Consider the following 229246-nt stretch of genomic DNA (forward strand, 5'->3'; position numbering starts at 1 on the left):
CGAGTTTCAAATGTCGATCGGCGACGCCACGACGGCCGAGCTACTCGCCAGTCTCGGTGCACTTGACGTGATCCGGGCGAGGCTCGTTCGCGTCATCGAGGCGGATCAAGACAGAGAAGAAGATTAATTAGGCGGCGAAAATAGTTGCCGCTGCGCGCGTCGAATGCTTCGATGAAGCATGGCGGATCTCACTCGGTTTCGTGTCATCGATGGCGGCGTGGACAAGCTCAAGGTCCGTCGCCGTTCGACGTCATTCCGTCGGAACGGGCGCCCTGAGATCTGGGAGCACTACAAATGCGGTGAGTGCTCGGACGAGCTGGGCTTTCCATTCTCACAGCTTCATGAAGTCCGAACCGGCGCGATTTGCACTTCAGCGCGTGGTACAGCCGGCAGCGTGATTAGCGGCCAGCGATGGCTCGCCTGCCCCAGGTGTCACCAGCTCCGTTTCCATGTCGGCGAAATTACAGAAAATCAGTCTGCTAATTAACGAAAAATCCTAGCAAAACCAGCTTGTTGCAGGTACTATATGATAATCGCAAATCGATAGCTGGAGAACTTGCTATGACCCTGACAGAACTCTAGAAGCGCGCGGCCGCTTGGCAGATGGCTTACGATGCACTCGACGCCGAAATCGAAGACGCTAAGAACGAGCAGCAAACCGCTCGCTCGCAATGAACTGGCGGAAGAAGCCGAAGAGTTCAAAGCCGAACTCTCCGCCCACGGCTTCGGGTTTCTGTTCGACAATCGCGCGGCCGAAACGACGACATACGCCTGATGCCGCGAGCAATAAAAATTCGGCGAAGACGGGCCGCACCGTAGTGCAAAAACCGGGCGGCTTTTTTCTTTCGAGGGCGTGTAATGAACGCACCAATTTTTCGCCAGCCGATCATGACGTCCAGCTGGTTCCACAAACTCGATCCCGCGAAGTTTCAGCGCATCGGTGTCTCGCGCGGCGTTCCGCGCAACACAGCAGCAGGCTTTCGCAAGTATCCGAAGCTGAACCCCGGTGGTTGGTTCAACAGCGTGACGCCGGACCGCTATCTGAAACTTTACAACGCCGAGATCTTGGCGCCGCTCAATCCGACGAAGGTCGTCGAAGAGCTACGCGAAATGGCGGGCGACAAAATTCCGGTTCTGTTGTGCTGGGAGCCAGCGACACCGGGGGACCAATGGTGCCATCGGGGCATTGTCTCGGCATGGCTCTATGACCGTCTCGGGCTTGATGTCTACGAGTACGGCCATGAAAAAGAGGGGTTCGGCTGGAGCCATCCAAAGCTGCACCCGACGTTACGAAAGGCGTCCATGCTCGAGCCTAATTCATAGCGAACTGCCGGAAATTCCAATGTCAAGAATCGTCAGCTGAGGGCAAGTAGCAGACACCGCAAATGCGGCATCGATTGTCACTATGTCCGCTCATATACATTTGCGGACGTCGCTTCATGTCCGCTAAGCAGCGAAGGCGGTCATCCCCTCTCGATCTCGGATCGCGGTCATATCGGTTTCGTCGCACATCAGCCAAAGCGGACGTTACGGGTTAGTCTTCTACGTGCCTGAAGCGGACGATGCCTGAGCCACAGGCGATAGCGCTGACGCAAACTCTCCGTCAGTTCGCTTTCACGATGTCGGCCGGTCGCTAGGTCTGATCGAAAAAATGCCTTCTCCGGACCGTATAGCGCGTTCCTACGTCAGCAGGAAAGACGACCTTACCGCGCGGCGTTGTTGATCGTTAGAGGAAGCGGCGGAGAACTATCGAGCGTCTTTGGCTTGAAACTGTGACTACACCACAGTATCGCCGACCGCGCTGTCAAATTTCATCAGGCCGGAGTAGATCCGGCGGGACAATTGTTTCTACCTTTCCTGTAGCGACGTCATAAACGAGTCCCGATACCAGAAACCCACCGGGGAGATTGGGATTGGATTTCAACTTGGCCACGTCGATGGTCACTGCTTTGAAAGGGTCAGTGATCGCTAAACCGCTGAGGTCGTCGACCGAAACGCCCATATGCTTGGCCAAGATTTCGGGCGCATGATTGAAGCAATGGGTGATCCCGCAGTCGGTGTGATGCAAAACGATAAGGTTCCAGCCGGAGCCAACCTCCTCTCCCGCAACGCGCGATACCACTCTCAAAATTCCCATCGTCTCAAAGACTGATGGCGTCACTCGTCCGCCGACGTTGCGGATAATCGCCGCCTCACCCGACTGGAGTTTGAAAAGCTCCATGGGATCGACGCGAGGATCGACGCATCCAATGATCATCGTCCGGCGAGACGGTATCATTTTCAGTTTGGGGTCTATGCCGGAGCGAACAAAGTCCGCGTTACGCTCGACCAGGGTGTCGATGAACTCCATCGTCATCTCTTTCGTTGTGTTGGGCTGACCATTGGGTGTTCTGGAGTTCGAGCTGAGTCGCTCGCGGAGAAAACTTGGCTCTCTGACGTCCACATCAAATCTTGGAGTCAGACGTTTTCCGTGAGGCAAGAAACGACGCGTATCTCGGATGATATCTACGAACGGCTAACGCTCCGAGAATGATAAAGACCGCTATAACTCCGACTTGAGCCACAATAAAAGGCGGTTCCGACTGAGTAGGAGCAAGCGCCTGGAGGGAGGGTAATTTCTGAAAGGATTGCACGACAGCGACGAAGACATTCAGATAAAGGGCCAGAAGCGCGCTTGTGACATAGATCCAGCGCCACGCACCTTCGCCGTGTCGAACGTAAAGCGCCAGCAGCGCGGCGGTTAGTACCACAAGCGATATTATCCCGACGATGTGGGAGGGCAATAACTTCTCGTGGGGAAAGAAAAAGCCGGTCACGCTTGTCAAAATCGTTGTTGCGAGAAAGATCCCGGTCCACAAGCGGAAATTTCTCGACGTCAGCATGCCGTATAGGACGATGAAGCCTGAGAATATGCCTATCAAACTGATAGCGACGTGAAGCGTGGTGAAATCGGAAAGCGACAATCCCATAATCACGTCATGAATCCCTGGTGGTTGGCGTTGACGATATCTTGGCTCTAATCAGTTTCGCCGGCTTCCGAAGTGGCGCTTTATACGGTGAAGCATTTCGGAGACGAGTCCATGGGCGAAGAGTGCGAGGAGCACGATCGGGATTACGATTATTCCTAGAATGAGCGACGGCACATTGGACCATCGCAGCGGCCGGGCTTTCTTTCTGATAAGGTCAGTCCCGCTGCCACAATCCTCCTCGCCCACGCCGGAATTCGCGATGATCAAGCGGCGCTCTCATTACAAGGTTCATCGCAGTCATCATCGGATGCGCGAGGTGGGCTTACGCGTTGCCGCGTCATTTCGGTGGATCAGTCAGAAGGACGCGAAGCGCAGCAATGGGGCCGAGTGGGACAAGTTCGAATTCCATTAGGCCGGCTTGACCCAATGGAAGTTTCCCCAATACCGCCTTCGCCTCGGCAGGATCCGTCACATTCATGAGGAAGACGACGCCACTCTGGTCCTGCTTTAGAAACCATTGGTCGATCTTGCCATCGAGGTAGAGGCGAACCGTATCGCGCACCTCGGCGAGCAGGATCGGCTTCCACTGTTCGGGCGATGCTTTTGCGGTGAACGTTCCGATCGCGAGAAGTTTTGTCGTTGGTACGGCGAGTAGCGAAGCAGGTCGCGCTTCCGTCGCCGAGGCGGGAGGAACAAACCTCGCTGACACCGTCACAGCCATAGTTATTGTGAGGAGGACACTGACACAAACGAGGCGCGACAGATGAAGGGCGCCGATGGTGAATGTGTCGAAAGAATTGTGTCTCATGCTAGCATCGCCTGAGCTACTTGCGCCGGCTCATCGGCTTGAAGCCAATGTCCCGCTGGAATGACGGTGAGAGACGCGTTTTTGAGCTGAGCCTTGCGGCGCTCAGCTACGGCCACGGTGATGTATGGGTCGTATTTTCCCCAGATCAGCTTGACTGGGACATCCAGAGCTTTCAGTGCCGACTGTTGTTGAGCGTTTCGAGCGTTCTCTTCGAAGAATTGAGCAGCTAACTGCACAAAAGCGGGGCCGGCCCCGGGCTGAACGACAAAGTTATCTGTGATCAAAGTGCCGATGGATGCGATGAAGTGCGGTTTTTGTTCTTCCGGCATCGCATCGACGAATTTCTTCTGTTGCCACTTGAGAAGCCAAGCGAATTGTTCAGGGCTTTGCGCGACCGCGACGGCAAGCCGCTGCAAACTGTGCGTCGCAAAGAGCGTGATCATCTCAGGCCAAAAGTCCGTAGACTCCTCGTTATACGCGGAATTCAACATGATTACCGAATCAACATCGCGCGGATGTGCGAGGGCATAGTTGAGGGTCGCCATGCCTGAGGAATCGTGAGCGACGGGAATGATCTTGCCAAGATCGAGTTTGCTGACGACTGCTTCTAGGTCGCCGAGCTGCTGCTTAAAACTGTAATTGGCCCCTGGAAGTTTGTCCGAGGCGCCAAAGCCCTGGAAGTCAAATGCCACGACACGTCGTCCCTTGGCTACGAGGTAGGGAATAAGGTCATCCCAAATGCCAAGATTATCTGGGAAGCCGTGCATAAGGACAAATGCCGGACCAGCGCCCTCGTACTCGCGGGAATAGACGCTGCCATCACCTCGCGGAATTCGGTGCTCAATAAACTTGATGTGTTGCGACATTTGTCAGCCTGCGCTCCCGTGCGGAACTACGTCCGTTGAAGGTCATGGGCGACAGATTACGAGCGGACGCCCTTTAGCCGTAGGTCATTTTTGCCACCATTTATGCCGTGTCTAAATTCCGTGTACCAACGCGTGCGATAGTAATTAACCGGAATGCGCGAAGTCGCACTTTCGGCGTCACGAAAGATAATCAGTACAGATCTTCTTTTATCCGCAGCTCACGTTGGAGAGGGCGAAAATTCGCTAGCGTGTTGCAGCACAAATTCGCGAATGCCTATGGGCGGTCTGCCGGTCAATACTTCAACGTCATCGCTATAGCGATCATACCGATTTTCCCCATGAAGCTTTGCGATTGTTGCTACGTGGGAAGCGACAAAGGGAGACATCCCGAAAGCGGCTAGCTGCTCCGTCCAATTGTCGAACGGAATATCGATATATGTTATCGTGCGGCCAAGCGCGGCGGAGAACTCGCGCGCGACAGCGTCCATATCTTGCGATACCGGGCCTGTCAGGTGATAGGCGCAGCCAATGTGCTTGGCTGGCTCGCTCAAAATCTCTGCAATAGTCCGCGCGACATCAACTGCAGCAATGGCGGAATTCCTGCCCCTTCCAAATGGCGCGAATATCCTGTTTTGCCGGGATATCCCCTTAGCGCTTTGAAGAAATAATCCCTCCATGAATACAGTTGGCCGTACCTCCACAACCGGAAGACCAGACCAAGACAATATCTGCTCCGCCAGCCAGTGCTGTTTCTGCTGCGGACTGGACGTCGTGTTGAAGATGTCCATCTCTTTGACGGTCATCTGTGAGAGATTGACGAACGCCTTCACTGCGTGGTGCTTCGCTACGACGGCGACATTGGCCGCCGCTTCGAGATAAGTCGGTGCGACTGACATAGCAAAGAAGACCCGTTCGCATCCTTCGAGGGCGCGATGAACCTCCATGAGATCGAGCAGATCGCCAGCGACCACCTCCGCCCCTAGGCCACGTAATCTCGATGCTCGTTCGTCTTCGACGCGAACCAAGGCACGCACCCGAAATCCCCTCGCAAGCAGCAATTCGGCGACCAAGCGGCCGACAGAGCCGATACGCCCCGCCGCGCCCGTGACGAGAATCGGAATCTGATATTGCTTCGTGCTCATCGCCGCCCCATGAGAATTCGAGACGCGCGCCGCATGACAGGCACCCCTGGAGAACGGTTTTCGCGGGCTTTGCGGTGATCGCGTAGGTCGTTTTTGCCACCATTTATGACGTGGTTATTCTAAAACAGATGGTGAAAATCGCAGATGACACGAATTATATGCATTATATAGTTTCAGGACATTCGGAGCCGTAGAATGCACCGCGTCGGCTTTATCGTGCCGCAAGATTTCCAGATCATGAGTCTGGCCGCACTGACTGCTTTCGAACTGGCGAACCTGCCGCCCACCGGCCCTCACTATGAAATTCATATATTATCTGAGCGTGGCGGGCTCGTCCGCTCGTCTGGTGGCATGACAATCCAGACGGAAGCCTTCGGAGACCCAGCCTTCGATACGTTGATAATCGGCTCGATCACGGCGATTGAAATGCCCAGGTCCGCCGACTCTTTCATCGATTTTATCCAAAAAGCTTCTCGCGCCTCAAGGAGGACGGCCTCGATCTGCAGCGGCGCGTTCGTCCTCGCTGAAGCCGGTTTATTGGATGGACGCCGAGCAACGATGCATTGGGCACATGTGGCTGAATTTAAGGCTCGCTTTCCTAACGTCACAGCAGAGGAAGATCGAATTTTCATCAACGACGGTCCCGTCTGGACGTCGGCCGGCATGACGGCAGGAATCGATCTTGTCCTAGCTCTGATCGATAGTGATCTGGGACCCAATACCGCAAAGTCGGTGGCGAGACTTTTAGTGATGCATCAACGACGCCTGGGCGGCCAGAAACAGCATTCGGCTATGCTCGAAATGACCCCGAAATCTGATCGCATCGAATTGGTTCTCGCGCATATCCGACAGAACTTGCGAAACGCTTTAACGGTCGAGGACCTAGCGGCCGTAGCACATCTTAGTCCGCGCCAATTCAGTCGGGCATTTCTCGATGAGACTGGCGAATCTCCCGCCAAGGCTGTTGAGCGGCTTCGGCTGGAGGTAGCAAGGTTCATGATGGAGGAAGGCCGACATTCCATCAACGAGGTCGCGCGAGAGACTGGATTCGGCGATCGTGAACGCATGCGACGCGCATTTCTTCGAGCATTTGGCGTGCCTCCTCTGGCGTTGCGAAGAAGCGCCCGACAAGAGCCGACGGTGGTTGCCTGACCCGGGGATTTCATAACATGGGCTCTTGGATTACGCGCTTAGACACTTCCGGCGCTTCAGTGCTCCGGTCCCTCAGTGACCTCGAAGGTTCAGAAACGGAGCCCGCATGCATCGGGTAGGACTTATTATCCCTCACGGCTTTCAAATTCTGAACCTCGCGCCTTTGACGGCGTTTGAAATGACGGAATTCAGATTTGCCCAATCGCCACCCCCCGTTTCTCACTACGACGTCCATCTACTGTCCGAGCACGGCGGTTCCGTTAGATCATCCTGCGGCTTTGCGGTTGATACTGAACCATTTGGCGATGCGACTTTTGACACCATCATTGTCGGCGCGGTCACCGCGTTCGAGATGGCGCCATCCAGTGCAAACTTGATCGCTTTTGTGCGAGAAGCTGCTAAATCGTCGAGGCGAACCGCTTCATTTTGCAACGGCGCTTTTGTTCTCGCCGAAGCGGGGCTCCTAGACGGCCGACGGGCGACAACGCATTGGATTCAAGCTGCCAGTTTCAAGGCTCGGTTTCCGAATGTCCGGATGGAGGAGGACCGAATTTACATCCACGACGGTCCGATCTGGACGTCGGCCGGCATGACCGCCGGATTCGATCTTGTGCTCGCGATGATTGACATGGACCTGGGTCCTGATGCTGCGAAAGTAGCGGCCAAGCTCATGGTCATAAATCAACGCCGGCTGGGGGGGCAAAATCAACACTCAGCGCTGCTGGACATGACGCCAAAATCGGATCGTATCGCGGCGGTCGTAGCGTACATCCGACGAAATCTGCGGAGGCCGCTGACGATCGACGAGCTCGCGGAAGTTGCCAAACTCAGTCCTCGTCAGTTCAGCAGAGCGTTCCTCGCCGAAACCGGTCAGTCTCCGGCAAAAGCTGTGGAGCGCCTCCGGCTGGAAGCTGCGAGGTTTATGATCGAAGAGGGAAGGCACTCGATCAAAGTAGTTGCGCAGGAAACTGGTTTCGCCGACCGGGAACGTATGCGCCGCGCATTCTTGAGAACCTTCGGAGTACCTGCGGACGCGCTGCGCAAGAATGCCCGGCGGTTGCCTGAAACGTAAACGTGATTATCGGACTAGCCGTGAAATACACGCCCAAACTCTATGCTTTGACTGGCATCACCACGGCAACAGCCGTGATGTGGCTACCGTATGTGATTGCGAGATTAGCGGTGAGAGGCCTGTCAGCGATCGCAAACCACGATCCAGGACTTCCTGCGGAGCCAGCCTGGGTCGAGCACGCATGCCGAGCCCATGCAAATGCGATTGATAATCTTGCAGTCTTTGCCCCTCGTTCTGGGTGGAGCGGCTATTGGAGTCAGCATTCCAGCGACGGTCTTGGCGGCTAAGGTCTTTGTCGCCGCTCGCTCTTTGTTGGGTTCTGCGCGAGTGGGAATACCTACAATCCGGGTGACGATGCAGAATGGACCATGCGCTACGTCAAACAAACTTAAGCGAGACCGAACTCTCCGAGTTCCTATCCTAGTCGAAACGGCTCGACGTCCGAAATGGTGGCAAAAACGACATACAAAAATCTTCGATTGCCCTCAATGATGAGTTTGCCAAACAAATCCTCCGTGCACTGCGTCGGGGGCTGAAAGAGCGAATGTACTCACCACCTCAATCCGCTGCCATTCTCGTCACGGGAGCTGGTGGGCGCATAAGTTCGGTGGGCCGCCAGGTTGCACATTTTTGCTCGAACATGGGTACCGGGTCCGGGCTGAAGTGAGGGTGGACGACGATCGAGACGATAATTTGCGCGCAAGAGGAGCCGGAGTCGTCGGCGGCCCGAAACCGACATCCGAGGTTTGGAAACGGCTCGTTCCGTCAGAGAAGCGTCAGACAGATGAATTGTACCTCTCCGCCAAAATTGACCAGTGGTACGTAATCACTGACCAAAGCGGCGTAGTTGTCATAAATGTATCGACGTTAGAAGAGGCCAAGGCGCTGATGGGCGCTGTTCCCTTGGAGCAAGCGCCGGACTGATGAAGTCTAGTTCCTGCTCCTGGGCCAGCTTAGCCCAATGCGCAGACTTTTAAATCCGATCCAGCAGCAAGGGGCCGGTAACAAGGCCAATGATCAGGAACGACCCAAACGTGAATGATATGACGGAGCAAGTAGTCAGTGAGACTCTGACTACGAAAATATTGGCGATCGGTCGTCGGACGAAGAATGCGTCGTTCGAGGCCATTGCTGAGATTAGACCTTTGGAAATTCGTGCAACGGTCCAACTCTATCTCGGGGGTAAAATCGATCAATGGTTTTTCAGGAGCGACAGTTCCGGTGTTGTTTTTTTGATGAACTGCACTAGCGCCTCGGAAGCACGTGATATTCTGGAAAAATTGCCGCTCGGGGTCGAGGGCCTCATGGAATTTGAGCTCATTCCTCTCGGACCTTTGAAGCCTCTTATGGTGCTCTTGGACGACGCTCATAAACCCGCTTGATACATAGGAGCGACTGTGAACGAGTTTTTGCTTTTCGGTCTGTCCGTTGCGCTTAGCTTCTGCGCATGGGGCTACCTGTCTGTCAATTATGCTTGGCCATGGCTTAACCGACGATCGTTTACGTCGGCCGCGCGAGCCATCCTCATCATCAATACTTTTCGTTTTGTTGGCGCATCTTTTCTTTTCCCCGGCGTGGCGAGCACCACGTTGCCGAGTTCTTTCGCGGTTCCTGGCGGTTTTGGTGATCTATTGGCCGTCGTTTTAGCGTGGGTATCTCTATTCTTGCTCGCTCGTCCAGCGGGCGTCGTAGCCCTGTGGGTGTTCAATGTGTGGGGTACGGTCGATTTGATTTATGCTTTCTATCAAGGCATTTTCGGCGCGGACTTTCGTCCTTCCGCACTCGGAGCGACTTTTTACATTCCCACCGTTTACGTACCGATGCTCTTTTGCGCGCACGCTATGCTGTTCTTGCTTTTACTGAGACAGACGACCGTAGCGAACAAATACAGGGCAATGGCGCCAACGTAAGGCATGAAGCCTAATCAACAAAGGAACCTCGTAAGAGCTTTATCGACGAGTTGTTAGATCGAAATAGAATCTACGAGGCGTCGAGTTTTTCTCCGGCGTTCAAGATGCCTTCGTCTCGAAAGACGATCGTCACACGCTATTTGATATAGTCGAGATACTGGATGCTGCAGCTGAGGGAGCTGATCAAGAAAGCGGCAAGGGTTGAATCCTGCTTATTCTTCATCATACGAATTGCGGAAAAGTCCCGTCCTTTAAGCCCGATCCAGACTTCCGCGTTCGAGTGAGAAGCTGACACGTCCTAAACTGCCGTGTGACTCGTCCTCGGAGCCAGCCGCGCGCCGAGTTAGATTCAGCGATGCTAATCGCGGAGTGCGTTCGAGACTTTTGTGCCGACGGCCGGGCCGACCGTGCCGTCGGTCGCCTACGGAGACGTGTTTGACACCATGACGTTGACCGTCGTGTTGATCGTGTTCGACCGATCCTGGCCTTTCGGCGCGGACTGCAAGACGAGCGGGACCGAGCGCGATCCCGCGATCGAAGATGCCGAGCCACGCTGTTTCACGTTCGATCATCGCCCGGCCGTCATCGTCCTGACGAAGGTAGTCGGACTTTAAAGCGCGGAGCGCGCTATGATAGACCAAGGCTCCGTTCGTGACTGACGCGCCGGCCATCGCTTCTCGCGCCAAAGTACCCTCGTCGGTCGGTGACTTGGGTTAAGCGGAGGTCGCCAGACTAACCGGCGGCAGTACGGCGACCTGAAGCGCCGACGTCCGCTTGCTCTGCAACGCCGACATCGCGCGGAGAAGCCAGCGAGGAGCGCGCACTTCCGCTATGGGTGAAAACCAGACACGACAAGCAGCCCATCGTAGAACCCACAGCCGCCGCGCCCTACGGTCGGCAAACCAGAGCGCGGCAGCATAACGATCGGCGTAGCGCCGCCGATCGGAAAAATTCTTGCGTGCCGCAATCATGATGCCTGCATCCAGACGCGACGGCCGTCGCGATCGATCAGCCAGCGACCGTGATCGGTCCCGACGGACGTTTCGACATAGTCCGTTTTGAGTCCGCACACGGCGATACCGGCGGCGAAACCTTTTAAGATGTCGGCGTGGAGACGCGCGAGATCGTCGAGCGCCGAAAGGGCGTCGATCATCGCGCGCCGGGTGGTGGCGCGTACCATGGTGTTCTCCGATGAAGGTGCAGGCCTCGCGCGCGTTGACCTACCAACAATCGCAAGATCCTCGGCAACGAACTGGGCGGTCCGGCAAGCGGCCGAAGTTCGGATCAGCGCGGAGGCGCTCGATCATCTGTTCGGGGGTGAGGATGTCGCCGCCGTCGTTAAATTCGACATCGGGCGAACCTTTCATCGGAGTGTAAAGTGACGCCTTCGCCAACATATGCGGCAACAGGAGCTCGATGCTGGCGCCGGCCGCACGAAGGGCGATGCTCGTTGTGGTGCTGATTACGTGATCTGAGAGCCTTTTGTACTCCGTCTTCAAGTCTGCATCGGTGATTGCCATCTGGAGGTCCCCATGGAGTTGAAACGCAAAAGGCCGCTCCCTGCATTGGGAACGGCCTCGAATTCAAACAGAAACGTATCGTGGAACAGCGATAGCGGGATCTTGGCTACATCCCACCCAGAGCAGCGAGCGGCCCGCCAGCGGACTTGCCGGAGGCCTTCAGTGGAGAACCCGCCTTTCGGCGTCGGCGAAGCGTCCCAGCTCGCGACGATGATCGTCTTCGTCGACCTCGACCATCGTCAGCAGCCCCGGGAGAGTCACGACAACGCGCCGATCATCGAGTTCGTGGATCAAGGCGACGCCACTGCGCACGAGCGCCGCCAGTGCGGCCGATGCCGATCGCCGCGTAAGACCCGTCTCAATCGCTAGCCGATCGATTGTTGTCACGACCGAACCCTGCCCGTGAACGCGCGGCCGTAAAGCGCGATGACCATGACTACGTCACGCCCCCGAGACCGAGGGGCGAGGACACGCATCACGTCACCGATTGCCGATTTCAGCTCGTCCTCGGGCAGCGCCGCGATGCGCGCTGCGATCTGCTCAAGGTTGCTCGTGGGCGACATCGCTTGCCTCCGCTACCGTGATTGCCCGGTCGTAAGACGCCGGCGGCGTTACGCCATGAGCCGCATTCCCTAGGTCGTTACGCAAGGCTTTCCGGAGCGTCCGCCGAACCAAGTTCCGCACGCCTCCGGTGCCCTGGCCCCAAGTTGCGAAGCGACGACCATGCGCAACGAGGCGGGACGCTTCTTCGCCGATAACGTTCAACGCCCAGCTCTGACTTTGCTCGCCTTCGGCCAGTTCTCGATCGATCGCTGCTGCCGCTGCCACGACTGAAGGCCAGTTCGTATCGATCGGCCTCGGCGCTGTTGGACCGACGACGGCGGCGAGCTCCCGGGCGAATGATTCCGCGTCGGCCCTCTGAAGCACGACATCCTCGTCGATTCCGACTTCGTGGCCCGCACGAGGCAACGGCCGCAGGCCGGCGTCCGAGTGAGGGCTTAGGTGGTTCGAGATGTCGACGTCCGACCCCGTCGCCGTTTTCTTGATATTAGACGAAGCAGCAGAAGAAGCAGGTTTAAAAGGTGTGTTCCCAGATACAGTTATTAGAACCGAAGTGGGTAGTTCGGGGGGCGATATGTCGGGCAAGACCCGGTTTGGTGGGGGCGAAGTATCGGTGAAGAGCCCGGGGGGTGGGGGCGAAACCGCCGAGCCTGCCCGTGGGGGCGAAAGGTCGAGGAAGCTTCTTTGGGATGGGGGCGAAGTGTCGGGGAAGACCGAATGACGGATACGACGGGGCTTGGGCTTTCCCTTGTCTTTCCGGTCCCACACCCGAAGGCTATCCTTCACCAGTTGCCGTCCTTCAGCGCCTGGAATAGTCAGTCGGGCATGGTCGAGTTTGAGCAGGGACTTTTCCTTCAGGAGAGCCGCGTAGTGCTCGACGATTTTTTCATCTGACAGATTCCGGTCGAGCACGGGTTTATTGTTTTCATTCTGGACCCCCGCCGATAGCGCTTTCTTGACGCCATCGCGCGACAAGTAACACGAGCCGACCCCATCTTCGTTGACCCAGATCTTCCGGAGCGCGTGAAGGTAAAGCGCTGTGGCGCCGTTGGAAGCGGCGAAAGCGAGATCGATAAGATCGCCTTCCTCGATATCGTAAAGGCTAGACTTAAACCGTTTGGTGCCTTCGATCGGGCGCCTCGTCTTCGTCAAGATGTTAGCGTTGTGCAGATCGTCGACATTTTTGCGTGCGTTGCTGCGATCCTCAAAGCCGGCCTCCCGCATGATCGTGGCGAGGCCCGGCCACGCGCCGTTCTTGCTGCCGCGATCCCAAAGGACGAAGAACGCCCGAACTCGCCCTGTGGAACGTTTACGAGCAGGATTGAAGGCAAAAGTCAGCCCGAGAATGTTCCGGTGAATCGGCATGGTCTCAGGGTGGTAACGACCGTGTTGAATATGAAGCGCCATCTCCTTCGCGTTTAGCAAATTCAGGAGACGTTGATGCTCGCCTTCGGCCCAGGCGGTCAGCAAAGGAACGCGACTAATGGCCGGCTTTTCGCCGTCGACTTCATTATCGGTCATGGTTGAAATCTCGCGATTAAATGGCAGCGCACGGACAATAAAAAACCCCGCGATCCGAACAGGGGTGCGAGGCGGTGTCGACGTGACGTTCCGTGAAGGTATCAGAAAACTAGACAAAAAGACCTGTTTTGAAAACACGTTAACTTTGGATAAAGTCGAGATTTATTTGCCGTGTTACTTTCGCAACAGCTACATCTCGGCGGAATTACTTTAACAGTACAGTTTTGTTGTACTTTTACACTCTAGATAAGCTTGATCGCCCAATAAAATCAAAGCCTCCGAAAAACCGATCCGCTGTGAAATGCTCACAAATACGTGCACGCGAACACACGGGACTCAGCGCTGCCCACTCGAAACGAATGGCTTTGCTTACGCGATGCTTGCGCTGAGCAAGTATTGGACGACACTGACGGAAGCGGGCATCAAGACCCGTCCGACAGAGAGAGAGGCAACACAATCGGCCATTTGGCAGGATGCTTCTATGTACGTCCCCGACGCGTTTGCGGAGCTGTATCGCGAGCCTTGGCTAGCAGATGCGCTACCTTCGCTTGCGAGCCCCGAAACCCGTGCCGCGATGATAGGCGCGGTTTCGGTTCACCGCGTTCGAAGCGCCGGATCAACTAAGGGGCCTCGGTATCCTGAAAACAACGCATGGCCGGTACTGATGCGCGCGGATATGGCTGCTGCTTATGTCGACGAGCGATCTGCAACGGCCTTCATCAAAGGCGTCGGGAAAATCTATCCGCATCCTGTTCGCGGGCGTGGACGACGCGGCGTCTGGTCCAAAGCAAGCCTGGACGCATGCGCAGGAAATGACGTCACTGATGAACTCGCGGATTTGATTTAATGCGCAGGGACCCACTGGGCATCAGCGGCGTCTATGAACTAGGCGCTGCAAATCCCATTTCCGGGTTGCGCCCGATCGTGCTCATCGGCAACGATGGTGCGATGAAGAGGGCGAAGAAAAGAAAGCCGGCCGGCTGGCCGCGCTATATGGAAAGCCGGCGGCTTCGCTTCGGCACGACGGGATATTACTGGAAGCCGCCATCATGGTCCCGGCCGCGCGGATGCACGATGCAAGCGGAACCTCTCGGGCCCGATTACGGCGCAGCCGTCACGCGATGCGAGCTTCTAAATCGACAATTGGACAGTTGGCGTCTCGGTCGTGATGAAGGGACGGCCACAACGATCGGGACGTTCAAGTGGATCAGCCAAGAATTCTTCGCCGATCGCAAGTTTCTCCGGACGGACGCCGTGACCCAGCGCGACTATCGCGACGGCTTGGCTCTGATCGAAGAGTACGAGCTTAAGAACGGCACACGTTTCGGGGCGCAAGACATTCGTAAGATCACGGCGAACGTCGTCGACAAGCTGTACGAGAAGCTTTCCATTCGTGAGGACGGGACGAAGCGCACCACAACCGCCAACAAGGCGATGCGCGCCGCCAGGCGCGCTTGGAACGTTGTGTTCCGACGTCACCCGAAGTTAGTGCCCGAAAGTAATCCATTTTCGCGGATGGGGCTTGAAAAGACTGGCGGAGATACGTCCGCCGCGACACGCGAGCAGCTCAATGCGTTTGTCGCGGCGGCCGACGAGCTGGGCTATGCGAGCATCGGAACTGCGGCGATGATTTCGTTCGAGCTTTTGTTGCGTGAGGTCGATATCATCGGCCGGTTCGCCTGGTCTCAGTACAAGCCGCCCGAGCGTCCTGATGCGATCAAACTCCGGCATTACAAAAATCGTAAGGGCGACGAACGTTCGTGGATGCCGCTGTTTCAAGACGGCGTGGCACTTCTTCCCGAACTGACAGACCGCCTCGATAAGTCGATGCGCCACGGGCCGCTCGTGATCATGAGCGAGGCGAAGCGCGGCGGCGTCAAGAAGCCCTACGAACGCACGTACTTTGCCCAACTCGTGCGGAAGATTCGCGACAAGGCCGACCTCCCCTCAGATCTGACCTTCACCTCTTTTCGCCATGGCGGCGTTACTGAAATCGGCGATGCTGACGTTTCGGATCAGGGCGCGTTGTCCCTCACCGGCCATAAGACGCGAGACATTCTCTCCATCTACATGAAGCGGACAGAAGCGCAGCGGGTCACCGCCGCACGCGCGCGTCTCGAGCATCGATCGGGCCGGCTTACTAATGCCGCGAGATCATGACCTATCAGCCACCTCAGTAATTGCTGGACCATTTCAGAGGTGGACCGCCGGGGAGGCCGGGTAGAGGTTCGCGGTTCTTGGGCGGCTCAACAAATCTCTCAATGACGGGTTGAACGATCACAATTGGGCTCGGGGACGACGCAATTTTCGCGGCGGCTATCACCGTGATGGCACCGATGATACTCGCATACAACGTCGCCTTCGCCTGATCGCTCCAGTTCGGAATATCGAAAAGTCTGCCCGCACCGGGAACGACTGCCTCTGCTTGTTTCCGAGCTTCAGCTTCAGAGATCTTGTTGTCTCTAGTTGCCTCTACGATTCTGGTGAGCGCGGCCAACGCTTCTTTGGAGACGCTAGAGTCGAGCAGGACATCCACGCGATCTTGAAACGCGCTGTAGGCCCCGGAAGGATCTCGCAGGCGCAGTTGCAGAGCGGACGGTTTGTAAGGCAGTTCCGGATTGTGACGCCAGCTCCTGGCGCCAGTGCAAATGCGGTCGCCGGAAAGATCCCATGCGTTTTGCAAAAAGCAGCGGTGTGTTGAACGTTGCCCATGCACAGCTAGCTACAGCGATTCTCACACTGCGAAAAAGGCGACATGCGGAACATCTTGGCGACTTTTGTCCTAACGGCATGTCCTAACGAGCCATTTGTTCCTCTCTTTCAGGACGCCGTGTCGACGACAGATTGTTCTTGAAATTCATGGTGGTGCGGACGGAGGGACTCGAACCCTCACGACGTTACCGTCTCAGGATTTTAAGTCCTGTGTGTCTACCGGTTCCACCACGTCCGCGCCGCCTGGACCTTATGGCGGGTCATAGAGTTAAGCGCAACACGGGGATCGAACGATCGACCGGATTATCAGATGCCGTTTTCATCCGCAGGCCGAGGCGTCGCGGCAGGCACGGGGAAGACGTGACGCGCTTTTTTCATCAGGGCCAAAAGCTCGTCGGGCTTATCGACGTTGACCGAGTGCGGGTATTGGGGATCGGAGCCGACAAGCTTGTCCGAGACGTTGCCGTCCGAGTCGATGAAAAGCGTGCGCGGCACATAGGAGCCGTCCGGCTGAAAGGCGCCGTTGATTTCCTTCTCGGCGTCAGCATCGACCAAGATCATCACGAAGTCGCGGGATTCAGCGACGACGGCTGGATCCTTGAAGACCTGGCGAAAGCGCTTGCAGACAGAGCACCACGTCGCGTGAAATACCATGATGACCGGGCGGCCGGTTTTGGACGCCTCATAGATGCCCGACCGCGCGTCACGCCAATTGATCTCTGCGCCGTTCCATTCGTCCGCATACTTCGGCGTTCGTGCGTTCGCCGACAGCGCCATGGCGAACAGTACGAACGTGGCGACAACGAGTGAACGGATCATGTCCGAGTCTCCGGCTTCGAATTGCCCGGGTATTAGTCCCGCTTTTACGAAACGAAGACAAGGCGATCATTTGCAGCGGATTAACAACTCGTAATCATCACGAATGGTTTAGCGTCCTCTGGACCCCTCTGCCGCAAGGTGGTTCTGGTAGGCGAGCAGATTAAGATAAGCCATATCGAGAAGCGGCGTCGCGATTGCCCGCTCGTGACCACGACTAATCATATCGCCGACGATCTGATCGGCTTCAATCCGACCGCCGCGTTGAATGTCGCGAAGCATGGAAGCGGAAAGAGTCGACTCTGGATCCAACAGAAAAGTTCGTGCGAAATCGACGGCTGCGGCTTGCGGCGGATAACCATTCACGGTCGCGACGGCGATGCATTCGTTCAGAAGATTGTTCATGAATTCGGCGCCATGCGCGGCACGGACGATGTCGCCGACGGGCGCCCGCATCAGGCACGTTGCTGCCGCGAACGTGGCGAGGAAGAACCATTTCTCCCACATCGCGGCGACGATGGTGTCGGAGTAGCGCGCTTCGATCCCGATAGTCAGCGCTTCGTGAAGCTTCAATGTCCCAACTTTCTGCTCAGCAAACCTCGGCCCTAGCGTCAGCGACGCCAATTGTCCGAACTGACGGATCGTTCCGTCTTCGGCGAGCATCGCGCTGATATGGCAGGTTCCACCGAGCACGCGGGCCGAGCCGAACGCCGTATCGAGCGCATCGAGGTGCTTCATGCCGTTGAGCAGCGGCAGCACCAAGCTGGTTTCCCCGACGGCCGGGCGGATCGTGGCGATCGCACCGTCAAGGTCATAAGCCTTGGCGCTGACGATGATGGCGTCGAATGGTGTGCGGATTTCTTCTTGAGTGATGGCTTTGACGGACGTCTGTAGATCGCCGTCAGCGCTTTCGATCTTTATGCCGTCACGCGCGAGCTGATCGCGGCGCTTCGGGCGAACGAGAAACGTCACGTCCGCACCGGCCTTTGCCAAGCGGCCGCCGAAATACCCACCGGTCGCACCGGCACCGAGGAAGAGCAGTTTCATTGATTTCTGACCTCTCATTCCCTTCGTCGACGGGATTGCGTGTCACCACTGATCACATCTTCTTCACGATATTAGCGATCTGAAGCACGGGGAGTTGTGTGGCGGTGAGCGGGCGCACTGTCTATCTCAGAATCATCAGAGGCGGCATGTGCGCCGCGCATCCTAATGGAGTTTACATGACCCGCATAATGTTAATCGCATTGGCTGCAACCGGTATGGCGCTTCCGGCTTATGCCGATGAAACCTCGACAAATAATGGAGCGACGGCGGCGTCCGTTAGCGCCGAGCTTGCGAACGCTGCGAACGCCCAGCAGGCGCGCGTTCAGCTTGCGCATCAAGGTTATACCGGCATTTCTCCGCTCTACCGTGGCGAGCAGGGCCATTGGGTCGGCACGGCCATCAAGGATGGCAAGACGGTGATCGTCGCAGTGCTGCTGCCTCAGGCTCCCAATCTTACGAACTAAAACACTTGCGCCGGTTCGTGCCCAGCGAGCCGGCCTAAGCCCGGCGCCCTTCGCGATGAGGGCGCCTTTTTCTTTGTCCGTCATCCTCAATGCGACGCGTGAAGCAACGCGCATTGGGGATCCAGCGTTAAAAGAGCCGAAGGCTCACTATTGCAAAGCGAGTCTTGTGCTGGATCCCCGGCCTTAGACGCGGCTTTTGCCGCGCACGGCCGAGGATGACGTCTATTATTTCTTCTCTGGCGTGGCGACGCGGATGGAGAGTTCGCGCAACTGCTTGGGGGACGCTTCGCTCGGAGCGCCCATCAGCAAATCGGCGGCTTGCTGGTTCATCGGGAAGAGCGCGACTTCGCGGACGGTCTTGCCACCGGTCAACAGCATGACGATGCGTTCAATGCCGGCTGCCATACCGCCGTGCGGAGGCGCGCCGTACTGGAAGGCGCGGAACAAGCCGCCGAAGCGCTGCTCGACGATCTCAGGACCGAGTCCCGCAATGCCGAACGCCTTCACCATCGAATCCGGCTTATGGTTACGGATGCCGCCGGACGCGATCTCATAGCCATTGCAAACGATGTCGTACTGATAGGCCTTGAGCTTCAAGCGATCTTCGGTCGTCGTCGCGGCATCGAGCGCTTCCCCACCGCCTTGCGGCATCGAGAACGGGTTGTGCGAGAAGTCGATCTTCTTCTCTTCCTCGTTCCATTCATAGAACGGGAAATCGACGATCCAAGCGAGCGCGAAGCGATCTTCGTCGATCAGCTTCAGCTCCTGGCCGACGCGGTCGCGTGCGAGCCCAGCGAACTTATAAAAGTTCGCCGGATTGCCGCCGACGAAGAACACGGCGTCGCCGTCCTTCAGGCCGAGCTGAGTCTTGATCGCGACCGCGCGCTCGGGGCCGATGTTCTTGGCAACGGGACCGGCGCCTGCTTCCTCACCGTCACGCCAGAAGATGTAGCCGAGGCCGGGCTGGCCTTCGCCTTGCGCCCAGGAGTTCATGCGGTCACAGAAGGCGCGGCTGCCGCCGGTCGGGGCGGGAATGGCCCAGATGCGGACTTTCGCGTCCTTCTCGATCATCCCAGCGAAGACCTTGAAGCCCGAGCCACTGAAGTGCTCAGTCACGTCGGCCATCTCGATCGGGTTGCGCAGATCGGGCTTGTCGGAGCCGTATTTGGCGATGGCCGTGTCGTAAGGGATGCGCGGCCAGCCCTTCGTTACGGGTTTGGCGCCAGCGAATTCCTCGAACAGCCCCGTTATGACGGGCTCCATCGTGGCGAACACGTCGTCCTGCTCGACGAAGCTCATTTCGACGTCGAGCTGATAGAATTCTCCCGGCAGGCGGTCGGCGCGTGGGTCTTCGTCGCGGAAGCAAGGCGCGATCTGGAAATAGCGGTCGAAGCCCGAGACCATCAAGAGTTGCTTGTACTGCTGCGGCGCCTGCGGCAGGGCATAGAACTTTCCGGCATGAATGCGGCTCGGCACCAGGAAGTCGCGCGCGCCTTCGGGGCTCGACGCCGTCAGGATCGGGGTCGGGAATTCGTTGAAGCCGACCTCGTGCATACGGCGGCGGATTGAACGGGTGATCTCGAGCCGCTTCATGATGACGGCGTGCAGCGACTCGCGGCGGAGATCGAGGAAGCGATATTGCAGACGCAGATCTTCCGGATAGTCGGGCTCGCCGAAGACCGGAACGGGAAGCTCTTTCGCGGCGGAAAGCACTTCGATTTCAGTTGCATAAAGCTCGATCGCGCCGGTCGGGAGATCGGCGTTGGTGGTGCCTTCGGGGCGGTCACGGACCTTACCGTCGACGCGGACGACCCACTCCGAACGCAGCGTCTCGGCCACCTTGAAGGCGGGGCTGTCCGGGTCAGCCACCACCTGCGTCAGACCGTAATGATCGCGGAGGTCGATGAACAGGACACCGCCGTGGTCGCGGACGCGGTGCACCCAGCCCGAAAGGCGCACGTCGGAGCCGACGTCGCCCTTCCGGAGGGCGCCGCAGGTGTGCGAGCGATAACGATGCAGCTTAGCCTCGGCCATTGCCGGAAAACCCTTCGGTCATGTGGGTGAAAATCGCCGCGGAAAAGCGCATGCGGGCGTCCGAAAGTCAAGGTTACCGCCCGACAGATGTACCTGCGGGCTCGAACCGAAGATATTTCGACCATCAAGCCCCGATTCTCCGGCGGTTTTCGGCCGCCCCCGAGGCAAACAGTCACCCAAAAAGCCATGAGCTCCGCGACCAAGCTGATGGCGACAACGCGGAGTCCATGCGCTATAGGCGTTTCCCGATGCGAATGATCACGACTACGTCCGAACTGTCAGCGCTCTGCGAAGTGCTGGCGAAAAGTGAATATGTTGCCGTTGACACCGAATTTCTGCGCGAGCAGACGTTCTGGCCGTTGCTGTGCCTTATCCAGCTCGCGGGGCCGGACGCGGAGGCGGTCGTCGACCCGCTGAGCCCAGGCCTCGACCTGGCGCCATTCTATAAGCTGATGGCCGATAGCTCGGTCATGAAGGTGTTTCACGCGGCCCGGCAAGACATCGAAATCATCTACCTCAAATCGGAAATCGTGCCGACGCCGGTCTTCGATTCACAGGTCGCGGCCATGGTCTGTGGCTACGGCGACAGCATCAGCTACGTAAACCTCGTCAAGAAGACGACGGGCGTCGACCTCGACAAAAGTTCGCGCTTCACCGACTGGAGCCGCCGCCCGCTCTCCGACAAGCAGCTCGATTACGCGCTCGCGGACGTGACGCATCTGCGCGATGTCTACGTGCGCCTGAAGCAAATGCTCGAAACGACCTCCCGCACGCCATGGCTGCAGGAGGAAATGGAAGTTCTCACCAGCCCTTCGACTTACGATGCGAAGCCGGACAACGCCTGGCAGCGTCTTAAGCTGCGCGTCAAGGGCCGCAAATCGCTGGCCGTGCTGATCGAGCTTGCGGCTTGGCGCGAGCGCTTGGCGCAGCAGATGGATGTGCCTCGGGGGCGCGTTCTGCGAGACGATGCGCTTTACGATATCGCCAATCAGCTTCCGGCCAGCGCCGACGCATTGGGCCAGCTCAGGACGCTTTCCGACGGCTTTGCCCGATCGCAACGCGCGAAAGAAATCGTCGACGTCGTGAAAGCGGGCCTCGCGCGCGATCCCAAGACGCTCCCCAAGATCGAGCGCAACGAAGCGCTAACGGCGGAAGCGAGCGCGACACTGGAGCTTCTGAAAGTGCTCCTTAAGGCCGCTGCGGCCGAACATGGCGTGGCACCGCGCATCATCGCCGACAGCGACGATCTCGAGCAGCTCGCAACTTCGGACGAAGCCGATATTCTGGCGCTGCAGGGCTGGCGGCGGACGCTGTTCGGAGACGCGGCGCTGAAGCTCAAGCGCGGCGAACTGGCTCTCACGCTCGTCAACGGCGAAGTCCGCGCCGTGCCGGCGGCGAAGGTGGACTGAGGGTTAGCCTCTCCGTCATGCTGGCGAAGGGCGCCACCCAGGCAATTCTCCGCATAACCAATGTTGCAATTTGACTGGATCCCAGCCTTCGCCGGGATGACGTTTGACGATATGAGCGATGCGGCCTACGCCCGATGGGCCGGCGGATTTACTTCCTTCCGGGGTCGTAGCCGTGCGTCTGTCGCCACTCGGAAAAGAAGTATGAGAGGCTGTCGTCGATATCGGACGGCATGACGATCTTGACGGTGACGAGCTGATCACCGGCGTGCCCGGCTTTTCCACGGGCACCCTTGCCCTTCAGGCGAAAGGTTTTGCCCGAACTCGTGCCCTTTGGGAGCGTCAGCTGTACACGGCCTGTCGGCGTCGGAACTTCGACGCGGCCACCGAGAACGGCTTCGTCGATCGTGATCGGCAGATCGAGCAGAATGTCGTCGCCGTCGCGCTTGAAATCGGGATGCAGGCGAACTTTGATTTCGACCAAGGCGTCGCCCGCCTCGGCTCCCGGATTGACGGCCGTGCCTTTGCCCTTCAAGCGCAACACCTGCCCGTCCGTCACACCCTCGGGGACGCTCAAATCGAGCAGGCCGCCGTCCGGCAGAGTGACCCGCTTCTTGGTGCCTTGAATGGCTTCGAGAAAGTCGATCTCGAGAGAATAGCGGACATCATGGCCCCGCGATGCGGCGCCATGGGCGTCCCGGCGGGTTCCGGCGCCTGCCGCGCCGAAGACGTCCGAAAAGATGTCGGAGAAGCTGAAATCGTCGAAACCGGCGCCTGCGCCCTGGCGGCCCTCAAATCCTCGTGCCCCGGACGCGCCCCTGCGCGCTCCGGCAGCGGCACCGGCACGGCTCCATTGGTGGCGGCGGGGATCACCCTTTGAGTCGATCTCACCAGCGTCGTACTGGCGGCGTTTTTCCGGATCGCTCAGAATATCGTTGGCGGCCGTGATTTTCTTGAAACGCTCTACGGCCCCGGCGTTGTCCGGATTGACGTCCGGATGGCTGGCCTTCGCGAGCTTGCGGAACGCGCTGCGAATTTCATCCTCCGTCGCTCCGCGCGATACGCCGAGAATGTTATAAAGATCTTCCGCCATGGAGGCCGTCATTATCCTGGGAACTTTGGCCGGAGACTATCAGAAATTGCTGCGCCGCAAGCGAGGCGTACTGCCTCTCAACCGCTAATTCGGACTTCCGCCCGCTTCCCGACCAATTCGGCCAAGGCACCGAACCTGCGTCGCAGTCTTTCCCCGTCAAGAGCCGCATAGGCCGGGGGCAGGGTCAAGACGAGAGCGCCATTTTCATAGCTCAAGGGCGTCTGGTCGATAACGCCCGCCATGCCAATCGAGAGCATATGCGCGGCTCGAATCGCCGCGCCCAGTATTTTTGCCCGGCGCTGGACGCGCTTGCTGACAAGGCTTCGCAGGCGTTCGGAGAGAAGGGCGCCGGTATCCTCCGACGTCTCATGCCGGTGAAACACCGACAGCGCGAGGAAAATTCGGCCCTGATGATCGACACCCCCGAGCCCGGCGTGAGCAATGGTGTTGACGCTCTGCTCGCCGCGGTAGTCCGGGTGCGCGCGCCAGCCGACGTCCGACAATAGGCAGGCCGCATGGCGCAGACGGCGCTCGTCGGCCGTTTCTTCGAGAGACGGGTCTGAGAACAGCATGTCCGTCCAGGCGCACAGTTCATAGGCGTGCTCGACGGAGCGTGCTCTCAGGGCGGCGTAATCCTCGCAAAAGCTGATGAGCGGATCGCGGGCGCGCTCGTAGGCGGGCAGAAGACCGTAGATCAGGCCCTCACGGATGCCGAACACCGAGAACACGACCTGTCGCGGCTCCATCTGCCGGAGGAGACGCTCAAGCACGAGAGCGCCGAACGGCAGCACCTCGCGCCGCGCCCGGGCGACACCGGTGATTCCTGGAAGGTCGAACGGCTTCTTCGATTTACGGAACTGCTCGCAGAGGTCGAGGGCTTCCCGCGTCGTCAGCCGATAGCCCTGCATGACGCGCAACGGATAGCCGACGCGATCCATCTGCATCTTGGCCAGCGCGCGCCAGGTGCCGCCGACGGCATAGAATGTCCGCCCGGCGCCGTTGCGGAGCCAAGGCAAACTCGCCAAAGCGCCGTCGATGATCTCCGTCGCACGCTCGATCTTGTTGCCTGTCGTGTCGATGAGGCGCAGGCCGCCGAGGGGCAGCGTCGCGGCGTCATTCAGATGATCCTGCGCCAAGTCGATGAGTTCGAGACTGCCGCCGCCGAGATCGCCCGCGACGCCATCAGCATCGATGAAGCCCATCATGATGCCTTGCGCCGCGAGACGCGCTTCCGTCTCGCCGGACAAGACCTCGATCTTGGCGCCGATGGCCCGCTCGCCGCGTTCGATGAAGTCGCCGCCGTTGTCGGCGTCACGAACGGCTGCGGTGGCGATGACCCTGATATTCTTGACGCTCAGGATATGAGAAATCACCCTGAAGCGCGAAAGCGCCGCGAGCGCGCGTTCGACGGCCTCGGTTCCGAGGCTGCCGGTGGTCGCGACGGAGCGGCCGAGGCCGCAGAGAATCTTCTCGTTGAAGACGGGCGTGGGCGCGCGCACTGCGCCTTCGTAGACGACGAGCCGAACAGAGTTGGAGCCGATATCGACGACGCCGATCGGCTCCATTTCCGCGGTACGCTCATTCGCGCCCGAGAGTTCTTTCCACCGTGTCATTCAAGCTCCCGGCCCTAACCGGGCTGGCGGAAGCGTTGCGGGAAGCTCTCTTTCAGAGACTGTCCGCGACCCGAAAGCGAAGGATTGGTCATGAAATATTTATGGGCATTGAAGGCTTCCTCCCCCGGACCCGGTTGCATCCGGGTCGCGCTGCCGTCGGAGTTGATCCGCCAGCTTTGTTGGTTGTCTTTCAAATTCGCGACCATGATCTGATTGAGCACTTGCTCGTGGACCGTCGGGTTCTGCACCGGCGCCATCGCCTCGACGCGGCGGTCAAGATTGCGTGGCATCATATCGGCGGAGCTGATGTAGACGGCGGCCTTGGGGGAAGGCAAGGCCTCTCCGTTCGCAAAACAGTAAATGCGCGAATGTTCAAGGAAACGGCCGACGATGCTTTTTACGCGGATGTTGCTTGAAAGGCCCGCAATCCCAGGGCGAAGGCAGCACATGCCGCGGACGACGAGGTCGATCGGAACACCGGCGTTGCTGGCGTCATAAAGCGACGAAATGATCTGCGGATCGACCAGGGAGTTCACTTTCCACCAGATTCCCGACGGCTTCCCGGCCTTCTCATTTCGGATTTCTTCCGCGATGTGCGTCATGATGCGGTTGCGGATGCCGTGGGGACTCGCGGCCATGCGCTCAAGCTCGACGGGTTCGCCGTAGCCGGTCACGAAATTCAGAATGCGCGTGACGTCGCGCGCGATCACAGGATCGGTCGTGAACAGCGACAAGTCGGTATACACGCGCGCCGTCTGCGGATGGTAGTTGCCGGTGCCAATATGACAGTAGGTCGTCAGCTCAGTGCCCTCGCGGCGGACAATAATACCGAGCTTGGCGTGGGTCTTCAATTCGGTGAAACCGTACACGACGTGTACGCCCGCACTTTCAAGATCGCGGGCCCAGCGAATGTTCGCGGCTTCGTCGAAGCGAGCCTTCAATTCAACGACGGCCGTCACGGATTTACCGGCTTCGACCGCCTCCTTCAGCGCTTGGATGATCGGGCTATCGCGCGAGGTACGGTAGAGCGTCCATTTGATCGCCATCACGTTCGGGTCGGCGACCGCCTGGCGCAAATACTGAACGACGACGTCGAAGCTTTCATAAGGGTGATGGACGAGGATGTCCTTGTTGCGGACGGCGGCAAAGCAATCGCCGCTGAATTCGCGAATGCGCTCGGGAAAGCGGATCGTGAAGGGCTTGAAGAGGAGGTCCGGGCGGTCGGAGACGATCAGCTGCGAGGTGTCAGCCATCGCCAGGATGCCTTCCTTGACGAAGATGCTTTCATCGCGCACCTCAAGTTCGTCGATGACGAACTTGCGCATCTTTTCGGGCATGCGAGAATCTATTTCGAGCCTGATGACGTTGCCGCGGCGGCGGCGCTTCAACTGGCTCTCGTAAGAGCGCACGAGATCTTCCGCTTCTTCCAGGAATTCGATGTCACTGTCGCGGAGAACGCGGAACGTGCCCTGGCTCTTGATCTCGAATCCGGAAAACAGCTCGGTGAGAAACATGCCGATGACGTTTTCGAGCTGAATGAAGCGCACGTCCTTCGGGTTTTCGGGATCGGTCGCCAAGCGGATGAACCGTTCGAGCGCGCCGGGAATGGGGATAAGACCGTTCATCGTCTTGCCGTCGGAAGGGCGCACCATTTCGACGGCGATCGTCATCGCCTTGTTGAGAATGAACGGGAACGGATGCGCGGGATCGGCTGCTATCGGCGTCAGGATCGGGAAAATCTGGGTCAGGAACAGCTTTTCGAGCCAAGCATGCTGCGGCGGGGTGATATCCTGCGGCTGAAGGACGTGGAGGCCCGCAGTCGCGAGTTCGTCCTTGATCGTTATCCAATTGATCTGCTCGTCGGCAACAAGACCCGTCGCGAACTTATTGATGGCCGCGAGCTGCTGCATCGGCGTCATGCCGTCTTGTGACAACGTCGTGACGCCTGCCCGAATTTGACCGTACACGCCGGCCGCGCGCACCATGTAGAATTCGTCGAGGTTGGCAGCAGCAATCGAAAGAAAGCGTAGGCGTTCGAGCAGCGGGTGTTGCTTGTTGCCCGCCTCTTCAAGAACGCGGCGGTTGAATTGGAGCCAGGACAGCTCGCGATTGTAGAAGCGGTCCGGTCCCTGCGGCACGGACTGAGCGTCTGCCTTGCCACTTCTGCTTTTCACAGTTGCCATATTGAAAAAATGCTCCGAAAGCCGGTCGAGAAATCCATATAGTAGGTTTACACCCAAATGACGAATGGGTGCGCTGCCGTTGATTCATAAGCTGATTCAATAGCCGAGTGCGTCCAGCGTGGCAGCGGCAATCGCGCGCGTCACCCGCCGCTGAAGGACGAGCGCCCGGCGGTCGGCTCCCGCCACGAAGCGCTCGGCCGCCAGCATCGACCGTTCCATGCGCACGATGACATAGTCAACCAGGTGCGGTTCGACGCTCAACTGGCGGTCAGCGAAGAGCTTGACGAGAACGGCGCGCAGAAGCGCGTCGTCGGGCGGATCGATGGTTGCGAGCGGCAAGGCCTTGAGCCGCGACCGAAAGTCCGGAAGAGAAATCGGAAGGTCACCAGGCGCGGTATCGGCCGTCAGCAGAATCTGCAGCCGCTGCTCACGGACGAGGTTCAGGAGATGAAAGAGCGCCGCTTCGTCGGCGACATTCTGGATGTCTTCGATGAGAACCGCGCCGGCGGCGGCGATGCTTGGAACCGCTTCGCGAGAAATTTCGGCGGCGGTGTAAGCCTTCGCCCCGGTCCGAGTCAGCCAGACATTCGCCAGATGGGTCTTGCCGCTGCCTTTCGCGCCGACAATCACCGCGGCGCCGATCGGCCAGTCCGGCCAGCGGTCGACAAGGTTTACGGCGGCAGCATTCGAGTCTGAGACGAGAAAATCTTCAAGTCCCATGGCCGCGCGGTGCGGAAGTTCGAAGACGAGTTGTTCTGGTGTCGTGGTCATGAAACGGATTGATGCTCATCCTTCGGCACGGCTTCTATCTCGCCTTTGTAAACGGACGACGCGAGATAGGTGCGGAGTGCAAAGCGTACGAGCACGCCGATTGCGGCGGAAACCGGCACGGCAACGAGAAGACCAAGAAATCCGAACAGATAGCTAAACGTGAGCAGCGCGAAGATCACCCAGACAGGATGCAGGCCGACTTCGGAACCGATGATATAGGGGCTAAGGATCGCCGACTCGAGCGCCTGACCGCCGAGCAGTATGCCGAGTATGACAAGGATCGGCGTCATCTCGGGCCAATACTGAACGATCGCGAGAAGAACCGCGGCTATCGCCCCGAGAGACCATCCGAACACCGGAATAAAAGCCGCCAGCCCCATGGCGACGCCGACAAGCAATCCGTAATTCAGTCCGGCGAAGCTGAAGCCAGCGGCGTAATAGATCGCGAGCAGGATGCAGACGACGCCTTGTCCGCGGATGAACGCGGAAATGCGCGAGTCAATTTCTCTACCGAGGGCACGGATCTGGGGGGCTTCGTCGCGCGGCAACCAGGAGTCTGCCTTGGCCATGATGTTCGGCCAGTCGAGAAGCACGTAAAAGAAGACGACCGGGGTGACGAGGATGACGGTCACGAAGTTGTAGGCCGCCGAGCCCTGGCTCCAGACGCTTTGCGCCACGCTCGCAAGAAGCGAGGGCACGGCCGTGGTGAAGCTATCGAGGGCATTTCGAACGGTCGTTTCGGCCTCGGGATAGCGCGGACCAAGATTTTCGCGCGCGGTCGTCTCGATCAGTGTCTTCAGCCGCTGGATCGCACCGGGGGCGGTTTCGATCAGCCCAGCCGCCTGCTGAAACAGGATCGGGACGACGAACACCAGCGCTAAGATTATCACGAACGTCGAGCAGGCGAGCAGCAGGGTTGTCGAGATCCAGCGCGGAATTCCGATCCTCCCCATTGCGTCGACAACGGGATTTAGGAAGTAGGCGAGCGTCAGGCCGATGGCGAACGGCAGCAGCGCGGGCGCGATGAGTTGCACGATGTAGGCGAAAAGCAACGCCGTCGCCGTCCAGAACAGCGCGTGGCGCTCAAAATGCATGGATTCAGATCCTCACCCAATAGCCAAGCCCTGCAACAGCATGGCCTCAAATGCTCAGCTTTTCGAGCCGGGAGTTTCGTAATCCGTCATGTGACGCAGCCATACGCGCAAATAAGCAACGAGGGAGGCGACGGTGGTCGCGGCAGCAAGCAGCGTCAGAAGTTGAACCGGCCCCTTCAGCTTCAAGGCGAACGCCTCGTCGGCCAACACGGTTCCGGCGAGAACAATTTGCGCAACGGTGTTCATCTTGCTGATGGCAAGCGGCTTCATCGGCGTCGGATGATCGAGCAGCCATGAAAGGACGACCGCGATGATGATCAGAACGTCGCGAGATACGACAAGGATGACCAGCCAAGACGGCAGCCGCGCCGTGACGCCCAGCGCGATGAAGATGCAGACGATCAGCAGCTTATCCGCGATTGGATCGAGATAAGCCCCCAACTCGGTTTCCCAGTTGAAGCGCTTGGCCAGAAATCCGTCGACCGCGTCGGAGATGCCGGCGACGACGAAGGCCAGAAATGCCGCCTGAAGCTCGCCGGTCAGCAAAAGCCAGAAGACTACGGGTACGAGGATGACTCGACCGAGCGTTATCAGATTTGGAATGCTCACGCCGAATGTGTCCCCGTCTCTCCCTGGATCCTGGCCGTACGCCGTGGCGGTTATCACGGATGGCCAGCCGGCGCGAACCTAACCTTTCGACGTTTACCTCGTCGAGAACATCCTCCTTTGCAGTGCGGCAGAGCAACTGCGGAGAATAGGCGCTGTGCGACGTCCGGGCGATCCAGTGCGTCGCTTTTTCCGCTCTATATTTTCATGTATTTTCAGCGACTTGAGTGAAGCACCCAGCCGTTGGCCGTGTTGATCAGGCTCAGTCCGCGAGTGCCGAGCGCGCTTGAGAGATTTCTCGCGCCCCCCGGATATTTGAGCGAGATATCGGCGCTACCTTCGGAGACCGAGCCGATATTCAGGGCATCGACACCGGGTGTATCGAGAAGTTGCGCACGCATCTGATCCCACTGATTGGAATCGCCGAACTGGGCAGTCAACGTCACGTCCTCGCCGTTTCCGCTCGTCGACGCTTCCCAGACCGGAATATTGGACGACGGCGTCGCTGCTGCTTGCGAAACACCGCTTTTGATTGCCTTCCAGCGGCCCTCGATGATGCCGAGCGACACGACCGCCGCGAGTTGCGAGGCGTAATCGAGATCGCCATCGGAAATCCGATAGGTGCGCTTCAGCAGCAGCCCGCCGATGGCGTCGCTGCCGGCGAGCGTCACGTTCAGCTTCTTGGCCGCGACATCGGGCTCGGCAATAACGAGGACGACTAGGCCCGAACCATATTCGGCCTTTAGCTTCTGCATCGCGCCATCGTCGCCGGAGACGAGCGCGTTGACGGTGTCCGTCTGGATCGATGGTTTGAGATCCTTGACGACGACCGGAGTGATCGTGTGCGTCAGGTCGAGACCCGACCAGGCGCGGTGCCAAAGCCCTCGATCGCCGCTCGCTGCCGGGGGATTGCCCTGCAGCAGCACCGGCACGACCGTCAACAGCGGCGCCTGCTGGTCGACGAACGGGATGTTCTGGCCCGACAGAAGCGAGCGCACGGCGTCCGGCTGGAATGAAAAATCGAGGGTCGCGTAATAAGCCGTCGATGAATTACGTTCCGAACGCACCGAAATACCGGACACGAGGTCTGCGGCTTTGGTCCCCTGTAAGCGCGTGAGTTGCTTATAGGCCGTCACCGGCACGAGGCGCTTCAACAGCGACCGGAAAGCTGCCTGTTGACCGTCGGCAAGAGCCTGTTCCTTGGCGGCGACGGCATTTGCGGCGGTCGCCTCCACCGGGAAGTTCCCAACCGTGTAAGGCGCATCGGTATCGGCAACGGCGGGCGCGACACGAAGGCCCACGACGGCGGTCCAAACCAGAATGGCAATGACGAGGCAGCGGCCCGCGAGCACCGTTAATCCCCCAATTTCTTAAGGACCCTACGAGCCGAGCCCCGGAGGACCACCCACGGAACCAGCCAGCGAGCGCTTCGTTGCTCTCAGGTCCAGTCGCTGCTACGACCCCCATGACGGGTTGGCAATGGGGCAAAAGTGAGTTTAACCGAAGCTTTCCCCGCTGCGATGTTCCAAGGATGCACCCCGGTTGAACCCAACATTGCGAACGACGACGAGGATCGATGTCCGCGGCTGACGAGAATTTACAGAAATCCATCACCTACGCGGACGCGGGTGTCGATATTGACGCAGGAAATGCGCTCGTCGCGGCGATCAAGCCGCTGGCGAAGTCGACGAGCCGGCCTGGCGCCGACGTCGATCTTGGCGGTTTTGGCGGCCTCTTCGATCTGAAGCGGACGGGTTTTCGCGATCCGATCCTGGTTGCGGCGAACGACGGCGTCGGCACGAAGCTCAAGATTGCCATCGACACCGGGCGGCATTCGACCATCGGCATCGACTTGGTAGCGATGTGCGTCAACGATCTCATCGTGCAGGGCGCTGAGCCGCTTTTCTTCCTCGACTATTTCGCGGTCGGAAAGCTCGACGTGCAGGTCGCACGCGAGGTTATCGCCGGTATCGCCGAAGGCTGCAGGGATGCGGGGTGCGCACTCATCGGCGGTGAGACGGCTGAGATGCCCGGAGTTTATAAAAGCGGCGATTACGATCTCGCCGGGTTTTCGGTCGGCGCCGTCGAGCGCGACGAAATTCTGCCGCGCGCCGACATCGCTGTTGGCGACCTTCTGATCGGGCTCAAATCGTCGGGCGTGCATTCGAACGGCTATAGTCTGGTGCGCAAGCTCGTCGAGCACGTGAAACTCGATTGGCATGCGCCGGCGCCCTTCGCGCATTCGCAAAACCAATCGGTGGCCGAAGCGCTGCTGACGCCAACGCGCATCTACGTCAAGCCGCTGTTGACCGCGATCGGCGCGACGGGCGGATCGGGATCGAAAGGTGCCATCAAGGCCCTTTCGCACATCACGGGCGGCGGTCTTTCCGAGAACGTGCCACGCGTGATGCCGAAGGATGTCGCGGCGCGGATCGATCTTTCGTCATTCGACGTGCCGGCGGTTTTTGGGTGGCTGGCAAAGACGGGCAACATCCCGGACGCGGAGCTTCTGCGCACATTCAACTGCGGCATTGGGATGATCGCGGTTGTTTCGAAAGCACGCGCGGGCGACGTCATCGCGGCGTTGACGGCTGCGGGCGAAGAGCCGGTCGTCATCGGCGACGTCATTCCGCCGACGGGCGAAAAATCCGAAGCCAAGGGCAAAGGCGAAGCCTGGGCGGTGAAGTACGAGGGCAAGCTGCGGTTCGCGTGATTGCCGTCGCGGCGCTTCCCTTCACGGCAATGCGAATACCGTCAACGCGCCGCCCAACCCTGTGTACGTGGAGAGACTTGCGAAACCGCCGACTGCGCCGGAACCGTCTTCCGGATCGGTGAGGCCTGCCGCGAGTCCGATTCCGGCCCAGCCGCCGACACCCGACAGTACGGCCACATACTGCTTGCCGTCGTGCATGTACGTCATCGGATTGCCGACGATGCCTGACGGCGTCTTGAATTTGAAAAGCTCTTTGCCGGTCTTCTGGTCGACGGCTTTCAGGTAGCCTTCGAGCGTGCCGTAGAACACAACCCCGCCTGCCGTGGCCAACGCGCCGGACCAAACCGCAAAGCGCTCAGGCTTCGACCAGACCGTTTTTCCCTTGATGCCATCCCAGGCGATGAAAGCGCCGGTGTCGCCGCGGGCGCCGGGCGCCGGAAACATTGTCAGTGTGGCGCCGACGTAGGGCTGGCCGACGGTGTAGGAAACCTTGAAAGCCTCCATGTCCATGCAGAGGCGCGTGACCGGGACATAGAACAGGCCCGTCAGCGGCGAATAGGATGCCGGTTGCTGGTTCTTCGAACCCATCGACGACGGACAAATGCCTTTCGTCACGTCGTCGGTGCCGGTTTCGAAGGGCGAGAACTTCTTATTTACGACAGGGCGTCCGTACTGAGGATCGCTTTTGTCCATCACGATCTTCGTCGCCCAATTGGCGTCGGGATCGAATTTCTCGGCGACGAGCGGCTCGCCGGTGACGCGGTCTAAGGTGTAGGCGAAGCCGTTGCGGTCGAAGTGCGTCAACGTCTTGCGCGTGAAGCCGTCAAAATCGAGATCGGCGAGGATCGGCTCATTGATGCCGTCGTAATCCCACTGATCGAACGGCGTCATTTGATAGACCCACTTGGCTATGCCGGTATCGGCGTCGCGCGCGAATATCGTCTGAGACCATTTCTGATCAATCGGCTTGCCGCCGGGGCCAGCGCGCTGGACCGGATTCCAGGTCGAAGGATTGCCGCTGCCGTAATAGAGCAGGTTCAACTGCGGATCGTAGGCCATGTAACCCCACGTTGGGCCACCGCCGATTTTCCACTGGTCACCGTTCCAAGTTTTGAGAGAAGAATCCTTGCCGACCGGCTTGCCGAGCGAAATCGTATTATCCGGGTCGATGAGCATGTCGGCATCCGGCCCCATCGAATAGGCGCGCCAAACCCTTCGCCCCGAGTTCAAATCGTAGGCCGTGATGTAGCAGCGGACGCCGAATTCGCCGCCGGAAACGCCGACGATCACCTTGTCCTTGACGATGAGCGGCGCGCCGGTGCCGGAGGCGCCGTTCTTCGGATCGTCTTCCTTCACTTTCCACACCTCGATGCCGGTCTTTGCATCGAGCGCAACGAGGGAGGTATCGGCGGTGTGGACCAGGATCTTGCCTTCGGCGTACTGGACGCCGCGATCGACCGTGTCGCAGCACATGACGGCGACGGCGAACGGGTCCTGCTTCGGCTGATACTTCCACAGGATCTTTTGCTCATGCGCGAGATCGAGCGCCATCACGATATTCGGGAACGGCGTGACGAGGTACATGGTGTCGCCGACGACCAGCGGGCTACCTTCGTGGCCGCGCAGCACCCCCGTCGAGAACGTCCACGCGACCCGGAGGTCACCGACGTTCGAGGTGTTGATCTGATCGAGCTTCGAATATCTGTGACCGCTGTAGTCCCCCGACTGGATGACCCAATTTGCGGGATCGTCGGCGAGAGTTTGCACGTCCTGATTTGCCCAAGCCGGCGTTGCGAGGGCCATCACGGCCCCGGCGGCTGCGAGGCCCAACCACTTTTTCATTGCATCTTTTCTCCGCGATCCGGCGCGGTCTCTGCTCGCGTCTCTGGGTTGCAATATCAAGACCTTAGAACCGGGCCTACCAGACTTTTAACGGGTGGCGATGAAAACGCGGCAAGCTGAAGCGCCCCTGCCCGGAGCCCAGAATTCCGCCGGTGCTCACCCCGCGCATTAACGACTTGCAACACGGGCGGCGATTGACTGCCACGGAACTGAAAAATTCAGGGTCTACTGACGGCCCGTAAACCAATAAACCAATCGGGAGGACCACATGGCTGGCGAGACATCCGACCTCGTGGTGGGCGAAATCATCGAAATCAAATATCGCATGCCGAGACCGGCATTCGATGATCGAGCGAGCCCGCAGCTTTCCGACCGCTGGATCATGGCCGAGATCATCCATCAAGACGCGGACACGCTCCCTATCGCCCGCCTTGCCGACGGCCAGTTAACCGATATTCGCGCTTACATGACGTGGCGGCGGATATCGAGAATGGCGGAAACGACGCGCCTCGCGCGATCATCGGGGCCTTATATGCGCTAAATTGCGAGTTACCGTCGCATTTACCGCCGACTGTCACACAATCGAAAAGTGGCGGGATCAGAAGCGCAATTAAAATGCGCCGTTAGATAGATTCGGACCTGCGTCTCGTCATGCTCTCTGGCCCGTTCGGCGACCTTGCGGATCGCGCCGTTCCTCAAAGATCAGAGGAACAGCGCCTCAACATCGAGGTAGCGTGATGCGAATCCTGATCGCAACCGACGCCTGGAAACCGCAGGTCAACGGCGTAGTTCGCACCTATGAGAATCTGAAACGCGAACTCGAAGCCGCGGGCCATTTCGTCACGATCCTGTCGCCGCTCGATTTCGCGACGCTCCCCTGCCCCGGATATAGGGAGATCAGGCTCGCTTTGGCGCGGCGGTCGCAGGTGGCGGCGCTTCTGAAACGGGGTGCTTACGATCACGTCCACATCGCGACGGAAGGGCCGATCGGGTGGGCGACGCGGGGCGTGTGCCTGCGTCAGCGCATTCGATTCACGACGTCGTTCCATACGCGCTTTCCGGAATACATCGAGGCGTATACGGGCCTGCCGGCATGGATCAGCTATGCGTTCCAGCGGTGGTTTCATCGGCCGGGCATCGGCATGTTCGTGGCGACACGGTCGCTCAAGGCCGAACTATCCGAGCGCGGCTTTCGGCGGCTGATGCTCTGGTCGCGCGGCGTCGATACGGTTCAATTCAAGCCGCGTCCGAGATCAAGCGAAGAACGGGTCGAGGAAAAGGGCGAGCCGACGTTCCTCTACGTTGGACGTGTGTCCCGCGAAAAGAACGTCGAAGCATTCCTCAATCTTGATTTGCCGGGCCGGAAGGTCGTCGTCGGCGACGGGCCGATCCTCGGGCTGCTCCGGCGGCAATACCCGAATGTCATCTTCACCGGCGCAAAGACCGGCGAAGATCTGGCGCAGGAATATTCGAATGCCGACGTGTTCGTCTTTCCGAGCCGCACCGACACGTTCGGACTCGTGCTGCTCGAAGCCATGGCCTCGGGCCTCGGCGTCGCCGCCTATCCGGTGACGGGACCTATCGACGTGGTGACGCCGGGCGTGACCGGATGCCTTGACGAAGACCTCCGGGCGGCGGCGCTGGCGGCGCTGAAGCTCGATCGGGATCAAGTGCGCGTGCAGGCGATGCGCCATGACTGGTCGCGCGTCGCTGATCTCTTCCTGGCCAACATCACCCAGGCGCGGCGGGCGGCAGGGCTCGGCAAACGCCTCATCAAGGCGCGCGTGGCGAAATCGCTGCAGATCAAGCCAAGGGCGACGGTGCGGCCGGTCAGCTAGCCGTCAGCTGGCGATCCTGCGGAGCATGTCCGCATCACTTGGCCGCGCGTCGACCAACGGGCCGCCAACCATGCGCTCGATAATCTCGACGGCGCGAGCGGTGCCGTTTTCCTGCTGCATGATGCGGCCGATCTCAGCCGCCTGGACGGCGTAGTCCGGGTTGGTCGCGACATCGCGGAGGCGCTCGGTCAGTGCGTCCAATGTCCAGTCCTGGATCGGAATCTGGTCCGGCCCGGCGCCGAGCTGGAACACGCGACGGCCCCAGTATTTCTGATCCATCATGAACGGACCGATGAAACTCGGACGGCCGGCGCGCAACGCCGACGACGTTGTGCCGAGGCCGCCATGGTGGACGACGGCGCTGACCTCACGGAACAGTTTATCGTGCGGCACAAACTGGTCGATCAGGTGGAAGTTGCTGGAGAGCGTCAAGCGATCGAATTCGCCGAGCCCCTTGCCGAGAATTGCTCGCTGCCCGGCGGCTTCGCACGCTCGCAAGATCATTTCGGAGCGTTCGACGCCAAGCGCCGGCATGCTGCCGAAGCCGATATAAATCGGTCGCGGGCCGGCCGCCAAAAATTCGGCGAGCTTTCCCGACGGGCGCCAGTTCGGCGCCTCGTCGCGGAACCAATAGCCGGTGAAGTAGATCTCGTCGCCTTCCGTGCTCGCGCGTGGTTGCAGAACGGGGCTCACGGGATAGAGCACCGGCGCGCGCTTGCCGTGAACGCGATGCGGGTGCTTCAGCCAAAACGAAGTTCCGAGGCCGAGCGACTTGCGGATCTCTCCGATGACCTTGCGATACGCCAACCGCTGCAATCCGAGGGTGTTGTAGCCGTGGCGATTCCAAGCCGGAATTCCGGTTCCCGGAATGACCGACAGGAGATTTTCGGCGGAGGGCGAAACCGATCCGAGGCCGACCATGATCGCCGGAATTTTCTTCGCTTCCGCGATATCACCGGCGACCGAGATGACAGGATGAAAAAGAATGGCGTCGGCGTCGGCGCACGCTGCAACGGAGTCGCGCTGGATGCCCTCGAACAGCGTACGCATATCCGGTCCGGGCCAGAGCCACTTCTTGACCGTCACGAGGGTGTGGGCGCCGGCCACCTCGGCCATCTCGCCGTCTTTCATGAATTTGGAGAAGTCGGTGCCGCAGCGGCGAGCTTCGAGCCCCTTGCTCCGCACATAGTCCATGAAGTCTTCGGGAGCGGCGAGGCTGACCTCATAGCCGGCTTCCTTCAAAGCCAATCCGAGAGCGATCATCGGGCCGACGTCGCCGAGCGTGCCAACAGTGAGAAGTGATATCCGGCGTGCCATAGCGATCCGATTTTGCAGATAACGGACCGTCGTGCGGCAGAAGCGCCGCTGACGTTTCCGCCGCGAATTCCTGCGATCGTGGCCCCCGATCCCTGTCACAATGCGATAGGTGAAACTCTGCTGCAACATGGGTCGTAAACCATGGCTAACAAACCCCGGGCGTCGTTGCCCCCATGTCTCACATGCTCTCGCGCGCCGGAGCCCGCTCTGCTAGACCCTCGTCATGACTGAGAAAAAACGCACCGCCATTCTGATTTCGGGCCGCGGCTCGAACATGCGATCCCTGGTCGAAGCCGCTCGCGTGCCTGATTATCCGGCCGAGATTGTGCTCGTTATTGCGAACCGGCCGGATGCGGCCGGAATTGCCTGGGCCGTCGAGCATGGTCTGCCGGCGGTCGTCATCGATCACAAGGATTATGCGTCGCGCGCGGACTTCGAGCGCGTGCTGCAGGCGGCCCTCGACACGTCCGGGGTCGAGCTTGTCGCGCTCGCGGGCTTCATGCGGCTGATGACACCGGAATTCGTCGCGCATTGGCATGACCGGATGATCAACATCCATCCGTCCCTGCTGCCGAGCTTCAAGGGCCTGCACACCCACGAGCAGGCCATCGCAGCGGGCGTGAAGATCGCGGGCTGCACGGTTCACTTCGTTCGCGCAGAAATGGACAGTGGACCGATCATCGCTCAAGCTGCGGTTCCGGTCCTTTCAAGTGATACTTCAGAGACACTCGCGGCGCGAATCCTCGAAGTGGAACACCAAGTTTACCCCTTCGCGTTAAGACTTGTCGCCGCAGGGCAGGCACGTCGCGACGGCGAAAAAGTCGTTATATCTTCGGATGTTAACGAAACAAACCGGCTGTACTCTCCGGGGATCTGATCCACAGCATCATTTGCTAGTTACCTTGCGCTGGCCGTCGCATGGACAGGCCCCCCCCGAACCATGGTATTTCTATGACTTCCGGAGAGGGAGATCCGGCGAACCGAAGTGCAGCGCGTGGCCCGATACTGCGCACGGGAGCGCCCACGAGTCAGATACGCGTACTGCTCCTCCGGTCCCGAATGGAGAATGCCTATGGAAACGACCCCCAGCCACACCCTGGGTCTCGGAGATGAATCGAGCATCTGGTTCAACCTGACGCCGCTGCTGCGCGGCGATCCGGAAAACCCGATGCGCATCCTGATGCAGATGATGGACCGCTATGGGCCGGTTCTGCCCGTGAACATGGCCAACCAACGTGTCGTGCTTATTTCAGAGCCCGAGTATTTCAAACATGTGCTGGTGACCAAAGCCGACAACTACATCAAATATTTCGACGGCCTGAAGCCGATCTTCGGCAAGTCGATGATCACGAACGACGGCGCGCTCTGGCAGAAGATCCGGATGCCGCAACAGCCGGCGTTCCATCCGGATATGTTCGCTGAGTATATCCCGTACTTTCTCCGCGCGATCGATACCAAGATGGCGATCTGGGCTGATCTCGCGAAGACCGGCGAGACGGTCGAAATGGTCGAGCAGACCTGGACGCTCGCCGCCGATATGATCTGCAAGGCGCTGTTCGATCGCGACATGCCGTTCAATCCGCACGTCGTCTTCAAGTGCGTGAAAACGTACACCGACGTCATGAACCATCGCGACATTCGCTTGCGCCGGCAGGCTGGCGAAGTGTTCGAGCTGACGGACGAAGATCCGGCGAAGGCAATGGAAGTCTGGGCGAGCGTGCCGCCGGCCGTCATGGCCGCCGATCCACGCGAGGAACGCGAACGCACGTTGCTCACGATGATCCAGGCGGCGGTGGACGACCCGTCCGTTCCGGAATTCGATCAGCAGCAGGCGGTCGACGAGCTGAAGCAATATCTTTGGGCCGGAACCGAAACGACGGCCCTGACGCTTGCCTGGGCGCTTTACGAGACATCGCGCCACCCCGAGATGGCCGAACGCATTCGCCGCGAAGGCGAGGAAGTTTACGGTGATCGCGAGCCGGCAGCGGCGGACTATTCCAAGCTCGCCTATACGCGGGCCGTCATTCAAGAAACGATGCGCATCTATCCGCCGGTGTGGAGCCTGATCCGCATCGCGGCGGCCGAGGACGAGATCGGCGGCGTCAAGATCAACCCGGGCGACCGCGTGTCGATCTTCAGCTATGGCGCGCATCACAATCCGAAATTCTGGCCGGAGCCCGAGTCCTTCCAGCCCGAGCGCTGGATGGCCGGCAACGCCAAGAAGCAGGTGAAGTACAGCTACATTCCGTTCGGTGCGGGCAAGCGCTCGTGCATCGGCGGCGCCATGAGCCAGGTCGAGAATACGCTGGCGCTGTCGCTGCTGCTCCGCCGTTTCCGCCCCGAGTACGTGGGCAAAAATCCGGCGGGCCTCAATGCGACGGTGACGCTGACGCCGAAGGGTGGATTGAAGTTCAAGATCCACGAGTTGGGCTAGACCCGAAGAATTTCAATCAAATTGCAAATGGCCGGGGCTCGAAACTCCGGCCATTTTTGTTTGCGCAGATTCGGCTATTTCGCGAAGATGAAACATTGCGAAATTCAAGTTGATTCGAGCGCTGGAAATGGCGTTCGCGCACTTATCCACAGGCGATGATGCACTGCGTTATGGGCATTTAAGCCGCCAAAATGCTCGCTAAAGTGCAAATCAAGGTTGTAGAGGGCCTCGCGCATGCGAGAGGGCTGGGTTTGCAACGGATATTAATGCTGTCATATTCGCAGCACGTTAGTAAATTAATAGGATTCTGGGTGTCACTTCCCCCCGTGACATTCGCGATCGAACCAAACACATACGTTCCAAACTCCAGGAGGCCCCTCACCATGGAGTCCGTGAGAACAGTCGTACTTGGCAAGCCCGTATTCCTATTGACCGGCGCTTGGCCGCGCAAATCGAAAGGGAGCGCGGCAGCCGCTCTCGAAGTTGAATCGCCCGAGAAGCTGCTTGAAACGGCGCGCCGCAATCCGGATGCCGTCGCCTTCGGGTTCGTTGCAGGAAGTTGGGTCGCGGCAGCTTAAGCGCCGTTTACCGCCGCGCCGACAGAAGCGCCTCGAGGAGCATTCACGCATAAGTTGGCGTGGCCCTCGCGGCGGACTGATTATCCAATCTTCGAAGTGCGATGTCTGCCCGGCGCGAAGTCCTATCCGCCTCAGCGAGTCCGCATTAAAGTATCGCCTCGCAGACAATTGGGGCGGGCGCTGAATGCACGACGACCACGAAACCATCGCCGCTGAGGCGCGGGCAAAGCCTTTCTACACCCACCTCTACATCCAGGTCCTCATCGCGATCGCCGCCGGCGTCGTTCTGGGGCATCTCTACCCTGCGGCCGGCGAAGCGATGCAGCCGCTGGGCGACGGCTTCGTCAAGCTCATCAAGATGCTCATCGCACCGATCATTTTCGTGACCGTCGTGCATGGCATCGCATCGATGGGCGACCTCAAGAAAGTTGGGCGGGTCGGGCTCAAGGCGCTGATCTATTTCGAGGTCGTGACGTCCTTGGCCTTGGTCATCGGCCTTGTCGTCGTCAACCTTCTGCAGCCAGGCGCCGGGATGAATATCGACGTCGGGTCGCTCGATACCAAGGGGATCGAAAACTATGTCGCAAAGTCAAAGGAAGAAACGACGGTCGGCTTCATCCTCAATATTATTCCGAACACGTTCTTCAGCGGCTTCGCGGAAGGAAATATCCTCCAGGTCTTGTTGATCGCGCTGCTATTTGCGTTCGCGCTGCAATCTCTCGGTGAGCGCGGCAAACCGATGTTGAGCTTCGTCGCTCAAGCGAGCGATGTCCTATTCAAGATGGTCGGTTTTATCATGCGCTTGGCTCCGCTCGGCGCGTTCGGAGCGATGGCGTTCACTATTGGAAAATACGGCATCGCGAAGCTATCGAGCCTCGCGTTTCTCATGTTCGCGTTCTACCTGACGTGCCTGATCTTCATCTTCGGGGTGCTCGGCTTGATCGCGCGCTTTTCCGGATTTTCGATCTTCCGGTTCCTCGCCTACATCAAGGCCGAGTTGCTGATCGTTCTCGGAACGTCGTCGTCGGAAAGCGTTTTACCGCGCATGATCGCAAAGATGCGTAAGCTCGGCTGCGAGGAAAGTGTCGTCGGACTTGTCGTTCCGACCGGATATTCGTTCAATCTCGACGGAACGTGCATCTATCTGACGATGGCGGCGATTTTTCTCGCTCAAGCGACCAACACGGAACTGTCGATCTGGCAGGAACTCGGGATCATCGGCGTATTGCTGCTAACTTCGAAAGGCGCCGCAGGCGTTACGGGATCGGGTTTCATCACGCTTGCGGCAACGCTGGGATCGACATCGCATGTTCCAATCGCGTCGCTGGCGCTGATCCTGGGCATCGACCGGTTTATGTCGGAAGCGAGGGCGCTCACGAACCTGATTGGAAACGGGGTCGCGACAATCGTCATCGCCAAATCGGAAGGCGCACTCGACGAGGAGACGTTCGCGCGGGAGTTGGGAGCATTGGGCGGCCCCGCGTCTCAACCCGCTTAGGCGTAGGTGCCTTCGGGGGCGAACGGCAGATCGGTTATGCCGGGTTTAACACCGAAGCCCGTCAGTAGGGCATTCACCTGACCGCGGTGATGCGTCTGATGATTGAAGATATGCATGACGAGCATCGCTTTAGGCTGCGTCATCTCGCGGCCCGTCGCCCCCGAAAGCCATGTCAGATCACCTTCGAAGGCCGATGGCTGCACCACGTCGCTCCAAGCCTCGATGACGGCATCGAAGCGGCGCCGTTCCGCACTCAGAGCATCCCAATCGTCGAAGAGCGTCAGGCCGTCAGCGATCGAGTGTTTTGCGGGCGGGGGCGCTGCGCCAAACCGCATCAGCCAGACTTGATCCGCCCACAGAATGTGGTTCAGCGTGGTGTGAATTGAGCCGAAAAACGCCCCCCGGTTCTCCTTCCGTTGGGCGTCCCTCAGTTGATCGCAGGCACCGTAAACACTGGCGTTTTGCCAAGCATTGTAGCGGGCCATGGTGCGAACGTAGGACGGTAAAATCACCGCCGGACTCCTCGAGAATTTGCAGCCTCGGAACGCCGCTCAGCATTCCAACGATGCTTAGCCGACGATTTCGTCGAGCCGGAAGTTGAGGGCGATCTCACGATCGGCGGCAGCGGCGCTGTCAGAACCGTGCGTCGAATTCGCTCCCTTCGATTCCGCAAACAGCTTGCGAATCGTGCCTTCGGCGGCTTCCTTGGGATCGGTCGCGCCCATGACTTCGCGATACTTGGCGATGGCGTTTTCGCCTTCCAGCGCCTGGAGCACGATCGGGCCGGACGTCATAAAATCAACGAGTTCGCCGTAAAAAGGCCGTGCCTTATGTTCTTCATAGAACTTCTCAGCCTGGGCGCGGGTCCAACGGACGCGCTTCTGGGCTACGATCTGCAGGCCCGCGTTTTCGATCACGGCGTTAATTTTTCCGGTGAGATTGCGGCGCGTAGCGTCCGGCTTGATGATGGAAAACGTGCGTTCGATGGCCATAAGTCTGTCTCGCTTTGCGGATTTTATGTGGGTTCCGCGGGCTTATAGCGATGCGGACAGCCGCCAGCAAGCGGCGACGCCGTCACGTCGAGCATTCGGTTGCAGGTCACACGCGAAAGTGGAGTTTTACCGCATAATCGCCCGATTGACGCGCGCAATTACGTATGAACAGTGTGGGCCGGCGAAAAGCGCACGGTCGAGGGGTTAGGCAGTAATGCCTACGTGTGCGAAGAAGCGATGATGACGGCACAGACCAACGAAATTCAGTGGTACATCGCCCGCGACGGCAAGCAGCACGGGCCGCTGACGGACGTCGAGATGCGCACGTTCGTCGCGCATCACTATCTTCGTCTCAGCGACTTGATCTGGCGCGCGGGAATGCCGGAATGGCAATCGGCCCCGAATATGTTTCCAACGGCATTCGAAGCGCTCGGCCAAGAACCGAAGCAAATATCTGGTCCGGTGCACTCGCCGGTGGCTGCAAGTCGCGCCACAGCGTATCCGCAAGCTGCCGCCGCCCACGATCCGCGCGGGATCGAGTACGAAGCCGAAGCGGCGCCGCGGCCGGAACGCAATCTCGTCAAGCGGCTGGCTATCGCGGGCATTGCAATCACGTTGATCGGAGGCGGCGCCTTCGCCGTCACCAACTATCGCGGCGCCATCATGGACATGGTGGCCGGGGCGACCGGCGGCACGAGCGCTGAGAATGCGCCCGTCGTTGCGGCGCCTTCGGACGCGTCTTCCAAGGAAACGACGGCATCAACCGACAAACCGGCCCAGACGAGCGACGATACGATGCCAAAGACTTCGGCATTGGGCGGTCCATCCACGGCTAGCGACGGGGTCGTATCGTCGGCACCGCCAGCGGCCGACACGACGACCTCATCGGTCTCAGCGACCGACGCGTCTTCCCCGCCGCCTTCTGCGCAGACGCAGGTCGCGGCTGTCGAACCACAATCGCCGACGCCCCCCGCGTCATCATCGATCGACGGCTCGCCGCTCGATCTCCGCTTGCAGACCGTTCCGGTGTGGGCGCTCATCAAGCGGGAATATCCCGACTGGTACACGTCCGAGATCACGACCGCGAACGGCCTCGTTGCCGAGAACAAGAGCGATAACGACGTCGCCACCTTGCTGGCACAGGGCCTCGTCAACCTGCGGCGCCAGAATGCTGAAAAGGCGTTGGCTGCAAGTTCGGAGAAGTTGCAGGCCATCGCGGAAGCGTTTCTCAATCACTTGAAGTCGCTCAGAGCGCAAAGCGTCAGCGCGTGCTTCGGCTTCATCTCGAAGGGCGAGACAAGCCCTGCTGTTGTTCAGACGATGGAACATCCGGAAACGGCGACGGCGCTGAACGCGCAAGCCGATGCCGTTTTCGAAGCGATCTCGGAAGGCACGAGGAACCCGGTCAAGCACGACTCCGCCGTGAAAAGCGACTACGACATGCTGATCAAGGAACTCGGCAAGCTCGGATGGAAGGAAGAAGATCTTCAGGTCTTCTCGAATCCGAAGCTGCTTGCGAAGCGCGAGCCCGAGCAGGTCTGCAAGATGGTGCAGGAGTGGTTCGTCGCGCATCTCGCGGTACAAGACAAAGCCGTCCGCGACCGCTTGCTGTATGAAACCTTGAAGCCTGTCGTGTCGGGCTGAGATGCTTTACACCGCGGTCAAGGTTCTCCTAACCGCGGCCCTGGTCGTTGCGATTTCCGAAATGGCGAAACGCTCAACCGTTATCGGCGGCGTCCTTGCCTCCCTGCCGCTGACCTCGCTGCTGGCGTTTATCTGGCTTTACGGCGAGACGGGGGACGCCGGCAAAATCGCAAGCCTGTCGTCGAGCATCTTCTGGTACGTGCTGCCGTCGCTGGTGCTGTTCCTGGCCTTGCCGATGCTGCTCGCGCGGGGTCTCGACTTCTGGTTGAGCCTCACGATCGCCTCGGCGCTGACGTTCGCGGCCTACCTGCTGATGGCGGCGCTGCTGGCCCGTTTCGGCGTTACGCTCTGACGCCGTGACAGCGGGCGGCGGACGGGTTATCGCCATCCCATGCTGCACATCAACGATCTCACCTACCGCATCGAAGGCCGGCCTATTTTGGATCAGGCGACGGCCGCCATTCCGTCCGGCCACAAGGTCGGCCTCGTCGGCCGCAATGGCGCGGGCAAGTCGACGCTGCTGCGCCTGCTGAAGGGCGAGATTTCACCCGATGACGGCTCGATCTCCATTCCGCGCAATGCGCGCCTCGGCCATGTGGCGCAGGAAGCGCCGGGCGGCGACGACAGCCTGCTCGACTGGGTTCTCTCGGCCGACACCGAACGCGCGGGGCTTCTTGCCGAAGCCGAGACCGCCACGGACCCGGAGCGCATTGCCGAAATTCAGATGCGGCTCACAGACATCGACGCGCATTCGGCACCGGCGCGAGCCGCCCGCATTCTATCGGGTCTCGGCTTCGACGAAGATGCCCAGGCGCGCGCTTGCCGCGAATTTTCGGGCGGCTGGCGCATGCGCGTGGCGCTCGGCGCGATCCTATTCCTGAAGCCCGACATTCTGCTGCTCGACGAGCCCACCAACTATCTCGATCTCGAAGGCACGCTCTGGCTTGAGAACCATCTGAGGAACTATCCGCATACGGTGGTGATCGTCAGTCATGATCGTGATCTCTTGAATAGCGCGGTGACCGAGATCCTGCATTTGGACAAGGGCAAGCTGACGCTCTATGCGGGCGGCTACGACGATTTCGAAGAGACGCGGCGCGAGAAGCAGCGGCTCGAAATGAAACTCATGAAGAAGCAGGACGAGCAGCGCCGGCATCTACAGACGTTCATCGATCGCTTCAAAGCGAAGGCGAGCAAGGCGTCGCAGGCGCAGAGCCGCGTCAAGGCTTTGGCCAAGATGCAGCCGATCGCGGCGCAGGTCGACGATCGCGTCGTGCCGTTTCGTTTTCCCGATCCGCAGAAGATCATCGCCAGTCCGCTGTTGCGTATCGAGAAGGCGAGCGCGGGCTACGAGGCGGAACATCCGATTTTATCGGGGATCGATGTGCGCATCGACAACGACGATCGCATCGCGCTGCTTGGACAGAATGGCAATGGCAAATCAACGCTCGCGAAGATGATCGCAGGCCGGTTGAAGCCGCTTTCTGGGCACGTGTTCGGCGCGCAGAAAATCGATGTCGGATATTTCGCGCAGCATCAGCTTGACGACCTGCAGCCGAACGAGACGCCTTACGATTACATCGTGAAGTTGATGCCCGAGGGTACGGAAGCACAGCGGCGGACGAAGCTCGGGACGTTCGGCTTCAGCGCCGACAAAGCGGATACGGCGTGCGGAAAGCTTTCGGGCGGCGAGAAGGCGCGTCTGCTGTTGGCGCTCACGGCCTTTCATGGCCCGCACGTTCTGATCCTCGACGAGCCGACGAACCATCTCGATATCGATAGCCGCGAGATGCTGATCCGCGCCCTGATGGAATACAACGGCACCGTTATCCTCATCAGCCACGACCGGCATTTGATCGAGGCAACCGCCGACCGGCTCTGGCTCGTGCGCAACGGGGCGGTAACGCCCTACGACGGTGACATGGAAAGCTATCGTGCGCTTCTGCTCGAAGAGCGCGGGGCGCGGACATCGGAACGGCGCGACGAGGGCGGCGGCGATACACGGGCGTCGCGGACCGATCAACGCCGGGTGGCCGCCGAAAAGCGGGCCGAGCTTGCGCCGTTGAAGAAGGCCATGCTGGCGGCGGAGAAGCTCGTCGAGAAGCTGTCGAAGGAGATCGCGAAGCTCGACGCGGTGCTTGGAGACGCCGAAATCTACAGCTCCGACCCGCAGCGCGCCCAGGCCGCCGCCCAGCAGCGTGGCCAGTTTGCGCGCGATTTACAGGGCGCGGAAGACGCTTGGCTGGCGGCGACGGAAGCCTACGAGGATGCGTCGGCCGCGGCAGAGGCTTAGGCCGGGCAGCCGTATCCCTCTTTTTTCAGTGCGTTTTGAGAAAGATAGGCGAATTTGCGAATTGGTCGCGACTATCCACATCTGGACGGAACGACTTTCGGAACCCATCTCACGGTAACGAAGTTCAATGGAACGCGTAGATCAAGTGCTCCCCCCCCCCGGCGTACTGCGCAGTGAGAGCGATCATGGATCAGAAATTCATCTACCATCCCCTCAACCGCAGAAACGCCCCGCGTGCGCGCGTTGCGAGTGCGAAGTTGGTCGTGTCTGAATATCTCGCCTATGTCGCGGTGCTTTCCGTAGGGATCGTTATCGCGATCATTACATTCGCTTATGCCGCCAACGTCACGGTGCATTGGCTGAACCACCTGAACGGACCGGGATTCTTCTCGTCCGAAGCGCAATCCGTTACGCGGCCCGATCTGAAGCCATTCGCTCCGGCGAAGGTCGCGATGCTGCCCGCGCAGTAATTCTGTTTCCCGTAGTTTTCCTCCACGCGTCCTAACTTCTATTCCTCGGGTTCTTTGCCCGAGGATTTTTTTTGCGTGGGCGGGGGCGTTAGCCGCTGATTTTGGAGAAGTCGGCGACGGTCGCTGTCGCGGCGCGGATCTCGGACAACAGGCGCAAGCGGTTTTCGCGAATTTTCTTGTCGTCGGCGTTGACGAGGATTTTATCGAAGAAGGCATCGACGGGAGCGCGGAGTTCCGACAGCGCGCGCATGGCACCGGCGAAGTTTTCGACCTGGATCGCCGAGGTCGTGTCCTGCTTTACGGCTTCGATAGCGGCGGCGAGCGCGGTTTCTTCCTTCTCTTTCAGAAGCGCGAGATCGTAGGAACCGGCGTAGGATTTTTTGTCCTTCTTCTCTTCGATCGACAGGATGTTGGCGGCGCGCTTGACGCCTGCGAGCAGGTTCGTGCCGTCGTCGGTTTTGAGGAAGGCGTCGAGGGCTTCGACGCGCTTGACGATCAGGGCGAGATCGTCCTGGCCGCCGAGCGAGAACACGGCATCGATCAGGTCGTGGCGCTGGCCTTGGTCTTTGAGAAAGACTTTCAGGCGGTCGGCGAAGAAGGAGAGGAGGTCAGAGCTGATCTCTTTCATCCTGCGAACGCGTTCGCCCGGCGGATAATCGAGAAGCCGACGATTCTCGATCTCTAACCGCTGGGCCAAGTCATAATAGCCAGCATGAGCAGGAACATTTGGATAAGCGCGATACGATTCTATCTGTCCTTTATTCACAGCGATCAGATTCGGAATTATCGGCTCAACTGCGCGAGCCATTATACGCAATAGGTCGAGCCGGAGATCATTTTCCAGCACGATGCGGATGACGCCCAGCGCGGCGCGGCGGAGCTGGTACGGGTCGCCGGAGCCGGTCGGCTTTTCGCCGATGGCCCAGAAGCCGACGAGGGTGTCGAGCTTATCGGCAAGTGCCACTGCGATTGCGACGGCATCACCTTGATCCGCGCGCGGCACCGCATCGGTCGGACCTTTCGGCTTGTAGTGAAGCTCAATCGCGCGGGCAATCTCGGGCTTGGTGCCGACGTGCTCGGCGTAGTAGCGGCCCATCAAGCCCTGTAGCTCAGGGAATTCGCCGACCATTTCGGAAACGAGATCGGCCTTGCAGAGACCGGCGGCGCGGCGCGCGTCTTCCGGCACGGCATCGCAGGCGCCAGCCAATTCGAACGCCAATTGCTCGATGCGCTCGACGCGATCTTTCTGGCTACCGAGTTTCTCGTGGAACGTGATGTCCGCGAGCTTACCCGCCATCTCTCCCAGAGGATGTTTGAGGTCTTGCTCCCAGAAGAACTTCGCGTCCGAGAGCCGGGCGCGAATGACCTTGTCGTTGCCCGAGACGATTTCCGCTCCACCGTCCTTGGCGACGAGGTTGGACACAAGCAGGAATTTATTGGCGAGCTTCTTTGATCGGGGCTCGCGCAGCGAGAAGCATTTCTGATGCGTTTTCATCGACGTCGTCAGGACTTCGCCCGGAACTTCGAGAAACGCCTTTTCAAACGAGCCCATCAGCACGACGGGCCATTCGGTCAGACCGGCGTTCTCGGCCAGAAGCGCTTCGTCTTCGACGAGTTCGAGCTTCGCTTCCTTGGCCAGCGCGTGCGCCTGCGTGGAAATCACGGCGACGCGTTTCGCCGGATCGAGCATGACGTGGTGGCTGCTAAGCTTTTCCTCGTAGTCGGCGAAGTTCTTGACCTTGAACGGACCGGAGCCGAGGAAGCGATGGCCTCGTGTTTCCTGACCGGAAGCGATGCCGTTGATTTCGAACAGCACGACTTTGCCAGCAAGCAAGCACAGCACCGACTGCAACGGCCGCACCCACTGGAATGGCGAAGCCCCCCAGCGCATCGACTTCGGCCATGGGAATTTGGCCGCAACGTCCGTCACGGTCTCGGCAATGATCTCAGGCGCGGCGCGGCCGGGCTTTTCGATCTTGGCGACGTAGTAGTCGCCCTTCTTCTCGTCCTTGACGATCGTCACGTCTTCGACCGACGCGAGACCGGCGGACTTCAGAAATCCTTGCACCGCCTGTTCAGGGGCACCGACGCGCGGTCCCTTCTTTTCTTCCGAAATGGCAGGCGAACCGTGAGGCACGTCGTCGATGACCAGCGTCAACCGGCGCGGCGTCGAATAGGCGCGCGCGTCGCCGACTTCGAGGCCGCGAGACTTCAGCCCGTCGACAACAAGGCGCTTTAAATCTTCCGCTGCACGCAATTGCATGCGCGCCGGAATTTCCTCCGACAGAAGCTCAAGCAGAAGTTCAGACATTCAGGATCGATCTCGTGAAAAAAAGCTCTCTCCCAGTCATATAGGAAAGAGCGAGGGTGAGGGGTGGAGAGATGCAGGGTGCTCCTTTCGCTCCCCTCACCTGAGCCTCTTCCCGCCGTGTCGCCACGACGGGAAGAGAGAGTGCGTTATGGGTTGGCCGGAGCGGGAGCCGGAGCCGCAGGCGGCGTCTCGGACGGCGCTGGCGCGGGTTCAGCGGCCGGAGGCGTTGCTGGTGCTGCTTCCGGCGCAGGTGCGGCCGGAGGCGGCGTCGTTTCAGCAGCCGGGGCGGCTTCAGGCGCAGGCGTCGCGGGTGGCGTCGGAGCGGTTTCCGCAGCCGGCGGCGGTGTTGGCGCCGTTTCGGGAGCGGCAGGAGCAGCCGGTGGCGGCAGAGCCTTCATCGCGCCGCCTTCGGGAGCGCTTTCCTCAGCCTTCTTGTGCTCAGGGAGGATGCCGGCCGGAAGCGAGACACGGACCTTATGGCCAAACTCTTTGATCGTGCCGGTCGTCTGGAGATAGCCGATGCCTACGGCGACGAGAGCAACAAAAAACGTGAAGATCCATGGCATCCGCCGCAAAGCGAAGAAACCGATAATGATCAGCGGCACAGCAGCTGCGATAATCCCGAGGGTCGTGTCGTTCATGCGCGTCCTCCTTCTGTCTTTAGCCACGCGCCGCAACAGGCTTTCGCCAGCTCCCGAACGCGCAGGATGTAGCTCTGACGCTCGGTGACGGAAATCACTCCGCGAGCGTCGAGCAAGTTGAAGATGTGGCTCGCCTTGATGCACTGATCGTAGGCGGGGAGCGCGAGCAAGTGCTCCTCACCATTCTTGGCGCCGGCCTCAAGCAAGGCCGTACATTCGGATTCGGCGTCCTTGAAATGGCGGAGCAGCGCCTCGGTGTTGGCGTGCTCGAAGTTGTAGCGGGAATACTCGCGCTCGGCCTGTAAGAAAACGTCGCCATATGTCAGGCGTTTGTCGTCTTCGCGACCGTTGAAATTCAGATCGAAGACGCGGTCGACGCCCTGAACGTACATCGCAAGGCGTTCCAATCCGTAGGTGATCTCACCCGCAACCGGATTACAGTCAAACCCGCCGACCTGCTGGAAGTATGTGAACTGCGAGACTTCCATGCCGTTGCACCAGACTTCCCATCCCAGTCCCCAGGCGCCGAGCGTCGGGCTTTCCCAGTCGTCCTCGACGAAGCGAATGTCATTGATCGACGTGTCGATGCCGATGGCGTCGAGGCTCGCGAGGTAGAGTTCCTGCATATTGGCCGGAGACGGCTTCATGATGACCTGGAACTGATAGTAGTGCTGAAGCCGGTTGGGGTTTTCGCCGTAGCGACCATCCTTCGGGCGGCGAGACGGCTGAACGTAAGCCGCAGACCACGGCTTCGGACCGAGCGAGCGCAATGTCGTCGCCGGATGAAACGTTCCGGCACCGACCTCCATATCGTAGGGCTGAAGAATGACACAGCCTTCGGCGCTCCAGAAGCTCTGCAAGGTCAGGATAAGATCCTGGAAGGCCACTTTTGGGCGCAAGTCTGGAAGGCGTCCGGCCTTCGTCGCAACCGACGTCTGGGGCATGTCTTTTTGGCTCGTTCCGGGCTGAATTTGCGGCGGCAATATACGCGTTAACACATCCTTGTCACGCATCGCCGCGCCGATTTAGCGGGCTTTCCGCCGGAATGCGCGATGAGGGGCGCTAGGCGCCTTCACGCGGGAGCGGCAGGGCTCGAAATTGTTGCGGTGCTTTGCTGGAGGCAGTCAGGAAGAGGAGGTGGGACGGTCTTCAATTATCGCGCTTCTGGCGCGGACGATAAACACCGTTTGTTTCGTCCCATTCCAGGTTGCCGAGATCGCGAACCGGGGCCGTCGCCCGTTTGATGCGCGCCTCATCACGGCGGGCTGCCTGCCCCATGCGCGCCAAAGCCGACAGCAATCGATAACCGGCCAAACCGGCGACGCCAACGACGGCAAGAAACATGACTGGGGGCATAGCGCGGCCCTCCGGACCTAGATCCCAAAGCGCGACCAGAGCGTGCGCGCCTCGACAGCCGACACCAGATCATCGGCAAAAGCAAGACCGCTATTGCCTAGGACGGATGCACCGGGCGCACGGCGGAGGCGCGATAGAAGCCCTCCGCGCTCGGGCTCTACGACCTTCAGGCGCACCTTGTCGCCGAAGACCTGCCGCATCTTCGAGCGGACGTCTGTTATCCCGTCGATAAGGCCGAACTCGGCGGCCTTGGCAGCGGACCAGAAAGCGCCCGAGAACAGTTCATCATCGGGAGCTTTGAGCTTGCCGAGACGACGCTCCTTGACGAGGCCGATGAAGACGTCATGCACATCCTTCTGGATCGATTTCAGACGGGTGATGTCATCCTGGTCTTCGGGCAAAAACGGATCAAGCTGGTTCTTGTTGGCGCCGGCGGTATAGACGCGGCGCTCGATGCCGAGGCGCTCCAACAGATCGACGAAGCCGAAACTGCGCGAGACGACGCCGATGGACCCGACGATCGATGACGGATCGGCGTAGATTTCATCGCCCGCAATCGCGAGGAAATATCCGCCCGACGCCGCTACATCTTCGCAGAACACATAGATCCGCTTCTTTTTCTCGGCCGCAACCTGACGAAGGCGATTGAAGATCAAATTCGACTGTACCGGCGAGCCACCGGGCGAATTAATTACGACCGCAACGCCCGGCAGCTTCGATAGCGAAAACGCCTTGTCGATCGCGCCTGCATAGGCGGCGAGGGAGAGACCGGGCCGCAGCGGAGTCGCCATGCCGATCGGGCCACTGAAGCGCAAAACGGGAACGACGGCCTGACGCGAAAACGGCCACATGAATTCGAACTCCTGCCGACGATGTTGGGGATCGCTTCGCATTCAATGAAGAGCGGTTTTATCTAGTGCAATCGGGGGCGTGCTGCCAGTGGCGATCAGCCGCCGAATTTTGACGGGAGCGCGGCGCCGTGGCGAAACACGGCTTCGATCTCGGGCAAAAAGGCCTGATCAGGACCGTGCAGAACGAGGCTTGGCAAGATAGCGATCGGCGCACGGCTGCCTTTGATGCCCGTGACGATCACGCGGATCGCTGGTTCGTCGGCGCGCGCATGAACGGGGAGCACGCTGATGCCTCCAAAGCGGCCTTCGAACGCGGAGAGAATTCTTGGCAGGGCCTCGGTTTTGTGGATCATCGCGGCGCGGCCGCCTGGCGCCGCCATGCGGTTCATGAAGCGCGCCCAGATGTCGAGCGCGTCCGGTGGCATCTGGTGCGAAGCGGCGCGTAAATGGTTGCCCGCCGCCGTGCTTCGGCCTTCCTCGTGATAGGGCGGATTTGCGAGCACGAAAGCAAAGGTTTCGGAGGCGATGCCGGCGCTCTCCAATGCACCTGTCGCGCGCGCAATGTCCGCCTCAACAACCGAAACGCGCATCGCCAGGGCATTGTGATCGACGTTATGGCGGGCAAAGGCCGCGAGCGCAGGCTCTCGTTCAAGCAACACGACGTTTGCACTGGGACAACGTGCCGCCACGCATAGGCCGACGACGCCGACGCCCGAGCCGACGTCGAGAACCGGGCCTTCGCCGACCAATTCGGGCGCCAGGGTGGCCGCGAGGAGCACGGCATCCGTACCGGCCCGATAGCCATTGCGCGGCTGGCGAACCTCTAGCGCGTCGCCGAGAAACAGGTCTTGGCTGACCGCGTCCAGAAGCGGCAAATCTGGCTTAGGTGCGCTCATGTCCGACGACCCATTCACTAAGTCCAGCGTCCCTCAGAATGCGGCTTGCCCGGGTCCAGACGTCGTCGGCAACGACAAGACGTCGCGGGAATGCACCGATTGACCCTTCCATCAGGCTCATATTTCTATCAAATACGACCGCTTCGATGCCCTGATCGGCGAGCAGCGCTTCGACGTAACTGATAAGGACCAGATCGTTCGTCAAAATTAACTCGCGCATGGCAATCCCAAAACTGAACAATGGCTTTTGCCACGCCGGATGCCGCGTGACGGCTTAAAGACGACTGCCTATATTAGCATGGTCTAGAACATTGGGGGCCAACTTGGGTCGCGTTATACCGCTCGAAGACGTCCGCGAAACGAGCCAGAAGCTGCAACCGCTTCTCGACCTCGTGGCCGAAGATATGGAAGCGATCAATCGCATCATTCTCGACAAGGCTGTGTCCGATGTCGATATGATCCCGGAACTCGCGCATCACCTCATCGACAGCGGCGGCAAGCGCCTGCGTCCGATGCTGGCGCTCGCGGCGGCAAAGCTTTGCGGCTATACGGGCAACGGCCACATCCGGACGGCGTCCGCGGTCGAGTTCATGCACACGGCGACGCTGCTGCACGACGACGTCGTCGACGAAAGCTCGACGCGGCGCGGCCGCAAGACGGCGCGGATGATCTGGGGCAATCAGGCCAGCGTGCTTGTCGGCGATTTCCTGCTCGGCCAGGCTTTCAAAATGTTCGTCGACGTCGGGTCGCTTTCGGTTCTTCGCATCATGTCGAACGCCGCAGCGACCATCGCGGAAGGCGAAGTGATGCAGCTTGCGGCTGCGAAGAATACCTCGACCACGGAAGACGACTATCTCACGATCATCAATTCCAAGACGGCTGCGCTGTTCTCGGCGGCCGCGGAATCTGGCGCGGCGCTGACGCAGCGTCCGTCCGAAGAGCAGTCGGCGCTTCGGTCATATGGCAAGAATCTCGGACTTGCGTTCCAGCTGGTCGACGATGCGCTCGATTACGCAGGCGACAGCACTCGGCTCGGCAAATCGGTCGGCGATGATTTCCGCGAAGGAAAAATCACGCTGCCGGTCATCTTATCGTTCCGGCGCGGATCAAGCGAAGAGCGCCAGTTTTGGAACCGAACAATCGCGGAAGGCCAGATCTCCGACGGCGACCTCGAACACGCGATTACGCTGATGCGGCGTCATAAGGCGATTGAAGCGACGTTCGAGCGAGCCCGTTCTTACGGCTCTATCGCGCGCGATGCGCTGGCTATTTTCCCGCCGAGCCGGGAGAAGGACGCGCTCGAGCAGGTCATCGGATTCTGCATCGGCCGTTCGCACTAATGCTGCAATCCGCTCGCGATGGAGCGAGCTAGTTCAGTCGCGACATCGCGATCCACCAGCCGGGGTGGCGTGCACGAAGCATGCGTGCGCCGGTCGTTGCGGCATGCTCGGTTTCGAATAACGCAAAACACGTCGGTCCCGCGCCAGACAATTGCGCGACGCGCGATCGCGGCAACTTCGCGAGTTGCGAGAGGACAGTGATGATCTCGGGAAAGAGCCGACGCGCGGGCGCTTCGAGCGCGTTGCCTCGCAGAGCGGCATAACGGATCACGTCGCCGACCGAAGAAAAGGCCGGAGGATTTTCAGTCGCCCGATCGTCCGGCAACGCCTCGGCATTGAGGAGACGAAAAACTTCGGCTGTTTTATTGGATGGAACCTCGACCAGAGGGTTGGCGAGGACGGCAAAGAGTTCGGCCGGCAATTCGACATCGCTGATCTGCTCGCCGGTTCCCGTCATCACAGCACTCCGGCTTCGCAGGCAAACCGGGACATCGGCGCCGAGCGTGCGCGCGATCGCAGCGAGATCGAGCGATGCGATTTCAGGGTGGGCGGCGCTCAAGAGACGCAGCGCCGCCGCCGCGTCGGCCGAGCCGCCGCCGATGCCGCTGGCGACGGGGAGATTTTTTTCGAGCGTCAGGCGTCCGGGAACGGAATTCGGGGCGAGGCGAGAAACCGCCTCGACGGCTTTGTCGATGAGATTGGCGCCATTCAGACCGTCCGCGAATGGACCCTCGACCGCGGTCGTCGAGGTCGGGCCGGCCTGCAACGTCAGGCGGTCACCCGCATCGGTGGCAAAAGCGACGAGACTGCGAAGCTCGTGATAGCCATCGGCGCGGCGTCCCAGCACTTCGAGAGTCAGGTTAACCTTGGCGGGGGCAAATTCCAATTTCGACATGCATTCCACAATACAAAAACGGGCGCTCGTGCGCCCGTCTTCTCATGAACTTTGTTGACGCGCCGTTACTACTCGACAGCGCGGCCTGGGTTCCCGGTCTTGTTTTCGCTGCGACGATGCAAGCTCTCATCGGTTTGGACTTGACGTGTCTTGCTAGGGTTCTTGGCTTCGCCCTTGGGGTCGAGACCATGCTCTAGCTTGGCCTTTATCTTGTCGACGTCTTCCGGTTCGGGATCAAGCGAGAGCGCCTGGCTCCATTGGAAGCGCGCCTCACGCTCACGCCCGACTTTCCAAAATGCGTCACCCAGGTGGTCATTCAAGGTCGGGTCTTCCGGCTTGATCTCGACCGAGCGCTCCAAATAGCGGACCGCCTCCTTGAAGTTGCCCTGCTTGTAATGAGCCCAGCCAAGGCTATCGACGATGTATCCGTCGTCAGGCTTCAGTTGCACGGCCTTCTCGATGAGGCGCGTTCCCTCTTTCAGGTTCTTGCCTTGGTCAACCCACGAATAGCCGAGATAGTTCAAAACGAGCGGCTGATCCGGAGCGAGAGCAAGCGCGCGCTTCAAGTCCGCTTCGGCGGCGGGCCAATTCTTCAGCCGTTCGTATGAGGTGCCGCGCGCGTAGTAATAACCCCAGTTGCGCGGGTCGGATTTATTGAGGATCGCGAGCGCCTTCGTGAAGTAGGTGACGGCGCTGGCATAGTCCTTGCGCGCCCGCATGATGTTGCCGAGAGCTTCGAGCGGACGCACATCCTTCGGGTCCGTCTCCGTCAGCTTGACCAGAATGGCCTTGGCCTCATCGGTCTTGTCGAGCGAGTTGAGATCGAAGGCGCGACGAATATCGATGGCGCTTTGCAGAGGCGTGCCCTGCGGGATCTTGTCATACGTTTTCAGCGCATCGTCATAACGCTTCACCGCTTCCTGAGCGTTGGCGAGAGCGGCGAGGGCGAAGATATGATCGGGCTTCGCGTCGAGAGCGAGTTGGAGGTAGATCGTTCCAAGGCTGACGCCACCTTCGCCCGCGAGCGCTTCGCCTAAACCGTAGAAGACCTCGGCCAAGCCATCGGTCGCATTGGCGACGAGGAATGGCGGCTTCTCCTTGCGATTGATGGTTTCAAGCATCTCCTTCGCGAGCGGATGAGGATCACCCTGGCTCTTGGCGAGTTGCTGCTTAATGATCATACGCGCGGTTTTGAAATCGCCGTAGTGAGCCGCCGACTGGGCATATGCGAGCGACGTTCTGAGCGTGCGGCTGTCCTGGCGGAAGACTTTTTCGTATGACGCGCGCGCCACCGCCTTGCGGCCGGCGATGTCCGCGATCAACGCGCGATGATAACTCAGATAGAATTGCGCCCAATCGGGCTGCTTGGGAAGGTCGAGGGCCTTGAGCGCGCCGTCGACATCTCCCGCTGCGAGACGCGTCCACCCAATCGCGATAGCGCTCGTCAACTCGCCGATCGGATTTTCGGAAGCTGCCGCGAAGCGTTCTTCAGCCTTCTTGTAATCAGCCGACTTGAACGCCGTCACGCCGAGGAGAAACTGCGACATGCGGTGCGATTCATTTGTCCCCGCGAGTTGCTCCGCGAGGGGAATGGCCTTCGGCCAATCGCCGGACATCGTCTCCATCTGGAAGGCCTGCTCAAGCAGAACCTCGTTCGTCGGATCGCGCTCGAGCGCCCGTCCATAGAATTCGGCGGCTTCCTCGGTGTCCTGGGCGGCCCGCGCAAAGCGGCCGGCGAGATAGTTGCCGAGGATCGAGTTTGTGACTTCTTCCTGACCTGGATCCTGATCCTGATCTTGAGAGCGGGCCGGAGCCTCGCTGAAAAACCCGGCGATCGTCAGTGTGATCGCAACAAGGCATACGCCCAGCACACGCTCGAGGGGTCCCCGCATCGACTTTTTCCCTTTGCTGCTGGAAGCCAATTCGATTCCTGCACGGTCAAGCCTAGCAAAGATACCGCGCCGTTGGCGACAAGCTTTACGTGAAAAATAAGACATGAGCCGAAATTGCTAACGGTTATCAGCCGTCAACGGATCACCGCGCGACGATCCGCCGTCGCGATATTCGGGCTTTTTCCACTGCGGGGAGGCCCAAATTTCCGCCGCCTCCCAAGCAGCGAATTGAGTACATCGTCACATTCCGGCGTAATTTGGCCCACCGCCGCCTTCAGGGCAGGTCCAATTGATATTTTGGCTCGGATCTTTGATGTCGCACGTTTTGCAGTGAACGCAATTCTGCGCGTTGATCTGGAAGCGCGGCTCACCCTTGTCCTGGACAATCTCGTAGACGGCGGCCGGGCAATACCGCTGCGCCGGCTCGGCGTATTCCGGCAGATTGACCGCGATAGGAACCGTCGGATCCAGCAATTTCAAATGGACGGGCTGATCTTCTTCATGGTTGGTCGCGGAAAATGACACGTTCGTCAGGCGATCGAACGTCAGCTTCCCGTCGGGCTTGGGATACGCGATCGGCTTGAAGTTCGCGGCCTTGTTTGTCGCGACAGCATCGTTTTTACCGTGCTTCAGCGTGTAGCCGAGACCGACGCCTGAAATAATGGTGTTGAGCCACAGGTCGGTGCCGCCCAACGCGACGCCAAGGACAGTGCCGAAGCGGGACCAGAACGGCTTCATGTTGCGCACACGCTTCAAATCGCGTGCGATGTGGCCGGTCCGCACTTCCTTTTCGTAGGCGTCGAGCTTGTCGTGCGAGCGTCCGACCGCGAGTGCCTCCACGATTGCATCACCGGCCGCTATTCCGGACAGGATGGCGTTATGGCTGCCCTTGATGCGCGGTAGGTTCACCATTCCGGCCGCACAGCCCAGAAGCGCGCCTCCCGGAAACACGAGATCGGGCATCGATTGCCAGCCGCCTTCGGTGATCGCGCGAGCGCCGTAGCCGATGCGTTTGCCGCCTTCGAATGTGCCACGAATGGCGGGATGAGTCTTGTAGCGCTGGAACTCTTCGTAGGGTGAGAGATAGGGATTGGCGTAGTTCAAGTGGACGACGAAACCAACGGCGACGAGGTTGTCTCCGTAGTGATAAAGGAACGAACCGCCGCCGGTCTTATTGTCTAACGGCCAGCCGAACGAGTGCTGGACATAACCCGGGCGATGTCTTTCAGGCGCGACCTGCCAAAGCTCCTTGAGGCCGATGCCGTACTTCTGCGGCTCGTGGCCGTTCGCCAAATCGAAATGACGGATCAATTCCTTTGCGAGGGACCCGCGCGCGCCTTCGCCGATCAACGTGTACTTGCCGCGCAATTCCATGCCGCGAACGAAGCTATCCTTGGGTTCGCCGTCGCGACCGACGCCCATGTCGCCGGTGGCGATGCCGACGACCGCGCCTTTTTCGTCATAAAGGACTTCGGTGGCGGCAAAGCCCGGATAGATCTCGACGCCAAGTTCGGTCGCCTGATCGCCGAGCCATTTGCACAGCGAACCGAGACTGACGATGTAGTTGCCGTGGTTCTTCATCAGCGGCGGCATCGGCCAGTTCGGCAGACGCACATCGCCCTCGGGTCCGAGGACCAAAAACACGTCTTCCGTGACAGGCGTGTCGACGGGCGCGCCGCGCTCTTTCCAGTCCGGGATCAAGCGATTGAGGCCGATCGGATCGATCACCGCGCCGGAGAGAATATGCGCGCCGACTTCGGAGCCTTTCTCAACGACCACGACGGAGAGATCGGAGCCGGTCTCGGCTGCTTTCTGCTTCAAACGAATTGCCGCGGCTAGACCGGCAGGGCCGGCGCCGACGATCACAACGTCGAAGTCCATTGCCTCGCGGGCGGGCAATTCGGCGTCGTCAGCGGCCATCGTCACCTCTATGGGATGTTCGGAATTTCATTAATCTCGATTAGGTTGTGGGAGGGGAAGCGTCAAGTTGACCAATAACGCACCTCGACGGCGTCCGGATGCGTGCATTTCTCCCGCCGCGTCCTTATTGTCCTAGCCCGATGACAAGTTCTTACGATCAAGACGAAATGCTGGCGCTGCTCGGTTGGTATCAGGCCATGGGAGCCGACGCCGCCGTCGGCGAGGTGGCGCATGACTGGCTGTCGCGTGGGGACGAGGCACCCGGCGCCGGTTTTTCGTTGCCGAAGCGCGAAGCGGGAAGCGCGATAAATCCTTCGCCTGCCCCGGCCGCGCTCCCGGCCGCAAGCCCTTCGGCGCCACGACCGGCGGCCGTCAGGAGTGCTGGAACTGTCGAAACTGGCCGGCCTCGGGCCGCGACGCCGCTTGGCGCGAGCGAAGCCGAAACCGGGGCCCGCCGCATCGCGCGATCGGTCGATTCCCTCGACGGCCTCGAAGCCGCGCTCCGGGATTTCGACGGCTGCGGATTAAAATCCACTGCGACGAAGCTTTGCTTCTATCGCGGCGCAGCCCAAGCCGACGTCATGATCATCGGCGAAGCGCCGGGGCGGGATGAAGACCTTGCCGGCAAGCCGTTCGTCGGGCGGGCCGGACAATTGCTCGACAAGATGCTCGCGGCGATTGGGCTGACTGAAGCTGACGTGCACATCACCAACATCGTCTACTGGCGTCCGCCCGGAAACCGCACGCCGACGCCGCAGGAAGCGCTCGCCTGCCGGCCATTTCTCGAACGGCAGATCGAACTCGTTGCGCCCAAGATGCTGGTCGCCGTCGGCGGCTCGGCGGCAAAGGAAGTGCTTGGCGCCGCGGAAGGCATCATGCGGCTCCGGGGCAAGTGGCGCGAGGTCACCGTCGGCGACAGAAAAATTCCGGCAATCGCGACCTTGCATCCGGCCTATTTGCTGCGGACACCCGCCGCCAAGCAGCATGCGTGGATCGATATGTTGCAGATAAAGTCGAAGCTCTAGACAACCCAACGAGGCTTGCCATGGCCGGCATCGACGCCGAACGCCAGTTCCTCCCAATCCGGATCGCAGTTCTGACGATGTCGGATTCGCGCACGCTCGCGGACGATACGTCCGGCGCGTATCTGGAACGCTCGATCGGCGAAGCAGGGCACGTTCTTGCCGACCGAAAGCTCGTGACGGACGACAAGGCCTTGATCCGGAGTATTGTCGAAAGCTGGATCGACGACGCCTCAATCGATTGCGTGATTACGACGGGCGGCACAGGCTTCACCGGACGGGACGTCACGCCGGAAGCAATCAAGCCGCTCTTCGAGAAAGAGATCGAAGGGTTCGCGATCCTGTTTCATATGCTGTCGTTTCAGAAGGTCGGGACATCGACGATCCAATCGCGCGCGTGCGGGGGAGTTTCGCGCGGAACCTATATCTTCTGTCTGCCGGGTTCGACGGGCGCCTGCAAAGACGCATGGGATGGCATTCTGAAATTCCAGCTCGATGTCCGCCATCGCCCCTGCAATTTCGTCGAGATTCTGCCCCGGCTCGAAGAGCACCGCCGAACGGCGTGATGCCTAGGCCTGCGTCTCGACCTTGCCGTGCAGCCGCGCGATCATGCTAACGGGGATGCCGGCGCCGTAAAGCACGCGACAGACCTGATTGCGGAACGAATGCGAGAGATAGCCGTCGCGCCGGTATCTCTCGGCGGACGTTACGGCATTGGCGTCGAGCATGGCGAGACGACGGCGTCCGAGACGTCGCGCGAGATCGAGATCTTCCATGATCGGCATATTCTTATAGCCGCCGACTGCATCGAAGAGCTGACGCGGGATCAGCAGGCCTTGATCACCATAGGGCACGCGCAAGATCTTACAGCGAAGATGCACAAGACGCTCGACCAGCCACGGCGCAATGCCTTTGTCGTCGAGCCGGAACGTGAAAGCGCCCGCCGCCATCGTGTGCTCGCCGCGATCGACGCGACGCATGAAGGACGTGGCGCTGCGCTCCCAGCCGTCTTCGAGAACCGTATCGGCATTCAGAAAAAGGAGCCAAGGAAAGCGGGCCATCGCGGCGCCCTGCGCCAATTGCCCGCCGCGCCCCGGAGCGCTCTCCACAACGTCGGCGCCAGCCTGGTCGGCGACCTCGGCTGTGCCATCGCTCGAACCGCCGTCGACGACGATAACCTGCCTCACGATACCATCGACGGCCGCTGGCACGAGCGCCGATAGCGTCGCCGATAACGTGTGTTCAGCATTCCGGGCGGGAATGATTACTGAGATCATCATCTTTACCTGACACGGCATCCCGCGCGCGGCAAGGCGCGCCAAGTCGCGGGCCTTAACCAAGCGGCGAGAGGACTGGCGGCTTACGTTTGTTCTTTATTTGTTCTTATTTGCATGCTATTCGGAGATCGAACTCAACAGACCTTGAGAAAAATGGCACCGGAACGAGACACGCAACACCGCATAGAGACACCGCACGGGGTCGATTCCGAGCGACGGCGCGGCCGGGGCGCCAGATCCAATAAAACCGGGCGCTTCGAGTCTGAAGCTCACGAAGCGTTCGACGACGGATGGGAAAGCCTCGGCGACCTCGATGCCTTCAAGACAGAGGTGATCGAGGAAGCCGCTAAATCGATCATCTCACACAACGACAGCCCCGACGTTTCCTTCGATAGCTCGATCAATCCGTACCGGGGCTGCGAACACGGCTGCATCTATTGCTATGCGCGCCCAAGCCATTGCTATCTCGGGCATTCGGCGGGTCTCGATTTCGAGACGAAGCTTTACGCGAAGCCGAACGCGGCCGCCCTGCTCGAACGCGAACTCAAGAAGCCGAGCTACAAGCCGCATACGATCGCGCTCGGCGGCAATACCGACCCCTATCAGCCGATCGAGCGGGAGCGGCGCATCACGCGCTCGATCCTGGAGGTGATGGCGCAAACCAATCATCCCGTCGGCATCATCACGAAGTCGGCGCTTGTTGCTCGGGACATCGATATCCTGGCGCCGATGGCGGAAAAAAATTTGGCAAGGGTGGCTGTCTCAATCACGACGCTTGACCGCCGCGTCGCCCGCTCGATGGAGCCGCGCGCCGCGACGCCACCCAAGCGCCTCGAAACGGTTAAGAGGCTTTCTGACGCCGGAATACCGGTGACGGTCATGGTCGCGCCGATCATCCCCGGACTGACGGATCACGAGATAGAGCCCATTCTCGAAGCCGCACGCGATGCCGGCGCGCGCGACGCCGGCTATGTACTCCTTCGCTTGCCTCTCGAAATCAAAGATCTCTTTCGCGAATGGCTGGCGGAAGAATTTCCCAACCATGCCGACAAGGTCATTTCGCTTCTGCGCTCGATGCATGGGGGTAATGACTACACGCCGGATTTCGGCGTGAGGCAGGTTGGGCGCGGACCTTACGCGACGCAGATCGCGCTCCGCTTTCGGCTGGCGAAGAAGCGGCTTGGCCTCGGGGAAAATCGAGTTGCCATGCGAACCGATCTCTTCCTGCGGCCCGGCGGCGGTGGACAACAACTTTCGCTGCTTTGACAGCTGGACCGTGGGGATGACTAAATTGGCGCATGAAGATCGCCGATTCGCGCATCAGGCCGACGTTCGAACTCGAAGCCGCCGAGCATCAGCTCGGCTCGAGGCCGATCGCGGGCGTCGATGAAGCCGGACGCGGCCCCTGGGCAGGCCCTGTCGTTGCGGCGGCCGTCATTCTCGACCCGGATAAAATTCCGGCGAACATCGACGACAGCAAGGCGCTCGACGAAGACTCGCGCGCGTTTCTGTACCATCGCATCATGAAAGTCGCGATCGTGGCGGTCGGCATCGCCGAGGTCGACCGAATCGACCGCGAGAATATTCTCGGCGCAACCCTGTGGGCGATGTCTCAGGCGATTGGTCAACTCGCGGAAGCGCCGAAGCTCGTGCTGGTCGACGGCAACAAGGCGCCGCGTGTCGCGATGGCAACCCGCACCATCGTCAAAGGCGATGCCAAATGCCTGTCGATCGCAGCGGCGTCGATCATCGCGAAGGTCACGCGCGACCGCATCATGATGCAGTTGGCGCGCGATTATCCCGGATACGGATTCGAGCGTCACAAGGGCTACGGCACGCCGGAGCATCAGGCCGCGATCAACAAGCTCGGAGTTTCACCGTTGCATCGGCGTTCGTTCAAGCCGGTGCAGCTCGCGCTCGGGCTCGGCGCGCTGGCTTGATCGTTAAGACTCTGTATCCTTTGTTGTCTTCGATCTCATCACGAGGCTGAAGATCGGTGAGCTTCCCGAGGACGAAGCAAACCGAAAACCCGCAACTGATCAGGTTGCAGATCGAATCAAAAATATAAATCGCTTGCACGCGTTGAGAGCGTATCCAAGCGGACTCCCGATGATGTAGAAAGCTCGACAGGCCGCCGCGTAATGTCAAACGCAGGTCTTCACGTTTCAGTAGCGTAGCAGGTTCGAGTTCATGGGTTCGCGTCGCGTCAAGGGCCGCTCGGAGAGCGGAAAGATTCTCGTTGGTGATTGTATTGCTGAGCTGAAGAAGCTCGAAAGTTCGAGCGTCGATCTCGTCTTCGCGGATCCGCCTTACAATCTGCAGCTTGCCGGTGATCTTCTCAGACCCAACAACACCAAGGTCGATGGCGTCGACGATCAATGGGACAAGTTCGACGACTTCGCGACGTATGATTCATTTTGTCGCGAGTGGCTCGCCGAATGCCGCCGCGTGTTGAAGCCCGACGGCGCGCTTTGGGTCATCGGCTCGTACCACAATATTTTCCGTCTCGGCGTCGCCATTCAAGACCTCGGCTTCTGGATTCAGAACGACGTCATCTGGCGCAAGGTGAATCCGATGCCGAACTTCCGCGGCAAGCGTTTCACCAACGCGCACGAGACGATGATCTGGGCGGGTCGCGATAAGAAATCGCGCGTGACGTTCAACTACGAAAGCCTGAAGGCATCGAACGAAGACGTGCAGATGCGTTCCGATTGGCTGTTTCCGATCTGCTCGGGGCCGGAGCGATTGAAGGACGACGGCGGACGCAAGGCGCATCCGACGCAGAAGCCCGAAGCGCTGCTGCATCGTATTCTGATCTCGTCGACGAAGCCCGGCGACACCGTGCTCGACCCGTTCTTCGGCACGGGCACGACGGGCGCCGTCGCGAAGCGGCTCGGACGCAAATTCATCGGCATCGAGCGCGACATCGATTACGCGAAGGCGGCGGATGAGCGGATTGCGAAGGTTCGTCCGCTCGATCTCGACGCGATCGAAGCGATGCCGTCGAAACGCACCGAGCCGCGCATTCCGTTCGGGCAGATCCTGGAACTCGGAATCCTAGAACCGGGCCGCAAACTTTTCGATCCGCGGCGCGAAGTTCGTGCGGAAGTGCGGGCGGACGGCACGCTGTTTTACGCAGGGCAGCAGGCGTCCATTCATCGTCTCGGCGCCATCGTGCAAGGCAAAGCCGCCTGCAACGGCTGGACGTTCTGGCACTTCGAAGTCGAGGGCAAGCTGAAACCAATCGACGTGCTACGTTCCGAAGCCAAACGTCAGCTCGGCTTGAACAGCCGCATCGCGATTTAAACCTGTCATCCGCGCGTAACGCGAGCTGTCGTGGATGGCCGCCCACGCGGCCATGACGGATGGGGATGGGTATAATTAGTTGTCGGCCAAGCCGTGGGCGATGACTTTTTTCATCACGGTCGGCAAGGCTTGCGCATGAAGATCGCGGCGCTGGACCCAGCGGCAGCGTTCCTGCTCGGCCCATAGCGTAAAGCTTGTGTCGATTGGAACAAGCGCCCGATAGACAACGAGTTCCAAGCGGAAGTGCGTGAAGACATGCACGACGGTTCCCGCCGCCTGCATCCACGACGTCGTGACGGGTGCTGCCCGCATGGCTTCGGTTCGCGCGGGTAACTTCTCACCCCAAACCGTCGACGGCACTTCGAGCATGCCGCCGAGCAATCCGGCTTCGGGACGCTGGCGAAGCAGCACGGCGCCGTCTTCGCGCTGGACGAGAAACGCAACACCGTAGCGTGACGGGCGCGCGGCCTTCGCGGCTTTGATCGGTAGAAGCTCCGCTAGATTTTGGGCGCTAGCGGAGCAATCTTGCTGCACGGGACAAACGAGGCAAGACGGATTTTTCGGCGTACAGATTTCGGCGCCCAAATCCATCATGGCCTGAGCGAAGTCACCGGCGCGGCGTTGCGGCGTGAGCGTCGCGGCGAGCCGTTTGATCTCAGGCTTGGCGCCTGGAAGCGGCTGCCGAACCGCGAACAAACGCGAGACGACGCGCTCGATGTTGCCGTCAACAGGCGTCGCCTTTTGGCCGAAGGCGATCGCCGAAATTGCGGCGGCCGTATAAGGCCCAATACCGGGGAGTTTCAGTAGTTTGGCTTCGGCGCGGGGAAATGCGCCGCCGTGGTCGCGAACGACGGCATCGGCGCAAGCCTTCAAATTGCGGGCGCGGGAATAATAGCCAAGGCCCGCCCATTGCTGCAGAACCTCTTCAAGCGGTGCGGCTGCCAGCGCCGAGACCGTCGGCCAGCGGGCCACGAATTTCTGGAAGTACGGCACGACCGCCTTCACGGTCGTCTGCTGCAGCATAATTTCAGACAGCCAGACGCGATAAGGATCTGCGGCCTTGCGCGGGCCATAGCGCCAGGGCAGATCGCGCCGTTCGGCCTCGTACCACGCGAGCAGAGACCTGACCGTCAACAGGCCAGCAGGCCGCAGCGGAAGCTGCTGCTGCTTTCTGCCGAGAGTCACATTTTCCTGGACCGCGCCCATGCGCCCTTTATCTCCGGTTGCGCGGGAACCTCGAATCGCATCGACAATGGTAGCTGTCCTTTACGTCACCACAAGCCTGCTCGCCGAGAGAACGCAGTTGCCGGACCCGCAACCCACAGCCCAGATACGCACCCTGCCGCCCGATACGCGCGGCTCCAAGGGCTATTTCGCGAAGTCTGTCGGGGCGTTCGTTCCGAAGGTGACGGCGGCGGTGTTCCAGAAATTCGGGTTTCACAGCGCCGAGATCATGGCGTCGTGGGGAACAATCGTCGGGGCGGAACTGGCGCGACTGACGCGACCGGAGTCCATCAAATGGCCGCGGGGCGGAAAAACGCCGGTCGACACGGCGGAGGATGAGGGCCGGACGGCTGGCGCAACGCTGATCGTGGCAACGGATCCGGCCTTCGCGCTTGAGGTTTCCTATCGACACAAGGAAATTATCGATCGGATCAATCGATATTTCGGTTATCGCGCTATTGCGCAGATCAAGGTCCATCAGGTGCCACGCCTCCAGGACCCGGCGTCCGCCAAAACATTGACGCCCGCGCCCGTACAGGCTGAGCGCATGACCGGCGGGACGGGAGACCTCGTGGCCGCCCTCGAAGCGCTCGGAAGAAGTGTCGCGGCGGCTAACGCGCGCTGAAGCCGTTCTTCACCCAAATTGCCGATCGTTTGGTTGCTATTCATCCCGGATTGGGCTTATTCGGGCGCCGGAACCGTACCCGGCGGGACGTTCTTTGACCGCTATTCAGTTACGAGATGCATTCCCAGAGGAGTTGGGACCTTGATCAAGTTCAAAAAATTCATTCCGGGCCTGCTTGCTTTGGCGACTGTCGCCGGCGTCGCGTTCGCAAGCGCAGAGCCGAGCTTCGCCCAGCGCAAAGACGGCCCGGCCGAGGTTCCGGTGGAAGAGCTCATGAAGCCGACCGACCTCCCGGATCTGACGCTCGGATCGGCAGACGCGAAAGTCACGGTCGTCGAGTATGCGTCCATGACGTGCCCGCATTGCGCGCACTTCTCCAACGACATTTTTGAAGACTTCAAGAAGAAGTACGTCGACACCGGCAAGGTCCGGTATGTGTTCCGCGAGTTCCCGCTCGACAATCTTGCAGCCGCCGTCTCGATGCTGGCGCGCTGCGCGGGCAACGATAAGGCCATTCCGATGATCGAGACATTCTATGCAAAACAGCAGGACTGGGCGTTTGCCAACGGCAGCCCGGTGCCGAAGCTGTTCGACATTGCGAAGCAGGCTGGCTTCACCCAGGATAGCTTCGATAAGTGCCTGACGAATCAGAAGCTTCTCGATCAGATCACGGCTGAGCGCACGCGTGCCAGCGAGACCTTTGGCGTCAATGCCACACCGACGTTCTTTATCAACGGCAAGAAGCTGCAAGAGGCTCCATCGATGGAAGCATTTGATAAGGTGATCGGGCCGTTGCTCACGGCGAAGTAACCGGAAACTCGAATGCTTCTTGCTCCCTCGTTCCGCTTTGCTGCCGTTTTACTCTTAACCGGCTGGCTGGCGGGCTGCGGTTCGTCCCTGCCGTCGCTGTCACCGGCGACGGCGAGCATCTCGACGGACAGCAGCGGCCTCGGGGCTTATTCCTCGACGACTTCGGACACAGACGCATCGATGCCGACGCCGTTCGGCGATCCGAACGCCACCGCGTCGACCGGCCGTGAGGTTATTCAAAATCCGACTGTCGCCGACATCATGGCGCAGAGCCCGCTGCCCGAAATGAGCTGGGGGCGGCCGGACGCGCCGGTGACGATCGTGCAGTACGCATCCATGACGTGCCCGCACTGCCGGAACTTTCACCTGACGGTCTATCCGGAACTGAAACGGCGTTTTATCGATACGGGGAAAGTCCGCTACATCCTGCGCGAGTTCCCGATCGGCAAGAGCTCGGGCAACGCGACCATCGCGCTGCGCTGCGCTGCGCCCGACAAGTATCTGGAACTCTATGGAAAATTCATGGAGCAGCAGCCTTCGTGGGTGAGCCTCGAAGTGCGGCTCGACGCGATTTACGCCGTCGCCAAACAGGTGGGGATGACTCGCCCGCAGTTTGATGCTTGCTTGCAGAATCAAGACATGATCGCGAAGTTGAAGTGGGTTAAGGATCGTGGGCGCAAGCTCGGCATTATTGGAACGCCGAACTTTTTCATCGGCACGAAGCTTCTCAAGAAGGAGCTGACGCTCGCCGAGATCGCCGACTACGTCGAGCAGGCCAATCAGCAGACCGGCATGCCGACGGCCGCTGCCAGTCCCCAGTAGGGACGCTTAGCGACGGTCCTGAGCCACGGCGACACGGCATCGAGGACTGACACAACCGGCATGAAAATTACGCGGCTCAGGCTTCTGGGATTCAAATCCTTCGTGGACCCGACTGAGCTTGTCATCGAGCCGGGCCTTACCGGAGTCGTCGGCCCCAACGGCTGCGGCAAATCCAATCTCCTCGAAGCGCTTCGCTGGGTCATGGGCGAAAGCTCGCACAAATCGATGCGCGCCGCCGCGATGGACGACGTGATCTTCTCCGGGAGCGGCGGGCGGCCGGAGCGGCAGAGCGCCGAAGTCACGATGTTCCTCGACAACAGCGCGCGGAAAGCGCCTGCCGAGTTCAACGGCGGCGACGTCATCGAGATCACGCGACGGATCGAACGGGAAGCGGGCTCCGCCTATCGCATCAACGGGCGCGAAGTGCGTGCGCGCGACGTCAAGGTTCTGTTCGAAGATGCGGCGACCGGCGCACGTTCCCCAGCCCTCGTCCGGCAGGGCCAGATCGGCGAAATCGTCAATTCGAAACCGGAACAGCGCCGCCGCATTCTGGAAGACGCGGCGGGAATCGCAGGGTTGCACACGCGCCGGCACGAAGCGGAACTCAAGCTCAAGGCCGCGGAAGCCAACATCGAGCGCGTCAGCGACGTTGTCGGGCAGTTGCAGTCGCAAACGGAAGCTTTGAAGCGGCAGGCGCGGCAGGCCCGGCGCTATAAAGAACTCTCGACCGAGATCCGTCAGCAGGAAGCGCTGGCGTTGCATCTGGCGTGGCAGGACGCGCAGCAGAGTGTGGAGAGCGAAGAAGCGCGCCTCTCCGATACGATGATGCGGCTCGGCGCGGCGACGCAAGCCGAAACCAAAGCCTTCAACGACGAGCTTCGGCTTGGCGAGGTTTTGCCGCGGCTCCGGGAGGCTGAAGCGGTGAAGGGCGCGGCGTTGGCGCGCTTCAAAATCGAACAGGAAAATCTCGATCGCGAAGCCGCGCGGGCGACGGAACGGGCGCGGGAACTCGAAGCGCGCGCCAAGCAACTCGATTCCGATTTGACGCGCGAATCCGGCTTCATCCAAGAAGCCAAAGAAACGCTCGTCCACCTCGAAGCCGATCTCGCGGCCATCAAGGACGCCGACCAGAAGGCGGTCGACGACGAAGCGGCGGAGAAGAGCCGATACGAAGCGGCGGACGCGCGGCAAACCGCGACGGACGCACACTTTGCCGAGATCACACACCGCGCCGCCGACGCGCGCGCCAAGCTCCGCAGCCTTGAAGCCGCGCTCACCGAGCGAAAGGACCTCGTCGCGAAGATCTCACGCCAGATCGCGGCCTTCGATACGCAAATCGGCGATCTCGCCGCCAAGGCGCCGGACGGCGACAAGGTGACGGAGATGGCGCATCGAGGCCAGGCGCTCGCGCAAGAGATCAGCAAAATCGAAGCCGATACTCTGACTGCCGAAGAGACTGTCAAGACGTCCCAGGCCGAAGCGCGGGCACGCCGCGATGAAGCGCAACGCGTGCGGCTCGCGGCCAATGCGTTTTCGACGGAGCGCGAAACAATCGCGAAGTTGCTGGCCCGCGGCGACGAAGATGCGTATCCGCCCGCCGTCGATTACATCCGCGTTTCGCCGGGATACGAAACGGCGCTTGGGGCCGCGCTCGGCGACGATCTCGAAGCGCCGATCGCTCCGGAAGCGAGCGTACACTGGCGTCATCTCGATCTTCCGGCGGAAGATCACGCCTTGCCAGCCGACGCCGAGCCGCTCGTCATGCACGTCGAAGCGCCAATGGAGTTGACGCGGCGGCTCCGCCAAATCGGAGTCGTGAAGCGCTCCGAGGGCGCGCGTTTGCAGCCCCACCTCAAGCCCGGACAGCGGCTCGTGTCGCCCGAAGGCGATCTGTGGCGTTGGGATGGCTTCGTCGCGGCCTCCGACGGCGTGACGCCTGCAGCGCAGCGCTTGGCGCACAAGAACCGCTTGGCAGAGCTCGACCGGAGTGCGCAAGCGGTTCTGAACGAAGCCAAGGATACGATCGATGCCGAACGCACCGCAGGTTCCGCCGCGCAACAGGCGGATGCCGAGGAGCGGCGGTTGCGCCTGCTCTGGCGCGAAAAGCAGACCGAACTGGCGCAGGTTCGCCAGCAGCTTACTGGGCTTGAGAAACTTCAACGCGAGAGCGAAACGCGGCTTGCTGCGGTCACGGCCCAGCGCGCGCGGGCCGACGAAGATCTGACGACGGCGCAAGCACGCCATGTCGAGATCGAAGCGCATATCGTGACGATGAGTGAGGGCGAAGATCTCGAACCCTTGCTCAAGTCGGCGCAGACGGAAGCCGAGCAGGCGCGGCGGGAAGTTTCGGAACTGCGCGTCCGGCTTGGCAGCCTCGAACGCGACAAGCAAATTCGTGCTGAACGCATCCGGCATTCGAACGCCGAGATTGCGCGGTGGAAAGGACGTCAGTCGAGCGCGGAAACGCAAGTCGAAAGTCTTGCAGCGCGACTCAAAACGGCGCGCGATGAAATGGCGGCGACGGCGGACCTGCCCGCGAGGATCGCCGCGCAGCGCGAGACGCTGCTCTCTGCCCTATCGCACGCGGATGAAGAGCGTCGTGGCGCGGCAGACTCCCTGGCGGAAGCAGAAGCGGCCGTCAAAGCCGCGACCGACGCCTTGAGATCCATCCAAGCTGAAGTTTCGGCTTCGCGTGAAGCCAATGCGCGCGTGGAGACGCGTCTTGAGAATGCGCGGCAGAAACGCCAGGAAGCGGCGCGCCACATCCGCGAGACATTCGAGGTTGCGCCTGAAAATTGCTTCTCGCTCGCGGCGCTTCCCGAGGCGTCGGCGATCCCGGCGCTCGTCGATGTCGAACGGCATCTGTCACGGCTCAAGTCCGATCGCGAGCGTCTCGGCGGCGTCAATCTTCAGGCGGACGACGACCTTGCGGAGGTCTCGAAGCAGCTTGAAGGGCTGATCGCGGAGCGCGACGACCTCGAACAGGGCATTGCGAAGCTGCGGCAGGCCATTCAGCAGCTCAATCGCGAAGGCAAGTCGCGGCTCGATGAAGCCTTCAAGACCGTCAACGCGCACTTTGAGCGGCTGTTCACGCATCTGTTCGGCGGTGGCGAAGCACGTCTTGAAATGATCGAGAGCCCCGAAGACCCGCTGGAGGGCGGACTCGAAATCATCGCCAAGCCTCCCGGCAAGAAGCCTGCGACGCTGTCGCTTCTTTCGGGCGGCGAGCAAACGCTGACGGCGCTGTCGCTCATCTTCGCGGTGTTCCTGACCAACCCGTCGCCGATCTGTGTGCTCGACGAGGTCGATGCGCCTCTGGACGATGCGAACGTCGACCGCTTCTGCCGCCTGATGGAGCAGATGGCAGCCGAGACGGCGACTCGGTTCCTGGTCATCACCCACCATCCGATGACGATGGCGCGCATGAACCGGCTGTTCGGCGTGACGATGGGCGAACGAGGCGTGTCGCAGCTGGTGTCCGTCGACCTGCAGACGGCACAAAGCTTCCGAGAAGCCAGCTAACGTATTGAAATACCTATAGCTCTGTGCTGGCTTGCCGACGATAACGTGCTTGTGCAGGAACCTGTCATACACGGAGGCGTTGCGCTCCATAAGGATAATGGAGATCGCCCCATGCAATCAGATCAAGATCCTCGTGCCCGACGCGATGTCATCGGACCGACGGACGCGCGTCAAGCCAGCCCGCGGAAAATGAACTTGCGGGTTTTGATCGCCTCGATGGCGCTTGCGCTGGTCGTCGGCGCGGTGCTGGTCGGTGGTTTCTGGCACGAAACGCCGCCGCGCGTCGATTCTTCGTCGGGCGGCAACGCCGGTCAGAATTCAGTAGCGCCGCAACCTGCGCAAAATTCGTCCACCCCATAAACATTGCCCAAAAGTCGGACTAAATGATGAGGCTTTTGCTGTTAAGGCGAAGGCCTTTTTTTTGCGCATCACGCTGAAAACAGTTCAGAAAGCCTGCGCGGTTTAGCCGTACCCCGGTGGTCGATAGCCTTATGCCCAATTCCTTGACACCCCTAGACCCCCTAACTATGGTCCGCGCCGTCGATCTCCCTTAAGCGGCCGGTTTTCCGCGTTATCTGGATGGTTTGAACCATGTCAGCCGATGGCAAGGATCAGAGTCCGGAAAACGGGCAAATTAGCCCGGAAGACCGCGAAGCCATTCGCAAGCGGTCAGCGGAACTTGGCCAGAAGCTCGATGCGCTTAAAGCGCAGAAAGCGAGCGCTGAGCGGTCGACGGGTGGTGGGCCTCAGGATGGGTCCGCCTACGGAGCCGCCTTCAAGTTTGCGGCCGAGTTGATCGTCGGTGTTGTGGTCGGCGGTGGACTGGGCTGGTTTCTTGATCGGCAGCTCGGAACAGCGCCGTGGCTGATGATCCTTATGGTCATTATCGGCTTTGCGGCGGGCCTCTTGAATGTTGTCCGCGCCGCTCAAGCAGCGCAGGCAAAGAATGAACCGCTACAAAAGGCGGCGCCGTCCGTCAAAAATGACGACGACGAATAAATACTAGGGGGTAGGCCTTGGCCGTTGAAGGCGCCGGACATCACGGTCCGATGGAGCAGTTCGAGATCACGAAGATCGTAGATCTCGATCTTTTCGGTCACGACATTTCGTTCACGAACTCATCACTGATGATGGTCGTGGCGCTAGGGCTTATCGTCGTCTTCATGATTTTCGCAATGCGCCGCCGCTTGCTGGTGCCGTCGCGCATTCAGTCCGTGGCCGAACTCAGCTATGAATTCATCGCGGGCATGGTGAAGCAGAACATCGGGCCGGAAGGCATGAAGTTCTTCCCTTGGGTGTTCACGATCTTCGTCTTTATTCTCGTGCTGAATATCTTCGGCCTCATCCCCGGCAACTTCGCGGTCACCAGCCATATCATCGTCACGTTCGCGCTTGCCATCATGGTCTGGCTCGTTGCCACGTTCGTCGGATTCTGGAAGCACGGCGCCGGTTATCTGAAATTGTTCGCTCCCGAGGGTGTCCCGATCTGGCTCATGCCGATCATCATCCCGATCGAACTCACGTCGTACCTCATCCGTCCGATCAGCCATTCCGTGCGTCTTTTCGCAAACATCATGGCGGGACACACCATGCTCGAAGTCTTCGCAGGCTTCGCGGTGCTTCTTCCCTGGTGGGGAAAGATCGCGCCCACGGGCTTCATGGTGGCTTTTACGGGCCTTGAACTGCTCGTTGCATTTCTGCAGGCCTTCATCTTCACGGTCTTGACCTGCATCTACCTCAACGACGCAGTTAACATGCATCACTGAACATTGCAGAGCGAAGAGCGGGTCAACCGTCAGCGCCCTGTTTTGCTTGTCTATCTGAAACAACTCAAACTGCACTTAAAGGGAGATACTCAATGGATCCGCAAGCCGCCAAGTTCATCGGCGCTGGCCTCGCCTGCTTCGCGCTCATCGGTGCCGGCATCGGCATCGGCAACATTTTCGGCAGCTACCTCGCTGGCGCGCTGCGTAACCCGTCGGCTGCTCCTTCGCAGTTCACCAACCTTCTGATCGGCTTCGCTCTCGCTGAAGCAACCGGTCTTTTCGGCCTTCTGATCGCGCTCATCATCCTCTACGGTTAAGACTTGGCCGGGAAGACTGAATCACGCCCGATCAACCGGAGGCTATGATGTTTGCCGGCACGACAATGCTGTTCACGGTCGCCGCCGAGGCGGCCGAGGGAGCTGCCAAATCCGGCGGCTTGCCTCAGCTCAATACGCACACCTTTGAAACGCAGCTTTTCTGGCTCGTCCTGACGTTCCTGGCGTTGTTTTTCGTCATGTCGAAGATCGCGTTGCCGCGCGTCGGCGAAGTGATCGAAGAGCGCCGGGACCGGATCAAGCGTGACCTCGACGCCGCTGCGCGCCTCAAGGATGAGACCGACAAGGCGCTCTCGGACTACGAGAAGGCGCTTTCAGACGCCCGCACGAATGCGTCGGGCATCGCGAAGGAAACGCGCGAGAAGCTTGCGGCCGAAACGGACGCCGAGCGCCATCGCGTCGACGATCAGATCGCGGTCAAGCTTCGTGACGCCGATACGCGTATCGCCGCGACGAAGACCAAGGCGCTTTCGGCCATCGGCGAGATCGCAACGGAAACGGCGCGGGCTGTCGTCGAGAAACTTATCGGCCAGGATGTGCCTGCCGATGACGTGAAGAAGGTGCTGCGTCCGGTTGCGGGCAGTTAAGGATTTAGGACAATGCTCGATCCAGACAATCCGCTTTTCTGGGTTCTTATCGCCTTCGTGGCGTTCATCGCCCTGCTTGTTTACTATCGCATTCCAGCGGTCGTAGCGAAGGCGCTCGACGATCGCGCCGACGGCATCCGCAACGAACTCGACGAGGCACGGAAGCTGCGCGAGGAAGCACAAGCGCTGCTCGCCGACTATCAGCGCAAGGCGCGTGAAGCCGAGACGGAAGCGCAGTCGATCATCGAGCAGGCGAAGCGTGAGGCCGATGCGCTGGCGACCGATGCCCGTAAAACTCTGGCCGAGAGCCTGGAGCGGCGTACAAAGATCGCCGAGGACAAGATCACCCGAGCAGAGGCACAGGCTTTGAGCGAAGTTCGCTCGACTGCTGTAGAGACGGCGCTGGCGGCTGCTCATGAGATCCTGAAGTCGCGCGCTGGCGGGGCAACCGGCGATGGGTTGATCTCGCAGTCCATCAGCGATCTGCCCGGCAAGCTCAACTGAGCAGCGACGCGTTACCGCTATCAACCAGACGATTGCAAAAGGCTGGGCTTATCGCCCGGCCTTTTTTGTTTGCGCGGAACAGGATTTGAAAAGACGTTCGGCCGTCAGCCCGAACTCGGCGCCTTGCTGTCGAAACCGACAATGAGCTGGTATTCGCCAGCACGTGTGCCTTCGGCAATGGGGAACGTGACGGTACGGACGGTCGAGAAGTAGCTGATCGGCTTGTCGAGACCGACATTCACATCGAGCTTCACGCTGTCTGACGTGATTCGCGTCCGCTTGCCGTCGTTGACAGCCACAGTGATGGGGAGCGTGACGCTTCCCGGCTGACCCTTCGGCCCTAGAAGCAGACGGCCAGAGAAGCCGTATTTCACAGTCACGCGGCCGGGCTCAACTTGGCACTCACGCGCCGTCTTGGTGATCTCGCCGCGCTGCGCGACGGCAAGAGCATCACCGACGTGGCCGACTTCATAGAAGGTGATGTAGTTGTCGTGCGGCGCGATGACGAGACGTGGGCAACCAGCATCGACATCGCCGACGAACGTGCTTCCCGTGGCGCTTGGATCACCCGATTTGGCGGCGTCGAGCAATTGGGCTTCCGATACCGAGGAGACTTGCGTTTCTCCGGAGGAGCTGCCGCCGAACATCCCGCCGCCGAGCCCCGACGTGAGTGAGGACATTCCACAGCCACCCAGGGCTGCCAACGGCAGAGACAACGAGGCCGCAGCCATTATCCGGGCAGCGGGCGCGAAGAAGTGGCGCGCCAACGTCACATGCCCGCCAAAAGGATGGCGATAACCCTTGTTGCGCAACACTGTCCCCCGAGGTTCGGATCCCCGGCCCCTTGTATTGTCAGAAAAGCACCGTAGCATTCGACGCCACTGGCCCCCAAATGCATTTTCATGCATGCCGAACGAATATAGAGGACGTCTTTCTTCCATGTCCGGCCTTAACCAAAGCGAAGCGACCGTGAACAAGCCGCCCCTCAAGATCCTTCTCGCTGCGCCGCGCGGGTTCTGTGCCGGCGTCGATCGCGCAATTCAAATCGTAGAACAGGCTTTGACTAAATTCGGCGCCCCCGTCTACGTCCGTCATGAAATCGTGCACAACCGTTACGTTGTTGATTCCCTGCGGGCCAAAGGCGCCGTTTTTGTGAAGGAGCTGGATGAGATTCCAGATACGGAACAGCCCGTGATCTTTTCAGCACACGGTGTGGGCAAGGCCATTCCCGCTACAGCGCGCAGCCGGAACATGTTTGTCGTCGACGCGACCTGCCCGCTGGTTTCGAAAGTTCATATGGAATCAGCGCGGCATTTCGAGCAGGGCCGGGAAATCATCCTCGTCGGACACGCCGGTCACCCGGAAGTCGTCGGTACGCTGGGGCAGCTCCCGGAGGGCGCCATAACGCTGATCGAATCAGCCGAGGACGCGCAAACGTTCACGCCGAAGGACGCTTCGAAGCTCGCTTACGTTACGCAGACGACGCTGTCGCTCGACGATACAGCCGAGATCGTGGCCGTGCTGAAGGCGCGATTCCCGGACATCGGCGGCCCCGTTAAGGAAGATATCTGCTACGCGACGACGAATCGTCAGAACGCGGTTAAGGCTCTGGCGCCCAAGATCGACGGATTGATCGTTGTCGGCGGCCCGAAAAGCTCGAACTCGCTGCGCCTCGTCGAGGTGGCGTCGCGTGCGGGGTGCCGATTCTCGTTCCTGGTCGAACGCGCGGCCGACATTCCCTGGGACAAACTCGACGGTGCGGAGACAGTCGGCATCACGGCGGGCGCGTCGGCGCCGGAGATTATCGTCGAGGAAGTGGTCGAAGCGTTCCGCAGCCGCTATGATGTCACCATCGACGTCGTAACGACGCTCGAGGAACGCGTCGTCTTCAACGTGCCGCGTGAGGTCAGGGTCGCACGCGCTCCGGCCGAGCAGCACTAGAGCATTTTCCGCCCCGATTGAATCGGAACGGAGCTCTGGTTTTTGTTTTGACGCGTTTTCTTCACGCGAACCGGTATCCACTTCGCTCGAAAGCGCTCTAGCTCCATTCGGCACGCAGGACCATGGCGGTTTACACGGAAGTCAGCGACGACGAGCTTGCACGCTTTATCGCCGGGTATGGACTCGGAAAGTTGCTCTCGTTCAAAGGCATCGCTGAAGGCGTCGAGAACACCAACTATCTGGTGCACACGACGCGCGGCACATTCATTCTCACGATCTATGAAAAGCGGGTCGACGTCGCCGATCTGCCGTTCTTTCTCGGGCTGATGGAACACCTATCGGCGCGCGGCGTGACATGCCCGCTGCCGGTGCGCGATGCGAACGGTCATGTTCTCAATGAGCTTGCCGGGCGGCGGGCGGCGCTGATCACGTTTCTCGAAGGTGTCTGGCCGAAGCGGCCCAAGGTCGAGCATTGCCTCGAACTCGGGAAAGCACTCGCGCAAATGCACATCGCGGGCGAAGGGTTTGCGCTACGGCGCGCCAACGCGTTGGGGCTTACCGGCTGGCAACCGCTGTTCGACAAATTCTCCGCGCGAACGGGGGAGATCTGTCCGGGCCTGCATGAGCTGATCGCCGACGAACTTCACTTCCTTCAGCGGTCGTGGCCGCAGGATCTACCGCAGGGCGTCATTCACGCCGATCTCTTTCCCGACAATGTTTTCTTCGTCGACGACAAGCTTTCGGGGATCATCGATTTCTATTTCGCCTGTGACGATGCGCTCGCGTACGATATCGCCATCTGCCTCAACGCCTGGTGCTTCAATGCGGAGTCCGCGTTCGAGCCCGCGAAGGGTGCCGCGCTTCTCGACGGCTATGACAGTGTTCGTCCGCTGAGCGATGGCGAGCGCGATGCTATTCCGACGCTCGCGCGCGGCGCGGCCATGCGCTTCCTGCTGACACGGAGCTATGACTGGCTTAACACCCCGAAAGACGCGCTGGTCGCGCGTAAGGATCCCGCCGATTACATCCGGCGGCTCACTTTCCACCAATCCGTCCGAAGCATCGCAGATTACGCACCGCAATTGATCGCATGACAACCGAAGACCCCAAGATCCAGATCTACAGCGACGGCGCCTGCTCGGGAAATCCGGGGCCGGGCGGCTGGGGCGCCATTCTCATTTCCGGCGAGCATCGGAAAGAGATCAACGGCGGCGAAAAGCTGACGACCAACAATCGCATGGAGCTGAAGGCCGCCATCTCGGCGCTCGAAGCGCTCAAGAAAAAGAGCGATGTCGATCTTTGGACCGACAGCAGCTACGTGCGGAACGGCATCATGTCGTGGATTCACGGCTGGAAGAAAAACGGTTGGAAGACGGCCGACAAGAAGCCCGTCAAGAACGCAGAGCTTTGGCAGGAGCTCGACGCGCTGCGCGGCAAGCATAACGTGACGTGGCATTGGCTCAAGGGCCATGCCGGGCACCCGGAAAACGAGCGCGCCGACGAATTGGCGCGTCTTGCCATGGCGCCATTCAAAGGGCGTGGGGGCGGCTGAGTTTCCCGCCGTCCTAGAGCGAGCGGTCGATCATCGAACATAGCGTCGCCGCGCTCGACTTATCGGCTATCGGCGGCGAGTCCTCGACGTTCAGGACCTTCACGACGCCATCTTCGACGAGCATCGCGTAACGCTTCGATCTGAGACCGAGGCCGAAGTTCGAAAGATCGATTTCGAGGCCAATAGCCTTCGCGAAATCGCCGGAACCGTCGGCGAGCATTTCGATCTTGCCGGTTGCGCCGGTGTCCTTCGCCCAGTTCGACAAGACGAAGATGTCGTTCACGGCGGTGCAGACGATGGCATCGATGCCTTTGGCCTTCAGCTCATCGACCCGGTCGACGAAGCCCGGCATATGGGTCTTGCTGCACGTCGGGGTGTAGGCGCCCGGAACTGCGAACATGGCGATCTTCTTGCCGGAGAAAACGTCGCCGACGGTCGTCGGCATCGGTCCGTCCGGACCCATGACCGTGAATTTTCCGTCTGGGAGATGATCTCCGACCTTGATCGTCATAGCGTTTCCTCTGCGTTTTCTGCCTCGACGGCTGGTTTCCTATGTAGCTCCGAAGCCCGGCTACTCAAGAGTAATCGTCGTCTCGGACTGCCCCTTCGCGTCGATCACCGTGACTGTCAGCGGCTTGCCCTTGAGATCCTTGATGTCGACGCCATCGGTCAGATCGACCTCGAACACGGCTTTGCCCGATCGGTCGGCCGTCCGTTTCGGCAACGGAACATAGACACCACCCGGCGCCTCGACGAAAGCGTCGGCGCTTTCCAGCGCGGCGCTCGCGACATCGAGCACGAGCTTCGGTTTTCCTGAAGACCGATCGAGATGCCACGTCGCAAGCGAAGGATCGATGCCAGCCCGCACATGCTGTCCCGGAACGCGGGCGAGAACGTCCGTCAACTCGGCGGAGGCGCCGACATCCGGCGGGATGACGAGTTGCAGCTCGGCTTCGGCCGGAATGCAGATATCCTTGCAGACGCCGTATTCCAGCTTGCCATGAAGCGTGACGGGTTTGCCTGGATCTTTCGGCGTTATCAGAACGGGAAAAAGCACGGCGTTCTTGTAGCCGACGACATCGCCGGCCTTATCGTGAATGCGATGCGGAGCCGGATAGAGAACGGTCGCCGACGCGAGGTTCTCCGAACCGTTCCAATCGAAATCGGGCGGAACGCCGCCAGCATCACCGGGCGAGCGCCAATAGGTTTTCCAGCCACCCGGCATGGAAAGATCGACGCCCGCGTAAATGGCCGTCTGCCCATCGCGCGAAGCCTGTCCGGCGGTCAATCGCGCCTGGTTATTGAAACCCCGATACCAATCCGACGCCACGGGACCGGCATCGCACCACGCGGCTGCACTGCTCAACATTAGAAACGCCAAAGCCAGTCTGATCACAATCACTCGCCTTTCAATTCTTAAATCGGAGTCATGAAAGCCGCTCCGGGCTTTGCGTTGATCTCATGTGCTCTAATATGCGGCGGACGGTGCTCTCGTTACAGGCTGATGCCATTGCGTGACTTTATGGATCTTCACGTCGCCGTTGTATGGGGTTACTCTGACGAACATGAAGGTTAGCCGACAAGTGAGCCTTGCAGACGGCTCAGAGATCAAGCTCGAAGGCCAGCTCCTCATCGCCATGCCGTCGATGACGGACCGGCGATTCCAACGCTCGGTCATATACATGTGCGCCCATACAGCCGACGGCGCCATGGGCCTGATCATCAATCAACGCGCCGACCATATCACAGCCCCCGATCTGCTCGAACGGCTTGGCATTTCTCCGCGTAATCCCGACGACGAGATCACGAGCGAGGTTCTTTCGCTCTCCATTCAGGTCGGTGGGCCGGTCGAGACCGGGCGTGGGTTCGTGCTGCACAGCTCCGACTATTTCTCGGAAGATTCGACGCTCGCCATCGAACAGGGCGTCTGCCTGACGGCCACGGTCGACATCCTGAAGGCCATCGCCCAGGGGCGCGGTCCGGCGCGAGCGCTGCTGGCGCTCGGCTATGCGGGTTGGTCGCCGGGACAGCTCGAGACCGAATTGCAGGCGAACGGCTGGCTGAATTGCCCCGCCGATCCAGACCTCATTTTCGACGAGGATCTCGAGAGCAAATATTCCCGGGCGCTGGCCAAGATCGGGATCGATCTCTCGCATCTGGTGAGCGACGCCGGACACGCCTAAGGCGGTCCACGCACGCGCGACTTCAGCGTCGGGTACCTGTTAGAGCAGCAGCCCTCAAACCCCGGCCGAACCGACCTTTGGGGCTTTCTGCGGGTCCTTGGAGGCACCGTCGGCCGCTGGGCCGCCGCTGGTCTTACCGGCGCTCGGCAGCGACGTTCCGGCCAGACGGGCGAGGCTTGCCGCGATTGAGGGCGGCAGCGTCGAAAAATCGGGTTGCGTTGCGGGCTGGGAGGGGAATCCGGCGCCGTTGGCGGGCAAGGGCGGAGGTGCGCGCGACGGTATGATCGTCGGCGTGTCGCTGCGCAGAGCCGCTGGGATCGGTGACTCGGAGATCGGCGAAGGCGGCGACATCGATGGGCCAGGCGCACCCTGGGGCAGCGGCGCGGCGCTGGCGCGGGCGAGCGCCTCGGCGAGCGGCGAAACGATATTCTTGCGGGGGTCCTCGTGCGGCCGGTCCCGCGCTTGTCGCGCGCTTGGCGGGGAGGTGTGTCCTCCGTTCGCTTGCGGCGGTGGTGATGCGAAAGTCTGGGGCGGCATCGAATGAGGCGGCGGTGGGGAGCCCGCATCGGCAATTTTCTGCATCGGTGGACGCGGCTGCGCCTTTGGCGGCTGTGTCAAAGGACCGGCCGAGGGATTGGCCACGGATAACGAAGGCGAAATCGGCGACGCCGTTACCGGATCGGGGCCGCGCAACGGGCTATCGGACGGGGCCTTTCCCGCGCCGTTCAACGCGCCATTGAGCGCCGCGACCATCGCGGGGGCGGCACCACCGTTCGCTGGGGGTTTCGCGCCGGCTGGCACCGCCGCTTTCTGGCGCTGTCGCACGACCGACCCACCCGGCAACGCCGTTGGCCTCGTTGCCGGCGATCCGGCTGTTGCGGGAACCGCGGCCAGAGACTTCTGATCCTGCGGCTGGGATGCGGCAATAACCTTCGTCTGCTTCTTCGAAATGTCTTTCGAAGGGGTCTTGGCTTTCGGCCGGAAGAAGCCGCGCGGCTGCAATTTGCGCTCGGTGCGGCGGACCATTTTCAAGAGTTGCGAGACGGCACGTTCGGGGATCGGCTCACCGAAGTGATACCCTTGTGCGTATTCGCAGCCGATCGACCGAAGGAAGCCAGCCTCGTCGGCGCGCTCCACGCCTTCGGCGGCGATGGTCATCGAGAGCTCGTGGGCCAGCGCCACCATGGAGCGCATGACCGCAGCGCCGCTCGCGGTGCCGCTGCTGCGCACCAGATCGCCGTTAATCTTGATCGTGTCGAACGGGAAGCGATGGAGATAAGCGAGCGACGAGAAGCCGGTGCCGAAATCATCGAGCGTCAGTTCGACGCCGGAACCGCTCAGCAGCTTCAAGATCTCGACCGCCTGCTCGGGGTTGTCCATAAGCAGACTTTCTGAAATTTCGAGCCTCATCGTACCGGTCGGAGCAATGTTGCGGCCGAGGATATGGCGAACTTCCTGCACCGATTCCGGGCGGAAGAACTGACGTCCCGAGACATTGACCGAGACGAAGATCGGACGTTCGGACCTTGGCAGCTCCAACACCCAGCGCGCAACGTCGCGCGCGGCGCGGAGCAGAAGATGCGAGCAGAGCTTGATCAAAATCTCGGTGTCGCCGGTATCGGCCAGCTGCGCCATCGGATTGACGAGGCCGAAATCGGGATGCTCCCAGCGCAACTGCGCCTCGAAGCCCGCAAGCTCTTTCGTCGGGAGATAGACGATCGGCTGATAGAGGACCTTCAGGTGGTTCTTCTCGATGGCCCGCGCGAGGTCGGCCTCGATCTGGGCATCAGAATCGCGGTCGCGGCGCATCGCCGGTTCGAAGATCTCGATCCGGTCGGAGCCGCCCTGCTTGGCGCGATACATCGCGAGTTCGGCGTCTTTCAGGAGATCGCCGCCGGCGCCTTGGGTGCCATCCCAAAGTGCGACGCCCATAGAGCCCGTCAAGATCACCTCTTGGCTCGCGAGCGGGATCGGCGCCCTTAGAGACCGGCGCACGCGTTCGGCAAGGGCCGGTAAATTGCGGGCTTCACGCTCGCCGACGAAGAGCAGAGCGAATTGATCGCCGCCGACGCGCGCGACCGTATCCTGCGGACCGAGATGGCGCTGCAGGCGGCGAGCAACGGTTAACAGGAGGCTGTCACCGCGAACGAGTCCGAAGGACGCATTCACGCTCTTGAATTTGTCGAGATCGATGAAGATGACAGCGGGCTTGACGGCGTTGTCGGTCTTGGCGCGGATGATGACGGCCTTGAGGCGGTCGACGAACAATTCGCGATTGGGAAGACCCGTCAGGCTGCAATGGACGGCGTCATGCAGAAGCCGTTCGTGCGCGCGTTTCATATCGGACACATCGCGAACCAAGCCGACGCAGCGCAACGTCCGGCCATCGGAGTTCGGAACGCTCGCGGCTTCAAGCTCAAACCATCGCCAACTGTTGTCGGCGTGGCGGAGGCGGAAGTCGCTCTTGATGCGAATGCCGGAGCGCTCCTGCGCCGACATCAAGGTGACGCGGAATCGTTCCTTGTCGGTCGGATGGACGTGCTTGAGGAATTCATCGACCTTCGATGATAACTCGCCCGGCATCAACGACAGGGCAACCTCGATCTCTGGTCCGACCTTGATTTCGTCGCGACGGATATTCCATTCCCAAATGGCCGACCCTGAGGCCGCAAGCGCCAGAGATCGCGCATTGTGCTCGGTCGGCGCGCCACTGTAACCGGCGTCGGCCGAGCGGAAGGCGAACTGCGTGACGGTAAAGCCCATCAGGATGACGACGAGCACGAGCCCCGCAACGAGGCTTGCGACCACGACATCGCCGGACATCCGTCCGCTGAGCGTCATGCCGGTCGCGAAAATCCAGACCAGGAAGAGCAGCCATGTCGGCACGAGGGAAAGGGCGCGATCCTGCCCCTTCATCGCAAGGAAGATCGTGAACAGACCGCCGACGCTGCCAATCACCAAAAACGATAATCGCGCGAACGTCGCGGCGAGGCGCGGATCGATGACGGCGACGGCAATCAACGTCAACTGCGCCACAACCCAGACGCCGATCATCATGCGAACGATGCCGTGCCAGAGTCCGAGCCGCAGGAATGTCGACAGGAAGATCACGAAGCTCGACGCCATCGCCGCTTCGCCGGCGGCTCGATAGACGGCGTTATCCTCGGGTCGCAAATTGAAGAGCTTATGGAAGAAGCCGAAATCGACGCAGAGGTAGTTGAGGACAGTCCAGGCGACCAACGCTCCGGCGGGGAAAATCAGCTTGTGGTTGGCCGCGAAAATCGACGTCAGGAAGATCGCGAGCAAACCCGTCAGGCCGAGCATCGCGCCGTTGAAAAGCTGGCGGTCGCGACTTTTGATTTCATAGTCGATCGGCTGCCAGAGATACATCCGCGCGTACCGGTCGCCCGCAAGCTCCGCCACGTATGTAATCGTTTGTCCCGGCTCCAGCGTTATCCGAAAAACGTCGGCCTTGTCGCTCTTGATGCGCTCCGGCACGAAGCCGACCGACGGCGTGACGCTTTCGATGCGGCGGGCGTCGAGATCGGGCCAGACGGTCCCCGAGCCGACGATCGTATAGCGATCGGCCGTCAACAGCCGTTCGAGCGACTTGTCCGTCTTGTTCGTCAGCGCGAAGACCATCCAATTCGGACTGGTTCCGGGCACCGACGCACGAACGGTCATACGGCCGGAGACGCCGTCCGAACCGGCAGCCGTCTCAACCTGCAAGCTATCGCCACGGCCCTCATAGGCTTCTCCGAGCCGGGTGATCTCGACGCGCTCTTGATCGGCGCCCACGGGAATGGGCGTGAGTGCTTCGGCCCGGCCGACGACCGTCACAAGACACGAGACGACGAGGCCCAGCAATCCGAGCCAGGACCGAGTGCGTTTTCCTCCGTCACCCCCCCAGACTGCCATTACCCCCCCTGTTCCGGAACACTCGACACCTGCCCCTCAGCGAGACGCGCGTAAAGCAAGTGGTCTTCCCAGCGGCCGTTGATCTTGAGATAGGACCGCGCCAATCCTTCGCGCTGGAAACCGGCAGCTTCAAGGACGCGCATAGACGCGAAATTCTTCAGCATCGTGGCGGCTTCGATGCGATGGAGCCTCAAGGCATTGAAGGACATCGGCAGCAGCAGGCGCACGGCTTCGCGCATGTGGCCGCGGCCGGCATAAGGCGCACCCATCCAATAGCCAAGCGATGCTGTCTGGGCTGAACCACGCCGGATGTTCGACAGCGTGACGCCGCCGATCAAGGCGCCCGTCGCGTTCTCGAAGATGAAATAGGGATAAGAAACGTCGTTGTGGACGTCCTTGGCGTAGGCGCGGAGGCGGCGGCGATACATGGCGCGAGAGAGATCGTCCTGGGACCACGTGGGCTCCCAAGGCGTCAGGTGCGCGCGGCTGAGGGCTCGAAGCTCAGCCCAGGTCGTGTAATCCGCCACCACGGGCTGACGCAACGTCAGGGTCGGGCCGTGGACGACCTCAAAATCTTCATCCGGGCGGATCGAGCGAAGAAATGCCACGCCGTGCTACCTCGCTGCCTTGCCAGCCGGAACCGGAGCTGAAGCATCGCGCGATGTAAATTGCGCCGCGATGCGCGAAGCTTGTCCCGACGATTTTCGGCCCGAGCCGATGACGGCAACAGACGGAGCTTCCTCGGCCAGCGTTTGCGCGAAGGCCTTGGTGCGGGCGTGGTCGACGGCGTCAACCTGCTCGATCAGCTCCGCTATCGGGATAAGCCGCCCTTGGGAGAGGAGTTGGCGCGCCATCTGCTCGGCATTGACCGCTGAGCTTTCGAGCGCCATCAGCAGGCCCGCCTTGAGCTGCGCCTTCGAGCGCTGCAATTCGGCTTCCGTCGGCCCAGTTTCAGCGATTTCCGCGAGCTGCGCAGAGGCGACATCGGCGAGTTCGCCGACCATATCGGGGGATGTCGCTGCATGCACGGAAAGCATTCCAGTGTCCCTAAGTCCCCAGATCGAAGAGTCGATCGAGTAGCAAAGGCCCCGATCTTCCCTGATCTCCTGAAACAATCGCGACGACATTCCGCCGCCGAACAACCCCGAAAAGACCTGCGCCGTATAGAACCCCGGCTCCAAATATGACGGGGAAGGTAATCCGATCAGAACATGGCTTTGCTCGAACGGCTTGCTCGACGCCGCAAAACCGCCCCGGTAGCGGGCCGGCGATTCAATCCCCCGTGGCCGAGAAGTGAGCCCCCCGAATAGGGCCTCAACGTGGCGGACGATGGCTTTGTGGTGTACGGCGCCCGCGGCGGAAACGACTATCGTCTCAGGGAGATAGTGCTCGTCCAGGTAGGACTTGAAATCGCCCGCGCCGAAGCTGCCGACGCTTGCCTTGGTGCCGAGGATCGGCCTGCCGATGGATTGGTCCGGAAAGGCCACATCCTGCATCAGTTCGAAGGCCATATCGTCGGGATCATCGTCGGAGGCGGCTATCTCTTGCTGAATGACGACGCGCTCGCGATCGATGTCTTCGGCGGCGAATTTCGAGTTGAGAAGGATGTCGGCGATGACTTCAAGCGCGATGGCATCATCGCCCTTCAGGACACGGGCGAAATAGGCGGTGGTGTCGAGGCCGGTCGAGGCGTTGAGGTCGCCGCCGATGCTTTCGATTTCGTCGGCGATCTGGCGGGCGGAGCGCTTTTTCGTGCCCTTGAAGGCCATGTGCTCGAGAAAGTGTGCGAGACCGTGCTGATCCTCGCGTTCGTGACGGGCGCCGACGGCAACCCAGACGCCGAGCGATACCGTTTCGAGACCCGGCATATGCTGGGTCACGATGCGAAGACCGTTCGGAAGAGTGGTGATGTCAGTTGTCATCGCGACACCCCCGAGGCGGCTCTACTATGATTGAGAACGAATTCCTCGACCGCCGAGAGGCTGTTGGGCCGCACATCGAAATGCTCCTCGTCGGACATCAGGTGTTCGAAGCCCGGCGGCAACGGCGGCCGTTGGCGCGTGATAGCTTCAATGGCGTCGGGGAATTTGGCGGGATGCGCCGTCGAAAGAACGATTGTATCGCCTTCGGCGGCGCGCTCGGCGGCAACGAATGCGCACGCGGTGTGCGGATCGAGCAGGTAGCCGTAGCGTGCCTGCGTTTCGCGAATGCAGTCGGCGACGTCCGCTTCCGATGCTGAAACGGCGGCGAAGTCGGATTGCAAGATCGGCGCTAGGCGGCCAAGTTCAAAGGAACCCGTGGCGGCCAAAGAAGTCATCAGACCGCGCACGAGATCGGCGTCGCGGCCCGAGGCCTCGAAGAGGTAGCGCTCGAAATTCGAAGAGATCTGGATATCCATCGATGGCGAGGACGTCGCGATCACGTCTTGCATGGCATAGACGCCGGTCGCGACGGCGCGCGGAAGAATATCATTTTCGTTCGACGCGATGATCAACTTGGCGATCGGCAGGCCCATGCGCTTCGCCACGTAGCCGGCGAAGATGTCGCCGAAATTGCCGGTCGGGACTGCGAAGGTAGGGGCGCCATTCTTGCCGTCGCCAAGACGGGACACAGCGTAAAAATAATACGTCACCTGCGCGACGATGCGAGCCCAGTTGATCGAGTTGACGCCCGAAAGCTCGACGCGATCACGGAAGGTGTGGTCATTGAACATGGCTTTGACGAGCGCTTGGCAATCGTCAAACGTGCCGCGAATGGCGAGGGCGTGGACGTTCTTTTCCGCCGGCGTCGTCATCATGCGGCGTTGGACGTCGGAGACGCGCCCTTCGGGGAACAGAATGACGACATCGACGCGCTTGGATGTTCGGAACGCTTCGATCGCGGCGCCACCGGTGTCACCCGACGTCGCACCAACAATCGTTGCCCGGCGTCCGCGCTTCGCCAGCACATGATCCATCAAGCGGGCGAGAAGCTGCATCGCGACATCTTTGAAGGCGAGCGTCGGACCGTGGAAGAGTTCGAGGATGGTCAACCCCGGCTTCAGCGGGTGCAGCGGCGTCACATCAGTGGTGCCGAAGGTTTCGTAGGCATCCTTCGCCATGCGGGAGAGATCGTCGCGGGAGATCTCATCACCGGTGAAGGGATGGATGACCTCGACCGCGATCTCGGCGAAGGATTTTCCGGCGAAGGACCTGATGGTATCGGGCGACAGGACAGGCCAGATTTCCGGCACGTAGAGGCCGCCGTCGCGCGCGAGGCCAGCGAGGACGACATCCTCAAATCCGAGTTTTTCGACTTCGCCGCGCGTTGAGATGTAGTTCAAATTTTCTCTCATTCTTCGTGGGCTTGGGCTTCCTGGGCTTTGGAGCTTTGTTTTCCCGGGCGTATCCCGGCCAGCGAGCCTAGTTCGACGGGAACGAACGAACAACTCGTTCGCCGCGCAAGGCCGTGCCCGATTCACACTTCCTTAGATTGCGAATTATCGTCTTTCACAGCTTCAAGTCGCTGTCGAGCGAAGACCGCAAATATCGCGATCAGCGTCAGTGCGAGGCCATACCACGTTACGACATACTGGAGATGATTGTTGGGCAAATTGATTTCGGTCGTGCCGCCGCGCGGCCAGCCTCCGAGGTTTGCGGGGAGCGCGTCGGCGTCCAGGGAAAATGGCGCGAATGCCTGCCCTTTCTCGGCGTTGAACTGTAGCGCGGAGGGCGGCCCGTTAGGCCCCCACTGCATGCCGGTCAGATCGCGCCAGTACCAGCGGTTGCCGGCATAGTCGTTCTGAGCTGCGAACCAGCCTTCCGGCTGGCCCAAGCGCACCAAGCCCGTCACCGTTACAGGCCCTGAGACCTGCGCTTCAGCTCGCTTCGACGGGTCTTTCAACGTATCCGGAACCCAGCCTCGATTGACGAAGATCGGGGGCAGGCCGCCGTCGGGGATCAACGGGGTAAGGATATCCCAACCCTGGGACTCGACGGTCGGGTCGTAAAGGTGGCGCTCCCGGCCGTAATCGAACGTGCCGGTAACGCGCATGTGCATGTATTCGACGTCGCCGGTCTTTACGTATTCCGAGAGGACGGCCGGATACGAGACCGGGTCGGCGGTCCGGCGCGTTTCGATGCGCGAGATCAACGCCTCTTTCCAGGCCTTCCGATGCCACTGCCAATTGCCGAGGCCGATGAGGACCGGCAGCATGGCAAGCGTCAGAAGACCCGGAACGATGAGACCGGCAGCGCGCCAGCGCGCAAACATGCTCACTCCTTCGAGAGACGGCCTTCTTCGGCCTTGTTCTTGAATTGCAAGGCGATCAACAACGCCTTGAGGAAGCGAAGGAGAAAAACAGCAAGCAGTGGCGTAAGAATGCCCCAAAGCAGAACGTGCATCCACCAGGGAACGCCGAACTGGAATTCCGCGATGAGCGCTCCGCCGATGCAGAGAAATCCGAGGATGAAGATCGCGAAGACGGCGGGCCCGTCGCCGGTATCGACGAACTTGTAATCCAGGCCGCAGGACGAGCAGGTGTCACGCATATTCAAGACATTGACGAAAAGCTTGCCTTTGCCGCAGCGGGGACATCGGCAGGTGAGTCCGGCAACCAACGGCGAAATGGATGTAGGAGAGTTCAGCAAAGCAATCTCGATTTCTGCGGCTCCGCGCCTGTTGCGAGTACTGCGCATCCGGAGCCGACATTCAACCCTGAAGAATGCCGCGCACCAAACGACAAGAGGCGGCTTTTAGGCCACCTCTTGCAAAGTCAAATTCTAGGCTCGCGCCTTGCCGCCGCTTATTCGACGCCCGGAACGATAGGACCGGCGCCCCACACGTAGATGCAGGCGAACAGGAACAGCCAGACGACGTCGACGAAGTGCCAGTACCAAGCCGCCGCCTCGAAGCCGAAGTGCTGCTGTGGGGTGAAGGCGCCGCGGATCGACCTGACGAGACAGACGAACAGGAAGATCGTGCCGATGATCACGTGCACACCGTGGAAACCGGTCGCCATAAAGAACGTCGAACCGTAGGAGTGGCCCGCGAAGCTAAACCCGGCGTGGCTGTATTCCAGCGCCTGGCAGGCCGTGAATGTCATGCCGAGGATGACGGTCAGGATGAGACCGATGATCAGGCCACGACGGTCGTTCTTCAGAAGCGCGTGGTGCGCCCACGTCACCGTGCAGCCCGAGGTCAACAGAATGAGCGTGTTGACGAGCGGCAGGCCCCACGGGTTGAACGTGTGCTTGAAGAAGCCGGGGATCGACGCATCCGTCGTCTCGACGGGGATCGGGGGCCATTTACCGCCGAAGACCTGATCGCGCGTGGTGGTGCCGACCAATTGGCTCGTGTTGTTCATCAGGTCGTGGACGCCCGCCGGGAAGAGGGCGAAATCGAAGTAGGCCCAGAACCAAGCCACGAAGAACATCACCTCGGAGGCGATGAACAAGATCATGCCGTAACGCAGATGGAGCTGAACGATCGGCGTTTGGTAGCCCTGGTTGGCTTCGCGGATGACATCAATCCACCATGCCCAAGCGCATGCGACAATGGCTGTGAACCCGATGGCAAAAAGCCAGGGACCTTTCAGGCCAAGGACGCCTTCGCCATCGACGTGTGTGCGCATCCAGACGATGCCGCCTACGGCCATGACAAGCGCCGAAAGGGACGATAAGAGCGGCCACGGGCTCGGGTTTACAAGGTGATAGTCATGGTGCTTCACGTGCGTATCCGCCATTTCCGTCTCCGTCCCCTAGGCTTTGGCCCGTTCTTGCTTGAACCTTAAGCTCGGCATCGCGGGGTCGTCTCCGTTTCGCCGTGCTCTTCGATCGTTTGTCGTGACCTTCTTCTCGTCGTCAGCCTCCGCTCTTCACCGGATTAGCGGCAGCGGCCGTCGCTGCCGGGTGTTCGACCGGGAAGAAGACGTAGGATAGCGTCACGTCGGTCAGCGGAGCGGCATCACGATCATCGACCATCTTGGGGTCGATGAAGAACGTGACCGGCATTTCCACTGTCTGATGCGGTTGCAGCGTCTGCTGGGTGAAGCAGAAGCATTGGATCTTGTTGAAGTACAAACCGAAGACTTCAGGCGTGACGTTGTATGAGGCCTGCCCCGTCACCGGTTTGTCGGAATTGTTGGTCGCGCGAAAGAACGCAAGGCCGGTTTCGCCGATCTTGACGTCCATCTTCGTGACGTCCGGCTCGAACGTCCACGGCAGGTTCGGCGCGACGTTGGAGTCAAAGCGCACTGTAATCGTGCGATCGAGAACCTTATTGGTATTCTTTACGACGCGTTGCGTGGTGCCATTGTAGCCGGTCGCCTTGCAGAACATTGTGTAGAGTGTCGGCGATGCGGCCGTGATCGATCCCATGACCGCCAAGGCGCCGAGGCACACGTAGACGGCTCGGCGGTTATTGCGAGACGCTGTCGCGGACTTATCGTCGTTGCTCTCCACGGGCGATTCCTTTTCCATCAGCCGATGCCGTTCACGACGTTGCCGCCGAGGCGGACGAACGTCGCGATGTAGAACGCCACGACCATGAAGCCGAGCGCCAATCCGATGGCGATGGACCGCATTCGGCGGATCTTCTCAGACCGTGGATCCAGACGCCCAGGCAATTTTGGTTCTTCGGTCACGCCAGCCTCATGCCAAAATACGAGTGACGACTGCTTCGCCGAAAAGCACCGCGAACAGTACGTAAAGATAGAGGATCGAAAACCAGAAGAGCTGCCGCGCGGCGGTGTCGGCCTCGCGTCCTTCGGTGGTGACGTAAACTCGGACGGCAAGCGCGAGGAACACGGCGCCAAGGACCGATGCGCAGACCAGATACGTGACGCCGCCGAGGCCAACGAAATATGGGACGACGGCCAGCGGCACGAGCAGAATGGAATAGATGAGAATTTGCCGACGCGTCTCACTCAGACCCGCGACGACTGGCAGCATCGGAACGCCGACGCGCTCATAGTCCCGGCAGCGATAGAGTGAGAGCGCCCAGAAATGCGGAGGCGTCCACATGAAGATGATGAGAAACAACAGCAGGCTATCGAAGCTGATGCTGCCCGTTACCGCGGCCCAGCCGATCATGGGCGGGAAGGCGCCGGCAGCGCCGCCGATGACGATGTTGTAGGGCGTCCGCCGCTTCAGCCACATCGTGTAGACGAAGAGATAAAAAGCGATGGTGATCGCGAGGAGCGCACCCGCGGTCCAGTTGACCAGCACGCCAAGCGTCAGGACCGAGAAGACCGCAAGCACACCGCCAAAGCTCAACGCTTCGTCGGCCGTGACGCGGCCGCGTGGCAGCGGACGGGCGGCTGTGCGGGCCATGCGGGCGTCGATGTCGGCGTCGTACCACATGTTAAGGGCGCCGGACGCGCCTGCGCCGATCGCGATCGCGATGATCGCGATGGTTCCGAGGAACGGATTGATCGGGCCGGGCGCCGCCAGCATCGCGGCAAGCGCCGTGAAGACGACGAGCGTCATCACGCGCGGTTTCATGAGCTGAATGAAATCGCTGACGCTTGGTTCAAGCGTCAGGTCGACTTCGCCGATTTCACTTTGAATGCTCATTGCCCGCAGCGCTGTTCCTGGAATTTAGTTTTTGATTTTATTTGGTGTGGCCGCGGGCCAGAAACGTCCAGCCCGCGGTGCATTCGGTACTTCGATCAGTGATGGTCTGTCGCCGCGATGCGCGGCAGCGTCTCGTAGGAGTGGAAATTCGGCGGCGACGGCAAGGTCCACTCAAGCGTCGTTGCACCGACGCCCCAAGGGTTGGCGGCAGCCTTCTCCTTCTTGATGAAGTAGGCGTAGAACATGCCGTAGAGGAAGACGAGCAGGCCGGCCGTCGTGATGTAGGAGCCGTAGGACGAGATCCGGTTCCAGAACTCGAAGCCTTCCGGATAGTCGGCGTAGTGGCGCGGCATGCCGGCCAAGCCGAGGAAGTGCTGCGGGAAGAACAGGATGTTGGCGCCGATGAAGGTCAGCCAGAAGTGCAGCTTGCCGAGGAACTCGCTGTACATGTATCCCGACATTTTCGGGAACCAGTAGTACCAGCCCGCGAAGATCGAAAACACGGCGCCGAGCGAAAGCACGTAATGGAAGTGCGCCACGACGTAGTACGTGTTGTGCAGCGAACGGTCGACTCCGGCGTTTGCGCACATAACACCGGTCACGCCGCCGATCGTGAAGAGAAAGATGAAGCCGAGCGCCCAGATCATAGGCGTGCGGAACTGGATCGAGCCCCCCCACATCGTCGCGATCCACGAGAAGATCTTGATGCCCGTCGGGACGGCGATAACCATCGTCGCGAACATGAAGTAGGCCTGCGTATCAACGCTGAGGCCCGCCGTGTACATATGATGAGCCCAGACGACGAAGCCGACCAAGCCGATGGCGACCATCGCGTAGGCCATGCCGAGGTAACCGAAGATCGGCTTCCGCGAGAAGGTCGAAACGATGTGGCTGATCATGCCGAAGCCCGGCAAGATGAGAATGTAAACTTCGGGATGACCAAAGAACCAGAACAAGTGCGCGTAGAGCAGCGGGTCACCGCCGCCGGCGGCGTCATAGAACGTCGTGCCGAAGTTACGGTCCGTCAGCAGCATCGTGATGGCGCCGGCAAGAACGGGCAGCGACAGCAGCAGCAGGAACGCGGTCACGAGCACCGACCAGGCAAACAGCGGCATCTTGTGCAGCGTCATGCCGGGGGCGCGCATGTTGAAGATCGTGGTTATGAAGTTGATGGCACCGAGGATCGAGGAGGCGCCAGCAAGATGAAGCGACAGAATGGCGAAGTCGACGGCCGGTCCGGGATGGCCGATCTTGCTCGACAGCGGCGCGACAACGATCCAACCCGTGCCGACGCCGTTCGCATCAGCCGTTCCAGGAACGAACAGCGAGATGAGAAGAAGCGTGAACGCGACCGGCAAGAGCCAGAAGGAGACGTTGTTCATGCGCGGGAACGCCATGTCCGGCGCGCCAATCATCAAAGGCACGAACCAGTTGCCGAAGCCGCCGATCATGGCGGGCATAACCATGAAGAACACCATGATCAGGCCGTGCGCCGTTACGAAGACGTTATAGATGCCTTCATTCGCGAAATATTGCAGACCCGGCGCCTGGAGCTCAAGTCGCATCATGACCGAAAGGAAAGCGCCGATGCAGCCCGCGAAGATCGCAAACAACAGATAAAGGGTGCCGATATCCTTGTGGTTGGTCGATAAGAACCAGCGCCTGAAGAATGGCGGGGCGTGATCGTGGTCATCACCCGCTGCGTATGCCGTGCTTCCCATTTCGTAGAGCCCTTGTCCCGGTAGTTTGTCTGAATCTTCTTGTTTGTTATGTCGATATGCTCGCGGCGCCGACTGACATCGGCCATTTTGCCGTTACTGCGCCTGCGCTACGGACTGCTGAATGACAGCCTGGCTTGCGGTATCCGCGTCGAGGATCTGCTGAGCCTTTTTCTTGTCCTTGGCCTTCAGCGCCGCCATCCATGCATCATAAACCGGCTGCTCGACAACACGAACAACGATTGGCATGGCTGAGTGCAGCTTACCGCACAGCACCGAGCACTGGCCGTGGTATGAGCCGATCTTCGTCGCCCTGAACCACACCGCCGAGGTCCGCCCCGGAACGGCCTGCATCTTCACGCCGAACGACGGGATGGTCCATGAGTGAATGACATCGTTCGACGTCACCAGAACGTCGACGTTCTTGTTCACGGGAACCGCGATTTCCTGGTCGACCGCGAGGCGGCGGATCTTCTTGTCTTCATTCCAGACCGGAAGCGAATCCACATAGAGAGCGTTGTGAAGCGCGGCGCCTTCAAGCGCGCCATATTTTTTGTCGAAGGCGTCATCGCCTATTTTCGCCCGCAGCACGTCTTCGTCGTTGATCATGTTGGACGTGAGCGTGATTTTCTCGTCGACGTACTCGTGCTCCCAGAACCAGGCGTTGCCCGTGGCCTTGATCGTCACGTCCGGTTTCGGGAACGTGTATTGATTAAAGAGGAGGTGGAAGGACGGAATGGAAATGCCGACGAGGATCAGAATCGGCACGATCGTCCAGGCAACTTCGAGGATGGAGTTATGCGTGGTGCGGGAGGGAGTTGGATTGCGCTTCTCGCTGAAGCGGAACATCACGTAGAGCATCAGGACGAGCACGAAAAGGACGATGATCGTGATGATAATGTTCACGATACTAAACAGGCTCGAAATCTCATCCATGATTGGCGAGGCGGAAATCTGCAGCCCAAGCTCGCCGTCGGTCGGTTGACCCAGGCCGGCCAACGCGGGGGACACGCCACCGAGAGCAACCGCCATGCACACGGCCGCCAGAACGGCAACCGCGCCAAACATCCTTCTAGACATTCCTTCGCTCCCAGTTTGTCGCCCCGGATCCCGCCGACGCGACAGCCTCCCATTGATTTGACACGCCCTACGAGCGGTCAATCCCCGTTTGTTTGTTGCCCGGCTCGATAACCGGGATCGGCCGGACATGTCCGGACCGTATGCCTCATCGATTTGTTAAGGCGGGTTGATAAAGAGCACAATCCGTTCAAACGCCTCAAGTCAAGTTTTCTGCGTCATTTATTCGCGAAACCGTGCGAGAGATCAGCGAATCGATGACCTTAGCCGATCAATGCCCGCCACCCCGGCGCGACAGAATTCGGCCGAATTCCTAGCCGACGAAGCGCACTCTTTCCAGCATTGCAATCACAGGGCGCCGCCCGCGAGACCGAGGACAACCGCTTGTCGCTGCAAAACCCGGGTTCCAGAAGCGGACGCTCTATCTCATGGCGCGTAGGAAGAAGGTTTTCTCTGAGCAATTGGCCAATCGTAGCGTGCAGCGCCTTCGCACTTGCACAAGCCGCTGCCATGCTCGCCATCGCTACCCCGTCATTTGCGGTCGATGCTCCGGAAGGTACGGTTAAGGCCCAGTACGGCGATTGGCAGGTCGTCTGCAAGGACCCTCCCCCCGGTTCCAAGAGCTCGGTTTGCGCCCTCGTACAGAGTGTGACCGCCGAGGACAAGAACAACATCGGCCTGACCGTCTATTTCCAGAAGTTCTCGAACGGCACCCGAGTGCTTCGCGTGTTCGCGCCCCTCGGCGTGCTTCTGCCGCCGGGGCTTGGGCTCAAGATTGACAATAAGGATGTCGGCCACGCGCCGTTTCTGCGCTGCCACAGCTTCGCGTGCTACGCGCAGGTTGTTGTCGACGATCCGCTGATCACCCAGTTGTCGACTGGCAAGACCGCAATCTTCATTATCTTCCAGACCGAGGAGGCGGGTATCGGCATCCCGATCTCGCTCAAAGGGTTCGCGGATGCTCTCAAAGATCTGAAATAAGGGCCGCCGGCGGACTTAGGACCGCCTCAGGCGACCTTGCGCACCGGCTGCTCCGAAACGGCGATATCCTCACGATCCAGAAGGACCAGCGTATCGCGCGAGGATTGTGCGTGCATCGGAACGACCGCTGGCGCCACGGCTTCGGCCGCCGTCTCGACCACGGCCGCAACGCGCGGAGCGGCGTCGATATATTCCTGCATCAACGCGGTACAGAGTTCCGCATTGGCATTGAGAAAATCCAGGGGCGTCGCCGGCCGCATCACCTTATGCGTCCAGTGCACCAACGCACGCGTCTGGCGGGCGTGGAGGCTCGCGAATTCGAGATGTGAGCGACCAACAACTTTAAGAGCCGGTTGCCAGAAATATGAGGTTACATCGACCATCTCGAACATATTCTGAAACATCGTGTAATATAGCGGAGTATTTTTTGCTCGCGCTTCCGCGTCCTCTGCCATTGTTGCGTCCTCCCAGACACAAGTATTTGGGTCTTGATTCGGACCCGTTTAATTTCTTTACGGCGCTTGCAATGACGACCTGCGCTTGTTTTACAAAACGTAGCACGCCTCCGATGCATCTACAGTTCACAGATGCGTGCGCCTCATAGCCGAACTCGCGTTCCAACATATTGCGGCGCATCAAATCTCTGACTTGCGCGATCACCGCGAGCGCTGCGGTTCGGCCCAGCCCACAGCCTGTGGTTAATTTATTATTATTCTGCAATCAACGATTGTTAAGCAATTTCATCTTTGTTCTTCTTGACGAAAACTCTGTTTTACTAGCCTTATGATCAATACGTTTAATACGAAATTCATTTGAGTTGTGCGTGCGCATGCGTGGAAGTTTTCGTCGGCGCGGCGGTTCTTTTGGTATTGTCGCCGGGCGTTGGGCGATCGCAATGTTTATGGCGATGTCAGCGCCGACGATCGCACTGGCTCAAGCTGCACAGGCTCAGGCCGACGACGGTCCGGCCACTGGCGCTAGCCCATCCCAATATGGCTGGCGGGAAGTTTACGGCGGAGTCGACGCCGCGCGCGACCAATGGCTTTTTTATTCCGGGGTGACGCTCGCGCCGTTCAGCCGGGACATTTACAGCGATGGCTGGCGGCTGCGTTTCGGAGGCGGATACGGCCGCTACAGCTACGACGGCATTGGCCCGCACACGAACTGCGGAGCCGCCGCTATGAATGACATCTGCGGGGAGAGCGACCGGAAACGGCAGCGCTACGACGTTTCGCATTCTTATGCCGAGGCTCTTCTCGGGTATTATCTCCAGCTCGGGCAATTGACGGCAAAGGCTTTTGCGGGCGCCTCTATGTCGTCCGAGAAGCACCTCAATGCGATCGATCCGTCGAACGACAACGACGGCACGGAATTCGGCGTCAAAGGCGCATTGGAGTTTTGGCTGACGCTCAGCGACACGTCGTGGACATCGCTCGATTTCAGTTATTCGACGGCGCGGAACGAGACGGCATCGCGGTGGCGGACGGGCTGGCGCATGACACCCGCGCTCTCGATCGGGCCAGAGCTTCGCTACGACAAGAACATCGAAACCGGAGACGACGCCTGGACTGGCCGGAGCGGCCTCTTCGCGCGCTATGAATGGACGGGCGGCGAAATCTCACTGGCCGGCGGGGCCGAGTGGTGGGTCGACGACTGGGCGCCGGAGGCCCCCTCGGCGTATGGGAACCTCAACCTGCTTTTTCACTATTGAACATGTTGCCGGCCGGACCTTGCCAAGCCGGAAGCAAACGTTCTTCTATCCTGCTTCGATAGGGAATCGCGCGTCAGCATTGCGAGAGGCCGATGACGAAAGCTCTCACGACCGTTCCGGTCTTTATTCTTGTGAGCTTTTTGGCCGTCCATTTTTCGGCCGAGGCTCACGCCGGCGCATGCGCATCTTCTCCGGTCGTGGCGCGGGGCGAGGAATCGCGTTTCCTCTGGATGGCCAAAACTAAGACGCGCGCCAACTGGCGGACGAAGGTGCGCGCGCTCCCTGACCTCGGTCCCGATTATGCGAACTGGGCGCGCGCGCAGGACACCGAGGAACGCTGCCTCACCGGCCCCAAGGGAACGGTTTGCACGTTTACCGGCACGCCATGCCGGCCATAGCGCGTCGCCGATCATCGCCGTCACAATTTTTCTTCCAGCGCGCCCAAGGAAAATCCCATCCCTCCCGTCCAATGTCTGCGAGGGCGTGGGCCGAAAGTCTTGGGTGTGGACAAAGGCGTGGACGACGAGAGGGATGAAACGCTCGCTTTGCGCGCGGCCCGCGGCTGCCGGGCATCGTTCGCGCGCCTGCTCGAACGCCACTACGAACGCATCTTCCGGCTGGCGTGGCGCTGGTCTGGGTCTCGCGCCGCCGCCGAAGATATCGCGCAAGACGTCACGCTGAAACTTGCGTCCGCCATCAGGTCTTACAGGGCAGACGCGGCTTTCACGACGTGGCTGCACAGGATCGCCTATACGACGACGGTCGATTATCTCCGGCGCGACCAAAGGATTGTCGCGACCGAACCGTCAGAGATCATAAGGCTTATCGATGCAAGCGCCTCGACGGAGCACGCGGATACTGGGCTTAGCGATCTTTGGAAGGCCGTCCGGTCACTTCCCGATCAGCAGCGCGATGCGGTGCTCCTCGTCTATGGCGAAGACATGAGCCACGCAGAAGCCGCAAGCGTCATGGGCTGCAGCGAGAAGACAGTGTCGTGGCATGTGCATGAGGCGAAGAGACGATTGAAAGTGCTGCTCGAGGCAACTGGCTAACGCAATGACCCAACGCGACCTCGAAGATCTGAGAGACGTGACGTCGCCCGCTCCGAGCCCGGCGGCAAAGCGCGCGGCCATCGATGCGGCGCTCGTTGCGTTCGATGCGACGTCGGCCGCCACGCACAAAAATATTGAATCCGCATCCCAAGAAAACATCCGCGCCGTTCGTCCCATGCGAACGAGCAACGCAAACCGGAGTTTTCGCATGGGGTACGCATCACGTCAGACTATGGCCATCGCAGCATCGCTCGCCGCGCTCGTCATCGCAGCGCCAATCGCATTCAAGACGTACGAGCGAGAGCAACCTATTTCGGACACACTCGAACCTTCGAAACCGGATATCGATGCACGATATGCTCAGCCCATTGCGGTCGACGAAAAGCAGAAGCTGAGAGCCGGAGACTCGCCGTCTCCTTATGCAGCGGTAGCGCGTGAGGACCTCGCAACATCGGCTTCAGTTTCCGCCGCGCCGCCTCCCTTGCCTCTCGACACAGTTTCGCCCGCGCCAATGGCAGGGCTTGCGGATGGGGCGCAACACGACGGGCTTAGGAAGATCTCGCCATCGTACCTTACGGGCAATCTCTTGGGGCGGCCGATTGAGCGTTCGCGCGCGTTCATCGCCGGAATTCCGCAAGAGGAACCGACGGCGTCACCGCAATACAACGATCGTGATGTCTTCGAGGCGACGAAAATCAATCCTGTTAAGCAGGTCGCGAGCGATCCGGTTTCGACGTTCTCCGTCGATGTCGATACGGCTTCGTACTCCTTCGTTCGGCGCGCGCTCAACGCCGGCCATCTGCCGCCGAAAGATGCCGTGCGCGTCGAAGAGATGATCAACTACTTCCCTTACGACTATCCTGCGCCTGCGACGCCGGACATTCCATTCAAGCCGACGGTGACGGTGATGCCCGCGCCTTGGAAGCCGACAGACCTGCTCGTTCACATCGCGATCAAGGGTTACGAGCTGAAGCGCGCAGAGCGGCCACGCGCCAACCTCGTCTTTCTGCTCGATGTTTCGGGATCGATGGACGGCGACGACCGGCTGCCTCTCGTGAAGACGGCGCTTCGCATGCTCGTCGACCAGTTGCAGCCCGACGATACGGTCGGCATCGTCACGTATGCGTCGGGGTCCAGCATCGCGCTGGAGCCGACGAAGATCGCCGACAAGCAGAAGATCGTCGGCGCGATCGACGCGCTCGGCGCCGGTGGCTCGACGGACGGCGCCGACGGGATCGAAGACGCCTATCGGCTTGCCGAAGCGAATTTCGATAAGGCCGGGGTCAACCGGATCATTCTTGCGACGGACGGAGATTTCAACGTCGGCGTCACGGATCGCGATCAACTGAAAGGTTTGATCGAGCGCAAGCGCGCGACGGGGATTTATCTGTCGATCCTCGGCGTCGGGCAGGGAAACCACAACGACGCCTTGATGCAGACGTTGGCTCAGAACGGCAACGGCACGGCGGCTTACGTCGACACCTTGAACGAAGCACGCAAGGTGCTCGTCGACGAGGCCTCATCGACGTTGTTCCCAATCGCAAAAGACGTCAAAGCGCAAGTCGAGTGGAACCCGGCGCGTGTTTCAGAATACCGGCTCATCGGTTACGAGACACGCGGACTCGCTCGCGAAGACTTCAACAACGATCAGGTGGACGCGGGCGACATCGGCTCCGGCCATACGGTGACGGCGATTTATGAAATTACTCCAGCCGGTGCGCCGCGCCTCGTCGATGACCTCCGGTACGGGAAGCCGGCGAGCGGCACACACGAAAGTGTGGCTGGCACAGACAATAGCGAATTCGGCTTCTTGAAATTGCGCTATAAGAAACCAACCTCAAGCACGTCCGAGTTGATCTCGGTTCCGATTTCAAATGCGCTTGCAAAGCCAGCGATCGGCGATGTTTCGCAAGATGTTCGCTTCTCCGTCGCGGCGGCGGCCTTCGGCGATCTGCTGAGGGGAGCCCCATTTGAAGCGAAATACTCGTTCGACGACGTTATCGCTCTCGCGCAGACGGCACGCGGCGACGATCCATTCGGATATCGCGCGGAATTCGTGAATCTCGCTAGGCTGGCGAAATCCGCCCGGCCGTAAGGCTCGGGCAGTTGAGAGAGGAGCGGTGGGTTGCGGGACCTACTGCTCCTCTTTTTTTGTATTATTTCTGTGTAATCAATTGCTTATTGCCAATCACATCCGACTTTTCGTCTTCATCGCCTTCAGCGCGGCTGCAATAAAAAATTACAAAGCGAACATGCATTCGCCTTGATCGCACCGCAATCCAACGCCAAACAGAACGTCTGTTCGTTTTTCGGTCCTTCCTTTTGAGGGTGGTCAGTCGGTCATGCCGAGGCTCAAGCCGGATACCCAACGCGCGCGGCGCGAGCACATTCTTGACGCAGCGCTCCGATGCTTCGCTCGCGGCGGCTTCCACGCGACCACGATGCAGACGATCTGCCGGGAAGCCCACGTCTCCCCCGGCGCGCTATACCTCTACTTCGATAGCAAGGAAGCGCTGATCGCGGGTTTGTGCGAGCGCGACCGCGCAGAATTCGCCGGACGGTTCGCGACGCTCGCGACAGCGCCGGATTTCCTCGAAGCGCTTCGCGAACTCGGCGAGCATTATTTGGTCGAGGAGAGCGCGGAGAAGCAACGCTTCGTCATCGAGATGGGCATCGAGTCGACGCGCAACCCGCGGATCGCGGAAATTTTCATGAGTGTCGACAAGTATTGCAACGACAGTTTCGAAGCCCTGTTCCACCGCCTTCATGCTGAGGGCCGCATCGCCCCCCGCGTCGACATTCCGACACTGGTGAAAGTTTTCAATGTTTTCGGTGACGGGATGTTCTGGCGGCGCGCCATCGATCCCGAAGCCGACGTCGGCGCCGTGATGCCCATCATCATCGAGATGATCGGCGGTTTGCTCAATCCGACAGACGCTGCTGTCCTGCCTCAGTCAAAATCTTCCGCTCGCGAGGCCAGACAATGAATTTGAGAAAATTTCTCTTTGGCCTTCTAGCAGCCGGAGCCGTCGCGGGCGGCGGGTATTTCTACTTCGAGAAGAAGCACGCGGGCGAGGTCCAGGCTGCGCGGCTCGAAGCTGCTAAGCCGGTCGCCGCGCCGGCTATCACCGTATCGAAGGTTGTGACCGAGAATTTCGTCGAGACTGCTGCGGTGTCGGGCTCCCTCGTGCCGCGAGAAGAGATTCTGGTTTCGCCAGAAGTCGAAGGCCTGCGCGTTCTCGAACTCCTCGCGGACGAAGGCGACAAAGTTAAAAAAGGGCAGGTTCTCGCGCGGCTCGTCGCTGAGCAACTCGACGCGCAACTTGCGCAGAACGACGCCAACTTGGCGCGCTCGGCGGCAGCCATCGCGCAGGCACAAAGCCAGATCGTGCAATCCGAGGCGCAATCCAAGGAGGCGGCCGCTCAGCTTGAGCGCGCGGTTCCGTTGAAGCAGTCCGGATATCTCTCGGGGGCGACCTACGATCAGCGCGAAAGCGCCGCGCACACAACGGCGGCGCAGCTCATCGCGTCGCGTGATGGATTGAAAGCCGCCGTCGCCGACAAGGAGCAGGTCGAAGCACAACGACGCGAACTTCTCTGGCGGCGAAGCAACACCAATGTGACGTCCCCCGAAGACGGTATCATCAGCAGACGGACGGCGCGTATCGGCGCCATGGCGTCCACCAATGGCGAACCGATGTTTCGCGTAATCGAGAACGGACAAATCGAGCTTGATGCGGAAATCGTCGAAACCGAGCTGAAGGATGTGAAGATCGGGCAGAAGGCTATCGTCACGGTGCCGCAGATCGGAGATTTCGAAGGCGAAGTGCGCCTCGTCTCGCCGGAGGTCGATAAGTCGACGCGGCTCGGACGGGTCAAAATCTTTCTCGGCGCCAACCCGGCCCTGCGGATCGGTTCGTATGCACGGGGACGGATCGAGACGGCGTCGGGTCGCGGGCTGGCCGTTCCGTCATCGGCCGTTGCATTCGATCATGACCTCGTGTCGGTGCAGATCGTCAAAGACAACAAGGTGCAAAAGCACATGGTCAAGGTTGGCCTCGTTGCCAACGACCTCATCGAGATCAAAGACGGCGTCAAAGAAGGTGATCTCGTGGTGACGCGCGCCGGAACCTTTCTGCGCGACGGCGACATCGTCCGCCCGATTCTTCCCGAGCCGCGGCTGAGCGAGGCGAAGTAATGAAAATCAACATCTCGGCATGGTCGATCCGGCGTCCGGTTCCCGCGATCGTTCTGTTTGCGGTGCTGATGCTGCTCGGCACGCTCAGCTTCAAATCGCTGCCGGTCACGCGCTTCCCGAACATCGACGTTCCGATTGTGTCGATCAAGGTGACACAATCCGGCGCGGCTCCGGCCGAGCTTGAAACGCAGGTTACAAAGATCATCGAGGACGCAGTCGCCAACCTCATCGGCGTCAAGCACATCACCTCGACGCTGACCGATGGCCTATCGTCGACCGTCCTCGAATTCCGCCTTGGCACGGACACCGATCGTTCATTGAACGACGTCAGAGACGCCGTCGCTGAAGTTCGCGCCGATCTCCCGCGCACGATCGACGAACCCATCGTCGAACGCATCGACGTTGAGGGGCAGGCCATTCAATCGTTTGCCGCGACGTCTCCGGGGATGACACTGGAACAGCTGTCGTGGTTCGTTGACGACGTCATCAAGCGCAAGCTGCAGGCGACCAAGGGTGTCGGCCGCGTCGAACGCTATGGCGGCGTCGATCGCGAAATCCGCGTCAATCTCGATCCCGACAAGCTGCTGGCCTACGGAATCACCGCCGCCCAGGTGAACAGCCAAGTCCGGGCGACGAACGTCGATCTCGGTTCGGGGCGCGGCGAAGTTGGAAATCAAGAGCAGGCCATCCGCACGCTCGCGGGCGCGCGGCAGGTCGAAACGCTCGGCGACGCCAAGATCATCATGGGCGGCGGGCGCGAAGTCCGGCTCAAGGATCTCGGACGCGTCATCGATGACGCGAGCGAGCAGCGGTCGTTCGCGCGGCTCGACAGCAAGCCGGTCGTCTCGTTCTCGGTCTTCCGCACGAAAGGGTCGAGCGAGCTTTCCGTGTCCGACGCGGTTGCTAGCTCGCTCAAAGAGCTCGAAGCTCAATATCCCGATGTTCACCTGACGAAAATTGACGACGCTGTCGCGTACACGCGTGGAAACTACGTCGCGGCGATGGAGACGCTCATGGAGGGCGCCGCGCTTGCGGTGCTCGTCGTGATGCTGTTCCTGCGAAATTGGCGCGCGACGATGATCTCCGCGATCGCGCTGCCGCTTGCCGCCATCCCGACATTCTGGGCAATGAGCGCGCTCGGATTTTCTCTCAACCTCGTGAGCCTGCTCGGCATCACACTCGCGACCGGCATTCTCGTCGACGACGCCATCGTCGAGATCGAGAATATCGTGCGCCACATGCACATGGGCAAATCGCCCTATCGCGCGGCGCTCGAAGCGGCTGATGAAATCGGCCTTGCCGTCATCGCGATCACGCTGACGATCGTCGCGATCTTTGCGCCGGTGTCGTTCATGGGCGGCGTCGCTGGGCAGTATTTCCGACAATTCGGATTGACCGTCGCCGTTGCCGTTCTCGTTTCGCTGCTCGTGGCGCGTCTCATAACGCCGATGATGGCGGCTTATCTGTTGCGGCCAATTCCGGAAGTGCACCATGTCGATGGGCCGCTCATGCGTTTCTATACGCGCTTCCTAACGATGACGCTGCGTCACCCCTACCTCACGCTCATTACTGGCGTGGCGCTCTTCTCGGTTTCGATTTACGCGACCACATTGCTGCCGACGGGCTTCCTGCCTGAGGAAGATACATCTCGCGTCGTCGTCGCCGTCGAACTGCCGCCCGGCACGCAGCTTGACGAGACGCAGGACAAGACAGACGACATCGTTAAATCTCTCGAGAGCATTCCCGAGATTGAGCAGGTCTTCGTGCTCGGCGGCACGAGTCCGACCGGCCAGCTCGAAGTCCGGCGCGCGGCGCTCTACGTGAAGCTTGTTCCGAAGGACGCGCGGAACCTGACTCAGAAGCAGCTCAAATCCATCATCGCCGCCAAGATCTCCGACATTCCGGATACACGCGCCTGGTACGTCAACGAGCGCGGCGAGCGCGAGCTTTCGTTCTCGATGTTGTCGCGCGATGGCGACGATTTGAATGCCGCCATCGGCAAGGTCGAAGGCGGATTGCGAAGCGTGCCCGGATTCCGAAACGTCGCCGCATCGGGATCGACGGATCGTCCCGAGATCCGCATCGTGCCGCGCCTCGACGTTGCCGCGCGCCTCGGCGTGGCGCCGGACCAAATCGCCGAAGCGATCCGCGTCGCAACGATCGGAGACGCGGGCTTCAATCTCGCGAAGTTCACGATCGGCGATCGGCAAATTCCCATTCGCGTGCAGCTTGAGGAAAACACCCGGGCCGATCTGAAGCACATCGAGCAGCTACGCCTGACCAATTCGGACGGCAAGGCCATTCCATTGACTGCGGTCGCATCCGTCTCGCTCGGGCGCGGACCGGCGTCGATTGAGCGGTTCGACCGCTTGCGGCGTGCGGTGGTCGGCGTCGATCTCGATCGCGGCATGGCGATGAGCACGGCGCGAGAGAAATTCTTGAAGGTCATCGAGGACCAGAACCTGCCGAAGTCGGTTACTCTGCAACCATCCGGCGACGCCGAGGTTCAGGACGAAGTCGCGGAAGGTTTCATCACCGCGATGGGGACCGGCATCCTGATCGTCTTCGGACTGCTCGTGCTTCTCTTCGGTAGCGTGTTTCAACCGGTTACGATCTTGCTGTCGCTCCCCCTTTCGTTCGGCGGCGTCGCATTGGCGTTGCTGGTCACGAACAATCCGATCAGCATGCCGGTCTATATCGGCCTTCTGATGCTCATGGGCATCGTGACGAAAAACGCAATCATGCTCGTCGACTTCGCGATCGAGGAGATCGCGTCCGGCATCGGGCGGGAGACGGCTGTGATCGACGCGGGACGCAAGCGTGCCCGGCCCATCATCATGACAACGCTGGCGATGGCAGCGGGTATGCTTCCCAGCGCGCTTGCGTTCGGCGACGGTGGCGAATTCCGGGCGCCGATGGCGATCGCGGTGATCGGCGGGTTGCTGGTGTCGACGCTGCTATCGCTGGTGTTCGTGCCGTCGTTCTTTACCGTGATGGATGACGTCGGCCATCTGATGCAGCGGATTTTCGGTCGTTTCATCGGTCCCACGGATGAACCCGGCGACGAGGTCAATGAAACCGCGAAATCTCGCGCGCACCCGCCCAACCCATTGCCAGCCCCGGCTGAATAATTCGGAAAGTATTGTCCAGACGTCAGATTGTGCGGGTATCACTGTAAGCCTACGTTGCAATACGATGGCCGAAACAGAAGGACCCCCCGCCATGTTCGACGCCAAATCCATTCTTGAAAGCATCGTCCGAGGTGCTGCACCTCCTGCATCCGGAGCTTCGCCCCAGACGGGCGGAGGCTTGGGAGACATTTTGAATGAGATTCTAAAGAATGCCGGGGGCGGAGCAGGTGGAACGCAACAGGCGGGAACCCAGCCAACGGGTGGCGGCGGTCTTGGCGATATTCTGAGCCAGATCGGCAAGAGCCTGTCGCAAGGACAGGCGCCAGCATCGGCGGCCCCTCAGGGTGGCTCGGGTCAGGTACCGACAGCTTCCAGTCCCGACCTCGGAGATATCCTCTCCCAAATCAAGGACAAGCTGGGGCAGGCTGGCGGCTCGGTCACGGATGGCGGGAGCATCGGCGACATCCTCGGGAAAGTCTTCGGCCAGGCGACGCAGGGCGTCAAAGAAGGTTCCTCGCGTATTGGTGAAGCGACCGGCGCGAACGATGTGCTTGGACGGCTTGCGGCCGATCCGCAGGCTGCGCAGATCCTCGGACAGCTGAAGGAATTCGTTCAGAACAACCCTTACACGTCGGGCGCAGCGGCCGGTGGACTCGGCGGCCTGGTGCTTGGCACGCAAACCGGCCGTTCGCTCGCGGCCAGCGCGGCACGCGTCGGCGCCTTGGCGATGATCGGCGGCCTCGCGTACAAGGCGTTGCAGAATTATCAAGCTGGACGGCCGCTCATCACCGGTGCTGCCTCGGCCGAGCCACCCCCGGCTGGATCGGGTTTCGAGCCGTCGGCTGTCAGCAACGACGCAGCAAAACTCTACATTCAAGCCATGATCGCTGCTGCCCATGCCGACGGAAGGATCGACCCGAGCGAGCATGACAAGATCCTGGGCAGCTTGAAGCAAGGCGGACTTGGCAGCGAAGCCGAGGCGTTTTTCGCAAAAGAACTCAACAGCCCGGCTTCGGTTCAAGACCTCGCGCAGTCCGTCGAAAGCCCGCAAGAGGCCGTTCAGCTTTATGCTGCGGCGCGTATCGCCGTCGCCGACAACTCGCCTGCCGAGAAGGCGTTCTTGTCGTCGCTCGCGTCGGCACTGAACCTCGATCCGCAGCTGGCCGCGCACATCGACGCGACGGCCGCGGCGGCGGCTTGAACCAAACCTGCCGCGCGCAGACTGCATAAAGAAAAGGGCACCCGCACTGTTGCGGATGCCCTTTTTGCTTTTCGAAATTCTGGCGACTGCCGTCAGTTCGTCTTGGTGATGGCGGCCGTATTGCTCGTACTGGCAGCCTGATTGTCGAGCTTGAAGTACGTGTCGACGCGCATGCCGGTGAAGAGCGGCGGATGACCGTCGAGCGAGATCATGACCTCAACGACTTCGACATCGTTCGGCCGGCGGGGACCGCGCGTGGCGATGCGCGGTGCTCCGAGCGATTGGGAGATCGACGTCACAGTGCCTTCGAATGTCTTGTCGGGGAAGGCATCGGCCTTCACGACGACGCGCTGGCCAACGTGGACTTTTGCGGCATCGCGCTCTTCGACTTCAGCGCGAAGGCGAAGGCTCGACATGTCGCCGAAGGCGACGAGCGCGCTGTCTGGCGACGGGACGGCGGTTTCACCGACACGCGCCAGAATATTGAGGACGGTGCCGTCGGCGGGAGCGCGAATGCGGGTGCGCTCAAGTGCGAGTTCGGATGACGTCAGGTCGGAGCGCGCCAACGCGAGGGATGATTCCAAGCGCTGCTCAAGCGGCATACCGGGTTCGTTCTGAACCTGAGCGAGCTTGGCCCTGGCCGCAGTCAAAGCGTCTTGCTTGGCGGCCAGATCCTTGCGTGCGGTTTCGACGGCGTTCTCGGGACCCTTATCGGTTTTCCAGGCGCGGTAAGCGGTGTCAAAAGCTTCGTGGGCGGCAAAGACGGCGCGATGGGCCTTCGAAAGCACGTCTTCGGCGTTGCGGCGGTCTTGGGCGGGGCCAGTTGCGGGCTCGTCAGCGCGCTCGCGTTCGCGGACGCTCGCTTCAGCAGCGGCGGCATGAAGCTTGTTGTAATAATCTTCGTCGTCGAGGCGGATCAAAAGATCACCGGCTTTCACCTGATCGTTGGTTTTACCGAGAACCTCGACGATCTTGCCGCCGACTTCACCGGCGATACGGACTTCGCCGTCCTTCGGTTCGACGCGCGCCGTCGCGGATGCCGCCCACTGCGGAACCGGTGCCGACGTGTCCGCTTGGGCCGAGCCCGTGATGTCGGTTTGGGTCAGTGCGTTGATGCCAAATCCACCGACGAGCGCCAGGGCGGCAGCTGCCGCAATGGTCGTGATCGTGGGATTAATCTTCTTAAGCATGCAGCTTGCGCCTCTTCGTCAAATCCGTGATTTCGGGGGCGTCTATGCCTTCCGGCCGGCGTTCCTCGCCGACGATTTTGCCGTCTTCGATGCGCACGACGCGATCGGCGTATCCCAAGGTTCGCGGGTCGTGCGTAACGGCGAGCACGCTGCGATTCTGTTCCTTAGCAATGCGAGACAGGAGCGCCATCACCGCATGACCGTTCTCGCTGTCGAGTGCCGCCGTCGGCTCGTCCGCCAGCACGATGGACGGGGAGCTGGCGATGGCGCGGGCAACAGCAACGCGTTGCTGCTCGCCGCCGGAAAGATTGCGCGGGTAATTGGTCAAGCGATGACCGAGTCCAACTTCACGCAGCACCTCTTCGGACCGGCTTGTCGCGGCGAAGCCCTTGATGCCCCGGACGTCGAGGGCAATGCGGACATTCTCAAGCGCATTGAGCGTCGGGAAGAGGTTGTAGGACTGGAAAATGAAGCCGATGTGATCGCGCCGGACTTTCGCCAGCTGTTCGGACGAAAGACCATCGATCACGGTATCAGCGATGCGGAGGCTGCCCGACGTCGGCTTCATGATGCAGCCGAGGATCGAGAGCAGTGTTGTCTTGCCGGAGCCGGATGGCCCCATCAGCAAAGTCAGCTCACCGGGCACCAGTTCCAGCGATACGCCTTTGACGGCGACCACCAAACCGGCGCCTGAGCCCAGCTCCTTGACGATATTTTCTGCCCGCATGACGGAGGTCATTGTCATCTCGAAAACACCGTGGCCGGATCTATCTTCGTGACCTTGACGATGGCCGAAAGCGCCGAGATCGCGCACATAAATAGCGTGAGTGCGAAGAGCCAGAATGCCAAACCAGGTGTCATTACCAATGGCAACGACGAGTTCCTGCTGAGGTAGAGTATCAATAGCGCGATCACCATACCGAGCACGTAACCCATGATCGCGCTTAATGCCGCTTGAGCCAGAATGACCTTGTAAATGTAGCCCCTTGATGACCCCAGCGCACGCAATGTCGCGAATTCGTGAATGTGATCCTTGGTGCTCGAATACAGCGTCTGAGCCACGATCACGGTGCCGACGAGACTGCCGAGAATGGCGCCGCCGATGAGGGCTAGGCCCGCGCCGGTCTTGAACAGCCATTGCTTGAGGCTGCGCGATTCGAACTCGTCCTTGGTCAAAACGTCGGCTGAATCGAGACGCTTGGAGAGGTCCTGCTGGACCTCCGTGAGGCTTGCACCGGGGGCCAGCTTCACAAGCAGGAAGGTCGATTTATCGTCGTCAGCACCCAACAGTTGGCGCGCGCGGTTGAGCGTGGTGTAGGCGTAAGGCGATTGGGTGAACGAGCGAATGCCCTCCGTCAGGGCGCGGATCTTAACGCGACCGTTCGCGGCTTGGGCGGTGTCACCGATACCATTGATGCCGAGTTCGCTCAGATACGTTTGGTCGACGGCGATGGCGTCGGGGGCTTTGATGTCCTCGATGGTGCCCTTGGTCAACGACCATGGGACGAGCCCTTGGTCGTCAGCATCGGCGCCAATCAAGACGACGCGCGAGGAGCCGCCTTCCGGCTTACGCCATTCAGCAAATGCGACGACGATCGGCACGACGCTTTCGACGCCCGGTGTCGCCAGCGCCTGATGGCGTTCGCGATCGCCCAGTAGCAGGCCGCCATCTTCGAAGCTCTTGGCGCCAAACGTGGTAACGATAAGATCGGCGTTCGAGCGCGCGATGTTTGCCGTGATCATGCGGCTGGAGCCAAGGTAAAGCCCAAGTTGCACGGCCACGAGAACGATCGAGAAAAGAATGCCGACCAGCGTCACCGCCAAGCGGACGCGATCATGCAGCAAATTACGGAGCGCGAGCGTAAAAACCATGTGCCTGCGGGATCTCTCAAACGTTTCTAAAAGGGCCTTCTAGGCCGGTACTTGGCGCTTGCCCTGAAATCAAACAACCGGCGCGCCCGTGCATCACAGGGTCGTATAACCCTATTGTCTCGTTGCTACCACAGCGAAACGCCAAATCGATCCGCGTCACGTTTTGCCGGCATAGGCGCCAAAGCTCACGATTTCACTGATCAAGGACAAAATTGCCGAAGCCTTAGCGAGGGTTTAACAAATAGGCTCCAATGTTTTGCCTCTTTCGCGGCATAGGAGTATGAAAGTTGAGCTTTCATCTGCGGTTTATTGTCATGCGTTGCTTCAACATTGCGAATTGTTCAGGCGTTGCTTCCGCTGCCGCGGGGCTCTTACTCAGTGTCGCGGGTTTTGCCGCTCCGGCGGCCGCCGATCCGAGAGAGGTCGGCATCTGGTACGACGATACCGGCAAGGGCGCAGTGAAGATCGAGATCTGTACACCGACGACTCTCTGTGGAAAGATTTATTGGCTCAAAGAGCCGATGGCCGACAACGGCCAACCAAAAATTGACGCCTATAATCCCGAGCCATCGAAGCGCAAACGTCCGATCTGCGGTCTTCCGATTTTGGGCGACCTCGAGAAAATTTCGGATGGCGGTTTCGATAACGGATGGGTCTACGATCCGAAGGAAGGCAAATCGTACAGCGTCGCGCTGGATCTCGTCGATGCCGACACCCTGAAGGTGACCGGCTACAAGGGCATGCGCTTCCTGGGCAAGTCTTTCATCTGGACTCGCGCCCCCGCCGATCTGCCGTCGTGCGATTCCCAGGCTGCGCTGCCGCCGGTTCCAGCACCGGTTCCAGCCGTTCGGAAGAAGCAAGCGTCGTCCGATACGAAGAAGAACAAAGCTGAAGCCGGCGCCTCCAAGCTTGGAGCCGCCGACGTCGCGAAGTCATCTCATAAGAAGAAAACCGCAAAGGCGGCGGCTACTCAGCCGCCCCCAATTGCTTCGAACTAGTCGTCGAAGCGGGCTTCTGAACGGCGACCTTGTCGGCTTGGCGCGCGAGCGTGCGGTCGACGAATTCTGACGTACGATCAACGACATAACCGCGCTGACGATCGAGCGTCACGAGGTGGTAGCTGTCGTCCAACACCGATACTTCGACCAATCCGCCGAGCTTACGCTGAAGCGCCATCGTATTCTTGATGTCGCTCTGATCGTCATGGCGCGGGTGGAAAATCAAAGTATGGAGTTTGACGAGCGGCAACATCGGCCGCACATTTCTGACGAGTGACAGGAACTCGTACACCGTGCCGCCGCCACGCTCGGTGATGTCGGCCGGGAGGTTGTCGGAGCCCCGCATCGATTCAAGCGCGAAATTGCGGACGCGCTCGTCCTTGATGCCGTAAGGCGCAGGCGTGCGGAACTTGAACAGACGAGCGGTCCACTTATCGGTGACGAGGTGGAACAGCTTTATCGTTTTCGGGATCGCCCAGCCATTAACGGACAGCGTCGGCGCGTAAAGCATCAGACCGCAGGCTTGGTCCTGGCGATACGCCGCGAGCCTCAAAGCCAGGATCGATCCGGCCGAAGCACCGCCGATGATAATGTTATCGCAAACTGTCCGCATGTGGTCGAAGGCCGCCGCGACAGACTTATACCAATCCTGCCACGTCGAGAGGCCCGAGACGTCGGTTCCGAAGGTGAGGCCCGGAACCACGGGGCAGTAAACCGTCATACCCTTGCGAGACAACGCGTGAGCGACTGTCTTCATTTCCAACGGCGAACCGCCGAGAGAATGAATCAACAGAACACCCGAGCGGCCGCCGGGGATGTACAGACTTCCACGAGGGGCCTGAAATTTTTCTTGGTTTTTCATTACCTACGTTGAACTCGTTATTTTCCCTGTCGGTGGCTCTTACGACGCGTCCGCTTTGGATGCCAACGCAACTTTGTCGCGTCGCCACAGATTTGAGGTTCTTTGCAGATTCCCGTAGTTGAGACGTGGTTTGTGAAGCTATTACGAAGTGGCTGAAAACGCCATAGCTTTTGACATTGGCTTACTTCAGTTTGGTTAAGTTGGACGTCATGCCGCGGTCATTTCCCCGAACGGTGTTGCTGCGTTGCAGCAGAGACGTGGGGATCACGAGCTGACGTTACCAGTGTTCCGCGGTATTTGGTCCCTGATGGACAGAGCGCTAGAGCACACCGCCGGACAGGGGCCAAAAATCCGGCGAACTGGAAAAAATCCTGACCCGGGCGACGAATAAGCAGGAATTACGACTGTCTCGTCACTGTTCACCCGCAATAGGTCCATTATACTTAAACAGGCATTACCGGCCGCGCCCTGCGGAACTCCACCGGTAGGACTAGGCTGGGACCGAGCTGAAGTGACATTTTCGCCACGCCCGCCCATTTCGCTGCTGATCGTTGCGGCGATGGTGCTCAACCCGCTTTCCCCCCTTATCGCCACCCTCCCCGCGTGGGCGGAGCCGATCAACCGTGCGGACTATGAGGCTTGCCAAGCCAAGGATGACAACGCGCTCAAAGCGGCGGTTGTCGCGATCACGACTCAGGCCATTACGAACGGCACGAAATCGATCGACTACAAGGTGCTCGTCGCGGAGCAATGGCGGCAGAGAAACCTTGATCAGATCATCGACAACCGCGTCGACATCGCGGTCGGCGAAGTGACCAACGAAACGAGCTGGTCGGAGCGGCTGCAGTCGCTGGCTTACGCGGAGAAGTCGCAGCAGCTCGCGACGATGGTTGCGGAACGCGTCTATCGTTCGGACGCGGTCAAAGCGGGGATCGAGGATCTGGCTGCCGGCGTTGCGAAGGACGTCGGCAAGACAATCGAGTTCGCCAGTTCCGACGCAACGGGGTCGCTGCTCGATTGCCTCAAAGCTTACGTCGGGCCGCGCTACGGCGGCGCGGTCGCCACTGCGCTTGCGGGCGACGCCAGCAAAGGCGTTATTGTCGATCCGAGCAAGGGTTCGAGCGACGCTTCGACCGGAGCGATGTTGAAGGACTCCAGTGGTGGCCTTGCCGGCGCGACCCTCCTGATCGTGCGCCGGCAGCTTGCCAATCTCGCAGAGCGGATCGGCCAGCGCATCGTCGGCAGCGTTCTGTCGCGGCTTGTTTCGGTGGTCGCGGGCGGCGTCGGGCTGGTGCTGATCGCCAAGGACCTCTGGGATTTCCGCAACGGCGTCCTGCCGATCATCGCGCAGGAGATGAAAGCGCCCGCGACGAAAGAAAAAGTCCGCGACGAGCTTGCCACCACGCTCAATCAGCAGATGAACGACCACGTCAAGGAGATCGCGCAAGCGGCGGCCGATCAGGTCATCGAAGTCTGGCAGTCGTTCCGGCGAGCCCATGCCCTGGTGCTGCGCACTGCAGACCAGAGCGGCGAATTCAGAGCGTTCCTCGACGGGGTGAAACCCGAGGCGCTGCCCCGGCTCGACGAAGTGGTGTCGATCTTGGTGGCGTCCGAAGGCGAAGCTTCGATCCTGAGGCGTCTTCAGGATGGTTCGCTCAACACGGCCGTCCATCTCATGCCCGAGAAGGGGATGGAAATCGCGCGGGACCTGCAATCGATACAGGCAGGCCTCGACTGGTCGGCGCTCGCGGGCGACCAGCTTGGAAGCGTGGTCGAATACGAGTTGCATAAGCGGATCAATCCCAAGGCTCTCACCCGCGCCTCGCTCGACAGGATCCTGGCGCTGAACGACCGAACGGCCATCATCAAGATCGCGAGCGTGTCGCCGGAAGCCCGCGACATGCTGTTCACGCTGAACTCCGACAATCTCAACAGCCTGCTCAGGTCGCTGTCCGAGGATGAGCTGAAGGCGTTGGCCGGGTACCTTTCAGCGCTGAAGCCGGAGCCTCGGGAAAAAATCTTGGCGGCGGTTGCCGCCCAGCCGGCCAAAATGCAAATCCTGGCCTCGCACCGCGTCCGCGAGCGCATCATCGCCAGCAGCGACCAGTCGGCGGCGGTCGACATGATGCTTACGCCGGCGGCCGGGGTTTCGACGGACGCCCTCATTCATGACGTAAGGCTCGTCTGGGATGGGCGGGTTGCGCCGCTTCTGCTCTGGGACAAACATCCCCAGGCGGTGGGTCTCGCGGGCCTTCTGGGCCTCGTCGTGCTCTTCTGGTTCGGCCGCCTCTTCCGGCCGAGGCGGGTTTCGGGTCCACGAGCCGATCCGAAGGCCGGCAGCACATCGGTCTGAGCTTCCCCAAAGCTTTCCACATCAATCGCTGACGCGTCGTCTCAGGTGTCGCCGGCGCCTGCTATATAGATTCGCGACTTGAACCCGCAAACAAAGGGGGGCGGACATGCGCGTTCGATTTAGAAGCGAGGAGGGAGTTCACGACATGGGATTGAAGGCGCCGGGCATCATTACGTTTATGCTCTCTGTGATTTTGACGGTGATCGTCCTGATGTCGAAATTTTTCGGTGCAGAGATCCCCGGTGTTACCGGAAATGAATCGTGGGCGATGCTCGGGGCTTATACGATCCTTATGCTCGGTTGCATGGTTCGGGGCATGTAGCGGGGGCGGGATGACCCGTTCGCGTCCGTTTCGGATTGTCTCAATTTGAGTCGTTTGAAAGTGGCCGGACTGGGCCTGCGCAAGGTGTCGCGCGGCATCCGGTGGACTGGAGAGGCGTCATGCTGGTGAGTATCGATCAAGGCATGCCGAAAGAAATTTCTCAGGTCTTCGCCCGTCGCGCGCGGCTTTCGTCCAAGGCCATCGTCACTGCCATCATTTTGACGCTGGCGGCGCTGGCGGCGATTGCGATCGCCGCCCTGCAAGAGACCAAGACCTCGGTCAGAGATTTCGAGCCCGCTACGCGGCTGTCGGTCGGGAGCGGGTCAGTCCTGGTGCCGGTCGTCAACCGCTAGGCGCGGCACGAGCGGCTCGGCGCGCACCAGACCGCGAACCGAATTTCCGAGAAAAATCTCTTTCGCGGTGTTGACGTCTTCGATCGTCAAGCGGGTTTCGATGGCACGACCTTCATCAATCAGCGCCGCGCGCAACGTGCCGGGCAGCAGTCCGGCGGCGAGGCGCGGCGTCACCAGGCGTCCGTCGCGCTCAATGAAAATCGTCGTGCGGCTCCCCTCGGCAAGCTCGCCGTTTTCGTTGAGATAGATAACCTCATCGGCACCGAGCGTGTCGTGGTAATGTTTCCATTCCCGATCGTAGAGTTCGCGGCGTGTCGTCTTGTGATAAAGAAAGAGATCCGCGCTATTCATATGCGTATCCGAAATCACATAGCGCATGACGGCATCTGCGGCCGTCGCGGCTTGCGGCGTGGCCGTCACGGAGACGCCGCCGTCTTCGTCGAGAAGCAATCGTAACCGCTGACGTTGATCAGGAGCGGTTGCGATCGCCGCGCCGATTTCATCGCGGACTTTCACAGCGTCGTAAGCGAAGCCGAAATAGGCGGCTGACGCAGCGAGCCGCGCGAGGTGATAGCCCCTAAGCCAGATGCCTTCTCCCGGCACATACACCATCGTTTCGATCAGTTCGAAGCGGCGCACGGGATCGGTCAGAAATTTCATCTTGAGCAGGCATTCGGCGTATTCCTTCGGTCCATCGGAATCAGCGACGACGCCGGAACCGATGCCCATTTCGCCGGCGCCCTTGCGATCGATGATGGCCGTCCGGATCGCGACGTTGAATTGCGCTGAGCCGTCGGGCGAGAAGCGGCCGATGGCGCCGCAGTAGACGCCGCGCGGTTCGGTTTCCAGCTCCCGGATAAGCTCCATGGCACGGATCTTCGGCGCGCCGGTGATCGAGCCCGGCGGAAAGATCGCCTTCAGGATGTCGACGATGCCGATGCCGTCTTTCAAGTGGGCTTCGACGCCCGATGTCATCTGATGGAGCGTCTTGAAGGTCTCGACCGTAAAGAGATCGGTGACATTGACGGAACCGAGATCGGCGATACGGCCGAGGTCGTTGCGCATCAGATCGACAATCATCAGATTTTCGGCGCGGTTCTTGACGTCCTTCGAGAGCGCGACGCGTACTTCGGTTTCGCCTTCCGGCGTTCCCGCACGCGGAGCCGTCCCCTTCATCGGCCGCGTCTCGATGATGCGATCGTGCTGGTTGATGAAGAGTTCCGGCGATGCCGATAGGATCGTGATGTCACCAGTGTCGACAAGGCCCGCGTAGGCGACGCGCTGCTTCAAGCGAAGATCGCGGTAGAGCGCGAGCGGGGAACCTTGAAGATTGAACTTGGCCTTGAATGTCAGATTGAGCTGATAGATGTCGCCGCTTCTGATGTTCTTTTGAACCTCGTCGAAACGCTTCAAATAAGAAACACTGTCCCAGCTATGGGCCAGTTCGCCGAGAGTCGGATTGCCAATCGCTTCTTCCGTCAGCCAGCCCTGGACCTCGGCGCCGGTCAACTGACGGGGCGAAGCGTAAAGGCCGAACCAGAGCAGCGGAACCTTGCGCTGCGGCGGCAGGAGATGCGCGAGCCTGGGCTCCAGCAGATAACCGAGTTCGTAAGAGAAGAAGCCGGCGGCGTGCAGACCGTTGCCGACGCCCGCCTGCAAAGCTTCCAATGCCGGACCAACCTGTTCGGGAGTATCGGCCCGGATGATCTCGACAGGCCTCTCGAAAAGCTCAGAGAGCGCATCGAGGCTGGTGCTGTTATCGAGCAGCACGAAACCCTCGGCAAGCGCAGGGGATTTCGGCTTGGCGGGATTATCGAGAGCGGTATTGGTTGTCATTGGGCTGTGGGCGTTAGCGGAGTTAATGGAATTGGACTGCATTCGCCAGCTTCTAGCGCGGCCGACGGGCGATTGCCACACTGCGTTGGTCCGAAGAGCAGCCCCGACTGGAGCAAGACTGCCGCAAGCGGTCGCACCACGTCGTCGCGTCCGCCGGAAATTGTGCTAGGGGCAACGCAACAAAACGATCATTATCGCATTTGGCAGATCGGCCAGATTACCAAGTAGAGCATTATGGGATCCCGCATGAGAGCGATCTGCAAGCGAGCGCTGCCCGCGATGTGCCTGTTTCTCGGCGCGTGCGACGGCACGGGGCAGCACCTGCAGTGTCGCGATGCGGCCTTAACGGCAGAATGTCAGGGTCTTCTACGGGCTTGCGGCGCCGATTCCGCTATGACACCACAAACGACGATTGCGGCAAGCGCGGCGACACGTTTGGCGGCTTGTCTCAAGAGAACCTATTCCGAACGCTGCAACGCGGCTTGCCAGGTCATGGAATGAACAGGAAACGGTGACGATGCCCGCACTCAGTCACCCGATAAAAAAGCGCGTTCCGGAGGCGTCGGCTGTTGTCCTGTTGCTGCTCATCGGACTTGCCGTGTGGTTGGGTCTGCGGCTCGTAACGGAAACGGCCTGGGTTCGCCATACCCTCGATGTCCGGACAAAGATCGCTGATATCCGCTCGGACCTTCAGGCGGCCGAAATTGGGCAGCGCAGCTTTGTGCTGACGGGGGATGAGACCTTTCTCGAACCTCTCCGGCGCGAAAAAGCTAAGATCGGCACTGACTTCGACAATCTCGCGCAAGTCGTAGCCGACAATCCAAAAGAGCTTCTGGCCTTGGCGGATGCGCGGCCTCTGATCGAGCAGCGTCTTGAAACAGCGGAGCGGGCTGTGCTTCTCCGCCAACGCGGCGACATCGAAGGCTCGCGCGATCTGGTTATCGACAAGGATGGCCTTCGGCTCTCGCTAACCGCGAATAGCATTTTCGCGCAGATGATCGCAGAGGAAGAGCGCCTGCTTCAACTGAGAACCGAGCGTGCGGAACAGACGAGCAAGGGTGTCTCCATCGCGCTCTTCCTTGGCGTGCTTGGAACCATTGCGGCCTTCGGCGCCTGGATTATCGGCGCGCGGAAGTCTGCGGCGCAGCTCAGCGAGACAAACGCCGAGCTACGCCGGATGATCGCGCAACGCGAGGCCGCCGAGCGGCAAATTCGCCAGATGCAGAAGATGGAGGCCATCGGCCAGCTCACCGGCGGCATTGCTCACGACTTCAACAACATGCTCGCCGTCATCACGAGCGGCATCAGTCTGGCTCAGCGGCGTATCGCAAAGGGGCAGGGGGGTGTCGAGCAACTGCTCGAGGGCGCGCTCGACGGGGCGCATCGTGCGGCGCGGCTCATCAGCCGACTGCTTGCCTTTGCGCGGCAACAACCCCTCTCGCCGAAGGCGCTCGATGCGAACAAGTTCGTTGCGAGCCTATCGGAACTCATCTCGCGATCGCTCGGCAGCGATGTCCGAATGGAGACTGTCTTAGGCGGCGGGCTATGGCCGGTTTCCGTCGATTCCGCCCAGCTCGAAGCCAGCATTCTCAATTTGTGCGTCAACGCGCGCGACGCGATGCCAGAGGGAGGCCGGCTGACGCTCGAAACCGCGAACTGTCATCTCGACGAGAGATACAGCGCGCTGCATCCCGGCGTGCCCTCCGGCCAGTACATCCTGATTGCCGTGACCGATACGGGCTCCGGTATGGATCCCGCAATCGCCGAAAAGGCCTTCGAACCGTTCTTCACGACAAAGCCCGTCGGGAAGGGGACGGGCCTCGGATTGCCGCAGGTCTATGGGTTCGTGAAACAGTCGGGCGGCCACATCAAAATCTATTCGGAGCTTGGCCAGGGCACGACGGTGAAGATCTATCTGCCGCGCTATCGGGACGGCGTGGTAACGGCACCGACAGAAGTGGCGGCGCCTCCGTCCGTCGTCACCGGCAAAGAGACGGTGCTCCTCGTCGAGGACGACGCGACGCTGCTGGAGCTAACGACATCGGCTCTGCGCGAGATCGGGTATCGGGTCATCGCAGCGTCGCACGCCAACGAGGCGCTGGCTGTGCTAACGAAAGAGACGAGCGTCGATCTTCTTTTCACCGACATCGTCATGCCGGACATCAACGGCCGTAAGCTCGCGGATCAAGCGCGGTCTCTCCGCCCGGATCTCAAGGTTCTTTACATGACGGGCTTCACTCGCAACGCCATCGTGCACAACGGCGTGCTCGATGTCGGGGTGCACCTGCTCGTGAAGCCGTTTACGGTCAACGAACTCGCGCAGAAGGTGGAAGAAGCCCTGAACTCCACCGACGCCGGCTAACCTCCACCAACTCGAAGCCGTGCTTACTTACCGGCTCATGCGGGGAATTCCCCTGGCCGGCTTCACCGGTGCCTTGTACGCCGCATAGCCGTGCGCCGCGAGGCCGATCCCCCACCCGATAAGCGGCCAGAAAAACCAAAGATGCACCGGGTTCATGAGGTTGACGACGATCAATATCGCATTGACGATGACGTAGGCTATCAGATGGTATTTGAAGCCTTGATCTTGCAGCAACTTGTTCATCTCGATCTCCATCCCGTTCTCCGATTCATCAGCATGATGGCATTCGGGCGGTTCAACTCATATATATAGATATATAGATCCCATGACGATCGCGAATGGTTTACGGACGCTTTCAGCAGCTATCGATCGCTTTATTGAAACATTCGACCGACGACGGCGTTGATCCTGGTCAGTCGGCCGTCGGCCGCGAGACAGATTGTTCGACAAAGTTTGCGGAGATCCCATGAACCGGGAAAAATCGAAGGCGGAAGTTGATAAAGAACTCGACGAAGCTCTCGACGAGACCTTTCCGGCAAGCGACGCAATTGCAGTCGACCCGACCACCGACGATCCTATTCGCCCCGTCGACCGAAAGCCTCCTCTCATCGACAAACATCTCGTCGACAAGCTTTCGGAAAAATCCAAAGCGGAAAAGGGATAGCGCGCCGGATCGGATCGTCATTCCATCGTTTCTTGCCTTAACCGCCTTTATTTGGCGGCGAAACCGAATGGACCGGGGCAGAGGATTCCATCAGGCTCGAAGTGCCAGCGCGGGCCAAGAGATACCATCCGGCAAGCGCGATGCCGATAATGAGCACGATCATAACAAACAACGCGGAATTCGCTGTGGGGTGCACGGTATCCAAGCCGTCGTCGACGGAGCGGCGATGAGGTTCGAAATCCGTGATCATCAGCACATCCTCCGCGGCGACGGCCAACTCCACGACGATCGCTGTCCGGCAAACCGAGATGCGTCCAGAAAAGTTCCGATACGGTCCTGGACTGCACGTCGTTCAGTTATAATTGAGTTGATATCCGATAGGTTCGAACTGTATCGGACCCTTGAGTTGGGGGACGATCATTGATGGCCATACGGCAAGTTGGAGCTTTACCTTTACGGAAGGTGCGCGGCGGCGGCTTTGAAGTTCTTCTCGTGTCCTCAAGAGAAACCGGCCGGTGGGTAATCCCGAAAGGATGGCCGGCTAAGCGGCTCAGCGATCCCAAAGCGGCCGCACGGGAGGCCCGCCAGGAGGCGGGCGTCACCGGAAAGATCAGCGATACTCCGGTCGGCGGTTATCGCTATCGCAAGAAAATGGCCGATCAGACCGTCCGGGTCGTCGAGGTCGAGGTCTACGTCCTGTGGGTCAAAAAGCAGCGCAAGAGCTGGCTCGAAAAGGACCAACGCGTGCGCGCATGGTTCACGCAAGGCGATGCCGCGCGGAAGGTGCGAGAGCCACGCCTGAAAACTCTTATTTCGCAGTTTGGCGTCTAGCTGGAAGCCGTCTCGTCCGTTTCCGGACTTTCCGAACCGAACACCGAAAGCCCTCCGAATTCGGCAGAGCGCGCCCGCTCGCGTGCGATGTGCGTTTCGAGCGACGGGCCACGAGCCGAAGTTTCGAGCCGCCGCGACTGATCGTCGAGGCGCTTCAAAGCGGCGAGAAGCTCGCTGTTTCCGAGTTTCGCTTTTTGCATCGCCGACTTCAGGACCGTGATCGTTTCATCGTAGACCTTGATCGGCACTGGGAAAGGCTGGCGATCCTTGCCGCCCAGCGCCAGCGAAAATCTCCCCGGGTCTTGAAAGCGATACGGGGCGCCGTGCACGACTTCCGCGACCATCGCCAGCGATTGCACCGTCCGCGCCCCGACGCCCGGCGTCAACAGCAGCTCGGGAAAATCGACGGGGCCCTGCTCCGCCGCCGCCGCCAACGTTGCATGCAGGCGGCGCGTGAAGACATCACTTGAGCGCAGATCGTGATGGTCGGGCATGATGAGATGCAGCAGCGAGAGTTGTTCCGATGGCGGCGCGGCGGGCGAGTCCGGCTGTGACTGAGAAAGCAGTTCCTTTACGATGCGATCGGGGCCGAGGCTCGCGAGCAAATCAAGTTGCGCCGATCGCGATTTCTCGGCTCTGCGGTCCGTCAGATTGATGATCTCGCCCTGTGCCGGACCTTCGATCGCTGCATGAGGTTGATCGACAAAGCTCGATAGCGATCCGGAATGCCAATGGTAACGGCGGGCCTGGCGCTTCTCGCCGTTCATGCCTTGCTGCACGACGGTCCAGCGGCCTTCGCGGGTGACGAAGAAACCGTGGAGATAGAGATCGAAGCCGTCCTGAACCGCAGCGCTATCGACTTTTGCAACAAGCCGGCTGGCACGTATCAGACCTTCCGAATCGACGCCGACACGGTCGCCGAGCACACTCAATTCGTCGGGGGTTCGCCGGGAGTGGCGGCCGCGTCCGCCGCAAACGTAGATGCCCAGTTCATCTTTCAGCGGATCGAGGCCGCGCTTCAACGCGCCGATGACGCTCGTTGTGATTCCGGAGGAATGCCAATCCATTCCCATGACGGAGCCGAACGACTGAAACCAGAATGGATGAGCCAAGCGGCAGAGAAGCTCGTCGCGGCCGTAGTGTTCGACGATGGCTTGGCAGATGACCGATCCAAGCGTCGCCATACGCCCCGCGAGCCACGCAGGGACGCGGCCATTGTGGAGTGGAAGATCAGCGCTTCCCGTTCGACGAGCCATGGAATCGTCATCGCATGTTCGGCCGCGAACCGTCAAACAGTGGTGCGCGAACTGCGAAGAGTTGCAGCGCCCGCCCTATCTGCTCGCGCGCGAAACCTGATGATCTTGGTTTTGGGGAAACAGCGTCAACACGGGATGATGATGTTGCAGGCGATCCATTTGACTTCTGATATACGTGACGGAAGCCATTGGGCGCGACGGCCGCGCGGGTATAGCCGACAGATTCAAATCGCGAATCGCGCGCTCGAACGCGGCTTCATGTTTGGCCTTCTTTTCCAAGCGGGACGCACGTGCTCGCCGCGTGAATTCGCTCAGTTTCATATATCAATCCCATCATGCCAATCGGAGCACCGGGGGGATCACTCCAACGCCGATGCTCCTTGAGTGACGGAGCCATAGCCCCATCCGCAAATCTAACGCACGCGCCGACTTCGCAGTTCCGTTGGGGCGCCGCGTGTCGCACGTTTAGCGGTGGCTGCTGCTCATGGAATGATGGCTCATCGTCGAAGAACTTCCTCCGAAATTTGACCTTAATGCGCTCGGTCCGATTGAATTCGATCCGACCGATGCGGAAGCGAATGACGATCTGATTATCCGCGAGGAAGAACTCGGCGACCGCATGAATGCCGATGCCCCGATCGCGGTCGGACCCGACGACATCGTCTCGACCGGGCTTGAACTTTTCACCGCGTCCGAGCCAATCAATGGCCCCATCGAGGTCGAACTCGAGCCGACTCTACGTGACGATAGTCCACTTCCAATATGCGCACTCTGAAGAGACGTTAGAAAGGCTTGCGTCGAAGCGGGCTCCGAGATCGCGGCCGGATACACAATTGTGGATGTCGGTGACGGGATGGATGAACCGAGCGACGATGGAGACGTCGTCGATGTCGTTCCTTGAACGGCATTGAGCGACACGCCTGCTGCCGTCGGCGTTAGTTGCGGCGTATCTGGGCTCAATGAGGCTGCTTGCGAACTCGACGGATCGATTTCCAACTGTTGCTCGCTCGGCGCCGACACATCGAGCCGGTTCGTTTCTATCGGCGGCTGGATGAATGTCGTCGGCACTTCCGAACTCGATTGCGTGGCGTCGGAACTCGAAGACTGAGTTTGGCCTGTGACCGGATTGATCGGTGCCGGTGTCAACGGGCTGCCGGTGCCGTCCTGGGGCGTCAGCGGGCTGCTCGTGTCCGGTTGAGGCTGCGGCGGGGTCTGCGCCTGCGGGAGGGTCGTCGCATCTTGAGCCGACGCGACCGGCGCCATTACGATAATCCCCGCGACGATCAGGGCTCCGACGACCGGGGCGCCGACACGCGTTGCCAATAATTTTCTCATAATTTTCGATTCCTTGGGAGTTCGGGGGCTCACTCGACATAGGAACCGCGTTCAATATTCCTAGTTCCCTCGGGGACAGCGCGATTTCGAATGCCTTATATGCCGCATCATGAGCCCGGCGCGGTTGGCCGGACCGGCCAACGTCCTACTAACGAACGACATGCGGGGGCGGCCGAAAACAGGACCAGTCATCACCCTGCCATGGTTTCGTACTGAACAGGTCGAACAATTCGACAGGAGCAATGATGAGAATAAGAAAGCTAGCGGGAGCCGTTGCGGTCTTCTTGACGCTCGGTGCCGCGGCGGCTGAAGCCCTACCCGGCTACAGCACGGCCAACGTCAATATGAGAACCGGTCCCGACACCGACTTCCCGAGCGTCGGCGTGATCCCCGAGGGCGATCCGATCGATGTTTGGGGCTGCCTTCGCGATGAATCCTGGTGCGACGTGCAGTGGGCGGGCAACCGCGGCTGGGTCTACAGCGAGTACCTGGGGTTTGATTATCACGGGCAGACGGCGCTTCTGCCGGATGTCGGCATCGCTGCTTTTGGCATTCCGGTCGTTGCCTTTGCGGCGGCTGATTACTGGAACCGATATTACGTCGGCCGGCCTTGGTACGCCGACCGGCAGCGTTGGTACGGCTTCAAAGTTTATGCTCGACCGGGTTGGCGCGCCCCGCCGCCAGGAGCCCGCAGGCCGGGCTGGTGGCGTACGGATGGATATCGCCCGCCGAACGGGATGAAGCCGCCGCCGGGCCAAGGTTGGCGACGCCCGGATCATCGCGGCAATGACCGGCGTTTTGATAATAATCGCCCGAATGATAGGCGGGATGATCGACGCGATGATCGGCGCACCGACGACCGTCGCTGACGTTCGTTATCGGCTCGATTGCAGATAGAAAGCGCTTGGACGGCAAAGCCTCCGAGCGCTTTTCTTTTTTGGCCGATAATAACGTCCGGCTGAGACTACCGGCCTTTCTGTTGCCCTGCTTTCGTTGACTGATTGTATCCGGGGAGCAAGGGGCACGACCGATGAGACCCATTGCATCAAGATTGCTGTTGGCATTTGCGTTGATCGGCGGATACGGCGCGCCACTCTTGGCTGATGACGTTCCGTCAAACGCTGGTGTCCAAACGTCCGGTACGTCGTTGCCGGCTTTCGTGCCGCCGCCACGGCGCGGCAATTATACGACCGCCGTCAACGACAACAGCGAATCGGCTTCGCGCCATGCCGCGGAAGCCTTGAGCGCGAAATTTTCCGACATCACGACGAGTTCGATTTCACATGAGGATCGGGCGCCGACCGCGATGCCGATCGCGGCGGAGGATCCGCCTCACGTCGTCACCGAACGCCAAGACGTAGCGCAGCGCGAAGCCGGGCGATCCATCACGCTCGCGTCCAATCAGAGCGACACGGGCCGAAGCGAAGCCGGGAAAAGCGCGAAAGACTCCGAGATAACACCACATCGTTCCAATACGGCCGGGGCCGCGCATCGGATTCCTCGCGCCGCGGTCCGCAAGTCTTCGTCGGCGCCACCTCGCAGTGAAAGCGGACCGAATGCAACGCTTGCCGCGGTCGGCCAGAAGGTCAGTATTCTCGATCTCTTGACCAACCCGGCTTTATGGCACTGAGCGGCGGGCACGAAAGCGGGTCTAAGCCCATCAATTGCTGCGGGCGCGGGAATTGCGCGGACGCGCCGCTTTTTGCAACCCGGCAATCCTGATTTTCCAATTGCTCGATGTTTGCATTTCTCGCGCGCCGAGCAAATCGCCGGTGCCGAATATCGCCTCACGGAACCTTCCCGTATCGCGCTCTCCGCGATCCGCGAGCGTGCATACGCGTTGCACGACGTCGTCGGTCGAGAGGTCCGGCCGATGCTTGCGCGCTTCGGTCAAAATATCGTTCAAGATTCGAACGAGAGACTTCAACTCATCCGAGCTGTAACTGCCGTGCATACAAATGTCCCAGAGAAAACAACCGCCGGAGCCGCCATTGCGGCCGGCCGTCATAACGGGGCGAACTTCGAAATTTCTGCCCCGCCTCGACAAACTCCGGTGTGCGATCGCGGTTCCTTCAGATTGGGTCGTGCTCAATGCGGGGAGCGAATACCCCCGAGTCCTCCGCGTAACACTTGCGGCAACAACCGGAGTCCGGCCACCGCAAACGCTGGTGATACGTCGCAAGTTTTTAAGACGCGCCTCCCCGACGCATGCCAGCATGAGGTCGGTCTGATCCTCTGTTGCTGATGCGGAAGGTGAGCAGATGGGAAATCTGGTTCTTCTAAGTGGTGAGCGCGCAAAGAAAGAGTTGGAAGAAAAGCAGCGAATTATCGTTGGCCTTAAAGAGCTTCTGGCACGCGCTGAATGCGGAGAGCTCAAGGCGATCTGTTACGCGAGCGTCGATGGCGACGGACAAAACGTAACGCTCGGTATTCTGCAGGACGATAAGACCGGTCTTCATGAGTTAATCGGCTTGTCGCAGATGCTGAGCGATGCGATTTTACAAAGCGCGCGGGACTAAGCGCGTTTCCGCCGCTCGGCCTAACGCTGCGCGACCGAAGTGCGCGGCGTTTATGATCCCGTATTCGCCGTATCGGCATGACGGGGGAAGAAGAGTTATTTTCTTTCAGACGAAATAATAGAATCAGGTGCGAGACGAGCGCCGCGCACCTGATGCGCGGGTTTTAGCCGACCTGCTTCTTGGCGTGCTTCGTAGCGACGTGCTTCTTCGTGGTGTGCTTGGAAGCAACGTGCTTCTTGGTGACGTGCTTCGAGGCGACATGCTTCTTCGTGACGTGCTTTGCAGCAACGTGCTTGTGGGCAACGTGCTTAGCGGCGTGATGATGATGATGGACGGGTTTTGCTTCCGTCGCGCTAGCAACGCCAGCGCCGAGCATCATTGCAACTGCGGCCAAAGCCACTGTCAGGGTCGTCTTCATTGTGGGGCTCCTTGAAGTTTTACAACGTCTGCTGACGTTGCTTCGTGGGCTCCTGGTACCCCGTTCATCCTGTCATCAAGATGAACAAACTGCCGGAATCGCCATACGTTTTCGTAAGGAGCATAACTGTGGCGGGCACCCGCTATTGCGCTCGCAATCGGGTTGTAGCTGGGTTTCGGAGCGAATTATTATTGTCGGCGGGCTTGACCGGTGCGACCCAAATCAGATTGCTTAACAAATGCCGACAACAGCGCGTGTGCTGAGTAGTTGTTGCCCCTGGATCTACAGGGTCAACCTCTACCCCGGAGGTGTCATCGGCAACAGGCGGAACCGCGCCGTCCCCAATTGGTTCTGCCATGAGCGAGAAGCTCAACGAAGAGAGCGGTGAGCAACACCGCTCTCTTCTGCATTTATGGGTCCCCTAAGGCGATCCGGAACCCTCTGACAACGTGAGCGGTTTATCTCCAAAGGCGTTTGGAGAATAGGGCATGGCGTTGGATCATGATCGCGATTTCATCGGTGTCGCCGAGGAAGCAGAAGCGCGCCAAGCGGCGCGCCGTGTGTATTTCATTGGCGGCGTCGTCGCGCTGCTTCTCGGCATCGGTCTGGTGTCGCTGCTCATTTACGGACCCATTCTTATGGACAACGGCGTCGTCGAACTGACCACGCCGCCAGCCGTTGTCGGGCCGGTAGCGCCGACGCCTACTCCGACTCCCGGCGCCCCCCAATAGAAGCTGTAGAAGGAGGCTCTCAATGGCATTTTGGAACGACGGCCGAGGCGTCGACGATCTGGTGACAGCGAGCGACCGAACATTGAACGTGCTCGTTATCGTTTTGCTGGCCGCCTTCGCGCTCGGATCCGGGTCATACTATTATGGCCAGATGAACCCGAGGGTGGCGACGCCTTCACATACCGAAGCTCCGCCGGTACCCCCGTCCGCCGGGCAGCGCTGATCGGGCGGAAGCGGGCCAAAACAGAAGCGGCTAAATCCGTCTTCTTTTGGCGCGTTCATTTGCCGACTGGAAACCTCTCTCCGAAATAGAGGCGCCGTCAGGCCGGCCGATAGGCCGACCGAAATGTTTTCACCCGATACTCGCGGTCAAAACAGGCGCCTCACTCGGAGATACGTCGTGAAGACATTCGTAATTGTTGCCGTCGGCGCGAGCCTTTTGCTCGTGGACGGGGCGATGGCCGGTCCGTTCGTTCCGGCCGGTCTCTCGCACCATTCGTTGGCGGAAAAGACGCATTGGGTTCGCAGGAGATGGGCGGGCTACAGCGGGCCGCCCTATGGCATTCAATACTCTCGCGCATACAGCTATGCGTTTGATTCGAGCTACTACCGTTCGGGATATGCAGGCTGCGTCGGCGTACAGCATATGTGTGCCAGCCGCTGGGGCTGGGCCGGTTCAGCCTATCGCCGCTGCCTTTCAGACCATCGCTGGTGCTAGTCGGCGCGACAAGGCGTTAACCGTCCACGGTTGCATACCAGCGGACGCCGCGGGCCGACGGACCGCGTCGACGTTTTACTGTCTCTTTCGCCAGTTTCCATGGAACCCGGAATAAGGCACGCTTGTTGCACGCTGGAGTAAAGCACCGTGTACAGGCGAGCCGACTGCCATGTTTCGAGACAACGTCATTTGGGTTGATTTTCGTTTTTCGAAAGATATTCGCAGCAAGCAAGTTCTGTCGTTCGCGGAACGCATAGAGGCGAGTTCAGCGCGCACGCAAAGGCACCTTCAAGCGTCCAACAGCACACTCGCAGTTATTCGGCTGATGCTCGACAGTGAGCCGCGGATTCCGGGCCGAGGGCGATAGGCCGCAAGGCCTTCCAACGGCTTCCTGCGCTCCGGATAGACGACATCGGAGGGCCGTATTCCCAACTGTGGGAATTGAGAGGGCTCTAGCCTATTGCCGGAAAAGATGATCGGAACATTCAACGCTTTCACCGCGTCGTAGAAATCCAGCGTGTCTGTTTCAACGCTGAACTCGATGACAACGGTTTGAGTTTTCGTGGATTGCATAAACGCCAGCGCAGTCGAGAAAGCTTCGAATGCGTGGGCTATCGAGCGGTCCCAATGAGCCGCGCTTCCGTCGTCCGCCCTTCGATTGCTCGAGCGCCCGACAATGACGATAGCTTTGAGATCGTCCCCCACGTCGCACCAATGGCCCTTTTGGCTATCGCGTTTAATCTGCAATCCTCGTGGGCAGTCTATCGCCAGACCCCTCGCTGCCAATTCACAACCCAGTTCGCCCGCAAGATAACTGTGGGCAAGCTGTGGACAGTCAAGATTGGAGGCGCGCAGTCACCGTGTGCGATGTGGGTGGTCGCAAGACTGCGACCGCGACGGACTTGTCGTCGCCACTTTCCGAGCGCTGAATGTCGAGGTCGCTTACAGCAGCAGATGTACTGCGTAGTTGTTGGGTCGAACGCTCTTTACCGGGCGCGGCGACGAACGGAATGGCAATGACATTCTGTCAAAGGGCGGTAGCCTGAGAGGAGCGATGGAAACGTCGCTCCTTTTGCTTTTTTGCTACGGCCAGTGTCGCGACACACCGGATCGGCGGCAACTTGCAAGGTACGGGCTGGTGATCGGCGATGTGCGGGCCGTTATTGCATCGGCCCTCGGCGCGCAGACGGTCACAACGACCGTAGAAGGGGCGAGCGTTACGACGTTAGCCTGCGCTAACCACCGATCGGTCCATAACAGCATATTTCTGGCTTTTCACTTTTAGCCGAAATCTCCGTCCCGCCAAATTGCGGCAAAGAGTTCCGCGTAATGCATCTGCATTGCTCCTGTCGGCGGGATGAGAGGCTTTTCATGAAGACCAATTTGGCCATCGGAATTGCTTGTTTGCTGATATCGATTTTGCTCAGCGGCGTCGCTGGCGTCTATGCAGCAACAAATACCTCGGCCGCTTTGGCTGTGGCACTCACGGCGTGTTTTGCGCTCCTCGCAGGAGTGAAATGGATCGCCGGCGGCCGCTAGGTGTTTTGCTCCTTTGCGGCTGAACTCGCAAAAAAGAAGGCGGACACCTTGCGATGTCCGCCGTTCCACTACGCACAACTGGATAGGGGAGGCTACCGGCTAAATGCCTAACAAATCCTTCGCGGTACTCAGCTGCTTGGCATTTGGAAAAGCTGTTCAAAAGCGGTGAGTTGTCTGTGGGCGAGTCCGAAAATATACATCGGAAAAACTCGGAACCTGATTCCGTCGCAATGGTTCGCATGATTCGAGACGGGGGCGATCTCGAAGGACTATCGTGAGGGTTGATCAGAATGCACGGCTACACATTGCAAGAATTGGAGTCGTTCTACGACCTCCTCGACGGAATGGTTACAGAGGTCGCGGAGCGTGAACTGAAGCTTCCAGTCTACGACATGATCCAACGTCTCTTCGAGGCCGCAGACCGGGGCGAACGCGACGAAGGGCGATTGCGGCGAGCCATTTTGAGAAGCTTTGTCGCGCCTGATGCTGTGCAATTGACGTCGGAGTTTAGCCAACGCTACGGCCAGTCGGCCATTCAGCGGCGCGACGACTCTAAGGAAGCAGCTTGAATTACATAGAAATGAAATGGGCCGTGGCCAACGGATGGCCCGCCCGAACAGGGACCACACTCGGGCCTTTCTGAACCAATCTAAGCCGCAATTCTCAATGCGGCGATGCGAAGCTTGCCCCGATCGCGCTCGCCGTGCTCCGCGAGGTCGAACATACGCTCGATAATGTCGTCCACATCGATGTTCGGTGACGATTGTCCGGCTTTCGCGATGATCTCGTTCAACACACACCGAAGTTCTTTCAACTCATGGGAGCTTGTATGTGCAGATCGTCATTTAAAGTCCCCGAGGCGCGCCGAGAACGTTCTGCGTTTGGTGTTGTGAGAGTAAGCGCCATGCCCGGACATTTTGCGGCGACCTCTACGGATCGGCTTCGGAGTCGGGGGAAGCGAATATCAATTTAGATCGCGCGGCACCCCATCGCAATTTATTCACCGCAAGCGGAGTAACCTAATTAGAAAATTTTATTTGTAAATCAGTTGGTTGTGGGGGCCCTCAACTGCCGCTACCGAGACACCCGCGCACGGGGAAAGTTCGATTTCCAGATGTCGGGATAATCAAGCTGAAAAGCAATCCTATCACTCGTAGCGAAGCGAAGACCAACTACGGCAGCCTCTCTCTTCAATTTTCGATAGTTCGAAGTCCGCTCGGCAGACGAAGACGCGCCACGACCGGATGTAGGACGACGCATGTCCGCTTTCTCCGCAAAGCGAAAACCGAGCTCAAAAACTTCGTATTTATGGCCGGGTTCAACCACTCAAAGGGAACGCTGAAAACCAAATCGAGATTGTACCCTCCCCTGCCCCGCGAAGTATTTCCATGATCTCATCTAAGTTATTGACAATTATAATAATTTCTTGGTTGCGGGGGCCCGATTACGCTTTGGCAGTGCATGCCCTTCATGACCTTTGCGGCGTAGCGTTGTATCGTCCTAATCGCTTATTAATCGAAGGTGCCCCACGCAGCCCTTCTCCCAACTCGGCCGAGCGTGCGTGCCGTCCCGGTCATGCATTTTTTTTCAGTGCGCTATGGCCCAAAATCCCAGAAGCGGAAGTCGTTGATAGCTGCCGGATCGGATTGGGCTCAATCAATGCATCTGTCTGCTATCAAGTTGAGAGCGGCCGTCCGATGCTCCCTGCCAGTGCTTGCTTATGACCGTAAACGGACTTCATGGCATAATGCGCGATAAGGTTCTCAATTTCCCCGTATGAGAAGGCACTTGAGATCCTATAATATCTTTCCAGCTGAGGTAACCAACAAGGCAGCCATCGTTGCGCGCCACGACCGGCAAGTGCGCGACGTTCGCTGAATTCATTTTCTCAACGACGGTCGTCAAGTATTCGTCGGGGTGAGTAATTGTGGGGCTCGTGCCATCGAGAAGCTGAGCTAGCGCGGCAGTCCTTTGATGCCCTTCACGACGCCAGCGGATGATCGCTGGAGGATCAATCATCCCCAATACGCGCATTTGCCTGTCGACAACCGGAAAGGTTGGATGTGTCGTTGACGGATCGACCAGAAGGGCGGCAGCGCCACGTAAAGTCATTGAACCCGGTACGGTCTGAACGTCTTTGGTCATTACATCCGAAACGCGCGTCAGGGCAAATGAGCTGACGTGATATTCGCAGAGCACGTGGTGCCCTCGCCGCGCTAGCCGTTCCGTCATGATAGAACGGCGCATCAAGAGCACCGTGACGCTGTACGAGGCGACGCAGGCCGTCATGATCGGCAGGAAGCAGTGGGTGGCACCGGTAAGCTCCACGGCGAAGAAAGTCGCGCTCAGAGGAACGCGCATGGTGCCTGCCATGGTCGCGGCCATTGCAAGGAGCGGCCAGAACCCCGCTGCTTCCGGCGGCATGAGCATCGTCAAGCACATCCCCATAGCGCCACCGATGATCAGCAGCGGAGCGAGTACGCCTCCAGAGGTTCCGGAGCCGAGCGCGATGCCCCAGATAGCGGTCTTGACCAGCAGAAGTGAAAGTGCGCTTGAGGTGGTCAGGTCGCCCTTGAGCAGGTGATCGATATTGTCATAGCCGACGCTGAGTGCGCGCGGATCGATAAGTCCGCCGATGCCGACGAACAAGCCCCCGATTGCCGGCCACCACATCCAATGGATGGGGAGCCTGGCGAAGGCATCCTCGGCTGCGTAGATCAGCTTCGAAAGGCAAACGGAGAGTAAGCCGGCAAGCACTCCGATGAGAGCCCACGCGAGCAATCCTGTGGTTGAGATTTGTGCTTCGCCCGAAAACGGGAACAAAGGCGATGGCATGTGGAGATACGTGCGCTCCACCATCGCGACGATGGCCCCCACAACGACGGGAATGAAACTGCGGGGTGCCCATTCGAATAGGAGGAGCTCGACCGCAAGCATAATCGCAGCAATGGGCGTTCCAAATACCGTCGTCATCCCAGCTGCGGCACCGGCGACGAGAAGCGTCTTTCGCTCGGCATCGCTGACCGGAAGCATCTGGGCGATGAGGGATCCGATCGCTCCGCCCGTCATGATAATCGGACCTTCCGCCCCAAAGGGACCGCCGGTCCCGATGGAGATGGCTGAGGAAATCGGTTTCAAAACAGCGACTTTCGCGCTGAGTCGCGATCGCCCGAGGAGAATGGCTTCAAGCGCTTCCGGTATTCCGTGACCACGAATTTTCTCGCTGCCGAAACGCGCCATGAGACCAATGATGAGCGCACCTGTCACGGGGATCAGAACGGACGCCGCTCCGAGCGGGGTTTGTCCGATTGTGTTCTGGCCAAACGACCACTCGCCGAAATACGCGACATTCGTACAGAGGCGAATGAGGGCAAGCAGAGCAACACTGCAGGCCACGCTGGTAGATGCCACTAAAATAGCAATCGCGGCGATGACGAGCACGCGAGGGTTTAGGGTAAAATCGCCAAGTCTGCGATCGATCTCTATGGGTTTCATTCCGTCTCGAGACTGGATCCTTGTTTCCGGAGTAGCACCAGATTAATATCGCAATACGATATTAATGCAAGGATGATCAGCTGCCACGACAAAGCTGGGCACTTAGAGAAGTGAGCTGTCGTGAAGCCCTCCCGTTGACCAATGGCGCTCCGGCTCTATTGTGCGTGTGAGGTGAGTTATTCAGGAAAGATCTAGTTGTGAACGAAAGCCGCCCGGAGGCCAGGTCATCTCCGACGCGTAGAGGCTTGGCAAAGCACGCCGCCATCACGAAGACGAATTACGAAGCACTCGCGGAATTCCGCTATGCGCTCCGCAAATTTTTAGCCTTCAGTGAGGCTGCTGCGTCTGAGGCTGGCCTGACTCCACAGCAGCATCAGGCCCTTCTTTCCATCAAAGGGGCGCCAAGGGCTGACTGGCTCAGTATCAGCCAAATTGCTGAGCGTTTGCTCGTCCGGCATCATACGGCTGTCGAACTTGTCGATCGATTGGCGAAACTCGGGCTCGTGGTCAGGAAAGCGGATCCGGACGATGGTCGCCGAATCCAGGTTCATGTGACGAAAGAGGGCGAAGAGGCCTTGCGGGTACTTTCTGTTAATCACATTGAAGAATTGAAAAGCATACGCCCAACTCTCCGAAAGCTCCTGAGACAGTTTGCCGGCGAGCAGAGCCGATGAGCGTCTTAGATGATGAAATACCCGGATGCGTTGAGAGAACGCACCCGGGCCTGGGACGTACTTGCCCTTATGAAGAGAAAGCAAGCACGATACCTCGTTACCAGTACGGTATGTAAGAATAAAGATCGTAGAGCGATATTTCTAACACCTAGAAATCGCCGCTCGAAGCAGCGATAGCGGGTCGCAAACGACTTATCACTTATCGGCATTGACGTTTGGTCGAGACGGCTGGCCTCATAAGTAAACTAAGAACGCAGCATTAAACATTGCTTGCGAGAAGCTCTCGCTGACGGACTGAGATATGACGGCGGGACTAAAACCACTTTCTATCCTGGTTATCGACGAAAACCGCCTGCGCGCCGCCGTTATAGAGGCTGGGCTGCGGGCGGCGGGCTATGCCAATCTGACGCTCGTGCACGACATTGTGGGAATTGCCCGTCGGATTGAGGAGGTCCAGCCGGACGTCATTGTGATCGACCTCGAGAATCCCAACCGCGATATGCTCGAAAACATGTTCCAGCTATCGCGTGCCGTCAAACGTCCGATTGCGATGTTCGTCGATCGCTCCGACAGCGCCTCGATCGCAGCAGCCGTTGATGCCGGGGTTTCTGCCTATGTCGTCGACGGCCTGAAGCAAGAGCGCGTCAAGCCGATTCTCGACATGGCGATCAGCCGATTCAATGCCTTCTCGCGCATGGCACGGGAACTTGAAGAAGCGCGCTCCGAGCTCGAAAATCGTAAGCTGATCGATCGGGCCAAAGGCATCCTGATGTCTACTCGTGGCTTATCCGAGCCGCAGGCTTATGCGCTGCTGCGCAAGACCGCCATGAACCAGAACCGCAAGCTTTCGGAGATCGCCGAAAGTTTGATAACGGCGGCCGGACTTCTGGCTCCACCCGACGAGGAATCGTGACGATGCGCGGCACGTATCAAATCACAGCAGGCTTTATGCCGCTCCTCGACAGCGCCGTCCTCGTGTCTGCGAAGGAAATGGGCTTCGCCGAAGCCGAGGGCATTGATCTCACATTGGTGCGGGAAACCTCATGGGCGAACATCCGCGACCGCTTGGCCGTCGGTCATTTCCAGGTTGCCCATGTCCTGGCCCCGATGCCGATCGCCTGCAATCTCGGCCTGACACCTTTAGTCGTTCCCACCATCGTACCGATGGCGCTCGGTCTCGGCGGCAACGCGGTCACGGTGTCGAATGCGCTTTGGGATGTCATGTTTGCGCACGGCGCGAAACCCGATTTCGATCCGGCGACAAGTGGCTTCGCTTTGAAAATGGCCGTCCAGGAACGCGCCGCAAAGGGCAAATCGCCGTTGCGCTTCGCTGTCGTACATCCGTACTCGGGCCACAACTATGAGCTTCGCTATTGGCTGGCGGCTTGCGGCATTGATCCGTCGCGCGATATCGAGATTATCATAATTCCGCCCCCGCTGATGGTTGATGCCCTGGCGAGCGGCACCATCGACGGGTATTGCGTGGGCGAACCTTGGAACACGGCCGCTGCGTTGCTCGGAAAGGGGCACATCGTCACCGTCAAATCCGAAATCTGGAGATCGAGCCCCGAAAAGGTTCTTGGTGTGGGAGCCCACTGGGCTGACGGCAATCCCGATCAGCTCTTTGCACTGCTGCGCGCCCTTTGCAAATCCGCGGAATGGTGCGGAAAGGCGCCCAACCGCGAACAGCTTGCTGGAATTCTCGCTGCGAAAGCCTACGTCGCGCAGCCGGCAGCATGGATGCTACCCGCCCTTCGGGGCGAGCTTCCGACAGGCCCGGATAGCGGCCGCGCGGTCGCGAACTTCTTCACGCCGTTTGCAAATGCCGCGACGTTTCCCTGGAAGAGCCACGCGCTCTGGTTCTATTCGCAGATGGTCCGATGGGGACAGGTGCAGCACAACGCTGAGAACGCGCGCATCGCTCGCGAGACCTATCGCCCCGACATTTACCGTGCAGCTTTGAAGCCCTTCGGCGTCGCACTTCCCGTGGCCAACGCCAAGGTCGAAGGCGCCCTCACCGCTCCGACGCCGGTCGGCTCGGCAGGCGCAAGCCTCGTGCTCGGACCGGATGGGTTCTTCGACGGCGGTCTCTTCGATCCCGACAAGCTAGATGCTTATATCGAAAGCCAACGGGCCTGAGCGCGCATCGGGTACGGCGCAAGCGCGCTGCACAAATTTTGCGCGGTGCGCCTCTGATTCTGCTGAATGTTTGGACTTGCTAAAGCGTTGCTGCAATCGCTAACTAAAAAAACTCTGACAGAGTTGAGCGTTTGATTCTCAACTCTCCTAAGAAGCTGACATTTCGCTCTTAGGGTTTCTATCGCGTCCAATGGCGGGCGCTCCTCATAGGCAAAGCTGCCGATCAAGCCTTCTTACCCTTATCCGCAGGGTGCGAACGCTTGGCCGGCAGCTTTTTGGTTTTTCGCGCTACGACCGGGAGCATTCGATGCGCACACAAGAAAGTTCCGTCCTCACACTTTCCACCCCTGAAGGGCGCGCCCTTTGGATCTCGACGATCGCGTTCACGGCCTGCTTCGCAGTGTGGACCATCTTCGCGATCATCGGCATTCGTATCAAAGAACAACTCGGATTGAACGAGGCCGAATTCGGCCTCCTCGCGGGCACGCCTATCCTCACCGGTTCTTTGGCACGCATCTTTCTGGGAGTCTGGACGGATCGCTTTGGCGGCCGGCTTGTTTTCACCTTAAATATGCTGGCGGCAGCGATCGCGACGGCCCTTCTCGTCTTCGCTCACACATATCCGCAAATGCTGATAGCGGCGCTTGGAGTCGGCTTGGCAGGCGGCTCATTCGCGGTCGGAATTGCGTATGTCTCGCGCTTTTTCCAATCGGGACAGCAGGGTACCGTACTCGGTATTTTCGGAGCCGGAAACGTCGGCGCCGCAGTCACGAAGTTTGTGGCGCCGTTCGTGCTCGTCGCCTGGGGTTGGCACGCTGTCGCCCTAATCTGGGCGGCAGTCCTGGCCGTCATGGCAGTGGTATTCTGGTTCACGACGACCGACGACCCTGCGCTCATCGAGCGCCGGCGAACGGGTGCGGCGCCCAAGGCCTACGAGATGGAATTCGCGCCCCTAAAGGACATTCGTGTTTGGCGTTTTGCGCTCTATTATTTCTTCACCTTCGGCGCCTTCGTCGCCCTGGCCTTGTGGCTCCCGCGCTACCTCATCGGCGTCTACGGCTTCGATATCGAAACTGCCGGCATGGTCGCTGCGGCCTACTCCATTCCCGCCAGCATCTTCCGTGCTTACGGCGGCGTCCTGTCGGACCGCATAGGCGCTCGCGCTGTCATGTACTGGTGCTTCGGCGTTTCCGCCATCGCAACATTGGCCCTGTCGCTGCCGACGGCCGATTACGTCGTCCACGGGACGCACGGACCGATCACGGCGCACTTCGAAACCAGCCCCGTAGTTTTCGTCGGCATCGCCTTCGTGCTCGGTTTCTTCATGAGCATCGGCAAGGCCGCGGTCTACAAGCACGTCGCGTCTTATTATCCGGATAACGTCGGCTCCGTCGGCGGGCTCGTCGGCATGATCGGTGGCCTCGGCGGCTTCATTCTGCCGATCGTATTCGGCATCCTCAATCAAGCCACCGGACTTTGGACCAGCTGCTTCATGCTGCTCTTCGTGATCGTCGTGGCGCTGCTCGTCTGGATGCATCTCTCCATCCGCAGCACGGAAAAGCGCGAAGCAAATGAGAACCCCAGATCAGCGGAATCCAATGCACCGATAACACAAATGGGAATCCGGGCATGAGCACCCCAATGCAGCGACCCTCACCCGAAAAACTTGTCGTCGTCGGCAATGGCATGGCACCGGGCCGCATGCTTGAGCATTTGTTAGAGACCGCCCCCGGTCGCTACGACGTCACAATCTTCAACGCCGAGCCGCGCGTCAATTACGATCGCATCATGCTCTCGCCGGTCCTCTCGGGCGAGAAGAGCTACGAGCAGATCATCATTCACGGCGACGGCTGGTACATCAAGAACGGCATCACGCTCTACAAGGGCCACAAGATCGTATCGATCGATCGCGACGCCAAGGCCGTGACGTCGGATCACGGCGTCGTCGAACCCTACGACAAGCTTGTTATCGCGACGGGTTCGGTGCCGTTCATCCTGCCGGTGCCGGGCGCCAACCTCGCGGGTGTCTTGAGTTACCGCGATCTCGACGACGTCAACGCCATGTTGCTTGCAGCGCAATCACGCACGAAAGCCGTCGTCATCGGCGGCGGATTGCTCGGACTTGAAGCCGCCGCGGGCCTCGAATCCCAGGGAATGGACGTCACTGTGTTGCATCTGATGCCGACACTGATGGAACGCCAGCTCGATCCGGCGGCTGGTTATTTGCTGCAGAAAGCCATAGAGGAACGCGAAATCAAGGTCATCTGCAAGGCCAGCACGAAAGCGATCATCGGAGAAAAGAAAGTCGAAGGCGTCGAGCTTGCCGACGGCCGCATCATTCCGGCGACACTCGTTGTCATGGCCGCGGGCATAAAGCCGAATGCTGGCCTCGCGAAAGATGCTGGCCTCGCAACCAACCGCGGCATCGTCGTAGATGCCGGAATGCAAACCTCCGACCCGAATATCTTCGCGGTTGGTGAGTGCGCCGAAGTCGCTGGCCACGTGTACGGCCTCGTCGCACCGCTCTACGAAATGGCCCGGGTCGCCGCCGCGCACCTTGCCGATCCGTCAAGCACGGCAGCCTTCGTACACAGCGATACGCCGACGAAGCTGAAGGTCACCGGTATAGATCTTTTCTCAATCGGCGATTTCGCCGACGGCGAAGATCGGCACGAAATCGTGCTTCGAGACGCTTCAGCCGGTGTCTACAAACGGATCATCCTGAAAGACAACCGCATCATCGGCACCGTGCTCTACGGCGAAACCGCCGACGGCGCCTGGTTCAACGACCTGAAGAAAAAGCAGGTCGACATCACCGACATGCGCGACACCCTGATCTTCGGTCAGGCTTATCAAGGAGGGTCCCCCCTGGACCCTATGGCGGCCGTTGCAGCCTTGCCCGATGACGCAGAGATCTGCGGCTGCAACGGCGTGTGTAAGGGCAAGATTATCGGCGCGATTCAAGAGAAGGTCCTGACCTCGCTCGACGACGTCCGCGCCCACACCAAAGCTTCGGCATCATGTGGATCGTGCACCGGGCTCGTCGAACAGCTGATGGCGCTGACGCTCGGCGAATCTTACAATCCGACAGCGGTTCAACCCATGTGCGGTTGCACGACGCTCGGTCACGACGACGTACGCCGCCTCATCAAGGCCAAGAGCCTGAAGAACGTCTTCGCCGTCATGCAGGAACTCGAGTGGACGACGTCGTGCGGCTGCGCCAAGTGTCGCCCGGCGCTGAATTACTATCTCGTGTGCGACTGGCCAGGAGAATACGCCGACGATTATCAATCGCGCTTCATCAACGAGCGTGTTCACGCCAACATCCAGAAAGACGGCACCTATTCCGTCGTGCCGCGCATGTGGGGCGGCGTAACGAGCGCGAAAGAGTTGCGCGCCATTGCCGACGTTGTGGATAAATTCGATATCCCGACCGTCAAGGTGACGGGCGGCCAGCGCATCGACATGCTCGGCATCAAGAAAGAAGATCTGCCCGCCGTCTGGGCCGATCTCGGCAAAGCAGGTTTCGTATCGGGCCACGCCTACGCCAAGGGCCTGCGCACCGTGAAGACCTGCGTCGGAACGGATTGGTGCCGCTTCGGCACACAGGATTCGACCGGCCTCGGTATCCGCATCGAAAAATTCATGTGGGGCTCGTGGACGCCCGCCAAGGTCAAGATGGCGGTCTCGGGCTGTCCGCGAAATTGCGCCGAAGCGACGTGCAAGGACGTCGGCGTCATTTGCGTCGATTCCGGCTACGAAATTCACTTCGCGGGCGCGGCCGGCCTCGACATCAAGGGCACGGAAGTTCTGGGTCTCGTCAAGACCGAGGACGAAGCCCTCGAAGTCATCGTCGCACTCGTGCAGATGTACCGCGAGCAGGCGCGCTATCTCGAACGCATCTACAAATGGACGAAGCGCGTGACGATTGACGAGGTCCGCCGGCAGGTGCTCGACGATCTCGAAAGGCGCCAGAGCTACTACGAGCGCTTCGTGTATTCGCAGAAATTCGCCCAGGTCGATCCCTGGTCGGAGCGCGTCTCCGGTCTTCACAAGCACGAATTTAAGCCGATGGCGAGCATCGGCATGCCTCAAGCGGCGGAGTGACCCCATGACCTGGGCAATGATCGGCAGCATCACCGAGATCCCGCGCCGCGGCGCGCGCTGCGTTGAGACCCCTCAAGGCAAGATCGCGGTGTTTCGCACGGCGGAAGATCGTGTCTTCGCCATCGAAGACCACTGTCCGCACAAGGGCGGACCGCTGAGCCAGGGCATCGTCCACGGAGCAGCCGTGACCTGCCCATTGCACAACTGGGTGATCTCGCTCGAAACGGGCAAAGCGCTCGGTGCCGATGAAGGCGCGGTTCGCACCATTCCAATCAAGGTCGAAGGTGAGGTTCTCTTCATCGCTCTGGCCGCCAAAGCCGATTGCGCAGCGTGAGGCAGGAAAGCCCCGAATGACCGCGCCCCAGCCCATAAAAACGACCTGTCCGTACTGCGGCGTCGGCTGCGGCATCGTCGCGGACGTTTCCGAGGACGGAAAAGTCGCGGTGCGGGGAGACAAGGACCATCCGGCGAACTTTGGCCGCCTATGTTCGAAGGGTTCGGCGCTCGGCGAAACCGTCGATCTCGATGATCGTCTGCTTTTCCCGGAAGTCGACGGCCGAAGGGTAAATTGGGATACGGCGCACGATCTTGTTGCATCGCGCTTTTCGGAAACGATCTCAGAGCACGGTCCAGATTCGGTCGCCTTCTACGTCTCTGGTCAGTTGCTCACGGAAGACTATTACGTCGCCAACAAGCTGATGAAAGGATTCATCGGCTCCGCAAATATCGACACCAATTCGCGACTCTGTATGGCGTCGTCGGTAGCGGGCCACAAACGCGCATTCGGTTCCGATACGGTGCCCGGCTGCTACGAGGATCTCGAGCTTGCCGATCTCGTCGTGCTCGTCGGCTCGAACCTCGCCTGGTGCCATCCCGTCATCTACCAGCGCATCGTCGTCGCCAAAGAGAAGCGGCCGGACATGAAGATCGTGTTGATCGATCCGCGCCGCACCATGACGGCCGACATCGCCGACTTGCATCTGCCGATCAAGCCGGACGGCGATGTCGCGCTCTTCATCGGTCTACTCAAGCATCTGTTCGAGACCGGGTCCATTGATCGGGATTTTATTGCCGCCCACACATCGGGTTTTTCGGAGGCGCTTCGCGTCGCCGAAGCGGTCGACGCACTCACCATTATCGAGCGGACGGGCCTCGTTCACGCCGTTCTCAAGACTTTCTTCGAACTTTTTGCGCGAACGGAGAAGACGGTCACCGTCTTCAGCCAAGGCGTCAACCAATCATCCTGCGGCACCGACAAGGTCAACGCCATCATCAATTGCCATCTCGCAACGGGCCGTATCGGTAAGCCAGGAGCCACGCCGTTCTCCATCACCGGCCAGCCGAACGCGATGGGCGGACGCGAAGTCGGCGGTCTCGCAAACACGCTCGCGGCTCACATGGAATTTGACAGGCCCGGCGATTGCGATCGCGTTCAGCGCTTCTGGCAATCTCCTGCAATAGCGTCAAAGCCTGGCCTGAAGGCTGTCGATATGTTCCGCGCCGTCGCTGACGGTCGCATCAAGGCGATCTGGATCGTAGCGACGAACCCGGTCGTGTCGATGCCGGACGCAGGAAGCATCGAGGAGGCGCTTCGCAATTGCCCGTTCGTCGTCGTCTCTGACGTCATCGCCAACACGGACACCATACGGCACGCGCATGTCCGTCTTCCGGCAGCAGCGTGGGGCGAGAAGAGCGGCACCGTCACCAATTCGGAGCGGCGGATCTCCCGGCAACGAAGTTTTCTGCCACTTCCCGGCGAAGCGCTGCCGGATTGGCTGATCATATGCGAGGTGGCGAAGCGCATGGGCTTCGGCGCCGCTTTCGACTTCAGATCGTCGCGGGAAATTTTTGCAGAACACGCTGCGCTGTCCGCGTTCGAGAACGGTGGCGCACGCGACTTCGATATCGGCGCGCTCGCAAGGATTTCCGACGAAGATTTCGACGCGCTAGAACCGATTCAATGGCCGCGCCCCGCCGCCTCTGGCTCGCGAACCCGGCTGTTCTCGGATGGACAATTCTTCACGCCCGATCGGAAAGCGCGCTTCCTTGCAATTGATATCGAAGGCTCCCATCGGACGACTCCGGCCTTCCCGGTAGCCCTCAATACCGGACGCATTCGCGATCATTGGCACACGCTGACGCGGACGGGAAAAAGCGCGCGTCTCTCGCAGCATTACGGCGAGCCCTTTGCCGAAATCCACCCTGAAGATGCGGTGCGCCACAACATAAAAGACGCCGATCTCGTTCGCGTTTCCACCGGCTCGGCGTTCATTTTGGTACGCGCGCTGATCTCGGCGCGGCAGCAGCCGGGATCGATTTTCATTCCGATGCACTGGAGCGATCAGTTCGCATCTAGAGCTCGCGTCGATACGCTCGTGCAGTCGATCGTCGATCCCGTTTCGGGCCAGCCCGCATCGAAGAACATTCCTGTGCGCATCGAACGCTTCGTCGCATCCGCGTATGGTTTCGCCGTTCTTGCCTCAAAGCCCAGGCATATCGATGCTGAATATTGGGCGCTCGCAAAGTGCAACGACGGTTGGCGCATCGAGCTTGGTTTCGCCTGCGGACGCGAAGATTGGACGGCGTTCGCAACCGCGCTTTTCGGCGCGGAACCCGATGCGGAAACCATCGCTTTCCAAGATCGCCAAAGCGGAATTTTCCGATTTTCCAGCTACCGCGATGAAAGATTGTTGGGCGCCCTCTTTCTCGCGCCCGACCCCGTCGCCGTCTCGCGCGACTGGGCAGTCGCGCAACTTGCGGCTCCGCATCCCAAAGCCGGTGCCCGCTTCAAGATCATCGCCGGGCGTCCCGGCGGGGGCGGCGCCGACAAAGGTGCGACGGTGTGCTCGTGTTTTAGCGTCGGCGCCAACGAAATCGCCGCCGCCGCACGCCGCGGCTGCCGAACCGTGGCAGCCATTGGTGAAACACTTCAAGCCGGTACGAATTGCGGATCGTGCCGCGCCGAAATCCGAACGATCATTGAAGCACAGAATCTTGAAGCAGCGGAGTGAACCCTTGAAACGAGCCACCGAACTTCTTCGCTTACCGCTCATCCTTGGCGTGTTCGCGAGCTTGTCCGGCGCCTTACAAGCGGCCGATCTCGGCGGCGATTGCTGCAGCGATCTAGAGGAACGCGTTGCTGAACTCGAAGCTACGACCGCCCGCAAAGGTAATCGCAAAGTCTCCCTGACGATTTCCGGCTACGTCGCCCAGGAACTGACGTGGTGGGACGATGGCGCGGAGAGAAACGCTTATCTGCACGGACTCGGGCCGACACAGGCAACGCATGTGAAGTTCACGGGCGAAGCCCAATTCGCACCCGGTTGGAAGGCAGGATATACGCTGCGCATCCAAAATCTCGCTGACAATCCGTTCGGGCGCAACGCCTCGACTGGCGCCGCGATGAACCAGTCCTCGGCCGATTTTGATCAAGGCCTCAATGTCCAGATGTCGTACTGGTACATTCAGAGCAAAGATCTCGGCAAAGTGAGCATCGGGCGGCAGGCAGATGCTTCGAAAAGTGTTGCAATGTTCACCGATCAATCCGGCACGCAGATCATCGACAACTACACGTTTCTCGCCGGCTTTCCGCAGTTCGGAATTCGCCGGAATGGTGTTCTATTGCCTGGAATCACCTGGGGTCAGCTGGGCTATTGCTATTCGCAGAACGTTCCGTTGGGCGGCGATTGCGACGGCCTTGTGATGAATTCCGTTCGTTACGATTCTCCCGTGTTTGACGGTTTCTCCGTATCCGCAAGCTGGGGCGAAGACGACGATTGGGAGATCGCGGCACGCTATGCGGGCCGATGGAATGATTTCCAGGTTCAGCTCGGCGCGGGTTACTCTGAGAATTCCGATGAGCGTATCAGCGGCACTGCCGTGATGATCTCCAAAAATTCGCAATTCTTTCAGGCCGGCGGTTACGTCGAGCATGAGCCGACCGGGCTTTTCGTTCATGCCGCGTATGGCCACGAAGACAACAACGATGCCGTTTTGACAAACGGCCAGGTCGCGCCCGAAAGTCACCATTGGTACGTCAAATCCGGCATTCGCAGAAAATGGCTGCCGCTCGGCGCAACGGTAATTTACGGCGACTATGCCGAATACGTTGACCAGCTCGGCCCTAACGCGCTCGCTTTGGGCGCAACCGGAAGCACATTCTCGCGATACGGCGGCGGCATCGCGCAAGAGATCGATGCGGCTGCGATGATCCTCTACGTGAAGGTTCAGCATTACGGCGCCGACGTGTCCGGCGCTCCCACCTTGACCGATCTCCAAGGGCTCGATCTCGTCAGCGTCGGCGGTTTGATCAACTTCTGAAATGCAGACACTGGCGCCGTCAAGAGCGAGGATTTCTGAAATGCGGGCAGAAAATTTTCTGAGCAATGGTTTCCCGGCGGCGCGGCCTCTCTCGAGAATAGCGGAATATCTGCTGAGAGCGACGTTGATGTTTTTCGTACGGCTTCGCCAAATGCGCGTGCCGGCGCGGCCGAGACTTCACAGCAAGACGGCATGGCCCGTACCGACGGGACGTGTCACGCTCGTCGGCGCCGGGCCGGGCGATCCGGAGCTTCTGACAGTGAAGGCGCTGCGCGCGCTTGAGCGCGCGGACGTCGTGTTGTTCGATTCGCTCGTCTCCGACTCAATTCTTGAGCTGGCAAATGCCGGCGCCGAGCTTGTATGCGTCGGCAAGCGTGGAGGGCGCCAGAGTTGCCGTCAGGATGACATCAACGGCTTGATGCTGACCTATGCACGTGCCGGAAAGCATGTGGTGCGTCTCAAAGCCGGAGATCCTTCGATCTTCAGTCGGGCTGGCGAGGAAATGGCATGCCTCGAATCCGAGGGCATCGACGCGTGCATCGTACCCGGTATCACCGCGGCATCCGCAATGGCCGCAGCGTTCGGCGTTTCGCTCACGCACCGCAATCATGCCAAGTCAGTGAGGTTCGTCACCGGACACTCGAAGAATGGCGGACTGCCCGAGGATCTCGACTGGAAGGCGATCGCCGATCCGTCGGCGACGACAGTTTTCTATATGGGCGGACCCTTTGCAGGCGAAATCGCCGAGCGGCTTATCATGCTCGGAATGCCACGAGAGACGCCCGTCGGCATCGCGGCATCGCTGAGCCGCACCAATCAGCAGATCGCCCACTGCACGCTGATCGAACTTGAAGACGCAATCGCCGCCTTCGATCGTTCCGAACCCCTGCTGCTTGGGATTGGAACGGTGTATCTGAGAGCTAGCGCCACGCCTCTCGTTCAAACTGACGAATGCCGTGCGGGCTGAGTTTACCCGTCTTTCTAAGTCCCGCCTCTAAGAAGCACCGCTTAGGGTTTTGAGCGCAGACGCCCAGAAGAACGAGCCGTCATTTTCGGTCATGTCCGCTAATGACCCATCGCGTCGGATTGCTAATGTCGGCTCTACGGCTCTGAACGGCCGTCCCGGCAACGATGATCATTGGGTGCGAGGAAATCAGCCCCCATGTCTGCAAACTCTGCTTTGCGGACATTGAAGCGACGTCCGCTCATATACAAAAGCAGACATAGCTAAAGGCCAATTTTGCTTCGCGCATCCGACGATACAGAGATTGCGCGATCGCAGCTCGAGATCGGTGGAATGCTCAGACTTTGAATCTTCCCGTTCGAACCAACGTCAGTAGTCCCAAAAGACTGGAACCCAACGAAAGGCATCGCCGTCCACAGCCACCCGGCCAACCGATGGGAACGGCAGGTGAGTGGCGACCAAAAACTCGCCAGTCTCAGCGAGCTTCCGCAAAAGACGGACCCGTACGCGTGCCGCTTCGTTGGGGTCGTGCTCGAAACCATTATGCCATTCGGGCTGCTCAAACCCGGCGGCGAATACAGCGTCGCCGGCGAACGTCAGCGCGTCGTCACCAGACGCCACGCGGACCACACTATGCCCTGGCGTGTGGCCACCGGTGCGGCGGACGACAACTCCTGGCGCAACCTCGTGCTCCTCCTCAAAGGTTCGGAGGTTGCTGCGATACTCATTTGCGAACCGCTTGGCAGTGGCTCGAAGCGCATCTGGGAATCCCGGTGGCATGGCGGTGTGAGAGAAATCCGGCGCTTCCCAGAACTTGACTTCGGCGGCGGCCACGTGAATCCGCAGATCCCGACGCAGCTGCTCCTTTACGCCATCGACAAGAAGGCCGCCAACATGGTCCATATGCATATGGGTCAAAACCACATCAGTCACAGAGCCAAGATCGATTCCTGCGGCTTCCAGGCGCTTGATCAACTGCCCGGCGCGCGGCAAGTGCAAGTCCGGGTCGGACCACAGTCCCGCGTCGATGAGGATGGTCTGATTGCCGCTGCGCACGACGACGGTGTTCAGCGCCCAATCAAAAGCATCCCGAGGCAGGAACATATTATCCAACCAAGCCGCGCGGGTGTCGGGTTCGGCGTTAGGCGCCAACATTTCAGTCGGGAGTGGCAGCACGCCATCGCTGACAACCAGAACATCAATCTCGCCAATACGCACCGCATAGCGCGATGGCACCAATTCTTCGAGCATTGATCGAGTTAGATTTGATGTGACGTTTAAATCCATGACTTGCTCCTTCTAAGCGCTGATAAAGCTTGGTTCGGTGTGAAAAGTGTTCGTGCGTATTAGACGGCGGATGAGCCGGTCGACCGCCTCTCGGCGATTGCCCACATTGTGATCGAGAGACCCAGGATTGCGGGCAAGGTCACCGCCGGGAAATCGCGAGGAATGACGGAGGCAGAGCAGATGCCGACAGCAACTTCCCAGAAGTGGAAGAGCGCATGTCCCGCGAGCCACAGAGATGGGGCGGCCCACAAGAAGATGCGAAGATCAGGCTTCGCGACGCCCAAGAGAAATGCGGCGCCGATAAACAGGAAGATCAAGCCGATGCCGCGTAAGAAGTGCTGGTTGAACGGGCCTGTTGTTGTCACGCCGGGCACGGCAAAGTACCAATTCTCCGGCGCAACGAGCATGAAGATACCGTTTGCTATCGCCGCTGTTCCGAGCGCGAACGCGACGGCGAGCGAAATCGATCTCATCATATTGAATGACCTCTTTGCGAGATTGCACACCGTTGGAGCGCTTTAGGCGGCAGACCGAGCCCGTAGCCAATCGTCGAACCGATTTATTCCAAGGATCGGATTGTCACCGGGGGTGAGGGATTTGTCGTTGAGCTCGGTGCCAAAGTAGCGAGCATGAACATCGGCGATAACGCGCCGACCATCACCCGTTGCGGAGAGGTAGTGTCGCCCGATTTCGTCGAGAGGGATCTTCTCCGGTCCCGCTATCTCTACGAAGCCGTTGACCGGCTTTCCGACGGTCAGATCTGCCAGCGCTGCGGCCACATCATCAGAGGAAACCGGTTGCAGAAGGGCCGGCGATAAATGGACGTCGTTACCTTTGGTGGCGGACTGTGCGATCGCGCCGACGAATTCGAAAAACTGAGTGGACCGCAAAATCGTAAAGGGGATTTTTGCGGCTTTGATCAGGGATTCCTGCGCAACTTTGGCGCGGAGATAACCGCTCTCGGGGAGGCGATCTGCGCCGACCACTGACAATGCTATGTGATGGCTAACACCCGCTGCGGCCTCGGCTGCAAGAAGATTGCGTCCCGAAGTCTGGAAGAATTCGAGAACGGCGTTGTCTTCAAAGGATGGCGAATTAGCGACGTCGACGACAACCTGTGTCCCAGACATAGCCGCCGCTAGCCCCTCGCGGGTGAGGGCGTTGACGCCGGTGTTAGGCGAAGCGGCAATGGCATCGTGACCCTTTTTCCGCAAATGCGGGATGAGCTTCGAGCCTATAAGGCCCGTGCCCCCGATAACCACGATTTTCATCCAATATCTCCAATCTGAACGCCGCGGCCGAGCGGCGTCAGGAGAATGGGAGAGAGCTAATAAAACGTCTTTGTCGCTATCTTGAAAAACGCTTGGGATTACCTTGAAAAACTATCCAAGCAGGCTCTAAGGGTGTGGGCCGCAAGATTAGGGTCTGAGACAGACGTCATTTTGCCAATTCCAGTGGAGCCGGACGGTGCATTTTCTGTTTAAGGATTATGTTCTCGATCCCGAGCGTCGAGAATTGAAGCTGGCCTCCAGAGCGATACCGGTCGGCCCGCAGGTCTTCGATCTTCTTTTGTATCTCGTCCAGAACCGCGATCGGGTCGTCAGCAAGGACGACTTGCTTGAGGGCGTATGGGGCGGGCGCGTCGTGTCTGAATCAACTGTCACCAGCCACATCAACGCCGTCCGCAAAGCCATCGGCGACTCGGGCGAAAAGCAGGACCTCGTGAAGACCGTCCCTAGGAAAGGCTTCCGCTTCGTCGGCGATGTTAGGGAAACTCAACGCGTTAACGAGGCGGCCGTCTCGGCTTCGCAATCGAGGGACGCGGTGCGACCGTCGCCCGCTCCCCCAAACAAACCGTCGATCGCCGTTCTTCCGTTTCAGAGCATGTGCGGAGATCCGGAGCAGGCGTATTTCGTCGATGGTGTCGTCGAGGAAATCATTACGGCTTTGTCGCGCGTGCGCTGGCTGTTCGTCATCGCCCGAAACTCGAGCTTCGTTTATCGAGACTGCGGTTTCGATGTCAAACAAGTCGGAAACGAACTCGGCGTTGGATACGTGCTCGAAGGCAGCATGCGCAAATCTGCCGACCGCGTGCGTATAACCTGCCAGCTCATTGACGCAACAACAGGCGTGCAGCTCTGGGCGGAGCGATTTGAGGGAACAGTCGACGATATTTTCGAATTGCAGGATCGAATTGCGACGGGCGTGGTCGGCGCAATTGCGCCCCGTGTCGAACTAGCCGAAATCGAGCGCGCGAAGAACAAGCCTACAGGGAGCCTCGACGCTTACGATTTTTATCTGCGTGGTCTGGCTCATGTCCACCGGGGGACGCGCGAAGCGATCGACGAAGCTTTGCCTCTGTTCGCGAGAAGCATGGAGCTTGACCCAGAATACGCAACGGCCCATGCGATGGCGGCTTGGTGCTATTTCTGGCGCAAGGTCAACGGATGGAGCGCGGACCGCACATGGGAAACCTCTGAGGGCGCCCGATTGGCGCGGCTGGCCGTGGAACTTGGCCGAGATGATGCCGTCGCACTCACGCGAGGTGCGCATGCGTTGGCGCATCTTGCAGGCGATCTCGATTCCGGAATTGCACTCGTCGATAGAGCAAAGTTTCTCAATCCAAACCTTGCGGCGGTGTGGTTTCTTGGCGGCTTTCTTAGGACTTGGCAGGGCGAGCCCGATGATGCGATTGCTCATTTTGAGCGCGCCATGTCGCTTAACCCCCTTGATCCCGAACTTTATCGGATGCAGGCCGGAATCGGAATGGCGCATCTCTTCGCGCGTCGTATCGATGCTGCCTCCTATTGGGCAGAGCTTGCTTACGGAAACCTTCCGAGTTTTCTCGTGGCTGTGGCTCTCATCGCAGCGACCCGAGCGCTTTCGGGACGCAAAGACGAAGCGCGCGTGGCGATGAACCAACTTCGCGATCTGGATACAACGATCCGCGTCTCCAACCTCGCAGATTGGCTACCGATCCGACGGAGCGAAGATTTGGCGATATTTGGAGAGGGCTTGCGCATCGCGGGACTCCCGGAGCTGTGATCCAACAAACGCTCCGTCAGCGGTCGAATATCTCTTTTCTCTACTTTCCAAACGTTTCGACTCATAACGCCGGCCCCGATCTCCAATTCCTTCGAAGCTGGCGATCGGGCACCGGCCGCTTTGACTTAGAGTGTGGGATGGAGGTCGCAGACGGGGCTCACGTTCTCTAGGCGCAAGGCCACATCCAGCACCGTCGATTCCGCCAACTAGGAAGAGGCGATTTGGACGCCAATTGGAAGTCCGTCAGGGCTTGTTCCGAACCGCATCGACAGGGCCGGCATGCCGGTCAGGCAGAAGGGTGCAGTCGCACTCTGCACGTGGAATGGCGAAACCGTCTTGCCATCGACGACGAGCTACTTCAGTCCATGCTTAGTCGCTGGAAACAGAGTCACTGGACAGAGCAGCACATCGTATCGCTGGAAATAGCCGACGAACGTGTCGCGGAGGCGCTCCACCGCCTGATCGGCGGCGACGAGTCGGCTATCGGCGTGTCAGGTGTGTCAAGGATCAATTTGACATGACTGAAGTTCTGGGGCCTCGTGACCTGCGGTGATCTTCGCGAACTCAGGCCGGCTTTCCATCTGTTGAAGCTGCCAGAGGACGGTGCTGGCATCGGTCTGCTCCTGCACGGGCAGGCGGACTTCCGCGATTTCGATTGCATCATCGAGCTCGATCCCGAGGTAACGAACGGTGCTCTCAATTTCCGAATGCCCGAGAAGGATCTGGACCGCTCGCAGATTGCCGGTGCGCCGGTAGATCAACACTGCCTTCGTGCGTCGCGGCGAGTGCGTGCCGAACTTAGCCGGGTCGAAACCGACGCTAGCCGCCCAATTCTCTACAAGCCGGGCATATTGTCGAATGGTTAATCCACTTGAGCTATTGCCTCGACCGGCAAATAGAAACTGACGCGGCGTTCGTCCCGTCAGTCGCAGGTGCTCATCGATCGGCAGACGGGTCTGGTCGGTGAACTCGAAGCGCACTGGCCTGCCGGTCTTTTTCTGCCTGATGGTCGCGCGGTCCATTGTATAGCCGCTGGGCGCAACGTCATCGACGCGCACGGCTACCACCTCACAGCCACGCAGTTTCCTGTCAAAGGCGAGATTGAACAGGGCGAGGTCCGTTAATTCCCGCTAACCAAGGACCGGCCCCAGTTTTCGTTGAAGCGGTTTCACGCCAGGCCGCTTGCTTAACGAGATGACAGCGGCATCATCGGCATTGATCCGCGGAATTTTAGCTCGCCCTTACCCCATGGAGATATGTTCAGTCGATTAGAGGTCAGGATTTCAATCAAATGCGCACCGTCAAGAGGCGCGTCAATGCCGTACTGTCTAAAAGGAGAAGCGACGGTTCGCGGCTGTCCCAGAAGCCGGGAGATCATTTCAAAAGCGCGACGGAGCTGAAAGCGGCTCTCGAGGAGCTATCCAAGCGCGAGCAGGAGCTTAAACAGCTTAACGGCTGGTTCGATGTTGCCCTCAACAACATGGCTCGTGGGCTGTCGATGTTTGACTCCGAGCAGCGGTTGATCGTCTGCAATAAGGCTTATCAAGAACTTTACGAACTTCCTGATGCGCTCACCCAGCGGGGAACTTCGCTGGCTGACCTCGCGCGCTTCCACGACAAACGGGAAACCGGCAAAGACGGACCGGACGAGATTGCCCAACAACGAACTTGGGTCGAACATCACGCCGAAGAAATCGGCCGCGGCAAGACGTTCAGCCACGTCCAAAACTTGAAGAATGGGCGAGTTGTCCTGGTTACGATCAAGCCGTTACCCGATGGCGGCTGGGTCGATGTCCAGGAGGACATCACCGAACGGCGCAGGGCAGAACAACAAATCAGCTGGCTTGCCCACCACGACCCACTCACGGAAGTCGCGAACCGCACGCATTTTCGCCAAGCGTTGGATAACGCTTTGCTGAATCTGAGACCGACGACCGGGTTCGCGTTGCATTGGATAGATCTCGATAGATTTAAGGAGGTCAACGACACGCTGGGGCATCCGGCAGGCGATGCGCTTCTACAGAGCGTAGCAAAGCGTCTGCTGGCATCGGTGCGTGAGAGCGACGTGGTGGCGCGCCTGGGCGGCGACGAATTCATCGTGCTTCAGGCTGGCGTTGAAGAATGGAACACAGCGGAAGAGCTGGCGCAGCGGCTGCTGCGCACTATAAAAGAGGCACATTCCATTCTCGGTCAGATCGCCGTCACCGGCGCCAGCATTGGCATCGCTCTGGCTCCTCAACATGGACGCAACGCAGACGAACTCCTGCACGCCGCCGATGTGGCTCTCTATAGCGCGAAAAAAAACGGGCGAAATGGCTTCGCCTTTTACGAAGGCAGCCAACACGCCCGCTCGATCAACAGCTCGTTAGATCTGGATTTATGCCGCGCCGTCGATACCGGTCAGCTCGAACTTCTTTATCAACCGATTGTCGATTGGAAGGCTGCACGGGTTGTTGGCTTTGAAGCCTTGACGCGCTGGCATCACCCCGAACTCGGCACGATCTCTCCGTCCGAGTTCATTCCGATGGCGGAAGAGAGTGGCGCAATCGTGGAGATGGGCGGCTGGGCGCTGCGGCAGGCATGCGGTGAAGCGGTTAAATGGCCCTCATCCATGCGAGTCGCGGTGAACCTGTCGCCAGTGCAGTTCGAACGTGGAAACGTCTATCAGGCCGTGCTGAACGCGATCAACGAGTCGGGGCTCGATCCTCGTCGGCTGGAGCTGGAGATCACGGAAAGTGTTCTGCTCCGAGATGACGCCGATACGCATGACACGTTACTTAAACTCCGACGGCTCGGCGTACGCATGGCGCTCGACGACTTCGGAACTGCGTATGCGTCCCTCGGCTATCTGAGAAGCTTCCCTTTTGACAAAATCAAGATCGATCGCAGTTTTGTCCGCGACTTGGATTCGGCAAAGCGGAAGGACTGCGTCGCCATCGTTAGTGCGGTCGCTGCCCTCGCCCGGCAAATGCATATGCGGACCGTTGCGGAAGGGATCGAGACGATCGACCAAGCAGAAACACTTACCGGCGCCGGGTGCGACGAGCTTCAAGGGTTTTACTTTAGTCCCCCCGTCTCGGCGGAGGCGATCCCTGCGCTGATCGCTCGATGCACGTCACAATTGGAAGAGCGCTTGGCTCCGATCGACCTACACATTCCCACTGCAGCTGTAGCTTGATTCACACGAAGCGGGATCCGTCCGACGCAGGGCCGCCGATAGCTGCAGCTGTTTGCTGAGCGGAGATTTCATCCCCGCTATCCACAGATCTCCCCGATTGTGCAGCGCCGTTAACGCGTTTGTCGTCGAATCGAATCATCATACATTTCTGCAACTTACATACGTTCAGAACAGGAATTTTTCCCGATGATGGCGGGCATGGGCCGGGCTGGCGCGCGCGTATTGGATACTAAAAAGGGACAGTTACTCGCGGGCCTTTCCTGCGCCGTGCTGGCAACAGCCTTCGGACTGCCTACGCCGTCATCGGCAGGCAACTATACGGCAAGTACGGACGGCCAACTGCGCGCCGCCATCACTCAGGCCAATGCCGATCCCGATCCGAATGCGACGATCACCCTAACGGGAAGTTTTTCGACTTCCGCGATCAGCCTACCCACCGCCACAAAGCCGATCACCATCGACACCGGCGCGTTCATCCTTTCCGGCACCAGCGGCTCCGGAGCAAGCTCCGGCAGCCCAATCATCTTCACGGGCGCAGGCGGAGTGAGGACGTTAGCGGGCACGTTTGTTGGCGGCAGTGCCAACCTTGGGACTGGCGGAACTGGGGTGCAGATCCGTCTCGGGGCGTCGGTGACCAACAACGGACTCGTAGAGGGCGGAACGAGCACAGCAGGCTCTGGAGGGGCAGGCGTAGACTTAGGGGGCACGGGAACAGGCACCACTCTCGTCAACCATGGCACGATCCGCGGCGGGGCAGGGGCCACAGGAGGCGGCGTCGGAATCATCTTCCGAGCGGGCACCAATCCGATCGTTAATACCGGTACGATTGAAGGCGGAGCCGGAGCTTCGGCGATTACCTTGCAAACAGGCACCACCAATTACTCGATCACCAACAGCGGCACGATCCGCGCGGGCGCCGGTCAGTCCGGTGCCATCAGATGGACCGGAACAGCAACAACGGGCGCGCTAACACTTGAACTGCAGGCCAGCTCAGTGATCGACGGCAACGTTGTGGCCAACGCGGCTTCGGCGGCCGACGTCTTCCGCCTCGGCGGAACGGCCAATGATGTCTTCGACGTCTCGACGATCGGCTCTCAGTATCAGAACTTCGACAACTTTCAGAAGACTGGCACCAGCACTTGGGCTCTTGTCGGCACCGGCACCGCCACCACGGACTGGCAAATTCAGGATGGCACGCTGCAACTCGGTAACGGCGGCACCAGCGGCAGCGTGGTCGGCACAATCACCACCTCTGCGACGGGTACGCTTGCCTTCGACCGGTCCGATGCTTTGACGTTCGACAATCTCGTCCTCGGCACTGGCACCATCCGCCAGATCGGCAGCGGCACGACGACGATGACCGCAGATAATTCGGCTTTCGCGGGCACAACCTCGGTCGAGGCCGGCGCGCTTGCCGTCAACGGTATTCTCGGCGGCACATTGAATGTTCTATCGGGTGGCCGTCTGCAGGGCACAGGCCAGGTCGGAACCACGACGAACGTCGGCGTCATCGCGCCCGGTAACGGTTCTATCGGCACGTTAACCGTCGCCGGCGACTACACGGGCAATGGCGGCACACTTGCAATCGAGTCTGTGCTCGGCGGCGATGCTTCCGCCACCGACCGCCTCGTCGTCACCGGCAGCACGGCGGGCGCGACGCAAGTGGTCGTCAACAACCTCGGCGGGGCCGGCGGACAGACCGTTGCGGGTATCAAGGTTGTCGACGTCGAGGGGGCTTCGAACGGCACGTTCGCTCTGCGCGGCGATTACGTTTTTCACGGCGATCAAGCTGTTATCGGCGGCGCCTATGCTTACCGGCTCTATGAGGGAGGCGTTAGCACGCTATCGGATGGCGATTGGTATCTGCGATCCGCGTTGATCGATCCTGGCAGCTCGACGCCTTCGGACTCCCCGCCTGCACCGCTCTATCAGCCGGGCGTCGCGATCTATGAAAGCTACGCCAACGTATTGCAGACCTTCAATACGCTCGGCACGCTGCAACAGCGGACCGGCAACAGATCTTGGGGTGGCGCGAGCGGCAGCGATACCGGCACAGATCAGCCCGGCATGATCGAAGGCAATGGCGTTTGGGCGAGGATCGAAGGTTCGCACAGCAAGTTCGATCCGAAAACGTCGACGAGCGGCGCCGATTTCGATGCCGACTATTGGGATTTGCAGGCGGGCGTGGACGGCGTCTTGCTCGATGCCGCCGCTGGTCGGCTCATCGGTAGCTGGAATGCGCGCTATGGCACGATTTCCTCGGACATCAGTTCGATCTATGGCCTGGGCGGACTCAACTCAGACGGCTATGGCTTCGGCGGGACGCTGACTTGGTATGGCCGGGACGGCTTTTACGTGGATGGCCAAAGTAGCTTCACGCTCTACGACAGCAACCTGTCCTCCAATAGCGTCGGACGGCTGATTAAGGACGACGATGGCAGCGGTTATGCCTTCAGCCTCGAAGCCGGTCAGAATATCGCCGTCGCACCGCATTGGTCGCTCGTTCCGCAAGCCCAGCTCTCTTATTCGAAGGTCAGCTTCGACGGATTTAATGATCCATTCGGGGCACGAGTGACTCTCGACCACAGTGACGATCTCACCGGGCGCATAGGCTTAGCGCTCGACCACGTTGAATCCTGGAGAGATGGCGAAGGACGGATCTCTCGCGCCAAGCTCTATGGCATCAGCAATCTCTATTACGACTTCCTCGACGGCTCGAAGACGGACGTTTCCGGGGTCGCCTTTCGCAGTGAGAACGACGACCTCTGGGGCGGCTTAGGCGTCGGCGGTTCGCTCAATTGGGCGAATGATGCCTATTCGATCTACGGCGAAGTTTCCGGCAATACGAGTTTGAACAACTTCGGCGATAGCTACGCCGTTTCCGGCACCGGCGGCTTCAGGATGAAGTGGTGAGGGTGGTCATGTCTGCTTCTGGCCCATGACGTCGGATCGCGGACGTCTGCTCTATGGGTCTGAACGGCTGGGCAGGCAACAATGCTCATTGAGCGCGCCGAGATCAGTCACGATGTCTGCAAACTCTGCTTTGCGGACATTGAAGCGACGTCCGCAACTATACAAAAGCGGACTTCAGTGTGCGATGGCGCACGAGCGTCGGCGAGAAACGGGTATTATCCGCTAGCTGATTGAGAGCGGACGTAAATGCCCGAGACTTGCACGGTCGTTTTTGACCCCTCGCGGACAAGAGACCAAGGATTCTGACGTTGGGTACCAAGCGTCGGTCTCAGCACTGCGAAACCAACCATACTGTTTGCACCAGGCTTCAAGTGCGCGCTCTTGCGGCTTTGCGAGCGATGATTGGGCAAACTCAACAGAGCGCTATGATCTCTGTCCTCGCCAAGTGCCGGTGAAGACGCCTTTTCCGTGATGGCACGCCGCTTGCTAAGGACAGTATTACGAATCATGGCTTTCGTAATATCGGCCTTTTGCAGGAGGTTTGAAATGGCGCGTAGATTACGCATTCGTGAAGTGGCGGTGTTGGCGGTTTCCATGTTCGTCGGTTCCGCCAGCGCATGGGCCGATCCGCTGAAGATTGGTTACAGCGACTGGCCGGGTTGGGTCGCGTGGCAGGTCGCAATCGACAAGGGATGGTTCAAAGAAGCCGGCGTCGACGTCGATTTTGAATGGTTCGACTATGTACCTTCGATGGACGCGTTCTCCGCAGGTAAGATCGACGGCGTCACGGTGACGAACGGCGACGCGCTCGTCATGGGCGGTTCCGGCACCAAGAATATCATGATCATGCTGACGGATTATTCCAACGGTAATGACATGATCGTGGGCGTGCCGGGAATAAAGTCGCTCAAAGACTTGAAAGGCAAAAAGGTTGGCATTGAGGTCGGCTTCGTCGAGCATCTCTTGCTGCTCAACGGCCTCGAGAAGAATGGCATGACGGAATCGGATGTGACGCTCGTCAACACCAAGACAAACGAGACGCCGCAGACTCTGGCTTCCGGCGAAGTCTCCGCTATCGGCGCGTGGCAGCCGAATTCTGGCCAGGCGATGAAGCAGGTGCCTGGATCTGCTCCCGTCTATACGTCCGCGGATGAGCCCGGCCTTATCTACGACGTGATCGCCGTCAGTCCGACGAGCCTCGCGACGCGCAAAGCAGATTGGGAAAAGGTCATCAAGGTCTGGGACCGGGTTGTGAAATACATCAACGACCCGGCGACCGTCGATGACGCCGCCAAGATCATGGCAGCGCGCGTGGGTCTGAAGCCGGAGGAATACAAGCCTCTGATCGGCGGCACGAAGCTGCTGGACATTGCTGCCGCGAAGAAAGTTTTCGCCAAGGCCAAAGGTTTCGGATCGCTCTACGGATCGTCCGAAATCGCGAACGCCTTCAACTTGAAATACGCAGTTTACAAAGAAAAACTCGACGTCGACAGCTTTATCGATCCGTCGCTGACCAATGCGCAACCCTGATCTCGGACTGGTCACCGCTCCCGCCTTAAAGGCGGGAGCGGCGCCGCATGAAAGGCGGCCCGCGCGGAGCCGTGCGTGGTTCGCGGTTGGCCGGCGACTGTCGCCAGCGACAAATACAATCCTCGGGATCCTGTCGTTCGTGATCCCGGTGCTCCTGTGGTGCGTCGCGAGCTACGTGCCGTTCGTCTGGCATCCGCTAGTCACAGTCACTGATCCCGGCGGGGTCGGTTATTTCAAGCCAGGCATGCGAGTTGAACGCACCGAGTTTGACAAACAGGCGGTTGCGGCAGTTCAGGCCGGCCTCGCGCGTCCGGTGGGCAATCCCGCAAACCCGGTCTATCTGCCGGCCCCGCATGAAGTTGCCAACGCAATGATCACCGCGTTTTCAACGCCTCCGCAAACGCGTGATGGTCAATGGCTGCATCAGAGTCTCTGGCACAGCATCACCGTCATCTTCTGGGGCTTCCTTATTTCTTCGCTCATCGGTGTGCCGCTTGGAATTTTGTGTGGAGCTTACAATTCAATCTCGCGTCTCTTCGAACCATTCACAGAGTTCGTTCGCTATCTGCCTGCTCCGGCATTCGGCGCCCTAGCCGTTGCGATACTCGGTATCTACGACGGCCCGAAAATCGCTATCATCGTCATAGGCACGCTCTTTCAGCAGATCCTTATTATCGCCAACACAACGCGGAAGCTCGATTTCGGCCTCGTCGAAGCGGCTTTGACGCTCGGCGCCAAGGGGCGCTCGATCCTGACTCGCGTCGTGGTGCCGGGAATCTTGCCGGACCTTTACCGCGACCAACGCATTCTTCTCGGTTGGGCATGGACGTATCTGATCGTAGCGGAACTTATCGGCACGTCGACCGGCATTACCTGGTTCATCACTCAACAGGCGCGCTACCAACATTTCGACAACGTCTATGCCGCCATCATCATGATCGGACTCATCGGGCTCAGCGTCGACATGGCGCTCGCGTGGCTCGGCCGGCGTCTTTTTCCCTGGGATCAAGCAACAAAGGGGAACGAACGATGACATCCGAACCGAACGGGCTGCCGGTTCTCGGACAATCGCCCGCCGTGCGCGATCGCTTTCAGCGACTTAAGGCCCGTGACGTGATCCTCGACGTGCGCAATCTCAGCAAGACGTTCTCGGTCATGGGCAAGTCGACGACGGCGCTTCGCGACGTCAGCTTCAGGACGCACCGCCGCGAGTTTCTTTGTGTTGTCGGCGCGTCGGGCTGCGGAAAGTCAACGCTCATCCGCATCATCGCCGGTCTCGATCAACAGACGTCCGGCGAAATCCTTCTCGACGACAAGCCCGTCGTCGGCCCGGGCAGCGATCGCGGCATGGTTTTTCAGGGCTACACCCTCTTTCCGTGGCTGACGGTCAAAAAGAACGTCATGTTTGGACTGGAGATGGCCTATGACGGCAAGAAAGATCCGGAAATGGCCGCGTCGCAATGGCTCGACCTCGTCGGGCTTGCGAAATTCGCGAACCACTATCCGCATCAACTTTCAGGCGGCATGAAGCAGCGGGTCGCGATCGCTCGGGCCATCGCCAATCAACCACGCATCCTGCTGATGGACGAGCCGTTCGGTGCGCTCGACGCACAGACACGCGGCCGCATGCAGAAACACCTGATGGAGGTCTGGCGTAAGATCGACATCACCATCGTATTCGTCACCCACGATCTCGATGAAGCCATCCTGCTGGCGGATCGGATCCTCGTTTTGAAGCCGCATCCAGGTGAAGTGATTGAACTGATGGAAGTACCGGTGCCACGGACCCGGGCACCCGAGGATCTGGCGTCTCCGAGCTATGCCGCGACAAAGGCGAGGCTCGAAGCGCTGATTCACGGCAACGAAGGTCGCCACGGTGCGAACGCAGACACGCCGGCCGAAGCGGATGAGGAATCCTATCCGGCGCTCATCATGCTGACCGATGTCGCCGATACCATTGATTGAATGTGCGCCGCGGACAGCCGGTCCCGATGACCCGAGCGATAATCGCCGAATAGCAAGTTGTGATTCAGAAAAGAAAGGACCTAAGCCGTCATGGATACCCATGCCCCCGCCAGCAATGGCACGCCGAATATCGAGGAGACTTACAGGCGACTGAAGGAGCAAGGTGTAAAATATTGCATCGGAGCCTATGTCGATATTCACGGCGCGCCGAAGGGCAAGGTGGTGCCGATCGAGCACTTGAAGCACATGGCCCACGGATCGGAGCTTTATACCGGCTACGCGCTCGATGGGTTGGGGCAAGAGCCCAACGAAGACGAGTTCGCTTCCGTGCCGGATTTCCGGGGCGTTATCCAGCTTCCCTGGGAACCGAAGCTTGCATGGGCGCCTGCCGACCTGTCATTCCACGGCAAGCCCTACCCTCTGAGCACGCGCGTCGCGTTGCAGAACCAGCTAGCCAAGGCCGCAGAGTTGGGTTTTGGATTCAACCTTGGTATTGAATGCGAAATCTACTTACTGAAGAAGAATGCCGACGGCAGCCTGTCGATCCCGGATCCCGACGATAAACTCGGCAAGCCCTGCTATGACGTGCAGGGGTTCGTCAATGCTTTCAGCTGGCTCGACAAGGTCGCCTCGTGCATCAACGATCTTGGTTGGGATCTCTATTCGTTTGACCACGAAGACGCGAACGGACAGTTCGAATTCGATTTTACCTATTCCGACGCCCTCACCACCTGTGACCGGCTTACGTTCTTTCGCTTCATGGCAAAGCACTACGCCAAGGAGGAGGGACTTATCGCCACGACGATGCCGAAACCATTTGCCAACAGAACCGGCTGCGGCGCGCACTTCAATATGTCGCTGTCGGATCTGGCCAGTGGCGCCAACGTTTTCGCGTGCAAGCCGGGGGATGATCCTCGTGGCCTTGGCCTCACCGAAACCGGCTATCACTTTATTGGCGGTATTCTGCGTCACGGCCGCGCCCTTTGTGCGGCGTATGCGCCGACGGTCAATAGCTACAAACGTCTCGTGCGGCAGGGCGCCATGGGGACTTTCTCATGGGCGCCGGTGTTCAATTCGTATGGATCCAACAACCGCACGAACTCGCTGCGCGTCCCGATGGGCGGCGGCCGATGCGAGTCGAGGAATGCGGATGGCTCCGTCAATCCATATCTCGCAGCCACACTGGCCCTCGCCGCCGGTCTCGATGGCGTGCGCAATAAGATTGATCCCGGCAAACCAAACGAAGACAATCTCTACGCGATATCGGAAACGGAGCGGACGGCGAGAGGGATAGAATTCCTGCCACAAAGCCTCCAAGAAGCAGTCATCGCGTTTGCCGCGGACCCCTTTATCGAGGAAACGCTCGGCAAGGAGCTTCGCGACGAATTCATCAAGTACAAAACCGCAGAGTGGCAGGACTACCATCTCTCTATTAGCAGTTGGGAAACCGAACGTTATAGCCATCTCTTCTGAGGTGATAATTTCTGGCATGGTATTCTGAGCCCGCAAATCAAAAGCTGGCCCCGCGGCTGTGTCCGCGGAGCAAAATGTCCTGCCGGAGGATACGATGTCCGTAGAAAGCTCGAATAACCTCGTTGCGCGAATGAGCGTATCTTTGCCCGAGGAGCAGTTGGCGGAGCTCGACGTGGTCGTCAAGGCCCGTGGATTTGCGAGCAGATCGCAGGCCATTGGCGACATGCTTCACAACTGGCTCGTCGAGCACAAGCGCGAGTACGGTACCGATGTCATGGTCGGGACAGTGACCCTATTCTACGACAATTCCGTGCCGGGATTACAAAAGAGGCTGGCCGACCTGCAATACGAGAACATTGCGGAAGTGATCAGCTCGCTCCACGTCCACCTTGCAAACAATCAGACGCTCGAGGTTATCCTCGTCCAGGGGCCGGCAGTAAAACTTCAGGAAATTGCCGATGAGTTAAGCACGCTCCGCGGTGTCATCTCAGGTCGGATGCAATTGGTTGCGGCGATTATCCCGCAGCTGCATCCGCTTCCGGACGTACCCCTGCACATCAACAAGAGAAGCAAGAGTCCGGCGGATCGGAGCAACGGCGCCAAACAGCATGCGAAACGCAAATTCCGCCGACGGCGCTCCGGCTAGCTGATTACTGAGCCGGTCGTACGACGCCGCGATCCGCCGATACTGAATTTGATATCGCGCGTCGTCGCGGAGCGTTGAAATAACTCCCCCTGATGCGGACCAGGAAAGCAATTTGATACCGATCCTCGCGTCGCCTTAGCTCTCCGAGTGCATCCGAGATGATGCCATTCGCTATGAAGGAGCTGGAAGGGGCATGATCATGCCTCCTTTGCGTTAAACCCGGCAATGTTCGCTTATGGCCCATAGCTCCAGCGCGCGGACGACCGCTATCTGACGACCGCTGCCTTCGGGCCGCGTCGGAACTCTTCTGGTCACTCGATCCCAGTTGCAGACTTGAACGACATCGCCAGAGCAAGCGCTCCCGTCTGCTGTTGTCGTGCCGGCTGACACGTGAAAAGCCGATTTTTTCTCTTGACCTCCGATGAGGGCGCCCGGCCCAAAGCGGACAGAAGTCAGCCACCAATCGTACCGTTCCAGCATTTTGGCTTTTCAGTCACGGTCATAGACCGATCAGCTGCCGGAAGTACGGTCCCCACCCCATCGCACGTTTTGCCGCGTCGCCCGTGCGGTCCACCGCAATAATGAGCGACGCTACCAGCAAGTCAGGCTTATCCTTGACCGTGAAAATTATGCCGCCGCCTTCATGCTCTTCGGACTTGAAGATGAAATCGGAATTGTTATCGGTGTCCTGTTTGGGGCGAGCGGCGTATGGTTGGCGATCTCGATAAATGCGTGCGCTCAGCTCATTCTCAAAATAGATCTGACTGGTGACCAACGTGAGCGCATCGAGAAAAACTTTCACGTGAATATGCGGCGTACGTCCGGGATACCAACCAGGATAAATCGAGCGAAACGTGACCGTGCCGTCGGCACCGCTGATCTGAGTTCCACGTAGATAGGTATCGCTTTTTGTCGAGATGTCGTGATTGTCGCCCTGACTCGCATAACCCGAATAAATGCCCCGAGCATCTGCATGCCAGATATCGACACGCGCGCCGGATATCGGCGTGCATGGGCCGCTGTCGATGACTTTCAGGATCAGCTGCGTTGGCAAACCGGGGCGGCCTTCCGCAATGTCCGACCGCATTAGCCTCGGATCGAAATAGTACGGACCTTCGACCGCTTGGGGGAAGAGAGTGCAGAGGCCCTGCGGTTGCGCGGCGGGGGTTGTTTCCGCCCGGGCGGATGTCGGTTCGACGATCAGCCCGACGCCGGCTGTGCCTAACATCAATCCACGCAAAGCCTGACGGCGAGAAAGTTCATCCATTCGTGGGTCTCCCTAGTCTGGACCGCATTCCGGCGTTCCTGACTTCCCTTCGGAACTGCGTTTGTGAATCCCGAGTGGCTGCTTTGAGCGGCGCAACTTGCGTCGTAGTGCTATGGCGTACACGTACAGGGCAACAAACGCCCATGGATCGAGGTTTTTGATTTCTAGATATGTCTCCCGCCTGATCTCGCCCTTGACGACGAGGTATCTGGCTAGACGTTCGGTCGAATGATGCATCCGAGGCATACTCGAAACTATTTTCGTCGAACGCGTCACGGCGTGGCCGACGGAATAAGCAGGATCGCAAACAGAAAGACGGCGAGAGCCGCAGAAAAAAGTAGAAAGGCGAGCTCAAATAGCTTGTTCATTTTGGGTCTCACGTTTCTATTTCCTCAAGGTGCCGTGCGCAGAGGGACAGGAAACTGCGCGCTCGGCGTCTCCGCTTCATGGGTTGTGCGGCAGCGGCCTGTTGGAAAGGCATCCATCGGCAAAACCTGGGGGCGGCGGAGGGGCGAAATGCGGTGGAAATTCGCGGCGCGGTAGGCGCGCCTCAATGGCGGCGACTTTGCTCAGTTGGTCGGGGGTTAGTTTTGCGCGGAGAACCTCGATGGCTTTCTTTAGCGCGTCGGCTTTCTGAGCCCGCTCGATCGCTGTGTCTGCGAGTTGCATCGCGAGAGCGAACGATTTCGGCGGTTCCGCCGAAGGCGATTGGGATTCAGTCTTCGGAACCTGCGGCGGCTCAGTTATCGCCAGTAGCGCATCCGTAAAATCACGCCACTCATTGAGTTGCTCTGCTCGAATACCAATCTCGGTCTCTGCTTCGGCCAGCAATGCGGCGACGTGTTGCGGCTCCATTGGCGGGCGCGGCGGCCCAAATCGCGGACGGCCCTCCGGCCCAAAGCGAGGCCCAAATGGATCACCGCCGAATTGCGGCCCGAAGGGGCCGTGCGCGGACTCCTCGCTCGCGGCGGGGACTTGAGGCGATTGCGCTGCCGCATCCGACAAGGCCATCACCCCGAGAATAAGCGGCGACAGACATGCCGTGCCAATCCAAAACTTACGTGCGTTGCTCTTCGTCACGGACCTCTCCTTACGTGCATCGCCACTCCGACGATTACGAGGGTTGCCGCTAGGGCTCCGTCGTCGGTGGTGCCGTGTCTATCAAGGCGAAAGCCGTTTTGGATGAGCGTTAAGCGTCGAAGTGTAACCGTCCGTTACACAAACACCGTTGGCGGCGTGCGACTTGAGCCGTAAGAATGAGCGGCATTTAGCATTTCGAAGGTCACTGCTTGTCGGCGACACCTCACATTCTTATCGTTGATGACGATAAACAAATCCGAGCGAGCCTCGGCCGCTTTCTCGTTTCGAACGGCGTGCGCGTTACGGAAGCCGGGGGCGATGCCGCAATGTGGGCGTCGCTGGAAGTCGGGAAATTCGACCTCATCGTTCTCGATGTGATGATGCCGGGCGAAGACGGCTTGTCGCTCTGCCGTCGCCTGCGCGCAACGCGTTCGATACCCGTCGTGTTGCTCACGGCGATGTCGGCAGAGACGGATCGCATCATTGGACTCGAAATCGGAGCCGATGATTATGTTACGAAGCCGTTCAGCCCCCGTGAACTTCTCGCGCGCATTCGCGCCGTTCTCCGGCGCACGCAGGACACCGCATCGAGGGAAGAGCCGCCCTCGCACAGTCTTTACGAATTCGACGGATGGCGGCTCGACACCGTCCGGCGCATCCTCAGAAACCCGGAAGATGTACTTGTCGATTTGACAGCGGGCGAATTCGATTTGCTGCTCGCCTTCGTCGAAAGGCCGCAGCAGGTTCTGACCCGAAATCAACTCCTGGATTTGACGCGCGGGCGTGCGAGCGCGCCGTTCGATAGAAGCATCGACGTTCAATTGAGCCGGTTGAGGCGCAAGATCGAAAACGATCCGCAGCAACCAACCCTCATCAAGACAGTGCGCAGCGGCGGGTATATTTTCACCGCGCCCGTCGATGGTACCATGCAACGAAATCGCGCCTGAGCCCGGATCATCACATGCGGATATTCAGACTTGGGCTCAGCACGCGGATCGCGCTCACAATGCTGTTGGCGCTGCTTCTTATGGCAGGCTTAAATGCTGCCACCTTCTTTCTCCTCCCGCGCCCCGATGCCACCGTCTACAGCGCCCATTGGCTCATCTCGCACGTCAACGAAGCGGCGAAGGCCATTTTCGGTGCCGGTGTCGCGCAACGCCAAATTATCGCCGAACGACTCACAAACGAATCGAAGCTCGATATCAATTGGCAACCGAGCGCTCCGCCTCGGCCGCGCGATGAGAATCTGACCATTTATATGACGCGGCTTCAGAGTTCCCTCCGCGAGGCTCTGTCCGGAACCGCCAAAAGCATATCGATTGAGATGCGCGGTCGACCTCACGGGGGACCGGGCGACGAACCGCGCGAATTCGTTCCGGAAGGGTTTGACCGAGAGCTTCCGACCGGTCCGCTGACGTCCGTCGAACCCGACATTCCGATCTTCGATGGGTTCAGCATCGCTGTAGAAGGTCAGGATGGAAGTTGGATCCGCGTTGAACCTCACCGCCCTGAGTTCCTGACGCCCTTCCTCAGGCCACCTGTTATTACGGCGGTCGGCGCCATTATCCTGATTTCGGCCTTATCAATCTGGACAGCGAAGCGATCGCTGCGACCTATCGATCAACTTGTCGTTGCTGCGCAGCGCATCGGCATCGAACGCCAGGCGAGCCCCATCGATACGCGGGGTCTCGGCGACTTTGTCGTCATCGGTGATGCGATCAATGAAATGCAGAATCGCATCAAGGGCTTTATCGACGAACGGACGCAAATGCTCGCTGCGATCTCGCATGATTTGAGAACTTCGCTCACGCGTCTCAGACTGACCTCCGAAGAGCTCCCCGAAAGCGAAGCCAAAGACAGTCTCATCAAAAATATGGAAGAGATGGAGCAGATGGTTTCGGCGACACTCACATTCGCCGGCGACGATCTGAAACGAGAGCGATCCGAACGGGTAGACATCGCAGCTTTGCTCATCACGATCTGCGACAGCTTCTCAGACACGGGCGCGCGGACGGAGTACGCCGGCCCCGATCACCTGTTCGCCGTATGCCAGCCCATCGCGATAAAACGTGCCTTCGTAAATCTGGTCGACAATGCGATCAAATATGGCGGCTCGGCGCACATCGAACTACAGACAGTGCAGGACGCCATTCGGGTAGTGATAAAGGATGAGGGCCCGGGTATTCCGACCGAGCTGGTTGAACGAGCGTTTCGGCCCTTTAGCCGCCTCGAACAATCTCGGAGCCGCGAGACCGGTGGCGTCGGACTAGGGCTTGCGATCGCACGTGATATTGTTTCAGCGCATGGTGGCACGATCAATCTCGGTATGCGCCCCGAAGGGGGATTGGAGGCCCAATTGCGTTTGCCGATCGTTCAGACATCGGTAAGGGCATGACCACAAGGTAGGCTCAGGTATCCTCTGCTTTGCTATTCGCGTCGCGATCTGCCGCTATTCGCGCGGGCGATCTGGCCTGCGAGATCGGCGAGATCAATGAACTCATCGGCTTGACGCCGCAATTCGTCGGCTACCATCGGCGGCTGGGTCTGCAGCGTCGAGACGACGCTGACACGCTTGCCCTTCTGCTGAAGAGCTGCGACGAGGCAGCGGAAATCGCCATCGCCCGAAAAGATGACGATATGGTCGAGGCTGTCAGCGAGACGCATCGCATCGACCGTCAATTCGACCTCCATGTTCCCTTTGACTTTGCGCCGCCCGGCCGCGTCCGTGAATTCTTTCGTCGGCTTCGTCACCATCGCGAAGCCGTTGTAGTCGAGCCAATCGATCAGCGGACGGATCGACGAATATTCCTGCTCGTCCGCAAGCGCCGTATAATAAAGTGCCTTGAGCAATCGTCCCTTCTGGCCGAAGAAGAGAAGCAGCTGCTTATAGTCAACTTCGAATCCCAGAAACTTGGCTGTAATGTGTAGGCTGGCTCCATCGATGAAAAGCGCAATTCGCTCATTCGAGTTGAAGTGCATACGTCCTCTGGGCGGATCGATATTTACCGGCATCGGTATCTAAGTATGGAAGCGAGCGGCCCTGCGCATGTCACGCCTGTTTCGAATTGTAACGTAGTGTTTCCCATCGAAGCCGAGAGGCGCGCCGAGCGCTAAGGCGCTCGAGGGAAACCGGATGGGCTCAAGCATTGTGCGCATTTCCCGGACAAGATTGAAGTCAGTTCCGATGCTGACACAGTTACGGCTCGCGCCGCATCAGAGCCGGAAAAATCACGATTGGCCCAAGCGATAGAAACCCGCCAACCAAGACTGCCCCGACCACGGTTCCCACCCAAAAATCGAAAGCGGTCACTAGGTGCCCGCCGAGGCCATACCGCGCGAGCAAATAGAACACGACGAGATAAAGCAGGCTGGTCAAAAGCCCCGGCGAATAGGCAAGCTGCCGGATGGTCCAATAGAGATGCAACGTGAAGGCATGCGTGGCAAAACCTCCGATGAATATGATTGGCAGGATAACCCAGTGTCCGCCGAGACTTTCGAACATGACATTGCCGAGAGCGATAAGCCCAAGCAGCGCTGCGTTGAACCAGAAGAACATAATTGCGTGGTAAGAGGGCCAAAAGCTTCTCGCAATCCATGTAACGAACCCGCCGGCAATGAGCGTTTCATCGATGAGGTGAACGACATAAGCCCCGAAGAAAGCCCAAAATAGCAAATCCAAAAACGGCTAAGGCCCGTCCCCTTTCGACGGATTAACTTACTACATGGGCAGCGGTTTCACGGCGAATGGAGAATGAGGAGGGAATGGCGCGTCCCGAAAGACGCGCCACCAGGAGCTACCGCTCGGTCGAAGCATCACCGGTGCGCTGATGCTTACCAGCACCATCGTTCCGAGGCCCATCGCCTGGGTGACCACCGTATCAGTGGCTGGCGTGCGCAACGCCGCACCGTTCAGCTTCTTCAACGCCATGAGTCGGGATCCGGCGGTGCTTGCGGTGGGGATGATAGATGCCGCAGACGGACGCATGAAAGATACTGCGCAGAATATTGTCGATACGGGAGAGTTTGTCGTCAATCTTGTAACGCGAACTGCTGCTGAAGCGATGAGCTTGACATCCATCGATGCGCCGCCAGATGTCGACGAGATTCAACTTGCCAACCTTGAAACCAAACCATCCATCAAAGTGACGCCTGGGCGCATTGCCATCAGCCCGGTGTCTTTCGAATGCAAGCTTCACACGAAGATTGAATTATCAAACCAACTCATCGCCCTCGGCGAAATCGTCCATGCCCACATCGATGATATGATGATGCTTGTCCGGAAAAACATCACGTCGACACACCTCAGCTTGAACTCATATCCCGCCTGCACGGCAGTGGACGTTACGGAAATGCCGATACCGTTTTCAAGATAGCTCGGCCTGGCGCCTCGAACGCCTCCACGAAATCTTGATGCTGGGTATCCGAGAGGTCGATCGATAATGACGGCTCTAGCGAAGCCCCAACGCATCGATACGACTTCACGTCCGCCTGTCGCGTTCATGCGGGGCACCGTGCTTTGGGCAGAGCGTTGGGCTGCTCGACGTCGCATGTATCGAACGTCCTTCGAGACCTTTCCGGCGCCGGACACGTCACTGTGCGGGCGTCGAAGTTAGGGACCGTCATTCGGCTTGCGGCTTAGATCGCAGCGATACCCTCCCGCTACACAAGATTGGTAAATTTCCTCCGTGCACTGCGGCCAAGCTTGTGGTCGGCTTGAACTGGGGATTTGCTCAGATAGTTGCTCTTCGCCGATCCTCAAACCCGGCATTGAGCGACGACAACAGAGCGCATCCCGTGCTCTGACCGGCAAGCCAGGGAGCGATGGTTCACACCCGTCGCTCTTTCCGTTTCCAGCGATGTACCGCATTGCCAAATGTGGCTTGATCTGAACGCAAAACTACGTGCAGCGTTTATCCGTAGGAAGAACATCTGCGCCAGCAAGGTCGAACAAGCGGGATCGAAACCAGCGGGCGTAAGGGCAATGTGAACCTATCAAGCCTCGTCAGAAATGGCGGGGCTTTCTCTTTGCTTCGGATTAGATCGCCGGTAATGACGGCTTCACACGCGCCGCCGTTTTGTTGGTAATCGGCAATCGACTGCTCTCGCTTCGCCTCGCCGCTGACCGCCGGCGCCCGTTAGGCCGGCTCTATTCTTTCGAAGCGGGATTGCTGAGCAAAGCGTCCCGTAACTTCTGCTTCAGACTGTCGTCTGCACTACCCATCAAGAAGTTTTCGACGGTCACCGTGGACGTCCCGCTATCCAATCCGCCGAAGCTAAATGGGTCTTGGCACGACCATTCATGTTCGACGTTCTGCGCACCGGTGACCGTATTTGAGACTAACGTCCACAAGCCAGTTTCGCGAGTAAAGCCCGCAGCCGCTACTTGATGAAATTGGTTGCGAACTTCCGACATGCAGTTCTCCATATCAGCTTTGTGCACCACGGCATTTGGCTGACAGCATCGCAATTAGGGTGAATGTTCCGCGATGTGAATGTAGCAGCTAAACCGCGCATCGCCCGGAAAGATTGACAGAGCTTCTTTGAAAGTGTCGACATTTCCGCCCGAAAGCAAGCGGAGCATCCCATGCAAGCTGGACGAAAAAGCCGTGAACATCACGCCAAGCGAAAGTCGAATGAAGCCCGCATCGAGGCGTTAAAGTTCAAAGATGGAAAAGGCAGCCAACGCGTCGCTGCCAGCCGCACGAAGGCCGGTAAGAACGCGCCGAAGTTGAAAGCAGCGAAGAAGTAAGAACATACAATGCGTGCAGTTGTAATTGTAGTCGCGGCTATTTTGGGTTTGGCGATCTGGTACGGTTTCAAATTGCAAGAGCCGTGCACGGCCAAGGGCGGCCTGGTCGTTGAAAAAGACCACAAGTATGTTTGCGTCCGTGATGGCCGGGTGCTGGAATAAAATAATTGAGCGAAGCTTCCGACGTCACCACTGCGGGCTATAGACGCGTCGCGCGCGATAGTAATAGCGGCCGTGATAAGGTCCATAGTGTAAAGGCCCGTAGAAGGCTTGGCGGGGATACATTGGCGGCCCCGCATAGTAGGTCGGCGGGTAGAAATACCCGTACGCGGCCCGATAGGGAAATGGATAGGCATAGCGGTTCGGGTACCCGTAGCCGGAATAGCCACGGCGGTGGTGAGCCTCGGACGGCGTAGCGACGCTGATCACAGTCATGCTCGCTACAGCGGCGGCAATGAGATGTTTCCGTTGAAACATTTAGCGTTCTCCATAGGCCGAAGCAGAGACTGCGAACCTAGAAGCTATGTTCGCTTCGAAATATTTCGCCCATAAACATGATGAATAATCCCTTAGCACGCTAGCGCCTTGGCTCTCTAGCCCCGTGGCCTGGTGACGCCCAGTCGAGAAAAAACCCGGCCTCTCCAACGAGGGACCGGGGCAAAGGCGTAAGGAGCAACGTAGATTAGTAACGGCAGAGACGACGGCCGTGGCGCCAATAGCAATCGCCGTAATCGTCATCGTAATAGTCATCGCCGTACACGAAACCCGGATAAAAGCCATATCCGTAACCGTAGCCTCTCCCACCGCGCCAATGGCCACCGCCGTGACCGTATCCGCCCGCGAAATGACCACCTTGGCCGCCATGACCGAAACCACCGCCGTGGCCGCCACCCATGTGACCACCACCGCCGAAGTGGGCAGCGGACGCCGGCAACGAGAACGCAGCTAATGCGCACGCCGCCGCGAGTGCTGTGGCCGTCTGTTTAAATCTGAGCATCGATTTCTCCTTTACTCGTAACATCTGGAAGAGCGACCGAACTCGGATGCGATGGGTTGGGAGGTTTCACCTCACGGATTGGCGACTTGTCGAAACGGATCGTCGCAGCCCCGCCGACCGTCCGCATAGGCCGGTAAACTGTTAGCAAGCAGGCCAATCATCAATTGTTAGATGCGGTTGTCCGCCCTCAACGCGCTCTATGAAGTCGATGAAATATTGCGCATCTTCTCGGGCGGAGGACGACTGTTGAGGTGCGGGTTCTATGATGCAGTTCATCGCCCCGTCTTCGAAGATTTGGACGTAGCTGAAAAATAGGTTTGCACCGGACATTCGTCGGAATTCGAAAAGTGATTTCGAGATGCAAACTTGCGCGTTTGGAAGACCTCTATTTAGGATGAAGTCCGCGTCGCAAACAAAGATCCTTCCACATTTAAGGGCTGCTCGGGCCTGCACGAATAGATCGGGGCGGCGAAGAATATTTAACGGGGGGATAGAAAAATCGTAGTTTTCTATCTGCGTCTGCACAATTGGGTCCGCACTTACGAATGCCGTCCGAAGCCCTGCTCTATCCAACGCGGCACAAACTGCGAACTCCGTTTGGGAATGTATGCACGCGACAACGCAAGGCGTGGCGAGCGCGTGTTGAAGAAATGCCTTGTCGGAGCGCACCTCGGGCGAATATCGCGGAACGAGCCGCTTCATAAAGTGACGCAGCATAAAATGTCGAATATGTCGGACTGGGACGCCGTAACGCCCTTGGATCACCCGCTTCGATGGAGCGCCGTCGACGATCCTCCATGCGCCACGAAAAAGAACATCGGGCGGCTTCCACCAGTTTCGAAACAGAAAGAATGCGAGACGGTACCTCCGGTCGAAGGGGCGGATACTTCTTCGTAGGTCCTTCAATCGTCGTCTTACAGGCATTCAACGCCAGTTCCCATTGCTTGATCCGCCTAATTATCGCAGCCCCCTTGGCGGTTTGCTTTTTCGGGATGGTAGAACGGAAATGCGTCACCCCCCATTGGTTTGTATCGACATGCTCTGAGATTTATTAGAAGGGATAGGTTGAGTCTTCAGCGGTTGTGTGGTCGCATGGCGAATGAAATCAAGTTCATTGAGAATGCGCCAGAGGCGAAAGCGATAATATTGTCATCCGAGTTCGCCACGTATTCTATGTCTGATCGATATCGAGAACTCTCGCAAAGAACAAATATCGACTTCTCTGCTGCAATAAAGCTTCTCGATCATTTGCCGGTTTTCATTGATGGCAACAACCATCAAAAAATTCGCAAACTGATGGCGAAGCAGGTCTCTCGAACGAAGGACGTTCAATTCGCGGCAAGTATCGAAGCTCTTTCAATGCTGAGCCAAAAACTGCTTCGTGCAGGTTCTGAAGTGGACTTAATTGCCGAGTTCTGTCAGCCCCTCTGGCGATCTATTTCCTCTGCAATCGTGCCACCAAACAAAGATATGCTGGAGCTGATCGATGCGGTGCCGACTTTGTTCAGCCCTTTTCTATCCATACGCGAGCGCGCGAAAATCAATGCTCTGATAGCGGCGTTTTTGGACGCCTATTGCGTTTACTCGGATGACGATTTGATACACGTTTGTTTAGCGTCACTAGGGGCAAGACCGTTCGTCGGAAGTTTGGGGCTATCGCTTTGGACCGTTTTTCAGAGTAACCAAGGCGCAAAATTGAGCGAGATTTCTTGGCCGAGGATGTTTCCGTCGAGTTCCCTAACGTACGTCGATCGAATTTTCGCAAGGCCTGAACGGTGTTCTCATACTTTCGAGATGGGTGATCGGATAAGATGTTTCACCCAAAGCAAGGCTTATACCGTTGAAGAAAATCGATCAGCGCTTTTCGGATTTGGCGCCCATACATGCCTGGGAAAATCCATTTCGGAAAAGGTTTGGGTCCAGGTCGTGGCCGAACTTTCCCGGTTTCATCTGCGGGTTGATTGTCGCTCAATCGCGATGAACCCCTACACCGACCCTTTTCAAATGCCCGGAACGATTACGATCAGGCTGACATAGAAATTTTGGAATTTTTCGCTCTTGCGATTTGCCGCGACAATCGTTCCGCTAGTTCGGCAAGTGTCAAGGTATCCGGAAAGTCTACGATTTCTATATCGACGCCGAGGGCATCTTCGATATTCATTGCGAGCTGCAAGGTGTCCAAGCTATCCAACTCGAGCGACCTTAACGTCGTGCGTTGAGCAGAAGCCTTATCGAGGTCCAAAGCTTTTGCCGGTGCGAGCACCTTCACTGCGTCGAGCAGAACTGCAATGACTTCGGCCATGAAATCCCCACCAATTCGGATGCCGCTGCACCCTATCGATACTGCACGTAGCGGGGCGAAGAGCCATCGCAGATTGGGATAGCCTCACAAAAAACTTTTAGAACACTGGGGAATGCTGTGTTGCGTTGCTCATCAGCCGCACAAAAAGCAAGACTGGCTTTCGCGCGCGCATAGCAGAGATGTAGTGTTCATAGGCCCGGCTTCCTCCAATACCATCCGCAATTTTTCAGCGTCGTGCACCGCCGGAAGAGACACGTCACTTATGCTGCCCGACAAAATTTCGAGGTTCGGCACGACGGAAATTGAAAAGCAGCTAACCCCATTCGTTGGGTCGAATTTGTCTGGTGCGGAAAACAATGCCGTCGGCCAGTTTCTAGCAAGCTTTAAATCTCGGGCGAACGCCGCCCACCAATACTGTCACGCGTCGTTACTTGAATAAAATACAGTTTCAATAATGGGATTGCACACAGTCGCGCCAGCCAAGAATGCGGCTGGCGCTATTGCGTTCTGGGGGACTAACCTACCAACGGCAGATGCGACGACCGTTACGCCACCAGCAGCGGTTCCCGCGAGGACCGACCCACCGGCAGTGACGGCGACCGTTACGCCACCAACAACGCGTCGCAGTTTTCTCAGCTACACTGGTCTGTTCGGTTTTGAGCGCATGAATACCTGAGCTCAGCGCGGCGGCGTGCGCACTTGGTATTGAAGCGACACTAGCGAATGCCATCACGCCGAAAAGCGCGATCAGCGAGAGCAACCTTCCCATTATTTGTCTCCCATTTCGTTTCATTTTCCATCTCGCTCCGATCCCCTGTCGAAGGACAAAGCGAGAGCCATATTGAGAACGGAAAATTGGCGCGAACAACATACGGTTTCGGCAGGTACGTTAACGCTTGAAGTGCGCAGGCGCCACAATTGCATTCAATGTCGGAATTGTTTGGCGGTTCACGGCTCTGCTTGTCCGCAGTTCGATAAATAGTTCGGAAATGCGGCGGCGCAGCAAGATGTACGGCGCGCTATTAAGCGTTCGTACATTAAAGCGACGAACTTGGTCGTTCGCTGTAGCGTGAAATTCCTTGCTTCCTTGACTAGCCAAGAAAAGCAATCAGACTGCTACTGATAATTATATTACCCAGGGAGCGACCATGCCTGTTCGGAAACCGGGAACGATATCTGCAAGCCTTCTCATTGTTATTGTTGTTGCTATGGCCATTGGTGCGCTGGTCGGTTTGGTGCTTAGCGGCACGAATTTGAGCTCTCGGGCCGTCGCAATCATCGCCGGGTTAGCGGCCACCGTCATCTCCGGCATCGCTCGCTACAAAGTCGTTTTTCTAGGAGCTGGTGTCGGTGCGGACGACACTCGCGTTCCGGGCGTCGTCGTTGCCTACTCCGCCATTGCATCTGTCGCGGGAAGTTTAGCAGCGCACGATCTTTACGGCAGCATAATCGGCGAAATGCCCGTGCTGCTCGGCGCGCTAGCCGGATTGTTCTCGGCAATTATCATGGCGATGCTGATGATTACTTATCACGCCAACACCCACTACAACTGACGCTTATCCGAACTTCCGTCCAAGGGCGGCAACAATAAGCATTGCGTAAGGTGCCATATGTCCTATTCGAACAAAGATGCCGAAGGCCTTCTGAGCCACGAGGAATACGAGGCCGTTAAGTCGGCGCATCATCCTGCAATCTACAGCTTGGATAAGGACGGCTTGCGTAGTCTGGCGTTGCGGCTCGAAGGTTTTCGAGACAAGGCCCAAACCTTTGCGCGCCATAAGCGCCGGGAGGTCAAAGGAACGTCGGATGCGCGGGGCAAGAGCTTTCCGGGGACTGCTGATCATCCCGCGAAACGAAAGCAAGTGTTCGCGCAGGCGCTCAAAGTTGTAAAAAAAGAGCGTGCCCGACTTCACCATTTGGAAGCGAAGGCCGACCAAGTCGATGCCGCACACCGTGCTCTCTATCGCGCGAATAAGTTTTCCCATCACCCGGCAGCGGGATCAATAGCGAGCGCTGGTCAGCGAGATAAGGGTGGTGCTCCGAAACGGGTTTGCACTCCCGGTGCGAAGATCGGCAGCATTATGAAAGCCAATGCCAGGGTCCAGGCCAAGCGCGATCAGCGGCCGAATTAATCGCACTTCATCCTTACGGAAGGTCTTTAGTTCGGCGATGGTTCGTTCGCGGGGATTTGCAGAAGGGCCGCCTCCGCTGCGCCCTCGCCCTAAACCAACCCCGCCGGCCCTTCGTCTTTCTTTCCAGGCACCTACTCCGGCGTCCTCCAGGTACCGCCGTCGGCTTAACCGAGAGAAGGTCGCGAGGTTGAAATTTTGATATGAAGGGGAAGAATGTCGACTATCACAATTCCCGCTAGATACGAGCTGGTTTGCGTATTTTCGTTCTGCCCTTGAGGCGTCAACTTTACCTAGAAGTGGATAGGTCCATGAAAATTGCATCGCTTTTAAGTAGTATTTTTGTGATTTGTGCGCTGACCGGCACCGCGAGCGCCTTGACGCTATCACCCGTTTCGCCCCCCGACCTGTCGCCTGTTCGACAGGCATCGTGGGATGGCTATCCTGGCTATGGTCATCACTGGGTTAGGCAAAACGGTATGTGGTTTTCCCCGGACGTTGGGCCAGGCGCTCGGTGCGTGGACGTGCGGTTTCGGTGCTCCGATCGATGGGGTTGGGAAGGCGGGGGCTTCTATCGATGCGTTTGGCGTCACCGCTGCTAGTCAAAGCATAGCGCGTCTGAAATGGAAAAGGCGTCAGCATTGGGGGGCAAAGCTGACGCCCGACAACGGAGGCACGGGGGAGTGCAAATCCGTCGCAAAGCCCCGGACGTTTTGGGCGTGTCTTTTGATATAACGTTTTCGGGATTAAGTCTTCCCGATTTATTCTCCGTACTGAATAATTCGTCGCTGCGCAGCACAATCAATTCCAACCCGACGCCTTCACCCACACAAACCGATTGGCTCTCTGCCTCGCATACCTAGTCAAGTGTTCTCGATCAAGTTCGCCATAGTGCGAGAGATCGACAAGAGCTTTCGTCACTTCTTCGTCGAGCCCTTCGTGATCGAAGGCAGGGTTCATGCTCACTGTTTCTTCGACGATGCGCTTACGGATTTCGAGAAGCATCTGCGTCGTCACTTCGTCGTGCTGCGCTCATAAAATTCCCCTCAATCAAGTCCCGTTTTTGCGAACCGGCAGATGGCCTTCGCCAACGTCAAACCTTGCTGATGGGTCAAGCGAATTCCATTACCGCACCGTCGTAACGTTGGGCGTTCAGACGCCGGAATTGTCAGCAATCGGTTGCCGTTCTTGTCGTGGATTTCGAAGGCTTGGAAGACTTCCACAATTCGCGAGGGCGGCGGGAAGCTATCGAAACGTCTGACCATGCGCAAGGCGTACCGCATGCAGGACAAAATAGGAACTCACAAAGTGTAACGGTGAGCGCAGGCGAGGAACAGATGAGCACTCTGTTTCCCCGCCGATACTCAACAAACCCTACTGCCCTGAGGATGTGTCGCGCGTCTTGAACAGCCTCATCGGCAGTCGATTGGCCAGCGCCTAAAACCGCCCGTCGCAATAGATCGCTGCGCGAATTCTGCGAGGGTCGATCTCTTGCGCCGCGCGGACATTCTTTTTACCGCGACGACCAATGGTTCAATGTTTGCTGCTTCGCTGAAGAGGAAGACGCGCAGAAATTCATGGCGCGGTGCGGCGGTGCGATGATTGATGTTGAAGACAGACCAAGGTGGCCGGGGAAGGGGAAGCGCAAAGCGTGCCGACAGAGACTGAGCGAACATTAGCGGGGCCAAAACAAAAAACCGCGTCGGGCGGGTGTGAGACGGGGTTTAGACTGGTGAGTAAGCTGATTTTCTCGGAAGGCTCTGTGCTGTTGCAGTAAAGCTTGCGACGACACTACCTCAATATGTTACGCACTCTATAAAATTATCGGCTGTTGGTTTTTTGAATTAGTACGGCGAAACAAAAATCATAATGGCGTCCGCCGAAGATATCAGCGCACTCCTGCAACGCGTCGCCGAACGGGATCGGGCTGCGTTCGCAGAGGTTTATCGTGCGACGAGCCCGAAACTTTACGGCATCATTCTCCGTATCTTGCGTCGTCGGGACATTGCGGATGAGGTGCTGCAAGAGGTTTACGTGAAAATATGGGAGCGGGCAGGGGACTTCAGGGCCGAAATGGCTTCGCCAATCTCCTGGATGGCGGCCATCGCGCGGAACCGTGCGCTTGATGAATTGCGCCGCAAAGCGCCCGTTTCGATCGAGGATCATCCGGAAGTCCAGGATATGCCATCGGACGACGAGACGGGGCTCGCGAGTGTGTTGCGCGGCGAGGATGCCCGACGCCTTGCGGATTGCCTCGCGCGGCTGGAGCCAAGTCGCCGCGAGATGGTCATCCTAGCGTATTGCGATGGATCAAGCCGCGATGAACTCGCCGCGAAATACGATCAGCCCGTGAACACGATCAAAACCTGGCTTCGCCGGTCGCTCGCTCAGTTGAGGGATTGTCTCGGGCCATGATGGACAACGACGACATAGACGCCCTCGCCGGGGAATACGTCCTCGGGACGCTCGATGCCAACGAAAGGGCGTCTGTTGGCGTGCGGCGTTTGCGAGAACCTGCGCTCGAAGCGGCTATCGTCGCGTGGGAACAGCGGCTTGCCCCGTTGTCGGACGTCGGCCCGGAGGTGAAACCTCCAGCAAATATTTTGCCCAAAGTTCTGACGCGGATCGAAACGCGGGCGGATGTCTCGACGAGGGATACCACCGTCATCCAATTGCGCCGAGGGTTGAAAATTTGGCGGGCCACGGCGCTTGCCGCTTCCGCCCTTGCGGCGAGCCTCGTCTTCGCGATTGGCGTCAAAGACTTCCAACCGAAGTCGAAGCAGCAGAACCTCGTCGCTGTTCTGCAAAAAGATGCGGGTTCTCCGGCGTTTCTCGTGACGGTCAACATCGAAGACCGGATCATGACGGTGCAGCCTGTCGCCGCCAAGCCCGAGGCCGGAAAAAGCTACGAATTGTGGATTGTGCAGGATAGTCTCGGGGCGCCGAAATCCTTGGGCGTCATAGATCAGCCGAAAATCGTTTCGCGGACTACGCTCGCCGCCTACAAACCCGATGTGATTGAGAGCGCAACGTTTGCCGTCACGCTCGAGCCCGAAGGCGGCTCCCCGACCGGTAAGGCCACCGGCCCCATCGTTTTTTCCGGCAAGCTTATTCCGTCGACCCGATAAAGATCGGGTGTCTCGGAATAAAATATTGATCATCTGAAACTCCCGCCGATCTCGCCCGTAACTCCGGCGACCTCCATTCAAGGAGGCGAAACCGGAGAAACGCTCATGCATTATTTCAGCCGCGCCTCCCTGCTGGGCGCCGCCGTATTCGCGCTATCACTGTCGTCTGGCATCGTTGCGAACTCGTTTGCTAAGGAAATGTCCATCGAGGTCGGCGGGGCGGCGATGTATCCGTCGAAGAACATCATCCAGAACGCGGTGAATTCCAAAGACCACACGACGCTGGTCGCGGCCGTCAAAGCTGCTGGTCTCGTCAAGACACTGGAAGGCAAGGGGCCCTTCACCGTCTTCGCACCGACCAACGAAGCGTTCGAAAAGCTTCCCGACGGCACGGTCGCCACGTTGCTGAAGCCAGAGAACAAGACGCAGCTAACGGACGTGCTGACGTATCACGTCGTTGCGGGCGATTACTCGGCGGCGAAGCTTGCGAAGAATGCCAAGGCCAACGGCGGCAAGCTGGATCTCAAGACTGTCGAAGGCGAACACATCACCGTCGAAGGCGACAACATGGGCGGCTGGTGGGTCGTCGATGGCAAGGGTCACAGGGCGAAGATCACGATTGCCGACGTCAACCAGTCGAATGGCGTCATCCACGTGATCGACGGCGTGCTCCTGCCGAACTGACCGGCACGTCCAAATCCCTGCGAGCGGCGTGACGGATATGTCTTGCCCTCGGAGCGCCTTCGCTGGGACAGCGGGCCGGCCGGAAAAGCATATGCGTCGCTTTTCCGGCCGGATTTGTTGAAAACGTCGCGGTCGGTAGTGAGCGATGGCATATTCGTCGCCATCACTAGACGTTGGCGTCGAGCGGAAGACTGGCGAGGTCAACCCGGTCGAGTGGCTTTCAACTGTTTCGCATACACTGCCGTGTTGGGCCGGGCGGTTTTTTCCTGGAAATCGAGCCCCCTCCATCTTCATCGATCAAAGAATAAGCCGATCCCGTATTTGAACTTTGGCCCCACGGCCCCTTCCGGCACGCGCGCAAAGGCCGGTGTCCTTTCCTGTGTCGGCCTGCGCGAAACGTCTCGCAGCCATCTCGCGTCATTGGCGGGGCCGGCGGCGCTGTTAGTCGAGACGGTCGATCCATTCCCGGACTTCGCGCGCCGGCCAGCCCTTAGCTCGCTCGCCTAATCGCATCGGCTTTGGGAAGCGGCCGTCCCCGACCATTCGCTTGATTGTCGTGTGAGAGATGCGGGTAAGCCGCTCGACGTCAGGCACGCGGAGCATCGTGTCGTCCGCGGGGAACGGCTCAGGCTTCGTATCCCGCATTTCGACTGTCGAAGCTTGGCCTTTGTCCGCTGGTGGATCGCCAAAGACTTCAGTCCAACGCTCAACGAGGCAGCCGAACTCGCGCTTCGTCAGGCGCTTTCCATTGAGGTTCCTCTCGGTTCGCCACATCGCAATCAAATCATGCGAGTTGGCGTCTCGATAATAATCAGCCGATGGCGCGCGTAGCTGGTCTTCGTGTTGTGCCTGCCAAGCGTCGGCAAGTGCTGCGGCTTCGTCCGCTGTCAATCGCGTCATGGCTTCCCCCAAAGCTTGTGCCCCGAAGACTGTCGGTGATTTGCGAGGGAGGGCGAAGGCAAAAGAGGGGTTTAGAGGCAGGGATTTGCCACAGATATGCCACAGCGAACCAAAACGGCCCCGATACTGGCTATCACAATTTCAAATTTTATTGTGTTAAATTAATTGGTTGTGGGGGCCCTCAACTGCCGCTACCGAGACTCCCGCGCACGGGGAAAGTTCGATTTCCAGATGTCGGGATAATCAAGCTGAAAAGCAATCCTATCACTCGTAGCGAAGCGAAGACCAACTACGGCAGCCTCTCTCTTCAATTTTCGATAGTTCGAAGTCCGCTCGGCAGACGAAGACGCGCCACGACCGGATGTAGGACGACGCATGTCCGCTTTCTCCGCTTTGGGGACATTGAAGCGACGTCCGCAACTATACAAAAGCGGACATTCTCTCGATGCTAGATGATGTCGACGTCCGTATAGCCGCGAACGTCGGCTCTGCTGCGAGGAGCGGAAGCCGCGCTAGCCTCCAGCAGTTCTGCTTCTGACCCAAAGCAGACAGTCGCGGTGAATTTCGGCGATCGTCGCCGCCCCCTGCGCCTAACGTTTCATTCAACACTTGATGGCAACTCGACGACGACGCGCAGTCCGATAGCTGGTGACTCGTCCAGAACGATGGAGCCTCCGTGTAGTTCTACGATCTGCTTCGCAATCGCGAGTCCGAGACCGGTTCCGCCCGTCTCGCGACTACGCGAAGGTTCCCGCCGGTAAAACGGCTCGAACACGAGTGTGCGCTCGGCGAGCGGAATGCCTAGCCCATCGTCGTCGATCGTGACGCGCACACGCGCACCGTCCGCTTCTGCCGTCACTTTCGCGGCTTTCGCACCGTAGCGCAACGCGTTGTCGATGAGGTTCGTGAAGAGGCGACGTAGTGCAACCGGGCTGCCCGTGAGGACCAGGGGTTTGTTCGGCGTCGACAGCTCGATGCTGGGGCTATCAGCGCAGAGTGCGTGGAGGAGCTCGCTGAGATCTATGACGCTCATGCGGTCCCGCTCCGAGCCGCCGCGCGCGACGGCGAGTGCATCCTCGATCAGAACCGTCATGTCGTCGAGATCGCGCTCGGCACGCGCCTGCTGGTCCGGATCGGAGATCATCTCCACACGAAGCTTCAGCCTCGTGATGTAGGTTTTGAGATCGTGCGACACCGCGCCGAGCAAGACGGTCCGCCCGTTGAGCAGCACCGCGATCCGCTCCTGCATGCGATTGGTTTTATCGATGAGACGTTTAAGCTCGGGAGCGCCCCGGGGGGTTATCAGAATCGGATTGCCGTCGCCCGAGAACCGCGACACGGCGCGCGATAGTTCCTTGAGTGGTTGCGCTTCGCGCCAGACCGCAAATAATGCCGCGATTCCAACAAGCGCGCCCAAGAAACCAAGCCAGTATCCAGGTGGTACGCCGAAGAAACGGCGGTTGATCTCGCCGCGCGGCTCGAAGAGCGCGTAGCCACCTCCTCTAAGTGCCACACCGATGCGGACCGACTGACGTACAAGCCCAGCGGGGCTGTCTGCGAGAGCCCCTGAAGTGTCAGAGGGTACCATGGTGGCGATCAACTCGCGCGATCCCAATGCATTGGCGTACCGTCCGACAAGCCATTCAAGCCCCTTGAGGCGACGCTGGCCCGGCAGCACCTCCGGAGCCTTATCGGCGAGCGTGACTTTCAGGGTATCGGAGTTCACCGCATTCAGGATGATCTTCTGCTGCTCCGCGTCGCTCGCTTCTAGCAGCTCCACAATCGCAGCCATCTGATGTGGGAGTGGATAGGGATTAGGCATCGCGACGACCGGCGTCCGCGTGACGTAGCTTAATGCGGCGCCCAGTGCCCAAAGCGCGAGCAATGCGAGCAGCAGGATGGCGGAGATGCGTCCGGCAAATCCGAGGCGCGAGAGCACGCTTAAGCCTCCTCGACGCGCGCGGTCAGGATGTACCCGACATTGCGCATCGTCTTGAACATTGGCGCATCACCACAGTCGATTTTCTTACGAAGTCGGCTGAGTTGAACGTCGATTGTTCGATCAAGAGGATCGGCGTGCCTACCGCGTGTCCAATCCATCAATTGCTCGCGCGAAAGGACGCGCCCCGGCCGCGTGAGGAAACATTCGAGCAGATCGAACTCCGCGCTGGTCAACTCGATTGGGATGCCATTGGCATTGGCAACCGATCGCGCTTCGAGATCGACGAACAGATTACGGAGCTTTAGGCGCTTTTTCTCGACCGTATGGGGCTCGCTTCGACGCAGTATTGCGCGGATACGTGCCGTGAGCTCACGCGGATTGAACGGCTTCGGAAGATAGTCATCGGCCCCTATTTCTAGTCCGATGATGCGGTCGATATCTTCGCCGCGCGCTGTCAACATCAGGATTGGCACGCGCGAGGTGGCACGCAGCCGTCTGCAGATCGAAAGACCGTCCTCTCCAGGAAGCATGATGTCGAGCACAATAAGATCAGGCGCTCCGAAAACGGACAAATGCCGGTCGAGCGCTGCGCCGCCGTCACCTGTATCGGCGCGAAACCCCTGTTTTTGAAGGTAGCCTTGGACGAGGGACCGGATTTCGGGGTCGTCCTCGATGATAAGGATATGCGGTCGGTTGTTCATGTCGGGATGAAAAGCCAGAGCGGCCGGAAGCGCAAGCGATCTGGTGACCTGTTACAAAACGTAAAGTTTAGGGCCTTTTCCTGAAACACGCCGGATACGCACCGGGCCGATCTTCTTAACGTCACGCCAAACAGGGGCTGTGACAGAAAAAGGAGATGGTCCAATGTTCCGGAAAAAATCGTTGGCTGCACCGTTTTGTGTGGCCGCAGCTCTGATCGCCGGCGGCGCCTCTGTCGCCGAGGCCGGCTGGCAGCGTTCCGGCGGCGGCACTGGTCCGCGCGGTAATAGTTGGCATTCGTCGGGATCTGGTTCGTGTGCGAACGGTTCGTGCGGCTCTCAGCAGAGTTTCACGGGCCCACGCGGACTGACAGCGTCGCGCAGCGGTAGCACAAGCTGCACCGGTGGCACCTGTAACCATTCCTCGGCCTACACCGGGCCCTACGGCGGGCAGGCAACGCGCAACAGTTCGTTCTCCCGTTACTGAGATCGGGCAGACATCAAGGCAAGGCGGGGCGCCCCGGGGCGCCCGCCAGCCGACGCTAACTTTCCTTTGATCAGCGGAGCACAACATGCGCCCTCTTTTCCTTACCGTTCTCGCGGCAACGCCCGCACTCGTCGCCGCATCAAGTGTCGTCTTCGCGCAATCTGTATCGCCGCCAAATCTAACCCAAGCTGAGATCGAGGCTCTCGTTCACAGTCCGGCGGTCCATGATGCCATTTCGGCATGTAGCGACGACCGCTTCAGATTGTGCGAGGGCGTCTTTCCTGGAGGTGGACGCATCCTTCGATGCTTGGCCTCGAATGTGGAAAAGGTCAGCCCCGGTTGCCGCTCTGCGATCGACTCAGCAGCGCAATCGATCGTGGCCGCCCGCGCGGCTCATTAGCTACTTCCAAATTCGCGCCCGGAGTTCGGCTCAGCCGCGACATCAAGTACATTTCTTCACATTTCAGAGGTTTCCGCCGTGCCAGATCTACCGGCATTTCTCAGCAGCGCGCCGAAACCGCTCTTCGGCTTTTTTCCTGTGGCGCTCGTCTTTATCGGTGTCGAGTTCGTTTACATGAAGCTCGCACTTCATGGAGAGGATCACGACACGGGAGAGACTGCCGCTTCAATCGGGGTGGCCGTCGGCGATCTTGCGTCACGTATTCTGACCGGAAGCCTGGTCGCGATCCCGCTCTACGTCTGCTACAACCATCGACTGTTCAACATACCGCTTAACTCTGTTTGGAGTTGGGTCCTACTCTTCATTGGTGTTGAATTCTTTTATTACTGGTTCCATCGTGCATCGCACCGCATCCGCTGGTTCTGGGCAACACATGCGGTGCATCACTCCGCAACGCATTTCAATCTATCGGCGGCCATAAGGCTCGGATGGACCGGCACGATCAGCGGCGCATTCCTGTTCTTCCTGCCGCTCGCGTTGATCGGTTTTCATCCCGTTGCAATCGGCCTCACTCTCGGTCTCGGTCTCATCTACCAGTTTTATCTGCATACCGCTTTTCCGGTGAGGTTGGGGCCGCTCGAATGGATTCTGAATACTCCGACGCATCACCGTGTGCACCACGCGTCGAACGAGAGCTGCCTCGACAAGAACTACGGCTCGACGCTCATTATTTTCGATCGGTTGTTCGGAACCTTTGCGATGGCACCTGAATACGAGCCGCTGAAATTTGGTCTTAAGGGCCGTGAGCCAAGTAATAATCCATTCCGTATCGCCCTGTCGGAATGGAGTTTCCTTTGGAACGACTTTCGCCACGCGCCGTCGCTGCGACGAAAACTGAAAGTGCTTTTTGGATCGCCTTGAGCTTCCGCTGTTTTGCTCGCACGACCGATTCCTTCGCTTGGGACGAATAAAGCATCCGTCCCAATACCGGCTCCTGGCCCTCAGCGGACAGCAAGAGCGATCTGGCCAACTGTCCACTTCTGGCCCATCGCGTCATTCGGTGTCAGCGAACGCGTGACTTTGGTCATTCACGACTGGGGCTCGACCCTTGGCTTCGATTGGGCGAACCGTCATCGCGATGCCGTGAAAGGCATTGCCTACATGGAAGCAATGGTGGGGCGCCAATATTGGGACCACTGGGATAAGTTCGGCATGCGCCCCGTTCTACAGGCGCTGCGTTCCGATGCCGGAGAACAAATGGTTCTCGAAGAAAATTTCTTCATTGAGAGGGTCCTGCCGGGCGCGATCCTTCGGAAGCTGTCGGATGAGGAAATGTCGGAATACCGCCGGCCCTTTTCCGAGCCAGGCGAAGGACGGGGTCCAACGCTGTCGTAGCCTCGGGAGATTCCCATTGAAGGCGATCCCGTCGACGTAACAGCGGTCGTCGACGCCTACGCGAACTGGCTGAAGACGAGCAGCGTGCCCAAGCTTTTTCTCAATGCCGAGCCAGGCGGGATTCTGGCTGACGGCAAGGTTTTTGAGCAGGCCCGAAGCCTGCCCGCACAAACTGAAGTGGGCATCAAAGGGATTCATTTTGTGCAGGAGGATTCGCCGAATGAGATTGGAGAAGCTGTTGCGAATTGGATGAAGACCTTGGGTTGATCACGGTGCTTTACGCGATGCGTTTGAGACAAGGATGTGGCAGTGAAGGACGTGACCGTTGTGATGGCCCATGGTGGCTGGGCTGATGGATCGAGCTGGGCGCGCGTTATCCAAGGACTCGCAGAACATGGTATTAGGGCCATCGCGGCTCCACTGCCACTGACAGAACTGGCGGATGATGTTGCAGCGCTTAACCGGACTATCGAGCGTGTATCTGGCCCGATCGTTTTGGCGGCGCACGCCTATGTTGGCGCGGTGGTTGGGCTTGCGCGGCCAAAGACCGTGAAGGCGCTTGTCTACGCGAACTCCTTCGCCCCCCCCCCGACGGCGAAACCCTTGCTGAGCTATGCTTCGGCGCCGATCCGCATCCCGACGCCCCGACGCTAGTGCCCGACAGCGATACCTTTCTCTGGCTCCCGTATGATGCCTTTCCGAAAGCATTTGCACCCAATGCTTCAGCGGACGAACACATTGTGCTGGCCGCTATCCAGCGCCCACTGCGTTTCTCCTGCATGACTACGCCCACGGCGGGCCCCGTGCTTTGGAACAAGGTTCCCTCGTGGAAACTCCTGCCCTATGCCGTCTCTCTTCCTGCGGCAGGGCGCGCAAATGCTCCAGGCGCATTAGACGCCGCGCGCCGGGTGACGCTGAGGTATTCTAACCTTGCTACGGCTGCGGTGCTTACGATCCTCGCGACAGGCGTTGTCAACACCTTGAACCTCGTTGGAAGCCTGTCGTCATTTACGAGCAGTGAATATGGGCGATTGCTCTCACTGAAGTTGGTTGTGTTCGTGGTGATGCTGGCATTCGCCGCGATCAATAGGTTTGTTTTGGTGCCACGCTTTTCCGCAATGGATGTCGGGGCGCTCAAACGCAATGCGCTGATCGAACCGGCGCTAGGAGCCGTCGCGTTGTTATTGGTCGCCACGTTCGGCACCATGGCACCTCCGCTACTCGATGCGGGAGTGGCAACTGACTGATGCCGGGCCCTCAATTTTTGGACGAATCTAATGCGGACTTCGTAAATTCTTTTTCGGCCAGTAGATAAATGTCTTCTCTCAGAAGCCTTGCCGACATTGTTATTCCGCATCAGAAAACCATACAATTTTTTGTTCGGACTTCCTCTTTCTCTGCACCGCGGAAACTGAGTTCGAATTTCGTATTTATGGATGAGTTCAACCGCACAAAGGGAGCGCTGAAATCAGCATGGTGATAATACCCTGCCCGCCCTTTGAGCTTTAAAATATACCTATAAGTCATTGATAATTATAAATATTTTTGGTTGCGGGGGCCCGCAACAGCCGCAATCACTACACGTTTTATTGCGAAGCCTAGATTTGGCGACGCTTCCTTCTGAGGGCCTGTTTGTGCGGAGACCCTAACGACTGTCGTGCCCGCTTAACGTCTTCGAGCGCTTCGGCGAAAAGATGGGGGTCGCATTCCTCAGCCGCCGCTTCCATATAAGAGGCAATGTCGTCTTCCGATTTAAGATACGACGCAGCATCGAATGGTTTGAACTTCGCGCGCCGCATAGGCTTCTCCGGAGGTCATGCAAAGGAACATCGGCGCGATACGTTCACAACGGAACAGGGATCGAGTCCCCCTGTTCTTCATATCAATCGGTTAGAAAGCTCGCGATGAGACTGGGCCAAGCATCAGAAAGGATCAGATCGACAAAGGGCACCGGCAGACTCGCGCTCTCCGAGATACTCTTAATGGTGTGTCTTCCTTCCTCAATGGCCAGCCTCGCTTTTTCACGTGCAGCTTGGGGAAATAAGAGAGGGAGACACTCGTACAGCGCCGTTTTATCCTTCAAAGCCATGATATCGTCATAGCCGAAGTCATCGCTCGACATTGGCCCGAGAAGCTTCGCCGTCAACGCGGCGACTGCCTCAACAGAACTCGTCCTCTCCTCTGCCCGATCAAAAATATGAACGAGCTCTTTGCAACAGACCACACGCTGCCAAGGGATAGGAAGTTTTTCATTGTATACGATCAGGGTATGAAAATCGGGCTGCGCATAAACGGCAGCGTGAGTGGTATACTGGTAGAATGCTCCCCATACCTTGGCAGGATCGGCTGATCTTCCAGCTATTTTGATTCCGTCTTGTATGCCGAGGTCTAAAATTGCCCCGCGAATTTCATCAATCTCGATGGGGAGTTCTTCTATGTGGGCGAAATGCTCAATCAGCTTTATGAGACTCATTATCGATCCATTAAAAAAGGCCCGGACTGTGCCGGGCCTTTTTGCCCCTTAGGGCAGGATTCTTATAGGAGCTCAGAGTTAAAGTGAAGACTTAGCAACTCCGCTCCGTGGGGGATTGTCGACGAACCCGTTGAGATCGCCGCTAAGAAGATCGCAAGCCGCTTCTGCAAACTGATCTTCCGTCAGCCCACATCCCGGACGCGGAAAGAACTTGACGTTAACCAGCCCCCTCCCGTTCCCGGTTAGGAGGGCCTGGAGTTTCTCCATACCCTTGACCATTGCAATCCTCACTTTATCAAAGCCTTAGGGGCGCTCCTCTCGGCTCGCCCCTTTCTCTAGCATATATGTAGCAACTTATCGATTCGCTCGCAAGTCCGGCCCTTGACATTCTTAGAAAAATCGGTTTGGAGGGCCAAACGGATTCGTTTCGAACAAGTTAACGAGGCCGACTCACAGCCTACCTTCACAAACCTTGCGCAAGCCCGGCGAGTTCCCTTGCCCTTAATAGACACAAAATGTGTCTATCGTTACCACCTCGAATAAATTTTCCACTGCTCAGGTCGGACCTTGGCGGAGCAAAAAGTTGAGTGGGCTTTAACTCCGTTACTGAGGATCCGCCCGAACCCACCCTTCACGTAGTAACCCCTCGCCTTCCGCGTGAGGGGCCAGCGATGACGACGCACAAACCAAAACAGACAAAGCGCGATCCACAGGAAATTCTGCGTGACCTTGCGTGCGCATTAGCGAGGCATGCCGCAGAAGAGGAACATCTTCGCGAATTGCGGACAAAGGAAGTTTCCAAGCCGCGACGAGCGCGACCTCGAAAGGGTCAGATTGTTGGTTAAAATCGCTTAAAACTCAGATTAAATGTTAGAATTTCTTGTTAACCATTTGAAATCTATTAATTTTATTGAACTGTGGTTGCGGGGGCCTGATTAAGCCTTGGCAGTCCTTGCCAGTCATTAGTTTTCCAGCATAGCGCATTACCCTACTAAGAGCTTGATTGATATCAAAAAATGGCCAGGAGCGGCCGCTGCTTTATCGATAGCACCAGCTCCAGCTCAACATCTCGGGACCACTGCTACTTTTTATAATGTTCTCATAACGTACCTCGCGCTCTGCTGAGCGCACTACGGTGGAGTGCTTCACTCATGTGAAGTTTCGGAGGGCTCGGTCACATGTGTGTTGATCTGCCTGCTCATCGTTTCCGCTTGCGCTAGATTCCCGCATACCATTCGTAGCCGCGGTCCTCCCAGTAGCCGCCCTTACCGCCTGCGATGTGCGCGAAGCTGTCGGTGACCTCGATTCTCTGGATGTACTTGGCTTGTTTATAGCCAAGCTGCCGCTCCACCCGCAGCCGAAGCGGCGCGCCATGCGCCACGTCGAGGGGATTGCCGTTGAGCGCATAGGCAATCAGTGTTTGCGGATGGAAGGCGTCCTTGAGATCGATGCTCTCGTAATATTGGCCGGGGCTTTGTTCGCCTCCTTTCGCCGGTTCGCCGGAGAGATTGTCGGCGCAGTGGAAGACCACGTACCGCGCCTGCGGACTGATCCCAGCGGCGTTTAGCAGGAGCCCGAGCTGGACTCCGCTCCACATGCCGATCGCGGTCCATCCCTCGACGCAATCATGTTTGGTGATTTGGGTTTTTACCGGCATGCGTTGAATGTCGGTCAGTGAAAGCGACATCGGGTGTGTCACGAGACCGGTGATGGTCAAGCGCCAATCTCTGAAATTCGCGGCAGCGTGGGCGTTATAGAATTCCGTGTCGGGGTTGAGTGTGCCGTTCGCCTTGAACACCGGGGAAATGTCGGACGGGAGATACTCCGGCGCCAGCCGTTCGGGATTCAGAAGCGCGCGCTGAGACACACGCGTCCAACTCTCCACGGCGTCAAAAATCTTGGCCATCGCGGGATTGAGCGTCAGGGCGTCGGTGTTCGCCACGAGGTAACCGGCCGCACCAAACCCGGCGATGATCGCCGCGCGCCGCGTGATAATCCGAGCATTCTCCATCACACCTTCTCCTCTTCACGTGTATCGGCATGGGTATGCCGGTGAATCCGGTAATAGCCGGTCAGCATCGAGCGGATTTCGTTAAAAGGGCCGGCCAGCATCACTTCCACGACGTGGACGATGACGAACAACACGATCAGCGAGGCAGATATGAAATGGATGCTCCGCGCGGACTGCCGTCCGCCGAAAATCTCCAATAGCTGGGGAACGACCGCATTGAATCCCGGAGACATGCTCAACCCGGTAAGCACCATCACCGAGATCAGGATGATGACGCCGATGTAGGCAAGCCGCTGGAGCACGTTGTAGCGTTTCGCGGCATCGCCAGTCGGATGCCGGAGTTTCAGGTGATCGAGCACCGATCGCGGGATGCTCCTCAGGTCATCAAGGCTCGGCCAGATGTCCTTCTGGAAGTGGCGCCGGTAAATGCTGTGTCCGAGATAGAGCAGGCCATTGATCACGAGCAGCCACGCAAACAGGAAATGCCAATGCCGCGCGTCGGCGAGATCCTGAAAAGAAGGAATCGTGAGCCAGTCCGGCCAGCCCCGCGCCTGATAATCGCCACTGACCTTTGACCAGCCGAGCACGCCGGTGGTGTCGAAATGCCAGGGGCCGATTTGGGTCATGCCACGCGCGCCATTTTCGGTTGGGACCGCGTCGATGGAGAAAAAGGCGCTGTCCGCGTCGGCGCCGGACTTGCCCCAATGGAGTCTCGGGTGCGCGTTGAAGATGTTGAGACCACTTCCCAGAAGAAGCAGGATGCAAAGGACGTTGATCCAATGCGTCAGACGCACCACAGCGCTGTGGCGGTAGACAATCTCGGTGCGGGGCAACGGAGCCTTACCAACCTGATCCGCGTCATCGCTTCCCGACGACAGTATTCCGAGAGTGGGCATGGCTTGCAAATTCCTTCTGACTTGATCGCGGCTCGGTCACCACCTGCCATTCGGAAGTTCAGTGCGGCTTGTTACTGGGACAAGATCGATATGCAGGTGGTGTTCGAGATCCACCGCAATAACCAAGGGGTCCAGATGCGCCGGTCGCAATGAACCGGCGCATCCGAGAATGTTAGGCTAGTGCAGGATGTCCGCCTTGCTTGCCGTCTTCAACGCAGCGGTGTGCTTAACCGCGTGGCGGTAATGAACCTGCCGCGCGGCGACTTTCTCTGGCTCAGGCTGGATCGTGTAGACGTAGGGCACGCTACTCTTGCCGATGTAGCGCACGAAGGTCTCCGCGTTGGCCTGGCTGGCGAATGAACCGGCAACGAGGGCGACGGCCGCGAAGGCGGCTTTGGAAATGGTCTTCATGGTCTGTAGTCCTTTGATTTGAAGATTTTGGATGACGGCTACCCGCAAGCGCTCCGCAGAGTCGCCCGGCATGTCGGCCGCATGGTTTTGAAAAGTGTCCCGAGCGCGCGGCACCGGATGGCGCAACGCGCGGCTACGCTCGAGGCGGCGGCGCGAGAGGCTTGATCGACGGGGATGTGCGGCGGTCGTTGTCCGCAATCGGCACCAGCCCGCGCCCGGGTGTTGGTTGCTCGTTGATCGACGGAAGATACGCGGCCGCCGTGAAGCACTGGCTGGCGCAGCCGGCGGCGGTCCGGCATTGCGGCAGTGACCCGCAATCCTTCATCACGTTGTGGCACGGGCAATCCGTGGGGTTGGCCGCTTTCATTTCGGCGGTCATCGTGCACGGTTTCGCCATGGCCACGCTGGCGATCGGCGCATAGGCGGAAGCCAGGGACAACAACAGAATGATCAGCGTGCGAAACGTCTTCATGGCGACCCGTGCATTTCTCTTTTCGTACGTGGGCTGTGGCCTTGCAAGTTCAAGCCAGCCGATTGGATTGCGGTGATGGTGCTACGTTGATTTGTTTGAGAACAGATATTTGAGCAACGCCGCGACCCCGAACATCAGCGCGGCGAGCCCCAGGAGGCCGAGAAGATCCATCGTCCACATCACGCCTCCCATGCCGTTGCCCATCATCGCCGCGCCTCCTCAGCTTCGAGCCGGTGCGACCGCAGCGTGGCCTTGGTCGGAAGTCGCCAGCCCTTGACCAGCCCGTAAATGGCGGGGATGACGATAAGGGTCAGCAGCGTCGACGACACCATGCCGCCGATCATCGGCACCGCGATGCGCTGCATCACTTCCGATCCGGTCCCCGTGCTCCATAGGATGGGCAGCAGGCCCGCCATGATGGCCACCACCGTCATCATCTTCGGCCGCACCCGCTCCACCGCGCCAACCATGATGGCGTGATAGAGGTCCTCGCGCGTGAACGGCCGCTTGGCGAGCAGGCACTCCGCGTGGACCTCGCGCGCGGCGTTGTCGAGATAGATCAACATCACCACGCCGGTTTCGGCCGCGACGCCGGCGAGTGCAATGAATCCCACCGCCACCGCTACCGAGAGATTGAAGCCCAGCCACCACATCAGCCAGAACCCGCCCACCAACGCGAACGGCAGAGACAGCATGACGATGAGCGTTTCGGTAAGCCTCTGGAAATTGAGATAGAGCAGCAGGAAGATGATCATCAGCGTCACCGGGACCACCAGCTGCAGGCGGGCCTCGGCGCGTTCCATGTATTCGAACTGGCCACTCCACACGAGGTAAGTGCCCGGCGGTAGTTTCACCTTCGCCTCCACCGCTTTCTTGGCGTCGGCGATGTAGCCGCCCAGGTCACGGTCGCGAAGGTCAACGTAAACGTAGGTGGCGAGCTTGGCGTTCTCGGTGCGAATAGTGGTGGGGCCTTGCGTGAGCTTGATATCGGCGACCTCTCCCAATGGCACGGTGCCGCCTCCTGGCAATGACACCACCACATCCTTGGCAATGGCCTGCGGGTCTGAGCGCAGGTCACGGGGGTAGCGCAAGGCGACCGTATACCGCTCACGCCCTTCCACGGTGGTAGTGAGCGGCTCAGCGCCAAGCGCCATCGAGATCACGTCCTGCACGTCGGAGATCATCAGCCCGTAGCGGGCCAACTGCTCCCGATTGGGGATGATTTCGAGGTAATAGCCGCCCATCACCCGCTCGGCATAGGCGCTGGATGTGCCTGGGACCGTTTTGAGGACGGTTTCGACCTGGCGCGCGACCTGATCCATGGCGGTGAGGTCGGAACCGATGACTTTGATGCCTACCGGCGTTCTGATGCCGGTCGACAGCATGTCGATGCGGGCCTTGATCGGCATGGTCCAGGCATTGGAGACGCCGGGGAACTGCAGGGCCTTGTCCATTTCGGCCACGAGGCTGTCGGTCGTGACCCCCGGCCGCCAATCCTCCTTGGGTTTGAGATTGACCACCGTTTCGTACATCTCGGTGGGCGCCGGATCGGTGGCGGTCTCCGCGCGTCCCGCCTTTCCGTAAACCGAGGCGACCTCGGGAAACGACTTGATGATACGGTCCTGAGTCTGGAGCAGTTCCGCCGATTTGGTCACCGAAATTCCGGGCAAGGTGGTCGGCATGAACAGCAGCGTGCCCTCGTTGAGGCTGGGCATGAACTCGCTGCCGATTTTGGTCACAGGCCACACCGAGACCGCAAGGATGAGTACCGCGAGGACGATGGTCAGCGTCTTGGCTTTCAGCACCCCTTTGATGACCGGGCGGTAAATGGCAATGAGCGCCCGGTTGATCGGGTTTTTTTCCTCAGGGATGATGCGGCCGCGTACAAAAATCACCATCAGTGCCGGCACAAGCGTCACCGACAGCAATGCCGCCGAAGCCATGGCGAACGTTTTGGTGAAGGCCAGCGGACCGAATAGGCGGCCCTCCTGCGATTCCAGCGTGAAGATCGGCAGGAACGACACGGTGATGACCAGCAGTGAGAAGAACAGCGCGGGGCCGACCTCCGCCGCCGCGTCGATGAGGATCTGCAGGCGCGGCTTCCCTGGAGGCGCGCGCTCGAGGTGTTTGTGGGCGTTCTCGATCATCACGATGGCGGCGTCGATCATCGCGCCGATGGCAATGGCGATGCCGCCGAGGCTCATGATGTTGGAGCCCAGGCCCAGCATCTTCATCGCGGTGAAGGCCATGAGGATGCCGACAGGCAGCATCAGGATGGCCACCAACGCGCTTCGAACATGCAGGAGGAAGATGATGCACACCAGCGCCACCACCACGCTTTCCTCAAACAGCGTGTGCTTGAGGGTTTCAATGGCGCGGTTGATGAGCTGTGAGCGGTCATAGACCGGGATGATCTCGGTCCCCGCCGGAAGCGAGGGCATGATCTCCTTGAGGCGCGCCTTGACATTGTCGATGACAGTCAGCGCGTTGGCGCCAGAGCGCTGGAGGGCGATGCCGCTTGCAACCTCCCCTTCCCCGTTGAGTTCGGCGATGCCGCGACGCTCGTCGCCGGCGATTTCGACATGGGCCACATCCTTGAGCAGCACCGGCGTGCCGCCGTCGGACTTGACCATGATGTTGTTGAGGTCATCGATGCCGCGCAGATAACCGCGTCCGCGAATCATGAACTCATGCTCAGAGAGCTCAAGCGTGCGGCCGCCGACGTCCATGTTGTTGCCGCGAATGACGTCGCGGATTTTTGATAAGGGCACGTTGAGCGCGCGGAGGCGGCTCGGGTCGACGATGACATTGTACTGTTTGACGAAGCCGCCGACGCCTGCCACTTCCGCCACGCCCTCGGCCTTCGACAGGCCGAAACGCACGTCCCAATCCTGCATCGAGCGCAGGTCGGCCAAGGATTTGTTCGGCGCCTGCAAGGCGTATTGGTAGACCCAGCCCACGCCGGTGGCGTCGGGGCCCAGCGTCGGCGTCACGCCGGTGGGCAAGCGCTTGGCGGCGGCGCTCAGGTATTCAAGAACGCGCGAGCGCGCCCAGTAGATGTCAGTGCCGTCATCGAAGATGATGTAGACGAACGACACGCCGAAGAACGAGAACCCGCGCACCACCTTGGAGCGCGGCACAGTCAGCATCGCGGTGGTCAGCGGATAGGTGACCTGGTCCTCGACCACCTGCGGCGACTGGCCCGGGAATTCGGTGTACACAATGACCTGGGTGTCCGAGAGATCGGGAATGGCGTCCAGCGGCAGCGTCTTCACCGCCCACACGCCCGCCACCACCACGAAGGCGGTGGCGATGAACACCAGCATCAGGTTCCTGGCAGACCATGCGATGAGGCGGGCGATCATTGGGTGGCCTCCGTGCTCGACGGTATGATGGGCGAAGGCGCATCAAAGCCCTTGAGCGCCGATTGCAGGTTGCTTTCCGCGTCGATGAGGAAGTTGCCATTGACCACGACCTTGTCGCCTTCCGAGAGGCCGCTCAGAACCTCGCGAAATCCGTCGCCCGTCCTGCCGAGTTTGACATCGCGCGGCTCATAGCGGCCGTTGCCGAGGTCCATCAGCACCACTTGGCGGTTGCCGCTGTCGATGACCGCGCTGGCCGGTACCGAAAGGGCTTCGGCGCTGCCGCCGGTGGCGATCTCGACGTTGCCGTACATGTCCGGCAGCAGCGCCATGTCGGAGTTGGGCAGCTCGATGCGGACCTGCGCGGTGCGGGTTTCCTTCATCAGGTGCGGATAAACCACTGTCACCCGGCCCTCGAAGGTGCGGCCCGGATAGGCGCGCGTCGTGACCTTGACCCGCTCTCCTGGCTTGACGGCGGCGATGTCGCCCTCGGCGACGTCGGCCATCATCCACACCACCGAATGGTCGGCGATTTTGAAGGCCACGTCGCCGGCCTTGAAACCCTGGCCGTCAGAAACATCGCGCTCGAGAATTTCTCCATCCATCGGCGCGCGGATGATCACTGTATCCGGCACGCGGCGTTCGCGCTTGACCTGGTCGATGAACTCCTGCGTCACGCCGAGGTTCTGCAGACGCCGGCTGGCGCCGACCACGCCGCCAGGGCCCTTGAGGCCGGGGGGCGTGAACGCGTCGTCGCCGCGCGTAAAGCCGGAATTCTGTTCGATGAGCAGGCGCGCGGCCTGGTCGAGAATCGCTTGGCCGAACACCGTCGCCAGCACATCGCCTTCCTTCACATGGGTGCCGGTGGTGGCCTCGCCGACCTTGACCACGTAGCCGTCGAACTTCGGTGCCACCACCGCGACGCGGCGCTCGTCGATCGCCACAGTGCCCGGCGCCTGAATGGTACGGGTGATGGGATGGCGGCCGACCGCAACGGTCTCCACGCCGGTGCGCTGGATCTTGCCCGGGGAGACCTTCACTGAGCCGTCGTCGCTGTCCTCGCCCTCGTAGACCGCGATGTAGTCCATCCCCATCGAATCCTTCTTTGGGGTGGGCGAGGTGTCCGGCAGGCCCATCGGGTTGCGGTAGAACTTAATCTTCTTGGCAGCGGCCGGCACGTTGGCTGCCTGCGCGGCAGCGGCGGCCTTTGCCTTTGGATCGAAGGACACGTCCTCGCTGGCGAGTACGGGCACATAGGCCTGCCCACTGTCGGTGTTGCGCGGCGTCAGCGAATAGAACGCCTTGCCGCTGGGGTCGCGGTAATAGATCACCGGCCCGCTGGCGGCGGGATGCTCTTCGGTCATGGCCGCTGCGGTGGTCATCGGCAGCTTGAGCATGCCGGTCTGGCCGGCCCACAGCCCGGCTGCCGCCGCAGCCAAAATGGCTGCGACGGAAACCAATCCCTTGAGCGGGCTCATTGAGTGGCCTTGACGATGAGCTTGTTCTCAACCGTGCCGGTCTCGCCCTGCACCTTGGCGCCGAGCGACAAGGCCCATTCCCCGGCCATGCCGAGGTCGGTCTTGAAGCGGTAGACGCCAGGCTCGGTGGACGAGGTGAGCTCGATCGGCGCGGTCATCATCTCCATGCCGTCCGGGCCCATGTCGATGCGCTTGGCGAAGATCACGGCGTCCGCGATGGCGCGGCCCGAAGGCTTGTGCACCAGCTTGACCGAAATGACGGCCGCGCCCTCTTTCACTTCCTTGTCGAGAAGCTGGAATTCGTAGTCCTTGGCATCGGCCAGAGCCGTGCCGGCCAAACCCATGAGCAACGCGACGCCGACGGCGGCCGCGCGCAACGAGAAAGGTTGCATGTTGGTAGTCTCCTGTTGTCGTGAACCGGCGCGGGCCATCATGGCCGACGCTGCGCGCAACCACGGCATCAGCCGTAGCCGCAGTCACGCCCGATGGGCGCGGTTCAGACGCTGGGAGGCCGGAGGAGCGGCGGGATTAGGGAACTGACGGTGACGCGCGACGGCGCCGGAATCACCCGTTCGCTGGGCACAACCCCTTGCAGGCGCGCCTCGGCGGCGGGTGGCGACAGGGGTTGGAAACATTTCACCAGGCAGCTGCCCATTTCCGGACAGAACTTCTGCGGGCAATTCGGACAATGTTTGGCGGCTTTGGCGCAATCCATGTCTTTCGGCATGGAGGCCGTATCCATCGCGTGATCGCCAGTCGCCATCGCACTGGCCTGTCCCGCCATCGCGAAGGCGTAGGTCGCGGTCACAGGCATGGACAGCAGCGCCCCGAACATGGCGACCATGCCGAGGACCACAAACCAGCGCTGGAACAAACGGTTTCTCACGGACGGAGAATGGCACAGCTTCAGCTGAATTGCAACTCAGCTGGGATCGCGGCGGCCACCCTGATTTCATTCCAAAGCTGTGGGAATGGCTTGTCCTACGGCGACCTGGTTAACTCTGCGGGCCGACGAAACTCACAACGATACGATTACCTTTTCCAACTTGCCGCGAACGATGCCTGCTTTCTCCAGTAGCAGCGGATTGTCGATCTTCGCCATCGACGCTACAGGATCGATTGCAGCAACTTCCACCACCCCTGGAGAAAGTTGCTGAACGATAACATTGCAGGGAAGCATGGTTCCGACCTTGTCCTCAAGCTCGAGCGCCTGGTGGGCGAGCGCAGGATTGCAAGCGCCCAGTATCCTGTAAGGGCGGAATTCCACGCCGAGTTTCGCCTTTAGCGTCGTCGTGACGTCGACATCGGTGATGATGCCGAAACCCTCGTCCTTGAGCTTGGCGATGACCTTCGCCACTGCAGCGTCAAATGCGAGTGGCAGCGTTTTGTTAAAGTAGTAGCTCACGGCCCCTCACATCATGCAGCAGCCATTGCCGAGCAGGTAATCGGCCTTTTTCTTTTGGTCGTCACTGAGGGCTTTGTACAATGCCTCGGTGGCGGGTTTGATCGACTTCATGCTGTCGAGCATGCTCTGCATGGCTTCGACGTGGGCATTCATGCGGTCGAGCGCGCTGCCGGACTGCCACGCCTGCATCATCGTTGCGTGCATGCCCTGCATGGCCGTGGAACGCTGCTGAAGCGCGTCAACGTAGCCGTCCCAAACGGCCTTTTGCGCGTCGGTGATTCCGAGCTCGGCTTTAAGATAGGTAAGCTGACCCTGCAGCATCGGCCCAGAACCCATCATCATGCCTGGCCCCATCATCCCCGAGCCCATGCCTCCGTAGCCCATCATGCCGGGACCCATTCCGCCATTCCCCATCATTCCCTGGCCCATCATGCCGTAGCCGTTACCCATCATACCCTGGCCCCATCCGCCATTTCCCATCATGCCGTAGCCTTGACCCTGGTTGCCGGGCGATTGTGCTGACGCGACCGACGCGGTGACCGCCATCGCCACAAAGAGGCCGATGAATACCCGTTTGTGCATCTTCATTGCTTTTACTCCCTTGTTGTTGGCGATGGAGGAAGCCTCCAAACGTAGGCCTAACGGGATAAATGTAATTCAGTCCGACGAGATCATATTTGATGTGCGTCAAGCATCATCGCGATGATACCCTTCTGGCCATCGGCTCGAAAGCTAAGTGCCTAAAAAACTGCCTTGTTTCGATTGCGGGCATGGTCCAGGCCCTTCGCCTGCGCGAGGCCTTTCACGTTCTTGAAGACGACGCCGTATATGTTTGCATCCGTAAAATCGGTACCTTCGAGGGCCGCACCGGCGAGGTCGGCATTGGACAGGTCGGCCCTATTCAACATCGCGCCGTTCAGGTTTGCGCCCGCCATGTTGGCGAAGATCATATTGGCGCCCGTCAAATCCGCGCCCTCGAGGTTCGCGCCGCCAAACAGCGCCCCCGACAGGTCGGTCTGCTTTGGCATCTTGAACTGGTTCCGCTCGGTGCCCAGCCGCGCTCCTGAAAGATCGGCGTTGCGAAAGTCCGCACGGCTCAAGCGCGCGAAGATGCGGGCGTGCGAAAGGTTCGCTCCGACGAACGTGGGGGCGTTCGCGGCGGGTGCCTCGAAAGTCAGCGAGCCCACGGCATCGAACAGCGTGGCGTGGGACAGATCTGCGCCGTTGAAATTCGCGCGGGCCAGCGTCGTGCGATCGAGCTTGGCGCCGGTGAGTTTCACGCCGGAGAGGTTGGCCCCCGACAGGTCATCGCCGAGCATGTTGGCGCCGGCCAGATTGGCCTGCTTGAAATTGACGCCGCTCAGATCGAGAAGCGACAAGTCCTTCCCGGAATAATCAAGGCGCACGCCAGGTTTGGCCTGGAACAGCGCCTGAACGATATCACGGAGAGGCAGCTCTGCGGCGTGCGCGGATGCGACCAACGTCAAGACCGCAAACCAGCCGCAATACCTCAGTCGCATCTCGAACTCGCTTACGCGGTTATGGCTTCCCGACGCTCAGCCCACGCCTGCCGGAGGATTTGCGTGGACGAGGACAGGAACACCGCCGCCATGATGCCGGCAACCACCAGGTCCGGCCACGCGCTGGTGCTGCCCCAGACCGCCAAGGCGGCGATCATCACCGCCACGTTGCCGATGGCATCGTTGCGCGAGCACAGCCAGACCGACCGCACATTGGCATCGCCGTCTTTATAGCGCAGCAGCAGCAGCACGCTGCTCAGATTCACGGCCAACGCGAGGACACCGATTCCGCCCATAATTTCGGCACGCGGCAAGCCGAGGACCAGGGCGTGATAGAGCGTGCTGCCGAACACCCACATCCCCATCAGCAGCAAGCTCCCGCCTTTCAACAACGCGGCGCCGGACCGGACCTGCAACGATTTCCCGATCACCGCGAGGCTGATGCCGTAGGTGAGCGTGTCGCCGAGGAAATCCAGGGCGTCTGCCTGCAAGGCCTGCGACCCGGCCAGCTGGCCCGCCAGCATCTCCACCAGGAACATTATGCCGTTGAGCGCGATGACGATCCAAAGAACGCGCCTGTAGCGCGGGTCGAGTCCATCGAAGCGGGGGTTCCCCTGGCAGCCGCAGGCGGAGGATTGGCAGGTGTCGGACATGCTCACTTTTCCTTTGTGGTGTCCGAGGCTACAATCTCTAGCGACTAGAGGAGCAAGTGCGAAATGAGCGACGTGATGGCCATCGGCGGATTGTCCCGCAAAACCGGCGTGAAGGTGCCGACCATCCGCTATTACGAGAGCGTCGGCCTCCTTCCGGCGCCGCACCGCACCGAGGGCAACCGCCGCCTCTACGACACCAAGGCGGTGGATCGCCTGCGCTTCATCCGCCACGCGCGGGAGTTGGGCTTCGAGGTGGACGCCATCCGCGAACTGCTGAACTTGGCGGAACAACCGCAGCGTTCCTGCGCCAAGGTGGACGCGCTGGCGCGGGAGCACCTGCAAGCCATCACCAGCCGCATCGAACGGCTCACGGCCTTGAAGGTGGAAGTGGAAGGCATGATCAAGGCCTGCACCAAAGGGCGGATCGCCAAGTGCCGGATCATCGACACCCTCTCCCACCACGAACATTGCCTGCACCGCGAGCACTGAGGAGCGCGATGCTGATTCCGAGTTTCCGCGCTTGATTATTTCAATAATTCTTGTAATAACGAATCCATGAAGAGCAAAGACGCCGTCACCTGCCTTGCCGCGCTGGCGCATGACCAGCGGCTCGCCATCTTCCGCCTGCTGGTGCGGGAAGGTCCAAATGGCCTGCCCGCCGGTGAGATCGCCGACGCCGTCGGCGCGACGCCGACGGGCGCTTCCTTTCACCTCAAGGAACTAGACCGCGCGGGGCTGATCCACGCCACGCGGGTCGGCCGCTACATCCGCTACGCGGTGCATTTCGAAGGAATGCGGCAACTGCTGAGCTTCCTCACCGAGGACTGCTGCCAGGGCAATCCGGAGCTTTGCGGTTCGACAATCAACAAAGCGCGCAAATTGTGTAAGGGAGAAACAAAATGACTGCAGAACGCCCATTCAACGTGCTCTTTCTCTGCACCGGCAATTCCGCAAGGTCGATCATGGGTGAAGCCATCCTCAACCGCGTCGGCGCGGGAAAATTCAAAGGCTACAGCGCCGGCAGCATGCCCAAGGGCCAAGTGCACCCGCTGACCATCAACCTGCTGAACAGGCTCAACTACGACACCACCGCGCTGCGCTCAAAATCCTGGGAAGAGTTCTCCGCCCTCGGCGCCCCTGAAATGGATTTCGTCTTCACGGTTTGCGACAACGCCGCCAACGAGGCCTGCCCACTGTGGCCCGGTCAGCCGATGACCGCGCATTGGGGTGTGCCCGACCCGGTTGAGGCCGAAGGCGATGAAACGCAACGTGCGCTGGCGTTTGCCGACACCTACCGGATGCTCAACAACCGCATCGGCATCTTCACCGCCCTGCCGCTCAAGTCGTTGGATGAATTGACCTTGCAGAAACAATTGGACGCGATCGGCAAGTCCAAGGCGCCGGCGCCGGAGAAAGCCTGAGCATGTCCACCTTCGAACGCTATCTGACGGTGTGGGTGGGCTTCTGCATCGTGGCGGGAATCGCGCTTGGGCAGTTCTTTCCCGGCGCCTTCCAGTCCATCGGCGCGGCGGAGATCGCCAAGGTCAACCTGCCGGTCGCGGTGCTCATCTGGCTGATGATCATCCCGATGCTGGCGAAGATCGACTTCTCGGCGCTTTCCACGGTGAAAGAGCACTGGCGCGGTATCGGCGTTACCCTTTTCATTAACTGGGCAGTGAAGCCGTTCTCGATGGCACTGCTGGGCTGGATCTTCATCGGCTGGCTCTTCAGGCCGTATCTTCCGGCCGACCAGATCAACAGCTACATCGCCGGCCTCATTCTTCTCGCGGCCGCGCCTTGCACCGCCATGGTGTTCGTCTGGAGCAATCTCTGCCGGGGCGAGCCGCACTTCACGCTGAGCCAGGTCGCGCTTAACGACGTGATCATGGTGTTCGCATTTGCTCCGCTTGTGGGCCTGCTGCTTGGCCTCTCGGCGATCACCGTGCCGTGGGATACGCTGGCACTCTCGGTCGCGCTCTACATCGTGGTGCCGGTCATCTTCGCGCAGGTCGTCCGCCGGCGCGTGTTGTCCACGGGTGGGCAAGAAGCACTCGACGGGCTGCTGCGCCATCTGCAGCCGCTGTCCTTGCTGGCCTTGCTCGCCACGCTGGTGCTGCTGTTCGGGTTTCAGGGCCAGCAGATCATCGCCCAGCCGCTGATCATCGCCATGCTGGCGGTGCCCATCCTGATCCAGGTGTACTTCAATGCGGGCCTTGCCTATCTGCTCAATCGCTCGGCGGGCGAAACGCATTCCGTGGCTGGCCCTTCGGCGCTGATCGGCGCCAGCAACTTCTTCGAGCTTGCGGTGGCCGCGGCGATCAGCCTATTCGGCTTTCACTCGGGCGCCGCGCTGGCCACCGTGGTCGGGGTTTTGATCGAGGTGCCGGTGATGCTGTCCGTTGTCAAAATCGTCAACTCCACGCGCGGCTGGTACGAGGCCGGTCACGCGGTGCGCGGACGCGGTATTTCCGCGAAAGTATCGGGATAAGTCGATGTCCATCACCATCTACCACAACCCCAACTGCGGCACCTCCCGCAACACGCTTGCGATGATCCGCCAGAGCGGCGAGGAGCCGGAGGTCATCGAATACCTGAAGACGCCGCCGTCGCGGGAAACGCTCATCGACTTGATGACGCGCATGGGCCTAGGCCCGCGTGAGCTGCTCCGGCAGAAAGGCACACCCTATGCGGAGCTTGATCTCGGCAATACCAAGTGGACCGAGGACCAACTCGTTGATTTCATGATGGAGCACCCCATCCTCATCAACCGGCCGATCGTCGTGACGCCACGGGGTGTGAAGTTGTGCCGACCGTCGGAAGCGGTGCTGGACATCCTCCCCAACGCCGACATCGGCGCCTTCACCAAGGAAGACGGCGAAGTGGTGCCGGCAAGGACGAAGGCCTGATGAGCAAGAACGACCTTCACAACGTCGCGCACGAGCACCTGCATATCCCCGCCGCCGACAAGCTGGCGGCCACGGCGGCGCACAAGCCGCGCATCCTTCTTCTTTATGGCTCCTTGCGCGCGCGGTCGTACAGTCGCTTCCTCGCCAAGGAAGCAGCGCGGCTGCTCGAGCATTTCGGTGCCGAGACCAGGATCTACGACCCGCACGGCTTGCCGCTGCCGGATGATGCACCGGAGACCCATCCCAAGGTGCAGGAGCTGCGCGACCTTGCGGCGTGGTCGGAGGGCCAGGTGTGGTGCTCGCCGGAACGCCACGGCGCCATGAGCGGGGTGATGAAGTCGCTTATCGACTGGATTCCGTTGTCCACCGGCGCTGTCCGCCCGACGCAGGGCAAGACGCTGGCGGTGATGCAGGTCAGCGGCGGTTCGCAGTCCTTCAACGCGGTGAACCAGATGCGCGTGCTCGGCCGCTGGATGCGGATGATCACCATCCCTAACCAGTCGTCGGTGGCCAAGGCCTTCAACGAATTCGATGACGACGGCCGGATGAAGCCCTCCGCCTACTATGACCGCGTGGTGGACGTGATGGAGGAGCTGGTGAAATTCACGCTGCTGACGCGCGACCGCGCCGACTACCTGGTGGACCGCTACAGCGAGCGGAAGGAAAGCGCCGAAGAATTGTCACGTCGGGTCAGCCTTCGAAATGCGGTGGACGGTTCGTTGTCGTAGTCGGCGCATAATTGCTAATTTCGTTGCCGACGCTTGGGCGATATCGCTCGCCCAAGTCTGCCTTTGCATTACGAGCAGTTGTCTATCAACTAGACCGCATTCGCCGCGCTGTCCGCTAGTGGCCCTTAGCTGACAAACGACTAATGTCTGCTTTCCGATGAGAAGCTGACGCGCCGCGAACCGACAGCGCGCGATCAAGCGTGGAGGTCAGCTTTTTCTGCAAAGCGGAAACTGAACTCCAAACTTCGTATTTGTGGCCGAGTTCAACCGCTCAAAGGGACCGCTGAAAACCAAATCGAGATTGTACCCTTCCCGCCCCCGCGAAGTGTTCTATGATTTTATGTAAGTTATTGATAATTAACACCAATTCTTGGTTGCGGGGCCTGATTAAGCTTTGGCAGTGCATGGCCTTCATAACCTTTCCAGCATAGGAGCTTGGATGGGTCTGACGTTCATAGACGTAAAAGAGGCGGCCCGTCCCCCTGCTCCCTCACCACGAACCTTGGCTTCTCTTCAGGCCGCAGCAAAAGCGAGAATTTGGCGTGCCGCGTGGTTGGCGCACTTCTTTGACACTTTTTTGAGTGCCAGAGAGTATGGAGCACTTGAATTGAGAGCTGCTGTGGATCATTCGGCTTCTATTCATTTTCAAATTTCAAAAACTCACTGAGTTAAATAAGTTAAGAGTCTAGTTAAGTAAGTTAAAGGGGCGAATTCGCTTTCAAGCTCATGACTCGATAGCGCTTTTTTTTTGTTTCGGTCGGGGAAATACCGAATATTGGTCGGTAAAACACCGAATCCCGGGTCGGCGAACAACCGAAATTTAGTCGGCGATTGTCCGAAGAGGTCGGTAAAACACCGAATTTGGCCGGGCCTGAGGAGCGGTCGGCGAAACACCGACTATTGGCTCACGGATTACGGGTGCGCCGGCTATCAGACAATTCAATGGTTTAAAAGGAATTGGTCGGTGAAACACCGAATTACCGGGATATGGTCTATTCCGCTCCGTGTTTTCATTATTCCGATATATCAATGTCTTAGCGGTTATTGGTCGGTGAAACACCGAAGATGATTGGGACTTTCGGTGCTATTTAAGGTTGGAACGAGTCGGTGAAACACCGAATCGCGCATCAGCTCGCTTCATTGAGATCAACTACTTAGGTTTGTTTGGTCGGCGAAACACCGAATGCTCGGTGAATGACAGAATGGACGCTCGAGCCTCCGGCGTCGGACCCGGCGTTGTGATTTATCAAGGGCTTGCGAATCGGAGTCGGCGAAACACCGAAGCTGATCGCTTGGCTAGAGGTCGTTCATACCGGAAATCGGTCGGCGAAACACCGAATCGGGTGGCGGCCAAATGTTCGGAGGGGTGGCGTTGATTGGTCGGCAAGGCCGAAGATGATTTGATTTGATGGCTGGCGTAGCGATTGTTTTACAAGTTGAGTGAAAACCGGCGAGTCAGCCGAGCCGTCGGAGTGATGTTGGCGGTCGCGTGGAAGCGGCTCGAAACGAATCAGTTGCGCTGTGTGCCGACGATTTCTAGTCTTGGCATCACATGCGTGATCCTCTTCTTCTGCCCGACCGCCACCCTGTTGGCGATTTCTTCGTACTCGACAGTTTGTTCGATGTGTCGTCCAAGAGTGATGTTTCAATCTTGCGTTCAGATATCGCGTCGATGGAGCATCCGATATTCAAATTATCATCGCGCAAGGCAGATAAGGAAAGGCTTGAGCGTTATGAGCACGGCGATTTTTATATTGAGTTGCGTGCAGGTCCAGAAGGCTTTGCGACGATTTTTGACAAGGATATTTGGATCTACTGTATTTCGAATCTGATCAGACGTCAGAACAATAAAGAGGCGATTGGACAGACTGTTCGTATTACGGTTCACGATCTATTCAAGATGACCAATCGCGATCCGGGCGGCGCCGGCTATGATCGGCTTGAGGAAGCATTGGATCGATTGGCTGGCACGCGCGTCAAAACGAACATACCGACCGGCGGGGTCGTGGATGAGGTGACGAACTTTGGTCTGATCGAGTCGTACAAATATCCACGCAGGAAGAACGGCGCGAAGCGGCTCGATTATCTGGAAGTAGTGTTGCCGAAGTGGTTGCTGAACGCAATCGAGGGCGAAGATGTCCTGACGCTGAATTACGGCTATTTCCATCTTCGCAAGGCTATCCATCGGCAGATCTACGAAATTGTGCGCAAGCATTGCGGAGATCAGGAAAGCTGGAAAATCGGTCTCGGGCTGCTCAAAAAGAAATGCGGAACGACGCAGGCCGACAAGCACTTTGCTTCATACCTCCGTGAACTTGTGGGCAAAGAAGTTCTTCCCGGCTACGACGTGACGCTCGAGCGCAACGATATGGTGCTTTTCACAAATCGTGCGACGAAGCTGCCGGGAAATGATGCGCGCCCCCCTGCCCTCTCTTCCGGTCGCCTGCCCGAATCCATGAAAACCACTGCGGCAAGCGGGAATAAGATCCTGATTTCGGCGGACGGGATGGAGCAAGCGAAGCTCTGGGCGCCGCGATGGGATATGGGTCATGTCGAAAATGAATATATGAAGCGCGCGAATGAATGGGGCCCAGCGCGCAACGAAGATGCTCGTTTCCTCGATTGGGTGAAGAAGGTCTTTAAGGGCAATCCCCCGCTCTGAGATAGGGACTAATCGGTCTGCGAGAAGGCGCCCGCGGCCGTGGCCGCGCCGCTTCTAGTTTTTGCATAATCTCTAAGTGCACTAATAGTCTTGGGTGCGCTATAGCGCGATGGCGATGTGGCACGCCATTGCGCTACCGTGCCATTGATGAAGCGAAATGGGGCTGTGGGGTGATTGCACGGTAGAGCGGTAGGGCGGTAGTGCCGTAGCTGCGTGGTAACATAGCGTGATGGCGAGCAGTCATGGTAGCGCGGTTGTGTGGTAGCGCCGTGGCGCGGTAGCGCGGTGGATGCGGGCGCTTCGGCCATTTGACCGAGAAGGTGCCTAACGTCCCACTGGTAGGGTGAGGGCCGCCCATTCAAAATACCGCAAGGCCAGCGAAATTATCCCCCGTAGGGTCGACTTCAAATGACACCGAAAATGGACAAAAGGTGCGCTTCGGTTATCGGAGGACTGCCGTTGAATTTCGGTAGTGCGCTACCGCACTACGGTGATGGCGTCATAGCGAGATGGCGGAAAATCAGTTCGAGGTAGGTTCACGTAACAGGCCGAGCTTCTGGGCAAGATCTTCAATAGCGAGTTCGATGGTGAGGTTCATTTTCCAGCCGTTTCGGCCGTGCTTGGCTTTGAAATGCCGCGTGATGTCGTCGATCAGCTCGAAATGACGGTTGGTGATCGGTGTGTTGAGTGAGCGTGGCCGTTCTACTGAGTGCCGGTTGGCAGAGCGTCGATTGCCGATTTCCAGGGCAGGCTTGCCTTCTTTGGGAGCAACGATGGGGGGCAGGGTTCGCGTGGATCTATGTGCGGCGACTCGTTCGGCGGCTGAATCTACCATTAGGCGGCTCCTCTGAGGTCTAGGGCGGCGGGTGGGATATCGGTGCGGGTGGTGGCGTTGTCAAAAGCATCAATCAACGCGTCGATGGCGCGGCGGGCATGCACGCGAACGCCAACTTGCGGGGTTTCGGTGATAGCGAGATGGCGGCCTAAAGCGATGCGATACGCAATCTGTTCCGGAATATGCTCGGTTAGGATGTTGATGGGTCCGCGATTGGCCGAGCGTAACCAGTTGATATAATCCCTGGCTTCGGCATCCGAGCCGGTGCGGGTCAGAATGACCGCCAAGCGCTCGGGACGGATTCCTTCTTCAAGCATTTGATCGATGGTCGAGAGCGTCAGCGTCGCGTCTTTAGTGCCGGGCGGGAGCGGCAGGATCGTAAAATGAGCATCCGCCGCGAGAACGAAAGACGCTTTCGTCGCGCGGGAGGGGCAATCGAGCAGGGCGATGTCGATCTCCGGCCGGTTTATGCCGTCGAGGCCTTCTTGGGCTGTCCGCGGCGTCAGGATTTCGAGCTGGGGGCGACCGGGGTGCTTGACGCGGCGTTCGTCAAGCCAGGTCGCGATGGAGGCGCCGCGTTCTCGGTGTTCGCTATCAAAATCGACCGCGAGGACTTTGAGACCGGCGGCCGCAAGCGTAATGCCCATGGCGGCCGCGATGGTCGTTTTCATGACGTTGCCGGTTTGCGAAACGAAGGCAATTGTTTGGGGCATAAACCGAATCACTCCGTACACGTTGCAATGCCGCCACCGTACTACCGCGGTAGCGGAGTTCAATACTAAATTTGTAAACATTATTTTTGGATGTAACGAATTGTCCGCACGTCGGAAAACGTCTTTTTTGGCAACGCAGCGACACTTGAATAAATAAGACGGGCCGGCGGCGCCTTCCTCGATGGGCCAGCTGAGAGAAGAGGGCACGCCGATTATTTAAAATCGGATGATTTGGGGCAGGTGGTTGAAGACGCGCTGGTGTCCGGCGCGAAGGAGTTGGCGCATACTAAAGGGCTATGTCTAAGCGTGCTACCTTACCCTCGGCTCGCGCGGTGCGCAGCGGAGCTGATGGTCCGCCGATGTCGAAGTCTGAATGGAGGAAAAAGTGACCCGCATTTTCCGTGTGGCCCTCGATCGCGCGAAGCTGGAGAAACTACCGGAAGCTGACCGAACCGCTCTGATACTTCTCGGCCATGCCGCTAACGAGATCAACGTTCTGCGCAAAGTCACGCTGGCCTCCATTGCCAAGGACATTCCCCCGAACCTCATCGTCGACCACGTGCAAAGTGAGCAGGTGCTCATCCTTCTGCGCGTTCTTATGGGCAAAGTCTTCGAAGCTAACCGTATGCTCGGAAAGCGTGTGATGCCGCTGCGAGCGAAATACCTTCAGCATTTCTCCGAAGAGCAGAAGACGCGTCTTGAACGGATGCAGAAGCTGTTCGGAAGCGATGGGCGACTTGCCGCCATCCGAAATCAAGTCGCGTTTCATTACACCGACGACGACAACAACGTGGAAGCGACATGGCGGAAACTGGCCGATGCCGATCCCTGGGACCTGTATCTCTCTAAGTTGTCGATTAACAGTTTCTACTATTTGCCGGCACTCGTCATGACGCGCGTCATGACTGCGCTCGGCCTTGGCGGGAAGGTTTGCGATCCCCAGGAAGAAGAGCTGTTGGGCTTCAAGGAAGTCTGCAGCGTAGCCACGGAAAGCGCCGACCTGATGCTGGCAGTGTTGAACGATTTCATCGCCGTCATCGTTACCGAGGGCATTCCCGATGCTGAAGGTGTTGAGATCGACATTGGAGAGTCTGATAAGCTCTCCGCGTTGAAGTTGCCGTTTTTCTGGGACGAAGACGATTACGTCGCCGATGCGCCCGCTGAAAGCAGGACGGATTAATTGAGCTTTTCGCAGCGGCAGCTCGGAGTCCGCAACGCTCAGCACGGCGTGCTTGGTCTCTTGACAGGCGCAAACGCTACCCTCAGCCTGCAACGAAAGCGTCGATCCCGACACATTGCAATCTCGAGCCGCCCGTCCGTGATGCCAATCCAAGCGACAGAAGCCTATTTCATCAAGCTCGGCCGTAGCGGCGAATGGGAAATCGAGTGTCTCCGCGATGGCATTCTGCGTTTTGGATATGCAGATACAGCCCACGCCGATTGCCTCGCCGGAAACTGGGACGCGGTGAGAACATTCTGGAGCAGTTACCGCAACGACACCGGCGCGGGCACCCGCGACGCCAACCAGATCAGAGTCTTTTACGAGACCGGCGGCAATGCGCTATTCGTGACCTTCCATGGCGGCTTACTGTATTGGTGCCGAGCCATGCCGGGTGTCACGGTAGATGCCGACGGGACTCACATGCGCCGGACCGTCGACGGTTGGCATAGCGCCAGCATTACTGGCAAGCCACTGCGAACCGATCGCTTATCCGGTGCTCTGCTCCGGGTACAGGGATATCGCGGAACGATTTGTTCCGTGGCGCAACTGTCCTATCTCCTCGGCAGGATCAACGACCAGCTCCCCCCCTCGGTCGTCGCTGCCGACGAGGCACGCGCGGCATATCTTGCGGCCATCGAAGAACTGATCGGACTCCTTACTTGGCAGGATTTCGAGCTCCTAATCGACCTAATTTTCTCCTCAAGCGGCTGGGTGCGCTTGGGAAGCGTAGGCAAGACACAAAAGTCGGTTGACATTGAATTGCAGCTTCCGACTACCAACGAGGTGGCCTTTGTGCAGGTCAAATCCGAAGCAAGCTCTGCCATTTTTCGCGACTCCCTTGATCGTTTTCAGTCCTACGATAAGTACGATCGCATGTTCTTTGCCTGGCACAAGGGTACGGTTGTGTCACCCGACGACACTAAGAGCATCGAACTCCTCGATTGCAAACGTATCGCGGCAATGACTCTTGACGCCGGCCTGGCGGGCTGGCTGCGCGATAAAGTCTCCTAAATTTGTTGCCATTCGAACTCCGTTCTTCGGTTCATAAACTCAAGTTTTTGCATTACCACCCGACGCCAAACCTGAAACATACTCTGCGAGAGAATCAAAATTTGGGGCGGACGCCAGTGATTGAGGGCTTAATCGCTATCGAAAAATCTGCGCGCCAAGCAGAATTTCGTAAACGAAATCGGCCCTACGACGAGAAGATGGTTACGCCCGGAGCGGTCGCTGACTTTGAACCGCAAGGTTGGATCGTTCACTCCACGAATAAGACCGGCGTTAAGCTTCGCAAACAGCGCAGCGCGGCCGAGCAACTAGAGAACCGCTTTTGGTGCTGCCTTTACCGGCTAGGATATAACGAACTCAACGTCGGCAGAAATTTTCGAATACAGGTCGCCGCACAAGCGAAGCCAGTAGCGAAACAAATCGACGTTTTCGCGCGGGATGAAGAGACCATCATAATCGCTGAATGCAAAACCGCCGAAGAATTGAAAAAGAAGCCGCTTCAGAAGGAACTCGGCGAACTCGATTCTCTTAAAAAATCGATATCAGATGTTCTGCGAAAGCATTACGGCAGCGCGTTCAAGCCCAAAATAATCTGGTGCTTTGTCACTGATAAAATTGAATGGACTGACAACGATCTCGCGCGGGCCAAACAGCTGAAGATCGAGGTAATCACCGAGCGCGAACTCGACTACATCGAGGAAATATCCAAAATACTTGGAAACGCCGCTAGGCACCAATTTAAAGCCGAGTATTTGAGCGGCCAAAAAATACCCGCGCTCGATGATCGAAAGGTGCCAGCCGTCAAAATTCGCCTTGGTGGCGAGCCCGCGTATGTTTTTTCGGCACGTGCCGATGAAATTATTCGCATCTCCTTCGTAAATCACAGAGATCTACGCGACCCCCGTGGCGCCCCGTCATATCAGCGACTTGTAAATCCCGGCCGGCTGCGGAAGATCGGTGAATTTCTTCTTGGGGGAGGCTATTTCCCAAACACCATCTTGCTCAATTTTCACAGAAAACCACGTTTTGATCTCTCGCTAAGAAGCGACGATAAGGACATTCAGTTCGGCTATCTTTACTTACCTGATACCTACAAGAGCTGTTGGGTAATAGACGGCCAGCACCGGTTGTATGGCTGCGCAGTTCTACCGGAGGAGCACCAATCGCCGACGCTCATGTTCGTCGCATTTGAGTGTATCGATGTCACTGAGGAAGCCCATCTATTCGCAACGATCAACCGTGAGCAGCAAAAAGTTCAAAAGCGGCTGCTCGATGAACTCGATGGAGACCTGAAGTGGGACTCCGACGATCCATCGGACCGTATCGCGGCAGTTGCCTCTCGCGCCATAGATCTCATGAACACAAGGTTTGGCGGACCATTTGAGGACCGGGTCATCTCGCCCGGATTAAAGACCTCGGACGATCGCCCGCTCACCCTCCCAGAAGTCAGAAAGGCGATCATATCGGCAGGCTTGATCGGGAGGGTTTCGGGCAAAGACCGGGTGCTTGTCCCCGGACCTTGCTACCATAAGACCAACGAACAATCGATGACTCGCTTGATGGACCTGCTTACATGGTATTTCGACGTAATCCGCGAAGCAAATCCGGCTCGTTGGGAAGACCCTAAGGGTCGGCTCTGCAATAACTTCGGGGTACCAGGCCATATCCGCCTGCTAGCGGAACTTATCCGCCATGTTGAACAAGACCAGAGCGTAGATGCACGCGAACTTCAGCCAAAATATCTCTTCAAATCCTTGGAGCCCTTAGTTGCGCCGGTTCTAAAGTTCATCACCGAAACGAACGACGCGGAGTTTGCTGAGCGTTTTAAAGTCACGCTTGGAAGCGGTGGGGTAAAGCAATACTATTTCGCCCTTGTTCATCTGATTCACGATACTAACAAGGCGTTCGTTCCGAGCGGTTTCGAAGATTTTGTTCAGCAAACGACGAAGTCAGAACAGGAACAGGCCGATAAGGACGTGAAGTGGATTCAGGCACGAGTTCACCAACTGGTCGTCGACAAGCTTCGCGACCGCTACGGTGACGACTTCTTTGAAAGCGGGATCACCAACAAAGAAATTCAGGCACGTGCCTATCAGAAACGCCTTGAGGACGAGCCCGGTCAACGAGGTGATCTCGCGATGTACCTCGATTTTGTGGATCTACGTAAAATTGTGGAACAGTCCGACCATTGGCCAACATTTGAGAACGAGTTGAATATACCGCTTCCAAACCAAAAAAAAGGCCTCGCCAAATACGTCAAGTGGTTCGATGAGATCAATCGGATACGGCGTATTCCCGCACACCCTTACAAGCGTGCCTATTCACGGGCGGACCTGCAGATTTTGAAACTTATCTCCACGCACTTGTCGAGTTCAGAGCCGACCAGAGATGAGGTGCTCGCGTGAGCACAGTCACTCCATTTCTCAAGTGGGCCGGAGGCAAAAGGTGGCTCGTTCAAAACTATCCTGAACTTTTACCCTCAAAGTTCAAACGATTTGTGGAACCATTCCTTGGAGGTGGTGCGGTTTTTTTTCATATGCGCCCCGCCAAAGCGCGGCTTGCGGATTTGAACTCCGAGTTGATTGAAACCTATTCGGCTGTTCGCGACGACTGGAAAGCGGTTTGGACTAAGCTCAGGGCTCATCAAATTGAACACCTCCGCGATCCGGAGACGTACTATTATAAAATTCGCCAATCTCGTTTAAAGTCGGATTTTGCGAAGGCGGCGAGATTCATCTACTTGAACCGGTCGTGTTGGAACGGCCTGTATCGGGTCAACTTGCGCGGTGAGTTCAATGTGCCCAAGGGTACGAAAAATAGCATTTTGCTGCCGGACGACGATTTTCCATCGGTGGCTAACCGTCTAGCAGACGTGGAATTGACGGCCTCTGATTTCGCGGAAACACTAGCTAACTGTGGTCGCGGCGATTTCGTATTTGTAGATCCGCCGTACACCGCAAATCATAACTGGAATGGTTTCTTGAAATATAATGAGCGCATATTTTCTTGGGAGGATCAGTTGCGCTTGGCGGAGAGCGTCGAAGGTGCCGTGTCACGAGGAGCTGCTGTTCTGATCACCAATGCGGCCCATGCATCGGTTAGAAAACTCTATGAATCTATCGGCGAAATTCATACAGTTACAAGATACAGCGTCCTGGCATCGGACTCGGCTCGCCGTTCGCGGGTCGAAGAACTGGCCATTATAGCCGGTTACCAAAATTCAATCAGTCAGACGAAATTGCTGTGACCACTATGTATCGATTCATCCGTCGGGATTCGGGCGTGCGCTCGAAGACCCTTTGGTCTCCCGCGCTAAAGCGCTCGGTTTGACGAGGAAGACCGCTGAGCGTTAGCGATACAGTGGAAGGGATTGCAAAATGTTGCAGTCGTTGTTATCGTCCGTATACTGATAAAATGGTCAGACATGAATACTAGCTAGCGGCAACGTGCGAAAATCTTCATCGAAAATACGATCCAGAAACCCCACTCCCTTCGGCATGGTCTTCGGAACTTTAGTTCGGGCCTGTGGCCTCAATAACAAAGAGGCGGGGGAACTACTTGCAACCCACCCCGCTATAGTTTCCGACATCCTCAGTGGAAGGAAAACGATCTCTCAAGAATTTTTGAACGTCAGGAAATGGCGCGATCGGTTTCAACAGAACTTCGCGGATGTGTGGGAAAAGCATCGCGATGAATTTGAGCAGCAGGCAGCTTTACTCCAACCATTCAATCCAGGACAAAAACTGTGTGCTTCTCGTTCTCAGGAAAAAATCATTTCCAAAAAGCACTTCTTACATAAAAAACCGCAGGACGAAGACTGTCTTGGGTTCGCGCTATGGAAAATTTTAGGCGGCTCATTTTTGGAAACACGAAAAGCCATCAATGTTCTGCAGGTCAGCGAATGCCGTTTCTACGCGATCTTGCATAATTATAACTATCCGACTCAGGCTTATGTATTGGACCGAAACTGGCGTGGGCTGTTGAAGGAGCACTATCCGATAGGTTGGCAAGAATTCGGATCTTTGTTTGAAAAGTTTTACAACGAACTGCCCACCGGTCGCGGGCATCGCAGAAAGTCACCTGCCCCGACAAATCAGCGGTCGCTCGGGTACACACTTTGGAAAATTCTCGGTGGACCGGAGCTAAGTTCGGAGTCAGCAGCCCAGGATCTGCGGATCAGTCGGCATCAGCTAAGTGGATTTCTTCACAATAAAAATTGGCGGTGTCTAGAGTCGCTGAACATCGATGGATGGGGCGATGTTTTGCGTTTGCACTACCCTCACACGTGGAAGACCTACGGCGAGGAATTCACCTCGCGCTCGAAGCAGGGTTACGCCGCCACAGGTTGGGTAAGCCTCCAAACCATTGATGTCATTGATAAAACGTAGCAATTATTGCCCTTTCTAGCAAATTACGCTATATTTCGGGGGCCATTTTTTAAAGCATGCCGGCTAGCAGAATTTTTTCGAAACGCTTTTCTCGACGGGGGCAGGGAATGAAATCGTCTAATTTATTGGTTGCCTTTGCGGCGATCGGTTCGGTGATGAGCGGCGCCGCTCTCGCGGATGATAAAGTCGCTACGGCAGCCGCGAGCGCAACACCACCAGACATGGTGCACGTCGATGATTGCAATAAAGAAAAAGAAATTCTGCTGAGTGAAAGCCGGAGTTTGAGAGGCAATATCGATACTAAAGCTGGTGACTCGTGCGCTGTTTCATTGAAGGTGGCGGCACATAGCGAACGTATGATTGCGTTCGTGAGAAGTTGTTCAGGACAGCTCGGCTTAGATGATGTTCAGGCTGGCAAAGCAATCCTGCAGTACGCTCTCACTGCCCGAAATTTGCGTGACGACTGCTCGCCGTGATTGAACTTTAAGGTTTGGGTGTTTGCTGAGAAGGCGTCGAGTGATTTGCCGGTGTAGTTGGTTTGCCGGCCATTAGCGCCTCGTCGAGGTCGGCGACACCTTTATCCTGGATAGCGTGAGCTTTCTTGTCCTGCTGAGGCGTCATGTACCGCTTCTGTTCGCCATCCTTGCGGCAGTCATCGACGATATCTTTAAGGGCATGCTCGTCCTTCCCGATCAGTCTAAGCTTCTCGTCAGGCACTTTATCGATGCACTGCTTGGCTTCATATGCCGTCATCGTGTCACCTGGTCGGTACTCGGCCCCAGCGATCTTGGCTGATCCGAGAAGAGCGGTGAACGCACGACGTCTCTCCGGATCTGTACCGTAGTATTCGTTGCCTTTGTAAGCAGCGTTATAGACGTCGCCAGACTTGGCTTGAGTGCCCGCGAAATATCCGGTGCCGTAAGTCCGAGCCCAGCCGTTCCATCCTTCTTGATACGATTTGAGCTGGCCGTTCGCATTGTAGAAAATGTTGTGTGACGACGCCATGTAATCGGTCTCGCCGGCGTAGCTGCTGCTCGAGTAGCCGCGTTCGTCGACAAAGGTGCCGTCATCGCGATAGTGTCCGCCGGCGTCGCCGTTCCCCCATCCTTCACGACTTGAATTTGCGTCGGTCTGCTTGAGCGTCAAAACGATCTGCTCGAGCTCGGCTGCGGATCGGATATGTCCCGCGCGATCGAGGGCCATCGTGATTGCTTGGTCTTGCGCAGCGGGATCGAGGACTTGGCTGCGGATCATAGCAACGATCATCGCTTCGAATTCCCGATGGTCATCGGTGTGGCTGGACGATGGGTCCTTCTTAGGATGCGCGTCGCCGGGTTTCTGAGCGCGATGCACGGCTTCGCCGATGTCGGTGCGCCAGTACGCTTCCGGTTTCAATGATCCCTGGTTGGCGGCCGTGATGATGGCTTTTACGGCGCGGAGAGATTGTGTGTCGCTCGTTCCGTGCGGGTCAGAGAGCTGCTGATATTTATTGGCAGAACCAATGGAGTGTCGTGCAGTTTCTGCTTTCGCAATAGCGGCCGGTATGCCGGCGGCAATTCCGCGGAGTTGGTGTCGCCTCGAAAAAGGGCGTGGTACTTGTTCAAATAGCGTCGACATAAAAAGCCCATTAATATCAATTGGGCCCATCTTCCTCCAAGAAGGTATTCAATTTACTTATTTTGGGGGCAGGGCCCGCAATACGAAATATAATTGCGCGCCATCTAATGAATAGATCAATTATTTCGGCTGCTTTCGGCAAATACGGAGAAGGATAGCATTTAAATCAAATGCTTGAGAGCCTCAGCGGGGCAGGAGGCGATCGTCTATGAACTCGATGTCATCGTTCAAGTCGAGTTGGTAGATGTAAGGGTCTTCCGAATCTGGCGGTGCCCAACCTTTTACTTTGGCGCCTTCCGGTAGGACGACGTCGCATGTGGCCGGCGAACTGAATTTCAAGAAGGCAAAGGTTTGGGCGATCTGGCGATCGCTTTTGCCGGCGACGTGTTGGTATGAAAATACCCACTCTCCCCGGAGCGGCTGTTGGTCCCGATCGTAAATTCGCGCGAACAATTCGTTCGTCCGGGCTTTATAGCTTACCACCTGATGAAGCCCGTTTGCGAGCGTATGGACGGCCGCCAAGTGAACAGGCACGCCCGGATATAATCGCTGCTCGTGGACGAACGAGAGAAGCTTCTGAGCGTGAAATATGCGTACCGCTTGTTGGTCGTTGTTGATCAAAACACCGGATGTGAGTTCGGGGGCGCTGATGTCGACCGTGCACAGTATGTCCGGTATGAAAGTCAGTGAAAGCTTCGATTGAATCTCTTCGGGCGTCTTGCCTTCAATCGCGCTGTAGATCACAAGCGCTGAGCCTTGTTTGGGGGTATTGTCCCCGGCTAGGCGCGCGAATACGACATCATCTGGAAGTTGGCGTGGAGACGCGTCGATGGTTATAGGTTTGACGTGTTCTGGGCTGATGATTTGCATAACTCTATTATTGCAGATATCCCCCTTGTCGAGCAAATGTCTTTACGGCTTCGCAAAAGCATAGAACTGAAGCGGTAGGGAATTGCCATAATACTCACGGTCATCGTCGAAGGCGTAATCAATGGCGTGGTCGCGGACGAATTGCTCTTTCTGTGACGTTATAATCATCTCGTCGAAAGCGATGTTGTATTTCGCCAACTCCTTTAGCCGCTGTTCCCGAAAATGTTCGTCGAAATCAGTGAGAATGTAGACGTAATGACCGGCCGCCTTCAAAGCCACCGTTAGAGCGCTGAAGAGCTCAGGCATTTCTGTAATGACGCCATCTACATCGAAAGCGAAGCGCATAGGTTTAATCATTGTTGTTCCTTTCGTATTTGACGCGTGCCCAGTCGAAACCGACAGGGCCGTTGTTGGGGAAGAGTCTCACTGCAACGGGGATGCCGGTGAGCTGGCTTGCTACATAGCGATGGTGGCCTTCGGTGAGGAATTGCCTGCCATCGGGTAATAAAACGACGTCGACGGCTGGCACGCTTAAGCCGCTACGAAGCATCTGGGCATAGCTACCGACAACGTAAGGATCTACGGATAATTGCGATGGCTGCGGTCCCGGAAGCGATCCGACAAGTTGATTGTTGGCATTTCGAGCCGCATCCAGCATCGCCTGTTCGGCTTGCGCGACCCGCTCCGCTTGCTGTCGCTGTGATGCGTCCTGCAGGCCTTGAGAGTACGCCGCATTCGTTACTGTACCGCCCTGGCTGGAAAAGCCATTGAGTTTTTCGGCTAACATTTGTTCTCCCCGTTTGGATGTGGAAAGCACTGCACTGCTGACCATCATGTTTCCAGCGGGGAGATAATCCTTTTCCAGCCGCGGCTCAGAAGAACACGGCGTACGGAAGAAACCATGACGCCAATGCCCCGATCTTCGCTCGATCATCGTGCGTCAAATCTTGGGTGGAGATATTCAAACGGAACCGCTTCAGCGTATCGAGCTCCGGATACTCCATAATCCGCGGATTAATTTGAATGGGGCGACCGATAACGTCGCTAATCTTTCGTTCCAGATGCTTTTTGACGTACGCAGGTAACAGGTCGTCGCTCGGTTTACCTTCGATAACCTTGCTCCCAATCGGGACCGGTTTGTCTATTGTTGACGCGTAAAGATCTCCATCCCAATCAGCGGGCGGCTTCAGAGATCCAAAAATAGAAAAGCATAGTAAGTCGGCATATTTATAAACCCAAATCGGCTCCTGCGAGTTCTTCTGCAAAAGAGCTAGACCGCGACCTTCGATCAGGAGACTTTGCACAAGGTTTGCGATGAGGCGGTCCTGCTCAGAAATCGATTGGGTTTCTCCGCTCTCCCCCGCCGGTGTGGCCGTGTGAGCCTCTATATCGCAGGCGATGTAGGGGAGACGATCCGGTCCCACCATTTTGATCTCGTCAGGTATCGATACGACCGGCTGCCCAGGAGAATAAAAGCGCTTGAGGTAGTTCGCAGCTTCCGCGGGGCTAAACATGCCTGACTTCTGCGGTGAAGCTGTTAATTCCTCTTGCTTGGGTAGCGCCGGCTTTGTCGCTGCCGGACTGGACAGTTCCGAAGGGACGTAAGGTATATTCTGAGGCGTCAAAGATCTTTCGTTCGACAATTGCAGGGAGGTGACAGCCTTAAATATCGATACGCGTTGCCCCGCGTCGTTCGTCGTTTTTCCCAATGTAACTAGGCTTCCTAACGGTATGGTCGCGTCGCACAGGAAGCGTGGCACAAAGGCGAGAGAGAAATGCGCTTGAATGCCTTCCGGCGTCTTACCGATAAGTTCTTTTCTTTCGACGAGAAGGAAGCCGTCGCGCTGCGCGATAACGCCATCATGGATGCGCACAAGATTGTCGGTCAGTATGTTCGTCGTATACGTCATCAGTGCCGTTATCGCGTTGCGATGTTCGCTCGACTGAATATATTCCGGACCTGCATGAGTTTGTGTTTGTAAAGGAACCGAAGCTTCGGACTTCTGAGGCCCGGGGTTTTCTGGAGTCGTTTGCGTTCCAATCGAAGCAGGCCGCTCTCCCGTTCCCTGGAGGGATTTAAGCAGTTCAGACGTTGTATTCAGAGCATCATATTTAGAGAATGGCATGGCGTTTTCGTAAGTGTATTGTTTTTTGTTCAACATACCTTCTCGTCACCGGAATACATATCGAGCATTTCTTGGCTCTACGTATTGACCTTTTAGCGCCCATAACCGTTCGGCATTAACGAACGTGCTGCCTTCAATCTCTTTTTGTATCCGTTGCGCCTTGGGCCAAGCCTCCGAATAGTTGCTCCAGTTTATGCCGGTGTAAATGTCGACAGGAGCACCCGTCGCAGCATCAATTGATGGGCTGTAGCGATCGTCAACGTAACAAATCAGCTTCGGTGCGAGGGCATCGTACACTCTTAAACGCGCGTAGAAGTGTACGTCTGTACGCTTCGACGCAGCGGTATCCGCGTTGAGATTTTGTGCTTTCCAAAGCACGTTACCGTTTAAATCGAGAGCCCAAAGATTTGTGCCGGCATAATCTGACTGACGCTTCTTATCTTCCGGATGCACGATGACGAAAAGGGATTCATCAACTCTGGCGATCTCACAAATTGCCGTCGGTGATTCAAAAATAACGTTTCCATCGCGAAGCAATTTCTTGCCTTCGACTGAGAAGCCCGCCAATGAGGCATTGTGTTGAATATTCATTTTATTACCCCCTTATCCTAGCGGACGCGAATTGCGAAAACAATCGCCAATGTTTCCGGCCAAATTAAACTGTTGGGCCTCTCCGGAAATGGGTCTGCTCGCTACCACAAAGGTGCCAATCGGCACATTAACGTCGGAAACATGTGTCGGCGTATCTTTCAATGCTAAGATCCGTTGAACGTGATCTCCGCTTAAATGCCCATGATTTATATCGGCCGCGCGTGTAGCCCAAGGTCCCGGTTCATTGCTGACATGATGAGCCCGGACCACATCGGTCGTAGGGATGGTCGTAGAATAAGCAAGTGCCGGCGAATTTGTATTATAGTTCGGAATTGAACCGATAGGTTGTTGGGCATTTTGCTGGGCGGTCCAATCCCGTGGCTTTACTTCGCAACTGAAAATAACCCCGGCGGTCGCGCCCGACATTTGAGGATGCGGGGTGTTCACTGGCTGGGTGTAAGCCGGTGCCATGATGCGGAAGAGCTCCTGCGTATAGCGATCACGGTCGGCCTGGGCCTGGGCGTCGCGCTGGCGCTGCTCATTCTGCTGCTGCACAAGTTGTTGCTGCTGTTGTTCTCGCTGGTGCTGAGCCTGGCGCGCGGCTTCGATCATTTGCTGTTCGGCTTGTGCACTCCGTTCGGCTTGCTGCCGTTGCATCATTTCCTGTTGGCTGCGCTGGTAGGCAGCGATGTCGACCTGGCCGTTGGCACTTGAAAAGCCTTTTAGAGTTTGGGTTTTCATTAGTTACCTCGGCGGGTGGGGAAATGGTTGTGCCCACAGTTGATTGCGAGGCAGTTTTGGCAAATCGGCATAAAGCTGTAATTTCTTTCGGAGCTCATCGCGTAAAGTGGGATGTGGTTGGAACCCCGCTTTTCTGAGTTCGGTAAGACTGTAGAAAAGACCCATCATTTGCCGGGCGCGTTCAAATATCGGCATGATCCCGGCAATATAATCGTAATTGTCGGTTATCTTCTGTACGCGAGCTCCGTGAGCGTAGGTCGCATCGTTTAAAGCAACTAATAAATTTTCTTCGCCGCTAGTTCGCTTCAAGATATAGGAACCATCGACACGCATTTTCACGGCTTGAACGTTTATGTTCCAAAGCTTTGTACCGTTTTCGATACGCGGCGCCTGGCCATCCACCTGAACATGCTCGGTACGCATCATGACGCGTTTGCTTGTTGACTTTGCGTGACGTCCGCCAGTCCAGACAAGATCTTGAAGGAAAGAGCTAATCGCATCGATATGGCGGACGTGATCGGGATTTTCAGCTAACGCGCGTGGAAATTTGTGGGCGTTCCATGCCAATGCGCCGGCAAGTACGTCAGTAATGTACATCGTGCGACCGAAGTCGGTATTGCCCATCCACGCGGGGCTAAACTCTTTGTAGCGGAACACTTCATGCCCGTCAGTCAACTCCATACCCGTTTCTTCCATGCTGAGTGACGGCCAGATGATGCGTTTCTCATCTGCAAAAGCGAGGATCATGGCGATGTCAAAGTCTTCGGCGCTTAATAATGCGGGCCGGTTCCCCGAGTGTGCACAGTTAAAACGGATTTGTCCGTCGGGCGTCGTTTCCAGACCCAAGTAAATGCCTACGCCGGGTGCTGGAACGTAAGAGCCGGTTTCGGCCATTTGTTTCATTGCATGATCGAGCGTGGGAGATGGTTCTTCCAGTGGGCCGAGAAGAGGCAGACCGTTGCTGCCAATCCCGTTGTATCGGGGGCCCATGAGCAAAGCCGAGTATTCAAGTTCTTTGACTGATATGCCGGCCTGGTCCAAGCGGAGCTGACCGATCGAACGGCTAACGGCGTCGCCAATGTCCCAGCCCTCCGCTGAAGCCAAATTACTGGCGAGCCATAAAATATCGCGAAGCGGGCGCTGCTCGCTCACAGGAGTTTTCTTTTTCAGTGAATGCAACAACTCATTGCTGTCTTGGGTGTACCATTGGCAAATGGCAGCCGCCGCGGATTTGTAGGCGTCGGCGAGAGCCGGCGTCGACGCGGCGTTTAAAATGTCTGTCAGCTCCTTTTTGGTATTTGCAAGCTCGGTTGAAGTACCCGACGTAGCTGCGTCGACGTCTGGCAAAAGTGTGAGGTAGCGGCGAAGCGGTTCGAGATCCTGTGGAGTACCGATTCCGAGCATCGCTCGCACTGCGAGATGCCACATGCTTGTCAGTTTGTAGGGAGAGTAACCTTCTGCTGTATACTGAAAATTGGCCATAGCTTCTTGCTGCGCTTCTGGATTTGCACCGCGCGCGAGAAGGTTGATTGTATATTGATGTAAAACAGGGGGCGCTTTTTCGTTTGCTAAGAGCTCGTTGATCTCGGCCGTAAATGCTTCTTCGCCTGACGTGCCGTATCGCTCGTCGCGGCTATGAATGTGCCACAAAAGTTCCTTCGCAGCGGGGTGGCCCTTACTGACGGCGATTTCTAGCCATTTCGCAGCGATCTCTGGATTGACCGGACGAGCATCGCCAGACAGATACCGGCGGCCCATGTACAACGCTGCGCAAGCACCTAACCAACCCTCGTGTTCAAACGCGCTGTAGGTGTAGAGCTGATTAGGAATTTCGGGCTTAAAAAGCGTACCGGCCTCTCGGTCGTAAACACTCGCTATCGCGTGCATCCAGGAATCGTCGAAGCGGTCCGATGCAGGATCGAATAACATGAAGATGGCTTCATGTAAGTTGTCGGGATCATCTGTGTTGAATATGTGCCGCGCAATTTCATCCGCGAGCGCTTTGCGATCTTCCGAAGAGGTAGGCACCGGCGCAAAACCAAACTGACTGAAATATTTTTCTTTAGAGCCATCGTGAGGTGCGGCGATTGCGGCTTGGTCCTCAGCGACTTGGGCAACGATTTTATCGAAGACCGGCTTGTAGGCTTCGAGGGCCGCGGCTTCAGCTGGGGTAAGAGGCGAAAGTTTTCGCTCGTTGACGAAAGTGACGTAATGGTTCAGGAGCCAGAAAAACTTGAGCGGGAGGTTTGCATGCGCATATTCCTGGATCTGATCGCCGGGATATACGACTACGTCACAAGAATAGAGGTTTGATCCGTCGAGCTGCGGGAAAATCTCGGCGAGCTCAGTAGGACTTTTGCTTTCAATGAACTCAGCCGGGAAAACGGCAAAGCCATTCATTTTCCATTTGGTTTTATCGTAGATGCGAACGAAGCGATCGGCTTTAGTGGCTTCGAAAGTTCTCAGCAGTGTATTCGGTTGGTTGGTCATAGGGACTTGGCTCCTGGTTAGGTTGGCAAAGTTTCACGCCAGCGAGCACGTAGCCGCGGGTGAACAAGGTTGTTACCAATGATGCTGTCGTAAATTACTCGCGACATTTCACGCCTCGATCTGCTGTTCTTGTTGATCTATAGTCTGCACACTGATCATTTGGGTGTGCAAATGTTTATTTCGCGCTTTTTGCGTACTTATCCGGCGGACGCCGTCGCCATCTTCAAATGCGATTCCGTGCGCAATGAAGACCTGGCGTATCGCTTCCATGTTGTGTGGCCGAAGGACATAGCCGAGTTCAGCGCAGCGGATCGTCGATCGAGAAAGCAAGGTCGCATCGGCGAGTTGAGCTTGGGACCAATCGAGCAGCGCGCGCGCGGCTTTAATTTGCGATGCCGTTAGCGAGAACATGACTGTGCTGGTCTGTCGGTGGCAAGGCGCGTTACGAGATGCTCGGCAGCCTGTTCGGTCGAGAAGTCCAGTCCGTCGTTTTCGAGGATGGTTTCCAGGAGCAAACGGGTTTCATCGAGTAAGTCATCCTGACCGGCAGCGTTGAGCATGGTCATGAAGAAATCTGCGAAGGGTTTTGCTGGGCTACCGACGTGCGACCAGATCGTGAATCGTTTCTGCCAGCCTTTATCGCCGGCCGACTCTAAAATGTCGGATCTGTCGTCGTAGTGCTTGACCTTCCAAGAAACGCCGGCGCCGGCGACCGTAGCGAGATCGGCGATCATGATACGGCCATTTCTGGAGCGCGGCAGGCTCCCGCGATGAGCTCAGACCACCGTGTTTCAAGCGGCATACCTAAGCGGGTGCGAAGGCCGACGTGGCGTTCGATGTTTTCGAGTAGGGCCTGGGCGCCGGTCTCGCCGTGTCGATGCACGAACTGTTCAAAAGTGGGCATGTTAATATCCCTTAATAAAAATGAATATAAAATATGTCGGGTCTTTGTATTACTACCTGTAATTGGTAGTTTCTATGCCTTTATTTTATGTATTTTTGGCTTGAAAGCAATTAATAAACGGTAGTTGATCTGAGCTAAATGGTTGAATACATAGCCGTTACAGGCAGGTTGTTACCTGTTTTTGGTAGTGCGGGATAAAAACGCAAGTATCTTGCGAAAGTACAGGCTCTCTGGCGGCAAAGATTAAGCCGCCACCACGCGACAGGCAGCAGTTAGGGCAAAGCACGCAAGCAGCGCGGAGTTATTGTTTGGCCGGTAGCGGCGGCGGATTCTCTTCGGGAATCTCGATGCCTTCCGAACGCAAAGTTTCTTCGGCTTTTATGCGTCGGGTCGTTGCCGCTGTTTTATCAGCGCCAGTCATCCGAATTTCATCGATACGAGCTTTGATGTAAGCAAGCTGTGCAAGCTGGGCTTCCCGCGAAACTGGAGGCTTGCCTTGTGGGGAAAGCACGGCTTGATCGTCGGCGCCCAGATCTGAAGTGGATCCGATTGCTGGGGCGTCCTGGCTTTGGCTCTTGTAGTTTAGCTTGGCCATGTCTGCTTCGGCCTTCATTTTCATCGTCGCATAAGTGCCTTGGACTGCGGGAATGACCGCGGTGTTGTAGATTTCGAAGCCGATAAAAATGAAGACGAGGATCTGCAGTATTCTGTTGCTGAGAACCATGCGGGCGACGTCGGGCCAGCTGGAGGGATCGGTAGGTGGTCGATCGTCGCTCATGTCATTGAACCTTCAGTGCTCGATTGCTTAGGAAAGCTACAAGAGGGAGAAGGGCACCGACGACTATGAATCCGAAATGCATCAAGTACATGAGCATGTCGTCCTGATCGACGTTGATGGCGAGAATATAGTAATTACTCGCCACAGTGACGGCGGCTAAGATGAAGCAAAGACTCAAGCTCAATGGTTGCCGTTTGAAAAACTCCGGCACAGCGCCTACGCAAAACAATCCGCTCAACCCGGCCACCGCCAAAACGATCACGTTGAAGATCTTCGTTTCGAGCACCCAGTACTTATCCGCGGGGGCGGCGTAATTCTGCTGCCTGGATTGCTCCGCCTGCGGCGGCGTTGATTCTGACGGTCGTGCAAGGGTGTTGGCGGTCCGTGCTTCGGCGCTCAATTTGCTGAGTTCGATTGTCCCACGAATGGCGGGAAGAATGGCAGTATTATAAATTTCGAATGCGATGAAGACGAAGGCGAGGATTTGCACCACGCGGTTGCCAGCGATCGTGTGGATCGCCGAAAACAGCCCGGAGCGATCGGAAGGAGGCAATTGATCGGCCAAGCGTCACCTGTCAGGTAATTTGTTGCACGCATCAATACGGGGATCGTCAAAGCGTGAAACGATGCCTGCGAGAGAATTAATGCAAGCGGTTCGCGTCGCGACGGTAGCGTCGGCTCCTGCTTTTTCCGCGTCGAAGGTGCCGCGGATCGCGGGCAGGATCGCCGTGTTGTAGATTTCAAAAGCGACGAAGATGAAGGCGAGAATTTGCACCAACCGGTTGCCGGCGACCGAGCGGATCGCGGCTATCAACACTGAGCGATCTGACGGTTGCTCTGACACCGTACTAACCGCTTTTCCACTCGTGGTGATGATGGGGTATAGCCGGTGGTGGTACTGGATCTGGTGGGAGGAGTTCCTCGAGAGTGGGACGTGGTGGCAGACGAACTGTTGCCGTGGCTGCTGCGGCATCGGCTTTCGCGATGTCGGCGTCCGATTTCGCTTTCATCGTTTCGAAGGTGCCGCGGATCGCCGGCAACACGGCGGTGTTGTAGATTTCAAAGGCAACAAAGATGATGGCGAGCGCGCGAGTCCATTTGCTGCGCCACAACTCAGCGGCGGCGGCCCGCCACCATGGTGGCCGGTCGGATGAGTCAGTCATAGTGGTGCTCCCCCGCGAGCGATGACATGGCCAGTCGGACAATGACGGACCGTGTCAACGACCTCAATAAGCTGGAAGCAGTAACGGCTACATTCTGGGAAATTGAAACGGCAAGTTGGCAACACCTTGTGCATTGACATTACCCCGGTTGTTCTTGTTATGTTCTTCTCATGAGGGAATACAAAGGCGACCGCACCACGGGCTTCGAAAGCCCTGCACGGGATTATATCGAGCCAGTGATCGATCTGGCTGTCGCGCTCGATTTGAGGCGTCCACACACATATCCGGTGCGGGTAACCGGCCAGGCTTTACGGGGCAGGGGGATTCACGATGGCGATGTGCTCGTTGTCAACGCAGCAAGTGAGCCTGTGGCCGGTCGGGTCTGCGTAGCAATCGTTGATGCAGAGGTACTTCTTGCGACGCTGCACTTCAAGGATGCTCAGTGGTGGCTACATCATTCCGAGCTAAAATCGCGGCTCGTGGAAGGGGATGTCGAGATCTGGGCCATTGTTGAAGCGCTGGTGCGATTTGACGTGTGAGGCCCTCGCATGTTCGCACTGATCGATGCCAATAGTTTTTACTGTTCCTGTGAGCGGGCTTTCGATCCTCGCCTTCGCGGCAAGCCGGTCGTCGTGCTTTCGAACAACGACGGTTGCGCCATCGCGCGCACCCACGAAGCAAAAGATCTCGGTATCAAAATGGGTGAGCCTTGGCATCTCATTAAAGGCCGCCCGGAACTACGGCACGTCATCGCCAAAAGCTCCAATTATGCGCTCTATGCCGACATGTCGCGGCGGATCTACGAAATTTTAGTCGGGTTCGGCGAGGAGGTGGAGCCTTACTCGATCGATGAGATGTTTATCGATGCCACCAGCATCACTGATCGTGGCGCTTTCGGCGTGGCGTTGCGGCGAACTGTGCTGCGAGCGACAAAAATTCCGTGCTGCGTCGGTTTCGGCCCAACAAAGACGATCGCCAAATTGGCCAACCGTTTAGCAAAGGCTGATCGCCATGGAAGTGGGGTTTGTGATCTTTCGAGACCCGCGCATCGCAGAGAGCGGTATCCGACGATTGACGTCGGAGAGGTGTGGGGTATCGGGCCCGCGGCCGAGCGGAAGCTGCAGAAATTGGGCGTCAAGTCTGTTGCTGATTTCGTCGCGATGCCGGAAAGCGTTGTGCGGGATCTGTTGACGGTCACAGGGTTGCGAACCGTATCGGAATTGAAAGGGATCGGGTGTTTATCTTTGTCCACGCAGCCGGCGCCGAAGAAGTCGTTGGCAGTGACCCGGTCATTCGGCCAGGCGGTCACGCTGCGTGCTATCCTCGAGGATGCAGTTTGCAGTTATGCGACCCGGGCCGCCGAGCGTTTGCGTGATCACAGGCTTATTGCCGGCGCGATGCAGATTTTTGTCACGACCAATCAGTTCGCCAAAAAAGATCTGCAGTACGTCAACTCGATAACTGTCTCCATCGAGCCTTCCAATGACACCTTCATACTCGCTGGCGCGGCTTTGCGGGCTCTGGAGGCGTTATGGCGCGACGGATATCGCTACAGCAAGGCTGGGGTCATTCTGTTGGATCTCGAGGCGCAAGGGGAAACCTACGCTTCATTGCTACCAAGCCGCGATCCGGAAAAATCGGCGGATCTCATGGAAGCACTTGATGTCATTAATGGTCGCTATGGCCGTCTGACGTTGCGACCGGCAAGTATTGCCGCTCGTGCGGGGTGGGCGATGAGGCGAGGTAACCTTTCACCGTCTTACACGACGCGGCTCAGCGATATTCTCCGAGCACGATCTTGAGCAATGTCGTCGGAAGAAACTTGGCGGGAAATTTTTTCAAGTTAGCGCCAGCCGTCGTAATTTCGGCCAGATTCATCGGCTAACCCCTATGCCCAGAGGGATGAAGCCCTTCGTGTGCTCCTTTTAAAAGGAGTACTGCGTCCATGCTCATCCTCACCCCAATGCTTAAAGCATTGGTTGACGGCTCAGCGCCGCTACCACCTCCGCATCCGCAAAAGCTTAGCTTTCCAAATGAATTTCGGGCGATGTTCGAGATCGCCAACATGGTCGAAGTTCTTATTGGAAATGAAGGCCGCGAGCTCAGCGACATCGAGCGACGGCATTTACTGTTCAAGCTGGCATCGTGGTGCTCCAAAAAGGGAAAGGTGCAGCCCGAGGCGATCCGGCTCGAACTCAAGGCGATCTACGACATCGTAAACTACAACCTCGTGATGTATCCCGAATGGGTAACTAGCCAGTGGGGAGTGTCGCTCGCAAAGCGGCGTTTCAATCAATACCAGAATGCGGCGCTCAAACTAGCACGCGCGGTCGCGGTTGCACCCCCACGCGTCTTCACGTTCAAGCGGCCCGCAGGCTATCGGCTCGTCGAGCTGACGAATGGTGCGCAGATTCATGCGGAAGGCCGCGCGCTCGGCCACTGCATGTCGTGGTCGATCAATCTCGATGTAATGAGACAGCGAGGCTATCCGCCGAACGGTGATCCGGAAGCGCTTGAATGCCTGACATACGCAGTAAAGGTGCGATCGGGCGAACTGCGCATCTTTTCGTTGCGCGACCGCAGAGGCATTCCAATTGCAACAATCGGCTACGACACCCGCGAAAAGACGATCAGGCGCATGGAAGGAGCGACCGGACGGCCACGAATATGGGACGTGAATAAATGCGGGATCATCCATGCCCTCTCGAACGTCGTCGAGATCAAAGGCGTGATGATGATGAATTTCTGTGATGAGAGCTGCCCTCAACGTGGCTGGTGCCGGCGCCTTAATTTCGGGCTCGGGAGGTACGCCGTTGTACGGGATTAATACGGAGAAGCTCCTTCGCGAACTCATCGACGGCACGAATCCGTTGCCACAACCTCACCCGCAAAAGCTCACTTTTACAAAAAACGAGGATGCGATTAAGCGCCTTGCCATCGTGACTGAAAGGATCGTCAGGAGCGGCGGCTACATTTTTGGCAAAGACGAGGTTCGCCATCTGTTGTTTAAACTTGCCGCGTGGTGCAGCAAAAAAGGAGCTTCCACAGGTGACGATGTCGAAAAAGAAATTAATAGAATCTGGCTTCCAGTAGACATGGCGTTAACGGCCAATCCGAATTGGCTGAAAGGCCGAGCAGGGGTGGCGTACACTGTGAGGCAATATCGTCAATGGCGAAGCTTCGCCGAACGCCAAGGCCGAGCGAACGCGGTTGATCCGCTTCGGGTAGCAGAACTCGATTTTCTGCATGCACATTTTCGTTGTTATCATCTTGTGGAGCTGACAACTGCAGCTCACGTGCATGCCGAAGGTCAAGCTATGGGGCACTGTATGTCGTGGTCGGTCAACGTTACCGCGTTGGCAAAATATGGGTATCCGGCCGAAGACGATCCCAAAGTGCTCGAGTGTCTGACCTATGCCATCAAGCTGCGCTCGGGAGAACTTCGGCTCTTTTCTGTTCGGAGCAATCGTACCGACAAACCGCGGATGACGATCGCCTATAACGTCAAGCACAAGCGCATTTTGACAATGGAGCTTGCACCTGATTACACGGACTGTCAGCGTGAGCTATGGTCTCAAATGAAGTGTGCGGCCGTTCACGCGCTTGTGCGCATCGTGCCGGTCGATAGTCTGGCCGCCGATGCCGGTTGTCGTGATCTCTGCCCTCGCAACGGTTGGTGTAAAAGCCTGGAATTCTCCTATGACGTTCGCCGCTGGCGCAACTGAGTGGGTATAGGCGAACTACCGAAGTTCAATCCGGAGTTCGCGGCCGAGAATTTTCGCAGCGCGTTCCAGCGTGTCGATGGTTGTGCTTTCAAGCGTGGGATCGAGCAGCCTATCAATTTGGGTACGGCTCGTACCCATAAGTTTCGCGAACGCGTTCTTCGAGATGTCTTTAGCCTTCATCTCTTGTTCGATTTGCCAAGCGATGACTTCCTTAGCCGCGGCATTGCGAAACTGCTCGAGCACGCCTTCCTCTTTAAGAAGGTCATTGAGCGAGCTACCAATATGTGGGTTCTTTTTCTTTGTCATCTACAACTCCTTTCTACGATCAAGCGCTAGATCAATTTCCTGGACCGGCGTCCTCTGACTTTTCTTGATGAACCCGTTCAGGGCCACGAGCTGGTGATCGTGGAAGCAGAAAATGACACGAGCGATGCGTTGACTTGCCAGCGTCGATCGAACTTCCCAGAGGCCTTTACTTAAAGGGCGTGCCAAAGGCATACCAACTGGCCATCGATACTGTACCCGCATGAGGTCGAGACCGATCCGATTGCGGTCTTCCGCCGGAAGCTCTTTGAGCCAATCTCGTACCGGCTCGGCGCCGGCCGACGTACGGAAGAAGACCAGTTCGATCGGCGGCATGAGATCCTTGCATCATCTACGGTGCATTGTACCACAGATGATGCACCCATGCAACACTCATATTGTCCAGTAAAACCTGGTCTTGCAGATGGAACATAAAAGACGTTATGTTCCGTCTACCGATTAATAGGGGAGTTGAGCGCGTGAATGCTGAAATGCATTATGTAAAATGATTTGGAGAAGATTGTTATATTTCAATTTATTAGGCGCTATTACAAAAGTCGCATAAGGTATCTTATGTTAAATCACTTCCTCGAGCGCGATTCAAAATCTCGAATTTTTTTTCGATTAGACATTGGAGACTGCCAC

Annotated in this window: 230 protein-coding genes, 1 tRNA gene and 1 pseudogene (1 of these 232 cut by a window edge); 115 read left to right on the forward strand and 117 right to left on the reverse strand. The window is 58.7% G+C overall.

Going from position 1 to position 229246, the window contains the following annotated elements:
- Nucleotides 1–613: 613 nt before the first annotated feature.
- Nucleotides 614–775 (forward strand): hypothetical protein, encoded by a 162-nt coding sequence (locus WC811_RS09820; RefSeq protein ID WP_372643750.1) that lies wholly within the window; start codon nt 614–616, stop codon nt 773–775.
- Nucleotides 776–858: 83 nt separating this feature from the next.
- On the forward strand, nt 859–1323 hold the full coding sequence (locus WC811_RS09825; RefSeq protein WP_372643753.1) for a hypothetical protein: 465 nt from the start codon (nt 859–861) through the stop codon (nt 1321–1323).
- 481 nt (nt 1324–1804) lie between these two features.
- On the opposite strand, the gene WC811_RS09830 is transcribed toward WC811_RS09825, so the two are convergent.
- The 5 genes from WC811_RS09830 to WC811_RS09850 all read right to left on the reverse strand — a co-directional run bounded on the left by WC811_RS09830 (nt 1805) and on the right by WC811_RS09850 (nt 5785).
- A complete protein-coding gene (locus tag WC811_RS09830; RefSeq protein ID WP_372643756.1) occupies nt 1805–2350 on the reverse strand; it encodes a carbonic anhydrase in 546 nt (181 codons plus the stop codon).
- A gap of 94 nt (nt 2351–2444) precedes the next feature.
- Complete coding sequence (locus tag WC811_RS09835) at nt 2445–2969, reverse strand: hypothetical protein (RefSeq protein ID WP_372645745.1); 525 nt, start codon at nt 2967–2969, stop codon at nt 2445–2447.
- Nucleotides 2970–3306: 337 nt separating this feature from the next.
- On the reverse strand, nt 3307–3777 hold the full coding sequence (locus WC811_RS09840; protein WP_372643758.1) for a hypothetical protein: 471 nt from the start codon (nt 3775–3777) through the stop codon (nt 3307–3309).
- A complete protein-coding gene (locus WC811_RS09845) occupies nt 3774–4643 on the reverse strand; it encodes an alpha/beta fold hydrolase (protein ID WP_372643761.1) in 870 nt (289 codons plus the stop codon). The genes WC811_RS09840 and WC811_RS09845 overlap by 4 nt, the downstream gene beginning before the upstream one ends.
- Before the next feature lie 218 nt (nt 4644–4861).
- Complete coding sequence (locus tag WC811_RS09850; protein WP_372643764.1) at nt 4862–5785, reverse strand: NAD(P)H-binding protein; 924 nt, start codon at nt 5783–5785, stop codon at nt 4862–4864.
- 195 nt (nt 5786–5980) lie between these two features.
- On the opposite strand from WC811_RS09850, the gene WC811_RS09855 reads away from it, so the two are divergent.
- From WC811_RS09855 to WC811_RS09880, 6 genes are all read left to right on the forward strand, one after another.
- Nucleotides 5981–6937 carry a GlxA family transcriptional regulator gene (locus WC811_RS09855; protein WP_372643768.1) on the forward strand — a complete coding sequence of 319 codons (957 nt, stop codon included), beginning with the start codon at nt 5981–5983 and terminating at the stop codon, nt 6935–6937.
- Nucleotides 6938–7043: 106 nt separating this feature from the next.
- A complete protein-coding gene (locus WC811_RS09860) occupies nt 7044–8009 on the forward strand; it encodes a GlxA family transcriptional regulator (protein WP_372643770.1) in 966 nt (321 codons plus the stop codon).
- A gap of 20 nt (nt 8010–8029) precedes the next feature.
- Nucleotides 8030–8296, forward strand: coding sequence for an MAPEG family protein (locus WC811_RS09865; RefSeq protein WP_372645747.1), 267 nt, complete (start codon nt 8030–8032; stop codon nt 8294–8296).
- A 747-nt stretch (nt 8297–9043) separates the two neighbouring features.
- A complete protein-coding gene (locus tag WC811_RS09870) occupies nt 9044–9391 on the forward strand; it encodes a hypothetical protein (RefSeq protein WP_372643773.1) in 348 nt (115 codons plus the stop codon).
- A 15-nt stretch (nt 9392–9406) separates the two neighbouring features.
- Nucleotides 9407–9919: a hypothetical protein gene (locus WC811_RS09875; RefSeq protein ID WP_372643775.1), complete on the forward strand. Its 513-nt coding sequence runs from the start codon at nt 9407–9409 to the stop codon at nt 9917–9919.
- A 386-nt stretch (nt 9920–10305) separates the two neighbouring features.
- Nucleotides 10306–10533, forward strand: coding sequence for a hypothetical protein (locus tag WC811_RS09880; protein WP_372643778.1), 228 nt, complete (start codon nt 10306–10308; stop codon nt 10531–10533).
- Between the two features lie 99 nt (nt 10534–10632).
- Here the strand turns inward: WC811_RS09880 and WC811_RS09885 are convergent, their stop codons facing one another.
- From WC811_RS09885 to WC811_RS09910, 6 genes are all read right to left on the reverse strand, one after another.
- On the reverse strand, nt 10633–10890 hold the full coding sequence (locus WC811_RS09885) for a hypothetical protein (RefSeq protein ID WP_372643780.1): 258 nt from the start codon (nt 10888–10890) through the stop codon (nt 10633–10635).
- Nucleotides 10887–11099 (reverse strand): hypothetical protein, encoded by a 213-nt coding sequence (locus WC811_RS09890; RefSeq protein WP_372643782.1) that lies wholly within the window; start codon nt 11097–11099, stop codon nt 10887–10889. The genes WC811_RS09885 and WC811_RS09890 overlap by 4 nt, the downstream gene beginning before the upstream one ends.
- 40 nt (nt 11100–11139) lie before the next feature.
- A complete protein-coding gene (locus WC811_RS09895; protein WP_372643786.1) occupies nt 11140–11439 on the reverse strand; it encodes a hypothetical protein in 300 nt (99 codons plus the stop codon).
- A 159-nt stretch (nt 11440–11598) separates the two neighbouring features.
- The gene (locus WC811_RS09900) at nt 11599–11826 is read right to left on the reverse strand and encodes a hypothetical protein (RefSeq protein WP_372643789.1); all 228 of its coding nucleotides are present in this window, start codon (nt 11824–11826) and stop codon (nt 11599–11601) included.
- Nucleotides 11823–12002, reverse strand: a complete 180-nt coding sequence (locus WC811_RS09905; protein WP_372643792.1) for a hypothetical protein — start codon at nt 12000–12002, stop codon at nt 11823–11825. The genes WC811_RS09900 and WC811_RS09905 overlap by 4 nt, the downstream gene beginning before the upstream one ends.
- Nucleotides 11980–13521, reverse strand: a complete 1542-nt coding sequence (locus WC811_RS09910) for a hypothetical protein (RefSeq protein WP_372643794.1) — start codon at nt 13519–13521, stop codon at nt 11980–11982. The genes WC811_RS09905 and WC811_RS09910 overlap by 23 nt, the downstream gene beginning before the upstream one ends.
- A gap of 301 nt (nt 13522–13822) precedes the next feature.
- Between WC811_RS09910 and WC811_RS09915 the strand changes: the two genes are divergently transcribed.
- Together WC811_RS09915 and WC811_RS09920 are read left to right on the forward strand one after the other, a co-directional pair.
- A complete protein-coding gene (locus tag WC811_RS09915; RefSeq protein WP_372643797.1) occupies nt 13823–14368 on the forward strand; it encodes a hypothetical protein in 546 nt (181 codons plus the stop codon).
- Nucleotides 14368–15681 carry a hypothetical protein gene (locus tag WC811_RS09920; protein ID WP_372643800.1) on the forward strand — a complete coding sequence of 438 codons (1314 nt, stop codon included), beginning with the start codon at nt 14368–14370 and terminating at the stop codon, nt 15679–15681. Before WC811_RS09915 ends, WC811_RS09920 begins: the two co-directional genes overlap by 1 nt.
- 13 nt (nt 15682–15694) lie before the next feature.
- Here the strand turns inward: WC811_RS09920 and WC811_RS09925 are convergent, their stop codons facing one another.
- The 4 genes from WC811_RS09925 to WC811_RS09940 all read right to left on the reverse strand — a co-directional run bounded on the left by WC811_RS09925 (nt 15695) and on the right by WC811_RS09940 (nt 18096).
- Entirely contained in the window at nt 15695–16237 is a 543-nt protein-coding gene (locus WC811_RS09925) for a hypothetical protein (RefSeq protein ID WP_372643803.1), read from the reverse strand.
- A 147-nt stretch (nt 16238–16384) separates the two neighbouring features.
- Nucleotides 16385–16471 (reverse strand) — tRNA-Leu (locus tag WC811_RS09930).
- Nucleotides 16472–16539: 68 nt separating this feature from the next.
- Entirely contained in the window at nt 16540–17052 is a 513-nt protein-coding gene (locus WC811_RS09935) for a thioredoxin family protein (protein WP_372643806.1), read from the reverse strand.
- 108 nt (nt 17053–17160) lie between these two features.
- Entirely contained in the window at nt 17161–18096 is a 936-nt protein-coding gene (locus WC811_RS09940; RefSeq protein WP_372643808.1) for a ketopantoate reductase family protein, read from the reverse strand.
- 176 nt (nt 18097–18272) lie between these two features.
- Between WC811_RS09940 and WC811_RS09945 the strand changes: the two genes are divergently transcribed.
- The gene (locus WC811_RS09945; protein WP_372643811.1) at nt 18273–18560 is read left to right on the forward strand and encodes a hypothetical protein; all 288 of its coding nucleotides are present in this window, start codon (nt 18273–18275) and stop codon (nt 18558–18560) included.
- Between the two features lie 225 nt (nt 18561–18785).
- Here WC811_RS09945 and aspS read toward each other — a convergent pair whose 3' ends face one another.
- A complete protein-coding gene (aspS, locus tag WC811_RS09950; protein WP_372645749.1) occupies nt 18786–20579 on the reverse strand; it encodes an aspartate--tRNA ligase in 1794 nt (597 codons plus the stop codon).
- A gap of 263 nt (nt 20580–20842) precedes the next feature.
- On the opposite strand from aspS, the gene rnd reads away from it, so the two are divergent.
- Entirely contained in the window at nt 20843–22003 is a 1161-nt protein-coding gene (rnd, locus tag WC811_RS09955) for a ribonuclease D (RefSeq protein WP_372643814.1), read from the forward strand.
- Between the two features lie 148 nt (nt 22004–22151).
- On the opposite strand, the gene WC811_RS09960 is transcribed toward rnd, so the two are convergent.
- From WC811_RS09960 to WC811_RS09990, 7 genes are all read right to left on the reverse strand, one after another.
- A complete protein-coding gene (locus WC811_RS09960; protein ID WP_372643817.1) occupies nt 22152–23093 on the reverse strand; it encodes a DnaJ C-terminal domain-containing protein in 942 nt (313 codons plus the stop codon).
- A 77-nt stretch (nt 23094–23170) separates the two neighbouring features.
- Entirely contained in the window at nt 23171–24706 is a 1536-nt protein-coding gene (locus WC811_RS09965; protein ID WP_372643820.1) for an exopolyphosphatase, read from the reverse strand.
- A gap of 14 nt (nt 24707–24720) precedes the next feature.
- A complete protein-coding gene (locus WC811_RS09970; protein ID WP_372643822.1) occupies nt 24721–26889 on the reverse strand; it encodes an RNA degradosome polyphosphate kinase in 2169 nt (722 codons plus the stop codon).
- A 96-nt stretch (nt 26890–26985) separates the two neighbouring features.
- A complete protein-coding gene (locus WC811_RS09975; protein WP_372643825.1) occupies nt 26986–27660 on the reverse strand; it encodes a DnaA ATPase domain-containing protein in 675 nt (224 codons plus the stop codon).
- Nucleotides 27657–28754 (reverse strand): AI-2E family transporter, encoded by a 1098-nt coding sequence (locus WC811_RS09980; RefSeq protein ID WP_372643828.1) that lies wholly within the window; start codon nt 28752–28754, stop codon nt 27657–27659. The genes WC811_RS09975 and WC811_RS09980 overlap by 4 nt, the downstream gene beginning before the upstream one ends.
- A 54-nt stretch (nt 28755–28808) precedes the next feature.
- The gene (locus WC811_RS09985) at nt 28809–29363 is read right to left on the reverse strand and encodes a CDP-alcohol phosphatidyltransferase family protein (RefSeq protein ID WP_372643831.1); all 555 of its coding nucleotides are present in this window, start codon (nt 29361–29363) and stop codon (nt 28809–28811) included.
- A 212-nt stretch (nt 29364–29575) separates the two neighbouring features.
- Nucleotides 29576–30712: a DUF2066 domain-containing protein gene (locus WC811_RS09990; RefSeq protein WP_372643835.1), complete on the reverse strand. Its 1137-nt coding sequence runs from the start codon at nt 30710–30712 to the stop codon at nt 29576–29578.
- A 224-nt stretch (nt 30713–30936) separates the two neighbouring features.
- On the opposite strand from WC811_RS09990, the gene purM reads away from it, so the two are divergent.
- On the forward strand, nt 30937–32073 hold the full coding sequence (gene purM, locus WC811_RS09995; RefSeq protein WP_372643838.1) for a phosphoribosylformylglycinamidine cyclo-ligase: 1137 nt from the start codon (nt 30937–30939) through the stop codon (nt 32071–32073).
- Between the two features lie 21 nt (nt 32074–32094).
- Here the strand turns inward: purM and WC811_RS10000 are convergent, their stop codons facing one another.
- Nucleotides 32095–33915 (reverse strand): methanol/ethanol family PQQ-dependent dehydrogenase, encoded by a 1821-nt coding sequence (locus WC811_RS10000; protein WP_372643841.1) that lies wholly within the window; start codon nt 33913–33915, stop codon nt 32095–32097.
- A 268-nt stretch (nt 33916–34183) separates the two neighbouring features.
- On the opposite strand from WC811_RS10000, the gene WC811_RS10005 reads away from it, so the two are divergent.
- Both WC811_RS10005 and WC811_RS10010 read left to right on the forward strand, forming a co-directional pair.
- Nucleotides 34184–34456 carry a hypothetical protein gene (locus WC811_RS10005; RefSeq protein ID WP_372643844.1) on the forward strand — a complete coding sequence of 91 codons (273 nt, stop codon included), beginning with the start codon at nt 34184–34186 and terminating at the stop codon, nt 34454–34456.
- A gap of 196 nt (nt 34457–34652) precedes the next feature.
- Nucleotides 34653–35753, forward strand: coding sequence for a glycosyltransferase family 4 protein (locus WC811_RS10010; protein WP_372643847.1), 1101 nt, complete (start codon nt 34653–34655; stop codon nt 35751–35753).
- A gap of 3 nt (nt 35754–35756) precedes the next feature.
- On the opposite strand, the gene WC811_RS10015 is transcribed toward WC811_RS10010, so the two are convergent.
- Complete coding sequence (locus WC811_RS10015; RefSeq protein WP_372643850.1) at nt 35757–37199, reverse strand: glycosyltransferase; 1443 nt, start codon at nt 37197–37199, stop codon at nt 35757–35759.
- Between the two features lie 94 nt (nt 37200–37293).
- Here WC811_RS10015 and purN point away from each other — a divergent pair, with 94 nt between their 5' ends.
- The 4 genes from purN to WC811_RS10035 all read left to right on the forward strand — a co-directional run bounded on the left by purN (nt 37294) and on the right by WC811_RS10035 (nt 41580).
- Nucleotides 37294–37947 (forward strand): phosphoribosylglycinamide formyltransferase, encoded by a 654-nt coding sequence (gene purN, locus WC811_RS10020; protein ID WP_372643853.1) that lies wholly within the window; start codon nt 37294–37296, stop codon nt 37945–37947.
- A 195-nt stretch (nt 37948–38142) separates the two neighbouring features.
- Nucleotides 38143–39504, forward strand: a complete 1362-nt coding sequence (locus tag WC811_RS10025) for a cytochrome P450 (RefSeq protein WP_372643857.1) — start codon at nt 38143–38145, stop codon at nt 39502–39504.
- Between the two features lie 383 nt (nt 39505–39887).
- A complete protein-coding gene (locus WC811_RS10030; protein WP_372643860.1) occupies nt 39888–40082 on the forward strand; it encodes a hypothetical protein in 195 nt (64 codons plus the stop codon).
- Between the two features lie 184 nt (nt 40083–40266).
- Nucleotides 40267–41580: a dicarboxylate/amino acid:cation symporter gene (locus WC811_RS10035; RefSeq protein WP_372643861.1), complete on the forward strand. Its 1314-nt coding sequence runs from the start codon at nt 40267–40269 to the stop codon at nt 41578–41580.
- Here WC811_RS10035 and WC811_RS10040 read toward each other — a convergent pair.
- Both WC811_RS10040 and ndk read right to left on the reverse strand, forming a co-directional pair.
- The gene (locus tag WC811_RS10040; protein WP_372643864.1) at nt 41577–42092 is read right to left on the reverse strand and encodes a DinB family protein; all 516 of its coding nucleotides are present in this window, start codon (nt 42090–42092) and stop codon (nt 41577–41579) included. The genes WC811_RS10035 and WC811_RS10040 overlap by 4 nt on opposite strands.
- Nucleotides 42093–42149: 57 nt before the next feature.
- On the reverse strand, nt 42150–42572 hold the full coding sequence (gene ndk / locus WC811_RS10045) for a nucleoside-diphosphate kinase (RefSeq protein WP_372643867.1): 423 nt from the start codon (nt 42570–42572) through the stop codon (nt 42150–42152).
- A 240-nt stretch (nt 42573–42812) separates the two neighbouring features.
- Between ndk and WC811_RS10050 the strand changes: the two genes are divergently transcribed.
- From WC811_RS10050 to WC811_RS10065, 4 genes are all read left to right on the forward strand, one after another.
- Nucleotides 42813–44216 (forward strand): GYF domain-containing protein, encoded by a 1404-nt coding sequence (locus WC811_RS10050; protein ID WP_372643870.1) that lies wholly within the window; start codon nt 42813–42815, stop codon nt 44214–44216.
- 1 nt (nt 44217) lies between these two features.
- On the forward strand, nt 44218–44568 hold the full coding sequence (locus tag WC811_RS10055) for a DUF3147 family protein (protein ID WP_372643872.1): 351 nt from the start codon (nt 44218–44220) through the stop codon (nt 44566–44568).
- Between the two features lie 39 nt (nt 44569–44607).
- Complete coding sequence (locus WC811_RS10060; protein ID WP_372643875.1) at nt 44608–46509, forward strand: ABC-F family ATP-binding cassette domain-containing protein; 1902 nt, start codon at nt 44608–44610, stop codon at nt 46507–46509.
- Between the two features lie 185 nt (nt 46510–46694).
- A complete protein-coding gene (locus WC811_RS10065; protein ID WP_372643878.1) occupies nt 46695–46979 on the forward strand; it encodes a hypothetical protein in 285 nt (94 codons plus the stop codon).
- An 88-nt stretch (nt 46980–47067) separates the two neighbouring features.
- On the opposite strand, the gene glyS is transcribed toward WC811_RS10065, so the two are convergent.
- From glyS to WC811_RS10100, 7 genes are all read right to left on the reverse strand, one after another.
- Nucleotides 47068–49290: a glycine--tRNA ligase subunit beta gene (gene glyS / locus WC811_RS10070; RefSeq protein WP_372643881.1), complete on the reverse strand. Its 2223-nt coding sequence runs from the start codon at nt 49288–49290 to the stop codon at nt 47068–47070.
- 146 nt (nt 49291–49436) lie between these two features.
- Nucleotides 49437–49931: a hypothetical protein gene (locus WC811_RS10075; RefSeq protein WP_372643883.1), complete on the reverse strand. Its 495-nt coding sequence runs from the start codon at nt 49929–49931 to the stop codon at nt 49437–49439.
- The gene (locus WC811_RS10080) at nt 49928–50875 is read right to left on the reverse strand and encodes a glycine--tRNA ligase subunit alpha (RefSeq protein ID WP_372643886.1); all 948 of its coding nucleotides are present in this window, start codon (nt 50873–50875) and stop codon (nt 49928–49930) included. Before WC811_RS10080 ends, WC811_RS10075 begins: the two co-directional genes overlap by 4 nt.
- 205 nt (nt 50876–51080) lie before the next feature.
- Nucleotides 51081–51287 (reverse strand): hypothetical protein, encoded by a 207-nt coding sequence (locus WC811_RS10085; RefSeq protein WP_372643889.1) that lies wholly within the window; start codon nt 51285–51287, stop codon nt 51081–51083.
- A gap of 17 nt (nt 51288–51304) precedes the next feature.
- A complete protein-coding gene (locus WC811_RS10090; RefSeq protein ID WP_372643892.1) occupies nt 51305–52138 on the reverse strand; it encodes a S49 family peptidase in 834 nt (277 codons plus the stop codon).
- Nucleotides 52139–52233: 95 nt separating this feature from the next.
- The gene (locus WC811_RS10095) at nt 52234–53034 is read right to left on the reverse strand and encodes a tRNA1(Val) (adenine(37)-N6)-methyltransferase (protein ID WP_372643895.1); all 801 of its coding nucleotides are present in this window, start codon (nt 53032–53034) and stop codon (nt 52234–52236) included.
- On the reverse strand, nt 53021–53254 hold the full coding sequence (locus tag WC811_RS10100; RefSeq protein WP_372643898.1) for a DUF2007 domain-containing protein: 234 nt from the start codon (nt 53252–53254) through the stop codon (nt 53021–53023). The genes WC811_RS10095 and WC811_RS10100 overlap by 14 nt, the downstream gene beginning before the upstream one ends.
- A gap of 103 nt (nt 53255–53357) precedes the next feature.
- Between WC811_RS10100 and WC811_RS10105 the strand changes: the two genes are divergently transcribed.
- Entirely contained in the window at nt 53358–54374 is a 1017-nt protein-coding gene (locus WC811_RS10105; RefSeq protein WP_372643901.1) for a polyprenyl synthetase family protein, read from the forward strand.
- Nucleotides 54375–54402: 28 nt separating this feature from the next.
- On the opposite strand, the gene WC811_RS10110 is transcribed toward WC811_RS10105, so the two are convergent.
- The 3 genes from WC811_RS10110 to WC811_RS10120 form a co-directional block, all read right to left on the reverse strand.
- On the reverse strand, nt 54403–55269 hold the full coding sequence (locus WC811_RS10110) for a 4-(cytidine 5'-diphospho)-2-C-methyl-D-erythritol kinase (protein WP_372643904.1): 867 nt from the start codon (nt 55267–55269) through the stop codon (nt 54403–54405).
- Between the two features lie 68 nt (nt 55270–55337).
- Nucleotides 55338–57161, reverse strand: coding sequence for a tetratricopeptide repeat protein (locus tag WC811_RS10115; protein WP_372643907.1), 1824 nt, complete (start codon nt 57159–57161; stop codon nt 55338–55340).
- 240 nt (nt 57162–57401) lie between these two features.
- Nucleotides 57402–59081 (reverse strand): electron transfer flavoprotein-ubiquinone oxidoreductase, encoded by a 1680-nt coding sequence (locus tag WC811_RS10120; RefSeq protein WP_372643910.1) that lies wholly within the window; start codon nt 59079–59081, stop codon nt 57402–57404.
- A 140-nt stretch (nt 59082–59221) separates the two neighbouring features.
- Between WC811_RS10120 and WC811_RS10125 the strand changes: the two genes are divergently transcribed.
- Both WC811_RS10125 and moaB read left to right on the forward strand, forming a co-directional pair.
- The gene (locus WC811_RS10125) at nt 59222–60106 is read left to right on the forward strand and encodes a uracil-DNA glycosylase (RefSeq protein ID WP_372643913.1); all 885 of its coding nucleotides are present in this window, start codon (nt 59222–59224) and stop codon (nt 60104–60106) included.
- A gap of 20 nt (nt 60107–60126) precedes the next feature.
- Nucleotides 60127–60669, forward strand: a complete 543-nt coding sequence (gene moaB, locus WC811_RS10130) for a molybdenum cofactor biosynthesis protein B (RefSeq protein ID WP_372643916.1) — start codon at nt 60127–60129, stop codon at nt 60667–60669.
- A 3-nt stretch (nt 60670–60672) separates the two neighbouring features.
- Here moaB and WC811_RS10135 read toward each other — a convergent pair whose 3' ends face one another.
- The gene (locus WC811_RS10135; RefSeq protein WP_372643919.1) at nt 60673–61383 is read right to left on the reverse strand and encodes a TIGR04283 family arsenosugar biosynthesis glycosyltransferase; all 711 of its coding nucleotides are present in this window, start codon (nt 61381–61383) and stop codon (nt 60673–60675) included.
- A gap of 150 nt (nt 61384–61533) precedes the next feature.
- Here WC811_RS10135 and WC811_RS10140 point away from each other — a divergent pair, with 150 nt between their 5' ends.
- The 3 genes from WC811_RS10140 (at nt 61534) to WC811_RS10150 (ending at nt 64686) form a co-directional block, all read left to right on the forward strand.
- On the forward strand, nt 61534–62646 hold the full coding sequence (locus WC811_RS10140) for a PA0069 family radical SAM protein (protein ID WP_372643922.1): 1113 nt from the start codon (nt 61534–61536) through the stop codon (nt 62644–62646).
- A gap of 32 nt (nt 62647–62678) precedes the next feature.
- Nucleotides 62679–63320, forward strand: a complete 642-nt coding sequence (locus WC811_RS10145) for a ribonuclease HII (RefSeq protein ID WP_372643925.1) — start codon at nt 62679–62681, stop codon at nt 63318–63320.
- A gap of 250 nt (nt 63321–63570) precedes the next feature.
- The gene (locus WC811_RS10150; protein ID WP_372643928.1) at nt 63571–64686 is read left to right on the forward strand and encodes a site-specific DNA-methyltransferase; all 1116 of its coding nucleotides are present in this window, start codon (nt 63571–63573) and stop codon (nt 64684–64686) included.
- 75 nt (nt 64687–64761) lie between these two features.
- Here WC811_RS10150 and mutY read toward each other — a convergent pair whose 3' ends face one another.
- Nucleotides 64762–65892, reverse strand: a complete 1131-nt coding sequence (mutY, locus tag WC811_RS10155; protein WP_372643931.1) for an A/G-specific adenine glycosylase — start codon at nt 65890–65892, stop codon at nt 64762–64764.
- Nucleotides 65893–65938: 46 nt separating this feature from the next.
- Here mutY and WC811_RS10160 point away from each other — a divergent pair, with 46 nt between their 5' ends.
- From WC811_RS10160 to WC811_RS10205, 10 genes are all read left to right on the forward strand, one after another.
- Nucleotides 65939–66535, forward strand: a complete 597-nt coding sequence (locus tag WC811_RS10160; RefSeq protein ID WP_372643933.1) for a DUF721 domain-containing protein — start codon at nt 65939–65941, stop codon at nt 66533–66535.
- Nucleotides 66536–66676: 141 nt separating this feature from the next.
- Nucleotides 66677–67345 carry a DsbA family protein gene (locus WC811_RS10165; RefSeq protein ID WP_372643937.1) on the forward strand — a complete coding sequence of 223 codons (669 nt, stop codon included), beginning with the start codon at nt 66677–66679 and terminating at the stop codon, nt 67343–67345.
- Between the two features lie 12 nt (nt 67346–67357).
- Nucleotides 67358–68167, forward strand: coding sequence for a DsbA family protein (locus tag WC811_RS10170; RefSeq protein ID WP_372643940.1), 810 nt, complete (start codon nt 67358–67360; stop codon nt 68165–68167).
- Between the two features lie 60 nt (nt 68168–68227).
- On the forward strand, nt 68228–71689 hold the full coding sequence (smc, locus tag WC811_RS10175) for a chromosome segregation protein SMC (RefSeq protein WP_372643942.1): 3462 nt from the start codon (nt 68228–68230) through the stop codon (nt 71687–71689).
- Between the two features lie 111 nt (nt 71690–71800).
- A complete protein-coding gene (locus WC811_RS10180) occupies nt 71801–72049 on the forward strand; it encodes a hypothetical protein (RefSeq protein ID WP_372643944.1) in 249 nt (82 codons plus the stop codon).
- 231 nt (nt 72050–72280) lie between these two features.
- On the forward strand, nt 72281–72688 hold the full coding sequence (locus WC811_RS10185) for an AtpZ/AtpI family protein (RefSeq protein WP_372643948.1): 408 nt from the start codon (nt 72281–72283) through the stop codon (nt 72686–72688).
- Between the two features lie 50 nt (nt 72689–72738).
- Entirely contained in the window at nt 72739–73455 is a 717-nt protein-coding gene (locus tag WC811_RS10190) for a F0F1 ATP synthase subunit A (RefSeq protein ID WP_372645751.1), read from the forward strand.
- Nucleotides 73456–73547: 92 nt separating this feature from the next.
- Entirely contained in the window at nt 73548–73772 is a 225-nt protein-coding gene (locus WC811_RS10195) for a F0F1 ATP synthase subunit C (RefSeq protein WP_372643952.1), read from the forward strand.
- Between the two features lie 47 nt (nt 73773–73819).
- Nucleotides 73820–74377: a F0F1 ATP synthase subunit B' gene (locus WC811_RS10200; protein ID WP_372643954.1), complete on the forward strand. Its 558-nt coding sequence runs from the start codon at nt 73820–73822 to the stop codon at nt 74375–74377.
- 12 nt (nt 74378–74389) lie between these two features.
- Nucleotides 74390–74881: a F0F1 ATP synthase subunit B gene (locus tag WC811_RS10205; protein WP_372643957.1), complete on the forward strand. Its 492-nt coding sequence runs from the start codon at nt 74390–74392 to the stop codon at nt 74879–74881.
- Nucleotides 74882–74985: 104 nt separating this feature from the next.
- Here the strand turns inward: WC811_RS10205 and WC811_RS10210 are convergent, their stop codons facing one another.
- Entirely contained in the window at nt 74986–75561 is a 576-nt protein-coding gene (locus WC811_RS10210) for a hypothetical protein (RefSeq protein WP_372643960.1), read from the reverse strand.
- 259 nt (nt 75562–75820) lie between these two features.
- On the opposite strand from WC811_RS10210, the gene ispH reads away from it, so the two are divergent.
- The 3 genes from ispH to rnhA all read left to right on the forward strand — a co-directional run bounded on the left by ispH (nt 75821) and on the right by rnhA (nt 78374).
- The gene (ispH, locus tag WC811_RS10215; protein ID WP_372643963.1) at nt 75821–76822 is read left to right on the forward strand and encodes a 4-hydroxy-3-methylbut-2-enyl diphosphate reductase; all 1002 of its coding nucleotides are present in this window, start codon (nt 75821–75823) and stop codon (nt 76820–76822) included.
- Between the two features lie 122 nt (nt 76823–76944).
- Nucleotides 76945–77916 carry a homoserine kinase gene (locus tag WC811_RS10220; protein ID WP_372643966.1) on the forward strand — a complete coding sequence of 324 codons (972 nt, stop codon included), beginning with the start codon at nt 76945–76947 and terminating at the stop codon, nt 77914–77916.
- Nucleotides 77913–78374: a ribonuclease HI gene (gene rnhA / locus WC811_RS10225; protein ID WP_372643969.1), complete on the forward strand. Its 462-nt coding sequence runs from the start codon at nt 77913–77915 to the stop codon at nt 78372–78374. Before WC811_RS10220 ends, rnhA begins: the two co-directional genes overlap by 4 nt.
- Nucleotides 78375–78387: 13 nt before the next feature.
- Here rnhA and WC811_RS10230 read toward each other — a convergent pair whose 3' ends face one another.
- Complete coding sequence (locus tag WC811_RS10230; RefSeq protein WP_372643972.1) at nt 78388–78885, reverse strand: peroxiredoxin; 498 nt, start codon at nt 78883–78885, stop codon at nt 78388–78390.
- Nucleotides 78886–78945: 60 nt separating this feature from the next.
- Nucleotides 78946–79743 (reverse strand): protein-disulfide reductase DsbD domain-containing protein, encoded by a 798-nt coding sequence (locus tag WC811_RS10235; protein WP_372643976.1) that lies wholly within the window; start codon nt 79741–79743, stop codon nt 78946–78948.
- A gap of 196 nt (nt 79744–79939) precedes the next feature.
- Between WC811_RS10235 and WC811_RS10240 the strand changes: the two genes are divergently transcribed.
- Nucleotides 79940–80557: a YqgE/AlgH family protein gene (locus WC811_RS10240; protein ID WP_372643979.1), complete on the forward strand. Its 618-nt coding sequence runs from the start codon at nt 79940–79942 to the stop codon at nt 80555–80557.
- A gap of 54 nt (nt 80558–80611) precedes the next feature.
- On the opposite strand, the gene WC811_RS10245 is transcribed toward WC811_RS10240, so the two are convergent.
- The 11 genes from WC811_RS10245 to coxB all read right to left on the reverse strand — a co-directional run bounded on the left by WC811_RS10245 (nt 80612) and on the right by coxB (nt 94826).
- Entirely contained in the window at nt 80612–84475 is a 3864-nt protein-coding gene (locus WC811_RS10245) for an EAL domain-containing protein (RefSeq protein WP_372643982.1), read from the reverse strand.
- Nucleotides 84475–85083 (reverse strand): GNAT family N-acetyltransferase, encoded by a 609-nt coding sequence (locus WC811_RS10250; RefSeq protein ID WP_372643985.1) that lies wholly within the window; start codon nt 85081–85083, stop codon nt 84475–84477. The genes WC811_RS10245 and WC811_RS10250 overlap by 1 nt, the downstream gene beginning before the upstream one ends.
- Nucleotides 85084–85089: 6 nt before the next feature.
- On the reverse strand, nt 85090–86397 hold the full coding sequence (locus WC811_RS10255) for a M16 family metallopeptidase (protein ID WP_372643988.1): 1308 nt from the start codon (nt 86395–86397) through the stop codon (nt 85090–85092).
- Nucleotides 86394–87809 carry a threonine synthase gene (thrC, locus tag WC811_RS10260; protein ID WP_372643991.1) on the reverse strand — a complete coding sequence of 472 codons (1416 nt, stop codon included), beginning with the start codon at nt 87807–87809 and terminating at the stop codon, nt 86394–86396. Before thrC ends, WC811_RS10255 begins: the two co-directional genes overlap by 4 nt.
- A 122-nt stretch (nt 87810–87931) precedes the next feature.
- Nucleotides 87932–88726 (reverse strand): SURF1 family protein, encoded by a 795-nt coding sequence (locus tag WC811_RS10265; RefSeq protein WP_372643994.1) that lies wholly within the window; start codon nt 88724–88726, stop codon nt 87932–87934.
- 2 nt (nt 88727–88728) lie between these two features.
- Entirely contained in the window at nt 88729–89103 is a 375-nt protein-coding gene (locus tag WC811_RS10270; protein WP_372643997.1) for a DUF983 domain-containing protein, read from the reverse strand.
- Nucleotides 89104–89258: 155 nt separating this feature from the next.
- Nucleotides 89259–90197, reverse strand: a complete 939-nt coding sequence (locus WC811_RS10275) for a cytochrome c oxidase subunit 3 (protein WP_372644000.1) — start codon at nt 90195–90197, stop codon at nt 89259–89261.
- A gap of 118 nt (nt 90198–90315) precedes the next feature.
- Nucleotides 90316–90933 carry a cytochrome c oxidase assembly protein gene (locus WC811_RS10280; RefSeq protein ID WP_372644002.1) on the reverse strand — a complete coding sequence of 206 codons (618 nt, stop codon included), beginning with the start codon at nt 90931–90933 and terminating at the stop codon, nt 90316–90318.
- A 171-nt stretch (nt 90934–91104) separates the two neighbouring features.
- A complete protein-coding gene (locus WC811_RS10285; RefSeq protein ID WP_372644003.1) occupies nt 91105–92028 on the reverse strand; it encodes a heme o synthase in 924 nt (307 codons plus the stop codon).
- Nucleotides 92029–92123: 95 nt separating this feature from the next.
- Complete coding sequence (gene ctaD, locus WC811_RS10290; protein ID WP_372644006.1) at nt 92124–93749, reverse strand: cytochrome c oxidase subunit I; 1626 nt, start codon at nt 93747–93749, stop codon at nt 92124–92126.
- A 93-nt stretch (nt 93750–93842) separates the two neighbouring features.
- On the reverse strand, nt 93843–94826 hold the full coding sequence (gene coxB, locus WC811_RS10295) for a cytochrome c oxidase subunit II (RefSeq protein ID WP_372644009.1): 984 nt from the start codon (nt 94824–94826) through the stop codon (nt 93843–93845).
- A gap of 507 nt (nt 94827–95333) precedes the next feature.
- Between coxB and WC811_RS10300 the strand changes: the two genes are divergently transcribed.
- Entirely contained in the window at nt 95334–95804 is a 471-nt protein-coding gene (locus tag WC811_RS10300) for an invasion associated locus B family protein (RefSeq protein WP_372644012.1), read from the forward strand.
- A gap of 26 nt (nt 95805–95830) precedes the next feature.
- Here WC811_RS10300 and WC811_RS10305 read toward each other — a convergent pair whose 3' ends face one another.
- On the reverse strand, nt 95831–96259 hold the full coding sequence (locus WC811_RS10305; RefSeq protein WP_372644015.1) for a hypothetical protein: 429 nt from the start codon (nt 96257–96259) through the stop codon (nt 95831–95833).
- 446 nt (nt 96260–96705) lie between these two features.
- Between WC811_RS10305 and bcsS the strand changes: the two genes are divergently transcribed.
- From bcsS to WC811_RS10345, 8 genes are all read left to right on the forward strand, one after another.
- Nucleotides 96706–97515, forward strand: coding sequence for a cellulose biosynthesis protein BcsS (gene bcsS / locus WC811_RS10310; protein ID WP_372644017.1), 810 nt, complete (start codon nt 96706–96708; stop codon nt 97513–97515).
- 92 nt (nt 97516–97607) lie between these two features.
- Nucleotides 97608–97913, forward strand: coding sequence for a hypothetical protein (locus WC811_RS10315; protein ID WP_372644020.1), 306 nt, complete (start codon nt 97608–97610; stop codon nt 97911–97913).
- A gap of 117 nt (nt 97914–98030) precedes the next feature.
- Nucleotides 98031–98567, forward strand: a complete 537-nt coding sequence (locus tag WC811_RS10320; protein WP_372644022.1) for an RNA polymerase sigma factor — start codon at nt 98031–98033, stop codon at nt 98565–98567.
- Nucleotides 98568–98799: 232 nt separating this feature from the next.
- Nucleotides 98800–100662: a von Willebrand factor type A domain-containing protein gene (locus tag WC811_RS10325; RefSeq protein ID WP_372645753.1), complete on the forward strand. Its 1863-nt coding sequence runs from the start codon at nt 98800–98802 to the stop codon at nt 100660–100662.
- 247 nt (nt 100663–100909) lie between these two features.
- A complete protein-coding gene (locus tag WC811_RS10330; protein WP_372644025.1) occupies nt 100910–101554 on the forward strand; it encodes a TetR/AcrR family transcriptional regulator in 645 nt (214 codons plus the stop codon).
- Nucleotides 101551–102765 (forward strand): efflux RND transporter periplasmic adaptor subunit, encoded by a 1215-nt coding sequence (locus WC811_RS10335; protein WP_372644027.1) that lies wholly within the window; start codon nt 101551–101553, stop codon nt 102763–102765. Before WC811_RS10330 ends, WC811_RS10335 begins: the two co-directional genes overlap by 4 nt.
- Nucleotides 102765–105896 (forward strand): efflux RND transporter permease subunit, encoded by a 3132-nt coding sequence (locus tag WC811_RS10340; RefSeq protein WP_372644029.1) that lies wholly within the window; start codon nt 102765–102767, stop codon nt 105894–105896. The genes WC811_RS10335 and WC811_RS10340 overlap by 1 nt, the downstream gene beginning before the upstream one ends.
- 91 nt (nt 105897–105987) lie before the next feature.
- Entirely contained in the window at nt 105988–107097 is a 1110-nt protein-coding gene (locus WC811_RS10345; RefSeq protein ID WP_372644032.1) for a tellurite resistance TerB family protein, read from the forward strand.
- A 92-nt stretch (nt 107098–107189) separates the two neighbouring features.
- Here the strand turns inward: WC811_RS10345 and WC811_RS10350 are convergent, their stop codons facing one another.
- The 3 genes from WC811_RS10350 to WC811_RS10360 are packed head-to-tail and all read right to left on the reverse strand — an operon-like array spanning nt 107190 to nt 110159.
- Complete coding sequence (locus WC811_RS10350) at nt 107190–108287, reverse strand: HlyD family secretion protein (RefSeq protein ID WP_372644035.1); 1098 nt, start codon at nt 108285–108287, stop codon at nt 107190–107192.
- Nucleotides 108280–109032, reverse strand: a complete 753-nt coding sequence (locus WC811_RS10355; protein WP_372644038.1) for an ABC transporter ATP-binding protein — start codon at nt 109030–109032, stop codon at nt 108280–108282. The genes WC811_RS10350 and WC811_RS10355 overlap by 8 nt, the downstream gene beginning before the upstream one ends.
- Entirely contained in the window at nt 109029–110159 is a 1131-nt protein-coding gene (locus tag WC811_RS10360) for an ABC transporter permease (protein WP_372644040.1), read from the reverse strand. Before WC811_RS10360 ends, WC811_RS10355 begins: the two co-directional genes overlap by 4 nt.
- A 287-nt stretch (nt 110160–110446) precedes the next feature.
- Here WC811_RS10360 and WC811_RS10365 point away from each other — a divergent pair, with 287 nt between their 5' ends.
- On the forward strand, nt 110447–111157 hold the full coding sequence (locus tag WC811_RS10365; RefSeq protein ID WP_372644042.1) for a DUF2147 domain-containing protein: 711 nt from the start codon (nt 110447–110449) through the stop codon (nt 111155–111157).
- Here WC811_RS10365 and WC811_RS10370 read toward each other — a convergent pair.
- The gene (locus tag WC811_RS10370; protein ID WP_372644045.1) at nt 111126–112019 is read right to left on the reverse strand and encodes an alpha/beta hydrolase; all 894 of its coding nucleotides are present in this window, start codon (nt 112017–112019) and stop codon (nt 111126–111128) included. The genes WC811_RS10365 and WC811_RS10370 overlap by 32 nt on opposite strands.
- 511 nt (nt 112020–112530) lie before the next feature.
- Between WC811_RS10370 and WC811_RS10375 the strand changes: the two genes are divergently transcribed.
- The 3 genes from WC811_RS10375 to WC811_RS10385 all read left to right on the forward strand — a co-directional run bounded on the left by WC811_RS10375 (nt 112531) and on the right by WC811_RS10385 (nt 115047).
- Complete coding sequence (locus WC811_RS10375; RefSeq protein WP_372644048.1) at nt 112531–114372, forward strand: hypothetical protein; 1842 nt, start codon at nt 112531–112533, stop codon at nt 114370–114372.
- A 106-nt stretch (nt 114373–114478) separates the two neighbouring features.
- The gene (locus tag WC811_RS10380) at nt 114479–114694 is read left to right on the forward strand and encodes a hypothetical protein (protein ID WP_372644051.1); all 216 of its coding nucleotides are present in this window, start codon (nt 114479–114481) and stop codon (nt 114692–114694) included.
- 119 nt (nt 114695–114813) lie between these two features.
- Complete coding sequence (locus WC811_RS10385) at nt 114814–115047, forward strand: hypothetical protein (RefSeq protein ID WP_372644054.1); 234 nt, start codon at nt 114814–114816, stop codon at nt 115045–115047.
- Here WC811_RS10385 and pabB read toward each other — a convergent pair.
- Nucleotides 115018–116925, reverse strand: coding sequence for an aminodeoxychorismate synthase component I (gene pabB / locus WC811_RS10390; RefSeq protein WP_372644057.1), 1908 nt, complete (start codon nt 116923–116925; stop codon nt 115018–115020). The genes WC811_RS10385 and pabB overlap by 30 nt on opposite strands.
- A gap of 475 nt (nt 116926–117400) precedes the next feature.
- Between pabB and WC811_RS10395 the strand changes: the two genes are divergently transcribed.
- The gene (locus WC811_RS10395; protein WP_372644060.1) at nt 117401–119245 is read left to right on the forward strand and encodes a CHASE3 domain-containing protein; all 1845 of its coding nucleotides are present in this window, start codon (nt 117401–117403) and stop codon (nt 119243–119245) included.
- Between the two features lie 27 nt (nt 119246–119272).
- On the opposite strand, the gene WC811_RS10400 is transcribed toward WC811_RS10395, so the two are convergent.
- A complete protein-coding gene (locus WC811_RS10400) occupies nt 119273–119488 on the reverse strand; it encodes a 2TM domain-containing protein (RefSeq protein WP_372644063.1) in 216 nt (71 codons plus the stop codon).
- A gap of 223 nt (nt 119489–119711) precedes the next feature.
- On the opposite strand from WC811_RS10400, the gene WC811_RS10405 reads away from it, so the two are divergent.
- The gene (locus WC811_RS10405; protein WP_372644066.1) at nt 119712–119909 is read left to right on the forward strand and encodes a hypothetical protein; all 198 of its coding nucleotides are present in this window, start codon (nt 119712–119714) and stop codon (nt 119907–119909) included.
- 37 nt (nt 119910–119946) lie between these two features.
- On the opposite strand, the gene WC811_RS10410 is transcribed toward WC811_RS10405, so the two are convergent.
- Complete coding sequence (locus tag WC811_RS10410) at nt 119947–120192, reverse strand: hypothetical protein (protein WP_372644068.1); 246 nt, start codon at nt 120190–120192, stop codon at nt 119947–119949.
- 140 nt (nt 120193–120332) lie between these two features.
- On the opposite strand from WC811_RS10410, the gene WC811_RS10415 reads away from it, so the two are divergent.
- The gene (locus tag WC811_RS10415) at nt 120333–120740 is read left to right on the forward strand and encodes an NUDIX hydrolase (protein ID WP_372644071.1); all 408 of its coding nucleotides are present in this window, start codon (nt 120333–120335) and stop codon (nt 120738–120740) included.
- On the opposite strand, the gene WC811_RS10420 is transcribed toward WC811_RS10415, so the two are convergent.
- Both WC811_RS10420 and WC811_RS10425 read right to left on the reverse strand, forming a co-directional pair.
- Nucleotides 120737–121996 (reverse strand): DUF763 domain-containing protein, encoded by a 1260-nt coding sequence (locus WC811_RS10420; protein ID WP_372644073.1) that lies wholly within the window; start codon nt 121994–121996, stop codon nt 120737–120739. The genes WC811_RS10415 and WC811_RS10420 overlap by 4 nt on opposite strands.
- A gap of 465 nt (nt 121997–122461) precedes the next feature.
- A complete protein-coding gene (locus WC811_RS10425) occupies nt 122462–123331 on the reverse strand; it encodes a hypothetical protein (RefSeq protein ID WP_372644076.1) in 870 nt (289 codons plus the stop codon).
- Nucleotides 123332–123576: 245 nt separating this feature from the next.
- On the opposite strand from WC811_RS10425, the gene WC811_RS10430 reads away from it, so the two are divergent.
- Nucleotides 123577–124200, forward strand: a complete 624-nt coding sequence (locus tag WC811_RS10430; RefSeq protein ID WP_372644079.1) for an SH3 domain-containing protein — start codon at nt 123577–123579, stop codon at nt 124198–124200.
- Nucleotides 124201–124361: 161 nt separating this feature from the next.
- Nucleotides 124362–124961, forward strand: a complete 600-nt coding sequence (locus WC811_RS10435) for a hypothetical protein (protein ID WP_372644082.1) — start codon at nt 124362–124364, stop codon at nt 124959–124961.
- Between the two features lie 30 nt (nt 124962–124991).
- On the opposite strand, the gene WC811_RS10440 is transcribed toward WC811_RS10435, so the two are convergent.
- Nucleotides 124992–125339: a hypothetical protein gene (locus tag WC811_RS10440; protein ID WP_372644085.1), complete on the reverse strand. Its 348-nt coding sequence runs from the start codon at nt 125337–125339 to the stop codon at nt 124992–124994.
- Between the two features lie 253 nt (nt 125340–125592).
- Here WC811_RS10440 and WC811_RS10445 point away from each other — a divergent pair, with 253 nt between their 5' ends.
- The gene (locus WC811_RS10445) at nt 125593–125850 is read left to right on the forward strand and encodes a hypothetical protein (RefSeq protein ID WP_372644088.1); all 258 of its coding nucleotides are present in this window, start codon (nt 125593–125595) and stop codon (nt 125848–125850) included.
- A 163-nt stretch (nt 125851–126013) separates the two neighbouring features.
- Here the strand turns inward: WC811_RS10445 and WC811_RS10450 are convergent, their stop codons facing one another.
- Nucleotides 126014–126268 carry a hypothetical protein gene (locus WC811_RS10450; RefSeq protein ID WP_372644091.1) on the reverse strand — a complete coding sequence of 85 codons (255 nt, stop codon included), beginning with the start codon at nt 126266–126268 and terminating at the stop codon, nt 126014–126016.
- Between the two features lie 488 nt (nt 126269–126756).
- Here WC811_RS10450 and WC811_RS10455 point away from each other — a divergent pair, with 488 nt between their 5' ends.
- From WC811_RS10455 to WC811_RS10470, 4 genes are all read left to right on the forward strand, one after another.
- On the forward strand, nt 126757–126999 hold the full coding sequence (locus WC811_RS10455) for a hypothetical protein (protein ID WP_372644094.1): 243 nt from the start codon (nt 126757–126759) through the stop codon (nt 126997–126999).
- Nucleotides 127000–127021: 22 nt separating this feature from the next.
- Nucleotides 127022–127222 (forward strand): hypothetical protein, encoded by a 201-nt coding sequence (locus WC811_RS10460; protein ID WP_372644097.1) that lies wholly within the window; start codon nt 127022–127024, stop codon nt 127220–127222.
- A gap of 177 nt (nt 127223–127399) precedes the next feature.
- On the forward strand, nt 127400–127717 hold the full coding sequence (locus tag WC811_RS10465; protein WP_372644099.1) for a hypothetical protein: 318 nt from the start codon (nt 127400–127402) through the stop codon (nt 127715–127717).
- 1829 nt (nt 127718–129546) lie between these two features.
- A complete protein-coding gene (locus tag WC811_RS10470) occupies nt 129547–129825 on the forward strand; it encodes a hypothetical protein (protein WP_372644101.1) in 279 nt (92 codons plus the stop codon).
- Nucleotides 129826–129905: 80 nt separating this feature from the next.
- On the opposite strand, the gene WC811_RS10475 is transcribed toward WC811_RS10470, so the two are convergent.
- Nucleotides 129906–130052, reverse strand: coding sequence for a hypothetical protein (locus WC811_RS10475; RefSeq protein ID WP_372644104.1), 147 nt, complete (start codon nt 130050–130052; stop codon nt 129906–129908).
- Nucleotides 130053–130993: 941 nt separating this feature from the next.
- A complete protein-coding gene (locus WC811_RS10480; protein WP_372644107.1) occupies nt 130994–132751 on the reverse strand; it encodes a chloride channel protein in 1758 nt (585 codons plus the stop codon).
- Nucleotides 132752–132948: 197 nt separating this feature from the next.
- On the opposite strand from WC811_RS10480, the gene WC811_RS10485 reads away from it, so the two are divergent.
- From WC811_RS10485 to cobA, 9 genes are all read left to right on the forward strand, one after another.
- Complete coding sequence (locus tag WC811_RS10485) at nt 132949–133425, forward strand: MarR family winged helix-turn-helix transcriptional regulator (protein WP_372644110.1); 477 nt, start codon at nt 132949–132951, stop codon at nt 133423–133425.
- Nucleotides 133426–133726: 301 nt separating this feature from the next.
- Entirely contained in the window at nt 133727–134338 is a 612-nt protein-coding gene (locus tag WC811_RS10490) for an ANTAR domain-containing response regulator (protein WP_372644113.1), read from the forward strand.
- 2 nt (nt 134339–134340) lie between these two features.
- Nucleotides 134341–135564 carry a CmpA/NrtA family ABC transporter substrate-binding protein gene (locus WC811_RS10495; RefSeq protein WP_372644116.1) on the forward strand — a complete coding sequence of 408 codons (1224 nt, stop codon included), beginning with the start codon at nt 134341–134343 and terminating at the stop codon, nt 135562–135564.
- A 307-nt stretch (nt 135565–135871) separates the two neighbouring features.
- Nucleotides 135872–137197, forward strand: coding sequence for a nitrate/nitrite transporter (locus WC811_RS10500; RefSeq protein WP_372644119.1), 1326 nt, complete (start codon nt 135872–135874; stop codon nt 137195–137197).
- Nucleotides 137198–137205: 8 nt separating this feature from the next.
- Nucleotides 137206–139671 carry a nitrite reductase large subunit NirB gene (gene nirB / locus WC811_RS10505; protein WP_372645755.1) on the forward strand — a complete coding sequence of 822 codons (2466 nt, stop codon included), beginning with the start codon at nt 137206–137208 and terminating at the stop codon, nt 139669–139671.
- Between the two features lie 4 nt (nt 139672–139675).
- Nucleotides 139676–140005, forward strand: coding sequence for a nitrite reductase small subunit NirD (gene nirD, locus WC811_RS10510; protein WP_372644122.1), 330 nt, complete (start codon nt 139676–139678; stop codon nt 140003–140005).
- Nucleotides 140006–140021: 16 nt separating this feature from the next.
- Nucleotides 140022–142682, forward strand: a complete 2661-nt coding sequence (locus tag WC811_RS10515) for a molybdopterin-dependent oxidoreductase (RefSeq protein ID WP_372644125.1) — start codon at nt 140022–140024, stop codon at nt 142680–142682.
- Nucleotides 142683–142686: 4 nt separating this feature from the next.
- Nucleotides 142687–143991, forward strand: a complete 1305-nt coding sequence (locus WC811_RS10520; RefSeq protein WP_372644128.1) for a porin — start codon at nt 142687–142689, stop codon at nt 143989–143991.
- A 127-nt stretch (nt 143992–144118) separates the two neighbouring features.
- Nucleotides 144119–144958: a uroporphyrinogen-III C-methyltransferase gene (cobA, locus tag WC811_RS10525; RefSeq protein WP_372644131.1), complete on the forward strand. Its 840-nt coding sequence runs from the start codon at nt 144119–144121 to the stop codon at nt 144956–144958.
- A 366-nt stretch (nt 144959–145324) separates the two neighbouring features.
- On the opposite strand, the gene WC811_RS10530 is transcribed toward cobA, so the two are convergent.
- From WC811_RS10530 to WC811_RS10540, 3 genes are read right to left on the reverse strand one after another with little or no spacing between them, the layout of a single operon-like run.
- Entirely contained in the window at nt 145325–146242 is a 918-nt protein-coding gene (locus WC811_RS10530; protein WP_372644134.1) for an MBL fold metallo-hydrolase, read from the reverse strand.
- A 59-nt stretch (nt 146243–146301) separates the two neighbouring features.
- The gene (locus WC811_RS10535; protein WP_372644136.1) at nt 146302–146718 is read right to left on the reverse strand and encodes a hypothetical protein; all 417 of its coding nucleotides are present in this window, start codon (nt 146716–146718) and stop codon (nt 146302–146304) included.
- A gap of 42 nt (nt 146719–146760) precedes the next feature.
- Nucleotides 146761–147513 (reverse strand): SDR family oxidoreductase, encoded by a 753-nt coding sequence (locus WC811_RS10540; RefSeq protein ID WP_372644139.1) that lies wholly within the window; start codon nt 147511–147513, stop codon nt 146761–146763.
- A 196-nt stretch (nt 147514–147709) separates the two neighbouring features.
- On the opposite strand from WC811_RS10540, the gene WC811_RS10545 reads away from it, so the two are divergent.
- Complete coding sequence (locus tag WC811_RS10545) at nt 147710–149287, forward strand: winged helix-turn-helix domain-containing tetratricopeptide repeat protein (protein WP_372644141.1); 1578 nt, start codon at nt 147710–147712, stop codon at nt 149285–149287.
- Between the two features lie 500 nt (nt 149288–149787).
- Here the strand turns inward: WC811_RS10545 and WC811_RS10550 are convergent.
- A pseudogene (locus tag WC811_RS10550) lies at nt 149788–150399 on the reverse strand (tyrosine-type recombinase/integrase); the annotation flags it as partial.
- 179 nt (nt 150400–150578) lie between these two features.
- On the opposite strand from WC811_RS10550, the gene WC811_RS10555 reads away from it, so the two are divergent.
- The 7 genes from WC811_RS10555 (at nt 150579) to nikR (ending at nt 160992) form a co-directional block, all read left to right on the forward strand.
- The gene (locus tag WC811_RS10555) at nt 150579–152465 is read left to right on the forward strand and encodes a putative bifunctional diguanylate cyclase/phosphodiesterase (protein WP_372644144.1); all 1887 of its coding nucleotides are present in this window, start codon (nt 150579–150581) and stop codon (nt 152463–152465) included.
- Between the two features lie 186 nt (nt 152466–152651).
- Complete coding sequence (locus WC811_RS10560; RefSeq protein WP_372644147.1) at nt 152652–155378, forward strand: autotransporter outer membrane beta-barrel domain-containing protein; 2727 nt, start codon at nt 152652–152654, stop codon at nt 155376–155378.
- A gap of 546 nt (nt 155379–155924) precedes the next feature.
- Nucleotides 155925–156908, forward strand: a complete 984-nt coding sequence (locus WC811_RS10565; protein ID WP_372644150.1) for an ABC transporter substrate-binding protein — start codon at nt 155925–155927, stop codon at nt 156906–156908.
- Between the two features lie 139 nt (nt 156909–157047).
- Nucleotides 157048–157941, forward strand: a complete 894-nt coding sequence (locus WC811_RS10570) for an ABC transporter permease (protein ID WP_372644153.1) — start codon at nt 157048–157050, stop codon at nt 157939–157941.
- Nucleotides 157938–158873 (forward strand): ABC transporter ATP-binding protein, encoded by a 936-nt coding sequence (locus WC811_RS10575; RefSeq protein WP_372644156.1) that lies wholly within the window; start codon nt 157938–157940, stop codon nt 158871–158873. The genes WC811_RS10570 and WC811_RS10575 overlap by 4 nt, the downstream gene beginning before the upstream one ends.
- A 90-nt stretch (nt 158874–158963) precedes the next feature.
- Entirely contained in the window at nt 158964–160346 is a 1383-nt protein-coding gene (gene glnT / locus WC811_RS10580; protein WP_372644159.1) for a type III glutamate--ammonia ligase, read from the forward strand.
- 94 nt (nt 160347–160440) lie between these two features.
- The gene (nikR, locus tag WC811_RS10585; protein ID WP_372644162.1) at nt 160441–160992 is read left to right on the forward strand and encodes a nickel-responsive transcriptional regulator NikR; all 552 of its coding nucleotides are present in this window, start codon (nt 160441–160443) and stop codon (nt 160990–160992) included.
- A 499-nt stretch (nt 160993–161491) separates the two neighbouring features.
- Here the strand turns inward: nikR and WC811_RS10590 are convergent, their stop codons facing one another.
- Nucleotides 161492–162259, reverse strand: a complete 768-nt coding sequence (locus tag WC811_RS10590; RefSeq protein ID WP_372644165.1) for an intradiol ring-cleavage dioxygenase — start codon at nt 162257–162259, stop codon at nt 161492–161494.
- Between the two features lie 444 nt (nt 162260–162703).
- Nucleotides 162704–163339 carry a hypothetical protein gene (locus tag WC811_RS10595; RefSeq protein ID WP_372644168.1) on the reverse strand — a complete coding sequence of 212 codons (636 nt, stop codon included), beginning with the start codon at nt 163337–163339 and terminating at the stop codon, nt 162704–162706.
- A gap of 209 nt (nt 163340–163548) precedes the next feature.
- On the opposite strand from WC811_RS10595, the gene WC811_RS10600 reads away from it, so the two are divergent.
- Together WC811_RS10600 and WC811_RS10605 are read left to right on the forward strand one after the other, a co-directional pair.
- Complete coding sequence (locus WC811_RS10600; RefSeq protein ID WP_372644171.1) at nt 163549–164286, forward strand: response regulator; 738 nt, start codon at nt 163549–163551, stop codon at nt 164284–164286.
- Between the two features lie 14 nt (nt 164287–164300).
- Nucleotides 164301–165734, forward strand: a complete 1434-nt coding sequence (locus WC811_RS10605) for an ATP-binding protein (RefSeq protein ID WP_372644174.1) — start codon at nt 164301–164303, stop codon at nt 165732–165734.
- Nucleotides 165735–165766: 32 nt separating this feature from the next.
- Here WC811_RS10605 and WC811_RS10610 read toward each other — a convergent pair whose 3' ends face one another.
- Entirely contained in the window at nt 165767–166318 is a 552-nt protein-coding gene (locus WC811_RS10610; RefSeq protein WP_372645757.1) for an NYN domain-containing protein, read from the reverse strand.
- Nucleotides 166319–166535: 217 nt separating this feature from the next.
- The gene (locus tag WC811_RS10615) at nt 166536–167018 is read right to left on the reverse strand and encodes an HXXEE domain-containing protein (protein ID WP_372644177.1); all 483 of its coding nucleotides are present in this window, start codon (nt 167016–167018) and stop codon (nt 166536–166538) included.
- Between the two features lie 148 nt (nt 167019–167166).
- Between WC811_RS10615 and WC811_RS10620 the strand changes: the two genes are divergently transcribed.
- Nucleotides 167167–167712, forward strand: a complete 546-nt coding sequence (locus tag WC811_RS10620; protein ID WP_372644181.1) for a flavin reductase family protein — start codon at nt 167167–167169, stop codon at nt 167710–167712.
- Nucleotides 167713–168485: 773 nt separating this feature from the next.
- Here WC811_RS10620 and WC811_RS10625 read toward each other — a convergent pair.
- Nucleotides 168486–168752, reverse strand: a complete 267-nt coding sequence (locus WC811_RS10625; protein WP_372644184.1) for a hypothetical protein — start codon at nt 168750–168752, stop codon at nt 168486–168488.
- A gap of 171 nt (nt 168753–168923) precedes the next feature.
- On the opposite strand from WC811_RS10625, the gene WC811_RS10630 reads away from it, so the two are divergent.
- A complete protein-coding gene (locus WC811_RS10630; protein WP_372644188.1) occupies nt 168924–169088 on the forward strand; it encodes a hypothetical protein in 165 nt (54 codons plus the stop codon).
- Between the two features lie 186 nt (nt 169089–169274).
- On the opposite strand, the gene WC811_RS10635 is transcribed toward WC811_RS10630, so the two are convergent.
- Together WC811_RS10635 and WC811_RS10640 are read right to left on the reverse strand one after the other, a co-directional pair.
- Entirely contained in the window at nt 169275–169565 is a 291-nt protein-coding gene (locus WC811_RS10635; RefSeq protein ID WP_372644191.1) for a hypothetical protein, read from the reverse strand.
- A 205-nt stretch (nt 169566–169770) separates the two neighbouring features.
- Complete coding sequence (locus WC811_RS10640) at nt 169771–170085, reverse strand: hypothetical protein (protein WP_372644194.1); 315 nt, start codon at nt 170083–170085, stop codon at nt 169771–169773.
- 1092 nt (nt 170086–171177) lie between these two features.
- On the opposite strand from WC811_RS10640, the gene WC811_RS10645 reads away from it, so the two are divergent.
- On the forward strand, nt 171178–172122 hold the full coding sequence (locus tag WC811_RS10645; protein WP_372644197.1) for a hypothetical protein: 945 nt from the start codon (nt 171178–171180) through the stop codon (nt 172120–172122).
- Here the strand turns inward: WC811_RS10645 and WC811_RS10650 are convergent.
- Entirely contained in the window at nt 172109–172387 is a 279-nt protein-coding gene (locus WC811_RS10650; protein WP_372644200.1) for an acyl carrier protein, read from the reverse strand. The two genes, WC811_RS10645 and WC811_RS10650, sit on opposite strands and share 14 nt — an antisense overlap.
- 1148 nt (nt 172388–173535) lie before the next feature.
- On the opposite strand from WC811_RS10650, the gene WC811_RS10655 reads away from it, so the two are divergent.
- Together WC811_RS10655 and WC811_RS10660 are read left to right on the forward strand one after the other, a co-directional pair.
- Nucleotides 173536–173940 carry a hypothetical protein gene (locus tag WC811_RS10655; RefSeq protein ID WP_372644203.1) on the forward strand — a complete coding sequence of 135 codons (405 nt, stop codon included), beginning with the start codon at nt 173536–173538 and terminating at the stop codon, nt 173938–173940.
- A 57-nt stretch (nt 173941–173997) separates the two neighbouring features.
- Nucleotides 173998–174519 (forward strand): hypothetical protein, encoded by a 522-nt coding sequence (locus tag WC811_RS10660; RefSeq protein ID WP_372644205.1) that lies wholly within the window; start codon nt 173998–174000, stop codon nt 174517–174519.
- 798 nt (nt 174520–175317) lie between these two features.
- On the opposite strand, the gene WC811_RS10665 is transcribed toward WC811_RS10660, so the two are convergent.
- Nucleotides 175318–175521, reverse strand: coding sequence for a hypothetical protein (locus WC811_RS10665; protein WP_372644208.1), 204 nt, complete (start codon nt 175519–175521; stop codon nt 175318–175320).
- Between the two features lie 864 nt (nt 175522–176385).
- Between WC811_RS10665 and WC811_RS10670 the strand changes: the two genes are divergently transcribed.
- The 3 genes from WC811_RS10670 (at nt 176386) to WC811_RS10680 (ending at nt 178328) form a co-directional block, all read left to right on the forward strand.
- Nucleotides 176386–176931, forward strand: coding sequence for a sigma-70 family RNA polymerase sigma factor (locus tag WC811_RS10670; protein ID WP_372644210.1), 546 nt, complete (start codon nt 176386–176388; stop codon nt 176929–176931).
- On the forward strand, nt 176928–177644 hold the full coding sequence (locus WC811_RS10675; RefSeq protein WP_372644213.1) for an anti-sigma factor domain-containing protein: 717 nt from the start codon (nt 176928–176930) through the stop codon (nt 177642–177644). The genes WC811_RS10670 and WC811_RS10675 overlap by 4 nt, the downstream gene beginning before the upstream one ends.
- A 105-nt stretch (nt 177645–177749) precedes the next feature.
- On the forward strand, nt 177750–178328 hold the full coding sequence (locus WC811_RS10680) for a fasciclin domain-containing protein (protein ID WP_372644216.1): 579 nt from the start codon (nt 177750–177752) through the stop codon (nt 178326–178328).
- A 441-nt stretch (nt 178329–178769) separates the two neighbouring features.
- Here the strand turns inward: WC811_RS10680 and WC811_RS10685 are convergent, their stop codons facing one another.
- The 3 genes from WC811_RS10685 to WC811_RS10695 form a co-directional block, all read right to left on the reverse strand.
- Entirely contained in the window at nt 178770–179228 is a 459-nt protein-coding gene (locus WC811_RS10685) for a helix-turn-helix transcriptional regulator (RefSeq protein ID WP_372644219.1), read from the reverse strand.
- A 598-nt stretch (nt 179229–179826) separates the two neighbouring features.
- Nucleotides 179827–181050, reverse strand: a complete 1224-nt coding sequence (locus WC811_RS10690; RefSeq protein ID WP_372645759.1) for a sensor histidine kinase — start codon at nt 181048–181050, stop codon at nt 179827–179829.
- A 119-nt stretch (nt 181051–181169) separates the two neighbouring features.
- Entirely contained in the window at nt 181170–181871 is a 702-nt protein-coding gene (locus tag WC811_RS10695) for a response regulator (RefSeq protein ID WP_372644223.1), read from the reverse strand.
- A 962-nt stretch (nt 181872–182833) separates the two neighbouring features.
- Here WC811_RS10695 and WC811_RS10700 point away from each other — a divergent pair.
- The 5 genes from WC811_RS10700 to WC811_RS10720 all read left to right on the forward strand — a co-directional run bounded on the left by WC811_RS10700 (nt 182834) and on the right by WC811_RS10720 (nt 185397).
- Complete coding sequence (locus WC811_RS10700; RefSeq protein WP_372644225.1) at nt 182834–183676, forward strand: sterol desaturase family protein; 843 nt, start codon at nt 182834–182836, stop codon at nt 183674–183676.
- Nucleotides 183677–183829: 153 nt separating this feature from the next.
- On the forward strand, nt 183830–184150 hold the full coding sequence (locus WC811_RS10705; protein WP_372644228.1) for a hypothetical protein: 321 nt from the start codon (nt 183830–183832) through the stop codon (nt 184148–184150).
- 84 nt (nt 184151–184234) lie between these two features.
- Nucleotides 184235–184417: a hypothetical protein gene (locus WC811_RS10710; protein ID WP_372644231.1), complete on the forward strand. Its 183-nt coding sequence runs from the start codon at nt 184235–184237 to the stop codon at nt 184415–184417.
- Nucleotides 184418–184459: 42 nt separating this feature from the next.
- The gene (locus WC811_RS10715; RefSeq protein WP_372644234.1) at nt 184460–184804 is read left to right on the forward strand and encodes an alpha/beta fold hydrolase; all 345 of its coding nucleotides are present in this window, start codon (nt 184460–184462) and stop codon (nt 184802–184804) included.
- Nucleotides 184804–185397 (forward strand): CopD family protein, encoded by a 594-nt coding sequence (locus tag WC811_RS10720; RefSeq protein WP_372644236.1) that lies wholly within the window; start codon nt 184804–184806, stop codon nt 185395–185397. Before WC811_RS10715 ends, WC811_RS10720 begins: the two co-directional genes overlap by 1 nt.
- Before the next feature lie 351 nt (nt 185398–185748).
- Here the strand turns inward: WC811_RS10720 and WC811_RS10725 are convergent, their stop codons facing one another.
- The 15 genes from WC811_RS10725 to WC811_RS10795 all read right to left on the reverse strand — a co-directional run bounded on the left by WC811_RS10725 (nt 185749) and on the right by WC811_RS10795 (nt 198831).
- Nucleotides 185749–185949, reverse strand: coding sequence for a DNA-binding protein (locus tag WC811_RS10725; protein WP_372644237.1), 201 nt, complete (start codon nt 185947–185949; stop codon nt 185749–185751).
- Between the two features lie 83 nt (nt 185950–186032).
- Nucleotides 186033–186623, reverse strand: coding sequence for a hypothetical protein (locus WC811_RS10730; RefSeq protein WP_372644240.1), 591 nt, complete (start codon nt 186621–186623; stop codon nt 186033–186035).
- A 1216-nt stretch (nt 186624–187839) separates the two neighbouring features.
- Nucleotides 187840–188634 (reverse strand): molybdopterin-binding protein, encoded by a 795-nt coding sequence (locus tag WC811_RS10735; RefSeq protein ID WP_372644243.1) that lies wholly within the window; start codon nt 188632–188634, stop codon nt 187840–187842.
- Nucleotides 188634–189467, reverse strand: coding sequence for a cytochrome b/b6 domain-containing protein (locus WC811_RS10740; RefSeq protein WP_372644246.1), 834 nt, complete (start codon nt 189465–189467; stop codon nt 188634–188636). Before WC811_RS10740 ends, WC811_RS10735 begins: the two co-directional genes overlap by 1 nt.
- A 240-nt stretch (nt 189468–189707) precedes the next feature.
- Complete coding sequence (locus tag WC811_RS10745; RefSeq protein WP_372644249.1) at nt 189708–189941, reverse strand: hypothetical protein; 234 nt, start codon at nt 189939–189941, stop codon at nt 189708–189710.
- A gap of 133 nt (nt 189942–190074) precedes the next feature.
- Complete coding sequence (locus WC811_RS10750) at nt 190075–190413, reverse strand: hypothetical protein (protein ID WP_372644252.1); 339 nt, start codon at nt 190411–190413, stop codon at nt 190075–190077.
- A gap of 81 nt (nt 190414–190494) precedes the next feature.
- Complete coding sequence (locus WC811_RS10755) at nt 190495–190620, reverse strand: hypothetical protein (RefSeq protein WP_372644255.1); 126 nt, start codon at nt 190618–190620, stop codon at nt 190495–190497.
- On the reverse strand, nt 190617–193778 hold the full coding sequence (locus WC811_RS10760) for an efflux RND transporter permease subunit (RefSeq protein ID WP_372644258.1): 3162 nt from the start codon (nt 193776–193778) through the stop codon (nt 190617–190619). Before WC811_RS10760 ends, WC811_RS10755 begins: the two co-directional genes overlap by 4 nt.
- Nucleotides 193775–195253, reverse strand: coding sequence for an efflux RND transporter periplasmic adaptor subunit (locus tag WC811_RS10765; protein WP_372644261.1), 1479 nt, complete (start codon nt 195251–195253; stop codon nt 193775–193777). The genes WC811_RS10760 and WC811_RS10765 overlap by 4 nt, the downstream gene beginning before the upstream one ends.
- Nucleotides 195250–195645 (reverse strand): FixH family protein, encoded by a 396-nt coding sequence (locus WC811_RS10770; RefSeq protein WP_372644263.1) that lies wholly within the window; start codon nt 195643–195645, stop codon nt 195250–195252. The genes WC811_RS10765 and WC811_RS10770 overlap by 4 nt, the downstream gene beginning before the upstream one ends.
- 104 nt (nt 195646–195749) lie before the next feature.
- On the reverse strand, nt 195750–196127 hold the full coding sequence (locus tag WC811_RS10775; RefSeq protein WP_372644266.1) for a hypothetical protein: 378 nt from the start codon (nt 196125–196127) through the stop codon (nt 195750–195752).
- Between the two features lie 144 nt (nt 196128–196271).
- Nucleotides 196272–196658, reverse strand: coding sequence for a DUF302 domain-containing protein (locus WC811_RS10780; protein WP_372644269.1), 387 nt, complete (start codon nt 196656–196658; stop codon nt 196272–196274).
- 6 nt (nt 196659–196664) lie between these two features.
- A complete protein-coding gene (locus tag WC811_RS10785; RefSeq protein ID WP_372644272.1) occupies nt 196665–197246 on the reverse strand; it encodes a Spy/CpxP family protein refolding chaperone in 582 nt (193 codons plus the stop codon).
- Nucleotides 197247–197398: 152 nt separating this feature from the next.
- Complete coding sequence (locus tag WC811_RS10790) at nt 197399–198037, reverse strand: pentapeptide repeat-containing protein (protein WP_372644275.1); 639 nt, start codon at nt 198035–198037, stop codon at nt 197399–197401.
- Between the two features lie 152 nt (nt 198038–198189).
- The gene (locus tag WC811_RS10795) at nt 198190–198831 is read right to left on the reverse strand and encodes a cation transporter (RefSeq protein ID WP_372644277.1); all 642 of its coding nucleotides are present in this window, start codon (nt 198829–198831) and stop codon (nt 198190–198192) included.
- A gap of 63 nt (nt 198832–198894) precedes the next feature.
- Here WC811_RS10795 and WC811_RS10800 point away from each other — a divergent pair, with 63 nt between their 5' ends.
- From WC811_RS10800 to WC811_RS10830, 7 genes are all read left to right on the forward strand, one after another.
- Nucleotides 198895–199320: a helix-turn-helix domain-containing protein gene (locus WC811_RS10800; protein WP_372644280.1), complete on the forward strand. Its 426-nt coding sequence runs from the start codon at nt 198895–198897 to the stop codon at nt 199318–199320.
- Nucleotides 199321–199386: 66 nt separating this feature from the next.
- Nucleotides 199387–199734: an ArsR/SmtB family transcription factor gene (locus tag WC811_RS10805; protein ID WP_372644283.1), complete on the forward strand. Its 348-nt coding sequence runs from the start codon at nt 199387–199389 to the stop codon at nt 199732–199734.
- Nucleotides 199731–200252 (forward strand): arsenate reductase ArsC, encoded by a 522-nt coding sequence (locus WC811_RS10810; RefSeq protein WP_372644286.1) that lies wholly within the window; start codon nt 199731–199733, stop codon nt 200250–200252. The genes WC811_RS10805 and WC811_RS10810 overlap by 4 nt, the downstream gene beginning before the upstream one ends.
- 2 nt (nt 200253–200254) lie before the next feature.
- Nucleotides 200255–201319 (forward strand): ACR3 family arsenite efflux transporter, encoded by a 1065-nt coding sequence (arsB, locus tag WC811_RS10815; protein ID WP_372644288.1) that lies wholly within the window; start codon nt 200255–200257, stop codon nt 201317–201319.
- A gap of 4 nt (nt 201320–201323) precedes the next feature.
- Nucleotides 201324–201737, forward strand: coding sequence for an arsenate reductase (glutaredoxin) (gene arsC, locus WC811_RS10820; protein WP_372644290.1), 414 nt, complete (start codon nt 201324–201326; stop codon nt 201735–201737).
- Nucleotides 201737–202465, forward strand: coding sequence for an arsenical resistance protein ArsH (gene arsH / locus WC811_RS10825; protein ID WP_372644292.1), 729 nt, complete (start codon nt 201737–201739; stop codon nt 202463–202465). The genes arsC and arsH overlap by 1 nt, the downstream gene beginning before the upstream one ends.
- Nucleotides 202466–204017: 1552 nt before the next feature.
- Nucleotides 204018–205127, forward strand: coding sequence for a replication initiator protein A (locus WC811_RS10830; protein ID WP_372644294.1), 1110 nt, complete (start codon nt 204018–204020; stop codon nt 205125–205127).
- A 520-nt stretch (nt 205128–205647) separates the two neighbouring features.
- Here WC811_RS10830 and WC811_RS10835 read toward each other — a convergent pair.
- Together WC811_RS10835 and WC811_RS10840 are read right to left on the reverse strand one after the other, a co-directional pair.
- Nucleotides 205648–205962 carry a hypothetical protein gene (locus WC811_RS10835; protein WP_372644296.1) on the reverse strand — a complete coding sequence of 105 codons (315 nt, stop codon included), beginning with the start codon at nt 205960–205962 and terminating at the stop codon, nt 205648–205650.
- Nucleotides 205962–206675 carry a ParA family protein gene (locus tag WC811_RS10840; protein WP_372644298.1) on the reverse strand — a complete coding sequence of 238 codons (714 nt, stop codon included), beginning with the start codon at nt 206673–206675 and terminating at the stop codon, nt 205962–205964. Before WC811_RS10840 ends, WC811_RS10835 begins: the two co-directional genes overlap by 1 nt.
- Nucleotides 206676–207060: 385 nt before the next feature.
- Between WC811_RS10840 and WC811_RS10845 the strand changes: the two genes are divergently transcribed.
- From WC811_RS10845 to WC811_RS10870, 6 genes are all read left to right on the forward strand, one after another.
- Nucleotides 207061–207855, forward strand: coding sequence for a hypothetical protein (locus tag WC811_RS10845; protein WP_372644300.1), 795 nt, complete (start codon nt 207061–207063; stop codon nt 207853–207855).
- Entirely contained in the window at nt 207856–208908 is a 1053-nt protein-coding gene (locus WC811_RS10850) for a hypothetical protein (RefSeq protein WP_372644302.1), read from the forward strand.
- A 116-nt stretch (nt 208909–209024) separates the two neighbouring features.
- A complete protein-coding gene (locus WC811_RS10855; RefSeq protein ID WP_372644304.1) occupies nt 209025–211310 on the forward strand; it encodes a DGQHR domain-containing protein in 2286 nt (761 codons plus the stop codon).
- Nucleotides 211307–212152 carry a DNA adenine methylase gene (locus WC811_RS10860; RefSeq protein WP_372644306.1) on the forward strand — a complete coding sequence of 282 codons (846 nt, stop codon included), beginning with the start codon at nt 211307–211309 and terminating at the stop codon, nt 212150–212152. The genes WC811_RS10855 and WC811_RS10860 overlap by 4 nt, the downstream gene beginning before the upstream one ends.
- A gap of 199 nt (nt 212153–212351) precedes the next feature.
- A complete protein-coding gene (locus WC811_RS10865) occupies nt 212352–213293 on the forward strand; it encodes a hypothetical protein (protein ID WP_372644308.1) in 942 nt (313 codons plus the stop codon).
- 107 nt (nt 213294–213400) lie between these two features.
- Nucleotides 213401–213769, forward strand: coding sequence for a hypothetical protein (locus WC811_RS10870; protein WP_372644310.1), 369 nt, complete (start codon nt 213401–213403; stop codon nt 213767–213769).
- A gap of 7 nt (nt 213770–213776) precedes the next feature.
- Here the strand turns inward: WC811_RS10870 and WC811_RS10875 are convergent, their stop codons facing one another.
- The 14 genes from WC811_RS10875 to WC811_RS10940 all read right to left on the reverse strand — a co-directional run bounded on the left by WC811_RS10875 (nt 213777) and on the right by WC811_RS10940 (nt 224573).
- Nucleotides 213777–214688 (reverse strand): hypothetical protein, encoded by a 912-nt coding sequence (locus WC811_RS10875; RefSeq protein ID WP_372644312.1) that lies wholly within the window; start codon nt 214686–214688, stop codon nt 213777–213779.
- Between the two features lie 405 nt (nt 214689–215093).
- A complete protein-coding gene (locus WC811_RS10880; RefSeq protein WP_372644314.1) occupies nt 215094–215780 on the reverse strand; it encodes a hypothetical protein in 687 nt (228 codons plus the stop codon).
- Between the two features lie 42 nt (nt 215781–215822).
- A complete protein-coding gene (locus WC811_RS10885) occupies nt 215823–216137 on the reverse strand; it encodes a hypothetical protein (RefSeq protein WP_372644316.1) in 315 nt (104 codons plus the stop codon).
- Nucleotides 216130–216567 carry a hypothetical protein gene (locus WC811_RS10890; protein ID WP_372644318.1) on the reverse strand — a complete coding sequence of 146 codons (438 nt, stop codon included), beginning with the start codon at nt 216565–216567 and terminating at the stop codon, nt 216130–216132. The genes WC811_RS10885 and WC811_RS10890 overlap by 8 nt, the downstream gene beginning before the upstream one ends.
- 85 nt (nt 216568–216652) lie before the next feature.
- Nucleotides 216653–217942 (reverse strand): hypothetical protein, encoded by a 1290-nt coding sequence (locus WC811_RS10895; RefSeq protein WP_372644320.1) that lies wholly within the window; start codon nt 217940–217942, stop codon nt 216653–216655.
- Between the two features lie 9 nt (nt 217943–217951).
- Nucleotides 217952–218497 (reverse strand): hypothetical protein, encoded by a 546-nt coding sequence (locus WC811_RS10900; RefSeq protein ID WP_372644322.1) that lies wholly within the window; start codon nt 218495–218497, stop codon nt 217952–217954.
- A gap of 12 nt (nt 218498–218509) precedes the next feature.
- A complete protein-coding gene (locus tag WC811_RS10905) occupies nt 218510–219238 on the reverse strand; it encodes a hypothetical protein (protein WP_372644324.1) in 729 nt (242 codons plus the stop codon).
- Between the two features lie 3 nt (nt 219239–219241).
- Entirely contained in the window at nt 219242–221728 is a 2487-nt protein-coding gene (locus WC811_RS10910) for a hypothetical protein (RefSeq protein WP_372644326.1), read from the reverse strand.
- 108 nt (nt 221729–221836) lie between these two features.
- On the reverse strand, nt 221837–222139 hold the full coding sequence (locus tag WC811_RS10915; protein WP_372644328.1) for a helix-turn-helix domain-containing protein: 303 nt from the start codon (nt 222137–222139) through the stop codon (nt 221837–221839).
- Entirely contained in the window at nt 222127–222462 is a 336-nt protein-coding gene (locus WC811_RS10920; RefSeq protein WP_372644330.1) for a hypothetical protein, read from the reverse strand. Before WC811_RS10920 ends, WC811_RS10915 begins: the two co-directional genes overlap by 13 nt.
- A 471-nt stretch (nt 222463–222933) precedes the next feature.
- Nucleotides 222934–223410: a hypothetical protein gene (locus WC811_RS10925; RefSeq protein ID WP_372644332.1), complete on the reverse strand. Its 477-nt coding sequence runs from the start codon at nt 223408–223410 to the stop codon at nt 222934–222936.
- 1 nt (nt 223411) lies between these two features.
- Complete coding sequence (locus WC811_RS10930) at nt 223412–223975, reverse strand: hypothetical protein (protein ID WP_372644334.1); 564 nt, start codon at nt 223973–223975, stop codon at nt 223412–223414.
- Nucleotides 223976–223978: 3 nt separating this feature from the next.
- The gene (locus WC811_RS10935; RefSeq protein WP_372644336.1) at nt 223979–224227 is read right to left on the reverse strand and encodes a hypothetical protein; all 249 of its coding nucleotides are present in this window, start codon (nt 224225–224227) and stop codon (nt 223979–223981) included.
- A 31-nt stretch (nt 224228–224258) separates the two neighbouring features.
- On the reverse strand, nt 224259–224573 hold the full coding sequence (locus WC811_RS10940; RefSeq protein ID WP_372644338.1) for a hypothetical protein: 315 nt from the start codon (nt 224571–224573) through the stop codon (nt 224259–224261).
- A 170-nt stretch (nt 224574–224743) separates the two neighbouring features.
- Between WC811_RS10940 and WC811_RS10945 the strand changes: the two genes are divergently transcribed.
- From WC811_RS10945 to WC811_RS10960, 4 genes are all read left to right on the forward strand, one after another.
- On the forward strand, nt 224744–225112 hold the full coding sequence (locus tag WC811_RS10945; protein WP_372644341.1) for a LexA family protein: 369 nt from the start codon (nt 224744–224746) through the stop codon (nt 225110–225112).
- 9 nt (nt 225113–225121) lie between these two features.
- Nucleotides 225122–226375 (forward strand): Y-family DNA polymerase, encoded by a 1254-nt coding sequence (locus WC811_RS10950; protein WP_372644343.1) that lies wholly within the window; start codon nt 225122–225124, stop codon nt 226373–226375.
- A gap of 143 nt (nt 226376–226518) precedes the next feature.
- Complete coding sequence (locus WC811_RS10955) at nt 226519–227400, forward strand: hypothetical protein (protein ID WP_372644345.1); 882 nt, start codon at nt 226519–226521, stop codon at nt 227398–227400.
- On the forward strand, nt 227324–228298 hold the full coding sequence (locus tag WC811_RS10960; protein WP_372644347.1) for a hypothetical protein: 975 nt from the start codon (nt 227324–227326) through the stop codon (nt 228296–228298). The genes WC811_RS10955 and WC811_RS10960 overlap by 77 nt, the downstream gene beginning before the upstream one ends.
- A gap of 15 nt (nt 228299–228313) precedes the next feature.
- Here WC811_RS10960 and WC811_RS10965 read toward each other — a convergent pair whose 3' ends face one another.
- The 3 genes from WC811_RS10965 to WC811_RS10975 form a co-directional block, all read right to left on the reverse strand.
- Nucleotides 228314–228604: a helix-turn-helix domain-containing protein gene (locus WC811_RS10965; protein WP_372644349.1), complete on the reverse strand. Its 291-nt coding sequence runs from the start codon at nt 228602–228604 to the stop codon at nt 228314–228316.
- Nucleotides 228605–228937 (reverse strand): type II toxin-antitoxin system RelE/ParE family toxin, encoded by a 333-nt coding sequence (locus WC811_RS10970; RefSeq protein WP_372644351.1) that lies wholly within the window; start codon nt 228935–228937, stop codon nt 228605–228607.
- Between the two features lie 288 nt (nt 228938–229225).
- Nucleotides 229226–229246 carry the 3' portion of a DUF262 domain-containing protein gene (locus WC811_RS10975; protein WP_372644354.1) on the reverse strand. Its footprint extends 1878 nt past the window's final position, so the window shows 21 of its 1899 coding nt (coding positions 1879–1899); its start codon lies beyond the right edge, outside the window — the gene reads right to left on this strand; the stop codon is at nt 229226–229228.

This window comes from Hyphomicrobium sp. (assembly GCF_041659645.1).
Classification (GTDB): Bacteria; Pseudomonadota; Alphaproteobacteria; order Rhizobiales; family Hyphomicrobiaceae; genus Hyphomicrobium_B.

Bases quoted from the DNA above. Each gene is read 5' to 3' on its own strand.
- WC811_RS09820 (WP_372643750.1), top strand. From the start codon at position 614: ATGCACTCGACGCCGAAATCGAAGACGCTAAGAACGAGCAGCAAACCG.
- WC811_RS09825 (WP_372643753.1), top strand. From the start codon at position 859: ATGAACGCACCAATTTTTCGCCAGCCGATCATGACGTCCAGCTGGTTC.
- WC811_RS09830 (WP_372643756.1), bottom strand. From the start codon at position 2,350: ATGGAGTTCATCGACACCCTGGTCGAGCGTAACGCGGACTTTGTTCGC.
- WC811_RS09835 (WP_372645745.1), bottom strand. From the start codon at position 2,969: ATGGGATTGTCGCTTTCCGATTTCACCACGCTTCACGTCGCTATCAGT.
- WC811_RS09840 (WP_372643758.1), bottom strand. From the start codon at position 3,777: ATGAGACACAATTCTTTCGACACATTCACCATCGGCGCCCTTCATCTG.
- WC811_RS09845 (WP_372643761.1), bottom strand. From the start codon at position 4,643: ATGTCGCAACACATCAAGTTTATTGAGCACCGAATTCCGCGAGGTGAT.
- WC811_RS09850 (WP_372643764.1), bottom strand. From the start codon at position 5,785: ATGAGCACGAAGCAATATCAGATTCCGATTCTCGTCACGGGCGCGGCG.
- WC811_RS09855 (WP_372643768.1), top strand. From the start codon at position 5,981: ATGCACCGCGTCGGCTTTATCGTGCCGCAAGATTTCCAGATCATGAGT.
- WC811_RS09860 (WP_372643770.1), top strand. From the start codon at position 7,044: ATGCATCGGGTAGGACTTATTATCCCTCACGGCTTTCAAATTCTGAAC.
- WC811_RS09885 (WP_372643780.1), bottom strand. From the start codon at position 10,890: ATGATTGCGGCACGCAAGAATTTTTCCGATCGGCGGCGCTACGCCGAT.
- WC811_RS09890 (WP_372643782.1), bottom strand. From the start codon at position 11,099: ATGGTACGCGCCACCACCCGGCGCGCGATGATCGACGCCCTTTCGGCG.
- WC811_RS09895 (WP_372643786.1), bottom strand. From the start codon at position 11,439: ATGGCAATCACCGATGCAGACTTGAAGACGGAGTACAAAAGGCTCTCA.
- WC811_RS09905 (WP_372643792.1), bottom strand. From the start codon at position 12,002: ATGTCGCCCACGAGCAACCTTGAGCAGATCGCAGCGCGCATCGCGGCG.
- WC811_RS09910 (WP_372643794.1), bottom strand. From the start codon at position 13,521: ATGACCGATAATGAAGTCGACGGCGAAAAGCCGGCCATTAGTCGCGTT.
- WC811_RS09915 (WP_372643797.1), top strand. From the start codon at position 13,823: ATGCTCACAAATACGTGCACGCGAACACACGGGACTCAGCGCTGCCCA.
- WC811_RS09920 (WP_372643800.1), top strand. From the start codon at position 14,368: ATGCGCAGGGACCCACTGGGCATCAGCGGCGTCTATGAACTAGGCGCT.
- WC811_RS09935 (WP_372643806.1), bottom strand. From the start codon at position 17,052: ATGATCCGTTCACTCGTTGTCGCCACGTTCGTACTGTTCGCCATGGCG.
- WC811_RS09940 (WP_372643808.1), bottom strand. From the start codon at position 18,096: ATGAAACTGCTCTTCCTCGGTGCCGGTGCGACCGGTGGGTATTTCGGC.
- WC811_RS09945 (WP_372643811.1), top strand. From the start codon at position 18,273: ATGACCCGCATAATGTTAATCGCATTGGCTGCAACCGGTATGGCGCTT.
- rnd (WP_372643814.1), top strand. From the start codon at position 20,843: ATGCGAATGATCACGACTACGTCCGAACTGTCAGCGCTCTGCGAAGTG.
- WC811_RS09960 (WP_372643817.1), bottom strand. From the start codon at position 23,093: ATGGCGGAAGATCTTTATAACATTCTCGGCGTATCGCGCGGAGCGACG.
- WC811_RS09965 (WP_372643820.1), bottom strand. From the start codon at position 24,706: ATGACACGGTGGAAAGAACTCTCGGGCGCGAATGAGCGTACCGCGGAA.
- WC811_RS09970 (WP_372643822.1), bottom strand. From the start codon at position 26,889: ATGGCAACTGTGAAAAGCAGAAGTGGCAAGGCAGACGCTCAGTCCGTG.
- WC811_RS09975 (WP_372643825.1), bottom strand. From the start codon at position 27,660: ATGACCACGACACCAGAACAACTCGTCTTCGAACTTCCGCACCGCGCG.
- WC811_RS09980 (WP_372643828.1), bottom strand. From the start codon at position 28,754: ATGCATTTTGAGCGCCACGCGCTGTTCTGGACGGCGACGGCGTTGCTT.
- purM (WP_372643838.1), top strand. From the start codon at position 30,937: ATGTCCGCGGCTGACGAGAATTTACAGAAATCCATCACCTACGCGGAC.
- WC811_RS10000 (WP_372643841.1), bottom strand. From the start codon at position 33,915: ATGAAAAAGTGGTTGGGCCTCGCAGCCGCCGGGGCCGTGATGGCCCTC.
- WC811_RS10005 (WP_372643844.1), top strand. From the start codon at position 34,184: ATGGCTGGCGAGACATCCGACCTCGTGGTGGGCGAAATCATCGAAATC.
- WC811_RS10010 (WP_372643847.1), top strand. From the start codon at position 34,653: ATGCGAATCCTGATCGCAACCGACGCCTGGAAACCGCAGGTCAACGGC.
- WC811_RS10015 (WP_372643850.1), bottom strand. From the start codon at position 37,199: ATGTTGCAGCAGAGTTTCACCTATCGCATTGTGACAGGGATCGGGGGC.
- purN (WP_372643853.1), top strand. From the start codon at position 37,294: ATGACTGAGAAAAAACGCACCGCCATTCTGATTTCGGGCCGCGGCTCG.
- WC811_RS10025 (WP_372643857.1), top strand. From the start codon at position 38,143: ATGGAAACGACCCCCAGCCACACCCTGGGTCTCGGAGATGAATCGAGC.
- WC811_RS10030 (WP_372643860.1), top strand. From the start codon at position 39,888: ATGGAGTCCGTGAGAACAGTCGTACTTGGCAAGCCCGTATTCCTATTG.
- WC811_RS10035 (WP_372643861.1), top strand. From the start codon at position 40,267: ATGCACGACGACCACGAAACCATCGCCGCTGAGGCGCGGGCAAAGCCT.
- ndk (WP_372643867.1), bottom strand. From the start codon at position 42,572: ATGGCCATCGAACGCACGTTTTCCATCATCAAGCCGGACGCTACGCGC.
- WC811_RS10050 (WP_372643870.1), top strand. From the start codon at position 42,813: ATGACGGCACAGACCAACGAAATTCAGTGGTACATCGCCCGCGACGGC.
- WC811_RS10055 (WP_372643872.1), top strand. From the start codon at position 44,218: ATGCTTTACACCGCGGTCAAGGTTCTCCTAACCGCGGCCCTGGTCGTT.
- WC811_RS10060 (WP_372643875.1), top strand. From the start codon at position 44,608: ATGCTGCACATCAACGATCTCACCTACCGCATCGAAGGCCGGCCTATT.
- WC811_RS10065 (WP_372643878.1), top strand. From the start codon at position 46,695: ATGGATCAGAAATTCATCTACCATCCCCTCAACCGCAGAAACGCCCCG.
- glyS (WP_372643881.1), bottom strand. From the start codon at position 49,290: ATGTCTGAACTTCTGCTTGAGCTTCTGTCGGAGGAAATTCCGGCGCGC.
- WC811_RS10075 (WP_372643883.1), bottom strand. From the start codon at position 49,931: ATGAACGACACGACCCTCGGGATTATCGCAGCTGCTGTGCCGCTGATC.
- WC811_RS10080 (WP_372643886.1), bottom strand. From the start codon at position 50,875: ATGCCCCAGACGTCGGTTGCGACGAAGGCCGGACGCCTTCCAGACTTG.
- WC811_RS10085 (WP_372643889.1), bottom strand. From the start codon at position 51,287: ATGCCCCCAGTCATGTTTCTTGCCGTCGTTGGCGTCGCCGGTTTGGCC.
- WC811_RS10090 (WP_372643892.1), bottom strand. From the start codon at position 52,138: ATGTGGCCGTTTTCGCGTCAGGCCGTCGTTCCCGTTTTGCGCTTCAGT.
- WC811_RS10095 (WP_372643895.1), bottom strand. From the start codon at position 53,034: ATGAGCGCACCTAAGCCAGATTTGCCGCTTCTGGACGCGGTCAGCCAA.
- WC811_RS10100 (WP_372643898.1), bottom strand. From the start codon at position 53,254: ATGCGCGAGTTAATTTTGACGAACGATCTGGTCCTTATCAGTTACGTC.
- WC811_RS10110 (WP_372643904.1), bottom strand. From the start codon at position 55,269: ATGTCGAAATTGGAATTTGCCCCCGCCAAGGTTAACCTGACTCTCGAA.
- WC811_RS10115 (WP_372643907.1), bottom strand. From the start codon at position 57,161: ATGCGGGGACCCCTCGAGCGTGTGCTGGGCGTATGCCTTGTTGCGATC.
- WC811_RS10120 (WP_372643910.1), bottom strand. From the start codon at position 59,081: ATGGCCGCTGACGACGCCGAATTGCCCGCCCGCGAGGCAATGGACTTC.
- WC811_RS10125 (WP_372643913.1), top strand. From the start codon at position 59,222: ATGACAAGTTCTTACGATCAAGACGAAATGCTGGCGCTGCTCGGTTGG.
- moaB (WP_372643916.1), top strand. From the start codon at position 60,127: ATGGCCGGCATCGACGCCGAACGCCAGTTCCTCCCAATCCGGATCGCA.
- WC811_RS10135 (WP_372643919.1), bottom strand. From the start codon at position 61,383: ATGATGATCTCAGTAATCATTCCCGCCCGGAATGCTGAACACACGTTA.
- WC811_RS10140 (WP_372643922.1), top strand. From the start codon at position 61,534: ATGGCACCGGAACGAGACACGCAACACCGCATAGAGACACCGCACGGG.
- WC811_RS10145 (WP_372643925.1), top strand. From the start codon at position 62,679: ATGAAGATCGCCGATTCGCGCATCAGGCCGACGTTCGAACTCGAAGCC.
- WC811_RS10150 (WP_372643928.1), top strand. From the start codon at position 63,571: ATGGGTTCGCGTCGCGTCAAGGGCCGCTCGGAGAGCGGAAAGATTCTC.
- mutY (WP_372643931.1), bottom strand. From the start codon at position 65,892: ATGGGCGCGGTCCAGGAAAATGTGACTCTCGGCAGAAAGCAGCAGCAG.
- WC811_RS10160 (WP_372643933.1), top strand. From the start codon at position 65,939: ATGGTAGCTGTCCTTTACGTCACCACAAGCCTGCTCGCCGAGAGAACG.
- WC811_RS10170 (WP_372643940.1), top strand. From the start codon at position 67,358: ATGCTTCTTGCTCCCTCGTTCCGCTTTGCTGCCGTTTTACTCTTAACC.
- smc (WP_372643942.1), top strand. From the start codon at position 68,228: ATGAAAATTACGCGGCTCAGGCTTCTGGGATTCAAATCCTTCGTGGAC.
- WC811_RS10180 (WP_372643944.1), top strand. From the start codon at position 71,801: ATGCAATCAGATCAAGATCCTCGTGCCCGACGCGATGTCATCGGACCG.
- WC811_RS10185 (WP_372643948.1), top strand. From the start codon at position 72,281: ATGTCAGCCGATGGCAAGGATCAGAGTCCGGAAAACGGGCAAATTAGC.
- WC811_RS10190 (WP_372645751.1), top strand. From the start codon at position 72,739: ATGGAGCAGTTCGAGATCACGAAGATCGTAGATCTCGATCTTTTCGGT.
- WC811_RS10195 (WP_372643952.1), top strand. From the start codon at position 73,548: ATGGATCCGCAAGCCGCCAAGTTCATCGGCGCTGGCCTCGCCTGCTTC.
- WC811_RS10200 (WP_372643954.1), top strand. From the start codon at position 73,820: ATGTTTGCCGGCACGACAATGCTGTTCACGGTCGCCGCCGAGGCGGCC.
- WC811_RS10205 (WP_372643957.1), top strand. From the start codon at position 74,390: ATGCTCGATCCAGACAATCCGCTTTTCTGGGTTCTTATCGCCTTCGTG.
- WC811_RS10210 (WP_372643960.1), bottom strand. From the start codon at position 75,561: ATGTCCTCACTCACGTCGGGGCTCGGCGGCGGGATGTTCGGCGGCAGC.
- ispH (WP_372643963.1), top strand. From the start codon at position 75,821: ATGTCCGGCCTTAACCAAAGCGAAGCGACCGTGAACAAGCCGCCCCTC.
- WC811_RS10220 (WP_372643966.1), top strand. From the start codon at position 76,945: ATGGCGGTTTACACGGAAGTCAGCGACGACGAGCTTGCACGCTTTATC.
- rnhA (WP_372643969.1), top strand. From the start codon at position 77,913: ATGACAACCGAAGACCCCAAGATCCAGATCTACAGCGACGGCGCCTGC.
- WC811_RS10230 (WP_372643972.1), bottom strand. From the start codon at position 78,885: ATGACGATCAAGGTCGGAGATCATCTCCCAGACGGAAAATTCACGGTC.
- WC811_RS10235 (WP_372643976.1), bottom strand. From the start codon at position 79,743: ATGTTGAGCAGTGCAGCCGCGTGGTGCGATGCCGGTCCCGTGGCGTCG.
- WC811_RS10240 (WP_372643979.1), top strand. From the start codon at position 79,940: ATGAAGGTTAGCCGACAAGTGAGCCTTGCAGACGGCTCAGAGATCAAG.
- WC811_RS10245 (WP_372643982.1), bottom strand. From the start codon at position 84,475: ATGGCAGTCTGGGGGGGTGACGGAGGAAAACGCACTCGGTCCTGGCTC.
- WC811_RS10255 (WP_372643988.1), bottom strand. From the start codon at position 86,397: ATGACAACTGACATCACCACTCTTCCGAACGGTCTTCGCATCGTGACC.
- thrC (WP_372643991.1), bottom strand. From the start codon at position 87,809: ATGAGAGAAAATTTGAACTACATCTCAACGCGCGGCGAAGTCGAAAAA.
- WC811_RS10265 (WP_372643994.1), bottom strand. From the start codon at position 88,726: ATGTTTGCGCGCTGGCGCGCTGCCGGTCTCATCGTTCCGGGTCTTCTG.
- WC811_RS10275 (WP_372644000.1), bottom strand. From the start codon at position 90,197: ATGGCGGATACGCACGTGAAGCACCATGACTATCACCTTGTAAACCCG.
- WC811_RS10280 (WP_372644002.1), bottom strand. From the start codon at position 90,933: ATGGAAAAGGAATCGCCCGTGGAGAGCAACGACGATAAGTCCGCGACA.
- WC811_RS10285 (WP_372644003.1), bottom strand. From the start codon at position 92,028: ATGAGCATTCAAAGTGAAATCGGCGAAGTCGACCTGACGCTTGAACCA.
- ctaD (WP_372644006.1), bottom strand. From the start codon at position 93,749: ATGGGAAGCACGGCATACGCAGCGGGTGATGACCACGATCACGCCCCG.
- coxB (WP_372644009.1), bottom strand. From the start codon at position 94,826: ATGTCTAGAAGGATGTTTGGCGCGGTTGCCGTTCTGGCGGCCGTGTGC.
- WC811_RS10300 (WP_372644012.1), top strand. From the start codon at position 95,334: ATGCTCGCCATCGCTACCCCGTCATTTGCGGTCGATGCTCCGGAAGGT.
- WC811_RS10305 (WP_372644015.1), bottom strand. From the start codon at position 96,259: ATGGCAGAGGACGCGGAAGCGCGAGCAAAAAATACTCCGCTATATTAC.
- bcsS (WP_372644017.1), top strand. From the start codon at position 96,706: ATGGCGATGTCAGCGCCGACGATCGCACTGGCTCAAGCTGCACAGGCT.
- WC811_RS10315 (WP_372644020.1), top strand. From the start codon at position 97,608: ATGACGAAAGCTCTCACGACCGTTCCGGTCTTTATTCTTGTGAGCTTT.
- WC811_RS10325 (WP_372645753.1), top strand. From the start codon at position 98,800: ATGGCCATCGCAGCATCGCTCGCCGCGCTCGTCATCGCAGCGCCAATC.
- WC811_RS10330 (WP_372644025.1), top strand. From the start codon at position 100,910: ATGCCGAGGCTCAAGCCGGATACCCAACGCGCGCGGCGCGAGCACATT.
- WC811_RS10335 (WP_372644027.1), top strand. From the start codon at position 101,551: ATGAATTTGAGAAAATTTCTCTTTGGCCTTCTAGCAGCCGGAGCCGTC.
- WC811_RS10340 (WP_372644029.1), top strand. From the start codon at position 102,765: ATGAAAATCAACATCTCGGCATGGTCGATCCGGCGTCCGGTTCCCGCG.
- WC811_RS10345 (WP_372644032.1), top strand. From the start codon at position 105,988: ATGTTCGACGCCAAATCCATTCTTGAAAGCATCGTCCGAGGTGCTGCA.
- WC811_RS10350 (WP_372644035.1), bottom strand. From the start codon at position 108,287: ATGCTTAAGAAGATTAATCCCACGATCACGACCATTGCGGCAGCTGCC.
- WC811_RS10355 (WP_372644038.1), bottom strand. From the start codon at position 109,032: ATGACAATGACCTCCGTCATGCGGGCAGAAAATATCGTCAAGGAGCTG.
- WC811_RS10360 (WP_372644040.1), bottom strand. From the start codon at position 110,159: ATGGTTTTTACGCTCGCGCTCCGTAATTTGCTGCATGATCGCGTCCGC.
- WC811_RS10370 (WP_372644045.1), bottom strand. From the start codon at position 112,019: ATGAAAAACCAAGAAAAATTTCAGGCCCCTCGTGGAAGTCTGTACATC.
- WC811_RS10380 (WP_372644051.1), top strand. From the start codon at position 114,479: ATGCGCGTTCGATTTAGAAGCGAGGAGGGAGTTCACGACATGGGATTG.
- WC811_RS10385 (WP_372644054.1), top strand. From the start codon at position 114,814: ATGCTGGTGAGTATCGATCAAGGCATGCCGAAAGAAATTTCTCAGGTC.
- pabB (WP_372644057.1), bottom strand. From the start codon at position 116,925: ATGCAGTCCAATTCCATTAACTCCGCTAACGCCCACAGCCCAATGACA.
- WC811_RS10395 (WP_372644060.1), top strand. From the start codon at position 117,401: ATGCCCGCACTCAGTCACCCGATAAAAAAGCGCGTTCCGGAGGCGTCG.
- WC811_RS10400 (WP_372644063.1), bottom strand. From the start codon at position 119,488: ATGAACAAGTTGCTGCAAGATCAAGGCTTCAAATACCATCTGATAGCC.
- WC811_RS10405 (WP_372644066.1), top strand. From the start codon at position 119,712: ATGAACCGGGAAAAATCGAAGGCGGAAGTTGATAAAGAACTCGACGAA.
- WC811_RS10415 (WP_372644071.1), top strand. From the start codon at position 120,333: ATGGCCATACGGCAAGTTGGAGCTTTACCTTTACGGAAGGTGCGCGGC.
- WC811_RS10420 (WP_372644073.1), bottom strand. From the start codon at position 121,996: ATGGCTCGTCGAACGGGAAGCGCTGATCTTCCACTCCACAATGGCCGC.
- WC811_RS10425 (WP_372644076.1), bottom strand. From the start codon at position 123,331: ATGAGAAAATTATTGGCAACGCGTGTCGGCGCCCCGGTCGTCGGAGCC.
- WC811_RS10430 (WP_372644079.1), top strand. From the start codon at position 123,577: ATGAGAATAAGAAAGCTAGCGGGAGCCGTTGCGGTCTTCTTGACGCTC.
- WC811_RS10435 (WP_372644082.1), top strand. From the start codon at position 124,362: ATGAGACCCATTGCATCAAGATTGCTGTTGGCATTTGCGTTGATCGGC.
- WC811_RS10440 (WP_372644085.1), bottom strand. From the start codon at position 125,339: ATGACGGCCGGCCGCAATGGCGGCTCCGGCGGTTGTTTTCTCTGGGAC.
- WC811_RS10445 (WP_372644088.1), top strand. From the start codon at position 125,593: ATGGGAAATCTGGTTCTTCTAAGTGGTGAGCGCGCAAAGAAAGAGTTG.
- WC811_RS10450 (WP_372644091.1), bottom strand. From the start codon at position 126,268: ATGAAGACGACCCTGACAGTGGCTTTGGCCGCAGTTGCAATGATGCTC.
- WC811_RS10455 (WP_372644094.1), top strand. From the start codon at position 126,757: ATGGCGTTGGATCATGATCGCGATTTCATCGGTGTCGCCGAGGAAGCA.
- WC811_RS10460 (WP_372644097.1), top strand. From the start codon at position 127,022: ATGGCATTTTGGAACGACGGCCGAGGCGTCGACGATCTGGTGACAGCG.
- WC811_RS10470 (WP_372644101.1), top strand. From the start codon at position 129,547: ATGCACGGCTACACATTGCAAGAATTGGAGTCGTTCTACGACCTCCTC.
- WC811_RS10480 (WP_372644107.1), bottom strand. From the start codon at position 132,751: ATGAAACCCATAGAGATCGATCGCAGACTTGGCGATTTTACCCTAAAC.
- WC811_RS10490 (WP_372644113.1), top strand. From the start codon at position 133,727: ATGACGGCGGGACTAAAACCACTTTCTATCCTGGTTATCGACGAAAAC.
- WC811_RS10495 (WP_372644116.1), top strand. From the start codon at position 134,341: ATGCGCGGCACGTATCAAATCACAGCAGGCTTTATGCCGCTCCTCGAC.
- WC811_RS10500 (WP_372644119.1), top strand. From the start codon at position 135,872: ATGCGCACACAAGAAAGTTCCGTCCTCACACTTTCCACCCCTGAAGGG.
- nirB (WP_372645755.1), top strand. From the start codon at position 137,206: ATGCAGCGACCCTCACCCGAAAAACTTGTCGTCGTCGGCAATGGCATG.
- nirD (WP_372644122.1), top strand. From the start codon at position 139,676: ATGACCTGGGCAATGATCGGCAGCATCACCGAGATCCCGCGCCGCGGC.
- WC811_RS10515 (WP_372644125.1), top strand. From the start codon at position 140,022: ATGACCGCGCCCCAGCCCATAAAAACGACCTGTCCGTACTGCGGCGTC.
- cobA (WP_372644131.1), top strand. From the start codon at position 144,119: ATGTTTTTCGTACGGCTTCGCCAAATGCGCGTGCCGGCGCGGCCGAGA.
- WC811_RS10530 (WP_372644134.1), bottom strand. From the start codon at position 146,242: ATGGATTTAAACGTCACATCAAATCTAACTCGATCAATGCTCGAAGAA.
- WC811_RS10535 (WP_372644136.1), bottom strand. From the start codon at position 146,718: ATGATGAGATCGATTTCGCTCGCCGTCGCGTTCGCGCTCGGAACAGCG.
- WC811_RS10540 (WP_372644139.1), bottom strand. From the start codon at position 147,513: ATGAAAATCGTGGTTATCGGGGGCACGGGCCTTATAGGCTCGAAGCTC.
- WC811_RS10555 (WP_372644144.1), top strand. From the start codon at position 150,579: ATGCGCACCGTCAAGAGGCGCGTCAATGCCGTACTGTCTAAAAGGAGA.
- WC811_RS10560 (WP_372644147.1), top strand. From the start codon at position 152,652: ATGATGGCGGGCATGGGCCGGGCTGGCGCGCGCGTATTGGATACTAAA.
- WC811_RS10565 (WP_372644150.1), top strand. From the start codon at position 155,925: ATGGCGCGTAGATTACGCATTCGTGAAGTGGCGGTGTTGGCGGTTTCC.
- WC811_RS10575 (WP_372644156.1), top strand. From the start codon at position 157,938: ATGACATCCGAACCGAACGGGCTGCCGGTTCTCGGACAATCGCCCGCC.
- glnT (WP_372644159.1), top strand. From the start codon at position 158,964: ATGGATACCCATGCCCCCGCCAGCAATGGCACGCCGAATATCGAGGAG.
- nikR (WP_372644162.1), top strand. From the start codon at position 160,441: ATGTCCGTAGAAAGCTCGAATAACCTCGTTGCGCGAATGAGCGTATCT.
- WC811_RS10590 (WP_372644165.1), bottom strand. From the start codon at position 162,259: ATGGATGAACTTTCTCGCCGTCAGGCTTTGCGTGGATTGATGTTAGGC.
- WC811_RS10605 (WP_372644174.1), top strand. From the start codon at position 164,301: ATGCGGATATTCAGACTTGGGCTCAGCACGCGGATCGCGCTCACAATG.
- WC811_RS10610 (WP_372645757.1), bottom strand. From the start codon at position 166,318: ATGCACTTCAACTCGAATGAGCGAATTGCGCTTTTCATCGATGGAGCC.
- WC811_RS10620 (WP_372644181.1), top strand. From the start codon at position 167,167: ATGCTTACCAGCACCATCGTTCCGAGGCCCATCGCCTGGGTGACCACC.
- WC811_RS10625 (WP_372644184.1), bottom strand. From the start codon at position 168,752: ATGTCGGAAGTTCGCAACCAATTTCATCAAGTAGCGGCTGCGGGCTTT.
- WC811_RS10630 (WP_372644188.1), top strand. From the start codon at position 168,924: ATGCAAGCTGGACGAAAAAGCCGTGAACATCACGCCAAGCGAAAGTCG.
- WC811_RS10635 (WP_372644191.1), bottom strand. From the start codon at position 169,565: ATGTTTCAACGGAAACATCTCATTGCCGCCGCTGTAGCGAGCATGACT.
- WC811_RS10640 (WP_372644194.1), bottom strand. From the start codon at position 170,085: ATGCTCAGATTTAAACAGACGGCCACAGCACTCGCGGCGGCGTGCGCA.
- WC811_RS10645 (WP_372644197.1), top strand. From the start codon at position 171,178: ATGGCGAATGAAATCAAGTTCATTGAGAATGCGCCAGAGGCGAAAGCG.
- WC811_RS10650 (WP_372644200.1), bottom strand. From the start codon at position 172,387: ATGGCCGAAGTCATTGCAGTTCTGCTCGACGCAGTGAAGGTGCTCGCA.
- WC811_RS10655 (WP_372644203.1), top strand. From the start codon at position 173,536: ATGCCTGTTCGGAAACCGGGAACGATATCTGCAAGCCTTCTCATTGTT.
- WC811_RS10660 (WP_372644205.1), top strand. From the start codon at position 173,998: ATGTCCTATTCGAACAAAGATGCCGAAGGCCTTCTGAGCCACGAGGAA.
- WC811_RS10665 (WP_372644208.1), bottom strand. From the start codon at position 175,521: ATGCTTCTCGAAATCCGTAAGCGCATCGTCGAAGAAACAGTGAGCATG.
- WC811_RS10670 (WP_372644210.1), top strand. From the start codon at position 176,386: ATGGCGTCCGCCGAAGATATCAGCGCACTCCTGCAACGCGTCGCCGAA.
- WC811_RS10675 (WP_372644213.1), top strand. From the start codon at position 176,928: ATGATGGACAACGACGACATAGACGCCCTCGCCGGGGAATACGTCCTC.
- WC811_RS10680 (WP_372644216.1), top strand. From the start codon at position 177,750: ATGCATTATTTCAGCCGCGCCTCCCTGCTGGGCGCCGCCGTATTCGCG.
- WC811_RS10685 (WP_372644219.1), bottom strand. From the start codon at position 179,228: ATGACGCGATTGACAGCGGACGAAGCCGCAGCACTTGCCGACGCTTGG.
- WC811_RS10690 (WP_372645759.1), bottom strand. From the start codon at position 181,050: ATGCCTAATCCCTATCCACTCCCACATCAGATGGCTGCGATTGTGGAG.
- WC811_RS10695 (WP_372644223.1), bottom strand. From the start codon at position 181,871: ATGAACAACCGACCGCATATCCTTATCATCGAGGACGACCCCGAAATC.
- WC811_RS10725 (WP_372644237.1), bottom strand. From the start codon at position 185,949: ATGCGGCGCGCGAAGTTCAAACCATTCGATGCTGCGTCGTATCTTAAA.
- WC811_RS10730 (WP_372644240.1), bottom strand. From the start codon at position 186,623: ATGAGTCTCATAAAGCTGATTGAGCATTTCGCCCACATAGAAGAACTC.
- WC811_RS10735 (WP_372644243.1), bottom strand. From the start codon at position 188,634: ATGGAGAATGCTCGGATTATCACGCGGCGCGCGGCGATCATCGCCGGG.
- WC811_RS10745 (WP_372644249.1), bottom strand. From the start codon at position 189,941: ATGAAGACCATTTCCAAAGCCGCCTTCGCGGCCGTCGCCCTCGTTGCC.
- WC811_RS10750 (WP_372644252.1), bottom strand. From the start codon at position 190,413: ATGAAGACGTTTCGCACGCTGATCATTCTGTTGTTGTCCCTGGCTTCC.
- WC811_RS10755 (WP_372644255.1), bottom strand. From the start codon at position 190,620: ATGATGGGCAACGGCATGGGAGGCGTGATGTGGACGATGGATCTTCTC.
- WC811_RS10760 (WP_372644258.1), bottom strand. From the start codon at position 193,778: ATGATCGCCCGCCTCATCGCATGGTCTGCCAGGAACCTGATGCTGGTG.
- WC811_RS10765 (WP_372644261.1), bottom strand. From the start codon at position 195,253: ATGAGCCCGCTCAAGGGATTGGTTTCCGTCGCAGCCATTTTGGCTGCG.
- WC811_RS10770 (WP_372644263.1), bottom strand. From the start codon at position 195,645: ATGCAACCTTTCTCGTTGCGCGCGGCCGCCGTCGGCGTCGCGTTGCTC.
- WC811_RS10785 (WP_372644272.1), bottom strand. From the start codon at position 197,246: ATGAAGATGCACAAACGGGTATTCATCGGCCTCTTTGTGGCGATGGCG.
- WC811_RS10795 (WP_372644277.1), bottom strand. From the start codon at position 198,831: ATGTCCGACACCTGCCAATCCTCCGCCTGCGGCTGCCAGGGGAACCCC.
- WC811_RS10800 (WP_372644280.1), top strand. From the start codon at position 198,895: ATGAGCGACGTGATGGCCATCGGCGGATTGTCCCGCAAAACCGGCGTG.
- WC811_RS10805 (WP_372644283.1), top strand. From the start codon at position 199,387: ATGAAGAGCAAAGACGCCGTCACCTGCCTTGCCGCGCTGGCGCATGAC.
- WC811_RS10810 (WP_372644286.1), top strand. From the start codon at position 199,731: ATGACTGCAGAACGCCCATTCAACGTGCTCTTTCTCTGCACCGGCAAT.
- arsB (WP_372644288.1), top strand. From the start codon at position 200,255: ATGTCCACCTTCGAACGCTATCTGACGGTGTGGGTGGGCTTCTGCATC.
- arsC (WP_372644290.1), top strand. From the start codon at position 201,324: ATGTCCATCACCATCTACCACAACCCCAACTGCGGCACCTCCCGCAAC.
- arsH (WP_372644292.1), top strand. From the start codon at position 201,737: ATGAGCAAGAACGACCTTCACAACGTCGCGCACGAGCACCTGCATATC.
- WC811_RS10830 (WP_372644294.1), top strand. From the start codon at position 204,018: ATGCGTGATCCTCTTCTTCTGCCCGACCGCCACCCTGTTGGCGATTTC.
- WC811_RS10835 (WP_372644296.1), bottom strand. From the start codon at position 205,962: ATGGTAGATTCAGCCGCCGAACGAGTCGCCGCACATAGATCCACGCGA.
- WC811_RS10840 (WP_372644298.1), bottom strand. From the start codon at position 206,675: ATGCCCCAAACAATTGCCTTCGTTTCGCAAACCGGCAACGTCATGAAA.
- WC811_RS10870 (WP_372644310.1), top strand. From the start codon at position 213,401: ATGAAATCGTCTAATTTATTGGTTGCCTTTGCGGCGATCGGTTCGGTG.
- WC811_RS10880 (WP_372644314.1), bottom strand. From the start codon at position 215,780: ATGCAAATCATCAGCCCAGAACACGTCAAACCTATAACCATCGACGCG.
- WC811_RS10885 (WP_372644316.1), bottom strand. From the start codon at position 216,137: ATGATTAAACCTATGCGCTTCGCTTTCGATGTAGATGGCGTCATTACA.
- WC811_RS10890 (WP_372644318.1), bottom strand. From the start codon at position 216,567: ATGTTAGCCGAAAAACTCAATGGCTTTTCCAGCCAGGGCGGTACAGTA.
- WC811_RS10895 (WP_372644320.1), bottom strand. From the start codon at position 217,942: ATGTTGAACAAAAAACAATACACTTACGAAAACGCCATGCCATTCTCT.
- WC811_RS10900 (WP_372644322.1), bottom strand. From the start codon at position 218,497: ATGAATATTCAACACAATGCCTCATTGGCGGGCTTCTCAGTCGAAGGC.
- WC811_RS10905 (WP_372644324.1), bottom strand. From the start codon at position 219,238: ATGAAAACCCAAACTCTAAAAGGCTTTTCAAGTGCCAACGGCCAGGTC.
- WC811_RS10910 (WP_372644326.1), bottom strand. From the start codon at position 221,728: ATGACCAACCAACCGAATACACTGCTGAGAACTTTCGAAGCCACTAAA.
- WC811_RS10915 (WP_372644328.1), bottom strand. From the start codon at position 222,139: ATGTTCTCGCTAACGGCATCGCAAATTAAAGCCGCGCGCGCGCTGCTC.
- WC811_RS10920 (WP_372644330.1), bottom strand. From the start codon at position 222,462: ATGATCGCCGATCTCGCTACGGTCGCCGGCGCCGGCGTTTCTTGGAAG.
- WC811_RS10925 (WP_372644332.1), bottom strand. From the start codon at position 223,410: ATGAGCGACGATCGACCACCTACCGATCCCTCCAGCTGGCCCGACGTC.
- WC811_RS10940 (WP_372644338.1), bottom strand. From the start codon at position 224,573: ATGACTGACTCATCCGACCGGCCACCATGGTGGCGGGCCGCCGCCGCT.
- WC811_RS10945 (WP_372644341.1), top strand. From the start codon at position 224,744: ATGAGGGAATACAAAGGCGACCGCACCACGGGCTTCGAAAGCCCTGCA.
- WC811_RS10950 (WP_372644343.1), top strand. From the start codon at position 225,122: ATGTTCGCACTGATCGATGCCAATAGTTTTTACTGTTCCTGTGAGCGG.
- WC811_RS10955 (WP_372644345.1), top strand. From the start codon at position 226,519: ATGCTCATCCTCACCCCAATGCTTAAAGCATTGGTTGACGGCTCAGCG.
- WC811_RS10960 (WP_372644347.1), top strand. From the start codon at position 227,324: ATGAGAGCTGCCCTCAACGTGGCTGGTGCCGGCGCCTTAATTTCGGGC.
- WC811_RS10965 (WP_372644349.1), bottom strand. From the start codon at position 228,604: ATGACAAAGAAAAAGAACCCACATATTGGTAGCTCGCTCAATGACCTT.
- WC811_RS10970 (WP_372644351.1), bottom strand. From the start codon at position 228,937: ATGCCGCCGATCGAACTGGTCTTCTTCCGTACGTCGGCCGGCGCCGAG.